At 58.3% G+C, this 193,364-nt stretch carries 146 protein-coding genes, 4 tRNA genes, 6 pseudogenes and 1 riboswitch (1 of these 157 only partly in view); of the genes and pseudogenes, 48 read left to right on the top strand and 108 right to left on the bottom strand.

The window, feature by feature from the left end; translation table 11 throughout:
• Positions 1-5,070: retention module-containing protein (locus CAF65_RS16810; protein WP_143492124.1), on the bottom strand; the 5,070-nt coding region annotated here is incomplete at its 3' end.
• A 588-nt stretch (positions 5,071-5,658) separates the two neighbouring features.
• On the opposite strand from CAF65_RS16810, the gene CAF65_RS16805 reads away from it, so the two are divergent.
• The 3 genes from CAF65_RS16805 to CAF65_RS16795 are packed head-to-tail and all read left to right on the top strand — an operon-like array spanning position 5,659 to position 10,558.
• Positions 5,659-7,017: a TolC family outer membrane protein gene (locus CAF65_RS16805; RefSeq protein WP_085717286.1), complete on the top strand. Its 1,359-nt coding sequence runs from the start codon at positions 5,659-5,661 to the stop codon at positions 7,015-7,017.
• A gap of 16 nt (positions 7,018-7,033) precedes the next feature.
• The gene (locus CAF65_RS16800) at positions 7,034-9,193 is read left to right on the top strand and encodes a type I secretion system permease/ATPase (RefSeq protein ID WP_085717281.1); all 2,160 of its coding nucleotides are present in this window, start codon (positions 7,034-7,036) and stop codon (positions 9,191-9,193) included.
• 9 nt (positions 9,194-9,202) lie between these two features.
• Positions 9,203-10,558: an HlyD family type I secretion periplasmic adaptor subunit gene (locus CAF65_RS16795; RefSeq protein ID WP_085717280.1), complete on the top strand. Its 1,356-nt coding sequence runs from the start codon at positions 9,203-9,205 to the stop codon at positions 10,556-10,558.
• Between the two features lie 54 nt (positions 10,559-10,612).
• Here the strand turns inward: CAF65_RS16795 and CAF65_RS16790 are convergent, their stop codons facing one another.
• Both CAF65_RS16790 and CAF65_RS16785 read right to left on the bottom strand, forming a co-directional pair.
• On the bottom strand, positions 10,613-11,209 hold the full coding sequence (locus CAF65_RS16790) for a tRNA-uridine aminocarboxypropyltransferase (protein WP_085717279.1): 597 nt from the start codon (positions 11,207-11,209) through the stop codon (positions 10,613-10,615).
• Positions 11,210-11,213: 4 nt separating this feature from the next.
• Positions 11,214-12,107, bottom strand: coding sequence for a LysR family transcriptional regulator (locus CAF65_RS16785; protein ID WP_007972518.1), 894 nt, complete (start codon positions 12,105-12,107; stop codon positions 11,214-11,216).
• 347 nt (positions 12,108-12,454) lie between these two features.
• Between CAF65_RS16785 and speB the strand changes: the two genes are divergently transcribed.
• The 6 genes from speB to CAF65_RS16755 all read left to right on the top strand — a co-directional run bounded on the left by speB (position 12,455) and on the right by CAF65_RS16755 (position 18,078).
• On the top strand, positions 12,455-13,405 hold the full coding sequence (gene speB / locus CAF65_RS16780; protein ID WP_085717278.1) for an agmatinase: 951 nt from the start codon (positions 12,455-12,457) through the stop codon (positions 13,403-13,405).
• A 9-nt stretch (positions 13,406-13,414) separates the two neighbouring features.
• Entirely contained in the window at positions 13,415-13,837 is a 423-nt protein-coding gene (locus CAF65_RS16775; protein WP_085717277.1) for a nuclear transport factor 2 family protein, read from the top strand.
• Positions 13,838-13,892: 55 nt separating this feature from the next.
• Positions 13,893-15,404, top strand: coding sequence for a cytosine permease (locus tag CAF65_RS16770; protein ID WP_085717276.1), 1,512 nt, complete (start codon positions 13,893-13,895; stop codon positions 15,402-15,404).
• 157 nt (positions 15,405-15,561) lie between these two features.
• Complete coding sequence (locus CAF65_RS16765; RefSeq protein WP_085717275.1) at positions 15,562-16,941, top strand: sodium:solute symporter; 1,380 nt, start codon at positions 15,562-15,564, stop codon at positions 16,939-16,941.
• Positions 16,942-17,026: 85 nt separating this feature from the next.
• Positions 17,027-17,752, top strand: coding sequence for an MBL fold metallo-hydrolase (locus tag CAF65_RS16760; RefSeq protein WP_085717274.1), 726 nt, complete (start codon positions 17,027-17,029; stop codon positions 17,750-17,752).
• A 74-nt stretch (positions 17,753-17,826) separates the two neighbouring features.
• Positions 17,827-18,078: a phosphopantetheine-containing protein gene (locus tag CAF65_RS16755; RefSeq protein WP_085717273.1), complete on the top strand. Its 252-nt coding sequence runs from the start codon at positions 17,827-17,829 to the stop codon at positions 18,076-18,078.
• Between the two features lie 116 nt (positions 18,079-18,194).
• On the opposite strand, the gene CAF65_RS28775 is transcribed toward CAF65_RS16755, so the two are convergent.
• Positions 18,195-18,323: a PA1414 family protein gene (locus CAF65_RS28775; RefSeq protein WP_007972508.1), complete on the bottom strand. Its 129-nt coding sequence runs from the start codon at positions 18,321-18,323 to the stop codon at positions 18,195-18,197.
• Between the two features lie 135 nt (positions 18,324-18,458).
• Positions 18,459-19,352 (bottom strand): LysR family transcriptional regulator, encoded by an 894-nt coding sequence (locus CAF65_RS16750; RefSeq protein WP_085717272.1) that lies wholly within the window; start codon positions 19,350-19,352, stop codon positions 18,459-18,461.
• Between the two features lie 104 nt (positions 19,353-19,456).
• Here CAF65_RS16750 and CAF65_RS16745 point away from each other — a divergent pair, with 104 nt between their 5' ends.
• Complete coding sequence (locus CAF65_RS16745) at positions 19,457-20,638, top strand: MFS transporter (protein WP_085717271.1); 1,182 nt, start codon at positions 19,457-19,459, stop codon at positions 20,636-20,638.
• Here CAF65_RS16745 and CAF65_RS16740 read toward each other — a convergent pair.
• Both CAF65_RS16740 and CAF65_RS16735 read right to left on the bottom strand, forming a co-directional pair.
• The gene (locus CAF65_RS16740; protein ID WP_085717270.1) at positions 20,583-21,515 is read right to left on the bottom strand and encodes a DMT family transporter; all 933 of its coding nucleotides are present in this window, start codon (positions 21,513-21,515) and stop codon (positions 20,583-20,585) included. The genes CAF65_RS16745 and CAF65_RS16740 overlap by 56 nt on opposite strands.
• 194 nt (positions 21,516-21,709) lie before the next feature.
• A complete protein-coding gene (locus CAF65_RS16735; protein WP_085717269.1) occupies positions 21,710-22,546 on the bottom strand; it encodes a S1 RNA-binding domain-containing protein in 837 nt (278 codons plus the stop codon).
• Between the two features lie 351 nt (positions 22,547-22,897).
• Here CAF65_RS16735 and CAF65_RS16730 point away from each other — a divergent pair, with 351 nt between their 5' ends.
• The 3 genes from CAF65_RS16730 to CAF65_RS16720 all read left to right on the top strand — a co-directional run bounded on the left by CAF65_RS16730 (position 22,898) and on the right by CAF65_RS16720 (position 25,075).
• On the top strand, positions 22,898-23,086 hold the full coding sequence (locus CAF65_RS16730; protein WP_015096330.1) for a hypothetical protein: 189 nt from the start codon (positions 22,898-22,900) through the stop codon (positions 23,084-23,086).
• 197 nt (positions 23,087-23,283) lie between these two features.
• Positions 23,284-24,153 (top strand): DUF6279 family lipoprotein, encoded by an 870-nt coding sequence (locus tag CAF65_RS16725; protein WP_085717268.1) that lies wholly within the window; start codon positions 23,284-23,286, stop codon positions 24,151-24,153.
• 187 nt (positions 24,154-24,340) lie between these two features.
• Positions 24,341-25,075 (top strand): thioredoxin family protein, encoded by a 735-nt coding sequence (locus CAF65_RS16720; RefSeq protein WP_085717267.1) that lies wholly within the window; start codon positions 24,341-24,343, stop codon positions 25,073-25,075.
• 499 nt (positions 25,076-25,574) lie between these two features.
• On the opposite strand, the gene CAF65_RS16715 is transcribed toward CAF65_RS16720, so the two are convergent.
• From CAF65_RS16715 to CAF65_RS28030, 17 genes and pseudogenes are all read right to left on the bottom strand, one after another.
• Entirely contained in the window at positions 25,575-26,114 is a 540-nt protein-coding gene (locus CAF65_RS16715) for a DUF2247 family protein (protein ID WP_085717266.1), read from the bottom strand.
• Positions 26,111-26,584 carry a hypothetical protein gene (locus CAF65_RS28055; RefSeq protein WP_256578655.1) on the bottom strand — a complete coding sequence of 158 codons (474 nt, stop codon included), beginning with the start codon at positions 26,582-26,584 and terminating at the stop codon, positions 26,111-26,113. Before CAF65_RS28055 ends, CAF65_RS16715 begins: the two co-directional genes overlap by 4 nt.
• 181 nt (positions 26,585-26,765) lie before the next feature.
• Positions 26,766-27,113, bottom strand: a complete 348-nt coding sequence (locus CAF65_RS28045; RefSeq protein ID WP_143492123.1) for a hypothetical protein — start codon at positions 27,111-27,113, stop codon at positions 26,766-26,768.
• Positions 27,110-29,917 (bottom strand): annotated as a pseudogene (locus CAF65_RS16705) (DUF637 domain-containing protein); the annotation flags it as partial. The pseudogene CAF65_RS16705 and the gene CAF65_RS28045, both read right to left, overlap by 4 nt.
• A gap of 145 nt (positions 29,918-30,062) precedes the next feature.
• A complete protein-coding gene (locus CAF65_RS16700; protein ID WP_085717263.1) occupies positions 30,063-30,470 on the bottom strand; it encodes a contact-dependent growth inhibition system immunity protein in 408 nt (135 codons plus the stop codon).
• Positions 30,467-30,763: a polymorphic toxin type 28 domain-containing protein gene (locus tag CAF65_RS16695; protein WP_085717262.1), complete on the bottom strand. Its 297-nt coding sequence runs from the start codon at positions 30,761-30,763 to the stop codon at positions 30,467-30,469. Before CAF65_RS16695 ends, CAF65_RS16700 begins: the two co-directional genes overlap by 4 nt.
• A 71-nt stretch (positions 30,764-30,834) precedes the next feature.
• Positions 30,835-31,293, bottom strand: coding sequence for a hypothetical protein (locus tag CAF65_RS16690; RefSeq protein WP_085717261.1), 459 nt, complete (start codon positions 31,291-31,293; stop codon positions 30,835-30,837).
• Complete coding sequence (locus tag CAF65_RS28475) at positions 31,293-31,571, bottom strand: hypothetical protein (RefSeq protein ID WP_146226175.1); 279 nt, start codon at positions 31,569-31,571, stop codon at positions 31,293-31,295. Before CAF65_RS28475 ends, CAF65_RS16690 begins: the two co-directional genes overlap by 1 nt.
• A pseudogene (locus CAF65_RS29060) lies at positions 31,511-31,804 on the bottom strand (polymorphic toxin type 50 domain-containing protein); the annotation flags it as partial. The pseudogene CAF65_RS29060 and the gene CAF65_RS28475, both read right to left, overlap by 61 nt.
• Positions 31,805-31,939: 135 nt before the next feature.
• Positions 31,940-32,410, bottom strand: coding sequence for a hypothetical protein (locus tag CAF65_RS16680; RefSeq protein ID WP_085717259.1), 471 nt, complete (start codon positions 32,408-32,410; stop codon positions 31,940-31,942).
• A 15-nt stretch (positions 32,411-32,425) separates the two neighbouring features.
• A pseudogene (locus CAF65_RS16675) lies at positions 32,426-37,270 on the bottom strand (hemagglutinin repeat-containing protein); the annotation flags it as partial.
• 366 nt (positions 37,271-37,636) lie between these two features.
• Positions 37,637-37,717 carry a toxin C-terminal domain-containing protein gene (locus tag CAF65_RS29055; protein WP_371919010.1) on the bottom strand — a complete coding sequence of 27 codons (81 nt, stop codon included), beginning with the start codon at positions 37,715-37,717 and terminating at the stop codon, positions 37,637-37,639.
• A gap of 112 nt (positions 37,718-37,829) precedes the next feature.
• The gene (locus tag CAF65_RS16670) at positions 37,830-38,384 is read right to left on the bottom strand and encodes a hypothetical protein (RefSeq protein ID WP_085717257.1); all 555 of its coding nucleotides are present in this window, start codon (positions 38,382-38,384) and stop codon (positions 37,830-37,832) included.
• Between the two features lie 219 nt (positions 38,385-38,603).
• The gene (locus tag CAF65_RS16665) at positions 38,604-38,993 is read right to left on the bottom strand and encodes a hypothetical protein (protein WP_085717256.1); all 390 of its coding nucleotides are present in this window, start codon (positions 38,991-38,993) and stop codon (positions 38,604-38,606) included.
• Positions 38,994-38,996: 3 nt separating this feature from the next.
• Positions 38,997-42,518, bottom strand: a pseudogene (locus CAF65_RS16660) (DUF637 domain-containing protein); the annotation flags it as partial.
• 171 nt (positions 42,519-42,689) lie between these two features.
• Positions 42,690-42,947, bottom strand: coding sequence for a hypothetical protein (locus CAF65_RS28035; protein WP_143492121.1), 258 nt, complete (start codon positions 42,945-42,947; stop codon positions 42,690-42,692).
• Positions 42,944-43,228 (bottom strand): hypothetical protein, encoded by a 285-nt coding sequence (locus CAF65_RS28030; RefSeq protein ID WP_143492120.1) that lies wholly within the window; start codon positions 43,226-43,228, stop codon positions 42,944-42,946. Before CAF65_RS28030 ends, CAF65_RS28035 begins: the two co-directional genes overlap by 4 nt.
• Before the next feature lie 610 nt (positions 43,229-43,838).
• Between CAF65_RS28030 and CAF65_RS16650 the strand changes: the two are divergent.
• Positions 43,839-44,162, top strand: a pseudogene (locus tag CAF65_RS16650) (IS4 family transposase); the annotation flags it as partial.
• Positions 44,163-44,518: 356 nt separating this feature from the next.
• On the opposite strand, the gene CAF65_RS16640 reads toward CAF65_RS16650, so the two are convergent.
• The 3 genes from CAF65_RS16640 to CAF65_RS16630 form a co-directional block, all read right to left on the bottom strand.
• A complete protein-coding gene (locus tag CAF65_RS16640) occupies positions 44,519-60,316 on the bottom strand; it encodes a filamentous hemagglutinin N-terminal domain-containing protein (protein WP_085717252.1) in 15,798 nt (5,265 codons plus the stop codon).
• Between the two features lie 24 nt (positions 60,317-60,340).
• Positions 60,341-62,047 carry a ShlB/FhaC/HecB family hemolysin secretion/activation protein gene (locus CAF65_RS16635; RefSeq protein WP_085717251.1) on the bottom strand — a complete coding sequence of 569 codons (1,707 nt, stop codon included), beginning with the start codon at positions 62,045-62,047 and terminating at the stop codon, positions 60,341-60,343.
• Between the two features lie 318 nt (positions 62,048-62,365).
• Positions 62,366-63,706 (bottom strand): DEAD/DEAH box helicase, encoded by a 1,341-nt coding sequence (locus CAF65_RS16630; protein ID WP_085717250.1) that lies wholly within the window; start codon positions 63,704-63,706, stop codon positions 62,366-62,368.
• Positions 63,707-63,897: 191 nt separating this feature from the next.
• Here CAF65_RS16630 and CAF65_RS16625 point away from each other — a divergent pair, with 191 nt between their 5' ends.
• Positions 63,898-65,193, top strand: coding sequence for a mechanosensitive ion channel family protein (locus tag CAF65_RS16625; protein WP_085717249.1), 1,296 nt, complete (start codon positions 63,898-63,900; stop codon positions 65,191-65,193).
• A 98-nt stretch (positions 65,194-65,291) separates the two neighbouring features.
• A complete protein-coding gene (locus tag CAF65_RS16620) occupies positions 65,292-66,317 on the top strand; it encodes an acyltransferase (RefSeq protein WP_085717248.1) in 1,026 nt (341 codons plus the stop codon).
• Between the two features lie 125 nt (positions 66,318-66,442).
• Here the strand turns inward: CAF65_RS16620 and CAF65_RS16615 are convergent, their stop codons facing one another.
• A complete protein-coding gene (locus CAF65_RS16615; protein WP_008018228.1) occupies positions 66,443-67,087 on the bottom strand; it encodes a hydrolase in 645 nt (214 codons plus the stop codon).
• Between the two features lie 159 nt (positions 67,088-67,246).
• On the opposite strand from CAF65_RS16615, the gene CAF65_RS16610 reads away from it, so the two are divergent.
• Positions 67,247-68,134: a LysR family transcriptional regulator gene (locus CAF65_RS16610; RefSeq protein WP_085717247.1), complete on the top strand. Its 888-nt coding sequence runs from the start codon at positions 67,247-67,249 to the stop codon at positions 68,132-68,134.
• A 50-nt stretch (positions 68,135-68,184) separates the two neighbouring features.
• Here the strand turns inward: CAF65_RS16610 and CAF65_RS16605 are convergent, their stop codons facing one another.
• The 3 genes from CAF65_RS16605 to CAF65_RS16595 all read right to left on the bottom strand — a co-directional run bounded on the left by CAF65_RS16605 (position 68,185) and on the right by CAF65_RS16595 (position 70,480).
• A complete protein-coding gene (locus tag CAF65_RS16605) occupies positions 68,185-69,051 on the bottom strand; it encodes a carboxylate/amino acid/amine transporter (RefSeq protein ID WP_085717246.1) in 867 nt (288 codons plus the stop codon).
• Positions 69,052-69,396: 345 nt separating this feature from the next.
• Complete coding sequence (locus CAF65_RS16600) at positions 69,397-69,996, bottom strand: FMN-dependent NADH-azoreductase (RefSeq protein WP_085717245.1); 600 nt, start codon at positions 69,994-69,996, stop codon at positions 69,397-69,399.
• Between the two features lie 169 nt (positions 69,997-70,165).
• A complete protein-coding gene (locus CAF65_RS16595) occupies positions 70,166-70,480 on the bottom strand; it encodes a 3-phosphoglycerate kinase (protein WP_085717244.1) in 315 nt (104 codons plus the stop codon).
• Between the two features lie 49 nt (positions 70,481-70,529).
• Here CAF65_RS16595 and CAF65_RS16590 point away from each other — a divergent pair, with 49 nt between their 5' ends.
• The 4 genes from CAF65_RS16590 to CAF65_RS16575 all read left to right on the top strand — a co-directional run bounded on the left by CAF65_RS16590 (position 70,530) and on the right by CAF65_RS16575 (position 74,765).
• On the top strand, positions 70,530-71,453 hold the full coding sequence (locus tag CAF65_RS16590) for a LysR family transcriptional regulator (protein ID WP_085717243.1): 924 nt from the start codon (positions 70,530-70,532) through the stop codon (positions 71,451-71,453).
• Positions 71,454-71,467: 14 nt separating this feature from the next.
• Positions 71,468-72,271, top strand: coding sequence for an alpha/beta fold hydrolase (locus CAF65_RS16585; protein WP_085717242.1), 804 nt, complete (start codon positions 71,468-71,470; stop codon positions 72,269-72,271).
• Positions 72,272-72,274: 3 nt separating this feature from the next.
• Entirely contained in the window at positions 72,275-72,838 is a 564-nt protein-coding gene (locus tag CAF65_RS16580; RefSeq protein WP_085717241.1) for a peptidylprolyl isomerase, read from the top strand.
• Between the two features lie 94 nt (positions 72,839-72,932).
• Entirely contained in the window at positions 72,933-74,765 is a 1,833-nt protein-coding gene (locus CAF65_RS16575) for an ABC transporter ATP-binding protein (RefSeq protein WP_085717240.1), read from the top strand.
• A 132-nt stretch (positions 74,766-74,897) separates the two neighbouring features.
• Here the strand turns inward: CAF65_RS16575 and CAF65_RS16570 are convergent, their stop codons facing one another.
• Complete coding sequence (locus CAF65_RS16570; RefSeq protein ID WP_085717239.1) at positions 74,898-76,022, bottom strand: GNAT family N-acetyltransferase; 1,125 nt, start codon at positions 76,020-76,022, stop codon at positions 74,898-74,900.
• Positions 76,023-76,302: 280 nt separating this feature from the next.
• Between CAF65_RS16570 and CAF65_RS16565 the strand changes: the two genes are divergently transcribed.
• On the top strand, positions 76,303-77,634 hold the full coding sequence (locus CAF65_RS16565; protein WP_085717238.1) for a putative porin: 1,332 nt from the start codon (positions 76,303-76,305) through the stop codon (positions 77,632-77,634).
• A gap of 176 nt (positions 77,635-77,810) precedes the next feature.
• On the opposite strand, the gene CAF65_RS16560 is transcribed toward CAF65_RS16565, so the two are convergent.
• From CAF65_RS16560 to aceK, 3 genes are all read right to left on the bottom strand, one after another.
• Entirely contained in the window at positions 77,811-78,932 is a 1,122-nt protein-coding gene (locus CAF65_RS16560) for a beta-ketoacyl-ACP synthase III (RefSeq protein ID WP_085717237.1), read from the bottom strand.
• A gap of 247 nt (positions 78,933-79,179) precedes the next feature.
• On the bottom strand, positions 79,180-83,091 hold the full coding sequence (gene hrpA, locus CAF65_RS16555) for an ATP-dependent RNA helicase HrpA (RefSeq protein WP_085717236.1): 3,912 nt from the start codon (positions 83,089-83,091) through the stop codon (positions 79,180-79,182).
• 143 nt (positions 83,092-83,234) lie between these two features.
• The gene (aceK, locus tag CAF65_RS16550; protein WP_085717235.1) at positions 83,235-84,947 is read right to left on the bottom strand and encodes a bifunctional isocitrate dehydrogenase kinase/phosphatase; all 1,713 of its coding nucleotides are present in this window, start codon (positions 84,945-84,947) and stop codon (positions 83,235-83,237) included.
• Between the two features lie 179 nt (positions 84,948-85,126).
• Here aceK and CAF65_RS16545 point away from each other — a divergent pair, with 179 nt between their 5' ends.
• Positions 85,127-86,035 (top strand): DMT family transporter, encoded by a 909-nt coding sequence (locus CAF65_RS16545; RefSeq protein ID WP_085717234.1) that lies wholly within the window; start codon positions 85,127-85,129, stop codon positions 86,033-86,035.
• A 146-nt stretch (positions 86,036-86,181) separates the two neighbouring features.
• On the opposite strand, the gene kdpC is transcribed toward CAF65_RS16545, so the two are convergent.
• The 4 genes from kdpC to kdpF form a co-directional block, all read right to left on the bottom strand.
• A complete protein-coding gene (gene kdpC / locus CAF65_RS16540) occupies positions 86,182-86,727 on the bottom strand; it encodes a potassium-transporting ATPase subunit KdpC (RefSeq protein WP_085717233.1) in 546 nt (181 codons plus the stop codon).
• A 142-nt stretch (positions 86,728-86,869) separates the two neighbouring features.
• Positions 86,870-88,930 (bottom strand): potassium-transporting ATPase subunit KdpB, encoded by a 2,061-nt coding sequence (gene kdpB, locus CAF65_RS16535; protein ID WP_178076711.1) that lies wholly within the window; start codon positions 88,928-88,930, stop codon positions 86,870-86,872.
• A 24-nt stretch (positions 88,931-88,954) separates the two neighbouring features.
• Entirely contained in the window at positions 88,955-90,658 is a 1,704-nt protein-coding gene (kdpA, locus tag CAF65_RS16530; RefSeq protein ID WP_085717231.1) for a potassium-transporting ATPase subunit KdpA, read from the bottom strand.
• An 8-nt stretch (positions 90,659-90,666) separates the two neighbouring features.
• Positions 90,667-90,756 (bottom strand): K(+)-transporting ATPase subunit F, encoded by a 90-nt coding sequence (gene kdpF / locus CAF65_RS16525; protein ID WP_007899818.1) that lies wholly within the window; start codon positions 90,754-90,756, stop codon positions 90,667-90,669.
• A gap of 342 nt (positions 90,757-91,098) precedes the next feature.
• Here kdpF and rfbB point away from each other — a divergent pair, with 342 nt between their 5' ends.
• From rfbB to CAF65_RS16495, 6 genes are all read left to right on the top strand, one after another.
• Positions 91,099-92,181, top strand: a complete 1,083-nt coding sequence (rfbB, locus tag CAF65_RS16520; RefSeq protein ID WP_085717230.1) for a dTDP-glucose 4,6-dehydratase — start codon at positions 91,099-91,101, stop codon at positions 92,179-92,181.
• The gene (gene rfbA / locus CAF65_RS16515; RefSeq protein WP_085717229.1) at positions 92,178-93,050 is read left to right on the top strand and encodes a glucose-1-phosphate thymidylyltransferase RfbA; all 873 of its coding nucleotides are present in this window, start codon (positions 92,178-92,180) and stop codon (positions 93,048-93,050) included. Before rfbB ends, rfbA begins: the two co-directional genes overlap by 4 nt.
• Positions 93,051-93,099: 49 nt before the next feature.
• Positions 93,100-93,969, top strand: a complete 870-nt coding sequence (rfbD, locus tag CAF65_RS16510) for a dTDP-4-dehydrorhamnose reductase (protein ID WP_085717228.1) — start codon at positions 93,100-93,102, stop codon at positions 93,967-93,969.
• A 238-nt stretch (positions 93,970-94,207) separates the two neighbouring features.
• Complete coding sequence (gene eat / locus CAF65_RS16505) at positions 94,208-95,572, top strand: ethanolamine permease (RefSeq protein WP_085717227.1); 1,365 nt, start codon at positions 94,208-94,210, stop codon at positions 95,570-95,572.
• A 139-nt stretch (positions 95,573-95,711) separates the two neighbouring features.
• Complete coding sequence (locus tag CAF65_RS16500) at positions 95,712-95,879, top strand: DUF2897 family protein (RefSeq protein ID WP_007985427.1); 168 nt, start codon at positions 95,712-95,714, stop codon at positions 95,877-95,879.
• 167 nt (positions 95,880-96,046) lie between these two features.
• A complete protein-coding gene (locus CAF65_RS16495; RefSeq protein WP_085717226.1) occupies positions 96,047-96,604 on the top strand; it encodes a TetR/AcrR family transcriptional regulator in 558 nt (185 codons plus the stop codon).
• Here the strand turns inward: CAF65_RS16495 and fabF are convergent.
• Together fabF and CAF65_RS16485 are read right to left on the bottom strand one after the other, a co-directional pair.
• Complete coding sequence (gene fabF / locus CAF65_RS16490; RefSeq protein ID WP_085717225.1) at positions 96,601-97,875, bottom strand: beta-ketoacyl-ACP synthase II; 1,275 nt, start codon at positions 97,873-97,875, stop codon at positions 96,601-96,603. The two genes, CAF65_RS16495 and fabF, sit on opposite strands and share 4 nt — an antisense overlap.
• Before the next feature lie 31 nt (positions 97,876-97,906).
• Positions 97,907-98,701, bottom strand: coding sequence for an SDR family oxidoreductase (locus tag CAF65_RS16485; RefSeq protein ID WP_085717224.1), 795 nt, complete (start codon positions 98,699-98,701; stop codon positions 97,907-97,909).
• A gap of 200 nt (positions 98,702-98,901) precedes the next feature.
• Between CAF65_RS16485 and CAF65_RS29050 the strand changes: the two are divergent.
• A pseudogene (locus tag CAF65_RS29050) lies at positions 98,902-99,042 on the top strand (hypothetical protein); the annotation flags it as partial.
• 88 nt (positions 99,043-99,130) lie between these two features.
• Here CAF65_RS29050 and CAF65_RS16480 read toward each other — a convergent pair.
• The 26 genes from CAF65_RS16480 to mtnA all read right to left on the bottom strand — a co-directional run bounded on the left by CAF65_RS16480 (position 99,131) and on the right by mtnA (position 129,718).
• Complete coding sequence (locus CAF65_RS16480) at positions 99,131-99,466, bottom strand: helix-hairpin-helix domain-containing protein (RefSeq protein ID WP_085717223.1); 336 nt, start codon at positions 99,464-99,466, stop codon at positions 99,131-99,133.
• Between the two features lie 112 nt (positions 99,467-99,578).
• On the bottom strand, positions 99,579-101,573 hold the full coding sequence (locus CAF65_RS16475; RefSeq protein ID WP_085717222.1) for a nucleoside-diphosphate sugar epimerase/dehydratase: 1,995 nt from the start codon (positions 101,571-101,573) through the stop codon (positions 99,579-99,581).
• A gap of 103 nt (positions 101,574-101,676) precedes the next feature.
• Positions 101,677-102,702, bottom strand: a complete 1,026-nt coding sequence (locus CAF65_RS16470; RefSeq protein ID WP_085717221.1) for a glycosyltransferase family 4 protein — start codon at positions 102,700-102,702, stop codon at positions 101,677-101,679.
• 64 nt (positions 102,703-102,766) lie between these two features.
• The gene (locus CAF65_RS16465; protein ID WP_085717220.1) at positions 102,767-103,729 is read right to left on the bottom strand and encodes an SDR family oxidoreductase; all 963 of its coding nucleotides are present in this window, start codon (positions 103,727-103,729) and stop codon (positions 102,767-102,769) included.
• A 20-nt stretch (positions 103,730-103,749) separates the two neighbouring features.
• Entirely contained in the window at positions 103,750-104,877 is a 1,128-nt protein-coding gene (gene wecB, locus CAF65_RS16460) for a non-hydrolyzing UDP-N-acetylglucosamine 2-epimerase (protein ID WP_085717219.1), read from the bottom strand.
• Entirely contained in the window at positions 104,870-105,880 is a 1,011-nt protein-coding gene (locus tag CAF65_RS16455) for a nucleoside-diphosphate sugar epimerase/dehydratase (protein WP_085717218.1), read from the bottom strand. Before CAF65_RS16455 ends, wecB begins: the two co-directional genes overlap by 8 nt.
• 33 nt (positions 105,881-105,913) lie before the next feature.
• Positions 105,914-106,771: an SDR family oxidoreductase gene (locus CAF65_RS16450; RefSeq protein ID WP_085717217.1), complete on the bottom strand. Its 858-nt coding sequence runs from the start codon at positions 106,769-106,771 to the stop codon at positions 105,914-105,916.
• Complete coding sequence (locus CAF65_RS16445; protein WP_085717216.1) at positions 106,768-108,012, bottom strand: glycosyltransferase family 4 protein; 1,245 nt, start codon at positions 108,010-108,012, stop codon at positions 106,768-106,770. The genes CAF65_RS16450 and CAF65_RS16445 overlap by 4 nt, the downstream gene beginning before the upstream one ends.
• Complete coding sequence (locus CAF65_RS28020) at positions 108,009-108,626, bottom strand: glycosyltransferase family 4 protein (RefSeq protein WP_143492119.1); 618 nt, start codon at positions 108,624-108,626, stop codon at positions 108,009-108,011. The genes CAF65_RS16445 and CAF65_RS28020 overlap by 4 nt, the downstream gene beginning before the upstream one ends.
• A gap of 782 nt (positions 108,627-109,408) precedes the next feature.
• Positions 109,409-110,620 carry a glycosyltransferase family 4 protein gene (locus CAF65_RS16435; protein ID WP_143492118.1) on the bottom strand — a complete coding sequence of 404 codons (1,212 nt, stop codon included), beginning with the start codon at positions 110,618-110,620 and terminating at the stop codon, positions 109,409-109,411.
• Positions 110,621-110,635: 15 nt separating this feature from the next.
• Positions 110,636-111,754, bottom strand: coding sequence for an EpsG family protein (locus CAF65_RS16430; protein ID WP_085717213.1), 1,119 nt, complete (start codon positions 111,752-111,754; stop codon positions 110,636-110,638).
• Entirely contained in the window at positions 111,754-113,037 is a 1,284-nt protein-coding gene (locus tag CAF65_RS16425) for an O-antigen translocase (protein ID WP_158090066.1), read from the bottom strand. Before CAF65_RS16425 ends, CAF65_RS16430 begins: the two co-directional genes overlap by 1 nt.
• Positions 113,027-114,169: a dTDP-4-amino-4,6-dideoxygalactose transaminase gene (gene rffA, locus CAF65_RS16420; protein WP_085717211.1), complete on the bottom strand. Its 1,143-nt coding sequence runs from the start codon at positions 114,167-114,169 to the stop codon at positions 113,027-113,029. The genes CAF65_RS16425 and rffA overlap by 11 nt, the downstream gene beginning before the upstream one ends.
• Positions 114,156-114,728: an acyltransferase gene (locus CAF65_RS16415; protein ID WP_085717210.1), complete on the bottom strand. Its 573-nt coding sequence runs from the start codon at positions 114,726-114,728 to the stop codon at positions 114,156-114,158. Before CAF65_RS16415 ends, rffA begins: the two co-directional genes overlap by 14 nt.
• Positions 114,729-114,985: 257 nt before the next feature.
• Positions 114,986-116,035: an LPS O-antigen chain length determinant protein WzzB gene (locus CAF65_RS16410; protein WP_085717209.1), complete on the bottom strand. Its 1,050-nt coding sequence runs from the start codon at positions 116,033-116,035 to the stop codon at positions 114,986-114,988.
• 61 nt (positions 116,036-116,096) lie between these two features.
• Positions 116,097-116,333 (bottom strand): lipopolysaccharide assembly protein LapA domain-containing protein, encoded by a 237-nt coding sequence (locus CAF65_RS16405; RefSeq protein ID WP_085717208.1) that lies wholly within the window; start codon positions 116,331-116,333, stop codon positions 116,097-116,099.
• Positions 116,334-116,357: 24 nt separating this feature from the next.
• Entirely contained in the window at positions 116,358-116,654 is a 297-nt protein-coding gene (ihfB, locus tag CAF65_RS16400) for an integration host factor subunit beta (RefSeq protein WP_085717207.1), read from the bottom strand.
• Positions 116,655-116,803: 149 nt separating this feature from the next.
• Entirely contained in the window at positions 116,804-117,085 is a 282-nt protein-coding gene (locus tag CAF65_RS16395; protein ID WP_085717206.1) for a hypothetical protein, read from the bottom strand.
• Positions 117,086-117,297: 212 nt separating this feature from the next.
• Positions 117,298-118,989 carry a 30S ribosomal protein S1 gene (gene rpsA, locus CAF65_RS16390; protein ID WP_007973639.1) on the bottom strand — a complete coding sequence of 564 codons (1,692 nt, stop codon included), beginning with the start codon at positions 118,987-118,989 and terminating at the stop codon, positions 117,298-117,300.
• A gap of 120 nt (positions 118,990-119,109) precedes the next feature.
• Entirely contained in the window at positions 119,110-119,799 is a 690-nt protein-coding gene (gene cmk, locus CAF65_RS16385) for a (d)CMP kinase (RefSeq protein ID WP_007973641.1), read from the bottom strand.
• Complete coding sequence (locus tag CAF65_RS16380; RefSeq protein ID WP_256578656.1) at positions 119,796-122,003, bottom strand: bifunctional prephenate dehydrogenase/3-phosphoshikimate 1-carboxyvinyltransferase; 2,208 nt, start codon at positions 122,001-122,003, stop codon at positions 119,796-119,798. The genes cmk and CAF65_RS16380 overlap by 4 nt, the downstream gene beginning before the upstream one ends.
• A 28-nt stretch (positions 122,004-122,031) precedes the next feature.
• Entirely contained in the window at positions 122,032-123,144 is a 1,113-nt protein-coding gene (gene hisC, locus CAF65_RS16375) for a histidinol-phosphate transaminase (protein WP_085717204.1), read from the bottom strand.
• Positions 123,145-123,157: 13 nt separating this feature from the next.
• Positions 123,158-124,252 (bottom strand): prephenate dehydratase, encoded by a 1,095-nt coding sequence (gene pheA / locus CAF65_RS16370; protein WP_085717203.1) that lies wholly within the window; start codon positions 124,250-124,252, stop codon positions 123,158-123,160.
• A complete protein-coding gene (serC, locus tag CAF65_RS16365) occupies positions 124,252-125,337 on the bottom strand; it encodes a 3-phosphoserine/phosphohydroxythreonine transaminase (protein ID WP_085717202.1) in 1,086 nt (361 codons plus the stop codon). Before serC ends, pheA begins: the two co-directional genes overlap by 1 nt.
• A gap of 230 nt (positions 125,338-125,567) precedes the next feature.
• Entirely contained in the window at positions 125,568-128,222 is a 2,655-nt protein-coding gene (gyrA, locus tag CAF65_RS16360) for a DNA gyrase subunit A (RefSeq protein ID WP_085717201.1), read from the bottom strand.
• Positions 128,223-128,641: 419 nt separating this feature from the next.
• Entirely contained in the window at positions 128,642-129,718 is a 1,077-nt protein-coding gene (mtnA, locus tag CAF65_RS16355; protein WP_085717200.1) for an S-methyl-5-thioribose-1-phosphate isomerase, read from the bottom strand.
• 108 nt (positions 129,719-129,826) lie between these two features.
• Between mtnA and CAF65_RS16350 the strand changes: the two genes are divergently transcribed.
• From CAF65_RS16350 to CAF65_RS16330, 5 genes are all read left to right on the top strand, one after another.
• The gene (locus tag CAF65_RS16350; RefSeq protein ID WP_085717199.1) at positions 129,827-131,161 is read left to right on the top strand and encodes a TRZ/ATZ family hydrolase; all 1,335 of its coding nucleotides are present in this window, start codon (positions 129,827-129,829) and stop codon (positions 131,159-131,161) included.
• 58 nt (positions 131,162-131,219) lie between these two features.
• Positions 131,220-131,918 carry a bifunctional 2-polyprenyl-6-hydroxyphenol methylase/3-demethylubiquinol 3-O-methyltransferase UbiG gene (gene ubiG, locus CAF65_RS16345; RefSeq protein ID WP_057400297.1) on the top strand — a complete coding sequence of 233 codons (699 nt, stop codon included), beginning with the start codon at positions 131,220-131,222 and terminating at the stop codon, positions 131,916-131,918.
• Positions 131,919-131,922: 4 nt separating this feature from the next.
• A complete protein-coding gene (gene mupP / locus CAF65_RS16340; RefSeq protein WP_085717198.1) occupies positions 131,923-132,594 on the top strand; it encodes an N-acetylmuramic acid 6-phosphate phosphatase MupP in 672 nt (223 codons plus the stop codon).
• A gap of 176 nt (positions 132,595-132,770) precedes the next feature.
• Positions 132,771-133,511, top strand: coding sequence for a YciK family oxidoreductase (locus CAF65_RS16335; RefSeq protein ID WP_085717197.1), 741 nt, complete (start codon positions 132,771-132,773; stop codon positions 133,509-133,511).
• 378 nt (positions 133,512-133,889) lie between these two features.
• Positions 133,890-134,816, top strand: a complete 927-nt coding sequence (locus CAF65_RS16330; protein ID WP_085717196.1) for a GGDEF domain-containing protein — start codon at positions 133,890-133,892, stop codon at positions 134,814-134,816.
• A gap of 138 nt (positions 134,817-134,954) precedes the next feature.
• Here CAF65_RS16330 and CAF65_RS16325 read toward each other — a convergent pair whose 3' ends face one another.
• From CAF65_RS16325 to CAF65_RS16295, 7 genes are all read right to left on the bottom strand, one after another.
• Positions 134,955-135,716: a TenA family transcriptional regulator gene (locus tag CAF65_RS16325; protein WP_371919009.1), complete on the bottom strand. Its 762-nt coding sequence runs from the start codon at positions 135,714-135,716 to the stop codon at positions 134,955-134,957.
• 76 nt (positions 135,717-135,792) lie between these two features.
• Entirely contained in the window at positions 135,793-138,252 is a 2,460-nt protein-coding gene (locus tag CAF65_RS16320) for an EAL domain-containing protein (protein WP_085717194.1), read from the bottom strand.
• Between the two features lie 186 nt (positions 138,253-138,438).
• The gene (locus CAF65_RS16315; protein WP_085717193.1) at positions 138,439-140,256 is read right to left on the bottom strand and encodes an ABC transporter ATP-binding protein; all 1,818 of its coding nucleotides are present in this window, start codon (positions 140,254-140,256) and stop codon (positions 138,439-138,441) included.
• Positions 140,249-140,851: a DsbA family protein gene (locus CAF65_RS16310; protein WP_178076710.1), complete on the bottom strand. Its 603-nt coding sequence runs from the start codon at positions 140,849-140,851 to the stop codon at positions 140,249-140,251. The genes CAF65_RS16315 and CAF65_RS16310 overlap by 8 nt, the downstream gene beginning before the upstream one ends.
• A 36-nt stretch (positions 140,852-140,887) precedes the next feature.
• Positions 140,888-141,829, bottom strand: a complete 942-nt coding sequence (locus CAF65_RS16305; protein WP_085717191.1) for a rhodanese-related sulfurtransferase — start codon at positions 141,827-141,829, stop codon at positions 140,888-140,890.
• Positions 141,830-141,931: 102 nt separating this feature from the next.
• A complete protein-coding gene (locus CAF65_RS16300; protein WP_085717190.1) occupies positions 141,932-142,231 on the bottom strand; it encodes a BolA family transcriptional regulator in 300 nt (99 codons plus the stop codon).
• A 12-nt stretch (positions 142,232-142,243) separates the two neighbouring features.
• Positions 142,244-142,768: a DUF2059 domain-containing protein gene (locus tag CAF65_RS16295; protein ID WP_085717189.1), complete on the bottom strand. Its 525-nt coding sequence runs from the start codon at positions 142,766-142,768 to the stop codon at positions 142,244-142,246.
• A gap of 191 nt (positions 142,769-142,959) precedes the next feature.
• On the opposite strand from CAF65_RS16295, the gene CAF65_RS16290 reads away from it, so the two are divergent.
• On the top strand, positions 142,960-144,354 hold the full coding sequence (locus tag CAF65_RS16290; RefSeq protein ID WP_085717188.1) for a class II fumarate hydratase: 1,395 nt from the start codon (positions 142,960-142,962) through the stop codon (positions 144,352-144,354).
• 377 nt (positions 144,355-144,731) lie between these two features.
• The gene (locus CAF65_RS16285) at positions 144,732-145,991 is read left to right on the top strand and encodes an OprD family porin (protein WP_085717187.1); all 1,260 of its coding nucleotides are present in this window, start codon (positions 144,732-144,734) and stop codon (positions 145,989-145,991) included.
• 177 nt (positions 145,992-146,168) lie between these two features.
• Here the strand turns inward: CAF65_RS16285 and flgE are convergent, their stop codons facing one another.
• The 6 genes from flgE to CAF65_RS16255 form a co-directional block, all read right to left on the bottom strand.
• Positions 146,169-147,500 carry a flagellar hook protein FlgE gene (flgE, locus tag CAF65_RS16280; protein ID WP_085717186.1) on the bottom strand — a complete coding sequence of 444 codons (1,332 nt, stop codon included), beginning with the start codon at positions 147,498-147,500 and terminating at the stop codon, positions 146,169-146,171.
• A gap of 30 nt (positions 147,501-147,530) precedes the next feature.
• On the bottom strand, positions 147,531-148,253 hold the full coding sequence (gene flgD, locus CAF65_RS16275) for a flagellar hook assembly protein FlgD (RefSeq protein WP_085717185.1): 723 nt from the start codon (positions 148,251-148,253) through the stop codon (positions 147,531-147,533).
• 15 nt (positions 148,254-148,268) lie between these two features.
• Positions 148,269-148,712, bottom strand: coding sequence for a flagellar basal body rod protein FlgC (gene flgC / locus CAF65_RS16270; RefSeq protein WP_007980123.1), 444 nt, complete (start codon positions 148,710-148,712; stop codon positions 148,269-148,271).
• Positions 148,713-148,715: 3 nt separating this feature from the next.
• Positions 148,716-149,123 carry a flagellar basal body rod protein FlgB gene (gene flgB / locus CAF65_RS16265; RefSeq protein WP_007988729.1) on the bottom strand — a complete coding sequence of 136 codons (408 nt, stop codon included), beginning with the start codon at positions 149,121-149,123 and terminating at the stop codon, positions 148,716-148,718.
• A 306-nt stretch (positions 149,124-149,429) separates the two neighbouring features.
• Positions 149,430-150,257 carry a protein-glutamate O-methyltransferase CheR gene (gene cheR / locus CAF65_RS16260; protein WP_057399089.1) on the bottom strand — a complete coding sequence of 276 codons (828 nt, stop codon included), beginning with the start codon at positions 150,255-150,257 and terminating at the stop codon, positions 149,430-149,432.
• Positions 150,258-150,302: 45 nt separating this feature from the next.
• Entirely contained in the window at positions 150,303-151,235 is a 933-nt protein-coding gene (locus CAF65_RS16255; RefSeq protein WP_085717184.1) for a chemotaxis protein CheV, read from the bottom strand.
• A gap of 83 nt (positions 151,236-151,318) precedes the next feature.
• On the opposite strand from CAF65_RS16255, the gene flgA reads away from it, so the two are divergent.
• From flgA to CAF65_RS16235, 4 genes are all read left to right on the top strand, one after another.
• Complete coding sequence (gene flgA, locus CAF65_RS16250; protein ID WP_085717183.1) at positions 151,319-152,077, top strand: flagellar basal body P-ring formation chaperone FlgA; 759 nt, start codon at positions 151,319-151,321, stop codon at positions 152,075-152,077.
• A 167-nt stretch (positions 152,078-152,244) separates the two neighbouring features.
• Positions 152,245-152,571, top strand: a complete 327-nt coding sequence (gene flgM / locus CAF65_RS16245) for a flagellar biosynthesis anti-sigma factor FlgM (protein ID WP_085717182.1) — start codon at positions 152,245-152,247, stop codon at positions 152,569-152,571.
• Positions 152,572-152,619: 48 nt separating this feature from the next.
• Positions 152,620-153,087, top strand: coding sequence for a flagella synthesis protein FlgN (locus tag CAF65_RS16240; protein WP_085717181.1), 468 nt, complete (start codon positions 152,620-152,622; stop codon positions 153,085-153,087).
• A 93-nt stretch (positions 153,088-153,180) separates the two neighbouring features.
• On the top strand, positions 153,181-153,927 hold the full coding sequence (locus tag CAF65_RS16235; protein WP_085717180.1) for a flagellar brake protein: 747 nt from the start codon (positions 153,181-153,183) through the stop codon (positions 153,925-153,927).
• A gap of 62 nt (positions 153,928-153,989) precedes the next feature.
• Here the strand turns inward: CAF65_RS16235 and CAF65_RS16230 are convergent, their stop codons facing one another.
• The 4 genes from CAF65_RS16230 to CAF65_RS16215 form a co-directional block, all read right to left on the bottom strand.
• Positions 153,990-155,372 (bottom strand): MFS transporter, encoded by a 1,383-nt coding sequence (locus CAF65_RS16230; protein ID WP_085717179.1) that lies wholly within the window; start codon positions 155,370-155,372, stop codon positions 153,990-153,992.
• 70 nt (positions 155,373-155,442) lie between these two features.
• Entirely contained in the window at positions 155,443-156,687 is a 1,245-nt protein-coding gene (locus tag CAF65_RS16225) for a glutamine synthetase family protein (RefSeq protein WP_178076709.1), read from the bottom strand.
• 201 nt (positions 156,688-156,888) lie between these two features.
• Positions 156,889-157,581: a sensor histidine kinase KdpD gene (locus CAF65_RS16220; protein WP_085717177.1), complete on the bottom strand. Its 693-nt coding sequence runs from the start codon at positions 157,579-157,581 to the stop codon at positions 156,889-156,891.
• Positions 157,578-159,182 (bottom strand): tetratricopeptide repeat-containing response regulator, encoded by a 1,605-nt coding sequence (locus CAF65_RS16215; RefSeq protein ID WP_085717176.1) that lies wholly within the window; start codon positions 159,180-159,182, stop codon positions 157,578-157,580. Before CAF65_RS16215 ends, CAF65_RS16220 begins: the two co-directional genes overlap by 4 nt.
• A gap of 628 nt (positions 159,183-159,810) precedes the next feature.
• Here CAF65_RS16215 and CAF65_RS16210 point away from each other — a divergent pair.
• Together CAF65_RS16210 and CAF65_RS16205 are read left to right on the top strand one after the other, a co-directional pair.
• Positions 159,811-160,074, top strand: coding sequence for a hypothetical protein (locus CAF65_RS16210; protein WP_085717175.1), 264 nt, complete (start codon positions 159,811-159,813; stop codon positions 160,072-160,074).
• Entirely contained in the window at positions 160,071-160,790 is a 720-nt protein-coding gene (locus CAF65_RS16205; protein ID WP_085717174.1) for a response regulator transcription factor, read from the top strand. The genes CAF65_RS16210 and CAF65_RS16205 overlap by 4 nt, the downstream gene beginning before the upstream one ends.
• A 270-nt stretch (positions 160,791-161,060) precedes the next feature.
• On the opposite strand, the gene CAF65_RS16200 is transcribed toward CAF65_RS16205, so the two are convergent.
• Entirely contained in the window at positions 161,061-167,552 is a 6,492-nt protein-coding gene (locus tag CAF65_RS16200) for a DUF5801 repeats-in-toxin domain-containing protein (RefSeq protein WP_256578650.1), read from the bottom strand.
• A gap of 265 nt (positions 167,553-167,817) precedes the next feature.
• A tRNA-Arg gene (locus CAF65_RS16195) sits at positions 167,818-167,894 on the bottom strand.
• A gap of 292 nt (positions 167,895-168,186) precedes the next feature.
• Here CAF65_RS16195 and CAF65_RS16185 point away from each other — a divergent pair.
• The 3 genes from CAF65_RS16185 (at position 168,187) to CAF65_RS16175 (ending at position 169,359) form a co-directional block, all read left to right on the top strand.
• Positions 168,187-168,420, top strand: coding sequence for a hypothetical protein (locus tag CAF65_RS16185; RefSeq protein ID WP_085717173.1), 234 nt, complete (start codon positions 168,187-168,189; stop codon positions 168,418-168,420).
• Positions 168,421-168,441: 21 nt separating this feature from the next.
• The gene (locus tag CAF65_RS16180) at positions 168,442-168,621 is read left to right on the top strand and encodes a PA3371 family protein (protein WP_085717172.1); all 180 of its coding nucleotides are present in this window, start codon (positions 168,442-168,444) and stop codon (positions 168,619-168,621) included.
• A 411-nt stretch (positions 168,622-169,032) separates the two neighbouring features.
• Positions 169,033-169,359: an Arc family DNA-binding protein gene (locus tag CAF65_RS16175; RefSeq protein WP_003178899.1), complete on the top strand. Its 327-nt coding sequence runs from the start codon at positions 169,033-169,035 to the stop codon at positions 169,357-169,359.
• 103 nt (positions 169,360-169,462) lie between these two features.
• On the opposite strand, the gene mgtE is transcribed toward CAF65_RS16175, so the two are convergent.
• Positions 169,463-170,905 (bottom strand): magnesium transporter, encoded by a 1,443-nt coding sequence (gene mgtE, locus CAF65_RS16170; protein WP_085717171.1) that lies wholly within the window; start codon positions 170,903-170,905, stop codon positions 169,463-169,465.
• 320 nt (positions 170,906-171,225) lie between these two features.
• Here mgtE and CAF65_RS16165 point away from each other — a divergent pair, with 320 nt between their 5' ends.
• Positions 171,226-171,744 carry a cell envelope protein SmpA gene (locus tag CAF65_RS16165; RefSeq protein WP_085717170.1) on the top strand — a complete coding sequence of 173 codons (519 nt, stop codon included), beginning with the start codon at positions 171,226-171,228 and terminating at the stop codon, positions 171,742-171,744.
• 19 nt (positions 171,745-171,763) lie between these two features.
• On the opposite strand, the gene CAF65_RS16160 is transcribed toward CAF65_RS16165, so the two are convergent.
• The 7 genes from CAF65_RS16160 to ltaE form a co-directional block, all read right to left on the bottom strand.
• Positions 171,764-171,840, bottom strand: a tRNA-Arg gene (locus tag CAF65_RS16160).
• 72 nt (positions 171,841-171,912) lie between these two features.
• Positions 171,913-171,989: transfer RNA gene (locus tag CAF65_RS16155), tRNA-Arg, on the bottom strand.
• A gap of 107 nt (positions 171,990-172,096) precedes the next feature.
• Positions 172,097-172,187, bottom strand: a tRNA-Ser gene (locus tag CAF65_RS16150).
• Between the two features lie 62 nt (positions 172,188-172,249).
• On the bottom strand, positions 172,250-172,438 hold the full coding sequence (csrA, locus tag CAF65_RS16145) for a carbon storage regulator CsrA (RefSeq protein ID WP_002554426.1): 189 nt from the start codon (positions 172,436-172,438) through the stop codon (positions 172,250-172,252).
• Between the two features lie 189 nt (positions 172,439-172,627).
• A complete protein-coding gene (locus CAF65_RS16140; protein ID WP_057399075.1) occupies positions 172,628-173,869 on the bottom strand; it encodes an aspartate kinase in 1,242 nt (413 codons plus the stop codon).
• 91 nt (positions 173,870-173,960) lie between these two features.
• Positions 173,961-176,582 carry an alanine--tRNA ligase gene (gene alaS / locus CAF65_RS16135; RefSeq protein ID WP_085717169.1) on the bottom strand — a complete coding sequence of 874 codons (2,622 nt, stop codon included), beginning with the start codon at positions 176,580-176,582 and terminating at the stop codon, positions 173,961-173,963.
• A gap of 146 nt (positions 176,583-176,728) precedes the next feature.
• Positions 176,729-177,733, bottom strand: a complete 1,005-nt coding sequence (ltaE, locus tag CAF65_RS16130) for a low-specificity L-threonine aldolase (protein ID WP_085717168.1) — start codon at positions 177,731-177,733, stop codon at positions 176,729-176,731.
• Between the two features lie 196 nt (positions 177,734-177,929).
• Positions 177,930-178,100, top strand: a riboswitch (FMN riboswitch).
• Between the two features lie 103 nt (positions 178,101-178,203).
• On the opposite strand from ltaE, the gene CAF65_RS16125 reads away from it, so the two are divergent.
• Positions 178,204-178,713, top strand: coding sequence for a 6,7-dimethyl-8-ribityllumazine synthase (locus CAF65_RS16125; RefSeq protein ID WP_085717167.1), 510 nt, complete (start codon positions 178,204-178,206; stop codon positions 178,711-178,713).
• A 120-nt stretch (positions 178,714-178,833) separates the two neighbouring features.
• On the opposite strand, the gene astE is transcribed toward CAF65_RS16125, so the two are convergent.
• From astE to acs, 14 genes are all read right to left on the bottom strand, one after another.
• Positions 178,834-179,844, bottom strand: coding sequence for a succinylglutamate desuccinylase (gene astE / locus CAF65_RS16120; protein ID WP_085717166.1), 1,011 nt, complete (start codon positions 179,842-179,844; stop codon positions 178,834-178,836).
• A 12-nt stretch (positions 179,845-179,856) separates the two neighbouring features.
• Positions 179,857-180,144 carry a hypothetical protein gene (locus tag CAF65_RS16115; protein WP_057399070.1) on the bottom strand — a complete coding sequence of 96 codons (288 nt, stop codon included), beginning with the start codon at positions 180,142-180,144 and terminating at the stop codon, positions 179,857-179,859.
• A gap of 60 nt (positions 180,145-180,204) precedes the next feature.
• Complete coding sequence (gene astB, locus CAF65_RS16110) at positions 180,205-181,551, bottom strand: N-succinylarginine dihydrolase (protein ID WP_085717165.1); 1,347 nt, start codon at positions 181,549-181,551, stop codon at positions 180,205-180,207.
• Between the two features lie 138 nt (positions 181,552-181,689).
• On the bottom strand, positions 181,690-183,159 hold the full coding sequence (gene astD / locus CAF65_RS16105; protein ID WP_178076708.1) for a succinylglutamate-semialdehyde dehydrogenase: 1,470 nt from the start codon (positions 183,157-183,159) through the stop codon (positions 181,690-181,692).
• Positions 183,156-184,181, bottom strand: a complete 1,026-nt coding sequence (gene astA / locus CAF65_RS16100) for an arginine N-succinyltransferase (RefSeq protein WP_085717163.1) — start codon at positions 184,179-184,181, stop codon at positions 183,156-183,158. The genes astD and astA overlap by 4 nt, the downstream gene beginning before the upstream one ends.
• A gap of 84 nt (positions 184,182-184,265) precedes the next feature.
• Positions 184,266-185,285, bottom strand: a complete 1,020-nt coding sequence (gene aruF / locus CAF65_RS16095) for an arginine/ornithine succinyltransferase subunit alpha (RefSeq protein WP_007971023.1) — start codon at positions 185,283-185,285, stop codon at positions 184,266-184,268.
• Positions 185,286-185,423: 138 nt separating this feature from the next.
• The gene (locus CAF65_RS16090; RefSeq protein WP_085717162.1) at positions 185,424-186,644 is read right to left on the bottom strand and encodes an aspartate aminotransferase family protein; all 1,221 of its coding nucleotides are present in this window, start codon (positions 186,642-186,644) and stop codon (positions 185,424-185,426) included.
• A gap of 387 nt (positions 186,645-187,031) precedes the next feature.
• Positions 187,032-188,012 carry a transcriptional regulator ArgR gene (argR, locus tag CAF65_RS16085; protein ID WP_085717161.1) on the bottom strand — a complete coding sequence of 327 codons (981 nt, stop codon included), beginning with the start codon at positions 188,010-188,012 and terminating at the stop codon, positions 187,032-187,034.
• 113 nt (positions 188,013-188,125) lie between these two features.
• A complete protein-coding gene (locus tag CAF65_RS16080; RefSeq protein ID WP_085717160.1) occupies positions 188,126-188,890 on the bottom strand; it encodes an ABC transporter ATP-binding protein in 765 nt (254 codons plus the stop codon).
• 27 nt (positions 188,891-188,917) lie between these two features.
• The gene (locus tag CAF65_RS16075) at positions 188,918-190,030 is read right to left on the bottom strand and encodes a M14 family metallopeptidase (protein WP_085717159.1); all 1,113 of its coding nucleotides are present in this window, start codon (positions 190,028-190,030) and stop codon (positions 188,918-188,920) included.
• A 1-nt stretch (position 190,031) separates the two neighbouring features.
• Positions 190,032-190,730 carry an ABC transporter permease gene (locus CAF65_RS16070; RefSeq protein WP_085717158.1) on the bottom strand — a complete coding sequence of 233 codons (699 nt, stop codon included), beginning with the start codon at positions 190,728-190,730 and terminating at the stop codon, positions 190,032-190,034.
• A complete protein-coding gene (locus CAF65_RS16065; RefSeq protein WP_085717157.1) occupies positions 190,727-191,416 on the bottom strand; it encodes an ABC transporter permease in 690 nt (229 codons plus the stop codon). Before CAF65_RS16065 ends, CAF65_RS16070 begins: the two co-directional genes overlap by 4 nt.
• 91 nt (positions 191,417-191,507) lie before the next feature.
• Positions 191,508-192,284 (bottom strand): ABC transporter substrate-binding protein, encoded by a 777-nt coding sequence (locus CAF65_RS16060; RefSeq protein WP_008022793.1) that lies wholly within the window; start codon positions 192,282-192,284, stop codon positions 191,508-191,510.
• A 687-nt stretch (positions 192,285-192,971) separates the two neighbouring features.
• On the bottom strand, positions 192,972-193,364 hold the final stretch of the coding sequence (gene acs, locus CAF65_RS16055; RefSeq protein ID WP_085717156.1) for an acetate--CoA ligase. 1,563 nt of this gene lie beyond the right edge of the window; only the last 393 of its 1,956 coding nucleotides appear in the window; its start codon lies beyond the right edge, outside the window — the gene reads right to left on this strand; the stop codon is at positions 192,972-192,974.

The following is a 193,364-nucleotide window of genomic DNA, read 5'->3' as shown; positions in this document are numbered from 1 at the left end:
GTTGTAGACATTCAGCACCAGGTTCGCGGTACTGCTGTCGCCGTCCGCATCGGTGAGGGTGTAGGTGAAGGTTTCACTGCCGTTGCCACCGCCGTGCAATGCTTTGAAGTCCGTGTCGTTGGGGTTCAGCGTATAGGTGTAAGTGCCGTTGGCATTCAACACCAGGGTGCCGTAGGTGCCGGTGAAAGTGCCGGGGGTGATCGGGCCGGCGTTTGCGCCAAGCGTCACGTGGTCAGCGCCTTGCACGTCGTTGCTCAGCACATTGCCAGTGAGGGTCAGCAGGGTTTCCGAGGCCGTTGAAGCATTGCTGTCGTCCACGCCTTTTGGAAGGTCGTCGACGATGTTCACGTCCAGTGAACCGGTGGCGGTGGTGCCGTTGTTGTCGACCACAGTCACGGCGAACTGCTCAGGCAGGCTATTGGCGCCGTTGGCGGTCGGGTGCGCTTCGTTATCGTTGAGCGTGTAGCTGTAGCTGACCACGCCGGTCGCCGCATTGAAGCCGGTGATGGTCAGCGTGCTGCCCAACGGGGTGGTGATTGATTGCGGGAAGCCCGCGGCCACGCCGCCGCTGACCACGGCGATGCCGCCGACGCTCAGGGTGGTGACACCGTCCAGCGCGGTCACGGTAAACGTGCCGCTCTGGGTCAGGGCCGGTGCGTCCGGGTTGCTGCCGTCACTGAGGTTTTTTTCGAAGACGGTGAGTTCGCCGCCCTCGACGTTCAAACCGTCAATCGTGATCGAGTCATCATTGTTGTGGATCTGCAGCACGAGGTTGGCCGTGCTGCTGTCGCCGTCCGCATCGGTGATGGTGTAGGTGAAGGTTTCGCTGCCATCGCCACCGCCGTGCAGGGCTTTGAAGTCCGTGTCGTTGGGGTTCAGCGTATAGGTGTAGGTGCCATTGGCATTCAGCACCAGGGTGCCGTAGATGCCGGTGAACGTGCCGGGGGTGATCGGGCCGGCATTTTCGCCGAGCGTTACCCGGTCGGCGCCTTGTACGTCGTTGCTCAGCACGTTGCCGTTGAGGGTCAGCAGAGTTTCCGAGGCCGTTGAAGCGTTGCTGTCGTACACGCCCTTCGGCAGGTCGTCGACGATGTTGACGTTGATCTGCCCGGTTGAACTGTCGCCGTCCGAATCGGTGGCCACGACGTTGAAGTTCTCGGTCAGGCTGTTGGCGCCGTTGGCCGCTGGATGGGCTTCGTTATCGTTGAGGGTGTAGCTGTAGCTTATGACGCCGGTCGCCGCGTTAAACCCGGTGATGGTCAGCGTGCTGCCCAATGGCGTGATGATCGATTGCGGGAAGCTGGCGGCCACGCCAGCGGTGACCACGGCGATGCCGCCGACGGTCAGGGTTTGCAGGCCATCGAGGGCAGTCACCGTGAAGGTGCTGCTCTGGGTCAGGGCCGGTGTGTTGGGGTTGCTGCCATCACTGAGGTTTTTCTCGTAGACGGTCAACTCGCCGCCATACACGTTGAGGCCGTTGAGGACCACCGGATCATCGTTGTTGTAGACGTTCAGCACCAGATTCGCGGTGCTGGTGTCGCCGTCGGCATCGGTGAGGTTGTAGGTGAAGGTTTCGCTACCGTAGCCACCGCCGTGCAATGCCTTGAAATCCGCATCACTGGTGTTGAGGGTGTAGGTGTAAGTGCCGTTGGCGTTGAGCACCAGGGTGCCGTAGGTGCCGGTGAACGTGCCGGGGGTGATCGGGCCGGCGTTTTCTCCGAGCGTTACCCGGTCGGCGCCTTGCACGTCGTTGCTCAACACATTGCCAGTAAGGGTCAGCAAGGTTTCCGAGGCCGTTGAAGCATTGCTGTCGTACACGCCTTTGGGTAGGTCGTCGACGATATTGACGTCCAGCGAGCCGGTGGCGGTGGTGCCATTGTCGTCGACCACGGTCACGGCGAACTGCTCAGGCAGAGTATTGGCGCCGTTGCCGGTCGGATGCGCTTCGTTATCGTTGAGGGTGTAGCTGTAGCTCACGACACCGGTCGCCGCATTGAACCCGGTGATGGTCAGCGTACTGCCCAATGGCGTGGTAATCGATTGCGGGAAGCCCGCGGCCACACCGCCAGTGACCACGGCGATGCCGCCGACGCTCAGGCTCGTGACGCCGTCCAGCGCGGTCACGGTAAAGGTGCCGCTCTGGGTCAGCGCCGTGGCATCCGGTGCACTGCCGTCGCTGAGGTTTTTCTCGAAGACGGTCAACTCGCCGCCCTCGACGTTCAAACCGCCGACCGTCACCGGGTCGTCGTTGTTGTGGATTTGCAGCACCAGGTTCGCGGTACTGCTGTCGCCGTCGGCATCGGTGAGGGTGTAGGTGAAGGTTTCGCTGCCATCGCCACCGCCGTGCAAGGCCTTGAAATCGGCATCACTGGTGTTGAGGGTGTAGGTGTAGGTGCCATTGGCATTCAGCACCAGGGTGCCGTAGATGCCGGTGAAAGTGCCGGGGGTGATCGGGCCGGCGTTTTCTCCGAGCGTCACCCGGTCAGCGCCTTGCACGTCGTTGCTCAACACATTGCCAGTAAGGGTCAGCAAGGTTTCCGAGGCGGTACTGGCGTTGCTGTCGTCCACGCCCTTCGGCAGGTCGTCGACGATGCTGACGTCGAGTGAGCCGGTCGCGGTGGTGCCGTTGTCGTCGACCACAGTCACGGTGAACTGTTCAGGCAGGCTATTGGCGCCGTTGGCGGTCGGATGCGCTTCGTTATCGTTGAGGGTGTAGCTGTAGCTCACGACACCGGTCGCCGCGTTGAAGCCGGTGATGGTCAGCGTACTGCCCAATGGCGTGGTAATCGATTGCGGGAAGCCCGCGGCCACACCGCCAGTGACCACGGCGATGCCGCCGACGCTCAGGCTCGTGACGCCGTCCAGCGCGGTCACGGTAAAGGTGCCGCTCTGGGTCAGCGCCGTGGCATCCGGTGCACTGCCGTCGCTGAGGTTTTTCTCGAAGACGGTCAACTCGCCGCCCTCGACGTTCAAACCGCCGACCGTCACCGGGTCGTCGTTGTTGTGGATTTGCAGCACCAGATTCGCGGTGCTGCTGTCGCCGTCGGCATCGGTGAGGGTGTAGGTGAAGGTTTCACTGCCGTTGCCACCACCGTGCAACGCTTTGAAATCGGCATCACTGGTGTTGAGGGTGTAGGTGTAGGTGCCATTGGCATTCAGCACCAGGGTGCCGTAGGTGCCGGTGAAAGTGCCGGGGGTGATCGGTCCGCTGTTTTCCCCAACCGTCACCCGGTCGGCACCTTGCACGTCGTTGCTCAGCACATTGCCATTGAGGGTCAGCAGGTTTTCCGAAGCCGTCGAAGCATTGCTGTCATCCACGCCCTTCGGCAAGTCGTCGACGATGCTGACGTCCAGTGAACCGGTCGTAGTGGTGCCGTTGTCGTCGACCACGGTCACGGCGAACTGCTCAGGCAGGGTGTTGGCGCCGTTGGCAGTTGGATGGGCTTCGTTATCGACCAGCGTGTAGCTGTAGCTCACGACACCAGTCGCCGCGTTGAACCCGGTGATGGTCAGGGTGCTACCCAGCGGCGTGATGATCGATTGCGGGAAGCCCGCGGCCACACCCGCGGTGACCACGGCGATGCCGCCCACGGTCAGGCTCGTGACGCCGTCCAGCGCGGTCACGGTAAACGTCCCGCTCTGGGTCAGCGCCGTGGCATCCGGTGCGCTGCCGTCGCTGAGGTTTTTCTCGAAGACGGTCAACTCGCTGCCCTCAGCGTTCAATCCGCCAATCGTGATCGGGTCATCGTTGTTGTGGATATCCAGCACCAGGTTCGCAGTGCTGCTGTCGCCGTCCGCATCGGTGAGGGTGTAGCTGAAGGTTTCGGTGCCGTTACCGCCGCCGTGCAACGCCTTGAAGTCAGCGTCGCTGGTGTTCAGCGTATAGGTGTAGGTGCCGTTGGCATTCAGCACCAGGGTGCCGTAAGTCCCGGTAAAGGTGCCAGGAGTAATCGGTCCGCTGTTTTCACTGACCGGCACCCGGTCGGCGCCTTGTACGTCGTTGCTCAGTACATTGCCGTTGAGGGTCAGCAGGGTCTCCGAGGCGATGCCATTGTTGTCATCTACTGCTTTGGGCACGTCGTCGATGATGCTGATATCCAGCGTACCGGTAGCGCTGTCGCCATTGCTGTCGATGGCCACCACGGTGACGTGCTCGGCAAGACTATTGGCCCCCTCGCCGCTTGCATGGATTTCGGCACGGTTGAGGGTGTAGCTGTAACTGACCACGCCCGTGGCCGGGTTGTAACCGGTGAAGGTCAAGGTACTGCCCAGAGAGGTGGTCATCGACTGCGCAAAACCTGTCGCCACACCGCCGCTGATCACGTTGATTGCGCCGATGCTGAGGCTGGTCAGCCCGTCTGGCGCATTGATGGTGAAGGTGCCGCTTCGCGTCAGCGAGCCTTCGTTTCTCGCCGAACCGTCGGCCAGGTTGGCTTCATTGACGCTCCGCTCGCCGTTCTGCTCCGACAGGCCTTCGAAGGTGACCGGATTGTTCGGCGTTTGCGCAACCACCGGCGGCACCACAGGGGCAGCGACCGCTACAACGTTGTTGCCCGGATTAGCGTTCAGGCGTTCTTCAGGAAGTTCGGGAATGCCATTGAAACCGGCAGTGGGGAAGCCAATGGTTGGCTCGACTCGCCCGCCCACTTCTTCGAGCATGACGAAACTATGACCACTGCCCTGGATGCCGCCCGGTACACCGGTAGTCGTGGCAGGTCCCGCAGCGGTGGCTTCAGCGGTTTGGGTCGGGTCGTCACCCGCTGCAATGGCTTTTTGCAGTTGTTCGACGTCCGTCAGCTGCGCTTCGCTCGGCGTTACCGCTTCATGCGAGACCACATGGGGAATCTGATTGGCGAGCAGCTGCGGTGTCATCTGCATGCTGCTGCCGCGCCCAAGGGTCAGCTCCTGGCCATTTTGCAGGTGTACCGCCACCGCGCCCTCAGCGCCGGTGCTCAGTTGGTCGCCGGCGAACAGCCGGTCCCCCTCGACCAAAGCACGCCGGGTGCCGTCGCTCGCGACCGCGAACACCTGACCGATGACCTTACTGACGATACCGATGAGCGTAGCCATGTGCACTTCCTCCGCTGCCAACCGCCGTCGGCAGCTTGTTTGTGCGAAGAACGTGCTCATGGCTCAAGCGGGTCGCCTGGCGAATCGTGTCAAGGGGGCCGGTTTACTTGAGTAAGCCGTGGCCCTGGCAACGATCTCGCCCAGCCAGTCGCTCACGGCGCTGTTTACGACTTAGGGAAAAACCCTCTGCAATCAATGGCATCGGATCCCTGCGCGCAACAACGTTGCCTGTGAGCGATGCGTAGCGATCCTGAATCACTCAAGTGACAAAAAACCGTCGCCACCAGATCGCTCGCGTCCCTCCCCTCCAGCACCTCTCCGCTCTATGTCGATAAGTGGATTGGAATTTTCTTCAAACCCCGACAAGCGCCCTAGCGCCCATAAAACAAGGGCTTTCGAGTTGAACAATGTGCTGGATTTTGCATAGCGCATAAGTTTTTTTTTGCATAGCCGTTATGAGAAAAATTTCTTAGCTACGCTCCAGAATGTTCTTAGCTCTTTTGTTAAAGACGTGAAACAACTTCACCTAGAAATATCGTCAAATAATTGGCGACCAATAAGCACCATCAGGAAATCAGGGAGATGTACATGCGCCTATTAACCCCCCTCTGCAGCGCGGTTCTCTTGGCCATGGCCTGTTCGTCCCAGGCTCAGGCCATGACGCTGACCGAAGCGATCCAGAGCACCATCGCGACCCACCCGGAGCTGGCATCACGGGTGGACAGCCGCCTGTCGGCGGATGAGGACGTGAAGGTCGCCAAAGGGGGCTTTTATCCATCGGTCGATCTGAACGCCGCCTACGGGCGCGCGTATAGCGATAACACCAATACCCGGGCGTTCGGCAATCACCACACCGAAACCCTCAACTACACCCAGTCGGAATTGCGCCTGCGGCAAATGCTCTTTGACGGATTCAGCACCGCCAATGAAGTCGGACGCACCCAGGGCGTGGTCAACTCGCGAGCCTATTACGCTCAGGGTACGGCTCAGGATCTGGCCCTGCGCACCACCGAGGTTTACCTCGAAGTGCTCAAGCGCCGCGAACTGGTGACACTGGCCAAAAACAACCTGCAAGCGCACTTGCGGGTCAACGACCAGATCGGCCTGCGCACCCAGCGCGGCGTGGGCAGCAACGCCGATGCCGACCAGTCCACGGCTCGCCGGGCACTGGCAGAAAACAACCTGGATACCGCCGAAGTGGATCTGGCTGACGCCGAGTCAAACTTTTACGCCGTTGTAGGGCGTATGCCCGATGAACTCGAAACCCCGCCATCGATTCGCGGCGAAGTCCCTGCCTCCCTGCCCGAAGCCCAGCAGAGCATGGTGGAAAACAACCCTTACCTGAAATCCGCCCAGGCTGACGTGCAATCGGCCGAAAGCCAGTACGAAGTCGCCAAGTCGCCGTTCTACCCGCGCTTCGACGCCGAGGCGGCAGTGGGCGCGAACAACAACGTGCAGGGTGACGAAGGCCACGACAACGAATGGCGGGTCGGCGTGATCATGAACTACAACCTGTTCCGCGGCGGCAGCGACAAGGCGCGCCTGGCCTCCGACTCGCACAAGATCAACCAGGCCATGGACATCCGTAACAATGCCCTGCGCCAGCTCAACGAGAACATTCACCTGGCCTGGAACGCCATGGTCAATGCCAAGAAACAAATCCCGACCGCCCGTGAATACGCCGACACCAGCAAGCGCGTACGCATTGCCTACCAGGATCAGTTCGGCCTCGGTCAACGGACCCTGCTTGACCTGCTCGACAGTGAAAACGAACTCTACAACGCCAACCGTCGCTACACCGAGGTGCGCTACACGGAAGAGTTTTCGATGTACCGCGTTTTGGCGAACATGGGCCAGTTGTTGAGCAAACAACGCGTCGTCCTGCCCGCCGACGCGATTGCCCAGACCGAAGTGAAAAACGAAGCGCGTCTGCCTGAAATGAAGTAGTGCACAGGAGGGTTCAATGACCAGCATGGAGACCGGCAACACCGGTGTCGATCCACGCCTGAGCTTCGATGACCCGCTTCTGGATGGTCTGTTGATCCTCTGCAAACTCCACGGCGCGACGGTCAGTCGCGCCAGCCTGAGTGCCGGGCTCCCCATGGCACACCAACGCCTGAGCCTGGACCTGCTACCCCGTGCAGCGGCCCGGGCCGGTTTGCAGGCGCGCTTGCTGCGCCGCGACCTCAAGGACATCTCCCCGCTCAACCTGCCCGTGCTGATGTTGCTCAACAACGGCCGCACGGCCGTCCTGCGCCGTTATGGCGAGGACGGCAAGGTGCTGATCCTGCCCAGCGAAGCCGACGGCGGCGAACAATGGCTCAGCCCTGAGGAGCTGGCCGAACACTACAGTGGCCAGGCGCTGTTTGCCCGCCCACGCCACGAACTCGAAGACTTGCGCTCGCCGCTGGTGCCTCGGGTAAAGGCCTGGTTTCGCGATACGCTGAAGCTGTCGAAATGGCTGTATGGCGACGCGATTCTGGCGAGTTTCCTGATCAACCTGCTGGGACTGATGGTGCCGCTGTTCGTGATGCAGACCTACGACCGCGTGGTGCCGAACCAGGCCACTTCGACCTTGTGGGTGCTGGCGATCGGTCTGCTGATCGGCACTGCTTTCGAACTGGTACTGCGGGTCGTGCGCGCGCACTTGCTGGATACTGCCGGCAAGAAAACCGACGTGATCCTGTCCGCCACCCTGTTTGAGCGCATCACCGGCATGGCAATGAAAGCGCGACCGGCGACCATCGGGGGCTTTGCCCAAAGCATTCATGACTTCCAGGGCTTGCGGGAATTTCTCACTGCCGTGACCCTCACCAGCCTGATCGACCTGCCCTTCTGCCTGCTGATGCTGCTGGTGATCGGCCTGCTCGGAGGCTGGCTGGTGGTGATCCCGATACTGGCGTTTCCCATCACCATCATCTTCGCCATGGTGATCCAGGTACGCCTGCGCGACACCGTGCAGAAAAGCCTCAGCCTCGGCGCAGAACGCCAGGCGTTGCTGATCGAAACCCTCAGTGGCCTGGAAACCCTCAAGGCCTGCAGCGCCGAAAGCGAACGCCAGCACAAATGGGAAAGTACCCACGGCGCCCTTACCCGCCTCGACAGCCATGCGCGCAACCTGTCGGCCCTGGCCACCAATGGCACCTTGTTCATACAGCAGTTGTCCGGCATGGCGACCATCGTTGCCGGGGTCTACAGCATCATCGCCGGCAACCTCAGCGTCGGTGCCCTGGTGGCCAGCTACATGCTCGGCAGCCGGGTCTTGGCGCCGCTGGGGCAAATCGCCGGACTGATCACGCGCTATCAGCAAGCGCAACTGACCATGAAAAGCACCGACGCACTGATGGGCCTGCCCCAGGAACGCGACGCCAGACAACGGCCGCTGGAACGCACGCAACTGCAAGGCGCGCTGGATGTTGTCGGCGTGACCTTCCACTACAACGGCCAGAGCTCTCCCGCCCTGGCCAATATCAGCTTCAGTGTGAAACCCGGTGAGCGCGTCGGCATCATCGGCCGCAGCGGCTCAGGCAAAAGCACCCTGGCGCGACTGGTGATGGGGTTCTATGAACCGGACGAAGGCCAGTTGCTGCTCGATGGCCTGGACCTGCGGCAACTGGACGTCGCCGACCTGCGCCATCAAATCGGTTACGTCGCCCACGACTTGCCGCTGCTGGCCGGCAGCCTGCGTGACAACCTGACCCTCGGCGCGCGCTATATCAGCGACTCACGCATGCTCGAAGTGGCGGAAATGACCGGCGTCACCGAATTGGCCCGGCAACACCCGCAAGGCTTCGACCGGCCCGTGGGTGAACGTGGGCAACTGCTGTCCGGCGGCCAGCGCCAGGCGGTATTGATGGCCCGGGCCATGTTGCTCGACCCGCCGATCATGCTGCTCGACGAGCCCACCAGTGCCATGGACAACAGCAGCGAAGACGTCCTGCGGCAAAAACTCCACGGCTGGGTCCAGGGCAAAACCATCCTGTTGGTGACCCACCGCACCTCGATGCTGAGCCTGGTGGATCGCCTGGTGGTGCTGGACAACGGGCGGATCGTCGCCGACGGTCCGAAAGAAGCGGTCATCGATGCACTGCGCAAGGGCCGTGTCGGCTCTGCGGCAGTCTAGGAGTCGCCCATGTCTGCCGATCAAGGATCCCGTGGCTACTTCGACAGTTTCAACAAAAGTGCCGAGACCGAGTTCATGCCGGAAACCGCCGGCGCCTCGTTGCAGGACTCACCGCGCTGGTCGCGAATCACCGTGTGGCTGACCGCCGCGCTGTTGGTCAGCACACTGCTCTGGGCCAGGTTCGCTGTGTTGCAGGAAGTGACCATGGGCGAAGGCAAGGCGATTCCGTCGAGCAAAGTCCAGGTGATCCAGAATCTGGAGGGCGGCATCGTCACTGAAATTTTCGTTCGTGAAGGGCAAATGGTGAACAAGGGCGACACCTTGCTGCGTCTGGATGACACCCGCTACCTGTCGAACAAGGGCGAAAGCGAAGCCGATCGTTATGCCTTGACCGCGCAGGTCGAACGGCTTTCTGCCGAAGCCGAAGGCCGGCCATTCAAGCTGTCAGAAGAAGTGATCGCCAAGGCTCCGCAAGTGGCTGAAGACGAGCGTTCCCTGTACGAACAGCGGCAACGCCGACTGGCCAGCGAACAGCGCACCCTGACCGAACAACTTCGGCAAAAAACCCAGGAACTGGCCGAGTTCCGTTCGAAACAGGGGCAGTTCAGTTCAAGCCTGGCGTTGTTGCAGCAAGAGATGAACATGTCCACACCACTGGTGGGCACCGGCGCGGTGTCACCGGTGGAAATCCTGCGCCTCAAACGTAGCGCGGTGGAGATTCGCGGCTCATTGAACGCCACCACCCTGGCAATTCCCCGGGCGGAATCGGCGATCAACGAGATCAAAAGCAAGATCGACGAGTCGGAACAGACCTTCCGTTCGGAAGCCGCCAAAGAACTGAACGAGAAACGCACCGACCTGTCGAAAATCACGGCATCGAGCATCGCCATCGACGACCGCGTGACCCGCACCACCGTGGTCTCCCCGGTTCACGGCATCATCAAGGTGTTGAAGGTCAACACCATCGGTGGCGTGGTCCAGCCCGGCAGTGACATGGTGGAAATCGTGCCGCTGGAAGACAACCTGCTGATCGAAGCCAAGGTGCGGCCACAGGACGTTGCATTCCTGCATCCGGGCCAGAAAGCCATGGTCAAGTTCAGTGCCTACGACTACACCATTTACGGTGGCCTGAGCGCCAGACTGGAGTTGATCGGCGCCGACACCATCACCGACGACAAGGGCAACAGCTTCTATCTGATTCAGGTGCGTACTGATAAAAACCATTTGGGCGGGGACGTGAAACCGCTGCTGATCATCCCGGGGATGGTGGCGACGGTGGACATTATTACCGGGGAGAAAACGGTGCTCGATTACTTGCTTAAACCGGTGCTTAAAGCGCGGACCGAGGCGATGCGGGAAAGGTAGTGACTGTTCAAGATCTCTTGTGATTGTTCCACCGCTTTCGCGAGCAAACACCGGCTAATCCGGCCCATGATTACGCTGAAAAACCTCCTCCCCCATCGCCGCAATCTGCCCCTCGATCAACGCTTCGAACGGCCTGAGCAATGGCGCAAAGGAAGTCGGTGCCTCAAGGGTCTCAAGCGCCTGCACAATTGCCTCCACCGTCGACAACGCTCCCGGTCCCGGCGCCTTGCGCAGTCGATAACGGGATACACCGCCCTCGGCCAGCGTCACCCTCGGCAACGCCGCCAGCAGCGGGTTGAGGTGCAGCATCTTGCGCGCCTTGCGCCAGGTGCCGTCCGGGACGACCAGCAACAACGGTTCGTCTGTCGCGGCACAGGCCCGCATCGGTTGCGCCTCTTCGCCGGGAAACAACAAGCGCGCCCGATACCCCGGCCGGCTCAATAGCGTCGGTAAATCCTCGAACACTTCCCCGACGATCAACTCGGCATTGTTAAGGCCCAACGCCGCCAGCCGCGCCGTATTCAGTGCATGGTTCACTTCGCTCGGATGCTGCAACAGCAACACGCGGGTGCGGCTGTCGAGGCTCGGAATCAATGGGCACAGGCAGTGGCTTTGCGGGCGCAGGCACCGCGGGCATTGGCGTCTGGACATCTTCTCAGGCCTGATTCAGTTGGGCTTTAAGCAAGTCACGGAACGTCTGGATCAGCGGCTCGCGACTACGGCCGCGGCGCACGATCATCGAGAATGGCGCCTGATAACCGAAGGTCGCCGGCAGCAACACTCGCAAGTCACCCTTGTCGGCCCAGGCCTGGGCGTAGTGCTCCGGCAGGTAGCCGATGTAAGCGCCCGAAAGCACCAGAATCAACTGGGCCTCCATACTTTCCACGGTCGCGGCACTGTGCTTGAAACCGTGACGCGCCAGTTCGGCCTGGCTCCAGTAGCCACGACCGACCATGCGCTGCTGGGTGATGACTTGCTCGGGAATGCGCCGCTCGTTGAACAGCGGATGCCGCGTGCTGCAATACAACCAGTGTTGTTCACGGTACAGCGGCATGTACACCAGGCCGCTCATGCGCGTGGAAAACGCGCCGATGGCCAGGTCGAGACGGTTGTCTTGCACCCCGAGTTGCAGTTCGTAGGGGCTCATCACCGACAGGTGCAAGTGCACGGCCGGGTGCTCCTGGCTGTAGGCACCGATGGCTTCGGCAAACGGCAAGGCCTTGTCGCTGACGGTGGAGTCGATGACCCCAAGGTTCAAGGTACCGCGCAACTCACCCTTGAGGGCGGCAGCGTATTGCTCGAAGCCTTCGAGTTCGCCCAACAGACGCAGGGTTTCCTGATGGAACAGTTCGCCCTTGCTGGTCAGGCTGAAGCCGCCACGACCACGATGACAGAGCACCAGGCCGAGGGCCGCTTCGAGCTGGCTCATGTAAGTGCTGATGGCCGACGTCGAAAGATTGAGCTCCTGCTGGGCGTTGGCGAAGCCCTGGTGTCGCACCACGCTGACGAAGATGCGCAATAGTTTCAGGTCGGGTAAAGCGTTGGCCATGACGGGCTCCGATTGCAGGGTGACGCGCAATGCTCAAGTCAATGAAGATCTTTGTGGGAGCGAGCCTGCTCGCGATGAGGGCATACAGCCAACGTCAATGTTGACTGGCCCACCGCTACCGCGAGCAGGCTCGCTCCCACAAGGTTTGTTCCTGGCATTGGGTTTTGCGTTTTGAGTGAAGTCTATCGCTGTCACATCCATTAGTTTAGAAAAATCTGAACTAAGTATTTGCCCGTAGCGATTCTTCCCTGTCACTACATTTCGCAGAATCGGCGCCACAAGGTTCGCCCGTACTCCCGTGAACGGTGCAACCCAATAAATAAAACAACGACGATGAGGCCCTACCCGTGGACAAGATTCTTCACCAACCACTGGGCGGCAACGAAATGCCGCGCTTCGGCGGCATCGCCACCATGATGCGACTCCCCCACCTGGAAACTGCTGCCGGCCTGGACGCAGCCTTCGTAGGCGTGCCGCTGGACATCGGTACCTCGCTGCGCCCTGGCACCCGTTTCGGGCCTCGCGACATCCGCACCGAATCGGTGATGATCCGCCCTTACAACATGGCCACCGGTGCAGCACCGTTCGACTCGCTGTCGGTTGCCGACATCGGCGACGTGGCGATCAACACCTTCAACCTGCTGGACGCCGTTCGCATCATCGAAGAAGCCTACGACGACATCCTCGAACACAACGTGATCCCCCTGACCCTGGGCGGCGACCACACCATCACCCTGCCGATCCTGCGTGCCATCCATAAAAAGCACGGCAAAGTCGGTCTGGTGCACATCGATGCTCACGCCGATGTGAACGATCACATGTTCGGCGAGAAAATCGCCCACGGCACGACCTTCCGTCGCGCCGTCGAAGAAGGCTTGATCGATCCGGACCGTGTTGTGCAAATCGGTCTGCGCGCCCAGGGCTACACCGCTGATGACTTCAACTGGAGCCGCAACCAGGGCTTCCGTGTGGTTCAGGCCGAAGAGTGCTGGCACAAATCGCTGGAGCCATTGATGGCTGAAGTCCGCGAGAAAGTCGGTGGCGGTCCTGTCTACCTGAGCTTTGACATCGACGGCATCGACCCGGCCTGGGCTCCTGGCACCGGCACCCCGGAAATCGGCGGCCTGACGACCATTCAGGCCATCGAGATCGTTCGTGGCTGCCAGGGCCTCGACCTGATCGGTTGCGATCTGGTAGAAGTCTCGCCCGCTTACGACACCACGGGTAACACCTCGCTGCTGGCCGCCAACCTGTTGTACGAAATGCTCTGCGTACTGCCAGGTGTGGTTCACCGCTGAGGGTCGCTCATGAACGAACGTGATCAGGTCTTGAAAGCGGCCGCCGACCTGGTGTCCGCCTTCGCCCGTAACGATCGCGAAGCCTACTTCGGCGCGTTCAGCGCCGATGCGAGCTTTGTTTTCTACACCCTCGAACAGCCCCTGCTGTCACGCGACGCCTATCAGGCGTTGTGGGACAGCTGGCGCGCCGAGGATGGCTTCGAAGTGCTGTCATGCATTTCGAGCAACGCCTTCGTCAGCCTGCAAGGTGACGTGGCGATTTTCATCCATGACGTAGCCACCGAGCTGCGCATGCAAGGGGAGCAGCACTTTAGCCAGGAGCGCGAGACGATTGTTTTCAAGAAACAAGTGTCTGGCCAAGAACAACAAGGCCGATGGCTGGCCTGTCACGAACATTTGTCCGCGATGCCGGAAGGGCTGCCACCCCCTTAGCCAACACAGGTGACGCTCACGCACGATGAGCGCGCCTTTATGATCGGAGCTGATCATGAATAACAACAACAAAGACCAAAGCCTTACGCAAATTGAAACCCACGGGGTCGAACAGATCCCGGACAACGAACGCACCGCAGGCCCGACGGACTTGTTCCGGATGATCTTCGGTGGTTCCAACACCTTTGCCACCGCCGTGCTCGGCAGTTTCCCGGTGCTGTTCGGCCTGTCTTTCCAGGCGGGCGTCTGGGCGATTGTGCTGGGCGTGCTGCTGGGTTCGCTGATCCTCGCGCCAATGGGCCTGTTCGGCCCGATCAACGGCACGAACAACGCCGTGTCTTCCGGTGCGCACTTCGGCGTGCACGGACGGATCGTCGGTTCGTTCCTGTCGCTGTTGACCGCCATCGCCTTCTTCTCGCTCTCGGTGTGGAGTTCGGGTGACGCGCTGATTGGCGGTGCCAAACGCCTGATCGGCCTGCCAGAAACCGACCTGACCCTGGGTCTGGCCTACGGTCTGTTCGCGATTCTGGTGTTGACCGTGTGCATCTACGGCTTCCGCTTCCTGCTGTGGGTCAACAAGATCGCGGTGTGGAGTGCCAGCCTGCTGTTCCTGCTGGGCGTCTTCGCCTTCGCCGGTCCTTTCGATGCGAACTACGCCGGTAGCGTCAACATGGGCCAACCCGGTTTCTGGGCCGCCTTCATCGGTGCTGCACTGGTGGCCATGAGCAACCCGATTTCCTTCGGTGCGTTCCTCGGCGACTGGTCGCGCTACATTCCGCGTGATACTTCCAAGCCTCGCATCATGGCGGCGGTGGTGATTTCGCAGATCGCAACGTTCATCCCGTTCCTGTTCGGCCTGACCACCGCGACCATCGTGGCGATCAAGGCACCGGACTACATCGCGACCAACAACTATGTGGGCGGCCTGCTGGCAGTATCGCCGACCTGGTTCTTCCTGCCGGTGTGCCTGATTGCAGTGATCGGCGGCATGTCCACCGGCACCACTTCGCTCTACGGCACCGGCCTGGACATGTCCAGCGTATTCCCACGGGTGCTGTCGCGGGTCAAGGCCACGCTGCTGATCGGTGTGATGTCGATTGCCTTCATCTTCATCGGGCGCTTCGCGGCGAACCTGGTGCAGAGTGTGTCGACCTTCGCCGTGCTGATCATCACCTGCACCACTCCGTGGATGGTGATCATGATCATCGGTCTGCTGGTCCGCCGTGGCTTCTACTGCCCGGATGACCTGCAAGTGTTCACCCGTGGCGAAAAAGGCGGTCGTTACTGGTTCAACCACGGCTGGAACTGGCGTGGCATGGGTGCCTGGATCCCGAGCGCGGCCGTCGGCCTGTGCTTCGTGAACCTGCCGGGGCAGTTCGTCGGACCGTTGGGCAACCTCGCCGACGGTATCGATATCAGCCTGCCGATCACCCTGGGCCTGGCTTCGGTGCTGTATCTGGTGCTGCTGAGCCTGTTCCCGGAACCGACCGCTGTTTTCGGCCCGAATGATTCACGCAACAAGAGCAAGGATTCGCTCGCTAAACCGGCGATGCGACAAGTCGCCTGAATTACCTGTGGGAGCGAGCCTGCTCGCGAAGACTGCAGCACATCCAACATAGATGTGACTGACAAACCGCCTTCGCGAGCAGGCTCGCTCCCACAAAAAGCAGTCCACTGAAACGCTTTGGTTTCACCATAAAAAAGACAATCGGAGACACGCCATAATGGCTTTGGATTTATTCGTCGTACTCATCTACGCAGCCGCGATGCTGATACTCGGCTACTACGGCATGCGCAAGGCCAAGACCAACGAGGAGTTTCTGGTCGCCGGTCGTAACCTCGGCCCGAGCCTGTACATGGGCACCATGGCGGCTACCGTGCTGGGCGGTGCGTCCACCGTCGGCACCGTGCGTCTGGGCTACGTGCATGGCATTTCCGGTTTCTGGCTCTGCGCCGCACTGGGTTGCGGGATCGTCGCACTGAACCTGTTCCTCGCCAAACCGCTGTTGAAACTGAAGATCTACACCGTTACCCAGGTGCTGGAAAAACGCTACAACCCGATGGCCCGCTCCGCGAGCGCGGTCATCATGCTGGCCTACGCGCTGATGATCGGCGTGGTTTCGATCCTGGCGATCGGCACCGTTCTGCAAGTGCTGTTCGGCCTGCCGTTCTGGATTTCGGTGTTGCTTGGCGGTGGCGTGGTAGTGATCTACTCGGCGATCGGTGGCATGTGGTCGCTGACCCTGACCGATATCGTCCAGTTCATCATCAAGACCGTGGGCCTGATGTTCATCCTGTTGCCAATCTGCCTGTACCGCGTCGGCGGCTGGGATGAGCTGGTGGCCAAACTGCCGGCGGCGAGCTTCAGCTTCACCACCATCGGCTGGGACACCATCATCACCTACTTCGTGATCTACTTCTTCGGCATCCTGATCGGTCAGGACATCTGGCAACGGGTGTTCACCGCCAAGACTGCCAAAGTCGCGCAATACGCCGGCACCGCCGCAGGTCTGTACTGCATCGTCTACGGCCTGGTTTGTGCCCTGATCGGCATGGCCGCTCACGTACTGATCCCGGATCTGGACAACGTCAACAACGCTTTCGCCGCGATCGTGAAACTGTCCCTGCCGGACGGCATCCGTGGTCTGGTCATCGCCGCCGCACTGGCCGCCATGATGTCCACCGCCAGCGCCGGCCTGCTCGCCGCGGCCACCACTCTGAGTGAAGACCTGCTGCCGAAACTGCGCGGCGGCAAGCAGTCGAGCCTGGGCCTGAACCGCCTGGTGACCCTGCTGACCGGTATTGTCGTGCTGGGTATCGCCCTGGTGGTGAATGACGTGATCAGCGCTCTGACCCTGGCTTACAACCTGTTGGTGGGCGGCATGCTGATCCCGCTGATGGGTGCGATTTTCTGGAAACGCGCCAGCACCGCCGGCGCCATCGCCAGCATGAGCCTGGGCTTCATCACCGCTCTGGTGTTCATGGTCAAGGACGGTCTGGATGCCAACACCCCGATCTACTACAGCCTGGTTGTCGGCCTGGTGAGCTTCATTGTGGTGAGCCTGATGTCTCGCCGCCCGGTTGCGGTGGCAAGCGCCATCTAAGCTGAATATAACGACTTGATGCTTTCTTCGGCGGGTGTGGCGTCGGTTGCCACACCCGTTTTTTTTCGTCTGGAGAAAACCCTTTATGAAGATTGTTTCTCGCGATCAGTGGTTCGAGGTCAAACAGCTCAGCGACGGCATCCGCTTGATCCACGAGCCGTACATCCGGCCTTTCTACCGCTGCAACCTCTGGCACATCCAGGGCCGTGACAAGGACCTGTTGCTGGACAGCGGCTCGGGCCTGGTCAGCCTGCGCGAGCAACTGCCGTGGATCACCGAGCGGCCGCTGGTGGCCGTGGCCAGCCACTGCCATTTCGATCACATCGCCGGCCACCACGAGTTCGCTGAACGACTGGTGCATCCGGCCGAGGCGGACATTCTGGCCGCACCGGATGGCGACAACGACTTGAGCAAAGCCTTTGTCGGCGACGACATGTTTGAAGCCCACCCGGATTGTCCGCTGTGCTACGCCGAATACCGGGTCAAGGCCGCACCGGCGACGGGGTTTATCGAAGATGGAGATGTGCTGGACCTGGGCAACCGGGTCTTGCAGGTCGTGCACACGCCAGGACACTCGCCGGGGGGCATCTGCCTGTACGAAGCCGCCACCGAGACCTTGTTCAGCGGCGACATCATCTACGACGGCCCACTGATCGAAGACGCCTACCACTCCAACCTCGATGACTACGCCCGCAGCCTGCGGCGTTTGCAAGCGCTGCCGATCCGTACGGTGCATGGCGGACATTTCGGCAGTTTTTCCGGGGCGCACTTGCGCAGCATGATTGACGAATGGCAGCGCTCACACGGCTGAAGCCTGCTGTACTCAACGGCAGGAACTGTACCGGCACGGAGAGCAAAAACGCCCCCCCTCCTGGAAGAACGCTTATGAAAAAAGCTGCCGTTCGTGCTGTCGTGCATCGCTACATCAGCCGCCTGCTGGAAAGCCGGGATGATTTCGACGACCACGCCAGCCTGGCGCAGTTGGGACTGGATAAGGAAGATATCGAAGAACTGATCTTTCATCTGGAAGATGAGCTGGGTGTAACGGCGTTTACCGCCGAGGAAGACCGGATGCTGAAATCCGCCAGGACGGCGAATGATTTGAGTCGGTTTTTGCTGGAAATCGAGCGGCATTGAGGCTGGGTTGCCAAATGCGCAGTCTCTGACAATCTGGATTGAATGGCAGCATGCTGTTCTGTGGCGAGGGGGCTTGTCGGAACAAGCCCACCTTCACTAGCGATCCGGAGTCTTCTTTACCGGCGACGCTGCTGGCGTCGGCGCTGTTCGTCATCAGTACGAACAGGCACGGGTTGCAGAGGCGGCTCGATCAAACCGAGAGCGACGCCCAGGTCATGCAGCCAGTTTTGGATTTTCTCTTTCATGGTGCCCCCTTCAGGGTAGTGCCGAGCGGCCAAAATTCTGAAGCCCGTTCGCACTGATAATAGTCCGAAGTCCTACGCAATGCTCGTGCAAAGTCGCAATGATCTGTTACTGAATCCATTACAATCAGCCTGTGTTCAGGCAATTTCCTGCGCCTGCACCGGTGCCGGCGGAAAAACCACCTGTTGCTGCTCGATCCAGGCATTCAGGTTGGCCCCGACCATACCCTTGCGCCACATCAGCCAGGTGGTTGCGCTGGCGAACGGCTCGGCCAACGGATGCACCGCCACACTCTCACGGCCCGGCAAACTGGCGAGCATCGACTCCGACATCAGCGCCACACCGGAACCGGCAATCACACACGCCAGCATCCCCGGATAGGACTCGATCTCCATCGCCCGGCCCATGGCCGCGTGGTCATGGGCGAACCAGGCTTCCAGGCGCATGCGGTAGGAGCAACCCTGGCGAAAGGTAAACACCGCGCGCCCTTGCACATCCAGCGCACTGCGCACCGGCGGATGCTCGGCCTCGCTGATCAGCACCAGGCGCTCGTCGCACAAGGGCACGCCATCGAGCCCGGCCAGCTCCAGAGGGCCATCCACCAACGCCGCATCGAGTCGACCGGCGAGCAGGCCTTCGAGCAGTTCACCGCTGGGGCCGGATTGCACTTGCAGGTTCACGGCCGGATACAAACGGTGGTAGCGCGCCAATAGCCCCGGAAGGTGAATCGCGGCGGTGCTGTACATGGTGCCAAGCACGAAGTCGCCCGCCGGTTGCCCGCCCTGCACCGCCGCGCTGGCTTCGTCGCGCAAGGCAAACAGCTTGGCGGTGTAGTCCAGCAGGACTTTTCCCGCAGGCGACAACTGCAAGCGCTGACGTTCGCGCAGGAACAGTTCGACGCCGAGTTGCTCTTCCAGCTGTTTGAGCCGGGTCGACAGATTCGACGGCACTCGATGCAACCGTTCGGCGGCTCGGGTGATGGACCCTTCTTCCGCCACCGCCTGGAAGATGCGCAATTGGCTGAACTCCACGACACTCTCCAAAACAGAACAAGTTACTCAATATTATTCATTTTTAAAGAAAGTCAATCAGTCCTAGCCTGACGGTCATTGATCCCCTGAACGGAATCCAGACCATGTCTCCCCTGATTCGCCTATCCGCCAGTTTCGTTGCCCTGATGATGGCCATGGGCATCGGCCGTTTTGCCCTGACACCGCAACTGCCGCACCTGCTCAGCGAAGGTCAGGTCGACCTGACTGCCGCCGGGCTGATTGCCGCCGCCAACTACCTCGGTTATTTCATCGGTGCGGTGGACGCCATGTTTTCCCGGCGTCCCGCGCAAGTGCGCCGGCGCTTGCTCGGCGGATTGTGGCTCTGCGTGCTGCTGACCCTGGCTTCGTTCTGGGCCAATGGTTTCTGGTCACACCTGCTGTTGCGCTTCGGCACCGGTGTGGCCAGCGCCTGGGTGCTGGTGATGATCACCGCCCTGAGCCAACCGCTCGCGGCAGCGGCCGGTCGTCCTCGGCTCGGCGCCCTGGTCTTCGCTGGACCGGGCCTGGGGATTTTTCTGACAGGTTTGTTGGCACTGGGCTCGAATCTGCTGGGCCAGACATCCGCCACCTTGTGGCTGGTGTATGCCGCTGTAGGGCTGGCCATGCTGCTGGGGATCCTGCCGTTCCTGCCACAACCGGCCGCCGCCGTGGCCGCTGCTCCCAACGCCAGCCCGACGTCCACTCAAGGCGTCGGTCGCCTGGGCTTGATCTACGGCTTGTACGGATTGGGCTACATCATCCCGGCGACCTTTTTGTCGCAAATGGCCAACGCGCAATTCCATGGCCAATGGCAGGCCGACCTGTTCTGGCCGTGCTTTGGCCTGGCGGCGGCAACCGGTGTGGTGCTGGTGAGTTTGCGTCGGCAAAAGCCCGGCGCCACGCGTCATTGGTTGATGGCAACGTTATGGCTGCAAGCCGCTGGCGTGTTCGCCTGCCTGCTGGGCAACGGGCCAGGCCTGGCGCTGGGTGTGATCCTGTGCGGCACGCCATTCCTGGCCTGCATGCAACTGGTGATGCAACGCTCCCGGGAACTGGCACCCCACGCGACCCAGCGCAATGCCGGCCTGCTGACGGCCTGCTTTGCCCTGGGCCAGCTCAGCGGGCCATTGCTGGCGGCGCTCAGCAGTCATTTCAGTGGCGGTTTGCAGCCGGCACTGGTGGTCGCCGGCTGCGGCTTGCTGATCGCCGGCGGCCTGACGCTCGCGCCGGTCAGTCCTGCCCGAGAGCTTTGCGCAAACGACTGCGCAACCACTGTTCAGCGCTGACAAACGTGATGCCCGCCAACACCAGCACTGCACCGATGATGAAGTTCAGGCTCAGCGCCTCGCCCAGCAGCACCACACCGAACGTGACGCCGAACAACGGCGTCATGAACGAAAACACCGCGAGGTTCGCTGCCAGGTAACGGCGCAGCAGCCAGAACCAGATCAGGTAACTGAAGAACGACACGACCACGCCCTGAAACAGCACACTGGTGACCGCCACGGTGGTCAGGCTGACATGGGTGATCTGGCCGCTGAGCAGCGCGATCAACAACAAACCGAAAAAACCGACTATCAACTGATAGAACAGCGTCAGGGTCACCGGCGCTTCCGACAGGCGCGAGGCACGCACCACCACCGTGGTCGCACCCCAGGCCGCGCCCGCCAGCACACCCAAGGCATCGCCCATCAACATACGGTAATCAAGGTTGTTCCAGGACACTCCGCCGGCAAACGCGATGGCAATCCCGATAAAGGCCAGGACAATCCCCAGCCATTGCAAGGGTCGCAAACGCTCACTTGGCAGCAACCAGTGCACACCCAATGCGGTGAAGATCGGCGCAGTGTAGAGAAACACTGACATGTGCGCCGCCGTGGTCAGTTGCAGGCCTTCGGAAATGAAGAAGAACTCCAGGCCGAACAAGGCACCGGCCAACAGGCCGCCGCGCCAGGTCGTACTCACCTGGTTCCAGCCGCCCTTCCAGCAGATCAGCATCCCGACCAGCAACGCCGACATACCGGAACGTCCGGCCGCCTGCATCACCGGCGCGATATCGGCCGCCGCCCACTTGATCATCACCTGTTGAACGCCCCAGACCAGGCACAACCCGACCATCACTTGCAGGGCAAACCCGTCGGCGCTGCGCCGGGTGGCGATCACAGGAACACCTCGATTACACAATTCATGGCAGAAACTCGACAGTCAAAACAAAACCCCGGTCTACTGGTTGAACAGCAAGGCCGGGGCCAATAAATGATGCTGTCGATTATTAACCAGATGGCCAGAAAATGCCGCTTGCCAGAGACCTTTACTTCTCTGGTGGCGCCATCCTGGCCCTCTGTACTGTCAGGCAATCAACTCAGTTCGATACGATCGGCATGAATGACAATCTGGCCATTCTTGTACAACGCACCAATGGCCTTCTTGAAGTTGCCCTTGCTGACACCAAACAGGCTGCTGATCAACGCCGGATCGCTCTTGTCGCTGACCGCCAGGGAGCCGTTGTTTTCGCGCAACTTGGCGAGGATCTTCGAGTTCAGGCTGGTGGCCGCTTCCTGGCCGACCGGCTGCAGGCTCAGGCTGATCTTGCCATCGGCGCGCACTTGCTTGATGAAACCCTTTTCCTCTTTACCGGCGCGCATGAACTTGAAGATTTCGTTCTTGTGGATCAGGCCCCAATGCTTGTTGTTGATGATGGCCTTGAAACCCATGTCCGTGGCTTCGGCCACCAGCAAATCCACTTCCTGGCCTGCCGTGTAGTTGGCCGGAGTCTTGTCCAGGTAGCGGTCCAGGCGCGCGGTCGCGGTGATGCGACGGGTGTGCTTGTCGAGATAGACATGCACCACCACATACTCGCCCGCCTTCATCTGGCGCTTCTCTTCGGAGAACGGCAGCAACAGATCTTTCGGCAACCCCCAGTCCAGGAATACGCCAATGCTGTTGACTTCAACAACTTTCAAACTGGCGAATTCACCGACTTGAACTTTCGGTTTTTCAGTAGTTGCGATGAGTTTGTCATCACTATCCAGATAAACAAAAACGTTGAGCCAGTCTTCATCTTCGGTAGGAATATCTTTTGGAATATAACGATTAGGCAGAAGAATTTCGCCATCCGCGCCACCGTCCAGATATAAACCGAAGTTAGTGTGTTTAACCACTTGCAAACTGTTGTAACGCCCGACTAAAGCCATGTCCAATACCCTCATTGCGTGAGCGGCATTCTACTCGGTTTTGAGCGCTGCGTTCGGCACCCGGCCCGGTGGCACGAGAAAATCCTCTGAAGGCCTTAATTTTCCTGGGTTTTCATCGCACACCTGGCCGCTCGTCAGACCGATCCGGGCATTTACGCCATGCCCAGGCAGGCGTAACGCGGTATTTTTCCAGGCAATGTTTTTAGTTAAAACAGCGGCTTAGACGCCTGTTTCGAATATTGGCCGATGATTAATTACCCTGACCTCACGATTATTGCGAGGGGATATTTGCCAAGCAATTACCAGGTGACTCCTGTACGATGCCTGGCCAAATTAATTTTCTACAGGTTAATGGCCGCCATGCGCGTAAAAGCATCCACCAGCAAAGCAAAGCCAGCTCCAGCAGTCGAAACCAGCGAATCGATCAATAGCCAGATCGCTGCGTTCCTCAAGTCCGGCGGTGAAATCCAGCAAATTGCCAAAGGCGTCAGCGGCCAGACATTCGGCCCGTCCAAGCAGATCACCCTGGGCAAAAAGTAATCCCCTCGCCTCACCTGGTCCCAAAGCGCTTTGAGCTTCGAAGCGCTTGGACTGGAACCTCGTTTCTCCCCGCCGACACTCCATCAAATCCTGTGAACATCAACGAGCGGCAGCAGTTGCTCGGCTGAACTGTCAGGCTCATCCTGGGTTCACATAAGAATCAGACCCCGAAGACTGGCTATCGCAAGGATTCGCCCATGTCCCGCTGGTTCAAACACATCGCCGTTGTGCTGACCATCGCCCTTACCCTCGGCGCGTGCAACCGCATAGGCCTGGCCTACCGCAACCTCGACGTGATCATCCCGTGGACGCTCAGCGACTACCTGGACATGAACGGCGAGCAAAAAAGCTGGCTGAACGAACGCCTGAAGGAACACCTGAGCTGGCACTGCACCACCCAACTGCCCGGCTACCTCGACTGGCTGGACCGCCTGCAAACCATGATCGCCACCAACCAGGTCACCGATGCCACCTTGCAGGCCCGCGCCCACGAAGCCGAACAGGCGATCGCCGAGACCGCGCGGGAAATCACCCCGTCGGCCATCGAGTTGCTGCAGGGGCTGAATGACAAGCAAGTCGCCGAGATGAATGAAGCCTTCGCCAAGGACCAGCGCAAGCGCAAGGAGGAATACCTCAAGCCCTCCCTCGACCAGCAGATCAAGGAGCGTGGCGAACGCATGGAAAAGCGCCTGAACGACTGGCTCGGGCCACTGAACAGCACCCAGCAACAGCGGGTAGCCACATGGTCCAGCGCCCTTGGCGAGCAGAACACCCAGTGGCTTGCCAACCGGGTCCATTGGCAGAAGCAATTCAGTGCAGCTGTTGCCCAACGCCAGAGTCCACAATTCCCACAACGCATCGAGATACTTCTGGTCAATCGTGAGAGCTTGTGGACACCCGCCTATCGCCAGGCCTTTGCCAACACCGAGGCCCAGGCACGCTCGCTGTTCGTGGATCTGATGGCTGAAAGCACGCCAAACCAACGCGAAAGATTGCTGAAGAAAATCGAGGGTGTGAGGAAGGACTTCAGTGATCTGAAGTGCTTGAAAGCGACGAAACAAGGCTAAACGCTACACAAATCCCATGTGGGAGCGAGCCTGCTCCAGTACCTGTAGCGGGTGGTTATTGCCGGGAAGACTGCTGTCGATCAGCCACGCTCTTACTGACGACCGACCAGCGGTATGTCGAATTCCACACAAGCCAAACGACTAGGCTGTGTAAGTCCCCTCCCCGCCCCACGCAGGAGAAAACAGCATGAACATCCAGAATCACCCCGTCGTGTCGCGGGAAGAATGGCTCGTCGCCCGCAAACAGCACCTGCTCCGCGAGAAAGCCTTCACCAGGGAGCGGGACAAACTCAGCGCCGAACGCCGCGCCCTGCCCTGGGTGAAAATCGACAAGGACTACCGCTTCCAGGGGCCCAACGGCGAACTGAAACTGGCGGACCTGTTTGGCGGCCGCAGTCAGCTGGTCATCTATCACTTCATGTTCGCCGAGGGCTGGGACGAGGGCTGCCCCGGTTGCTCGTTCCTTAGCGACCATATCGACGGCGCCAACCAGCACCTGGCCCACCACGATATTGCAGTGGTGGCGGTTTCCCACGCACCGTTCGCTGAATTCCAGGCATTCAAACGGCGCATGGGCTGGAAGTTCGACTGGGTGTCGTCAGCAGGATGCGATTTCAACTACGACTTTGGCGTCTGTGCCCGAGCCGAAGAGGCCGCCACCGGAAAGGCCACGTACAACTACGAAAAAACCGACGGCGCCGAGGAAGAACTCCCCGGCCTCAGCGTGTTTTATCGCAATGACGCCGGGGAAATATTCCATACCTACTCCACCTATGCCCGGGGCCTGGACTTGCTGGTCGGCGCCTACAACTACCTCGACCTGACACCCAAGGGCCGCAATGAGGACGAAATCATGGAGTGGGTACGGCATCATGACAAATATGAGGGACAGGAGAAGTCGAGCTGCTGCCACGGCGGTTAGCCCCAGACTCCGAGGCGTGGCCTTCGCGGGCAAGCCACACTCCCACGGGTTTTGTGTCGTACACAAGCTATGTGTTCACACCAGGCCCCTGTGGGAGCGGGCTTGGTCCGGGCGGCGATCCGGCGAAGAGGCCCGATCATTCAGCACAAAGTCCCCAGATAAGAAACAAGGCCAAGACAATGAACGTCATCCTCAAAACCCTGCCGCCGGCCCGCGACGGAAATGGGGACAGATCTATTTTCTGATTTCAACACCGAAACCAAAAAATAAACCTGTCCCCTTTTCACTTTCTTTTCACTTTTCTTAAGGAGCAAAAAATCATGCAGAAAAAGGCGTATTGAGCAGGTAGACCGAAGGTCATCAGGCTGGGGTACAAAAAGACTACAGAACGGGGGCTACTTGAGTACTACCGGGCTACAGGTGGATGCAGGAAGACGACAAAAATGGTGCAGATAGGGTGCAAAAACACCGGCGCAAGGCCAGTGTCGAGATTGTCGGATCAAGTTGAAATTTTTCTACAGCTCAAAGCAGCCAGCTCATCTTTCAACCATTGCTCATGTTCATGAACAACGTGATCATAGTTCGATGCAGTGTGGTATTGATGTTCCGGCAAAGTCATCGCACCGGGAGTCATCGACAGTGGAGCATCAGCAGGCCACTCCCAATTTGACCAAAACTCCGACAGCTTTATCAACCCATAGAGCGGGTCCGAGTCTAGGTTTGTTAGAAGTTCTTCCAATGCAGCAGCTCGCCATATTTTCCTGGCTCGTTGCATGTCCGCATTTTGAAACTCGCTCATTTTTTGCAACTGCGGGCATAGCTCAGATACAGGCAGATCACTATCGTTAGCCAAGCTAACAATCACATCGAGCAAGGGATTATTCCCAGCCACCTTTTCAAGTTCAGCGTTTGCAAAGTTTTCCACACAAAACGCTGGCAAGCGCCCCAAAAGGCTAGGAATACCACAGACGCCCTGAAGCAAAACGGCCCAGTCAGTCAAGCCATGTTTGGAAATTCGTTCAAAGACTGCTTGAATCATGGTTTCACCGGTATACCGTTAACAGTTCCATTTGGCACAAACATTCTGTGTGTTACACCGCCCAACTTCGGATCTACAATCCATTCAAACCTACCCGCCACACCGTTGTAGCTACCTGATGCTTGGTACAGCGACGAGCCGTTGTTGAGAGGAAATTTAGTCGCACTGCTTGCATAGTTATCGACAATATCGGGAAAACCATGCGCCACTGGAGTCGATGGGAACTCTTGTGTGGCATAAGGGCCATTGGGCTTCTCTGAGTACACCGGTATTGGTTTTCCGTCAGCCCCAACAACTTGTTGGTTCGGAAGTTGGTCTACTTTATTTCCGCTACCTTGACCCTTCGTACCATTGCCAATACGCGTTTCGACTAGAACATCATTTGATAGCGCTGTTCCCCCTTTTGCAAACCACGTACCGGCCTTCCCTAGTATAGCGGCTAACCCTAAGCCAGAGAGCTCTCCGGCCATGGTTCGGATTTTTCGTTCCACTGCCGTTCACAGCAGCAGCTAATCTTGAGTCCTGAGCCGCGATATTGCTCAGGTTTTCTTGCATTAGTTGATCCTTCAGCTTTGGATACAAGGCCGCATTTTCGGCGCCGGAGCTAACAGCTCCCCCTTTTGCACCAACTGAATTTTAAATATTTTACAGCTAACAATTTTCGATTATTTTTGGATTTTTAGGTCCACCCCATACTATCTTTCGATAAAACCCAGTCAGCATTTTTTGATCTCTTAAAAATTCAAACACGTCGGCGGGACACCAATCTGGACCACCGGAAAAGCAAATACCCTCATCTCGTAGTTTTGCGAATAGCTTTATCTTAAAGTCTTGATCGGGAGCAATTAATGATAGTGTTTTTTGCTCTTTGTCTGGCACTGCGACAAACCCAAGGCCTACTAGTAACTCAACCACACTATCATCTATTACCTTTACTACTATTTCCGATAACGCACCTTCAGAAACAAAGGCTTTCGTAATAGATTTCACAGAACTCATTTCACTATCACCGTAGTAATGGTTTTCACTTTTGCTGAATCAACCGTCGGAATTGATTCAATAACCATCTCCGGGCCACCTCCTGGAAGATGCTGACCTGCACCTTGAAAGTATTCATTTCCCTGCAGAGGGCTATTCGGAGACATTTCTGTAATTCCATCCACTTGGCGCACCTTGAATCCATTACCCATAGAACCCGGTTGCAACCCCATTGCCTGCTCAAGCTGAGTTGCCTGCGACCTAGTTATCACCGTCTCTCCTCCTATATTCAGCGGCCCGGTAATACTAGAAATTGCCTCTCTATCAGTTATATAAGTTCCGTTACGGCCAATGGTCGGATAGTTATCCCAACCAATGGGGCTCGCATTGAAACCTTGATTTTCTTCAAGCATAGCAGCCTGACGTTGGCGTGCTGCTTGGACAGGGTCTAGAGCGCCAACTATTTCCCCTTTAGCAAACCACGTACCGGCCTTCCCGAGTATAGCGGCTAAGCCTAAGCCAGAGAGCTCTCCGGCCATGAATTCGCCCCACGCCTTAACGAACTCGTTCGCAGGCTGGACACCCTCAAACCCTTCACCTCGAGCGAGTGCTCGTGCGACCTGATCAACCTCTTCGGCGGAAGCCCCCTGGTTTTGCATGTACTCCACGGCGGTAGTGGCCGCTTGCGCATATTCGGTCAAACCTGGAGGCAGGTGATCACCAAAATTGTACTGGGTACCGTTCTGCGCCACCCACGCCCCGGTTTTAAGGCTGTCACCGTCCGCGCCGCTTTGTGTGGACGCGGCCAGCAAACCGACCAACTGCGAGCTCATACTCAGCAGATTCGGATTGCCTTGAACTAGTTTATTGAGGTCCGCCACCACCGCCTCATTAGCCCCGGCTGCCAGCGCCCCAGTCCTGAAGTCGCCACCGCTGACTTGGGCCAATAGCCCACCGACCATGGCGTGAACCATGATCTTTTGCAGGCTGCCGTCGGCAGCTGGAACGTAATCTCCCACTGCATGGAAGCTAGCCGCCGCCAATGTGTTGAACAATGTGTTTTGCAGGACATCACCCAGGTCACCGCCCTGGCCCATGATCTTGCTCATCGCCACCGATGTACCGTTTTGCAACCCCTGGCTGGCCGCAAACTGACCAATCCCTTTCCAGGTACTGAGATTGGTGGTGATCTTGCCCGTCACAGGGTCGGTGGCGGTACCGGTCCAGTCATCGAAGTACCCTGCGGTCATGCCCGCCGTAACGCCTGCAATGGCGTATCCCTTCAGCGAGTCACGGGAGGTCACGTCTTTGATGACGGCACCGATATTGCCCTTGTTGTTGATCGTACTCACGGTGGCGGTACCGGCCGCCGAGGTCGCCACCGCCGTCAGCGCGACGTTGGCCCAACCGGCCGCCACCGCTTCGCCGGCCAAGGAGGTGCCGGCGGCAGCCATGGCGGTGCCAGAACCTGCTGTCGCACCAGCTGTAGAGCCCAGGGCCGCGCTCGCTGCCCCGGCCGTCAAGGCGGCCACGATGATCATGATCGCCAGCACGGCACCCGCACCGAGCCCCGAGTGGCTGTACTTGAAGCTGTCGTGAACCTCCTGCACCTTGCGCCAGTCGACATCTCCGCGAGCCTCAGCCTCCTTCAACCACGCCAGGCTCGGATCGGCTTGCACCATGCTGTCGATGGTCTGGCTCACCGACTGCTGGTCGATCTGCTTGAGATCGATACGTAAGCCTTCGGCCGCCTTGATCGCCAGTTGGCCCTGATGTTCCAGGTTGCTCTGGCGCACCGTCTCATCGGTATTGCCCTTGCCGGAGGCGGAGTTCCAGGCCAGATCACTTTTGCTCTTCTCGTGACTCTCCTGGTGCAGGTCCTTGACCGCTTCGAAAGTGATGCTGCCACCACTGTCCAGCGTGAGGTCCTTGCCACTCTCCAGCTTCGCCACCTGATAACGCTGATCCCCATCGCTTTTCAGCGTCAGGTTGCCGCCGGCGGTGATTTCGCTGCCGATGTTTTTCACATCGGTGACTTCATCGTGCCGGGTTTTCTTGGCGCCGAAAGCGCCCTTCTTCTTCATGTCATACAGCGAGTAATCGCTGTCCTGTGCGGCCAGCAACTCAAGATTGCCGCCAGCCACCAGGTAGGCTTCATCACCGGCGCTAACCCGGCTGGAAAGTAGGGTCAGGTCCTGGCCGGCGCTCAGGGCGACGTTGCCGCCGGCGGTGAGGCGGGTGCCGACCTGGCTGACGTGGTCTTCCTGCGTCGTGACTTTTTTGCTTTTGCTGTAGCTGTGCGCCTCGTCCGCTGCCGAGGCCAAAGTGAGGTTGTCCGTGGCGGCCAGGGCGATGTTGCGCTTGGCGTCGAGCTGGCTGGCGATGGCCGTGAGGTCGCGGCCGGCATTGATCGACAGGTCACGCCCGGCGTCGAGGCTGGAGCCGTTTTGGCTGATGCTCTGGTCGCGGTAGGTGGTGCCGCGGGTGTTGCTGCTCACCTGTGCGGCGGAGGTGATGCTGACGTCGCGGCCGGCGCTGATGCTGAGGTCACGGCCGCTTTGCAGGACGCTGCCGACGTTGTTCACATCGCGCCCAGCCTGAAGGGTCAGGTCATTGGCCGCTTCGATGCGCGCAGCGTTGTCGACAAAATCGCGGTGCAAACTGCTGTTGCCCGTGCGGGTGTCATAGCCGGTGACCGTGCGTTCGTTCAGCACATCACCACGGATACTGGTCAGGCTGACATCTCGTCCGGCAATGATGCCGCCGGCTTTGTTGATGAGGTCATTGCCGGCCAAAAGGTCCAGGCGGTTGTTGGCGTTGGCCAGGTACAGCACTGGCACCAGTCAAAAAGGGGACAGATTTATTTTTCCACTTAAATAAATCTGTCCGCTTTTTCGAAGGAATGGGTTGTGAAAATCAATCTGCTCCCTTTTTAGATGAGGTATTTCAACGCCTTTTGCACCTAATAAACTATTGTTTATTACCCATCAAATCTCCAAGCATCCTCTTCAAGTTTGATGAATCCCTTAAGAGTTCCGCATCGTTAGTTAAGCGATCTACTTCATTCAAAGCACATATTGTTTGCAGCGTCGCATTTGAGCTCGCTTGCCAGTAACATGTGTTCACCCCCGCAAGAGCGGCCACCAGCTCACCGTCATACCGCTCTCCCGCCAGAACATCATCGATTAATATGGCTACCGCAATAGGAAGTACCTCGCGAATAAAAAGCCCCTGCCTTAATGTTCGACACACATCCCCTACGTTTAACTGCTCTAGAGGGGTGTCGCGCACCGACAAATACCACTCGGTTAAAGACGATGGATAATTTTCAGGCAACCAATCATTTGGAGCTTCTTTTTCTAAATCGCGAAACTTCATATTCCCGCACCATTTAAAGCTGACTCAATACGATTAATAGAATCTATTGCTCTTTGACGTGCAGCTTGCGCTACAGGATCACTCACACCCTTTAGAGTATCTGCATGGTTTCGTAATCCTCGAAGCATGTCGTTCATCTCTTTCAAGTGATCCCAATAACCGCCACCCGGCTTCGGAACAGGAGTACCGGCCATATCCTTTAAGGTACCCGTGATATCGCAATCTTTGAAGTTACTGAGAATATTGTCAATTTTGCTGATAGCTCTTTGTTGTCCTTGGCTCAGTTTCGCCAAAGACTCCCCAGTCCCTTTTGCACCATCTAAAAATCACACAAACATCTAATCCATCGCTACGTTTAAAGCGATCAACTTGATATTAGCGTCGCTTTCCACAAGCGTCCATCTTCCGAAAACTCCATGCGTAGAGCGTAAGTTTTAAACTCATACTTCAGCCACTGCTGTACATAGCCGATTAACACATCGAATCTACTTGGCGCCTCTTTGCTAGGTGAGCCTAGCTCTGCAACAACATCTTGAAGACGCCATGTTTGAGGTATGCGACCAAGCACATCTTCCTTATATGCCGAATAACCTTCGTGAGGCTGCACAAAAAAATGAATGTGATTTAATTTTCCCGAACGAAACCCAATCTCCATACCAGATTTAATAAATTTATAAAATCTTGTCTTACCTTCCGGGTCATTATAGTTATCCGGGGTTTCCGAAACGACTGGCAATTCTCCGACTCTTCGACATAAGTCGGTGACTATTTTCCCGCTTTCATCCTGACCAAGAGCCAGAACAAAATCCGACCAAGTGTTCATTATTTAATAACCCCCGTATTGCGATTTCTTTCCACTATTTTTTGAACAGTTTCATCTACTAACTTCGAATCATAACCTCGACTGTTCAGATTTGCCCGCAAAGCTTCTGTGTCACGACAAACTGCACCGCACAGATCCGCTGCATCTTGCTGAATCTGAGCAGGAGTATTTTTCCCGCCATACGTCGGACCTGCAATATGTACATCTCGTGGAACCTCTACAGCAGTAGAGTTTTGGTAGAGAGTCTTGGTCTCCAACTCAGTAAGGGGGCGGCCCAACTCTGCTTCCTTTGCTGAGTAGCAGGGTTTGTCGGAACAATATGCGCTCCGTTTTTGCCTGAATGTATTGTTCCATATCTCGTCGCCAAACCAGAGGATCCATCAACACCAATATTTTTACCGAAATCAACTATTGGCTGACCTCGGGAACCATAACCTACGACAGGAAACTCTCCTGCATGAGCACCATTCAACAGTTTTTGAGGATCCACACCCTCATCAAAATAACTGCGCCGGGAATAAAATTGTTATGCCCCAGAACATCCTTGCCTTGCTGCCCAGCATGAATGTTGCTGGCTACGTTGTCCAGCGAGGCACCTGTGGCTTTTGCACCAAAGAAACTCGTGCTTAAACTCTACGCCCTCGCTTTATCTCCAGAGAATTGCGTAGGGCAACTCATCCTCAATGATATCAGACGAGCGGAAGTAATAAATTGCCTTACGACCTTCCAAGCTTTTATGAACAAACGCACCATCAGACATAACTCGATAAGATGCATACTCCAAGAACTGGTCAGGTTCAAGAGAACTCAAAACATTTCGTATGCTGCCATAGCTCATACCCGAGCCAAGTGGGAGTAACTCTACCGGAGGGAAGCATTTGGCCATGTCATCGTTTTCAACATCTCTGAAATAGGCACGACGAAATGCAGGCTCACTACATGCCCAAAAAATTGATAGCAACTTAATTTTTTCTTTGCCATTTTCAGAAAAAACGTCAGCTAATAAATATTTCGAGTCTGAAATTTTATATACACCATCCTCCAGAGCAATTCCGCCCTCCAATACATCAACTGTACTGCCAACACCTAACTTACATAGCAATGACCAATCAAGCATATCAACCCTCCTTATCTATTGTGGCCATTTGAATATTCGACCTTCGACCCTGCCCGCCTTCAAGGCATTCTCAGCTGATGTTTTAGCCGGTCCATCCGGCATGCTTTTTACAGAGTTTATGATTTCTGTCTGCCATGCCTGCAATTTAGACGGAGGCAGAGCCGATGGATAGCTCCCTCCAGGAGCACGGTATTTGGCATCCCATACGATCACAGATCGCGTTGCAGGATCATACGTAATGTAATCTGCCCCCGGTAGTGACGCCTTCCCTGGCCCGGAAATAGGTAGTTGCCCTGATTCAAGAGCCTGATTCCAACCCCGAGCCTCCCCAATTGCACCGTTTAACTCAGAATATGGCGCGCGTCCGCCGTTTACTTTTGCAATGACCTCTGGCTCAACTTGACTAATTCCTTTTGCACCATTCCCGGTCCCCAAAGCAACAGACAACGCCTCAGAACTCACCGGCTTCCCAGTTTGCTTTTGAAGCTCCATCAACGCTCGGACGTCACTGAGCTGGTCCGCTGTCAGTTTGCCTGCTCCACCGGCGACTAACCCTGCGGGCAACGCCTCACTCATCCCGACATCGGCTATCCACAAACCGACCTCGTTGACACAAAGTGGTGGATTGGCCTGGCAAGCCTGTGCAGCAGCGCGGGCCAGGGCAATGGCCTCAGGTGCAACCGCAGTAGCGGTTATCGCCACTAACAGCGCACTCGAAAGGACCAGGCCCCCAGCAGCTCCTTGCTGCGCAATCTTACCTTTGCACTCGATGTCACAATCTTTGGTATTGGATAGCCAGAGTGCCAGGTTACTGCCAACATCCATGCCCATGGCGTTGTTCTCGGCAGCATTCTTGGCGGTTTCTCCACCTGCCACCGCATTGGCAAGATCGCCGCCAACCAGACCGCCCAACAGACCACCAGCCAGCGTCGACAAAGCCGAAATTTTCTGCCTGTCGGCCTCTGTCAGTTGATCAACGGATTTGTCCGGGAACAGCTGGGTGGCCACCAGCTCTCCGATACTTGCCCCCACCGAACCGGCCAGAGCCGAGTTACTTTGCGACTTGGCTAATACGGCACCAAGAACCGCGTGAGCCATAAGTCGGGCTTCGAGATTGTCGGGGATACTTTCCTTGATCAAACCCGCCAGATAAGGCGCAGATGCCCCCACCAGAGCTTGGTTGAAGTTACCACCCGCCAGCCCTTGTACGGCTGCCGTAACTGCCTGTGCGGCACGTTGGAGATTGCTGCCGGTACCGTATTGCTCCATTACGGCTTCATTGACCTGCTTCGCAAGCTGCTCTCCTGTTGGAGAGAGATTGCCTTCCTTAACCAACTTCTGCCGGGCCGCCTCAAGCATCTGCGGATCTTTCTGAGCTTTTGCGGCCTCGATCGAACCTTGAGTCCGGATGATATCCATTGCCTGGTTGCCGATATCACCAATCAGCTGCGCCTGGCGCAGGCGGTTCTGTTCTTTCTCCTTGTCGAAAATCGGACTCAAAGCATTGTTGGCGTGTTCGACGTCACGGCTCAGCGATGACACATCCTGCTGTTGTTGGTCTTTGCCGCGAATGGTGATTTCACCGTTCGAAACAGCCGAATAGGTGGTACTACTGTCATGCCCGTTGTTGTTTGCCCCTACCAGCAGCATGCTGCCCATGTTGCCCATGAACATCGAGCCAGCATCCCCACCAGTACCTCCACTGACACCTTGATGCTGGCTACTGAAGTCGGCTTTGTTACCGATGTCAGTCCAACCCAGGGTGCCGGTGCTCAGCTTGTTTTTGTCGGAACTGGCAGTGCTGGCGATCACGCTGCCATTGAGCTGGGTATGATCGCCTACAGTGACCTGATAACCATCCTTACCGGCAAACAGGCCCGTCTGTTCTTGCACGCTATTGAAGTTGGACTTGATCTTGTCCTGGCTGACACTTAGCGAGGCACTGCCACCGCTGCCGACAATGGCGACGCTCACGCCGCCACTGACGTTGGTCTGCTTGGAGTCAAAGCTATCGCTGTCCTGCAGGCTGGTCAGAGTCAAGTTGCGGCCAATATCGGCCACCACCTTCTGCGCGTTAGCCTGCGCCCCTTCCAGGGTCGTGTCGCGACCACTGTTCAGGGTCAGTTGGTTACCTGCATCGACAGTGGTTTCGGTCCAGGTGGTGCCGTTGCCTTTTTCCTTGCCGACGCCGCTGTTGGCATTGGCGAAAACCGACAAACCGCCACCGCCGGAACCCACACCGAGGCTGACACCGACAGCACCGCCACCGCTTTTGTTGGAACCGTCAAGTTTTTGGGTATTGTCTCCGGCCCGCAAATTGATATCGCGAGCGGCGGACAGCAATACATCGTGACCGGCTTGCAACTTGCCGCCGATCACCGAAAGATCGCCACCACTACCAGATGGGCCGCTGCCGGTGGCAATGACACGCAAATCATTGCCCGCAGTCAGACTGCTGCCTTGGCTGACACTCTGCTCCTGCACCTGCTTTGAACTGGATTTCTGCGTTCCCAAAGACAAGGAAATACCATAGAAACTGCCCTCCTGGGCCCCGGCCTCAACGGCCTGGGCTCCCTGCCAAGCCTGATAACCCGACAGCCCAGCCTTGATGCCTTGAAGCGCTGCCAAGCGGCTGTCATCTTCATGCCGAGCATCCTGCACGGTTTGTACGGCTGTATTCACTGCCGACCCAACCACTCCCGACAGGGCCAGGGTCAAACCGCTTTTCTTACTTTCCTGCTGGGTATGCGTACTGCTCTTGCTGTCTCCATCGATGATGCGGACGCTCTGCCCGATCAGGCTAATGTCTTTACCCGCCACCACATCCGAGGCTTTGACGGTCAGGTCTTTGCCAGCGGTAACCACGACATCGCCCAACACACTGCCGATGGTGCTGCCCTTCTCAGTCTGACCCTGGGTGTCCAGCTTGAAGTTGTTCTTGGACGACCCCAAGGTGACGCCGATCCCACCGGAACTCATCAGGCCGGACTTGCTGGTGGACTGGCTGTGCTGCGAGCTAAAGGTCTCGATGCCGCTTTCGATACGGATATCTTTACCCGCCTGCAGGTTGGTCTCCTCGGTCGACACCACGTTACTGGCGGACACCACCAGGTTGTTGCCCGCCTGAACCAGCGTGGTGTTTCCGCTGAGAGTCGACCCCGTCAATGACGTGCTGCTGGAGGAGTCACTGCTCATCTTGCTGGTGCTGGACAGACCAAAACCGCCCGACTTGGACTTAGCGGATGCACTGAACTGGTTGTTCTGTGCCGCATTCAGATTGACATCGTTGCCAGCAAGAACCGCTAGGGCCCCCTTGTCACTGTTCACGGTCGAGCCGGTGATATTGATGTCATTGACCGCGACTACAGTGGTTTTGCCTTCCGCTTGAATAACCGACGACACCGCTTGCTCACTACCGCTCTCGGTCATCGTCGACTTCTTCTTGCCCCACGAGCCCTTCTTGGTTTTCGAGTAATAGGAATAGTCAACGTTGTCCGCTGTCTCCAGATTCACATCATTGCCGGCATACAGATAGGCCTCATCCCCCGCACTCACCCGACTGGCAATCAGGCCCAGGTCCTTGCCCGCACTCAGCGCAACGCTGCCCCCCGCAGTGAGCGTGGTGGATACCTGACTGACATGGTCTACCTGACTTTTGAATTTTTTGTTCTGATCGAAGGAGTGCAGTTCATCCGCCGCTGAAGCCAGGGTCAGGTCACCCACCGCGCTCATCGTCACATCGCGCTTGGCGTCGATCTGACTGGCGATCGCGGAGATATCCCGACCGGCCTTGACGGTTAGGTCCTGGCCCACCTCGATTGCTGAGCCATATTGGGTGACGGTCTGATCCCGATGCAGCCCCCGCACCCCGCTGACGACTTGTTCGGCGGAGACGAGGTTGACGTCACGCCCGGCGTTGACCGTGGTGTCGGCGCCGCTTTTCAGCACGCCACCGATGTTGTTGATGTCTTGCCCGGCCTTGAGGGTCAGATTGTTGGCGGCTTCGATACGGGCGGCGCTGTTGACGAAGTCAGTGCGCCCGCTGATGTTGCCCGTACCACTTGCATGGGTGGTCACGCTGCGCTCGTTGATCACGTCACCTTTGACGGCAGTAAGGGTGACGTCACGGCCCGCGATGATGCCGCCGGCTTTGTTGACGAGGTTGTTTCCCGCCAGCAGGTCGAGGCGGTTGCCGGCTTCGACCTGGCCGCTGTTGACCAGGTCATTGCCGGCCATGGCAGCCAGGTTGTTGCTGGCGCGCAGAGTACCGGCGTTGATCAGGTCTTGCCCGGCGATCAGGGTCACGTCACGGCCCTCGATCAGTGCCCCGTTGGGTGCCAGGCGATTGTTGGCGTTGGCCAGGTACAGCACCGGCACCAGCACGTCCTCGCCATTGACCTGCATGGTTTCCATCCAGACGATGTCGTGGGTGAGTGCTGCGACCTGTTCGGCGCTGAGGGATACGCCCAGCGACAGGTTGAGTTCCTGTTTGCTGGCGATGGCGTTGTTCATGAGGTACTTGAACATGGCCTCGTCCGAGGTCAGGCCATCGAGAAAGCGTTGACCGGTACGGGCGACCACCGCTTGCTGAATCAGGCGTTGTTCATACAGACCATCGCCGAGGCGCTTGGCGCTGTCGTCAGGATCGTAGCCGAGGTTGCCCAGCAGGTAATCCGAGCTCATGAACTGCTTGAGGTCGGTGAGCACCGGGTTGGTTTCGATCAGGTATTTTTGCGGTTTGGACTGACCGCTGCTGCTCGGTAGGCCTTGCACCCGGGCGACGGTCTGGCTGGCTGCCGGGGTGATTTGCGTAATGGCCGGCGATGTCTGGCCGGGCAGCGGAGCGACGGCGGCGGGTTGACCTGGCTGCGGAGCGATGACACCGGGCTGACCTAGCCGGATACGCCGAGCTCCAGGCCAGATCGCTTTTTCTTGTGGCTTCAGAGTGAGATCTCATGCTGCCAAGAGCGCACGTTCGCGCTTGGTTTCGATCTGGCAGGTAATGACTCTGAAATCCCGACCTTTCGGAATCTAAGTCGTCTGCTTAAAGCTGATCAATAGGCACTTTCCTTCTTTCTTCCCAACAAGACTTATCGGCATGCTTGAAACCCCACCATCTAGCGAAAGTTCAACCTTAAGGCTTTGACCCTCGAAAGACTGGAGCTCCTGCATCAGATCTTTAATTGTTTTTCCTTTAGTGCTCCAGTTCAAAATATCGTCAGTCACTTAATCACCAATGCAGTTTAGATTTGAGTCAAATGTTCCAAGGCGAGTTGATTTGCTATTTAAATCTTTTATTGAGGTCACCAAGTCCTTGCCGGCGCTCAAGGTCAGGTTGTTGGCGGCTTCGATGCGGGCGCTAATTGTGGAGTTAACTAAAACTGGCGACCTATGAGTCACCTGTTCTATATTGTGTCTCTTACTTCGAAATAATGATCGGAATGAACATCTGCGCAGGAGGTGCAGGTGGGTTCATCATGCCTTCGCTTTTCACTACAAGCACACCCTTGCTTCTAATCGCTTCGAACAAACGCTCAGTGGCCGCAGTGTCGACATACCCGCCCTCATCGATGGAAGCACTCAGCGCAATCTGGCGCCGTTCCTCTGTCAGCTGGAGTTGATTCGTTCGCAAGAATGAGTAAATGGAGACCGTTTTGAGCATCGACAGATCAACGTGGACGATTTCCACGTACTTCAACGTTTTGGCGTCCCAGCCCTGCACATAAAGCCCGTTAGTTGTCAGTGCGAAAGTGCAGAAATAGTAGGCCCCTGTATTGGAACCGGGAGTCGCGACAATCAGCGAGCAACGTCCATGCTGAAGAATCGGATCAGTCAACGCGGGATAGTCTCTGACGATCTGCTCCGGGAATTGCGCTCGATCATAGTAAACCGTCGCCTTGTCGTAGGGTGTTGTGTTGCAGCCTGACAGCAACCCCGCCAGACTCAAGAAGAGCCCAAAATAATAAAAACGCATCGACAGTCCTTTTCAGTAAAAGTAATGGACGACCCACAGATTCTAAGCATCAGCTTTAATCCCCCGAGATCAGAGTCAAAAACTCTGACTCAGTTAACTCAAACTCTTCGCCCTCATTGGCCATTGTAGAGTTAGGCTTGCCAGGCGGAATTAGAAAAAAAGGAGGCAGGTCTATTTTCTGAACTAAACACCGAAACAAAACAAACACCCCTTTATCTTCTAACCATTAAGAAGGCGTTTAATCTCTTTTTTAGCCAACTGCCTATTCCTTTGTGAGACAGCCTTATCTTTCGACAGTCTTTTCAGGTCATCTATAAAAGCAAAAGCGTCTCGAACTGAGCTGCCCGCCACCCAAGAAATAGCGAGGCTTATCCAGTAGTCAGAATCGTGCTTTAACCCTACCTCTGCAACGCTCATATAGGGAAAATCCGGACCTAACGCTAATTTAACATCATTAATTGGCATCTCAAGCAATGAGATAATTCGCTTAAAATCTGACGCTTCAATTAGAAAAAAATAAACTCCAGCACTTTCAAGTTTCCAGCGACCTAGCTCGTCTCTGACAATGACGAGATCGCTATTTAAGATATTTTCTCCGGCGGTAGTCATGCCTTACATCCCAGGATAATGTTTGACATTAAGATCATATTGCTTGAGGACCTGTTCAAACTTAACTCTAACCTCAGGACTCCAGTTCTTCCAATAGTGGCCGCTAAATTCATTAGTTATCATCTCTCCGTTGGGCCCTCGCCTAAACATACCACCGACTAGGGTAGATGCATCGGAATTTATAGTCTTTGCCAGCTGTTGATGTGGAGAGCCTCCAAGATTCTCAGCTGGCTTACCGACAACGAAAGTGCTTGTTTTAGGATCAAAAACAAACTCAATGGAGCCATTTTTTGTGCTGGGGAAGTAATTTTGTATAGCTTTGGATGATACGGAACCAGGCTCCAAGCCCAGTACTCCTGGCGTAGGGCCTGAACCCTGCCAAGTCACGACTCCTTTTGCACCTAAGGAACCAGGTACCTTGACACCTGGAATCCCCAGACTGGCAGCCCCCATCGCCCCAACCACGATGTTTCCAACGGCATTCCACGTATCACCATTGATCGCCTGATTGACGCCATAGGTCGCCTGAAGCACCCCATTCGCAGTGGCGGCAAGACGAATGGCGGCGCCTAATGGACCTGAAAGCGCATAGGTTGCAGGTCCACCGATGTTTGCCAGGCCCTGTTGTTCATCGTTGACACGCAGATAACCTAAAGCGTCCTTATAAGTCAGTTCGTTTTCGGTCTTGGGCCTGGTCCATCCAAGTTGCGCCCAAAACCCTCCTGCCTGCTCACGCGCAGCATCCGCGTAAGCATTTTTTACGTCATCCATACCTGCATAGTGATATTCATCGGTAGGGACCGGGCCGTCACGAAGCAGTTGCTGAACACTGGCCTCGGCAACTTCCGGACCGTACTTGAGACTTTGCTCATAGCCATACACCTGGAGATAGGCCTGAAGCTCTATCTGGTCGGCTCTGGAAAGGGAAGCAGGGTTGTTATGAAATGCCGCGAGCAAATCATCACTGCGTTGGTCCGCTCTGTCTAACTTTACTAACTGCTTAGCAGATTCAATCCCATGATCATTTTCAAACGCTTCACGCGCACGGTCACGTTGAGCTTTGGAGTGATCGCCCAAGAAGTTGTTCTGGGTAGCATTCGCCGCCACAGCCATAGCAACATTCAGATCTCCTCCAGCGGCCGCGGCACCCAATACCCCGACAATCTGCGATAACGCCATCAGATTCGCCTGGGCCTGGTTGTAGTCCGTGGTGCTTGGAACAAGGTTCGAAGGCAGAAGTTTGTCGCCCAGTAATCCGACCAGTACTTCATTAGCTCCGCCCGCCAGCGCTCCCGTACGGAAATCACCGCCCATCGCTTCGGCCAACAACCCACCCAGCCCCGCATGCAGGAGGATTTTCTCAAGACTCCCCTCTGCCAGGGTCATGTCCCCGATTTTCCCGGCCCCGAGTGCACCACCGATGCTTGCGGCCGTGCCAGCCGCAGCACTGGCAAGGTTGTCCTTAAAGCTTCCTCCATAAACAGCGGTCTTGATCGCCGCATCGGCGGCCACCTTGATCACCACGGTGTTCAAGCTCTGAACATCAAACCCAAGTGCACCCGGGTTGTAGTTGAGCCCCTTAGCGACACCCGCCGTAGCAGCGGCAACGACATAACCTTTGATACTGTCTTTCGATGTGACGTCTTTGACGACTTTCCCTAGGTTGCCCCGGTTGTCGATGGTGCTGACCGTGGCCTTTGTCGCCGCACTCACCGCGACCGCCTGCATCATCGTGTTCATGCCGGCCATCATCGGCCCCATGACGGCAGCCAATGCAATCGCAATGATGAGCTGCGAAGCCGGCCCCAACCCCGAGTTCTCATACTTGAACGACTCGTGGATTTCCTTGACCAACCGCCAGTCGACATCACCCCGTGCTTCAGCCTGTTTCAGCCACGCCAGTTGCGGATCGGCCTTGACCATCGCATCGATGGATTGACTGACGGTTTGCTGGTCAACCTGTTTGAGGTCGATGTGCAGGCCGTCGACGGCGTTGATGGTGATGTTGCCTTTGGCAATCATCTGGGTCTGGCGCAGGGTCTCGTCGGTGTTGCCCTTGCCTTTCGACGAGGTCCAGAACGCATCACCATTGCTCTTGGTATGGCTCTCATCATGCAAGTCCTTCACCGCCTCGAAAGTGATGCTGCCACCACTGTCCAGCGTGAGGTCCTTGCCACTCTCCAGCTTCGCCACCTGATAACGCTGATCCCCATCGCTTTTCAACGTCAGGTTGCCGCTGGCGGTGATTTCGCTGCCGATGCTTTTCACATCGGTGACTTCATCGTGCCGGGTTTTCTTGGCGCCGAAAGCGCCCTTCTTCTTCATGTCGTACAGCGAGTAATCGCTGTCCTGTGCAGCCAGCAACTCAAGATTGCCGCCCGCCACCAGGTAGGCTTCATCACCGGCACTGACCCGGCTGGAGAGCAGGGTCAGGTCCTGGCCGGCGCTCAGGGCGACGTTGCCGCCGGCGGTGAGGCGGGTGCCGACCTGGCTGACATGGTCTTCCTGCGTCGTGACTTTTTTGCTTTTGCTGTAGCTATGCGCCTCGTCCGCTGCCGAGGCCAAAGTGAGGTTGTCCGTGGCGGCCAGGGCGATGTTGCGCTTGGCGTCGAGCTGGCTGGCGATGACGCTGATGTCGCGCCCCGCATTGACCGAGAGGTCACGACCGGCGCTGACCGAACCACTCATCTGGGTGATGTTTTGGTCGAGAAAGCTGCTGCCGCTCGCAACCTTGTTTTCGGCCTGCGCGGAAACCAGATTCACATCCCGACCGGCGTTGATCGTAGTGTCGCGGCCGCTCTGTAGCATCCCGCCGACGTTGTTGACGTCACGACCGGCCTTGATGGTCAGATCGTTGGCGGCTTCGATACGGGCGGCGCTATCGGCGTACGCGCGGCCGGTGCTGAAATCACCGTTGCTGGCTTGCGCGGTGGTCACGCTGCGCTCGTTGATCACGTCACCGTTGACGGCAGTAAGGCTGACGTCACGGCCCGCGATGATGCCTCCGGCCCTGTTGGCCAGGTTGTTTCCCGCCAGCAGGTCGAGGCGGTTGCCGGCTTCGACCAGGCCGCTGTTGACCAGATCGTTGCCCGCGCTGGCCGACAGGTTGTGGGTGGCGCGCAAGGTGCCGGCGTTGTTCAGGTCCTGGCCGGCGATCAGGGTGACGTCGTTGCCCTGGATCAGTGCCCCGTTGGGTGCCAGGCGATTGTTGGCGTTGGCCAGGTACAGCACCGGCACCAGCACGTCCTCGCCATTGACCTGCATGGTTTCCATCCAGACGATGTCGTGGGTGAGTGCTGCGACCTGTTCGGCGCTGAGGGATACGCCCAGCGACAGGTTGAGTTCCTGTTTGCTGGCGATGGTGTTGTTCATCAGGTACTTGAACAAGCCTTCATCGGTGGTCTGGCCATCGATAAAACGCTGACCGGTACGCGCCATGACGGCCTGCTGGATCAGGCGCTGCTCATACAGACCATCGCCCAGTCGCTTGGCTCTGATGTCCGGGTTGAAGCCGAGGTTGCTCAGGAAGCGAAACGGGGGCAGACCACTTTTATGTGCCAACCAGCACCAATCAGCACCGAGAACGTGGTCTGTTCCCGTTTACCTTGGTGCGGTTAGACATCGTTCTAGGCTGGCGGAAGATACTTGGCGTTAGATTGGCAGCTTGGTAATGTCAGAAGTGGGGGCCTGAGACAATCACCGATGCTCTTTATTTTTTTTACGTTCATTTATTTTTGATTTGATCCAAATCCCGACTGCAGCAAAAAAACCATAAATACTAGCCATTTTCAGAATTTTCGTAATGTCCTCACCACTAAATGTCCAAACATCATGCTTAAAATAATTCACGGAGGCGCCAAAAAAAACGGCACAAACCCCCACCACCAAAAACAATGAAAAACTATACAAAGCCAATAAAACAAACAAATTAAAACCCACTGTTTTCGGTTTCATTTTTTATCCTCTAATGATTGATTTACCGCCTTCGTATTCTTGGCATTGATCCAGCGCTTCGTTTCCGGGTCATTCCCGTCAATATTGGCACCGCTTGTAATACACGAAGCGTCACCACAAGGCAGGAAGCGTGGGATGAAGGCCTCTCCATCAACAAGAACAGGCGAGCGGAAACCACCCTGCGCATCAAGCACGCGACCTGAAAGATGATCACGAACCTTATCGCTGACAGTCGGTGTTTTGTTCCAGTCAGGATTAGTGCAACGGGGAAAGCCGCCCACGTATAGTTGTTAGTCGAGTCTCTGATATAAGCAACCAAGTCTAGGTCGAGCTTTGCAAATTGCTGGACGCATTGGCCGTATTGGCCGTATTGTCCGCTACCCAAGCCCACCAACTTATATGCCCTATACATATATATCACCGATAGCAAACACATCAACCCTTGATCTACAAAACTCCAAGCTACCCTTTTCGCTTCCTCTTAATTTCTTCAATCTTTGAAAAGACCCAAACTCCGATCGCCGCACCAACACCATAAACAAGAGAAAACCTCAATGAAACAAAAAAACCCTCTCCATTAAAGACCCAGACATCACGCTTTAAATAATTAATTATTGCGCCTATTAGGCCTCCACACAACCCCACCAAATAAAACAACAACACAGAATATACAACCAGTATAAAAAATAGATACAACCCAACACTTTTCGGCTTCATTGATTATCACCTACCGACTTCACTTTACCCCCTATTACCTCTGATATACCCGCTCCTGCCATATTTCTGAAAACTCCAGCAGCCGTATCACCCACTAGCAGTTTTAGCTGTTCAGATATAATCGGTCCGCCTTTAAATCCTACGGTGGTCCCCACAGCAGTACCTAGTAGTGAATGGGTCTATCTGTTGGCACACAATCTAATCCGAATGCTGATGGCGCAAGCGGCTCTATTAGCTGACTGCTTACCTCGCGAACTGAGCTTCAAACACAGCCTTCAGCTATGGCTGGCGCTGCGACAATATGGCAACCCTGAAGAAGAGAATGACCTGTCAAATTTATTGACGCTGATCGCTCAAAGGCGCGTTGGAAACCGACCTGGTCGTATCGAACCGCGAGCCATAAAACGAAGACCTCAAGCCTACCCCTTGCTGACTAAATCACGTCGGTCAGCAAGGGCGGATGTCAGGAAAAACGGACACGCTAAACATGTTAAGTAAGTGCCATTCAAATCTGTCCCCTTTTCCTGCACCAAATTTTGCGCCCAGCTTTTATTGAGGTTAGTCGATTGTGATGCAAAGAAGTCATCTATCTCTCCTAAACCCGGAGCCTTCTGTATACCTTTTGCAGCAACTTAACTGTAGCTATTTTAAGTTCTTAGTTGCCTGATTCAACAGAGACAAGAACTCGTCAAGTTCAAAAAACCATGTCCCGCCCTCAGCAGGCGGGTATATTTCGATTTCAACTGGTCTTCCAGGCTCATGGGATATTTCAGCTAGCTGGTCAGTTCCCAACCAAATTTCGTACACCAAATTTTCTCGATCTGGAGGGCTACTCATCAAAGAGGATAAATGTTTCATGGCTTCGGCGGCTCCAACAGGCCAATAAATTTCCCACTAGCATCATAGCGTAGCCCCCTTCCATCGGGAGCAACTACATCCATTACTTTCCCAAATCTCCCGGTATCTTTGTAGGTTACGGATGACGCGGGATTACTCAGAATTTCATCAGCTATTTTTTGACCTTGAGCATTGATTTCGGAAGGACTGCCTTTAACGCTAGGGAATGCACTACCTTCTCGGCTGCCATGCTTCTGGAGCGCTCGACCAGCCAGCGAAAGCTGACCTGATTTATCTGCGGGGTCCAACATTTTTCCCGCGCTCGACAAATCATCAATGGTTTTCCCTGCCAACGAGCTACCTTTTGCACCTCCCTCCGCCAACGCCGCACCGAACTTTTTCTCCAAGGCCTCCAGAATCTCTTTGCCTACCGGGCCAGAGATTGCCACCGCCGCTTTACCCTTCCCGGTTGGCGTGGGGAAAAACAGGTCAATACCCAGCCCGACAATTTGCTCCGTCAGAGTCGGCTCAAAGAAAATTTCACGAAGATCCCCAGGAGAGAATTGATTCAGAAATTCAACAGTTCGAGGGTTCAGCTTCGCAGGGTCTTTTTCACCATCGGCAATTTTCTGCAGGTCTGCCAGTACATCCTGTGGCTGCAGATCCACAAACTGGTTTTGCTCATGCAGAGTAGCGAAGCCTTTCTCCAAACGGGCTGCTGCCTCTCTGTGCACTTGCTGATTGTAACGCTCGGCATTACCCGCTACCCAGCTTGCAATCTCTGGATCGCCACCACCCATGGCGCCAGCCAGAACTCCGATAATCTGAGCGGTGCCCACCTTGAATTGATCATCGGTGGCAAAACGCGAATCCAGATAGTTACCTAAGGCCTCGGTTGTAATCGCACTCAGGCCCTCCGCTGCCGCCCCCGCCAAGGCTCCGGTCTTGAAGTCGCCCCCCCTTGCCGCCGAAAGTGCACCTCCCAAGATTGCATGCATCAGTATTTTCTGTGCCGACCCTGGATCGACGTTCAAATGATCCGCGAGGTCTCCAACCTGTTTATTGCCAAAGGCAGCGGCAAGATCCAGCCCTTCAGAGACCAGGGAGGAACCCAGATTGTCTTTTAAACTGCCTCCATTGATGGCTGTGTTGATAGAGCCTGCAACCAGTGCATGTGCCGTGCTACGCAGGACGTTCTGACTGACGGTGTTCCAATCCAGCATGTTTGCCGAATAGCCGGGATTCATGATCCCGTCCGCTTTCAGGATGAGCGCGCCATCGGTACTCCAGCCACTCACCATCCCATCGAGACCATTCAATGCATAGCCGGTAGCAAATTGCGTGGCATAACCCTTGATTGCATCTTTGCTGACGGTAGCTTTCAGGCCAGCTCCCAAATCGCCACCGCTATTCACGGTACCCACGGTGAAGTTGGTGGCCACGGCTCCCATCATAGGACCGAGAAACATGCTGGCGACAATGGCAATGACTAACGCAGATGCAGCCCCGAGTCCGGAGTTGTCATACTTCCAGCTGTCATGGATTTCCTTGACCAGCCTCCAATCGACCTGACCGTTGGCTTCCGCCTGTTTTATCCACGCTAGTTCGGGCTCAGCTTTCACCATTGCATCGATGGTTTCACTAACGGTTTTCTGATCAATCTGTTTTATGTCGATCGTGATTTTTCCAGCGGCCCTCATCGCCAGCTCGCCCTGTGCCACCAGTTGGCTTTGGCGCACGGTTTCGTCGGTGTTGCCCTTGCCCTTGGCGCTGGTCCACGCCAGGTTGCTGCTGCTCTTCTCGTGGCTCTCCTGGTGCAGGTCCTTGACCGCTTCGAAGGTGATGCTGCCGCCGCTGTCGAGGGTCAGGTCGTTGCCACTGTTGAGCTTGGCGCCCTGGTAGCGCTGATCGCCACCACTGACCAAACTCAGATCGCCACCGGTCTTGATTTCACTGCCGATGTTTTTCACATCGGTGACTTCGTCGCGCTGGGTCTTTTTGCTGCCGAAGCTGCCCTTCTTCTTCATGTCATACAGCGAATAGTCGCTGTCCTGTGCAGCCAGCAACTCAAGATTGCCGCCGGCCACCAGGTAGGCTTCATCACCGGCGCTGACCCGGCTGGAGAGCAGGCTCAGGTCCTGGCCGGCGCTCAGGGCGACGTTGCCGCCGGCGGTGAGGCTGGTGCCGACCTGGCTGACGTGATCTTCCTGCGTCGTGACTTTTTTGCTTTTGCTGTAGCTATGCGCCTCGTCCGCTGCCGAGGCCAAAGTGAGGTTGTCCGTGGCGGCCAGGGCGATGTTGCGCTTGGCGTCGAGCTGGCTGGCGATGGCCGTGAGGTCGCGCCCGGCATTGATCGACAGGTCGCGCCCGGCGTCGAGGCTGGAGCCGTTTTGGCTGATGCTCTGGTCGCGGTAGGTGGTGCCGAGGGTGTTGCTGCTCACCTGTGCGGCGGAGGTGATGCTGACGTCGCGGCCGGCGCTGATGCTGAGGTCACGGCCGCTTTGCAGGACGCTGCCGACGTTGTTTACATCGCGCCCAGCCTGAATGGTCAGGTCATTGGCCGCTTCGATGCGCGCAGCGTTGTCGACAAAATCGCGGTGCAAACTGCTGTTGCCCGTGCGGGTGTCATAGCCGGTGACCGTGCGTTCGTTCAGCACATCACCACGGATACTGGTCAGGCTGACATCTCGCCCGGCAATGATGCCGCCGGCTTTGTTGATGAGGTTGTTTCCCGCCAGCAGGTCGAGGCGATTGCCGGCTTCGACCAGGCCGCTGTTGACCAGGTCATTGCCGGCCATGGCAGCCAGGTTGTTGCTGGCGCGCAGAGTACCGGCGTTGTTCAGGTCGTGCCCGGCGATCAGGGTCACGTCGCGGCCCTGGATCAGTGCCCCGTTGGGTGCCAGGCGATTGTTGGCGTTGGCCAGGTACAGCACCGGCACCAGCACGTCCTCGCCATTGACCTGCATGGTTTCCATCCAGACGATGTCGTGGGTGAGTGCTGCGACCTGTTCGGCGCTGAGGGATACGCCCAGCGACAGGTTGAGTTCCTGTTTGCTGGCGATGGCGTTGTTCATGAGGTACTTGAACATGGCCTCGTCCGAGGTCAGGCCATCGAGAAAGCGTTGACCGGTACGGGCGACCACCGCTTGCTGAATCAGGCGTTGTTCATAAAGACCATCGCCGAGGCGCTTGGCGCTGTCGTCAGGGTCGTAGCCGAGGTTGCCCAGCAGGTAGTCCGAGCTCATGAACTGCTTGAGGTCGGTGAGGACCGGGTTGGTTTCGATCAGGTATTTGTGCGGTTTGGACTGACCGCTGCTGCTCGGCAGGCCTTGCACCCGGGCGACGGTCTGGCTGGCTGCCGGGGTGATTTGCGCAATGGCCGGCGATGTTTGGCCGGACAGCGGAGCTACGGCGGCGGGTTGACCTGGCAGCGGAGCGACGACACCGGGCTGACCTGGCGGCGGAGCGACGACACCGGGCCGACCTGGCAACGGAGCGACGACACCGGGCTGACCTGGTAGCGGAGTGACAACACCGGGCCGACCTGGCTGCGGAGCGACGACACCGGGCTGACCTGGCACCGGAGCGACTACGCCGGGCTGACCTGGTAGCGGAACGACGACACCGGGCTGACCTGGCAGCGGAGCGACGACACCGGGCTGACTGGACAGGTTCGCGCCGGTTATATCGCTGACGGCAGTAGCAGCGGGCGCATCGGCGCTGCGCCCCGGCACGACGACGCTGCCGGCACCGCCATCGCTCGGCGCCGTGACATTGATCGACGATGCATTGCTGATAACGCCGGCGCCTTGACGGGCGTCCGCGACCACCTGACGGCTGGCGGCCGAGGTCTGCGTGATATCGCTCAGCTGGATATCGCGCACTTGAGCAACCGGCACGGTCTGGTCGCGTTGAGCCAAGGCGACACTGACGCCACCAAATGTCCAGCTTTGTGGCGCAGCGTTAGCCGAAGTGGCCTGGGCACTGTTGCCGCCCTGCCCGCTCAGGCGGAACAGGCCGTTCTGGCCGGTTGGCAGGCTGAAGCCTGGTAGGGCCAACGGATTGACCTGTTGTTGGGCGAGGTCCGGTGGCAGTTGCGCATTGATCCTGACCTGCACTCGCGGGCCGGCGCTCGTTTGGGTGTCCTGCACCTTGCTGGCGCTGCCAGCGTAGGCGTAATCCTCGTGAATCACGCTGTTGACCAGGTCCTGCGTGGCCGTAATCGCGACTTTTCCACCGGCCTGAATCACCGCGTTACGCACGGTGCCGGTGCTGGCAGCGCCGGTGTTGTCGGTGGCAACTTCGATGTCGGTAATCGGCGTGAGCTGGCTTAACCGGCTGGGCAGCTCGACCAGATGGCTGGGGTCGTACTGGGAGGTGATCTGGCCTTCAAAACCGTAGCTCAGGCCCGGCAGAGGAAAACCGTAACCCCATCGATTATTGATCACCAGACCGGTTACGGTGTCGGTCAGTTTGACGAACTCATAGCTGCCACCGTCATGCCCGGGTTCGCGCCCCAGATACGATTTGGCGGTCGCCGTGCGAATGTTCCCGTTGGTATCCAGGTAATACACAAGCGGGAAGATGGGGTTGTTAGTTTGGTTGTAGGGGGTGACCACCTCGGCGAAGAAGCGATTCATCGCACTGTCTTTCAGGCTGATTTGGTAGGTGCGGATCCGCTCCATCGTCCCGGCCACGGAGCCAATGTTTTGCAGGCTATCGGCCTGAATCGTGATATCGCCGCCGGCACTCACGCTACTTTTGCTGTTGAGGAAACTGCCGCCTTGGAAGTCAAAATTCCGCCCCGCCGACAGGGTGGCCGCCGCACTGGTATCACTGTCGCTGCTCTCGAACAGTTCATGCGCTGCCAGGGTAACGATCCAATCGTCCCCTTGGCAGTCATTACAGATATTGGCAATAAAACCCGAGACCAGTGAACGATTGGCGGACGCCGTATCGCCGTCGGTGCGGTTCTCGAACACGGCAGCCTTGAGGCTGAAGTCACCAACGCTTTCCAGGCTGCCGGCTATGTTGTACACGCTGGCCGCCCGCGCCGCGCCGCCATCACCGCCGATGCGCACGTCACCCAGGCCGTAGACATCGGCCAGATGGTTGGTGAAGCTGTTGACCGCCAACACCAGGTTGCCCCCGGCGAAGATCAGCCCATGCTCATTGAGTAATGTCGAGGTGGTCAGGTTTAGGTCGCCGGTGCTGCCCAAGGTGCCGTAGTTGCTCACCGCCCCCGCGTTGACGGTTAGCCCGGCCGCTGAAGTCAGTTGGCCCAGGTTGGTCAGTTGTCCGCTTACATTGAGGTGGGTCGCCCCGCCGCCGGCGATCCTGGCAGTTGCGGGCAAGTAGAGCTGCCCGGCGTTCAGCGTCAAGGCACCGAGGCTACTTGCCCGGCCATTGCCGGTGTAGCTGCCGGCCAAGCCCAGGTACAGACTGCCGTCACTGGCTATAACCCCATCGTTGTACCAATTGCCCCCGCTCCCAGTGAAACTGTCGGAGGCCAGGAGTTGGCCGCCGGCGGTTTGGCTGAAGTTGTTGACGTTGACGTTCAGGCGCCCGGCCTGAATGACGCTGCTGTTGGTCCAGGTGTCCGCGTTTAGAGTCAGGCCGCCACGGGTGACGATGCTGCCGCCGGCGTTGACGACATTGGCCATGGACAGGCCAAAAGTGCCGGTGCCGACATGCAACAGGGTGCCGCCGGTGTTAAGGAAGTTGCCGGCAGCAAGGGTCAGGTCGCTGTTGGCGCTTTCGACAGTGCCATAACGGTTATCGAACAGGCTACCGATGTTGAATTGGGTAGCGCCACCGGTGCCGAGGGCACGTAGTTGACCCGTCTGGTTGTCGATACTCGCGGCGGTGATCGCCAGGGTACTGTCGCTTTCGATGATGCCCAGGCGGTTGTTCAGAGCACCGCTCAGGGTCAGGTCGATCTGGCTGCCGGCGATCTGGCCGTCATTGCTGCCGCTGTTGTCGAAGTTGTTACCAGTGACACTGACTCGACCCCGGGCGTAAAGGCCGCCATTGCGGTTGTCGAAGTCAGCGGTATGGACGATCGTATCGCCGGCTTGCGCAGCGATACGCCCGCCGTAGTTGTTGATACCAGCCAGCGCGGTCAGGTCCAGGCGCTGGGCCTGGGTGACGCCGCCCTGGTTGTTGTTGCTTGGGTCGTAGCCGTTTTTCAGCACGCCGGTGAGGTGGGCGGTGAACGCGCCTTGCAGGCTGGCCAGCACGCCGCCGCGGTTGTCGAGGTTGCCGGCAATGACGGTCAGGTCGCTGCCTTGGGCGATGATGCGACCGCTATGGTTGTCGATGTCACCGGCGACAGTGAGGCTCAGCGAACCCTGGCCTTGCAGTGCACCGAGGTTATTGGCCAGATTGGCGGCTTGCAGTTGCACGCCACCATTCTTGCTGTAGATCAAGCCATCGGCGTTGTTCTGCACGGCGCCCGTTGCCGCGAGCAATAGTTGACCGTTGGCGGCCACGGTGCCGCGATTGCTGTTGTCGAGGCCGCCGGTGAGCAGGGTCAGCAGAGACTGGCTCGCCAGTTGCCCACCCTGGTTGTTGATCTGGCTCGCACCTTGAATCAGTAGCGGGCCGGCACTGGCGAGTTTGCCGCTGGTGTTGGTCAGGACGCCGAGCAAGTCGAGGCTGACCGCACCATTGCCAACCAGGCTACCGGCCGTGTTGTCCAGGTGGGTACCGGTGAAGCTCAGGCTCTGTTGCGCGTTGATCACACCCGCCGCATTGCCGAGGGTCATGGCTTGCACGACGAGGGCCGCACCGCTATCGATCAGGCCGTTCTGGCTGTTGTTCAGCAGGCCGCTGAGGGTCAGGGTCTGGCCGGCGCCACTGGACAGGATGCCGCCGCTGTTGTCGAGGCTGGCGGCGTTGACGGTGAGTGCACTTTGGCTGACCAAGGCACCGGCACCACTGTTGAGCAAGCCGCCACTGAGGTTCACGCCGAGGTTGCCGTTGCGGCTGGAGAGCGTGCCGTTGTTGCGGTTGTCGAGGCTGGCGCCCGTCACGGTGAGGCCCTGCCAGCCGGAGATCAGGCCGTTCTGGTTGAGCAGGCTGCCGGTGGCGTTGAGGCTCAGCAGGTTGCTGCTGATCAGTTTGCCGCCATTGTTGTCGATGGTGCGTCCGCCCAGAGCAACACTTTGGCTACTGGAAACTTCACCGCCCTGGTTGTTCAGGTCACGCAGGTGGTTGATGTTCAGTGGACCGTGGGCGGTGATCAGGCCGTTGCGGTTGCTCAGGTCGCCGCCACTCAGGTTCAGGGTGATTCCGGCACTGCCGAGCAATCGACCACCGTTCTGGCTCAAGGCACCGAGGGTCAGATCGATGTCGCTTTTTGCCGACACTTCGCCGCCGTTGCTGGAGTCCAGGCTGTTGGCGGTCAGGCTCAATCCGCCCTGGCTATTGATCAGGCCATTGGCGGTGTTGTCCAGGTTCGCCGCGTTGACCGTCAGCGCGGTGCCACCGAGCAGTTGGCCGCCCCGGTTGTTCAGGCCGGCGGAATTGAGGTTGAGTGCCTGCACAGCGTTGATCAGGCCGTTGTTCTGGTTGGTCAGCAGGCCATTGACGTTGAGCGCGAGGTTGCCCCGGCTGGTCAGGAGGCCGCCGCTGTTGTCCAGCGTGCCGGCGCCCGCGTCGAGGCTGGTGGCAGCAATCATGCCGTTGATGTTGCTCAGTGCCTGAGTGATGCGCAGGGTCAGGCCCTGGTTGCTCAGCAGCTTGCCGCCGCTGTTGTCGAAGTTTTGCGACGCCAGGGTAAAGGCTTGGGCGCTGGAGATTTCCCCGCTCTGGTTAGCGACGCCGTTGAGGTTGTTCAGCTGCAGAAGCGGTGCATTGATCAGGCCACCCTGATTGTTCAACTGGCCGTTGTTCAAGTCGAGGGTCAGGGCGCTGTTGCTGAACAAGGTGCCGTTTTGCTGGTCCAGCCCCGTGACGCTGACGGTCAGTGCATCGCTACTGCCGATGCTGCCACCTGCCTGGTTGGTCAGTTGTGCGGCGGTCACGTCGAGGCGACTGGCGCTGCTGACGCGGCCACTCTGGCTGTTGTCGAAGGCACCGGTTTGAATCGAGACAGGGCCTTTGCCGCTGATCCGGCCCTGCTGCCGATTGTCGAGGCTGGCGCTGTGCAGGTTGAGGTTGGCGTCGGTGACCAGTTGCCCGCCCTGGTTGCTGATTGCCCCAGTGCTACTGACGCTCAAGCTACCGGCGCTGGAAAAGCTGCCTGCCGTGTTGACCAGATTGCCCACCCGCGCGCCGAGCGAACCTTCGCTGCTGAACAGACCGAGGCTGTTGTCCAGCGTAGCGCCGAGGTCAACGTCGATGCTCTGCTGGCTGAGCAAGGATCCGCCGGTGTTATCCAGCCCGGTGCCGGTCACGCTTAATCCGGTCTTGCCAAAGAGCAGGCCTTTGTTGCGGTTGATGATTTGATCGACTGTCAGCAGCAGGGTGTTCTGGGCAAGAACTTGTCCATTGTCACTGTTATCCAGTTGCTGGCCGACCAGGGTCAGGTTGCCCTTGGTGGAGAGTTCGCCACCACGGTTGTCGACGTTGCCCACCTTGATATCCAGTGTGCCCGTCGCACCGACGAAGCCGTTCAGGCGGTTGTCCAGGCGATCGCCGGTCAGGCTCAGGTTACCTTGGGCGATCATCTGCCCGCCCTGTTGTTGCAAGCTGCCGATGCTGGCGGTGACGTCTTGTTTACCGGCGATCTGCCCCAGGCTGTTGTCCGTTGTAGCAGCGCTGAGCAGCAGATTGCCGTCGGCGATCAAGGTGCCGTTGTGGTTGGTGAAACTGTTGTCAACGGCCAGACTCAGGCCATTACGGCTGCTGATCAAACCACTGCTGTTGTCCAGGCTGGCGCTATGCGCGTTCAGCGCGGCAGCGGAGATGATGCCGTTGATGTTGCTCATCGCCTGCGCCAGTCGCAGCGTCAGCGCTTGATAACTGAGCAGCTTGCCGCCGCTGTTGTCGAGTGTTTGAGCGTCGACAGTAAAGGCTTGGGCGCTGGAGATTTCGCCATTATTGTTAGCGACGCCATTGAGATTTTTCAGCAGCAACGCGCCGGGCGCGTTGATCAAGCCACCCTGGTTATTCAACTGGCCGTGGTTCAGATCAAGGCTCAGCGCCGTATTGCTGAACAGCTCACCGCCCTGCTGGTCAAGGCCCGTGACGGTTGCAGTCAGCGCCATGGCACTGGCAATCCTGCCGGTGTCCTGGTTGATCACTTGGGCGGCGCTCAAGTCCAGGGTGTTGGCGCTGGTCAGGCGACCGCCGTGGCTGTTGTCGAAAGCACCGGTGCTGACCCGAGTCGCGCCTTTGCCGGACAGCACACCGCCGTTTCGGTTATCGAGACTGGCACTGTTGAGGGTCAGCCCGGCATCGGTGGTGATCGAGCCACCCTGATTGCTCAGTACGCCAGTGGTCGTTACGGTCAGCGCATTGGCAGCGGAGAGACTGCCCGCACTGTTGTTCAGGCTGGCGGTGCTGACCGTCAGGGTCCCTTCACTGCTGAGCAGGCCGGCGCTGTTGTCCAGAGCGCCCGCAAGGTTGATAGCGAGACCCTGCTGGCTGGCGAGCGTGCCCCCGGCATTGCTCAGACTCTTGCCGTTGAGGCTGAGCATGTCGCCGAACAGTAGCCCCTTGTTCTGATTGATCAGGTTCGCAACGCTCAGTCCCAGTGCGGTGCCCGCCAGTACCTTGCCGCCGTCGCTGTTGTTCAGTTGTTGGCCGACGATGGCGACATCAACCTGACTGGAGATTTCACCCGAGCGGTTGTCGATGTCACCGACATTGAGTTTCAGCGCTTTTGTCGCCCCGACCAAACCGCCCCGGCTGTTATCCAGCGTGGTGCCGGTCAGCGTCAGAGTGCCTTGGGCGACCATCTCGCCACCCTGCTGGGTCATCGTGTCGGCATTGGCAATCAGGTCGCTCTGACTGGCGATACGACCTGCGTTGTTGAGCACTACGCCTGCTTGCAGTTGCAGCAAGCCCACGGCGCTGAGCAAGCCACCCTGGTTATCCAGACGCTGACCAGTGAAACCAATGCCGGCCTTGCTGCTGAGCAGGCCTTGCTGGCGGTTGTCCAATTGATCGATGTAGAGCTGCAGGTCCTTGTCGGCACGAATGACACCGCCGCGATTGTCCGACGAGCCATTGCGCAAGTTCAGCAGATTGTTGCCCGAGATGCGACCACCGCGGTTATCCAGGTTCAGGCTTTGCAGGTTCATCAGGCCCTTGGCCTGCACGCTGCCGCCGCTCTGGTTGTTCAGCAGGCCGCCGAGGCCGAGGTCGAGGTTACCGTCAGTCACCAGGCTGCCCGCCTGACGGTTATCCAGGCTTGCGGCGTTGATGCTCAGCCCTTGCCCGGCCCCCAAAGTACCGGCCTGGTTATCCACGGCGCCGCTGATCATCAGGCTCAGGCGCTGATCGGCCAGCACCTGGCCGCTGCCGTTGCCCAGGCTCATGGCAACGAGGGTGGTGTTGCCGGCGCTGGACAGTTCACCGCCCTGGTTGAGCAGCGCGCCAGCCAGTTGCAGGCTCAGGTCGGCATCGCTGCTGATGCTGCCGTTGCTGTTGTCGAGCCGAGCGGCACGCGCATCCACACTCGCTGCCGAAATCAAGCCTCTGACGTTGGTCAGTGCCTGATTGATGCGTACGGTCAAACCCTGGTCGCTGAGCAGTTTGCCGTCGGTGTTGTCGAGGCTTTGCGCCGTCAGGCTGAACGCCTTGGCACTGGAAATTTCACCGCCCTGGTTAGCGACGGCATTGAGGTTTTTCAGCAGCAGTTGACCCGGTGCGGTCAGCAAACCACCCTGGTTGTTCAACTGGCCATTGCTCAAGTCCAGGGTGACATCCGTGTTGCTGAACAATTGCCCGTCCGCGTGCTGATCGAGGCCGGTGACGGTTGCGGTCAACGCCATGGCGCTGGCGATGCGGCCAGCCACGCTGTTATCCACCTGGCCGGCCGTGAGGCTGAGCGCGCCAGTACTGGTCAGGCTCCCGCCTTGCTGGTTGCTGAACGCGCCGGTGTTGAGTGTCACGCCTTTGCCGGCGATGCGACCCTGCTGGCTGTTATCGAGACTGCCGCTGTTCAAGGTCAGCCCGGCGTTGGTCAGCAACGTGCCGCCCTGGTTGGCGATCGCGCCGCTGCTGGTCACGGTCAATCCGCCCACGCCGGATACGCTGCCCCCCTTGTTGCCCAGGCTCGCCGCTTGCAGCGTGAGCGTGCCGTCGCCACGCAGGGTGCCCTGCGTGTTGTTCAATTGGTTGGCCAGGGTCAGGTTGAGATTGCGTTTCGCGTACAGGCTGCCCGCCCCGCTGTTATCCAGCTGCCCGGCGTTGAGCTGGACATCACGCTGTCCGGCGATCACACCCTTGAGCTGATTGTTCAAGCGGTCGAGGCTCAGTGAGAGGTCGCCGTTGGCCAGGATCTGGCCGCTGCTGTTGTCCGCCTGACTGGCGCTTAACGTCAGGTCGCCGACGCTCGACAGTTGGGCGTTGCGGTTGTCCAGCGTATTGGCGCTGAGTTGCAGATTGCCGCCCGCGTTGATCAGCCCGAACTGATTGAGCAGTGCTCCGGCAATTTGTGCGGTCAGCGCGCCAGTGCTGGTCAGGCTTCCGCCTTGCTGGTTGCTGAACGCGCCGGTGTTGAGTGTCACGCCTTTACCGGCGATGCGACCCTGCTGGCTGTTATCGAGACTGCCGCTGTTCAAGGTCAGACCGGCGTTGGTCAGCAGTGCGCCGCCCTGGTTGGCAATCGCGCCACTGCTGGTCACGGTCAATCCGCCCACGCCGGATACGCTGCCGCCATTGTTGCCCAGGCTCGCCGCTTGCAACGTGAGCGTGCCATCGCCACGCAGGGTGCCCTGCGTATTGTTCAATTGATTGGCCAGGGTCAGGTTGAGATTGCGTTTCGCGTACAGGCTGCCCGCCCCGCTGTTATCCAGTTGCCCGGCGTTGAGCCGGACATCACGCTGCCCGGCGATCACGCCCTTGAGCTGATTGTTCAAGCGATCGAGGCTCAGTGCGAGGTCGCCGTTGGCCAGGATCTGACCGCCGCTGCTGTTGTCCGCCTGACTGGCGCTTAACGTCAGATCGCCGACGCTCGACAGCTGGGCGTTGCGGTTGTCCAGCGAATTGGCGCTGAGTTGCAGATTGCCGCCCGCGTTGATCAGCCCGAACTGATTGAGCAGTGCTCCGGCAATTTGTGCGGTCAGCGCGCCAGTGCTGGTCAGGCTTCCGCCTTGCTGGTTGCTGAACGCGCCGGTGTTGAGTAGCACGCCTTTACCGGCGATGCGACCTTGCTGGCTGTTATCGAGACTGCCGCTGTTCAAGGTCAGACCGGCGTTGGTCAGCAGCGCGCCGCCCTGGTTGAGCAGCGCGCCAGTCAGTTGCAGGCTCAGGTCGACATCGCTGCTGATGCTGCCGTTGCTGTTGTCGAGCCGAGCGGCGCGAACATCCACACTCGCTGCCGAAATCAAGCCTCTGACGTTGGTCAGTGCCTGATTGATGCGCAGGGTCAAACCCTGGTCGCTGAGCAGCTTGCCGTCGGTGTTGTCGAGGCTTTGCGCCGTCAGGCTGAACGCCTTGGCACTGGAAATTTCACCGCCCTGGTTAGCGACGGTGTTGAGGTTTTTCAGCAGCAGTTGACCCGGTGCCGTCAGCAAGCCGCCCTGGTTGTTCAACTGGCCATTGCTCAAGTCCAGGGTGACATCCGTGTTGCTGAACAATTGCCCGCCCGCGTGCTGATCGAGGCCGGTGACGGTTGCGGTCAACGCCATGGCGCTGGCGATGCGGCCAGCCACACTGTTATCCACCTGGCCGGCCGTGAGGCTGAGCGCGCCAGTACTGGTCAGGCTCCCGCCTTGCTGGTTGCTGAACGCGCCGGTGTTGAGTACTACGCCGTTACCGGCGATGCGACCCTGCTGGCTGTTATCGAGACTGCCGCTGTTCAAGGTCAGACCGGCGTTGGTCAGCAGCGCGCCGCCCTGGTTGAGCAACGCACCAGCCAGTTGCAGGCTCAGGTCGGCATCGCTGCTGATGTTGCCATTGCTGTTGTCGAGCCGAGCGGCATGCGCCTCCACACTCGCTGCCGAAATCAAGCCTCTGACGTTGGTCAGTGCCTGATTGATGCGCACGGTCAAACCCTGGTCGCTGAGCAGCTTGCCGTCGGTGTTGTCGAGGCTTTGCGCCGTCAGGCTGAACGCCTTGGCACTGGAAATTTCACCGCCCTGGTTAGCGACGGTGTTGAGGTTTTTCAACAGCAGTTGACCCGGTGCCGTCAGCAAGCCGCCCTGGTTGTTCAGCAGGCCATTGCTCAAGTCCAGGGTGACATCCGTGTTGCTGAACAATTGCCCGCCCGCGTGCTGATCGAGGCCGGTGACGGTTGCAGTCAACGCCATGGCGCTGGCGATGCGGCCAGCCACGCTGTTATCCACTTGGCCGGCCGTGAGGCTGAGCGCGCCAGTGCTGGTCAGGCTCCCGTCTTGCTGGTTGCTGAACGCGCCGGTGTTGAGTACTACGCCGTTACCGGCGATGCGACCTTGCTGGCTGTTATCGAGACTGCCGCTGCTCAAGGTCAGACCGGCGTCGGTCAGCAGCGCGCCGCCCTGATTGGCAATCGCGCCGCTGCTGGTCACGGTCAATCCGCCCACGCCGGATACGCTGCCGCCCTTGTTGCCCAGGCTCGCCGCTTGCAGCGTGAGCGTGCCGTCGCCGCGCAGGGTGCCCTGCGCGTTGTTCAATTGATTGGCCAGGGTCAGGTTGAGATTGCGTTTCGCGTACAGGCTGCCCGCCCCGCTGTTATCCAGCTGCCCGCCGCTGAGCCGGACATCACGCTGTCCAGCGATCACGCCCTTGAGCTGATTGTTCAAACGGTCGAGGCTCAGTGCGAGGTCGCCGTTGGCCAGGATCTGACCGCCGCTGCTGTTGTCCGCCTGACTGGCGCTTAACGTCAGGTCGCCGACGCTCGACAGTTGGGCGTTGCGGTTGTCCAGCGAATTGGCGCTGAGTTGCAGATTGCCGCCCGCGTTGATCAGGCCGAACTGATTGAGCAGCGCTCCGGCAATTTGTGTAGTCAGCGCGCCAGTGCTGGTCAGACTTCCGCCTTGTTGATTGTTCAACATACCTGCCACGTTCAGGCCCAAAGTGCCCTGGCTGGCCAACGTTCCTCGCTGGCTGTTGTCCAGTGCACCCGCGCTGACCCGCAGATCCTGCTGAGCGAGGACGCGCCCACCCTGATTATTCAGCGCACCACTGGCGGTGATACTCAGGCTCTGCCCGGCGCCGATCAAACCGGCAACGTTATCCAGAGCCCCCACCTGCACGGTACTCACTGTCAGGCTGGACAGTTCACCGCCGCTGTTATCCAGATACCCGACGTTGGCATTGAGGTTGCCGGTACTGGTGATCAGGCCGTCCTGGCTGTTCAACACCTGATTGGCGGTGACGCCCAGGCTGCCCTGGCTCAACACTCGACCTTTCTGACGGTTATCCAGGGTCGAGGTAGAGATTTGCGTGCTGCCTTGACCGTTCAGCGTCCCACCCTGGTTGAACAGGGTCTGTGCCACCGTGGCTTGCAGCGCACGGCTGGCGATCACGCTGCCACTGTTGGTGAGGGTCTGCGCCGCGAGGCTGACATCACCGCTGGTGTTGCGGCTGTTGTCGGCGTTGACGCCGGCTTCGATCACCGCCTGATTGCTCAGTTGCCCGCCGCTGGACAGGCTGATGCGGTCGCGGGCAGCGAGGTTCTGTTGTGTGTTGAGGTCTCCAGAGGCGGTGACTGCAAGGCTGGTGCCCGCATAAACCGGTCCCTGGGCATCGAGGCTCGCGGTTGTGACGTTGACTGCACCGGCGGCAGCCGTCTGGGCCAGGCTCAGATGACCATTGGCATCGATCTGGATGTCACCGCCACTGGCGGCCAGATTACCGGCCAGCTTCACCCCGACGCCGGCCTCGCTGCCGACCAGTTTGATCGCCCCGGCGTACATGCCGCCCAGCGCCGAACTGTCGATGGCCAATTGTGGTTTGGCGCTGCCGTCATCGGCGCGAACAGTAGCACCGAGAGTCTGGGCGTTGACGTCGTTGCGACCGGCCACGATCGTCAGGTTTTTCGCTTGAATCTCGGCGTTGATCTTCGCGCTGCGAGTGATGATTTCGAAGCTGTCGACGTTGTTGGCATTCAGCCCTGCGCCGTCGATGGAGACGCTGCCCTGATCCACCTGATAACGATCCACGCGCCCGTTATCGAGCACGGGTTTACCGGTGGTCAATGTCACGCGCGGGGTATTGATGAAGCCGCAGCCGTTGCAGCTGATTCCATAAGGGTTGGCAACAATGACCCGTGCCGATTGGCCGGCCACTTCGGTGTAACCGTTGAGTTGGCTCGGGCTGCCGCCGTTGACTTCGTTGAGGATGGTCTGCGCGGCGACCCCATTGAAGTTCGGGTTGCCGACGATGATCCCGCCCAGTTGGGTGGATTGAGTACGCGCGGTGGCGTTGTTGAGAATCACACCTTGGGTGCCGACGTTGTAATCGTGAAACTGGTTATGCGACAGCCCGGTGCCATTGGGCGTGGCGATGTTGACGATCGGCACGCCGTTGCCCGCCTGACCGAGGCTGGTGCCCGGCGTGGCTACCACGATGCCGTCGGCCTGCGCCCACATCGGTTGCCAGAACATCACGTTCGCCAACAGGAACGCCAAACCGCGCTTGGGCATGCCCCAGAAGTGCTCGCGCGATTTCACTGCAGCAGAAGGCTGGCGGCACAGGAAGGCGTATTGGCGGGCGTCCATGTCGAAGGTCTCGGTGAGGCGAAATCAGAGAAAGAAATCCATCCGGAAATAGATCGGCGCTTCGCGCTCGGTCAGGGCGTCCGGACGTTCAAGGGAATGGGCAAAGGTCACGCTGGCGGCGAGGTGCTGGCCGCGAGCAAACACCTCCACCGAATTGCTGGACATGCGCCCGTGTTGATCGCCGTTGTAGCGATCGTTCCGAATCACGCCCTGGTCATAGCCGAGGCCGGTGCCGTATTCAGCGAACACAGGACGCAGCCAACCCAGGGTGACCTGCCGGCTCCAGCGCAGGTCATTGCGCCAGTAACCGCCGCTGTCACCAGACAGGGATTGGTCCTTGTAACCACGGATCGACGACAACCCGCCAAGGCTGGTGCGCTGCGGGCCGAACAGCACGTCTTCACTGCGCTGGCCGGTCATCAGGCTGCTGAAGCTGAGCGACTCGTCCCACAGCTTGAACGGCTGCAAGTAGCTCGCCGTGGCGGTGTATTTGCGGTAACGCGCGTTCGGCTCGCCAGGACCTGGGTGATCGTCGCCCTGCGCATCGAACGCACCGATACCCTCCTGCATCCCGAGGTCGAGGTTGACGAATGCGCTGCCGACTCGCCGACCGTGGTTGATCCCAAACTGTGCTTCGCTGATGCGGTTACTGCTCAGTTTGAGCTTGCTGTCTTCGATGAAGTTGTTGGTGCGCAGGTACGACAGGCCGGTGCTGAGCGAGGTCTTGCTCACGGCATCACGATGGATCACCCGCTCAGCGTGTAGCTGATGGTTTTCGCTGTCGCCGGTCTGTTTGAAGTTGAAGCCGTTGGCCTGGGCCAACGAGCGATAGTCACTCTGGCTGTAGCTATAACTGAAGCTCCACCAGCCCCACGGCAGGCTGTAATTGAGCATTGCGTTGCTGGAGGTGTGCTGGTGATCGCTCACCGCATCGTGACCACCCCGCAGATTCAACTGATCGGCCAGCCCCAGCGGGCTGTCCCAATCAAACGTCATGCCCCACTGCTGCTCGCCGGTGCTGCGCAGGCCGTCGTTGCTGCGCGACAACCCGGCGCGCCAGGGTTTTTGCGGGGTGTTCTTGACCAGTACTTCACTGCCGCCAACGTTCTGGCCCGGCGCCAACTCCATCTGTGCCTGATTCGATGGCAAGCGGTTGAGTTGATCGACCAGTTGCTCGATTTCGCGCAGGTTGACCAGCTCACCGGTTTTCCCGGGGAATGCCATGCCCAGCTCTCGGTCCGACAGATTGCTGCCCTCCGCGCCTTTCAACCCTTCGAGTTTGCCCTCGACCACCAGCACCTTCAGGTGCCCGCCGGACAAATCCTGCTGCGGCAAATAAGCACGGCTGGTGACAAGACCTTTTTCGATGTAGTGATCGGTGATGACTTTCAGCAGTTCGTTGAGCTGAGTGATGCCCAGGCATTGGCCGATGTAAGGCTTGAGCAGACGTTTTTTTTCGCTATCGGAAAGGCTGTCGGCGCCCTTGAGTTCGATGTCTGTGATGGGGAAACAACGGGTGTCCGAAGGCCCCGCGGGCTGAACGGGTCTGGCTTCCTTACCGGGCAATTCCTTGAGTTCTTCGAGGCGCCGACGTTGCTCTTCGAGCAAACGATCCTGACGTTCGCGGATGAGATCAGTGTCACCCGGGGTGGTGGCAGCATTAGCGGAATTCAGTGGAGAAAGGCACAGCAAAGCCAGGCACAACCTCGCCACAAGGGCGGGTGAGTACATGTTCGATCCCTCGAATCGGAAGTGATAGCAAAATAGTGGCGCAATACTAAAGAGCCATCATTCTGACGTCAAATAATGGATCCACTCCAAAATGATAGGTGACGAACGGTAGCGGCTAAATCAGGCGCTTCCGACAGAAGTGCAGGATATTTCCTGATACAGGGGAGAAAAGCGGTGGCCGGACCAGTGTCAGTTGATTGATCAGCGGTTGAAGGCGTTGCAGACGGCGGACAAGAAAGCCGAGAGCTGATCAATTCACAAATCCCGTGCATAAAAAAACCGGACATCTGTCCGGTTTTTTTGGGTCACGACAACGACTTACTCAGCCGCCGGCGCTTCCGGCTTGCGGCGCTTGAGCGGGGCCATGCCGTCCTTGCTGACCAGCGAATCGCTCTTCGGCCGGTTGGCGCTCTTGCGCCTGGTCGGGGTCTTGGTGGCAGTTTTCTTCTTGTCGCCCTTGGCGTCGGTCTTTTTCTTCTTCGCGCCGACGGCCTTGCCCGAGGCCTTGACCTTTTTCGGTCCGCCGTAGGTGCCTTTGACTTCCTTGATGGTACGACGCTCGAAGCTCTGCTTGAGGTAGCGCTCGATGCTCGACATCAGGTTCCAGTCGCCGTGGCAGATCAGCGAGATGGCCAGGCCATCGTTACCGGCGCGGCCGGTACGACCGATGCGGTGCACGTATTCGTCGCCGCTGCGTGGCATATCGAAGTTGATCACCAGGTCCAGACCGTCCACGTCCAGGCCGCGAGCGGCGACGTCGGTGGCCACGAGGATTTTCACGCCGCCCTGCTTCAGGCGGTCGATCGCCAGTTTGCGATCCTTCTGGTCTTTCTCGCCGTGCAGCACGAACGCTTTGTATTCCTGCGCCACCAGGTGACCGTAGATGCGGTCGGCCATGACCCGGGTGTTGGTGAAAATGATAGCCTTCTGGTAGGTCTCGTTGGCCAGCAACCAGTTGACGATCTGTTCTTTGTGCTGGTTGTGGTCAGCGGTGATGATTTGCTGGCGGGTGGTGTCGTTCAGCTGGCTGACCGCGTTGAGCTGCAGGTGCTCTGGGTTGTTCAGGACCTTGGCAATCATCTCGCGCAAGCCGGAACCGCCAGTGGTGGCGGAGAACAGCATGGTCTGCTGACGATTCGGGCATTCGTCCACCAGACGCTGCACGTCTTCGGCAAAGCCCATGTCGAGCATGCGGTCGGCTTCGTCGAGCACCAGGACTTCGACTTCCTTGAGGTCGAGGTTGCCGGCGTTCAGTTGCTCGATCATCCGGCCCGGCGTACCGATCAGGATGTCCGGCACCTTGCGCAGCATCGCGGCCTGGACCTTGAAGTCTTCGCCGCCGGTGATCAGGCCGGACTTGATGAAGGTGAACTGCGAGAAACGCTCAACTTCCTTCAGCGTCTGCTGGGCCAGTTCGCGGGTCGGCAGCAGGATCAGGGTCTTGATGCTGACGCGGATCTTCGCCGGGCCGATCAGACGGTTGAGGATGGGCAAAACGAATGCAGCGGTTTTGCCGCTACCGGTTTGCGCCGTCACCCGCAGGTCACGCCCCTGGAGCGCCAGCGGAATGGCCGCGGCTTGCACAGGCGTTGGCTCGACAAATTTCAGCTCGGCCACGGCTTTGAGCAGGCGTTCGTGCAGGGCGAATTGGGAAAACACGGGTGCTACCTCGAAGAAATGCAAAAAAACAGCTGCATAGGGTAACGGTTTCGAGCGCTCAGGCCGAGTTTCTTTATACAAATGGCGGTAAACAGTTGGTTTTTTGTTGCCTGATTTTGCCCCAAACGTAATACAAAGCGTCTTAAATGCTCTAATCGCCCCTCGTGCTCTACAGAAGAATCGTTTCAACCATGGATATCAAACAGCTCTGGATCAACATCCAAGACCTTTGGGGCGCCCTCGACCAGCACCCGCTCGTACACTCCAGTCTGTCGCTGCTGTTGCTTTTGGCGCTGGCGCTGTTCCTCGGACGGGTGGCGCGTTACCTCATTTTGCACGCGACCAAAATGCTCGGCCGCCAGCCGGCCTTGCACTGGATCAATGATTTCCTGCAGAACAAGGTGTTCCATCGCCTGGCGCAGATCACGCCTTCGCTGGTGATCCAGTTCGGGCTCAATCTGGTGCCGGACCTGAGCAAAACCAGTCTGAAATTCCTCGGCAACGTCGCACTGTCCTTCACCTTGCTGTTTCTGCTGCTGGCAGTCAGCGCCCTGCTCAATGCCTTGCTGGACATCTACGCCCGCACCGAGCACGCCCGCACCCGCTCGATCAAAGGCTATGTGCAACTGGCGAAAATGGTGCTGTACGTGTTTGGCGCAATCATCATCGTCGCCACGCTGATCGATCGCTCGCCGCTGTTGCTGTTGTCGGGTCTGGGCGCCATGTCGGCGGTGATTCTGTTGGTCTACAAGGACACCCTGCTGTCGTTCGTCGCCAGCGTGCAGTTGACCAGCAATGACATGCTGCGGGTCGGCGACTGGATCGAGATGCCCCAGGTGGGCGCCGACGGCGATGTGGTGGACATCACCTTGCACACGGTCAAGGTGCAGAATTTTGACAAGACCATTGTCTCGATCCCGACCTGGCGCCTGATGTCCGAGTCGTTCAAGAACTGGCGCGGCATGCAGGCTTCCGGTGGCCGCCGAATCAAACGCAGCCTGTTCATCGACGCCAGCGGCGTGCGTTTCCTGCGTGACGAAGAAGAGCTGAAGCTGTCCCAGGTGCACTTGCTCACCGACTACATCACCCGCAAACAGGCCGAGCTCAAGGCCTGGAACGAAGCCCAGGGCAACGTCGCGGCCATGTCGGCCAACCGCCGGCGGATGACCAATATCGGCACTTTCCGTGCCTATGCGCTGGCCTACCTGAAAAGTCACCCGGAGATCCAGCCGAACATGACCTGCATGGTCCGCCAGATGCAGACCACGGCCCAGGGTATTCCGCTGGAAATCTACTGCTTTACCCGCACCACGGCGTGGGCCGATTACGAGCGGATACAAGGGGATATTTTCGACTACCTGCTGGCGGTGCTGCCGGAGTTCGGGCTGAGCCTTTATCAGCAGCCGAGCGGCACGGATTTGCGTGCGGGGATATTGCCGGCGGTGCTGGGGGCAAGCCATATTACGGATATGAAAAAAACCTTATGAGCTGCTGCAGCCATTACCCGGGAGCGCTTCATCAACAAACGTAAGCGACTCCAGGGCCGTGCCGTTATACTCGACTCTTTTGGCAGATGCGTCGGACAATGCTCAATTCAATTCAAACGCTACGCGCGCTCGCGGCATGGATGGTGGTCTTCCACCATTACATGCAATTAGTTCATAACTTTCAACTTACCGACCCGGTGTCTGTTGCGATGCAGTGGTACGGGGCCATAGGCGTGGACTTGTTTTTTGTCATCAGCGGTTTTGTCATTTACCTTTCCGCTACCGGTAAAAATATTTCCCCCGGAGCATTTATCCGCCATCGACTGGCAAGAGTTGCACCTGCGTATTGGATATTCAGTGTCATTACAGCAGTTACATTGATGGTTTTACCGGGACTGGTACCACTGACGGTATTTGAACCCACGTTCCTGCTGAAAAGCCTGATGTTTATTCCTGCACAAAACCCATCCGGGATCGGCCTGTATCCTTTAATGACGGTAGGCTGGACACTGAATTACGAAATGGCCTTTTACGTCGTTTTTCTGGCCAGCCTGCTTTCCCCCGAAAAATTCAGGGTACCGACGATCATTCTTGGTATTTTCCTGTTGTACAAGGCGCTCCCGCACCTTGACGGCAGCCTTGCCTTTTACCACAACCCAATCGTATTCGAATTTGCATTCGGGATAGTCATTGCCTACGCATATCAAAAAAAGCTGGTACAACGCATTCCGTTGATTCCCGCTTTGATTATGGCGGCGGTATCCCTCGGCATGATTATTCATTATGGCCCGGCCACTCACTCGCCCTGGAAGTCCGGATTACCCTGCGCCGCAATTTTGGTTGCAGCGATATCTCAAGAACGTTTTTTCTCCAGGGTTGAAATAGTCAATAAATTGGGTGATTGGTCCTACTCAACTTATCTGTGTCATGTACTGGTCATTTCTTACATGATCAAAATCCAGCAGATGTTGAACCTCGGCCCTGTTACTACGCTGGCGATCATTATCGGCCTTGTTACCGTGATATCTGGCTTGAGCTACAACCTCATAGAAAAACCAATATCCAGATGGGTCAAGGCATACGATAAACGCCCAAGCGTAGTGCCTACCGGTGCTCCAAATTAAAGGCACCACGCCCGAAGCAGTTGGCGGATGCGCACTACGACGCGGTCAGCCTGGCAACACAAAACGAAAGTGGGAGCGAGTCTGCTCGCTCCCACAGGGACTGCTTCCGATTGAAAATGGGCGGCTTATTTGACCTGCCGCTGCGGTGCCTTGTGCACCATGGTGTAGGCGTAATCCACGCCCATGCCATACGCGCCGCTGTGTTCCAGCACCAGTTCCATCACAGCCTCGTAAGTATCCTTGTGCGCCCAGTCACGCTGGTATTCGAGCAGCACCTGCTGCCAGGTCACCGGTACCGCGCCGGCCTGAATCATCCGTTGCACCGACATGTCGTGGGCCTCTTTGCTGGTGCCACCGGAAGCGTCGGTGACGATGTAGACCTCGTAGCCTTCAGCCAGGGCTTCCAATGCCGGAAAAGTCAGGCAGACCTCAGTCCACAGTGCCGCGATGATCAGTTTTTTGCGTCCCGTGGCTTTGACCGCGTCAACCAGTGCCTTGTCTTCCCATGAGTTCATCGAAGTGCGTTCGATCGGCTTTTGATCCGGGTGCACAGCCAACAATTCGGGCCAGATGTAACCGCTGAAACTTTCGGTTTCGACCGAGGTGTAGATGGTCGGTACGTTGAAGATCTTCGCCGCCTTGGCAAGGCCGACGGTGTTGTTCTTCAGGGTCTGACGGTCGATGGACTGAACGCCGAATGCCATTTGCGGCTGGTGGTCGATCAGGATCAGGGCGGAGTTGGTTGGGTTGAGCAGTTCACGAATAGACATGGCGCGTTCCTTTTGATGTCGATACTTTCGAATGAATTCAGGGTTGGTCGACGTTGCCGCAAGAGGCTTTGCTGTCGGCTTGGATGTCACTTTAGGGGCTGGCCACAAAAGGGACAATTACCTAAAATCGAGAATCATTGATTCCAAAATAGGGACAATATGGATCGCATCGAATGCATGCGTGCCTTCGTCGTCACAGTCGGCGAGAACGGCTTCGCCGCAGCCGCCAGGACCATGGACGTGCCGCGCTCGAAAGTCAGTAAACAGATTCAGGCACTGGAAGAAGCCATCGGCGTGCAATTACTGCAACGCACCACCCGCAGCCTGCACCTGACGGAAGCCGGGGCCGAGTATTTCGAAGCAGCACGGGAGATGTTGGCGGCACTGGACGAGGCCGAGCAACGCGCCCGTGACGGCAGCGGCGAGTTACGCGGTGTATTGCGGGTCAATGCGCCGATGTCGTTCGGGCTTCGGCGGCTGGGGCCGTTGATTCCGTTGTTTCATGAACAGCACCCGAACATCGAGCTGCAACTGGTGCTCAGCGACCAGCAAGTCGACCCGGTAAGGGGTGGGTTTGACGTAACCATCCGCATCGCCAGCATGCCGGACTCGACGATGATCGCCCGGCAACTGGCGCCCGCACCGCGCATCATGGTGGCATCCCCTGCTTATCTCGAGCGCGCGGGCGTCCCGCAGACTCCGCAGGATCTGCGCGCCCATCAATGCCTGAACTACGGGTATCTGCAGAGCGGTGTCAGCCTGCAACTGTGCAATGGCAAGGAAACCCAGCGGGTCAATGTCACCGGCCCGTTGCACGCCAACAACGGCGACTTGCTCGCCCAGGCCGCCGAAGCCGGCATGGGCATCGCCCTGCTGCCCGACTTCATCGTCGAGGATGCGCTGGCAGCCGGGCGGCTGGTGCCGGTGCTGTGCGAATGGCAGGCCCCGGCGATCACCATCAACGCGGTGTATTCGTCGGCACGGCGGGTGCCGCAGAAAACCCGGGCGTTTATCGGGTTTCTGGTGGATCAATTGGCGCCGAAGTGATTTAGGGGATCACACAACTCCTTGTGGAAGCGGGCTTGCTCCCGCAGGGTTTAGTGAACGGTCAAAGGTTTTTGTATTCCCAACCGACTGATCCACACCGCCAGCAAAATCACCGAGCCACCAAACAACAACCGCCCCAGTTCTTCATGCTGGTTCCAGATCAGCAGGTTGATCAGCAACCCCACCGGCACATGCAGGTTGTTCATCACCGCCAGGGTACCGCCGTTGACCAGGCACGCCCCTTTGTTCCACCAATAGAGCCCCAAAGCGGTCGAGACCAGGCCGAGGAACAGCAGCACGCCCCATTGCAACGGTGCTTCGGGCAGGAAGTTCTGTTTGCCGAACAAGAGAAACGCCGGCAACGCCACCGCCAGTGCGCCGAGGTAGAAGAAGCCGAAACGTCGGTAATGCGGCAGATCGCTCGGATGGCGCGTGACCAGGTGTTTGTAGAGCACCTGCCCCGCTGCGTAGGTGAAGTTCGCCAGTTGCAACAACAGGAAACCCATGAAGAAGTCCGGGTTGATCCGGTCAAAGCGAATCACGGCCGCCCCCGCCACCGCCACCAGTGCCGCGACCAGGGCCCAGGGATTGAAGCGACGACTCAGTGCATCTTCAATCAGGGTCACGTGCAGCGGCGTGAGGATGGTGAACAGCAGCACCTCCGGTACCGTCAGTACACGAAAGCTCAAGTACAGGCAGACGTAGGTCACGCCGAACTGCAATGCGCCGATCAACAGCATGCCACGCATGAACGCCGGTTCCACCGAGCGCCAGCGGGTCAGTGGCAGGAACACCAGCCCAGCCAGCAGCACGCGTACCAGCACAGCGAAGTAACTGTCGACATGACCGGCCAGGTATTCGCCAATCAAACTGAAGGAAAACGCCTGGATCAGCGTGACAATAAGTAGATAGCCCATGCTCGCCTCATTTCGAATGGCGGCGACGATAGCGGGTTTTGCTGCTTACCGCGACTCGTCAGGCAGCACATCAATCCATGGTGGGAGCGAGCCTGCTCGCGAAAGCGCTGGATCAGGCAACACCGTTGTCGACTGACACTCCTCCTTCGCGAGCAGGCTCGCTCCCACAGGGTTTGCAGGGGCAGACCAAATCGCAGGCAAAAAAAAGCCCGATCTCGCTAAAGCGTTCAATCGGGCCAGAGCACTCAGGAGCAACAAGTGCGAAGGGAGATTCGATGCGCGTACAGGCTTGAAGGGTTGCGCCAGGTCACTAGACCACCCAGCGATTATCTGGCGATTAACGGGTCAGGCCACTTGCGAAAGCCTGGCGTTCGCCTGGTTCAGGCCTTTCTCCTGGAAGTCACCGCCCAGGTTCATGCCTTCGGCGTGGATGAACGTCACGTCGTGGATGCCAATGAAGCCCATGACCTGACGCAGGTACGGTTCCTGGTGATCGGCGGGGCTGCCGGCGTAGATGCCGCCGCGAGCCGTCAACACAAAGGCGCGCTTGCCGCTGAGCAGGCCTTGTGGACCGGTTTCGGTGTACTTGAAGGTCACACCGGCACGCAGTACATGGTCGAGCCAGGCTTTCAGGGTGCTGGGGATCGCAAAGTTGTACATAGGTGCGGCCATGACCAGCACATCGGCGGCGAGCAATTCATCGGTCAACTGGTTGGAACGCTCCAGGGACGCCTGTTCGATGTCGCTGCGCTGCTCGGCGGGTTTCATCCAGCCACCCAGCAGATTGATGTCCAGGTGCGGCACCGGCTTGACGGCCAGGTCCCGGACGGTGATCTGGTCATTCGGGTGAGCGGCTTTCCACTGGCTGATGAATGTTTGAGTCAACTGGCGAGAAACCGAGTCTTGCTGACGGGCACTGCTTTCAATGATCAGAACGCGGGACATGGGATGTAGCCTCCATCTGAGAATGCTGTAAGTCGATGGAGTGAAGGTTAAACAGAGTCATATCGATGAAAAAGCGCAAATAACTGCTATAACCCATCAATAAATTCGTTTATAAGCTCAACATGCCCTGTGGGAGCGAGCCTGCTCGCTCCCACAGAAGAGCCGGGTGTCATTTCGGGGTGCAGGTCAGCTCGATGCGCAGCTTGATGATGTTGCGGGTGAATTTGGCGGTGGCATTTTTGTGCTTGCCGGCCGGTACGTCGATTTTGCGGGTCCGCGGTGCTTCCGGGCCATTGATGAAAACGGCCTTGCAGCTGGCATCGACGTCGCCGTAGTTGGCCACCTGGATGGAGCCGATGTCGTTATCCGTGTCGTAGGTCTGGTAATCGATCTTCATGCCGTTGAGGTCTTTTTTCACATCGATCGGGTAAGCCATCGCCGTCAGCGGCAGCAGCGCCAGCAGCACACAACAGATTTTTTTCATTCAGCAGCCTCCAATAAGGGCTGCCAGCTTAGGACAAGAGGAGCTCAACATGAAAGCGCCCCGCGTGACCCTTGATCAATGGCGAACGCTGCAAGCCGTGGTCGATCACGGTGGTTTCGCCCAGGCCGCCGAAGCGCTGCATCGCTCGCAATCGTCAGTCAGCTATACCGTGGCACGCATGCAGGATCAGCTCGGCGTACCCTTGCTGCGCATCGACGGACGCAAAGCCGTGCTGACCGAAGCCGGCGGCGTGCTGTTGCGCCGCTCCCGGCAACTGGTGAAACAGGCCAGTCAACTCGAAGACCTGGCCCATCACATGGAGCAAGGCTGGGAAGCCGAAGTGCGCCTGGTGGTCGATGCCGCTTACCCGAGTGCCCGCCTCGTCCGCGCCTTGACCGCGTTCATGCCGCAAAGCCGTGGCTGCCGGGTGCGTCTGCGTGAGGAAGTGCTGTCGGGTGTGGAGGAAGTCCTGCTCGAAGGCGTGGCCGACCTGGCCATCACCGGGTTCAGTATTCCCGGGTACCTGGGCGCGGAATTGAGTGACGTCGAGTTCATTGCGGTCGCCCACCCGGAGCATCCCCTGCACCGCCTCAACCGCGAACTGAGCTTCCAGGACCTGGAAAGCCAGATGCAAGTGGTGATCCGCGACTCGGGCCGCCAGCAACCACGGGACGTCGGCTGGCTCGGTGCCGAACAGCGCTGGACTGTCGGCAGCCTGGCCACCGCCGCAACGTTCGTCAGCAGCGGCCTGGGGTTTGCCTGGCTGCCCCGGCACATGATCGAACGAGAACTCAAGGAAGGTACACTCAAGCTGCTACCGTTGGACCAGGGCGGCAGTCGTAACCCGAGCTTTTACCTGTATTCGAACAAGGACAAACCGCTCGGGCCGGCCACGCAGATTCTCATCGAACTGCTGCGTACGTTTGACACCGCACCACTGGACGCACCGTTCGCCGCCCCCGAACAAGCCTGACACGGAGTGTATGCATGGCCTATTTCGAACACGAAGGTTGCAACCTGCACTATGAGGAATATGGTCACGGCACACCGCTGCTGCTGGTCCACGGCCTGGGCTCCAGCACGCTGGACTGGGAAAAACAGATCCCGGCACTGGCCCCCCACTACCGGCTGATCGTCCCGGATGTGCGCGGTCACGGCCGTTCGGACAAACCCCGGGAGCGCTACAGCATTGCCGGGTTCAGCGCAGATCTGATTGCACTGATCGAGCACCTTGATCTTGGGCCAACACACTATGTCGGCCTGTCGATGGGTGGCATGATCGGCTTCCAGCTGGCTGTGGATCAGCCGCAACTGCTCAAGAGCCTGTGCATTGTCAACAGCGCGCCCGAGGTCAGACTGCGCAGCCGAGATGACTACTGGCAGTGGTTCAAGCGCTGGAGCCTGATGCGCATCCTTGGCCTTGGCACCATCGGCAAGGCACTGGGCGACAAGTTGTTCCCGAAGCCCGAGCAGGCCGACTTGCGACAAAAGATGGCCGAGCGCTGGGCAAAAAACGACAAACATGCTTATCTCGCCAGCTTCAATGCCATTGTGGGTTGGGGGGTTCAGGAACGACTTTCGAAGGTCACCTGTCCAACCCTCATCGTCAGTGCCGACCGTGACTACACACCGGTGGCACTGAAGGAGAACTACGTAAAACTGCTGCCCGACGCGCGGCTCGTGGTGATCGCCGATTCACGCCACGCCACGCCGCTGGACCAGCCGGAACACTTCAACCAGACGCTGCTGGAGTTTCTGACCGCAGTCGACACCACCACTCAGGATCACTGACCCATGCTGAAAAAAATCGCCCTCGCCGCAGGCTCCGTCCTGTTTGCCGCCAACCTGATGGCCGCGACGCCGGAAAAGGCCCCGCATGTGCTGCTGGACACCACCAACGGCCAGATCGAAATCGAACTGGACCCGGTCAAGGCTCCGATCAGTACCAAAAATTTCCTTCAGTACGTCGACAGCGGCTTCTACAACAACACCATTTTCCACCGGGTGATCCCGGGGTTCATGGCCCAGGGCGGTGGTTTCACCTCCTCGATGCAGCAGAAACCGACCAAGGATCCTATCAAGAACGAAGCCAGCAACGGCCTGCATAACGTGCGTGGCACGCTGTCGATGGCGCGCACTTCCGATCCGGATTCGGCCACCAGCCAGTTCTTCATCAACGTCAAGGACAACGACTTCCTCGACCCGGGCCGTGATGCCGGTTATGCCGTGTTCGCCAAAGTGGTCAAGGGCATGGATGTCGTCGACATCATCGTCAATTCGCCAACCACCGTTCGTGGCGGCATGAAGGACGTGCCCGCCGATCCAGTGCTCATCAAGTCCGCCAAGCGCATCGACTGAGACTAAGCTGGACAAGGATGTCCGAGCCGTTGCCGGTGTTTGCCGGCAACGCTCAAACCGTTAAAAGGAGAGCCCGCTCGCGGGCGAACTACCGATGCTTTATCGCCGTTTTGAAAAACTGATCGATGTTTTCCGTGAAGCACCGACGGCGTCTCCGCCGGACCGGGTCTTCCCTTTCTACACTTATTACCTCAAGCAGGTCTGGCCGAGCTTCGCCGCCCTGTTGATCGTCGGCCTGATTGGCGCATTGATCGAGGTGGCGTTGTTCAGCTACCTGAGCCGCATCATCGACCTGGCCCAAGGTACGCCGAACGCCGATCTGTTCCGGGAGCACGCTCTCGAACTGACCTGGATGGTGGTGGTTGCACTGGTGCTGCGTCCTATATTCGTGGGCTTGCATGACCTGCTGGTGCACCAGACCCTGAGTCCCAGCATGACCAGCATGATCCGCTGGCAGAACCACAGCTACGTGCTCAAGCAGAGCCTGAATTTCTTCCAGAACGACTTCGCCGGGCGCATCGCCCAACGCATCATGCAAACCGGCAACTCACTGCGCGATTCCGCCGTGCAAGCCGTGGATGCGCTGTGGCATGTGCTGATCTACGCCATCAGTTCGCTGGTGCTGTTCGCCGAAGCCGACTGGCGCCTGATGATCCCGCTGCTGACATGGATCTTCGCCTTCATCGGCGCGCTCTATCACTTCGTGCCACGGGTCAAGGATCGCTCGGTGGTGGCGTCTGATGCGCGCTCCAAACTCATGGGGCGGATCGTCGACGGCTACACCAACATCACCACCCTGAAGCTGTTCGCCCACACCCACTTCGAACAACAATACGCCCGCGAAGCGATCAAGGAGCAAACCGAAAAGGCGCAACTGGCTGGCCGCGTGGTCACCAGCATGGACGTGGTCATCACCAGCATGAACGGCTTGCTGATCGTCTGCACCACTGCTCTGGCCCTGTGGTTGTGGACGCAGTCGCTGATCAGCGTGGGGGCGATTGCCCTGGCCACCGGCCTGGTGATCCGTATCGTCAACATGTCCGGCTGGATCATGTGGGTAGTGACCGGCATCTTCGAGAACATCGGCATGGTGCAGGACGGTCTGCAGACCATCTCGCAACCGGTCACCGTCACCGACCGCGACCAGGCCAAGCCTTTGGCGGTGGCCCGTGGCGAAGTGCGCTTCGAACAGGTGGACTTCCACTACGGCAAGCAGAGCGGGATCATCGGCGACCTCAGCCTGACCATCAAGGCCGGTGAAAAAATCGGCCTGATCGGCCCGTCCGGTGCCGGCAAATCGACCCTGGTGAATCTGCTGCTGCGCCTGTACGACGTCGAGGGCGGACGCATCCTGATCGACGGCCAGAACATCGCCGACGTCAGCCAGGAAAGCCTGCGCGAACGCATTGGCATGATCACCCAGGACACGTCGCTGCTGCACCGCTCGATCCGTGACAACCTGCTGTATGGCAAACCCGACGCCACCGACGCGCAACTCTGGGAAGCGGTGCACAAGGCCCGGGCTGATGGTTTCATTCCTTCACTGTCGGACGCCGAAGGCCGCACCGGTTTCGACGCCCACGTCGGCGAGCGCGGAGTGAAACTCTCCGGCGGCCAGCGCCAGCGCATCGCCATTGCCCGCGTGTTGCTCAAGGACGCGCCGATCCTGATCATGGACGAGGCCACGTCGGCACTGGATTCGGAAGTCGAAGCGGCGATCCAGGAAAGCCTCGAAACCCTGATGCAGGGCAAGACCGTGATCGCCATCGCTCACCGCCTCTCGACCATCGCCCGGATGGACCGGCTGGTGGTGCTGGAAAACGGCCAGATCGCCGAAACCGGAACCCACGCCGAGCTGCTGGCCCATGGCGGTTTGTATGCGCGGTTGTGGCAACACCAGACCGGTGGATTTGTCGGGATCGATTGACCCGCAGGATGACCACATTACCTGTAGGAGCGAGCATGCTCGCTCCTACAGGGGGCGCAGTGAAGCCGATCGATCACAGAAAACCGTGCCGTATCGCTGGCTGGGCAAGGAAGACAGCTGACACGCTGAAGATCAGCCTTGTCGATAAGGCAAGGCTGACTTCGCATCCTCTGCATAAGCCATCACCCCCAGTCGCTCCTGCTCCAGAAAATCTTTCACCGCCGCTTTCAACCCCGGATGCCGCAGGTAGTGCCAGGAATGCGTAATGACTGGTTCGAATCCACGAATCAGTTTGTGCTCGCCCTGGGCTCCGGCATCGAAACGCTGGAAACCGTTGGCGATGGCATAGTCCATACCCTGGTAGAAACAGGTCTCGAAATGCAGGCGATCGAACTCTGCCAGGCATCCCCAGTAACGGCCATAAAAGCTGTCGCCCCCCACCAGGCTGAACGCCATCGCCACTGGCCGTGAACCCTGTTTGGCCAGCACCACGCGAATCGACTCCGGCATGCGTTCGGCCAACAGGCTGAAAAACGCGCGCGTCAGATACGGCGCTTGCCGGCGCACCGCGTACGTATTGGCATAGCAGGCAAAGACGAAATCCCATTGCGCCTGACTCAGCTCCCGCCCCTCCAGCCATTCGAACTGGAAACCCTGCCCGGCCACTTGCTCGCGCTCCTTGCGCATCTGTTTGCGCTTGCGCGAACTCAGCACGTCGAGGAAGTCCTGGAAATCCCGGTAGCCGCGATTCTGCCAGTGGTATTGACAGCCAACGCGCTGCAACCAGCCGGGCTGCTCGCTCAGCGCCGCATCGGTGAACGGATCGGTGAAGTTGATGTGGGCGCTGGAGAGTTGTTCTATCTCAAGGTAGCCCGGCAGGCTTTTCAATAATTCGAAACCGTCCTCTACCGTAGCCGCCAACAGCCGCGGCCCGGTGACAGGACTGAACGGCACCGCGGTCAACAGTTTGGGATAGTAATCGATGCCGGCACGTGCACAGGCATCGGCCCAGGCGTGATCGAACACGTATTCGCCGTAGGAATGCCACTTGCGATAACTGGGCAGCGCGGCGACCAGGCGCTCACCTTCAACGTGCAGCAAATGCTCGGGCTGCCAACCGGAATGAGGTCCGACGCTACCGCTGTCCTCCAGTGCGCTCAAAAAAGCATGACGCAGAAAAGGCTGACTCTCCGGAACCAGGGCGTCCCAGGTCTGCGGGGCGATTTCTGACAGTCTTTGCAGGCGTTGCAACGGCATCACCGTCCTCACTCTTCATGGCGTGAAAGCCCCGCGAGTATCGCCTATCGCTCTGCAATGCACACGGGCAAAACGACGACAGCGCTCTAACTCAATAGTTCACGACGACTTTGTATCGTCACCGACACGACATCACATTGCCACCGCTCTGTCATAAACCATCGCGATACTGGCGCCTGTTTTTAGAGCGCCGGGTTATACCCGGCCACTGTTTTCCGCCCCTTACGGTCGGTTGTGTCCCGGATGGCTCTGTCATCCCCTCTCATCTTCGGAGATTGATATGCGTCTTGCTTCCACGAAAACTGCGGCGGCCTTGTGCAGTGGCCTGCTGCTGGCCATGAGTGTTCCGGCCAGTGCCGCAGTCGACGCCAAACTGCTCGACATGCTCAAGGCTAATGGCTCGATCACCAACGCGCAGTACAGCGAACTGCAAGCCGAGCTGGCCAGGGATCAGAAAGAGCAGCAGATCGCCCGTCAGGCTCAGCAAGAGACTAACGAGCAAATCGCGGCCACCGCGAAGAAAACCGACGCACTGAGCACCTTCGACCAGAAGCTGGCGTGGGCCGCCAAGACCCAGTTCAAGGGTGACGTACGTTTCCGTGAAGAAACCGTGCACAACGATGGCGTGCCAAACAACAAGGACCAGGACCGTCAGCGCATTCGTGCCCGCCTGGGTGCCTACAGCGAGATCAACCCGCAAGTCGACACCGGTATCCGTATCGCTACCGGCAGCAACGACGACGCTCGCTCGACCAACCAGGACCTGAACAACTACTTCGACAAGAAGCAGATCTGGCTGGACCTGGGTTACATCGACTACCACCCTGACGCGATCAAGAACCTGCACCTGGTTGGCGGCAAAATGCCACAACAATGGGTGAGCATGGGCGACATCATCTGGGATAGCGACATCAACCCTGAAGGTCTGGCCGTCACCTACAAATACCCGCTGAGCGGCAGCACCGAGCTGTTCGGTAGCGCCGGTCACTACACCCTCAAGGACAACGTCGACGGTGAAGGCGTGCAGTTCAAGCATGACCTGCGTCTGTACGCTGGCCAGTTGGGCGCGCGTTTCGCCATCACCGACAGCATGAAAATGACGTTGGGTGGCAGTATCTACTCCTACGACAACGACAGCAGCAGTGCCTGCCCTACTTCCGGCACTGTTACCACGCCGTGCGCCCTGGCCGTCAACGGCAACAGCCCGGGCGAAACCTTCAAACTGTACGAAGGCTTTGGTCAGCTGGACTTCACCAACCTGCCAGTACCGCTGTCGCTGTACGGTCAGTACGTCAACAACACCGATGCCAGCAACGACCAGGACACTGGCTGGCTGGCCGGTGTGAAGTCCAAGGTCTACGGCTTCAACCTGGACTACAACTACCGCGACGTGCAGCGTAACGCTGTAGTGGGTGCCTTCACCGACTCCGACTTCGCCAACGGTTTCACCGGTTCGCGTGGCAGCAAGCTGAAAGTGAGCTACGACCTGGACAAGAACTTCGCCCTGGGCGCGACCTACTTCATGGCGACCTCGGACCAGACCAACGCCAACATCAAAAAGAAAGATTCGGACATCAACACCCTGCAACTGGATGCCGAAGCGAAGTTCTGATTCACCCCGCTACACGACTCGGGCAAGGAAGCCCGGGACGCCTTTGCAGCCTGTCGTTGTTATCTCGGTCCCCATCATCCTCCGATATAACAACGCCAGGCTGGTTCTGTTTTCTGGTTGTACTTCTGCAAAAAAAATCGCAGCCATTGGCTGCGACTTTTTTACCGCGAACAATTTCAGCGCTTGCGCAGCAACACGCTACCAATCGAATAACCGGCGCCGAACGAGCTGAGCACGGCCAGAGAGCCGGCGGGCAGATCGTCCTGGTTCTTGTGGAACGCAATCACGGAACCGGCGGAACTGGTGTTGGCGTAGGTGTCGAGAATCACCGGGGCTTCCTGTTCGGTGGCGTCGCGGCCCAGCAGTTTCTTGACGATCAGGTGGTTCATGCTGAGGTTGGCCTGGTGCAGCCAGAAGCGCTTCACGTCACCGATGTTGAGCTGATTCTCCTGCAGATGCTCACTGATCAGCTCGGCCACCATCGGGCAGACTTCCTTGAACACCTTGCGGCCTTCCTGCACGAACAGTTTGTCCTTGGCGCCGATGCCCTCTTCCGCCGCGCGGTTGAGGAAGCCGAAGTTGTTGCGGATGTTATTGGAGAACTTGGTCAGCAGCTTGGTGCTGACAATGTCGAACTGGTATCTGGACGTCGCCAGGTCGGCACGTTCGATGATCACCGCGGTGGCGGCATCGCCGAAGATGAAGTGGCTGTCGCGGTCACGGAAGTTCAGGTGGCCGGTGCAGACTTCCGGGTTGACCATCAGGATCGCCCGGGCCTGGCCCAACTGGATGCTGTTGGCAGCGGTCTGGATACCGAAGGTCGCCGAAGAGCACGCCACGTTCATGTCGAAACCGAAACCCTGAATGCCCAGTGCTTCCTGGACTTCGATGGCAATGGCCGGATAGGCGCGTTGCAGGTTGGAGCAGGCGACGATCACGCCGTCGATGTCCGCTGCGGTCTTGCCGGCGCGCTGCAAGGCTTGTTCGGCCGCGCCGATGGCCATCTGGCAAAGCACTGACCACTCTTCGTTGGAACGTTCCGGCAGGCGTGGAGCCATGCGTTGCGGGTCGAGGATGCCGTCCTTGTCCATGACAAAGCGGCTCTTGATGCCGGAGGCTTTTTCGATGAATGCGGCGCTGGATTCGGTCAACGCTTGCACTTCACCGCGGGCGATGGCATCGGCGTTATCGGCGTTGAATTGCGCGACGTAGGTATTGAAAGACTGGACCAGCTCTTCGTTGGAAATGCTGTTGGCCGGGGTGTACAGGCCGGTGCCACTGATGACGACTTTATGCATGGTCGTGTCTCTAATCTGTTCAGGCAGAAAGTATTGGCACCGTCGTACCAACACACAAAGGGTCTATTCCCATCCGGGGGACGCAAACCTGGCATCGCTTTATTCCGACCTGCCCGCGAACTGGAAGGCTCAAAACCGCGGGGCCGGTGTTTATAGGCGCGAAGTTTGCCATAAACCTTGGGTTTTCGCCCCTTTTGCGAGAGCGACAACAGACCTGTAGGAGCGAGCTCGCTCCTACAGGGGGGGGTCAGGCCTCTACCTGACTCCACTGCTTGTTCAGCCGCTTGTCGGAGATCGGCACCTTGGTTCCCAGTTGCTGGGCAAACAGCGAAACCCGGTATTCCTCCAGCCACCAGCGATACAACTCCAGCTGCGGATCACGCTTGCCTTCCTGGGCGTGTTTGCTGGCGCGGGTCTGGTATTGCGTCCACAGGCCGCTCAATTCGCCGCTCCAGACCCGGTCGCGCTGCACCTGGGCGCCGATTTTTTCGAAGCGTTGTTCGATGGCCTTGAGGTAACGCGGCAACTCCTTGAGCCACTGCATCGGCGTTTCCCGGACAAAACCCGGATAGACCAGGTGGCTGAGCTGCTGCTTGATGTCGTTCAGGGCCACGGCTTGCGCCAGATCGATCTTGCCCTTGAAGCGCTTTTGCAAACCGTGCCAGAGCTTGAGGATTTCCAGGGTCAGCTTCGCCACTCGCTCGGCGTGCTCGGTCCAGGCGCCGCGCTTGCGTTCAGCCAGGGACGCCAGACCCGCACCGTCACGAGGCAGCGGGTCTTCGCCCTCAAGAATGCAGCTGTCGAGGCTGGCCAGCAGAATGTCTTCCACCAACGCATCGACACGCCCCATGTCGCGATACAACAGCCCCAATTCGGTCAGGCCCGGCAACTTGCCGCGCAGGAACTTCGCCGATTCGGCCAGTTGCTGCATCAGCAGGCGTTGCAGTGCACGGCGATGCTGGAACTCGGCTTCGGCCGGCGTGGAAAAGCGACCTTCCTTGACCGTGCCGCTCTCCTCCACCAGCGCCGGATACACCGTCATCGACAGTCCGGCGATCTTCTGCCGGGTTTTCTCGGCGACGGCGGCGAACACTTTCGGCTCCACCGGTTGCTGGCTTTTCGCGGTTTGCGGGACGGCCAACGCCGCCTGGCTCGCTTCGGCGAAACGCGCAGTCAGCTCAGCCAGGTCACGACCTTCACCGAGGAACTTGCCCTGGCCGTCGACAATTTCCAGGTTCATCCGCAGATGGCTTTCGACCTGCTGCGCCGCCTCGGCCCAGGCTTCATCGCTGACCCGCGCACCGGTCATGCGCAACAGCTCGCGCCCCAGGGCCAGGGGCAGCGAGCCCTCGGCAAAGGTCATGCGCTGCAAGGCCGCCTTGACGAAGTCCGGCACCGGTACGAAGTTCTTGCGCAAGGCCTTGGGCAAGTTGCGCACCAGCGCAATGCACTTGGCTTCGATGACACCCGGCACCAGCCATTCCAGGCGCTCCGGTGGCAGCATCGGCAACAGCGGTGCCGGCACGCGCAGGGTCACGCCGTCCCGTGGGTGGTTGGGTTCGAAGTGGTAACCGAGCGCCAGTTCCAGATCGCCGATGTGCAGCGTATCCGGGTAGTGCTGGGCGGTGACTTCACTGGCTTCGCGGGCCAGCACGTCCTCTTCGCGCATGATCAGCAACTGTGGGTCTTTCTGGCTGTTGATCCGATACCAACTGTCGAAGGTCGCTGTCTGATGGATCTGCGCCGGCAGTCGCGCGTCGTAAAAGGCGAACAGGGTCTCTTCGTCGGCGAGGATGTCGCGACGACGGGCCTTGGCTTCCAGTTCGTCGAGTTGTTCCAGCAACTGTTTGTTGGCGCTCAGGCACTTGGCCTTCGACTGGATCTCGCCGCGCACCAGCCCTTCGCGGATGAACAATTCGCGAGACACCACCGGGTCCACCGGCCCGTAATGCACCGGCCGACGGCCCACCACGATCAACCCGAACAGGGTGATCTGCTCGAACGCCACGACCTGGCCGCGCTTCTTCTCCCAGTGGGGTTCGAAGTGGTTTTTCTTGATCAGATGCCCGGCCAGCGGCTCGATCCAGTCGGCGTCGATCTTCGCCACCATGCGCGCGTAGAGCTTGGTGGTTTCCACCAGTTCGGCGGTCATCAGCCACTGCGGACGCTTTTTACCGATACCCGACGACGGATGAATCCAGAACCGCCGCTGACGCGCACCGAGGTAATCACCCTCTTCGGTTTTCTGGCCGATCTGGCTCAGCAACCCCACCAGCACCGCTTTGTGCAGTTTCGGATAGTCCGCCGGCTCTTTATTGAGGCTCAACTGCATGTCGCGGCAGATCAGGCTCAGCTGACGATGGGAGTCGCGCCATTCGCGCAGGCGCAGGTAATTCAGGAAGTTCTTGCGGCACCAGTTGCGCAGCGGGTTGGCCCCCAGTGCCTGGCGCTGTTCCTCGAAACCGCGCCACAGATTGACCAGTCCAGCGAAGTCCGAGTCGGCGTCTTTCCACTGGGCGTGGGCCTGATCCGCCGCTTGCTGACGCTCCGGCGGGCGCTCACGCGGGTCCTGGATCGACATGGCGCTGGCGACGATCAGCACTTCCTGCAAGCTGCCGAGCTTCGCCGCTTCGAGCAACATGCGGCCCATGCGCGGATCCACCGGCAGCCGCGCCAGTTGACGGCCGAGCGGCGTCAATTGACTGTTGCGATCCACCGCCGAGAGCTCTTGCAGCAGGTTGAAACCGTCGCTGATGGCCTTGCCATCGGGCGGCTCAATGAACGGGAACGCGGTGATCTCACCGAGGCGCAGATGCAACATCTGCAAGATGACCGCCGCGAGGTTGGTGCGCAGGATCTCCGGATCGGTGAATTCCGGGCGACCGAGGAAATCCTCTTCGCTGTACAGGCGCACGCAAATGCCTGGTTCGACCCGTCCGCAACGGCCCTTGCGCTGGTTGGCACTAGCCTGGGAAATGGCCTCGATCGGCAGGCGCTGAACCTTGGCCCGGTAGCTGTAGCGGCTGATGCGCGCGGTGCCGCTGTCGATCACATAACGGATGCCCGGCACGGTCAGCGAGGTTTCCGCGACGTTGGTCGCCAGGACCACACGACGGCCCGGGTGCGACTGGAAAATCCGCTGCTGCTCGGCCGGCGACAGCCGCGCATACAACGGCAGGATTTCGGTGTGCTTGAGCTGAGCCTTGCGCAACATGTCGGCGGCGTCGCGAATCTCGCGCTCACCCGGCAGGAACACCAGCACGTCACCGGGGCTGCGCCGCTCGCTGCGTTCATACGCGGCGATTTCATCGAGGGTGGCGAGGATCGCCTGATCCACCGTCAGGTCGTCCTCGACGCGGTTGCCCTCTTCGTCCTGCTCCAGAGTCAACGGGCGATACCAGGTGTCCACCGGGAAAGTGCGGCCGGACACTTCGACAATCGGCGCATCGTCAAAATGCCTGGAGAAACGCTCCAGGTCGATGGTCGCCGAAGTGATGATGACCTTCAGGTCCGGACGCCGTGGCAGCAGGGTTTTCAGGTAGCCGAGCAGGAAGTCGATGTTGAGGCTGCGTTCGTGGGCTTCGTCGACGATGATCGTGTCGTAGCGTTCCAGATAGCGGTCGTTCTGGGTTTCCGCGAGCAGGATGCCGTCGGTCATCAGTTTGATCAGGGTGTTGGCATCGCTCTGATCCTCGAAGCGCACCTGATAGCCGACCAGCGCGCCCAGCGGTGTGCCGAGCTCTTCAGCCACCCGGCTGGCGACGCTGCGCGCAGCGATCCGGCGCGGCTGGGTGTGGCCGATCAGGCCATGCTGGCCGCGACCGATTTCCAGACAGATCTTCGGCAACTGGGTGGTTTTACCCGAACCGGTTTCGCCGGCGATGATCAGCACCTGGTGCTTTTCCAGCGCTTTCTTGATTTCGTCGCGCTTGGCGGCGATCGGCAGGCTGTCGTCGTAACGAATCACCGGCAGGCTGGCCTTGCGCGCCAGCACCTGGTCACAGGACGCCTGCAGGCGCGCCACCCACTGGGCCAGCTTGGCCTCGTCGGGTTTCTTGCGCAGCTCAAGCAACTGCCGCCGCAGCCGGTGGCGGTCAGCGAGCATGGCGTGATCGAGGTTTTTCAGCAGTTTGTCGATGGAGGGCGATTCGTCGGTCATCGGGTACGCAATTCAGTCGTCTAGTGGCGCAGGGTGGCGATTGTCGCAGATTTGGCGGCATAAATAATGGTGCGGTGCATGACTCCAGACCGTGTCTAGCCTTTTCGCGGGCAAGCCCGCGTAGGCATCAGTAGGCGTTACCTTTAATCCAGCCCCTTGCGCCGATACGGAAACACATCAATCACCTTCCCCGCCCGAATCGCCTCTTGCAGGCTCTTCCAGTAATCGGCGTTGTACAACTCGCCATGCAGTTGGTCGAACAACCGGCGCTGCCCCGAATCAGCAAACAGGAACGGCGGAAACTCTTCCGGGAACACGTCCAGCGGCCCGATCGAATACCACGGCTCGGAGGCCATTTCGTCCTCGGGGGTACGCGGTGCAGGGATGTGGCGAAAATTGGCCTCGGTGAGGAAGCAGATCTCGTCGTAGTCGTAGAACACCACCCGGCCGTGACGGGTCACCCCGAAGTTCTTCAACAGCATGTCGCCGGGAAAGATGTTGGCCGCCGCCAGTTGCTTGATCGCCAGCCCGTAGTCTTCCAGGGCTTCGCGTACCTGCGCCTCATTGGCGTTTTCCAGGTAGAGGTTCAGCGGGGTCATGCGTCGCTCGGTCCAGCAGTGACGGATCAGTACCGTGTCGCCTTCCACCGACACCGTGGACGGCGCGACTTCCAGCAACTCCTCCAGGCACGCCGGGTCGAACTTGCTCAGCGGGAAACGAAAGTCGGCGAACTCCTGGGTATCGGCCATGCGTCCGACCCGGTCGACACTCTTCACCAGCCGGTACTTTTCGATCACCGTGGCGCGATCGACGTTTTTCGACGGCGAGAAACGGTCCTTGATGATTTTGAACACGGTGTTGAAACCCGGCAGGGTGAACACGCTCATGACCATGCCGCGCACACCGGGGGCCATGATGAACTGGTCGTCGGAGTTGGCCAGGTGGTTGATCAGCGCCCGGTAGAACTCCGACTTGCCGTGCTTGTAGAAGCCAATCGAGGTGTACAGCTCGGCAATGTGCTTACCCGGCAGGATGCGCCGCAGGAAGCCGATAAACTCCGCCGGCACCGGCACATCCACCATGAAATACGAGCGGGTGAAGGAGAAAATGATCGACACGTCCGCCTCGTCGGTGATCAGCGCATCGATCTGGATGCCGCGCCCTTCGAGGTGCAGCAATGGAATTGCCAGCGGCCATTGCTCGTCGGCGGTGTAGATGCGCCCCACCAGGTACGCGCCTTTATTGCGGTACAGCACCGAGGAAAACAGCTCGACACTCAACTCCGGGTCCTTGCATACCCAATCCGGCAGGTTCTCGCGCAGTTGCGCTTCGAGGCGGCGCAGGTCCCCGGGCAGGTCGGCGTATTCTTCGCTGAAGCGGTAGTCGGCGAAAATGCTGGCGAGCATTGCCGACAATTGGCCTTGCGGCTTATAGGTGCGGGTTTGCGCGGCCCGGGCACGGCGCAGGCTCGGCCGGGTGGTGTGGATGAACATGCAGCCGTCGCTGATCAGGTCATGGCTGAACAGCCCGCAGAAGATCGAGTTGTACCAGGTCTCGGACAGTTCATCGTCGAAGCGCAGGTCGATCAGGCTGATGTAGGCGCTTTTGACCAGCGGCCAGCAACTGACGTCCAGCGTGTCGGCGTCAAACGCGGTGCGCAGTCGCTCCACCGTTTCGCCGACTTTTTCTTCGTACAGGTTGATTCGTGCCGCCGACGCCGATTGCGTCTCTTGCCACAGGGCCTGCTCGAAACGGGCCCGGGCGCCGTCAGTGATCTGGCGAAAATGCTCGCGGTAATCGTCAAAGCCATCGAGGATCAAGCGGGCGATGTCGGCGGCTGGCCATTGCTGCGGCATGGTGAGACCTCTGCGGGAATTCGGAAGGCTTGAGCTTAGCCAGTGAACCGGGTGCAGGAGAAGCGCAATTTTCCCGCCGCCGCGTCATCGACGCCCTGAAGAGTTCAATGCCCGGTTTTCGGTTGCCAGACTCAAGGCGCTCGGCAACACTCACCTCCCGATCAAGGAAGGAGTACATCGTGAACCCTGTCGATATTGTTCGGATGCTGTCACTGGCGGCTATATGGGGTGCGAGCTTCCTGTTCATGCGTATCATCGCCCCGGTGATCGGCACCGTTCCCACGGCTTTTTTCCGCGTCTCGATTGCCGCTGCCGGGTTGGTGGTGATACTTGGCCTGATACGTGTCCGCTGGGATTTCAAGGGCAAGCTCAAGACCGTGATGCTACTCGGCGTGCTCAACTCGGGCTTGCCGGCAACACTCTACAGCGTCGCGGCACTGGTGCTGCCGGCCGGTTACTCGGCGATTTTCAATGCCACCACGCCACTGATGGGCGTGCTGATCGGTGGCCTGTTCTTCAGTGAAAGACTCACCGCCGCCAAGCTCAGTGGGGTTTTCCTCGGGTTGCTCGGCGTCGGCGTCCTGACCCGCGCCGGTCCGGTGGCGTTCGACATGCAACTGCTGATGGGCGCACTCGCCTGCCTGCTCGCCACCACTTGCTACGGTTTTTCCGGGTTTCTCGCCCGGCGCTGGCTCGATCAGGCGGGTGGGCTGGACAGTCGACTGTCGGCGCTGGGCAGCATGCTGGGCGCGACCCTGTTCATATTGCCGTTGTTCGGCTACAGCGTGCTCAGCCAGCCACCAGCGAGCTGGGGTGGATGGAAGGTCTGGTTGTCGCTGCTGGGACTGGGGCTGGTGTGTACCGCGTTTGCCTACATCATTTACTTCCGGCTGCTCAGTTCGATCGGCCCGGTAAAGTCGTCGACCGTGACCTTCATGATCCCGCCATTCGGCGTGTTGTGGGGGGCGATGTTTCTCGATGAGCCGCTGTCGATGGCGCATATCTACGGCGGAGTGTTGATTGCGGTGGCGTTGTGGTTGGTGTTGAAGCCGGCTGCGGTGAAACCGGGTTTGGTGACGGACCGGTAGCATTGTTGCGTTTCGGATGACGCCTTCGTCGGAACGCCGCCCGGGGCAAGCCCGCCCCCACAGTTGCCCGGTATGGACACCAATTCTGTGTTCACAAAAGAACCCTTGTGGGAGCAGGCTTGCTCGCGAATGGCTGCGCCGCCGGTTTACAGTTTTTCCAGCGCCAGATTCAACTCAAGCACATTCACCACCGGCGGGCCTAACAATGGCTGCTCGATGTGGGTGTCCAGCAGTTGCTGCAGTGTCGCTACCGGCAGATTGCGCGCCGCCGCAACACGCGCCAGTTGATAGGCAATCGCCGCCGGTGGCAAGTGCGGATCGAGACCGCTGCCAGACGTAGTGACCAGCGCCAATGGCACCGGCCCCTGGCCTGGCACCAGCAGTTTGTTGGCATCGTCGATCACCCGCGTCGCCAGGGCCGGGTTGCTCGGCGACAGGTTGCTGGCACTGCTCGACACAGTGGCAAAGGCACCGGCTGAAGGGCGCGGGTGAAACCAGGCGTCACCGACGAAATCCTGGGCGATCAGCGAGGAACCGCGGACCTTGCCCTCGGCATCATGCACCAGGCTGCCGTTGGCCTGATCCGGGAACGCGACCTGGGCCACACCAGTGACCGCCAGTGGATAAGCGACGCCGGTGATCAGCGTCATCAGGACCAGCAGGCTCAGGGCCGGGCGTATCAATGTGGACATTTCAAAATCCTCGAATTCGCAGGAAAGCCTGTAGGAGCGAGCTTGCTCGCGATGCAATTGAGAGCGCCGCGTACAGTCCGGAAGCACTCGTTATCGTTAACCACCATCGCGAGCGAGCTCGCGCCTACAGGGGGGTGTTCAGTCAAACCAGATGCAGCGCTGTCAACAGCATGTCGATCGCCTTGATGCCCACGAACGGCACCAGAATCCCGCCCAGTCCATAGATCAGCAGATTGCGTCGCAACAACGCCGCCGCACTCGCCGCCTGCACGCGCACACCGCGCAATGCCAGAGGGATCAGCACCACAATGATCAGGGCGTTGAATACGATCGCCGAGAGAATCGCGCTCTGCGGACTGCTCAGGTGCATCACGTTGAGCACGCCCAGTTGCGGGTAGATCGCGGCGAACAGCGCCGGCAGAATCGCGAAGTACTTGGCCACGTCGTTGGCGATGGAAAAGGTCGTCAGCGCACCACGGGTCACCAGCAACTCCTTGCCGATCTGCACCACGTCCAGCAACTTGGTCGGGTCGCTGTCGAGGTCGACCATATTGGCCGCTTCACGTGCGGCTTGTGTGCCATCGTTCATTGCCATGCCGACGTCCGCCTGGGCCAGTGCCGGGGCGTCGTTGGCGCCGTCGCCGCACATGGCGACCAGGCGACCGTCGTTTTGCTCGTGACGAATGCGTGCCAGTTTTTTCTCCGGCGTGGCTTCCGCCAGCACGTCATCCACACCCGCTTCGGCGGCGATGGCAGCGGCGGTCAACGGGTTGTCGCCGGTGACCATGACGGTGCGAATGCCCAGTTTGCGCAGCTCGGCGAAACGCTCGCGGATGCCCGGCTTGACCACGTCCTTGAGGTGGATCACACCGAGCAACTTGCCGTCGGCACACACCAGCAACGGCGTGCCACCGCTTTGGGCAATCCTGTCGATTTCACGGGACAACGGTGCAGCCAGATCCACCCGCTTGAGGCCAATGAACGCCAGCAACGAATCCACCGCCCCTTTGCGGTACACGCGCCCCTGATAGTCGACACCGGACAAGCGGGTTTCGGCACTGAATGGCACGGCTGTCAGCCCATCGGCGGAAGGCTCAGGTTGCGGATGAGTGCCACGCAGGTATTCGACGATCGACTTGCCTTCAGCGGTGTCGTCGGCCAGCGAAGCCAGCAATGCGCCTTCGGCCAGTTCCCTGGCCGTCACACCCGGGGCGGCATACACCGCCGAGCAACGACGGTTACCGAAGGTGATGGTGCCGGTCTTGTCCAGCAGCAGGACGTGCACGTCGCCCGCCGCTTCCACCGCACGACCGGACTTGGCGATCACGTTCAGGCGTACCAGCCGATCCATGCCGGCGATACCGATGGCCGACAGCAAACCGCCGATGGTGGTCGGAATCAACGTGACCAACAATGCCACCAGGAATACCAGCGGCAGGCTGCCATTGGCGAAGTGGGCGAACGGTTGCAGGGTCACGACCACCATCAGGAAGATCAGGGTCAGGCCGATCAGCAGGATGTCCAGAGCCACTTCGTTCGGGGTTTTCTGGCGTTTGGCGCCTTCGACCAGAGCGATCATGCGGTCCAGGGTCGATTCGCCAGGGTTGGCGGTGATCCTCACCAGCAGCCAGTCGGACACCAGCCTTGTATTGCCGGTGACGGCCGAGCGGTCGCCACCGGACTCGCGAATCACCGGTGCCGATTCACCGGTAATCGCCGCTTCATTGACCGCCGCGATGCCTTCGATCACTTCACCGTCACCGGGGATCATCTCCCCTGCTTCGACGCGCACCACATCGCCCTTGCGCAGGCTGGTGGCCGGCACCACCTGGAAGGTGCCGTTGCTGGTTTTGCGGCGAGCGCTCAAACCTTCGCTGCCAGCCTTGAGACTGTCGGCGCGGGCCTTGCCGCGACCTTCGGCCAGGGCCTCGGCGAAATTGGCGAACAGCACGGTGAACCACAGCCACAGGGCAATTTGCGCGGCGACGAAAGTCGGCACCGCAGTGTCCGGCACGAAGCACAGCACAGTGGTCAGGATTGCAGTCAGCTCGACCACCAACATCACCGGCGCACGTTGCAATTGCCGTGGGTCGAGCTTGACGAAGGCTTGCAGCAACGCCGGACGCCAGAGGGCCGAGATTGCGGTTTTTGGTGCTTCGGCCGACTTGGTCGGTGAGGCAGGTTTTGCAGCAGGAACATGCATATTCATGATGGATTCCTTAGCTCCCTATTTCAGAAGAGCAGCCATGCTCAAGTGTTCGGCAATCGGCCCCAACGCCAGGGTCGGCAAGAAGGTCAAACCACCCACCAGCAAAATGGTCACGGTCAGCAGGGTCACGAACAGCGGGCCGTGGGTCGGAAAGCTGTTCTGGCCGATCGGTGCGGTTTTCTTCATCGCCAGGCTGCCAGCCAGGGCCAGGACCGGGAGGATGTAACCGAAACGACCGATCAACATGCCAAGCCCCAGCATCAGGTTGTGGAACGGAGTGTTGGCACCAAAGCCGCCGAACGCCGAGCCGTTGTTGGCACTGGCCGAGGTGTAGGCGTAGAGCAGTTGACTGAAACCGTGGGCGCCTGGATTGCTCACGGCAGCCACCGGGCCTGGCAGGCTGGCGGCGATCGCGCCGAGCACCAGTACGCCAATCGGCATGACCATCAGGGTCACTACCAGCAATTGCACTTCCTTGGCCTGCAGTTTCTTGCCGAGGTATTCCGGAGTACGGCCAATCATCAGCCCGGCAAGGAACACTGCGATCAGCACGTTGAGCAACATGCCGTAGAGCCCGGCACCGACGCCGCCGAAGATCACTTCGCCGACCATCATGTTGACCAGCGCCACCATGCCGCTCAGTGGGTTGAGGCTGTCGTGCATGCCGTTCACCGAACCATTGGAAGCGGATGTGGTGGTCACCGACCAGAGCACGGTGGCGGTGGTGCCGAAGCGTGCTTCCTTGCCTTCCAGCGGCGCGGCCTGCTCGACAGAGACGTTGTTCAAGGCCGGGTTCGGTTGGTATTCGGCCCACAGCGAGGTTGCGCCGCCGATCAGGAACAGCGCCAGCATGCAGGCGATGATCGCGCGACTCTGACGCAGGTCCTTCACGTAGTGGCCGAAGGTGAACACCAGTGCCACCGGAATCAGGATGATCGAGGCCACTTCGAACAGGTTGCTCCACGCCGTCGGGTTCTCGAACGGATGCGCCGAGTTCACACCAAAGAAGCCACCACCGTTGGTGCCCAATTGCTTGATCGCAATCTGGCTGGCGGCCGGGCCCAGCGGGATCACTTGATCAACGCCCTGCACGGTGACCGCATTCACGTATTGCGCGAAGGTTTGCGGCACGCCCTGACAGACCAGATACAGCGCCAGCAGCAGGCACAGTGGCAACAAGCCGTAGAGGGTGGCGCGGGTCATGTCGACCCAGAAGTTGCCAAGCGATGCGGTGGATTTGCGACCGATACCACGGCACAGCGCAACCAGAACCGCGAGGCCGGTGGCGGCGCTGACGAAGTTCTGCACGGTGAGGCCGACCATCTGGCTCAGATAGCTCAAGGACGCTTCGCCGCTGTAGGCCTGCCAGTTAGTGTTGGTCATGAAACTGATGGCGGTGTTGAACGCCAGTGTCCACTCCTGGCCCGGCAGGTTTTGCGGGTTCAGCGGCAAGTGGTCCTGGAACAACAGGATCGCGAACAGCAGCAGGAACCCCGCAAAGTTGAAGGCGAGCAAGGCCAGCGTGTACTTCTGCCAGCTCTGTTCGGCCTGCGGATCGACGCCGGCCAGACGATAACAACCACGTTCGACCGGGCCGAGAATCGGTGTCAGCCAGGTGCGCTGTCCTTCCATCACCTTGTAGTAGAAGCGCCCGAGAAACGGTGCCGGGACCAATACCACCGCGAAAAACCCGAGGATCAGCCAATAGTCATAACTGTGCATAGCCGCTCCTAGTTCCGGTCCGCGCGCAACAGCGCAACCAACAGATAAATGAACAGCCCCACTGCCAACAGCAGTGACACCCCGTCCAGAACGCTCATGGAAGTTCTCCGTGTTACGGCGCATTGCCGCGTGTGGAGTCATTGTCGGAAAGGAGGCTGTAAAGGAACGAGACCGAGGGTGCGCGCGGGGCATAAAGAAAGCGTAAAGAGTGGGTTTACGCAGGGGTTAGAGTTTGCCGGAAGGCGTTCCGGTACGGAGAAAACCGGATGTGTCGCAGGTAGAGCTATAAAATGTGCTCGAGAGTAGTGAGTGTCTGCTGCAAGTCATGGATAATCCTGCCGATAGGCGCGACGCAACCGAATTGGTCAAGAACTCTTGCACCTCTGCGCTCGTGCCTGCAAGCTACCGCCATTCGCATTACTGAAAAAGGCTGGCCCTACATGCGTATCCTTATCACCGGCGGAGCCGGCTTCATAGGCTCGGCCCTTGTTCGCGAGCTGATTCAACACACTGAGCATGAAGTGCTCAACCTGGACAAACTGACCTATGCCGGTAATCTCGAGTCGCTGACCAGTATTGCCAATGACACTCGCTACGAGTTCGTTCAGGCCGATATCGTGGATCAGGTGACCGTCACAGCCGTGCTGGCACGTTTCCAGCCTCACGCGATCATGCACCTGGCAGCGGAGTCCCACGTCGATCGCTCCATCGACGGACCATCGGAATTCATCCAGACCAACATCGTTGGCACCTACAGCCTTCTCGAGGCCACCCGCGCGTATTGGCAAGCCCTCCCGGAGCCTGAGAAAAGCGCCTTCCGCTTTCATCACATCTCCACTGACGAGGTTTACGGCGACCTGCACGGTGTCGACGATCTGTTTACGGAAACGACGCCCTACGCACCGAGCTCGCCCTACTCCGCCAGCAAGGCAGCGTCCGACCACCTGGTCCGCGCCTGGCAGCGAACCTATGGCCTGCCGGTGCTGCTGACCAATTGCTCGAACAATTACGGACCGTTCCACTTCCCCGAGAAACTGATTCCGCTGGTCATCCTCAATGCCTTGGCCGGCAAGCCGCTGCCGGTGTATGGCAATGGCCTGCAAGTGCGCGACTGGTTGTTCGTCGAAGATCATGCGCGGGCACTGCTCAAGGTGGTAACCACCGGCACCGTCGGCGAGACCTACAACATCGGCGGGCACAACGAACAAAAGAACATCGACGTGGTGCGTGGCATCTGCGCCCTGCTGGAAGAACTGGCACCGCACAAGCCTGAGGGCGTTGCGCATTACGCCGACCTGATCAAGTTCGTCCAGGATCGTCCTGGTCATGACTTACGCTACGCAATCGATGCCAGCAAGATTGAACGCGAACTGGGCTGGGTGCCCGAAGAAACGTTCGAAACCGGCTTGCGCAAAACCGTTCAGTGGTACCTGGACAACATGGAGTGGTGCCGCCGTGTTCAAGATGGCAGCTATCAGGGCGAACGCCTTGGCGCCATCAATCCCAAGGAGTTGCTCGTATGATGAAAGGTATCGTTTTGGCGGGCGGCTCGGGCACACGCCTGCATCCAATTACGCTCGGAGTGTCGAAACAGCTGTTGCCGGTCTACGACAAGCCGATGATCTACTATCCGATCTCGGTGCTGATGCTGGCCGGCATCAAGGATATCCTGCTGATCTCCACCCCGCAGGATCTACCTCAGTATCGCAATCTGCTGGGTGATGGCAGTCAGTTCGGGGTGAACTTCAGCTTTGCCGAGCAGCCATCACCGGACGGCCTGGCCCAGGCTTTTCTGATTGGCGAAGAGTTCATTGGCGATGACCCTGTGTGCCTGATCCTGGGCGACAACATCTTCCATGGTCAGCACTTTGGCGAACAATTGCAGAACGCGGCAAAACGCGCCTCCGGTGCCACCGTGTTCGGCTACTGGGTCAAAGACCCCGAGCGCTTCGGTGTCATCGATTTCGACAGCGATGGTCGTGCGCTTTCGATCGAAGAAAAACCGAAAAAGCCGAAATCCAGTTATGCCGTGACCGGCCTGTATTTCTATGACAACGATGTGATCGAGATCGCCAAGGCGGTGAAACCTTCGCCTCGCGGCGAGCTGGAAATAACCGACGTCAACAATGCCTATCTGCAACGTGGCGATCTGCAGGTCGAGCGTTTTGGTCGAGGCTTTGCCTGGCTCGACACCGGCACCCACGATAGCCTGCTCGAAGCCTCTCAGTACGTGCAAACCATCGAACACCGCCAAGGCCTGAAAGTGGCGTGCCTGGAAGAGATAGCCTATGAGAATGGCTGGATCGACCGCGACCAACTGCTGGAGCGCGCCCAATACTTCGGCAAAACGGGCTATGGCCAGTACCTGGCCAAATTGGCAGGGGAAGAGTAATGAGTCCGTGTGAGCCCGATCTGCCCTTGGGCGAGAGTGAACTTTCCCCATGAAAGTACTCATCAATGGCCGGCATGGTCAGGTCTCACATGAGCTGCAACAGCGGCTGGGTGCCGTCGGCGAACTGATCGTATTGGGTCGCGATCAGCTCGATCTCGCGCAACCCGATCAGATTCGCCGTCAGGTGCAAAACCTCCGGCCCGATCTGATCATCAACGCAGCAGCCCATACAGCGGTTGATCTGGCAGAAAGCGAGCCACAATCGGCCTTTGCCATTAACGCCATAGCTCCCGGCATCCTTGCTGAAGAAGCGCTGGCTCTCGACATCCCGTTGATACATTACTCCACGGACTATGTATTCGACGGGACGAAAGCCGGGCCTTACAACGAGGACGACACGCCCAATCCGCTCGGGGTATACGGCAAGAGCAAGCTGGCCGGTGAGCAGGCGATCAGGGACGTGCATGGTAAACATCTGATCCTGCGTACCAGCTGGGTCTATTCGAGTCATGGCCGTAACTTTCTGCTGACGATGCAACGTTTGCTGCAAGAAAAACCGGAGCTACGTGTAGTCGCCGATCAAATCGGCGCACCTACATGGGCCGGTACAATCGCCAACAGCACCCTTGCCTTGATTGAACGCTGGCAGACGAACACGGCTGCAAACTGGGGTACCTATCACCTGACCGCTCAAGGTGAAACCTCCTGGTTCGGTTTCGCCCAGGCGATCGGCGAGGCATTGCGACAACAGGGCAAGCCCTGCGCCGAACTGTTTCCGATCCCGACCAGCGACTACCCGACACCCGCCGCCCGACCGCTCAACTCGCGCCTGGATTGCAGTCGCTTGCAACGCGATTGGGGTGTCAGTCAACCTGACTGGCAAACGGCGTTGCGCGAATGCCTAACTGAACAAACCTGAGCATCAACCGCTGCCCGCACCGGCATACCCGCGTTGCAGCGGTAGCTGGCTGCGGGCTTGCTCTCGAAAGCGGCATTTGAAGTAGCGGCGCCCCTGACTGACGCACAAAATTCGTGTATCCAAGGGCGAACATCCCCGATACGACAGCTTTCCAGCCATTACGACGTACCCTCGCAAAATGGCACGCCCACTGCACAGCCCTCCACTGAGCTTTCCAAACCACTCAGGGAGCAAACGCATGAACACACAACTCAAACCCACGCTGGGCACGTTGCACCTGTGGGGCATTGCAGTCGGGCTGGTGATTTCCGGGGAGTATTTCGGCTGGAGCTATGGCTGGGGCGTAGCCGGGACTTTGGGCTTTCTGGTCACCTCGTTCATGGTCGCCACCCTTTACACCTGCTTCATCTTCAGTTTCACCGAGCTGACCACCGCCATTCCTCATGCGGGCGGTCCCTTTGCCTACAGCCGTCGCGCCTTTGGCGAAAAAGGCGGGTTGATCGCCGGGCTGGCGACACTGATCGAATTCGTCTTCGCCCCACCGGCGATTGCCTTGGCCATCGGCGCCTACCTCAATGTCCAGTTTCCAGCCCTGGACCCTAAACACGCGGCAGTCGGTGCCTACATCGTATTCATGGGCCTCAACATCCTCGGGGTGAAACTGGCGGCGACCTTCGAACTGGTGGTCTGCGTGTTGGCGGTCGCTGAATTGCTGGTATTCATGGGCGTGGTCGCTCCGGCGTTCAGCTTCAGCAACTTCGCACTCAATGGCTGGGCCGGCGCCGACGTGTTCGGTGCTCCGGCGATCGCCGGGATATTCGCGGCGATCCCCTTTGCCATCTGGTTCTTCCTCGCCATCGAAGGCGCAGCCATGGCTGCCGAAGAAGCCAAGGACCCGAAACGCACGATTCCCAAGGCTTACATCAGCGGTATCCTGACCTTGGTACTGCTGGCGATGGGCGTGATGTTCTTCGCCGGTGGCGTCGGCGACTGGCGCACCCTGTCGAATATCAACGACCCGCTGCCGCAGGCGATGAAAACCGTGGTCGGCGAAAGCTCGGGCTGGCTGCACATGCTGGTGTGGATCGGCCTGTTCGGTCTGGTGGCGAGCTTCCACGGGATCATCCTTGGCTACTCGCGGCAGTTCTTTGCCCTCGCCCGGGCCGGTTACCTGCCGGCGTCCCTGGCCAGGTTGTCGCGCTTTCAAACCCCGCACAGAGCCATCGTCGCCGGCGGAGTAATCGGCATAGCGGCCATCTACAGCGACGGCCTGATCAACCTCGGCGGAATGACGCTGACCGCCGCGATGATCACCATGGCCGTATTCGGCGCCATCGTGATGTACATCATGAGCATGCTCAGCCTGTTCAAACTGCGTAAAACCGAGCCGAACCTGGAACGCACCTTCCGCGCCCCGTGTTACCCGTTGGTGCCGTTCATTGCACTGATGCTGGCGGTGGTGTGCCTGGTGGCGATGGCCTGGTTCAACACGTTGATCGGTCTGATCTTCCTGGCCTTCATGGCGGCAGGTTTCGTGTACTTCATGCTCACCGCACAGTTGCGCGCCGACGCACCGGCGGATGCGATGCTCACCGGACATTGAATGCGTTCGGGTGAACCTTGAACAACAGGCATAGAATGGAGTGATAGCGATGGAACTGCGATAAAACCCAATCGCTCAAAGTGGTATGCATGAGCGGTTGGCGAACCCTCGCCAACCGCCTGTTTTCAAGGAGAGTCCTATGCCCTGGTATGCCTGGTTGATTCTGGTCGTTGCCATCGGCTCGATCGTTGGTGGTCTGATGCTGCTGCGCGACACCGCAAACAAGGTCGAACTGACCGAAGAGCAACGTAAGCGCGTCGCCGAACGCAATGCGGAAATGGACGCCAAGGAAGCCCAGGACCGCTGACTGAAAACCCCGCCTTGATCGGCGGGGTTTGTTTTTGCGTGAAAGCTCCTGCAATCATGCCGCTTTGCACCCATATCGAAGCATCTGCATGCTTTTTAGAAGTAGAAGTACAGTCACCATGCAATTTTCATTGGTTAATATGGGCCGCATTGATGCGGAGATATCAGATGCGTTACTCGCAGGACCATAAAGCCCAGACCCACCAACGCATAATCAAGGAAGCTTCAGCGCGATTTCGACGCGACGGTATCGGCGCGACCGGGCTGCAGCCCCTGATGAAAGCTCTGGGCTTGACCCACGGCGGCTTTTACTCGCACTTCAAGTCCAAGGACGAACTGGTGGAGAAAGCCTTGCAGGAGGCTGGTGCACAAGTCGACGAGTTGTGCGCGCAAATCTTCGCAGAGGAGCATCCACTCGAAGCCTTCATTGACACCTACCTGTCCGAATGGCATCAAACCTCGCCTCACGAAGGCTGCCCGCTGCTGACCATTTCCTCGGAACTGGGGCTGCGTGGTCAGCCGAGTCCAACCAGCGACGTCGTGCTCCAGGCGCGGCTCGATCAGATCCAACACACCCTTGGTGGTGAGCACACCGCCGACCGCAGCATCGTCATCATGTCCACGCTGGTCGGTGCCTTGCTGTTATCGCGCAGCGTGGCTGACGCCGAGTTTGCCCAACGGATTCTCGACGTCGCACGCGAATACCTCAAACACTCACAGGATTAACCCTGCCAACGCTTGAACAGCACACTGGCATTGACCCCGCCAAATCCGAAGCCGTTGGACAACGCATATTCGATGGCCATCGGCCGTGCGGCGCCATGAACGATGTCCACACCTTCAGTGGCAGGGTCCGGGCTCTCGAAATTGAGGGTGGCTGGCACAACCTGGTCACGGATCGCCAGCAGCGTAAAGATCGCTTCGAGTCCACCCGCGGCTCCGAGCAAATGCCCGGTCGCCGACTTGGTTGATGTCACAGCGATGCCATTTTGCGCACCGAACAATGCCTTGATCGCCGCCAGCTCCCCCAGATCCCCCACCGGAGTCGAGGTTGCATGAGCATTCAGATGCTGAACCTGAGCCGGTGACACTCCTGCCTGCGCCAATGCCAACGACATTGCTCGCCGCGCACCGCTGCCGTCTTCGGGGCCGGCGGTCAGGTGAAAGGCATCGGCGCTGGTGCCGTAGCCGACCAGTTCCGCCAGCGGCTGGGCGCCCCTGGCCAGTGCATGGTCCAGAGACTCGATGACCAGCAGCCCGGCCCCTTCTCCCATGACAAAGCCATCGCGACCACTGTCGAAAGGTCGTGAAGCGCGCTCAGGCGTTTCGTTGTAAGCGCTGGACAAGGCGCGAGCAGCCGCAAACCCGGCAAGACTGACCCGATCGATCGCCGCTTCCGCACCGCCGCATACCGCGATATCCGCCTCGCCCGCGCGGATCAGCCGCGCCGCGTCGCCAATCGCCTGAACCCCGGCGGCGCATGCCGTGACCGGCGCGCCCAATGGCCCCTTGAAGCCATGCTGGATCGACACATGACCTGCCGCCAGGTTGACCAGAAATGAAGGGATAGTGAATGGAGACAAACGTCTCGGCCCACGGCTATCGGTGGTACGCACCGCGTCGGCAATCGCGCCGAAACCGCCCACACCAGAACCGATGATGGTGGCCGTGCGTTCCTGAGCATTGGCGTCCAGCGCTTGCCAGCCGGCTTGCTCCAGTGCCTGACGCGCCGCTTCCATGGCGAACAGAATAAAACGGTCCATCTTCTTCTGTTCCTTGGGTGGGGTTGCCCGGTCCGGATCGAACCCCGCCTCCGGATCATCAGCCAGCGCAGGCACGGCACCGCCGACCGTGGCCGGCAGATCGGCAACCACCTCTTGCGGCAGATTGCGCAGCCCGGAACGCCCGGCCAGCAGCCGCTTCCAGACCGCTTCGACACCGCTCCCCAGCGGCGACACCAGGCCCATACCTGTTACAACCACGCGTCGATCACTCATACCACACATACCTCAAGCCGGTTGATGGCGCTTACCGATAACGGGCAGCGGCTTTGCTTCTGGAAAGATTAGGCGCCATCACAAGACGCGCCGCCACAAAGGCATCCCAATCGCCCGCATCCGGTAACGACGGAATGGTGATCAATTCACCTTGGTCCAGACCCGACAACGCCGCATCGACCATCTCGCCCGCCTCCATCACCATGTCCGCAGGAATTTGTGACGCATCGATACCAGAGCGCTCCCAGATCTCGGTGCGTGTCACACCGGGCAGCACCGCCTGGATCTTCACACCGGTGCCATCCAGCTCGGCGTTCAACGATTGAGTCAAGCTCAATACATAGGCCTTGCTGGCGCTGTACGTCGCGTTGAAACGCTCGGGAAACAACGCCACCACCGATGCAATATTGATGATGGTGCCGCGCCCGACCTTGGTAAAACTGGCAGCCGCCGCCGCGGCCAATCGCGTGACAGCCGTGATGTTGAGCTGAATCATTCGCTCCAGTTGATCGGTATCGGCATTGGCCAATGGCCCGTCAGCCGCCACGCCGGCGTTATTGAGCAACAGGCTGATACTCGAATCGCTGCGCAACCGCTGTTCGAGCTGCAGCACGTCTTGTTTTTGGGTCAGATCCGCCTTCAGCACTTCGACCTTGATCCCACGCTCCGAGCGCAGCCTGCTCGCCGCCGCCTCCAGTCGCTGCTCGTCTCGAGCCACCAGCAACAAATCAAAACCACGGGCCGCCAACCGCTCAGCGTAAACCGCCCCGATGCCGGAAGAGGCACCAGTAACGAGGGCCGTACCTTGGGACTGAACCGAATTCATGACTGTACTCCTGAAGGATGCCGAGTGATGCCTGACGCCAAAACAATTCGGCGCAAGCGGTTTTTATTATAGGCATAATTCAATCTCAATATGATAGTCGTAATTTTTCTCCCGGGAACGGTTGGTTCTCGTCAGTGCTCGGACCAGAATGAGAGTAGACCCAGAATAAACGCGTAACTGCGCCGGACCGATGCGATGGAATGAACGGTATTGCGAACCGTCCAATAAACTGTGGGGTAGGTGTAAGCTGCTCGCTGTACGGTCACGATGGCGGCGACGTATTGGTTGGAGGAAATGGTAGAGACTTCATTGTCGGAGGCACCGACAACGATCTGTTGATCGGCGAAAACGGGCGGTCAAGCAGGGTGAAATTTCGCAGCCACGGACAAAGGCCGATCAATGATCGGCCTTTGTCGCTCACTCACACCCTCAGTTCACCTCGATCTTGTCGCGGTTTCCATCCAGAATCGCTTTGCCGATACCCTTCACTTCCAGCAATTCGTCAACTGACGCAAATGCACCATTACTTTCACGATAAGCAACAATCGCCTTGGCTTTTGCCTCACCCACTCCAGCCAACTCACGTTGCAGCGTAGATGCATCAGCACTATTCAGATCGACTTTGCCGGCTTGCGCCTTGGCGGCCACATCCCCCACCAGAGGCGCATTCATCACCTCAGGTGCCTGACCAGGTGCGGCGATTGCCGTAAGAGAGATACTGCAGAGAAGGGCGAAAACCAGAGAGTAGAAACTGCTTGTACGCATTAGAGAAGCTCCATGCCATCGTTTGAGAAAGCAGCTTTTCCGAAGCTGCTCTCCAAACGTAGGCTATGCCTTGGGACTGTCAAAAATGTGTACGTTACTGGATATGAAACAATCAGGGTTCCAGGCGGCGCTGCTGATAGATCCAGTCGACAATCTCACCGTCCGGGGTATAGCCGCTGACAGTGTCGCGCAACAGCTGGCGGACGCGCGCATAGTCGTCCTGATCCACCGCGGCAAGCAACTCGGTCAGCTTGACCTTCAGCATATCCCAGGACAGGTGGTCCTCGTTGGCCGTCATGATCATCGGGTGCTGAGTGGCCGCCACGTTGTCACCGATCAGAAGTTCTTCGTAAAGCTTCTCACCCGGACGCAGCCCGGTGAACTCGATAGCGATGTCGCCATGCAGATTTTTTTCCGAGCGAACGCTCAGGCCGGACAAATGGATCATCTTCTCGGCCAGCTCGACGATCCTCACCGGCTCGCCCATGTCCAGGACAAAAACATCGCCGCCCTGCCCCATGGAGCCCGCCTGAATCACCAACTGCGCTGCTTCAGGGATGGTCATGAAGTATCGAGTGATCTTCGGATGCGTGACAGTCAGCGGACCGCCCGACTTGATCTGTTTGTGAAACAACGGAATGACCGAACCCGACGATCCCAGGACATTACCAAACCGCACCATCGTGAACCGCGTTTTGTTCACGCGCGAAACATTTCTCGTATCTCCGAACAATACCGGAGCCAACTCGCGACTCAGCGCTTGCAACGTCAACTCGGCAAGGCGTTTGGTGCTACCCATGACATTGGTAGGTCGCACGGCCTTGTCTGTCGAAATCAGGACGAAGTTGGCCACTCCCGCCTGAAGTGCGGCCTGGGCCGTATTAAGCGTGCCTATCACATTATTGAGCACACCTTCGGCAATGTTGTGTTCGACCATGGGGACATGCTTGTAGGCGGCAGCGTGATACACCGTGTCTACTCGCCAGGTTTTCATGACATCCAGCAACTTGTCCTGATTACGAACCGAACCAAGAATCGGCAAAAGGCGGATGGACAGCGACTCTCGAGCGACTCGCTGCTCCAGCTCGGACAAGATTGAATAAAGATTGAATTCACTGTGTTCAAACAGTAGAAGCGTTGTCGGGCGCAGCGTCATGATTTGTCGGCAAAGCTCGGAGCCAATGGAGCCCCCGGCGCCCGTGACCAACACGGACTGCCCCGTGATGCAATGTTCGAGCAAGTCAGCCTGGGCCGGGACTGCGTCACGCCCAAGCAAGTCGGCAATGTCTACTTCCTGGATATCGTCGACCTTGACCCGGCCGCTTGCCAGGTCCATGAACCCCGGGACACTTCGTACGTGCAACGGAAAGCCTTCGAGAAACCCGAGAATCTCGCGACGGCGTCCACGGTTGGACGATGGAATGGCGAGGAGAATTTCCTGAGCGCCCGTGTTGTCGATCATCTCCTGAATGTGCTTGGGCTTGTACACCTGCAATCCGGCGATCACCCTGTCGGCGATTCCGCTATCGTCGTCGATAAAAGCAACAGGCCGCATGACGCGCCCCATCCGTAAGGCGGTAACGAGTTGATTACCCGCTGACCCCGCGCCGTAAATAGCCACTTTCGGCAGACCGTCATCCCGGCTGGTGAACGGGACATGCTGGGCAGCGCTGAACCAGTCACCCATAAAGTACTGACGCATGGCCAGGCGCAGCCCGCCGATCATGATCAGGCTCAACCACCAATAGTTGAAAATGATCGAACGAGGAACGACGTTTTGATGATTGCTGTACCAGTACACCACTACGCCAAGTATCAAGGACGATAGTGTTACTGCCTTGATAATGGCAATGAGCGCGTCATTTCCAAAGTACCGCATGACCGCACGATACATGCCAAAGCGGACGAAAAGAGGAATGGCGATGACAGGTGCGCTGACAAAAAGCCAGACGTGCTGAGTGAATGGGTTGACTAATTCGTCCAGTCCAAGTCGCACAACAAACGCCATCCACAGGGCAACCCAGACCAATGAAATATCAGTCAGAACCTGCAGAATGCGTTTATGTCGTCTTGGCAGACTTAACAACTTTGCCCGAATCTTATCCATAACCCCTCTGAACACCTCTCGAAGCTCCTAGCATTGATACAGCAACGACAGTTGTCGGTAACTCACTGACCGACAAAGCAATACTCAAAAACCAATGCGTCCATCATGCCTTGCCAGCGATTTCCAACTCGCCTGCGTGAAACTTGAAGGCCAGCAACACCAGAGGCACGTAGGCCAGGACCAATCCCGCAACGCCATCGAGATATTGCATGACAACCAATATAGCCACTGGTACTAACCACAACAAATTGATCGCAGCGATTGCCAGCGTAACGATCCGATGGCTGCCGTATTTTCGAGAAGCATACTGGTATCCGTGGCTGCGATGGGCCTCATAAACCTTATCCCCGCGCAACAGCCGACGAATGAGGGTAAAGGTGGCATCAACAATAAAGACGCCCAACAAGATGAGCCAGGCCCAGAGAAACAGTGGATTCGTCCATGCCGCATAAAGCGACATCACCGCCAACACGATGCCCAGAAAGCCACTGCCGGCATCGCCCATGAAAATCTTCGCTGGCGGGAAATTCCAGACAAGGAAACCCAACACGGCCATCGCCAATACAAGCGAAGCAATGGCAAGGCTGGTGTGACCTGAGATCCAGTAGACCAGGCAAGCACCGACACAGGCGCAAATCGCCTCGACGCTGGCCAAGCCATCAATGCCATCCATGAAGTTGTAGAGGTTGAGCATCCAGACCAGATAGAACGCTCCGATGACATAACCGAGCCAGCCGAGACTGAACTCGTGGCCGAACAGACTGATCGGCGCCATTCCCCCAATCCAGAACAATGCCCAAATGGCACCACCGAAATGCGCAAGCAGGCGCCAGCGCGCGGCAATATGCCCATGATCGTCGAGAAAACCAATGATCGCGATCCAGCCACCGGCCCCCAGCAGAGCCAGCGCCATCGGCCAGGCAACAGCATCTATCCAGGCCAGGGCAGGCAGTGCAATCAGAAAACTCAGGACGATGGCCACTCCACCGCCCCGAGGGGTCGGGACCGAGTGTGAACTACGCGCATTAGGAATATCTATCAAGCTGCGTGCCAACGCGTATTTGCGTAGTGCGCCTGTGCCCAAGAATGAAACACCCACCACCAACGCCAACAACCATATTGTGTTCAAAGGTCAACTTCCTGAAACAGCCAAAATCAATTCTGCAATTGAACCGGCACAGTCATAAGCCAGCTTAGCGCTGCCTTTCCTTGTAGTAGTTGGCAGCCGATACAAGCGCCTCATCGACGCTGACCGGAGGAGTCCAGCCCAGCAATTCTCGAGTTTTGCCTATATCGACTTGCAACGAGCCGCATAGCCGTTGCGACAAAGCCTGCTTGCCCAGAAGCTGTGCACCCCGCTCAAGCAACACGCTCGGCACAGGCAGCAAGCGCGCAGGTTTACCCAACGCCTGCGCCATCCGCGTCAACAACTGTGTCGTGGACAAATCTTCCCCATCGCTGACGAGAAAGGTCTGATTGGCAGCGGCCGGATGACGGATGCAGGTCACGATCAAATCAGAAAGATTGTCGAGCGCGACCAGGCTGCGCCGATTATGGATAGCCCCGAATGGCAAGGGTATTCCCTTGTCCAGCCAACGCATCATGTTCAGAAAGTTGGCTCTCACACCCGGGCCGTAAACCAGCACCGGACGGATGATCACCACTTCCATCCCGGAGACGCTCGCAATTTCGCGCAGCCCTTGCTCGGCCTCCATTTTCGAAATGCCATACGGATCGCCAGGCGCGGGGGTCGCGTCGGCGAAGTAAGGCTGATTGAGTGGCGTACCTTCACCATTCACCTTGATCGAACTGATGAACACAAAGCGACGAACGCCCAACGAGGCTGCTTGCCGAGCCAGGCTTAGCGTGCCCTCGACATTCACCTTGCGAAACGCCTCCAGCGGATCGGATTCGGTGTCATTCATGACGTGAACGCGAGCCGCGCCATGAATGACAACCTCCACCTGATCCAGCGCCTGCGACCAATCGGTATCAGCACTGAGCCCGGCGGTTCGAATGGTAGTAACGCGCGAAGGACAGTCAGGCAAAGCGTGCCCACGAATGGCTGCCACCGGTTCCAGATCGTCGGAGGCCGCCAAACGACCCAATACTGCGCGACCGACGAAACCCGTAGCACCTGTCAATAAAACACGCATTTTTCAAACCTCGACGACGCTCAGGATTTCGACCAGACAGTACGATTGATGTAGTCGGTGTAACTCAACACGACCCGAACTACCTGCTTCGACACAGGACCTGCCTGGTAATCCCTCACGACCGGGATAACGCGCTGTGCACGATCATGTTGGCTGGTTACCACACGTACGGCATCCAGAACGCCCTCTGTTTTCAGGCCACTCATGATGAGGGTGCCTTCATCCATCCCTTCTGGACGCTCGTGCGCATTACGAATGGTAATGGCAGGCAGGTTCAGCAGAGAGGCTTCCTCAGTGATGGTGCCGCTATCGGACAGCACGCAAAACGCCGACATCTGCAACTTGATGTAGTCGAGCAGACCGAATGGCTTCGAGAAACGAATCAGAGGGTGATCCAGCGACTCACCAATCGCTTCCAGACGCTTGCGAGTACGTGGATGCGTGGAAACGATAATGGGGTACTGGTATTTGTCGGCCAGGGCTCGCAGCGTTTTGAGCAAGTCGCGAAGGTTCTCCGGCGTATCGACGTTTTCCTCACGGTGAGCGCTGATGATGAAGAACTTGTCCTGCTCCAGGCCTTCTCGCGCCAGTACGTCGGAAGTGAGGATTTTCGGCATGTAATAGTCGAGCACCTCCTCCATGTGCGATCCGGTCTTGATGATGGTTTCAGGACGAATCCCTTCAGCGATCAGGTAACGCCGGGCATGCTCGGTCAGGACCATATTGATATCGCTGAGGTGATCGAGCACCTTGCGATTCAGCTCTTCAGGGACGCGCTGATCAAAACAGCGGTTGCCGGCTTCCATGTGGAACACCGGAATCTTGCGGCGCTTGGCGGCAATGACGGCCAGACAGGTATTGGTATCGCCGTAAAGCAGAAGTGCATCAGGCTTTTCGGCCTCAAACACTTCATCCGCTTTTGAAATCACTTCGGCGATGGTCTTGGCCGCAGTATCGCCGGCGGCACCCAGGAAGTAATCAGGCTTGCGAATTTCAAGGTCATCGAAAAAAACCTGATTCAATTCAAAATCGTAGTTTTGGCCCGAGTGAACCAAAACATGATTAACCTGTTTATCAAGCTCGGCAATGACGCGGCTCATCTTGATAAGTTCTGGTCGCGTACCAACCAGCGTCATAACCTTAAGCATCAAGTTGCTCCTGAATGTAATCCAGATTCAAAAGAACTTTCTTCACGCCTTCTACATCGAGACGCTCTGTATTGTGGGAGGTGTAATCGTCGAGATCGGATATCTCTTGTTCGCCCTCGACAAAAAACTTCTTGTAGTTAAGGTCGCGATTGTCCGAAGGAATACGGTAGTAGCGTCCCATGTCTTCGGCCTTGGCCATTTCTTCACGGGAGATCAGCGACTCGTAAAGCTTTTCGCCATGGCGAGTACCAATGACCTTGACGGCATTGTCGCGAGCAAACAGTTCCTTGAGCGCTTGTGCCAGGTCCGCCACTGTCGAGGCCGGTGCTTTCTGGACGAAAATATCGCCTTGCTCGGCATGCTCGAATGCGTGCAGAACCAGGTCGACAGAATCCTCGAGCGACATCAGGAAACGTGTCATGTTCGGGTCGGTGACAGTCAGCGGTTCGCCGTTCTGCAGCTGATTAATGAACAACGGGATCACCGAACCGCGTGATGCCATGACGTTACCGTAGCGAGTTGCGCAAATCACCGGGCCTTTCGCCGGAATCATCCGCGATTTTGCAACCATCAGCTTTTCAGCCATGGCTTTGGAAATACCCATGGCATTGATCGGGTAAACAGCCTTGTCGGTACTGAGCACAACAACACGCTGCACACCCGAAGCAATGGCCGCATTCAATACGTTTTCGGTACCCATGACGTTGGTACGCACGGCTTCCATCGGGTAAAACTCGCAGGAAGGCACTTGCTTCAGCGCTGCGGCGTGGAAAATGTAATCCACACCCACCATAGCCTGATCGAGGCTATCGCGATCACGTACGTCACCGATATAGAACTTCACTTTGTCATTCGACAAGGCAATGCGCATATCTTCCTGTTTTTTCTCGTCACGGCTGAATACGCGAATTTCCTTTACATCGGTATCCAGAAAACGCTTCAACACCGTATGGCCAAACGAGCCCGTACCGCCCGTGATCATCAAAACCTTATTATCGAACATAACTACCTTCCCAAACCTGATTGAATTTAATGATCAACGCAACGCGCGCATCGATTTAACCAATTCCAACCACGAAGGTGGAACGTAACCGGTTGCTGCCTGAAATTTCGATGAATCCAGCGACCGATCTATAGCTACCTGGCTATCCGCGACGATATCGATTTCCTTTCCGTAAACTTCCGCTACCAGCTGCAGAAGCGACAGCTTGTCAATCGGCGCCACCGAAACATGATACAGGCCGTTGAGCTGTGGATTCGGGATCACGTAGTCCCGAATGACACGCGCCAGCTCTACGGTTGGAAGCCCTGAAAAAATGGCTTTCTCATATCCCTTGACCTGCCCGTTCTGGGAGAGGAACCAGTCCACCAGCGAATACTGGCTCCCCAGTTCGTGGCCAATGATCGAGGTTCGCAGCGTGACGGCATTCAGGTTCGTGTGAAGCTCACCGATGTACTTGGACTTACCGTAGAGATCCTCTGCATCGGAGATATCCTCCTCGGTGTACATGCCTTTACGGCCAGAGAACACGCAATCGGTGCTGATGTGAATCAAGCGAGAACCGGACAACGCACACAACCTGGCAATGCGATGCGGCAACATGGCATTGATAGGGAGTGCGGAAAGGGGGTCCTTGGCATCGGCCAATTGTTTGATCAGCCCGACGCAGTTGATGACGACATCCGGCTTGACCCGTGCCAGAACCGAAACCAGCGAGTCCTGGTCAAGCACGTCGACATTACTGATCAACGAACTGTGCATGTCCTCAGAAAAGTATTTTGCGCCGCCCGGATTGCGCAAAGTGCCCCACACCTCAAAGTGCGGGTTTCCATGGAATTGCCTGAACACTGTGCTACCCAGCATTCCGGTGACCCCTAACACAAGAACTTTCATTTTGAGCTACCTTTTAATTCATTGATCCTGCTACTGAGGATTTCGACCAAACGCTGGCTTTGCCGCTCCATCTCGAAATGCTCGAGGTAGTACGCCCGACCCGCCCGTCCCAATGACTCCCGTTCATCCGAGGTCATGCGGAAAAGTTGCTCAATGCAGTTGGCCATACCATCGGCGTCTTGCGCCGCAGTGGTCAGGCCGGCACCCGCCTCTTGAATGACGCGCGCGCCCTCTCCGTCCAGAGCAGCGATGATCGGCCTCCCGGCTGCCAGGTAAGCCTGGACTTTACTGGGGATGGTATAGGAGAACGCCTCATTCTGCTTCAACGTCACCAACAATCCCTCGGCACGGCTGAAAAAATGCGGCATTTCAGTGGCCGCAAAGCGTCCGGCAAGAATAAGGTTGTCCAAAACCCGGTTTTTCTTCTGGGTTTCAATCCAGTCCAACATACTGCCGCTTCCGACCAAAACAATCCTGAGTTCCGACAAATGGCGAAGCTTGTCAGCTACCTCAACGAGGGTTTCGACCGACTGTGCGGTCCCCAGGTTGCCGGCAAAAACAAGACAGAAATGACTTTCGAGCTCCGCGAGCAAAGATGCAGGAATCCGGGTCTCCTCTACACTCGGTGGCGCGTCCTGATAGGAGTTTGGGTAGTACACAACTTTGCCAGGGTTGGAATAACGGGCGACAGGCTCACGAAATGCCCTCGACTGGACAAGAAGCGTATCGACGAAGGCGTAAATGCCTTTCACCAACCAGCCAACAACGCGCAATATTGCTTTGTTCTTTATGAATCCAGTTGCACTCAAGCTCTCCGGCCAGAGATCCTGGACCCATACGGCCAGATGGCTCCTGAGTTTCCACTTCAAGTAAATCGCAGGAATTACCGAGGTAATAGGTGAAGGTGCAAACACAAAAATCGCGTCAAAATGCTCACCTTTTACTGCTCTTGGGTAAAACTTGAGGCCATTTAAAACAAACGACAAATAGTTCAACACAAGATTTTTTGCACCGGAAACACCACGTGGCCTGAGTGGTGCGCGACAAACACTAACGGAAGACTCGAATTTTTCTTCCTGATACCCAGAAGCACTGTAGCCGCTAAAGATAACCCCATCAGGGTAATTCGGCTTACCAGTAAGAACCTTGATATCGTGCCCTTGAGCCGTCAAAGCCTTGACCAAATCATTAATAATGAAAGACTCAGGCCAGAAATATTGCGTAACCACCAGGATTCTCATCTAGCAACCACCTTCTTTTGAGCGTTTGGCCAACGCCAGCGACCCGGACCGGGCTTTTTCGAGGTACTGTTCCAATAAAATTTGTCGCTCTGCAAAACGGTCGCACTGGACAACTTATTCAATAGCGCAGGAGTTGAAAGCGCCTCGGCCAGCACACTACTTTGGCTCTTTGAATCAAACAAAAAAAAATGAAGCGCTGCATCTTTCCCGAACTCCGACATGGTAATCATGTTGGAGCAAAACATCGACTTTCCAGAAACCAGCGTATCCAGAAAAATATTGAAACAGTTCTCGCAGGACGATACGAAGATATTCAAGGGTCCATGCTGATACAAAGGAGGCAGACTCTTATAAGGAATCGCGCCTAACAATAGCACCCGCCCCTCAACACTTGGAGTTTCAGTCAAAGACCCGACACATTTAGTCTCCGGCAAACTTGTCTCACCTACCAAAATAAACGGATTTTTTTTGCCAAGTGTCTGAGAAAGCGTTGCATAAGCACTCACTACATCAGAACAATGTTTATAAGCATCAAACTTCGACACATACAAACTATACTCGCTCACAGGTAAAACATCAGGGCAAACGGTGCTACCAGTGTGAGTCCTAAACATCGAACTGATACCTCGCACCGGATTCCTCTGCATCAACCTTTGCCATGCTGATATCAAACCCAACCACACGCATTTTTTTTGCAAAACTCTACAGCCAGCGGCAGGCCTACATAACCGAGACCTACAACGGCAAAATTTACATCTTCGAGTTTAAGCATTGAATTCCCTTGCCACCATTTGTTGGGGCAATCGTAAAATCATCTCATTATCTTGCAGATTCAGGAACCGGCACTACAGGCGCTAAAATTGTAAATTATACCGAATGTGACGAGAGGAACCATCAGCATTTTCAAACGTTTGCATCAACGGTATTCAGCCTGATGTCGGCTGCTCAACGTACGATTAAGCGCTCTTGACAACCCGAATATTTTAGCCAAAACAGTAGAACGGATAACCATAGAAGTTTATCCAAGAACCTGGAGCTACAGGATGGTGGGCGCATACCCTCTCCTGCCACCAAAGGATCTGCCTGATTCGTACCAACCATACGCCCCCTCCGCCGTCCACCTCCAGGCAAGCATCCGCCTCCCCATCAAGATCAAAAGATAGCGTTGTTTTCTTTTCTGGAGAGGGATAGATATTCAAAAGATTCCGACAGATGTACCGCGAGATTACACCACGCGGCGTGTCGAAGAGGTGGCGATCAGACTTTGTCAACCGGAAGCAAAAGCTCACGAACCTTGTAGCCCCCGGAAAAATTTTGAGGTTACCCCATATTTCAAAAATGACAAATGTTCTGTCGAACTACCCAATGAAATACAAAAGGCTTTTCAGATAAAATCTTACACGACATCAAATCTTGATTTAAGAGCCTTTGGCCCGAGCTTGATAACAGAGCACACAAAAGAAAGTATAGCGCGGCATCTACTGAAACGAATTTTAAAATCCGGGTAACACGTCGTCAAATCGATAAATTTTGAAGTTGTATCTTCAATATTGAACTGACCAGCTTTAGTTCGATGCGCATCGGACAGAGAATTATATTGGGGATCCTCCATTCGATATAGCTTTTCTATGCACTCCACAATAGGAATTCGACGCGTTGTGGCTGAAGCCTCATTGTACGAGTAGCCGTCAATTTCAGAAAAAAAGCCACAAGTATGAGGAGTCGATATCGATTCTATACCGACAATTGATGGCACCCCCGCTGCAGAGGCTTCAATGAGAGTGGTACCGGAGCCTATAAAGCAAAATGCATCATTAAATATTTCAGGAAGATCCGAATACTTCACTTCACCCATAAAGTGCACAAACTGCGCTACACCACACTGAACAGAGTAACTTTCAAGCGCTTCTCTTTCGGGCCCGTCACCATATATGAAATACTGAAAGTCATCGATAAGCCGTAAGCTTGACAATATGGATATAACATGCCGGTTGTAAACTTTAAAATCCACAAGACGACCAACAGATATCAGCTTTAATGACAACTTACCAGGACAACACATCCTGTAATTTTCAAGTGAAACACCCAATGGTAACAGCATCACCTCGCCACTATCTAAAGCCTTGTACGTGCCTGCAATCTCCGCAGTACTCTCATTGGGAAATAGAGTGAGCCTTACATTCTGATCGTACAACTCAAGCATCTTCTTTCTAAAATAAATATTTCGATCGCGCCACCATACAATTTCTCGAGAGTGGTAGATACCAATAGATAACGCACTGAAAGAATATTTTTCCCGCTGAAAGTACATATATGACAGCGTCAATAAATCTACAACATGCACCACATCAAAATGAGCATGAGAACGCGCACTCGCTGGCACTAAAGCATTTAGCCAACTGGACGCTCCAAAAAATGGAAAATACTCAACAATGTGAACCGTTGCTACAGACGATAGCTTTTGGAAGAGTAAATTATCATGCTTACTGGAAAGCAAAATCACAGTAACGGTGTGGCCCTGCTTCTGTAATTCGGTGGCCAATCGGACCACGTAGGTTTCTACGCCACCCATAGATAGGCCACCCAACACAAAAAGTATATTTTTCAATTTACTCTCTACTTACTAATTATTAAAATTAAAAAATTGAACCGCTTCCCCTGACCAACCCGCATTATCGGTCAAATTCAAGTACAAAGTCAGTCCTGCATACAACACTATTAGAGCATAGCCCAACCATTTACCACATAACGAGAAAACGACAAAAGGCAACATGACGTACTCAAACATCGAAATAGCGGCATAACTCCTTCCCGCGACGATTGCAAAATCACCGAGAGCTATCCGTATAAACGTTGCGCAAAAAAAGAAGCAGAACACCAACTCAAAATGCTCATACCTACCCGAAATTTGTCGCCAAAAAGCTAAAGCCACCCCCACAAAAATTAAATTCTTTAAATTTACGGCACTGAGCAATGGCAACGGAAAGTTATATATGTCCGCATTGAGATACAAATTTATTTTCTCACCTATGAACCCGAAGTTAATCAAATAAGAAAATAATGTTTGTATATCAAAAAAAGCTGTAAATACCAGGAGAGCAAGCGCGACCGCCGCATAAACACTACGACTTGGTCGAAGCTGATAAATAGCGAACGGCAATAGAATCAACAATGATGACACATGTACAAATGCGGCACAGATCACCAGAAGAATAAACACGCCGACCTTCCGTACAGGAATAAGCGTTACTGCCCAAAAAAGAATCGCGGAAGCCAAGCCAAGACGAATAGCATTTAGCTCTTTGTTTAGATAGAAGTGGCAGAAATATACAAGAACCGCACTGCCAACATGGGGGGAAAAGAACTTTATTGCCCTGACATTAAGCGCAATAGAGGCTAATGCCACCACACCGAAAAGCACGTAAGGCTCGCTGCCGAAAGTGCGCAGCACTGACAGCAAGGTAAAAAACCCAAGTTCTATATTGAATTGTGAGTAACTGTAACCGCACAAAAACTCATCACAACCAAAAAAAACGGGTACGTTCGCGAACATATCTGCATACGCGACGTCATCGCTACCAACGCCAATACTTCGCAACGCCGCTAAAAGCACAAGAACTATAGCGGATGAAAAAACTGCAAGTTGCTTGACCCACCCCTGCTTAATCAACATTTCCGTGCCACCGGAAACGGCCAAAAATATGAATACGGCGTAAATAGGCCAAACAAACTCAAATGACATTAACTACGCACCCAGAATTTCAACACAACAACACCAACGAAAAAGCATATAATATATGAAATCATATATGCAATCGTGACACCCTCGGCACCAACAATAAATCGACCAATCAAGAATGTTAGAAATACGAATAGACCAGCCTGAAAAACCTCTGAAATGATATAAGTACGAGTTGCCGCCCTCGCAACCGCAATAAAACCGATAACATAATTAGAAGCTTTAAAAAAATCGCCAATGAGCTGATATATAAGGAAATTATTTAGCCCCTCGAACTCACTGGAAAGCAGTAAAGGGATAAAAAAATCTCGCCAAAAATAAAGTACTCCCCCTCCTGCGGCAAAAACAACCATGACAAAAACTATAAACTTAAGAGTTAGGCTTTCGACTTCTTTCTTATTGCTAGTTCGAGATATCATCGGCATGAAGTATGATGCCAAAAAAACACTAAAGAACCCCAAATACGCACTCGACAGCCTAATAAGTCCTTGCCAAATCCCTGCTTGAGTGTAGCCGGAATTACTGATCAGACTTTGTCGAATATATATTTCAACTACGGGAAATGCGATAGCGCTCACGCACAGCATCAAACTAAACCAGCTTAACTTTTTAAGTAGTGTCGGATCTATTTTCCTCCGTCTGAACCTGAAGCGTAGCGAAGACCTTAGATACAAATAAAGACTTGGAAATGCCGCCATTGCCAAAATCGACACAATCGCAATTGCCGCACCCGACAATCCGAATTTTGATATCAACAACCAGGCAAATGGCAGCGATATTAAATTACCAATTATCTGAGCAAACGCGAACGACTTAACATCGGCAAGGCCATTAGCAACAGAAGAGAATAGCATATTAAAGGCGAGTATCAGCTGAAATACTGATAGTGACGATATCACCCAGGCAAGGTTGCCATCCCCAAGAATGAACATTGATATTGGGCGAGAAAACAGCAAAAACAACAAAGCCAGTAAAGCAGAAAATACAAATGCAAAAGCCGAGGCCGTGCTCAATAGCCTATAGAGGCTAAATTTGTCTTTTCTATACTCGGCAGAATATTTTATAACTCCATGACTAATACCTCCGCCAGCCAGCAGAGCGAGTATCGAAGTCAGGCTCATAAAATGGCCAAGCTTCCCCAGTCCGTCAGGCCCTAAATATAGGGCGATTAACTTCAGAATAAGAAAGCCGACTACTATTTTTGATGCCTGGGCGAAAGTCGTCAATACGGCGCTGGAAACAGCTTTCCGATACTGAAGCGTGTCGCTGGATTCGTTACGCGTCACAGGACATAATCGCTGCAGTTACTTGGCTCTTGACCTCATGCGCCTCTTCGGCACTCATACCTAACCAGAGAGGCAAGCGAATAAGGCGCTCACTTTCACGGGTAGTGAACTTATCATCACCTGAGAATGAGCCGAGTTTTTTTCCTGCGGGAGCTGAATGCAATGGAATATAATGAAACACTGCACCAACACCAACGTCTTTCAGCTTGCTCAGCACCGCCGTGCGCGCATCAATATCTTTCACCTTAATGTAGTACATATGGGCGTTCGCGACACAGCCATCCGGTACTACTGGGAGATCAATAACCCCCTTACGCTCTAAAGCTTTAAAATGCTTATCGTACTCTCCCCACAGGGCAAGGCGCGACGAATTGATATATTCAGACCGTTCTAACTGACCATACAGATAAGCTGCTTGTAGCTCACCAGGAAGATAACTACTCCCTACATCCACCCAAGTGTATTTATCGATCATACCTCGAAAAAACTGACTTCGGTTTGTTCCTTTTTCCCTGATTATTTCCGCGCGAGCAACAAAGCGGGCATCATTAATTATCAGCAAGCCCCCTTCACCACCGCTTGTAAAGTTCTTTGTTTCGTGAAAACTGAAAGCAGCCATGTGACCAATGGATCCCAGCTGACGCCCCTTGTAGGTAGACATCATCCCCTGAGCAGCGTCCTCAATTACAAACAACCCGTTTCGCTCGGCGATGTCCATAATTGTATCCATCTCGCAAGCGACGCCAGCATAATGTACTGGTACGATTGCCTTGGTCCGAGATGTAATAGCGCTCTCAATCAGGGTTTCATCAATGTTCATCGTGTCTGGACGAATGTCGACAAACACGATTTTTGCCCCACGAAGCACAAAGGCATTTGCCGTACTAACGAAGGTATAGCTCGGCATGATGACTTCATCACCCGGCTGAATATCTATAAGTATTGCAGCCATTTCCAATGCCTGAGTGCAAGAAGGCGTCAGTAGCGCCTTGACGCAACCCAATGACTTCTCAAACCACTTATGGCACAAGGCAGTGAATTCACCATCACCGGACATTTTGCCGCTACGCATCGCACGGAGAACGTATTGATCTTCATTACCGGTATATGGCGGCTTGTTAAATGGGATCATTTTTTTGCTCACTTAAAAATTCGACTTCGAGTTTCAGCAGATCTTTTTTACGCTGCTTTATAAGCTTCGCGGGCACCCCGGCATATATACCCCATGCCTCGGTAGACTTGGTGACCAATGCCATTGAGCCTATAGAACAACCTTCTGAAACCTCAACACCCGGAAAAATAACTGCTCCCGCCCCGACAATGACATGCTTGCCGAGTCGAACGGCGGAAAACGTCTCGTTCTTGAACTTTTTCGGAACGAGAGAGTTGGTCAAAGTCTCGCCACTATAATCGTCCGATTGCGAGAAGACCTTGACGCCGTATGCCAATGTACAAAAATCTTCCATGACGATACCAGGAATACCTCCGGCCACGAGGCACATTGGCGTGATGTGATTGTATCGGCCAATTTTGACGCTTCCTGAGATGACACAAAAATCGTCAATCCTGGAAAAATCACCTATCTCAATTTTGTCCGCATTGTAAATGCTCGCCTTGTCACTGATTTTCACCTCTTTGCCAAGACTCTTGAAACCCAATCTTTGGAGTTCGTCATCTGTTAGATAGGCCATTCTTGATGTACCAATTGAATTTGTAGTGCTAAATATTATTATCTCAGCCGCTACCGGTTACGAGTTTGCTTTGAGGTATCTCACCCAAGCCCTGCGTTTCCCGCTCATAACCGAGAGGAGTGATTATACTGGCAACCGGTAACGATCCGCCAAAAACTACCGACCGTTTGCATATCCAACAACCTGAACTCGTACTATGCCGTCGAAAAACCAACACAAGCGCTGAGCATCCAGCCAGCACTTGCCTTGGAGAAATCTCAGGAAAACACTCTACGCCGACCCCACAAGTAGCGGGCCAAACCAATCAGCAGCCCCAGAAGCAACCCTCCGATCACACCCAACCCTATGTACAGCATCTTCTTTGGATAGATAGGCTCGTCAGGCACCTCAATAGATCCATCTTGCCGAAAAACAGAAACGCTTGAAGGATCAATCTGCAGGTCTTCATAGAAGTACTTCTTGATTTCAAGCATACGAAGATTTCTTATGAAGGGATCATTGCTTTTTCTGTCCTGCAAATTTTTTATTTCTGCACTCAGCGCTTTGGTGCCTCGCATGTACGTCAACTGGCCATCCATGGTTGCATTGACTTCAGCGGCAACATTACCAGCAATGATAGGAGGCTCTTCAAGACCAATCGATTGTGCAACCTTCAACGCCTCTTGTAGTCGGCTAATCGAATCACTCCGCACCAAACTTTCAGATTGCCGCAAAATATTGATTTGCTGCCCAAGATTACGCGCACGAACTTCTGCTTCCCGCGTAACGTTGGTAATCATCTCAGCCTTTGAAGCATCACCTGCATTTACTGTAAAGGTTTTCACCCACTCGGTTGCACGCTCTGGATCATTATCCTGAACTGAAACTGAATATCGATCTGGCTGTTCCTTGGAGGGCAACCCTATGCTAAGTTTCTTCAAATACTTTGAATACAATACGTCCTGTGAGACTTTTCGATCCACTTCAGAAAGTGAAGGCAAATACACTTCAGCGAAGAACGCTCGGCGCAACGCTTCACTTTGCAAGTTGCGAACAAAAACATCATACACATCCTTCACTGTATAAGGTGAAAGCTCCAAGTCTTTGGTTCGACCATAGTTAAAGTCGGCAATCCCATTCATAGTTGGCGGGAGCAAATACACACGAGCTTCATAAACTGGCTTACTGATAAATGCGTAAGCTGTTACAGCCAAAGTAACAACCAAAATAGTGCACAACACCATTACTTTCTGAGCCCAAAGGGATCTCATCAATTCAAATAAATCAATCTCATCCGACCCGGACTTGGTCGATGGGTCATTCGTCATTCTGGCCAGCCTTTTCTAGTATGCATTTATGATGTTGCGTTTCATGTTCCAAGCTAATATTTTAACTAATTCCAGGATCCTTTTTCTTCTTTTGCGCAAAAATAAAAGCTAGAAGAGGCCCTATTGCCATACCGATCAGCAATACCAAAATTAGCGACACAGCTACCGGAAGCTCCGGTGACGACCAGCCAAGAAACACCAACGAAACAGCTTGCTTATTTTCAAGCACAAAAATGACTGTCGCAAACACAATCAGCAGTGTGATGACAAAAAAAATCATGCGTTTGACTTGACTCATCGGATGGCTTCCCGCAAACCCTGATCACAGCTCAGCATCTTCATCCTCATTCACCCGATCCCTCAACTCCTTACCAGGCTTGAAATGCGGAACGAACTTGCCGTCGAGACTGACAGACTGGCCGGTTTTCGGATTACGACCGACCCGTGGTGCGCGGTAGTGCAGAGAGAAGCTGCCAAACCCCCGGATCTCGATACGATCTCCAGTAGCCAGGCATTGGGACATTTGCTCAAGCATGGTCTTGATGGCCAGCTCCACATCCTTGGATGAGAGTAGCCCTTGATGGGTGACAATTCGTTCGATCAACTCCGACTTCGTCATATTTTTCCCTTCTTTTTCAAGCAGCTAGATCAGCGCTCCAAAGGTTTTAGCATGGCCGCATGCTTTTGAACAGCCCGAGTTTTGCCATATATCCTCCTCCCCCAAAAAGCTTGCCCCGGAAGAGGGAAGACCTTTGAGCCATCGCCATCTCATCGGCAAATCACCAACATGGTGCGCGTCAGGAAACCTGCCGGATTGAATCCGAAGGGGAAGATCTCTTCCTCCTCCTTGAGATCATCAGACCTCGCCACAACCTTGTAGCCCACCCCCTTGCACTCCTTGGCCGCGCGCTTGTAACACCTGTCCCATTTCGAACCGAGCCCCGAACAATCAACCTCAATGCCACTTACCCCGCGCACCGCGTGAGTTTTGGCATTGGTAGTACAACCCGCTAGCACCAGCACTGCTACTGCGACAATCAGCTTGTTCATTCACGTCCTTTTGCCAGAAAGCCCACCGGGCGATCATTAGTCTCAGGCTAAAGACTAGCTGCAAATAAGCGCTTGATCCGACTAAACAATCAGACATTTTTTCAGCGTCTTTGGTTCACGACTCAAGCTGCTAAAGACGGGCGCAATTCACCAAACTCCAGGCACAAAAAAGGGCGACCGAAGTCGCCCCTTTTTTTACAGAAAATCAGAACTCAGTTCTGTTTTTCCATTTGTGCACGCAGCAGGTCACCCAGAGTGGTGGCCACAGGAGCATCAGTAGCTACTGGCTTGTCGCGCAGGCTCTGGATTGCTTCTTTCTCGTCTTCAACGTCTTTCGACTTGATCGAGAGCTGAATTACACGGCTCTTGCGGTCAACGCTGATGATCTTGGCTTCTACTTCTTCGCCTTCTTTCAGAACGTTGCGCGCGTCTTCAACGCGGTCACGGCTGATTTCGGAGGCTTTCAGAGTCGCTTCGATATCGTCGGCCAGAGTGATGATGGCGCCTTTAGCGTCAACTTCCTTCACGATGCCTTTAACGATGGCGCCTTTGTCGTTCTCTTGAACGTACTCGGAGAACGGGTCGCTTTCCAGTTGCTTGATACCCAGGGAGATGCGCTCGCGCTCTGGATCAACCGACAGGATAACGGTGTCCAGCTCGTCGCCCTTCTTGAAGCGGCGAACGGCTTCTTCACCCACTTCGTTCCAGGAGATGTCGGACAGGTGAACCAGACCGTCGATGCCGCCGTCCAGACCAATGAAGATACCGAAATCGGTGATCGACTTGATGGTGCCGGAGATTTTATCGCCCTTGTTGAACTGACCAGAGAAATCTTCCCATGGGTTGGATTTGCACTGCTTGATGCCCAGGGAGATACGACGACGCTCTTCGTCGATGTCCAGAACCATGACTTCCACTTCGTCGCCGACTTGTACGACTTTCGAAGGGTGGATGTTCTTGTTGGTCCAGTCCATTTCGGAAACGTGTACCAGACCTTCAACGCCTTCTTCCAGCTCAGCGAAGCAGCCGTAGTCGGTCAGGTTGGTTACACGAGCGGTAACGCGAGTGCTTTCCGGGTAACGGGCTTTGATAGCAACCCATGGATCTTCGCCCAGTTGCTTCAGGCCCAGGGAAACACGATTGCGCTCGCGATCGTACTTCAGAACCTTGACATCGATCTCGTCGCCAACATTGACGATTTCGGAAGGATGCTTGATACGCTTCCAGGCCATGTCGGTAATGTGCAGCAGGCCATCGACGCCACCCAGATCGACGAATGCGCCGTAATCGGTGAGGTTCTTGACGATACCTTTGACTTGTTGGCCTTCCTGCAGGGATTCCAGCAGAGCTTCGCGCTCGGCGGAGTTCTCGGCTTCCAGGACACTGCGACGGGAAACGACAACGTTGTTGCGCTTCTGGTCCAGCTTGATGACCTTGAATTCCAGCTCTTTGCCTTCCAGGTGCGTGGTGTCGCGCACTGGACGGACGTCAACCAGAGAACCTGGCAGGAACGCACGGATGCCGTTAACGTCGACAGTGAAGCCGCCTTTAACCTTACCGTTGATAACGCCCTTGACCACTTCTTCGGCTGCGAAGGCTGCTTCCAGAACAATCCAGCATTCAGCGCGCTTGGCTTTTTCACGGGACAGCTTGGTCTCACCAAAGCCGTCTTCAACCGAGTCCAGAGCAACGTGAACTTCGTCACCGACGTTGATGTTCAGTTCGCCAGCGTCGTTGTAGAACTGCTCAAGCGGGATGAGTGCTTCAGACTTCAGGCCAGCGTGAACGGTTACCCAGCGAGCCTGGTAATCGATATCAACGATAACACCGGTGATGATGGAGCCTGCCTGAAGGTTCAGGGTCTTTAGGCTTTCTTCAAAGAGTTCCGCAAAGCTTTCGCTCATTTTAATTCCTGTTGATGAGGGCGAAGAATACGCCCATCTCCACACCCCAGACGGTATGGGTTAGTTTCATTTAAAAGAAGCCACCGCAGGACTATGACTGGTCCCCTGCGGCCTTCTTGGTCACCCGGCGATATCGCGGATGGCGATCTCGCTCATGATGCGTTCCAGCACCTGGTCGATGGATAATTCCGTGGAATCCAGCTGTATGGCGTCAGCCGCCGGTTTGAGCGGGGCTACCGCTCGCTGGGTGTCACGCTCATCGCGCGCACGTATCTCATCTAGCAGACTCGACAGACTAACACCCTCGACCTTGCCCTTCAACTGCAAATATCGACGGCGCGCCCGCTCCTCGGCGCTGGCGGTCAGAAAAATCTTCAGCGGCGCGTCAGGAAAAACCACTGTGCCCATGTCGCGTCCATCCGCGACAAGGCCCGGCGCTTCCTGAAAAGCTCGCTGGCGCTGCAGCAGCGCCTCGCGTACAGCGGGTAGCGCAGCCACCTGGGAAGCGCCGGAACCGACGCTTTCGGTGCGAATCACATCGCTGACTTCATCACCTTCCAGAATGATGCGTTGCAACTGACCGTCCGTCGCCGCGATGAACTGCACATCCAGATGAGCGGCGAGTTTCTTCAGCAGCTCTTCATTGGTCAGGTCGACACCATGGTTATGCGCGGCGAAGGCCAGCAATCGGTACAACGCACCGGAATCCAGCAGGTTCCAGCCCAGGCGCTTGGCCAGAATCCCGGCTACCGTGCCCTTGCCCGAACCGCTTGGCCCATCGATGGTGATGACCGGTGCAATGTTGTTCACGACTGAGCCTCTTGTGCCACGCGAATACCGACTTGGGCGCACAGCGCCAGGAAGTTCGGGAACGACGTCGCGACGTTGGCGCAATCATGGATGCGGATCGGGGCACTGGCGCGCAGCGAAGCGACGCTGAACGCCATGGCGATACGGTGATCACCATGACCGTGCACTTCACCGCCGCCGATCTGGCCGCCGTCGATGATGATCCCATCCGGGGTTGGCTCGCACTTGACGCCCAGCGCCAGCAAACCATCTGCCATGACCTGGATGCGATCCGATTCCTTGACCCGCAGCTCTTCGGCGCCGGTCAGCACGGTGCGCCCTTCGGCACAGGCCGCGGCCACGAACAGCACCGGGAATTCGTCGATGGCCAATGGCACCAGCGCTTCCGGAATCTCGATACCTTTGAGTTTAGCTGCACGTACGCGCAAATCCGCCACCGGCTCGCCACCGACTTCACGCTGGTTTTCCAGGGTAATGTCGGCGCCCATCAGGCGCAGGATGTCGATCACACCAGTACGGGTCGGGTTGATGCCGACGTGCTCCAGCACCAACTCGGAACCTTCGGCGATCGATGCCGCCACCAGGAAGAACGCCGAGGACGAAATATCACCCGGGACTTCAATGTGGGTCGCGGTCAGTTTGCTGCCGGACTCGACCGATGCGGTCGCACCGTTGACCGTTACCGGGTAGCCGAAGCCACGGAGCATACGCTCGGTATGGTCGCGAGTCGGAGCAGGCTCGGTAACCGTGGTCTTGCCTTCTGCATACAGGCCGGCCAACAGAAGACAGGACTTAACCTGGGCACTCGCCATCGGCATGGTGTAGGCCAGCCCCTTGAGCTTGTTGCCACCACGGATGGTCATCGGCGGACGACCTTCAGCGGCGGTTTCGATCACCGCGCCCATTTCACGCAGCGGATTGGCCACGCGATTCATCGGACGCTTGGACAGCGAGGCGTCGCCGGTCAGGGTGCTGTCAAAGTTCTGCGCAGCCAGCAGGCCAGACAGCAGACGCATCGAAGTACCGGAGTTGCCCAGATAGATCGGGCCCGGTGCCGGCTTCAGACCATGCAGGCCAACGCCGTGAATGGTCACGCGACCGTGATGCGGGCCTTCGATGACCACGCCCATGTCACGGAACGCCTGCAAGGTCGCCAGGGCATCTTCACCCTCAAGGAAACCTTCGACTTCGGTGACGCCTTCGGCGAGGGAGCCGAGCATGATCGAACGGTGGGAAATCGACTTGTCACCTGGTACGCGAATCCGACCGGACAGGCGGCCACCAGGTTGAGCCAGGAAAATCAGATCGTTGGAATTCATAGCGTCCACATAGGCCCTGCGGGCCAGGATTTTACTGAAATGCTCGCGGGCAACCCGGGCGCGAGTGAAAACGCCCAACAATTGGTGCCCATCCCCTGCATCGACCGCGTCGCGCAAGGCGTCGAGATCGCTGCGAAATGTATCGAGTGTGCGCAGGACAGCTTCGCGGTTGGCGAGGAAGATGTCGTGCCACATGACCGGGTCGCTACCGGCGATTCTTGTGAAATCGCGGAAACCGCCCGCAGCGTAACGGAAGATCTCAAGATTTTCATTGCGTTTGGCCAACGAATCGACCAGACCGAACGCCAGCAAGTGCGGCAGATGACTGGTCGCAGCCAATACTTCGTCGTGACGTTCGACCTGCATGTGCTCGACATCGGCGCCCAATTCGCGCCACAGACGGTCGACCACCGACAGGGCAGCCGGATCGGTTTGCTCCAGCGGCGTGAGGATCACTTTGTGGCGACGGAACAGCTCGGCGTTGGAGGCTTCCACCCCACTCTGCTCCGAACCGGCAATCGGATGCCCCGGCACAAAGCAGGGCGGCATACTGCCAAATGCTTCGGCGGCAGCGCGCACCACATTGCCCTTGGCGCTGCCGACATCGGTCAGGATCGCTTGCCCCAGATCCATGCCGGCCAGACGCGCGAGCACTTTCTCCATCGCCAGAATCGGCACCGCCAGCTGAATGACGTCGGCGCCCTGACAAGCAGCGCCCAGGTCTTCCTCGCAGCGATCCACCACCCCCAACTCGACCGCGAGTTTGCGCGATTGCGGATCGAGATCCACCCCGACCACTTCGCGGCATAGACCGCTTTCACGCAAACCCTTGGCAAACGAACCGCCGATCAACCCAAGACCGACCACCACCAGGCGACCGATCATAGGTTCAGCAGATTGCAGCGCAATGACATCAACCACGAGCCAGAACCTTGCTCAGCGCTTCAAGGAAGCGGCTGTTGTCTGCCGGCAGACCAATGGTGATGCGCAGGTGATTCGGCATGCCGTAGTTGGCCACCGGACGCACGATCACGCCCTCATGAAGCAAGCCCTGGAACACAGGGGCTGCAACCTGACCGAGATCGACGCAGATGAAATTGCCTTTGGATGGAATCCAGCTCAATCCCAACTCACGGAAACCGGCTTCCAGTTGCTGCATGCCGGACTCGTTCAACTGACGGCTCTGCGCCAGATACTCTTCATCCTTCAACGCCGCACAGGCAGCGGCCAAAGCCAGGCTGTTGACGTTGAACGGCTGGCGTACACGGTTGAGCACGTCCGCGACCACCGCCGTGGACAAGCCATAACCCACGCGCAATGCCGCCAGGCCATAGGCCTTGGAGAAGGTGCGGGAAACCAGCAGGTTCGGATAGGCCGCCAGGAAGTCCAGGCCATCCGGCAGATCACTGCCTTCGGCGTACTCGATGTAAGCCTCGTCCAGTACGACCAGCACATGCTCCGGAACATCCTGCAGGAAATCGTCCAGCGCCTCGGCATCGAACCAGGTACCGGTCGGATTGTTCGGGTTGGCGATGAACACCACGCGGGTGTTGGAATCGATGGCCGCCAGCATGGCAGGCAGGTCATGCCCCCAGTCTTTGGCGGGAATGACCTTGGCCTGTGCGCCGACAGCCTGAGTGACAATCGGGTAGACCGCGAACGCATGCTCGCTGAACACGGCATTCAGGCCAGGTGCCAGATAGGCACGCGCGACCAGTTCCAGGATGTCGTTGGAACCATTGCCCAGCGTGACCTGATCAAGTTCGACACGGCACTGTTCGGCCAACAGGGTCTTGAGCGCAAAACCGTTGCCGTCCGGATAGCGGGTCAGCTCGGCCAGCGCATCGCGGATGGCCGCCAGCGCCTTGGGGCCGGGGCCCAGCGGGTTTTCGTTGCTCGCCAGTTTGACGATGCTGGCCGGATCGAGATCCAGCTCGCGCGCCAGTTCGTCCACGGGCTTGCCCGGAACGTAAGGCGAAAGTTGTTGCACGCCCGGCTGTGCCAGAGCGAGGAAATTGCCACTCATATGCTACCGCCCCCTAGAGAACTGCTTTCGGGTAGGAACCCAGCACCTTGAGTGCTACTGCTTCCTGCCTGATCTTTTCCAGCACACCTTTGACCAGCGGGTCGCGATGATGGCCGACGAAATCGATGAAGAACACATAGGTCCATTTACCGCTGCGCGACGGACGAGTCTCGATTCGTGTCAGATCGATGCCGTTGTCGTGGAACGGCACCAGCAGCTCATGAAGCGCACCCGGTTTATTGCTCATCGAAACGATGATGGATGTCTTGTCGTCGCCGGTCGGTGGCACTTCCTGATTGCCGATCATGAGGAAGCGCGTGGAGTTATCCGGGCGATCCTCGATCTTCTCGGCCAAACGGGTCAGCCCGTACAGGCCGGCCGCCATATCGCCGGCAATTGCCGCCGAGTTCCACTCACCCTTGACCCGCTTGGCCGCTTCAGCATTGCTGGACACCGCCACGCGCTCGACATTCGGGTAATGGGCGTCCAGCCACTTGCGGCACTGAGCCAGTGACTGGGCGTGGGAGTAAATGCGACTGATGCTGTCGGTCTTGGTGTTTTCACCGACCAACAGGTGATGGTGGATACGCAGCTCGACTTCGCCGCAGATCACCATGTCGTGTTCGAGGAAGCTGTCGAGGGTGTGGTTGACCGCACCCTCGGTGGAGTTTTCCACCGGTACCACGCCAAAGTTCACCGCACCGGCCGCCACTTCGCGGAACACCTCGTCGATCGCCGCCATCGGCTTGCTGATCACCGCGTGGCCGAAGTGTTTCATGGCCGCCGCCTGGGTGAAGGTGCCTTCTGGGCCGAGGTAAGCCACTTTCAGTGGCTGCTCGAGCGCCAGGCAGGAAGACATGATTTCGCGAAACAACCGCGCCATCTCTTCGTTGCCCAGCGGCCCCTGGTTACGCTCCATGACACGCTTGAGCACCTGAGCTTCGCGCTCAGGACGATAGAACACCGGCACTTCGCCTTCGGCCAGCGAGGCCATCTTTACTCGCGCGACTTCCTGGGCGCAGCGCGCACGCTCACTGATCAGCTCCAGGACCTTTTCGTCCAGGGCATCAATGCGCAGGCGCAGTGCCTTGAGTTCTTGCTCAGACATTAGCCGTGTTCCTTCTCGAACTCTGCCATGTACGAAACCAGCGCGTTGACGGCGTTGATGTCGACGGCGTTATAGATGGAGGCGCGCATGCCGCCCACGGAACGGTGCCCCTTGAGGTTCAACAGGCCGCGCTCGTCGGCACCGGCCAGGAACGGCTTGTCCAGACGATCGTCAGCCAGGCGGAACGGCACGTTCATCCACGAGCGGTCCGACTTGTTGATCGGGTTGCTGTACAGGCCGCTGGCATCGATGAAGCTGTACAGCGTGCGCTGCTTGACTTCGTTGAGCTTGCCGATGGCCTCGACGCCGCCCTGCTCCTTCAGCCACTCGAACACCAGGCCGGACAAGTACCAGGCCAGGGTCGGCGGAGTGTTGTACATCGAACCGTTATCGGCCGCGATCTTGTAGTTGAGCATAGTCGGGCACAGGGAACGAGCCTTGCCCAGCAGGTCTTCGCGAACGATGTTGACGACGATACCGCTCGGGCCGATGTTTTTCTGGGCGCCGGCGTAGATCATGCCGAAACGCGAAACATCCACCGGACGCGACAGGATGTCCGAAGACATGTCGGCGACCAGCGGAACATCACCGGTTTCCGGAATCCACTGGAATTCCAGACCGCCGATGGTTTCGTTCGGTGCGTAATGGACATAGGCCGCGTCTTTCGACAGCTTCCATTCATTCTGGCCGGGAATGGCGAAATAGTCGTAAGGCTTGGCGGTGCCGGCAACGTTGACGTGGCCGTAGCGCGAAGCTTCTTCGATGGCTTTCTGCGACCAGATACCGGTGTCGATATAGTCGGCCGAGCCGTTTTCCGGCAACAGGTTCAGAGGAATCTGGGCAAATTGCTGACTGGCGCCACCTTGCAGAAACAGCACTTTATAGTTCGAGGGGATATTCAGCAGATCACGCAGATCCTGCTCGGCCTTGGTGGCAATGGACACGAACTCATCGCTGCGATGGCTCATTTCCATGACCGACAGACCCTTGCCGTGCCAGTCGAGGAGTTCACCCTGGGCGCGCTGAAGGACGGCTTCGGGAAGCGCCGCAGGACCGGCACAGAAGTTATAGGCTCTCTTGCTCACATCCAATCTCGCTCTGATTTGGTAGTAACACGCGATATTTCAAACATTGTAGGAGCTGCCGGTCGACGCTCGATTGCTCGCGAAAAAACCGAGTGCGCAAGGTTGAACCAGACGTCCCGCGTAATCGTTGACGACCATCGCGAGCAAGCTCGCTCCTACATGGGATTTCAGTATTTCCAAAGGGACAAACAACGAGGGGGCGAATTTTCATCCGCCCCCCTCATATCCACTTACTCTTGTGGCTCTTCGTCAGCAGCGGCGTCGAGTTGCTGGTCTTCGGCAACGTCGTCAATCACGACATCTCCGACAAACCCTTCACCCTCTTCACCTGCCAGCTCTTCACCCTCGACTTCCGACGGTTCCTGAACCCGCTCCAGCCCGACCAGCGTTTCGTCGTTGGCCAGCTTGATCAGGGTCACGCCCTGGGTGTTACGACCCAGGCTGGACACTTCGTCGACACGGGTGCGCACCAGGGTGCCCTGGTCGGAAATCAGCATGATTTCCTCGCCGTCGAGCACCTGAACCGCACCGACCAGACGGCCGTTACGCTCGTTGCTGACCATGGCGATAACGCCCTGACCGCCACGCTTGTACTCAGGGAACTCAGTGATCGCCGTGCGCTTGCCAAAACCACGCTCGGAAGCGGTGAGGATCTGGCTGCCTTCTTCCGGGATCAGCATGGAAATCAGCTTCTGTCCTTCCGGCAGGCGCATGCCGCGCACACCGCGGGCGGTACGACCCATGGCGCGAACGTCGGATTCCTTGAAGCGGGTGACCTTGCCGCCATCGGAGAACAGCATCACTTCGCGCTCGCCATCGGTGATGGCCGCGGAAATCAGCACGTCGCCTTCGTCCAGTTCCAGCGCGATCAGGCCGACGCTGCGTTGACGGCTGAAGGATTCCAGCGGGGTCTTCTTCACGGTGCCGTTGGCGGTGGCCATGAAGATGTAGTGACCTTCGGTGTATTCCTCGACCGGCAGCATGGTGGTGATGTACTCACCGTCGTCCAGCGGCAGCAGGTTGACCAGCGGACGACCACGGGCAGCGCGGGACGCCTCGGGAATTTCGTAGGTTTTCAGCCAGTACACCTTGCCCTTGCTGGAGAACAGCAGCAGCGTGGTGTGGCTGTTGGCAACCAGCAGGTGAGCGATGTAGTCCTCATCCTTGACGCCGGTCGCCGACTTGCCTTTGCCGCCACGGCGCTGGGCCTGGTACGCAGCCAGCGGTTGGGTCTTGGCGTAGCCACCGTGGGAAATGGTCACGACGCGCTCTTCTTCCGGGATCATGTCACCCAGGGTCAGGTCGAGTCGGGCATCGAGGATTTCAGTACGACGTACGTCGCCGTATTCGGCGCGAATCACTTCCAGCTCTTCGCGGATAACTTCCATCAGGCGCGTGGCGCTGTTGAGGATGCGGATCAGCTCGCCGATCTGGTTGAGGATCTCTTGATACTCGGCCAGCAGTTTTTCGTGCTCCAGACCGGTCAGGCGGTGCAGACGCAGCTCCAGAATGGCTTGCGCCTGTTCCGGCGACAGGAAGTACTTGCCGTCGCGCAGACCGTACTGCGGATCGAGGTTTTCCGGACGGCATGAGTCAGCGCCGGCACGCTCAACCATCGCCACCACAGCCGAGGACTCCCAAGGAGTGCTGACCAGCGCTTCCTTGGCTTCCGACGGCGTTGGCGACGCCTTGATCAGGGCGATGACCGGGTCGATGTTCGACAGGGCTACCGCTTGACCCTCAAGGATGTGACCACGTTCGCGCGCCTTGCGCAGTTCGAACACGGTACGACGGGTAACCACTTCGCGACGGTGACGGACGAAGGCTTCCAGCAGGTCCTTGAGGTTCAGGATCCGCGGGCGGCCGTCGATCAGCGCAACGATGTTGATGCCGAACACGCTCTGCAACTGGGTCTGGGCGTAGAGGTTGTTGAGGATGACCTCTGGCACTTCGCCGCGACGCAGTTCGATCACCACGCGCATACCGTCCTTGTCGGACTCGTCGCGCAGTTCGGTGATGCCTTCGAGTTTCTTCTCTTTGACCAGCTCGGCGATCTTCTCGATCAGACGCGCCTTGTTCAGCTGGTAAGGGAGTTCGGTGATGACGATCTGCTGTCGGCCACCGACCTTGTCGATATCTTCGATGATCGAGCGGGCGCGCATGTAAATGCGGCCACGACCGGTGCGGTAGGCTTCGATGATGCCGGCGCGACCGTTGATGATCGCCGCGGTCGGGAAGTCCGGACCAGGGATGTGTTGCATCAGTTCATCGACAGTCAGCTCGGGGTTGTCGATGAGCGCCAGGCAACCGTCGATGACTTCACCGAGGTTGTGCGGCGGGATGTTGGTCGCCATGCCCACGGCGATACCGCTGGAGCCGTTGACCAACAGATTGGGAATACGGGTTGGCATGACCGCGGGGATCAATTCGGTACCGTCGTAGTTCGGCACCCAGTCCACGGTTTCCTTGTGCAGGTCAGCCAGCAGCTCGTGCGCCAGCTTGGTCATGCGCACTTCGGTGTATCGCATGGCCGCGGCGTTGTCGCCGTCCACCGAACCGAAGTTGCCTTGACCGTCTACCAGCAGGTAGCGCAGGGAGAATGGCTGTGCCATCCGAACGATGGTGTCGTACACCGCGGTGTCACCGTGCGGGTGATACTTACCGATCACGTCACCGACAACACGGGCAGATTTCTTGTACGGCTTGTTGAAGTCGTTGCCCAGCTCGCTCATCGCGAACAGCACGCGCCGGTGCACAGGCTTCAAGCCATCGCGCGCATCCGGCAGTGCCCGCCCGACAATTACGCTCATCGCGTAGTCGAGGTAGGACTGCTTCAGCTCGTCTTCGATATTGACCGGGAGGATTTCTTTGGCCAGTTCGCCCATGAGAAGCCTGATTCCTTTTTCTGGTGAAACTTCGTCAGGACCAACGAAGCTCGCCGATACAGGCTGATTGCCATGCACCGGCTTACGACAAATCAACGAGTTATGCCATGGATCTGCGCAGTACGGGTCGCCACTTCGGGCAACCCTGGAAACCGCCGGATGTTATCACAAGAGCCGCCACGCACCTATCCCCTAGATGCGCATGGAGAGTAGTTAGTTGACCGATGACAGGCTTGAAGGGGACGACAGGGGCTTAGAGCTGTGTTGAATGAAGAATTCGTGACTGATTCGGGCTGTTTTGTCGGCTTTGATGGCCTCTTCGCGAGCAGGCTCGCCCCCACAATGGATTTGCGTCGTAAACAAATCCCCTGTGGGAGCGAGCCCGCTCGCGAAGGCACCTTGTCAAACGCCAGATATCATTAATGCAGGCGCTTACGGCACATCAACTGCGCCATTTTCGCCGTATCCGGGCGCTCGACGATGCCTTTCTCGGTGACGATCGCATCGATCAGGTCCGCCGGCGTCACGTCGAACACCGGATTGAACGCTTCGACATCCGCGCCCACCCGCTTGCCACCGACCTCCAGCAACTCGCGACCATCACGTTCCTCAATCGGAATGTCATCACCGCTGGCCAGGTTCATGTCGATGGTCGAACTCGGCGCCACAACCATGAAGCGTACGCCGTGGTGCATGGCGTTGACGGCCAGTTGATAGGTGCCGATCTTGTTGGCCACGTCGCCATTGGCGGTGATCCGGTCAGCGCCGACGATGACCCAGGTAGGGCCCTTGGTCTTCATGATATGCGCCGCGGCGGAATCGACATTGAGGGTCACGGGAATGCCTTCATTGGCCAGTTCCCACGCGGTCAGCCGCGAGCCCTGCAGCCATGGGCGGGTTTCGTCGACATAGACCTGTTCGACCATGCCCTCGATGAATGCACCGCGAATCACCCCCAGCGCCGTGCCGAAGCCACCCGTAGCCAGCGCACCCGTGTTGCAGTGGGTCAGGATCGCCTGGGCGTTGCCCTGATGCTTGCGGATCAGGTCGACACCCAGTTGCGCCATGGTCAGGTTGGCTTCGCGATCACTTTCGTGAATGGCGATGGCCTCGGCCTCCAGCGCCTCCAGCGGATCGGCATTGTCTTTCAGGCGATCGAGCCGATCGTGCATGCGACTCAGCGCCCAGAACAGGTTGACCGCAGTGGGACGGGAATCGGCCAGCAGCGCAAAATCCTCTTCCAGCGCCGCGTACCAGTCGCCACCTTCGGCAATCCGGGCACGGGCCGCGAGCACGATGCCATAAGCGGCGCTAATGCCGATGGCCGGCGCGCCACGCACCACCATCGAGCGAATGGCCTCGGCCACACCAGCTGCACTGGTGTAGGCGATCCAGGTTTCCTCGAACGGCAAAATACGCTGATCCAGCAGATGGAGAGCGCCACCACGCCAATCGATGGCCTTTACCTTTTCCGCAGCCAACAGTCGATCGCGCATCCCTCACCCCGCACTCATGAACAAAAGCCGTCGATTATAGCGATCCCCCCGCGAAGACGCTCGGGTATACTTCGCCATCCTTTACAAAAGCACTGGAACCGACCCTCGATGCCGAACACTGCCGCTGCGCTCGACCTGTTATTGCTGCCGACCTGGCTGGTACCCGTCGAACCCGCTGGTGTTGTCCTCAAAGAACATGGCGTGGGCATCCGTGATGGACGCATCGTGTTTATCGGCCCACGTTCCGCCGCCCTGAAGCTTAACTCAACCGAAATCCGCGAATTGCCTGACATGTTGCTCAGCCCCGGCCTGATCAATGCCCACGGGCACGCGGCGATGACGCTGTTCCGTGGCCTGGCCGACGACCTGCCATTGATGACCTGGCTGGAAAACCACATCTGGCCCGCCGAAGCCAAGTGGGTCGACGAGGATTTCGTGCACGACGGTACGGATCTGGCCATCGCCGAGCAAATCAAAGGTGGCATCACCTGTTTCTCTGACATGTACTTCTTCCCGAAGGTTGCCAGCGAGCGCGTGCACAACAGCGGCATTCGCGCGCAGATCGCGATTCCGATCCTCGATTTCCCTATTCCAGGCGCCGGTACAGCGGACGAAGCCATTCGTCAGGGCGTTGAGCTGTTTGGCGATCTCAAGCACCACGAGCGCATCAAGATCACCTTCGGCCCCCATGCCCCCTACACCGTAGGCGACGAAAACCTGGAAAAAATCCGGGTGATCGCCGAAGAACTGGACGCTTCGATCCACATGCATGTGCATGAAACCGCTTTCGAAGTGCAGCAATCGGTCGAGCAGCGCGGTGAACGCCCACTCGCCCGCCTGGCGCGCCTGGGCCTGCTGGGGCCGCGTTTCCAGGCGGTTCACATGACCCAGATCAGCGATGAAGACCTGGCACTGCTGGTAGAAAGCAACAGCAATGTGATTCATTGCCCGGAATCGAACCTGAAGCTGGCCAGCGGATTCTGCCCGGTCGAGCGTTTGTGGCAGGCCGGGGTCAATGTCGCGGTCGGCACCGATGGCGCGGCGAGCAACAATGACCTGGACCTGCTCGGCGAAACCCGCACCGCAGCCCTGCTGGCCAAGGCTGTCGCCGGCTCGGCCACCGCACTGGATGCTCATCGCGCCTTGCGCATGGCCACCCTCAACGGCGCCCGGGCACTGGGTATCGAAGCCCAGGTCGGCTCGCTGGAAATCGGCAAGGCGGCGGACATGGTGGCTTTCGACCTCTCCGGCCTGGCCCAGCAACCAGTCTACGACCCGGTTTCGCAGCTTATATACGCCTCCGGCCGCGACTGTGTGAAACATCTTTGGGTTGCCGGCAAGCAGTTGCTCGACGACCGTCGCCTGACACGCCTTGATGAACAACAGCTAGGCACTGTTGCGAAGGCCTGGGGCCAGCGCATCAGCGGCCGTACCGAATCGTAAGCCCCCTGGAGCGCAATCCGGGGCAACAGGATTTTTCAAGTTTCAGAGGACTTAAACCATGAGCAACGTCGACTACGCCGAAATCGCCAAATTCGAAGCCCTGGCCCATCGCTGGTGGGACCGCGAAAGCGAATTCAAACCGCTGCACGACATCAATCCGCTGCGAGTCAACTGGATTGACGAGCGGGTCAATCTGGCCGGTAAAAAGGTCCTCGACATCGGTTGCGGCGGCGGCATCCTCAGCGAAGCCATGGCCCAGCGCGGCGCGACCGTCATGGGGATCGACATGGGTGAAGCGCCGCTGGCGGTTGCCCAGTTGCATCAGCTGGAGTCGGGCGTCAACGTCGAATACCGGCAGATCACCGCCGAAGCCCTGGCCGAGGAAATGCCCGAGCAATTCGACGTAGTCACTTGCCTGGAAATGCTCGAACACGTGCCGGATCCGTCGTCGGTCATCCGCGCCTGCTTCCGCATGGTCAAGCCCGGCGGCCAGGTGTTCTTCTCCACCATCAACCGCAATCCGAAGGCGTACCTGTTCGCCATCGTCGGCGCCGAATACATCATGAAGTTGCTGCCGCGCGGCACCCACGACTTCAAGAAATTCATCCGCCCTTCCGAACTCGGCGCCTGGAGCCGCATGGCCGGCCTGACCGTCAAGGACATCATCGGCCTGACCTACAACCCGCTGACCAAGCACTACAAGCTGGCCTCCGACGTGGACGTCAACTACATGATCCAGACCCTGCGCGAGGAGTAAGCCGATGCCTATCAGAGCAGTTCTTTTCGACATGGACGGCACTCTGCTCGACACCGCGCCGGACTTCATTGCGATCTGTCAGGCGATGCGTGCCGACCGCGGCTTGCCACCGATGAACGACAAGCACATCCGCGACGAGATTTCCGGTGGTGCCAGGGCAATGGTCGCAGTGACCTTCGCCATGGACCCGGAATCGCCGGGTTTCGAGGAACTGCGCCAGGAGTTCCTGGAGCGCTACCTCGTGGGTTGCGCCGTTCACAGCAAGCTGTTCGACGGCATGCCTGAATTGCTCGCCGACATCGAAAAATCCAACCTGATCTGGGGCGTAGTCACCAACAAGCCACTGCGTTTCGCCGAACCGATCATGCAACAGCTGGGGCTGGCCGAGCGGTCGGCGCTGCTGATCTGCCCGGATCACGTGAAGAACAGCAAGCCAGACCCGGAGCCGTTGATCCTGGCATGCAAGATGCTCGACCTCGATCCGGCCAGTGTGTTGTTCGTCGGTGATGACCTGCGCGACATCGAGTCGGGCCGTGATGCCGGCACCAGGACCGCAGCCGTGACCTTCGGCTATATCCACCCGGATGATAATCCGCGGCATTGGGGTGCGGATGTGGTGGTCGATCATCCGCTGGAGTTGCGCAAGGTTTTGGACAGCGCACTCTGCAGTTGCTGAGTTTTTGCCGAGACCGACCCTTGTGGGAACGAGCCTGCTCGCGAAGAACCTGAGAGCGCCACGGGGTGCCAGACTTGTCGCGCCATCGTTTACGCCCATCGTCGGAACGCCGCCCGGAGCAAGCTCGCTCCTACAGGGATAGCGCTTGACCTGAAGAATTTTTGTAGAGGTTTTTTATGTTTGATTATTCCGCCCGCCCCGAACTGCTCAAGGATCGGGTCATTCTCGTCACCGGCGCCGGTCGCGGCATCGGTGCCGCTGCAGCAAAAACCTACGCAGCCCACGGCGCAACCGTGCTGCTGCTGGGCAAGACCGAAGCCAACCTGACCCAGGTCTACGACGAAATCGAAGCCGCCGGCCATCCACAACCGGCGGTAATTCCGTTCAACCTCGAAACCGCCCTGCCCCATCAATACGATGAGCTGGCAGCGATGATCGAAAGCGAATTCGGCCATCTCGATGGCTTGTTGCACAACGCTTCGATCATCGGCCCGCGCACGCCGATCGAGCAGCTTTCTGGCGAAAACTTCATGCGAGTCATGCAAGTCAACGTCAACGCCATGTTCATGCTCACCAGCACGCTGCTTCCGCTGCTCAAGCTGTCGCAGGATGCCTCGGTGGTGTTCACTTCCAGTAGCGTCGGCCGCAAGGGACGTGCGTATTGGGGCGCTTACGGCGTATCCAAATTCGCCACTGAAGGCCTGATGCAAACCCTGGCTGACGAAGTCGATACCGTGGCCCCGGTACGCTCCAACAGCATCAACCCGGGCGCTACCCGCACCAGCATGCGCGCCCAGGCCTACCCGGGAGAAAACCCACTGAACAACCCGACGCCCGAGGAGATCATGCCGGTCTACCTTTACCTGATGGGCCCGGACAGCACCGGTGTCAATGGCCAGGCGTTCAACGCCCAGTAACGACCGTACGTCGCTTTTTTGCTGCCGCGCCGGCTTCCCGCCGCGGTACTCAAAGGCTCTCGAATTCAGACCAGACACCTGTCAAACAAACGTCACATGCAACGCCCTGCAGGTGATAAATGAAAAACAACCAATTGATTTAACACATCTTTTATTCGGATGAACCGAATGGCACGACTTTCGCTCTAAGTTTGCTCAAACACGCAATGTGAAAGCAGACGGGGGTGAAGCTTGAGCTCAGAAGTTACTCATCTTCTACAAAGCGGATTAAACTTGTACGAAATGTCCTACGGGACTGACGGACCAGTACGACGCGCAGCCCTAAGCCGCTCTCACCCTGCTTGTAAGACAGCCTTACTGCTTAGGGGCGCACGCCTTATGAAACCACCTTCCCAGACCAACGCAATTGACTTCGATAGCGCCAAATTGCAGCGCCTGGGCTTTGGTCAGCAGCCGCCTCTTCTGGAAAGGCCTGTCAGTCTTGCGCAAATGCGCCAGCAACTGAGCCTTCTGCTGCAAACCAGTCTGGAGCCGCAACGCATTCTCGGAACGTTCTATCGCGAGATTCAACGATTGGTGCCGCTGGACGCCTTGAACTACCAACACAAGAGCAGCGACCTGCGCCTGGAGTTTGGCCAGCGCGGCCACCATTCCATCAGTTACAGCCTCAGCCACGAAGGCGAGCACCTGGGCGAGCTGGTTTTTCGCCGCAATCAGCGTTTCAGCGAACAGGAACAGAGCCATCTCGAATCACTGCTGGCCGCGCTGCTTTTCCCGATGCGCAACGCACTGCTTTACCGTACCGCCACTCAAAGCGCACTGCGTGACCCGTTGACGGGTACCGGTAACCGCATCGCCATGGACCAGACGCTGCAAAGGGAAATCGAGCTTTCCCGGCGCCATCTGCAACCGTTGTCGGTGCTGATGCTGGACATCGATCATTTCAAGCAAGTCAATGACATCCATGGCCACAGCACTGGCGATGACGTGCTCAAGGCGGTCGCTGCCTCGATCAAACACCAACTGCGCAACGTGGACATGGTCTTTCGTTATGGCGGTGAAGAGTTCCTGATCCTGCTGTCGAACACCAGCCGTGAGGCCGCGGCCATGGTCGGTGAACGCCTCCGGTTTGCAGTACAGTCTGAAGAATACCTGGCCGATGCTCATACGATCTTGCTGACGGTCAGCCTCGGCTGTTCGACCCTGTTGCCCGGCGAGTCTGCCGAAAGCCTGTTGCGACGGGCAGACAGCGCGCTGTATGTGGCCAAGCGCGAAGGTCGTAACCGGCTGGAGATGGCAGGCTGAGCCATTAGCCACGGCACAAGACAATGTGGGAGCGAACCTGCTCGCGAATGGGATCTGACCTTCAACGATGATGTTGACTGACAGTCCGTATTCGCGAGCAGGCTCGCTCCCACAGTTGTTTTTCAAGCAGCGATTGAATCAGCCTTCGACCAGTGCCATCCGTTCACGAACGACTGGCGCCCTCTCTGCGTGCTCCAACTGCATGCAACGCTCAAGAAACAGGTACATATAGTCGTAACTCTTGCAAACAGCCTGGCGTAACTCCACCTGCAGGGATTTGCTCGGGTTGGTGCCCGCCAGGGTGCAGATGATTTCCAGGGCTTCCCATGGATGGGCATCGTCGTACTGGGCATGCATCTTCAGCCACTTCATCGCCCGCTTGCGATCTTCCTCGGGGAACGAGGCGGCGTAGATACCGTTGGAACAAACGAGCGCCGACCATTCCCCGGTCGCCCCTTCGATGGCGTAGTTGGTGGCAGCAATCGCGACGATCAGCGAGTCGGCTGAACTGGTGTGCCAACACCAATGGCTCAAGGCATGAAGCTCCGGCGCAACCTGCTGTGCCTGCAGGTCTTCCAGGCTGACACCATGCGCGCGACTCCAGTGCACCCAATAATCGGCGTGGTTCAATTCGACGCGGATATTACGCATCAGCCAGCGACGGGCCATGTCTTCGCCGGGATGACGGGCAAAGCGGGTCTTGGTCAGGTTTTGTGCCATATACAACGCAAACTGTTCGACCACCGGCCAGCCACCGATCAGGTACTGGCGCATGGTCTTCGCACTGAGTCTGTTGTCTCGCATGCGTTGGTACAGTTCGTGTTCGACAACCCGGCGCTTGCTCTCGCTGCAATCCTGGATCAGGCGCTGGGCCCAGGCAGGGTAACTTGCAGCTTCCATGAGCGGTCCGGTTCGGTTGAATGTGTCGATCACTGTCGAGCTCCTTTTGATTGTGATTATAAGACCGGCAGGAATTTCAACGGAACGTGCCAGGTGCCCTGAACAACAGCGGCCGAGGCCTGGCAGGACGACTCAGCAAGCTATCGCTGGTAAACAGATGCGGGCGTTCAATCACATACCCTTGAGCATAATCCACCCCGATTTCCAGCAATGCCTGCTCGATCTGGGGCGTTTCGACAAACTCGGCAATCGTGCGCTTACCCATCACATGGCCGATGTGATTGATCACTTCGACCATGGCGCGGTTAATCGGGTCGTCCAGCATATCCTTAACGAAACTCCCGTCGATCTTCAGGAAGTCTACAGGCAAATGTTTCAGGTACGCGAATGAGGACATTCCAGCGCAAAAATCATCCAGTGAAAAATGGCATCCCAAGCCTTTGAGTTCATTAATGAATCGGATGGCGCTGCCAAGATTTGAAATTGCACTGGTCTCGGTAATTTCAAAACAAATCATTTCAGGCGGAATCGAATACGTCACAAACTGTTCGCGCAGGAAGTCCAGGAACGCCTCATCCCCGATCGTCGTGCCTGACAGATTGATCGCACACATGGCCAACGGCCCATGATTTTGCCCGGCCCGGCATTGGGCAATGATCTTGAACACGTTCTGCACCACCCAACGATCAAGCGAGCTCATCAGGCCATAGCGCTCGGCAGCTGGAATGAAACTGTCGGGCAAGATCATGCGCCCGGCTTCATCATGCAATCGCAGCAGAATTTCAATGTGCCCGCCGTCCTGATCGAAATGGCCCAAGGGGGCAATTTCCTGGGCATACAGGCAAAAGCGGTCCTCCTCCAGCGCCATGTGCAAACGCTGCACCCAGGCCATTTCACCGAAGCGCAGGGACAACTCCGAGTCATCCGGATGATAGACCTGGACCCGGTTCCGGCCTTTTTCCTTGGCCATGTAGCACGCCATGTCGGCAGCACGCAGCGAGGCTTCGAGCGTCGTCGGATTCTGTGCGACATGGACCAGCCCGATACTGACAGTGGTGACGAAAGGCCGGCCCTTCCAGACAAAATGCAGATTCTGCACAGTCTGGCGCAGGCTCTCGGCAATTTTCTCCGCCGCTTCCGGTGCACAGTTCTCCAGCAGGATGCCGAACTCGTCGCCGCCAAGGCGCGCCAGGGTATCGCCTTCACGCAGCCCGGATTGCAACAAGGCACAGATATGCCGCAACAGTTCATCGCCCGCCGCGTGGCCGCAGGTATCGTTGACCAGTTTGAATTGATCCAGATCGAGGAACATCAAGGCATGGCGACCCGTGTAGCGGGTCAGGTTGTGCAGCGCCTGCTCCAGGCGATACTCGAATTCGCGGCGGTTGGCGAGGCCAGTCAAGGCATCGTGGGTCGCCTGCCACGACAGATTGGCGATGTATTGCCGCTCCTGGGTCATGTCATGCAGCACCAGCACCGTCCCGCTGACTTTGCCGGCATTGCGGATTGGCGCGCCCACCAACGTCACCGACACCGTGCTGCCGTCCAGGCGTTGAATCAGCTTGGAGTGCTCACTGCCGCCACTGAGTTGGCCGCTGAGAATATGCTCGATCAGGGTGAAACCATCGGTCTGCGCATTTTCATCCAGCAGGTTGAACAGCGCCGCCAGCGGCAATCCTGTCGCCTGCTCGGCCTTCCAGTGGGTCAACGCCTCGGCCGCCGGATTCATATAGGCAATCGCACCGGAAACGTCCGTGGTGATCACTCCGTCGCCAATTGATTGCAGAGTGATCTGTGCCCGCTCCTTCTCCAGTTGCAGCGCATCGGCAAAGGCATGACGCTGCTTGAGCAGCTTGTGAGTGCGCATCAAGGCCAATGCAATCAGGCCCAGGGCGGTGGCCAGATTCGTCACCAGCAACAAACGCAGAATCACCCGCGAACCTTCACCCAGGGCATCGCTGAATGCCTTCGCTGCCGGCGTCACGCCGTCATCGATGGCAAAAATCTGCTCCTTCCAGCGTTGCACATCCGCACCGGAGGCCGGGCCGGAGGTGATGTGCTGATGCATGTCCCGCGCAACGTCATCGAGTTGGACCAGATAGGCATCACCCACAGTCCAGAGGTCGATGGCTTTTTCGAGGTAACTGAAGTGACGAAAGTTGAGGTACAGCCAAATCAGGCTGGCGACATCGTCAGGATGATTGCCGCCCTTGAGGATCGCCACACGTGCGGCCTCGATGTCCGGCGGCTGATTATCCAGCGCCACACGCAACTCATGCCCACCCTGAGGCACGGAAATGGCGTTCTGGTATTTATGAAAAATCGCTTCGTCGCCGCTGTCGGCGTAGAGATTGAGGTAATAGATGGCGTCTTTCTGGCCCTTGGACCAGAGGCTTTCGCCGGCAACATAGCCGCGAACCGCCGACAGTACATAAAGGCTAACGCCGCCCAACAAGGCTTGAAACAACACTACGGCGATAAATGGCCAGACGATGCCCAACAACCGTGGCGTTCCGAGAGTCCGCGTTTGATTCATGTGGTCCCTTGATTTAGCACCGCTAGCTCGTCTTCCGGACGAAATCGCTTTAGCTAGACTAGGTTGCGATTCCGATCCCGGCAAGCGACAAGCTATGCCCGGAGGGAGCATCGCGGCCATTGAGTTCGGTCGCGACGATGTTTTTATAGTTTTGAAGTGGCACCCTGCAACCTTGATGTCGTCTCGCTACAACCTCTGCAAATGTCCGTAAAGCTTGGCGTACAAACCACCGTCGGCAATCAGTTGCTGATGATCGCCATCCTCTGCAATCTGCCCGCCGTCGAATACCAGCACACGGTCGGCCTGTTTTACCGCCGAAAGACGGTGAGCAATGATCAACGTGGTGCGGTTGCTCAGGAACCGCGCCAGTGCCTGGTGCAGGTTGTACTCGGTGGCGGCATCCAGCGCCGAAGTCGCTTCATCGAGAATCACCACTTTCGGTTCGGCCAACACCATCCGCGCTATGGCCAGGCGCTGGCGCTGCCCGCCAGACAAGCGCACGCCGGAGCGACCTACGATGCTGTCCAGGCCATTGGGCAAATCGCGGACCGTGCTGTGCAATTGGGCGATTTCCAGCGCCTGCCAGCAGGCCTCGTCACTGCGTTCACGGCCCATGGTCAGGTTGGCCCGGATGGTGTCGTTGAACAGGGCCGGATGCTGCAGGACCACGGCGACATTTTCCCGCACGGTTTCCAGGCCGATCTCTTGCTGGGTCGAACCACCGAAACGAATGGTGCCGGCCAATGGTGTGTACAAGCCCAGCAGCAGTTGCACCAGCGTGCTCTTGCCGCCGCCGCTGGCACCGACGATCGCGACTTTTTCGCCGGGAGCGATGGAGAGATTCATCTGGCTCAGCACCAATTCGTCACCGTAGCCGAAGCTCAATCCCTGAACCTCGATCCCGACGGTTTCGCGACCGTTGAACGGGTCGACTCCGCCCGCGTACTCGGGTTCGTCGGCGCGGGACAGCAGTTCGTTGATCCGCGACAGCGCACCGCCGGCAGCGTAGTAGGCGTATTGCAGGTTCAGTAGTTGCTCTACCGGACCGATCATGAACCACAGGTAGCTGAACACTGCGAGCATCTGGCCGATGGACAGGTCGGAGAACAACACCGTGAGCATGGCCGCGGCCCGGAAAATATCGATGCCGAACTGGAACAGCAATCCGCTGGCCCGGTTCGATGCGTCGGTTTTCCACTGCGAATTCACCGCGTAATCACGCACATCCCGGGCACGCTGGCCCAGGCGCCCGAGGAAAAACCCCTGGCGGTTGCCGGCGCGAACTTCCTGGATGGCATCCAGCGTTTCGGTCAGCGCCTGTGTAAAGCGTGAAGTGCTGTCGTTCTCGAGTTTCTTCAGGTGCTTGACCCGCTTGCCCAACTGCACCGTGGCGTAGATCACCAACGGGTTGAACAACAGAATCAGCAGCGCCAGCTTCCAGTGCATCCACATCAGGATGCCCGCGGTGCCCACCAGGGTCAGCATGGCCACGAGGAAACGGCTGAGGGTTTCGCCGACGAACTTGTCCAGCGTGTCCAGGTCGGTGACCAGATGCGTGGTCACCGTGCCGCTACCCAGGCTTTCGTATTCACCCAGCGAGATACGCTTGAGCCGTTCGATCAGGCGTATACGAATGCGGTAGACGATGTCCTTGGCCAACCCGGCGAACAGTTTCGCCTGCACCACGTTGAACAGCAATGCCGTGCAACGCAGGGTCAAGGTCACCAGCAACATCAGGCCGATGTAACCCGCGGCTTTCTGCCAGCCTTCAGGAAGCGCGTGGTTCATGATCTTCAGCGCGGCATCACCGTGCCCCAACAATACCTCGTCCACCAGCAACGGCAGGAGCAAGGGAATCGGCACGCTGCACAAGGTCGCCAGCACGGCCACGCCGTTGGCGATCCACAGGGACTTCTTGTGATGCAGGACCAGGCGACGGATTTCCGCCCAGCTCAGGTGATCGACACGTTTAACGGTAGCGACATCATCGGGCAGGTCATGCACAGGCAGCACGCTCCAGCCAGCGGCCGAGCAGCGGGGACAACTCGCTCAACGGCTGATAGCCATTGGTCAGCAACGCCAGTTGCCCCTTACGCTCAGCCAGCAGGGTAGGGAAACCGGCAATGCCCAGGTCCTGGACCCAGGTGAAATCGGCGGCGGTGGCCGCATGCATATCGGCCCGGTCGAATGCACCGGCGAACTCGATGCGTGGCAAACCGGCCTGCTCCGCCAGCTCCACCAACACGCTGGCCTGCGTGACGTCGCGACCCTGAGCATAAAACGCGTGCTGAATCAGCCCGAGCAGTTTCCATGCGCAATCCGGCGCCAGGCTGCGGGCCGTCACCAATGCCCGGCAGGCAGGTTCGGTGTCATAGACAAAGCCGTCGGGCAACGCGCCTTCAAGCTTGAACGGTTGGCCGGTGGCCTCGGTGACTGCCTGCCAATGTTCAAGGATATAGCGACGGGTGGACGGTTCCAGCGCTGCACCGCTGCCAGTGCGCAAACCTCCCACGATCAGGTGCACATCCACGCCTGCGGCTTGCGCCTGCTTGACCAGTGCGTTGGCCACCGGGGCAAACCCCCAGCACCAGGAACACATCGGGTCCATCACATAGAGCAGGCGCGCAGACATGGTTCAGGCCTCTGAGGATGCTTGCTTATAGTTGTAGCCGATCGGGTGAGGCTGGTTACGAGCCTTGGCCAGTTCGATCTGCTTCTGCCGGTCGATGGCGCTGCGACGGGTCTTCTCGCTCAGCTTATCCCAGCAATGCGGGCAACTGATGCCGGCCACGTAGTGCTCGGACGCGCGGTCTTCTACACTGACCGGCGTGCGGCAGGCATGACATTGATCGTAGTCGCCTTCGCTCAGGTCATGGCGAACCGTCACGCGGTTGTCGAACACAAAACAGTCGCCCTGCCACTTGGTTTCTTCCTGCGGCACCTCTTCGAGGTACTTCAGGATGCCGCCCTTGAGGTGGTAGACCTCACCAAAACCCTCGCTGAGCATGTAGCTCGACGCTTTCTCGCAACGGATGCCGCCGGTGCAGAACATCGCGACCTTCTTGTGCACGGCCGGGTCGAAGTTGGCTTTGATGTAGTCGGGAAATTCGCGAAAACTGGTGGTTTTCGGGTCGATGGCGCCTTCGAAGGTACCGATCGAGACTTCGTAATCGTTACGCGTGTCGATCAACAGCACTTCCGGGTCGCTGATCAGCGCGTTCCAGTCTTGCGGATCAACGTAGGTACCGACCTTTTTGTTCGGGTCCACGCCTTCCACCCCGAGGGTGACGATCTCTTTCTTGAGTTTGACTTTGGTGCGGTAGAACGGCTGCTCGTCGCAGTACGACTCTTTATGGTCGATGTCGTCCATGCGCGGGTCGCTCTTGAGCCAGGCCATCAGCCCGTCAATGCCTTCGCGGCTACCGGATACGGTGCCGTTGATGCCTTCTTCGGCAATCAGCAGCGTGCCTTTGATGCCGTTATCGAGCATCGCTTGCAGCAGTGGCTCGCGCAGGGTGACGTAATCTTCCAGGGTGACGAACTTATACAGTGCCGCCACGACAATCTGTTGTGTCATGGGTAAATCTCCAGGTGGCTACCCTCGTAAGGGGTGAACCGGATGCGAAAAAAAACGCGCCGGGTTAGCGGCGCGTTGCGGATTCTAGCAAAAAACCGGGGTTTAGTGCTTGCTGCCGCCAGCACAGGTCGGCGAGGCCGGGGCGGCGTCGATCTGTGCCCATTCCTCCGGCGTGTAGGTATGCAGCGCCAACGCATGGAACTCGCCCATCAGTTCGCCGAGCGTGGCGTAGACTTTCTGGTGGCGCTTGACCCGGTTCAGGCCTTCGAACTGTGTGCTGACGACCACAGCCTTGAAGTGGGTCTGTAACCCACGGCTGTGCATATGGCTCTCATCCAGCACTTGCAGATGCTCCGGCTGAAGCAAGGCCAGCGTCGATTCGATGCGTTGTTGCATGGTCATACCGAACTCCGCTTAAGGCTTTTTCTTGGTGGACGCAGCCGCGTCTTTCGGCGTCAGCTCGGCGGTCATGTCAGCCAGCAGCTTGTTGACCACAGGCACCGCGCTTTCCAGCTTGGCCTGGGTCATCTGGGCCGATTGCTGGGTCAGCTGGGGCATTTTTTCCAGGACTTTCTTGCCCAGTGGCGACTGATAGAACGCTACCAGGTCCTTGAGCTCGGACTCGGTGAAGTTGGTGGTATAGAGGTTGATCATGTCCGGCTTCAGCTTGTTCCAGCCAATGGCTTGGTCCAGAGCGGCCTTGGCCTTGGCCTGGTAGGTTTCCAGCAAGGCTTTTTTCGACTCAGGAGCTTTGGACTGTTCGAAACGCTGGGCAAACATCTGCTGTACTTGCATGTACACCGGGGTGCCCAGTTTGTCAGCGTGCGCCATGGTCAGGAAAGCCTCGGCACTGGCGTTATGGCTGGCGGTGTCGGCAAGAACCTGGCCGCTGGCGCAGACCAAAGCAACGGCGGTACAGATGGCACGAAGACGAGTCATCGAGTTTCCTTTTCTAGCTGGCGAGGTAAGACCCCAAGGGCGTCCATTCTGCGCCTAAAAAAGTGTGTCGCTCAACCCCAAGCCTTGTCGCACCTGATTTAGAGGGGTTGAATGGTCAAATCCAGACTGATGGAACCACGGCCGTCGAGCACGGCCTAAACTGCGCAATCGGACCTACAGGAGTGAGCAAGATGAGCCGTATCGAAACCGACAGCCTCGGCGAGGTTGAAGTCCCGGATGAAGCCTATTGGGGCGCTCAGACGCAACGCTCGATGATCAACTTCGCCATTGGCAACGAACGCATGCCGCTGGCAGTGTTGCATGCCCTGGCGCTGATCAAGAAAGCCGCGGCTCGGGTCAACAATCGCAACGGCGACGTGCCTGCCGACATCGCCCGTCTGATCGAGCAGGCGGCCGACGAAGTGCTCGCTGGCGACCACGACGACCAGTTTCCGCTGGTGGTCTGGCAAACCGGTAGCGGCACCCAGAGCAACATGAACGTCAACGAAGTGATCGCCGGTCGCGCCAACGAGCTGGCCGGCAACCCGCGCGGCGGCAAGTCCCCGGTACACCCCAACGATCACGTCAATCGCTCCCAGAGTTCCAACGACTGTTTCCCCACTGCCATGCACATCGCGACCGCCCAGGCCGTGCAACAGCACTTGCTGCCGGCGATCAGCGAACTGTCCGGCGGGCTGGCCGAGCTGTCCGCCCGCCATATGAAACTGGTCAAGACCGGCCGCACCCACATGATGGATGCGACACCAATCAGCTTCGGTCAGGAAATCTCGGCCTTCATCGCACAACTCGATTACGCCGAGCGGGCGATCCGCAGCGCACTGCCCGCGGTCTGCGAGCTGGCCCAGGGCGGAACAGCGGTCGGCACGGGGCTGAACTCACCCCACGGCTTCGGTGAGGCCATCGCCGCAGAATTGGCCGCCCTCTCCGGTTTGCCGTTTATCACCGCACCGAACAAGTTCGCCGCACTGGCCGGTCATGAGCCGCTGACCACGTTGTCCGGCGCGCTGAAAACCCTCGCCGTGACCCTGATGAAAGTTGCCAACGATCTGCGTCTGCTGGGCTCCGGTCCGCGTGCCGGCTTCGCCGAAGTCAAGCTGCCGGCCAATGAGCCGGGCAGTTCGATCATGCCAGGCAAGGTCAACCCGACCCAGTGCGAAGCCTTGTCGATGCTGGCCTGCCAGGTACTGGGCAACGACGTCGCCATCGGCTTTGCAGCCAGTCAGGGCCACTTGCAACTGAACGTGTTCAAACCGGTGATCATCCATAACCTGCTGCAATCGATCCGCTTGCTGGGTGATGGCTGCAGCAACTTCCAGCAGCATTGCGTGGCCGGTCTGGAGCCGGATGCGGAAAAAATGGCTGAACACCTGGAACGTGGCCTGATGCTGGTAACAGCGCTCAACCCGCACATTGGCTATGACAAATCGGCGGAGATCGCCAAGAAGGCCTACAGCGAAGGACTGACCTTGCGCGAGGCGGCGTTGCAGCTCGGGTATCTGACCGACGAAGAGTTCGATGCGTGGGTAAGGCCGGAGAACATGCTTGAGGCTGGCGCCAAGGGCTGAGCTTTGTAGCGCCTGATAGTCCGTCATCGCGGGCAAGCCACCCACAGGGTTCTTTTGTGAACACAGGATTGGCGTCCATACCGGGCAACTGTGGGAGCGGGCTTGCCCGCGATGAGGCTCGCACTATCAATACAAAGTCAGCGCCAATCTTGCGTTCGATAATCGCCCAAAACCCGCCGCCACCGATTGAACCATCCAGTACATTCCATTCACCATCCGAACCACAAAACCAATAACAACAGGTTCGACACCATGCCCCCGCGCCCCGCCCTCCCCGGCTGATCCGCTTCGTTTGTGCTGATTTCCAATGTTCGTCTGCAACCCCGGGTTGCGGCATTACCCCGCTTCATCCCCAAGAATCAGAGAGACCCGAGTCCATGACGCCTTCCACCGCGCAATATTTCGTTCCCGGCCTGATCGCCGCCGCCCTGGCCAGTGCCGCCCTGCCCGCCTGCGCCGAGGAGCCGGGTTTTGTCGAAGGCGCCAAGGTCAACCTGAACCTGCGCAACTTCTACATCAACCGCAACTTCACCAACCCGACCAAGGCCCAGGGTAAAGCTGAAGAATGGACGCAGAGTTTCATCCTCGACGCCAAGTCCGGGTTCACCCAGGGCACCGTCGGGTTCGGCATGGATGTGCTCGGTTTGTATTCGGTAAAGCTCGACGGCGGCAAAGGCACCGGCGGTACGCAACTGCTGCCGCTGGACCACGACGGCCGCCCGGCGGACAACTTCGGCCGCACCAACGTGGCGTTCAAGGCGAAGCTGTCGCAGACCGAAGTCAAAGTTGGCGAGTGGATGCCCGTGTTGCCGATCCTGCGTTCGGACGACGGTCGCTCGTTGCCGCAAACTTTTCGTGGCGGCCAGATCACCTCAAAGGAAATCAATGGCCTGACGCTCTACGGCGGCCAGTTCCGCCAGAACAGCCCACGCGACGACAGCAGCATGAACGACATGTCGATGACCGGCAAAGCCGCGTTCACCTCCGACCGTTTCAACTTTCAGGGTGGTGAATACGTGTTCAACGACAAACGTACCCAGATCGGTCTGTGGAACGCCGAGCTCAAGGACATCTACAGCCAGCAGTTCATCAATCTGATCCACAGCCAACCGCTTGGCGACTGGACTCTGGGCGCCAACCTCGGCTTCTTCTACGGAAAGGATGACGGCAGCGCCCGGGCCGGCGAGCTGGACAACAAAACCATGTATGGCTTGTTCTCGGCCAAGTACGGCGGCAACACCTTCTACGTCGGCCTGCAGAAACTCACCGGTGATAACGCCTGGATGCGGGTCAACGGCACCAGCGGCGGCACACTGGCCAACGACAGCTACAACTCCAGCTACGACAATGCCCGGGAAAAGTCCTGGCAAGTGCGCCACGACTACAACTTTGTCGCCCTCGGCGTACCGGGCCTGACCCTGATGAACCGCTACATCAGTGGCGATAACGTGCACACCGGCAGCATCACCGATGGCAAGGAATGGGGACGTGAATCGGAACTGGGCTACACCGTGCAGAGCGGTGCGCTGAAAGACCTGAACCTGAAATGGCGCAACTCGACCATGCGTCGCGACTACAGCAACAACGAGTTCGATGAGAACCGCCTGATCATCAGCTACCCGATCAGCCTGCTGTAAAATTCACTACCGCTATCGCGAGCCTTCTACAGAAAAGCACCGGACACAAAAATGCATGGCCAGCCTGGCCGAGAAGTCCTGCAGGTTTATGCTTGCAGGGCTTTTCGGTCAGGCTGACCATCTCATTAAACCCCTCTCTCGAGGGGCTCTTTGTGAAGCAGCATCAACCAACACGCATCAAGTCATCTGAATGATGGTCTGCATGATGGTGCTCTGGGTGGAGATGGTCTTGGCGTTCGCCTGATAGTTGCTCTGCGCCTTGATCAGGTCGACCAGTTCGTTGGTCAGGTTGACGTTGGACTCTTCCAGGGAGTTGGAAACGATCGAACCCAGGGTGCCGGTTTCCGGCGCATCGTAGCCCGGGATGCCCGATGCGTAGGTTTCTTTCCAGCTGGTGCCGCCTACCGGCTGCAGGCCTTGCTCGTTGGTGAAGCTGGCCAGGGAAATCTGGCCGATCGGCTTGGTCTGGTTGTTGCTGAAGTTGGCCAGCAGCACACCGCTGCCGTCGATGGTCAGGTTGGTGATCTGGCCAGTGGCGTAACCGTTCTGTGCCGGAATCGAACGCGCGGTGTCGGCATTGAACTGGGTGGTGTTGGCCATCGCGATGGTCAGACCTGCCGGGTCGGCTGCGGCGCCGTTGGCTGTCCAGACGCCATTGGTCACGGAGCCCGGAGTCCAGTTGGTGATCTTCAGGTCACTGCTGATCACCGAAGTCGGTGGCGTGGTTGGCGGCGTCACCGGTGTGCTGACCGAAGTCAGTTTGCCGGTGGAATCGAACGACATGGTCGAAGCAACCGGTGCGGTAACGGTAGGATCACTGCCATCCGGGTTGCGACCATCGATCAGCGTGTAGGTATCCCACGTGTTCGCTCCAGTCTTGACCATGTATTGATCCATGGTGTGCTGGTTACCCTGAGTATCGAAAACCGGAGTACTGAACGACTTGGTGAAAGTCTCGGTCTTGGACGGATCGAACTTGTTGGCCGCAACCGTCTGGTCGATCACCGGCGAGGTGGAGTTCAGGTTGATGGTCGACGAAACCAGGCTGGTGGATTTCGGCGCCAGGTTGGAGGTATCGATCCGCAGGTCGGTCAGCACGCCGTTGACGATCTTGCCGTTGGAGTCCACACCGTAACCTTGCAGGCGGGCAGTACCGTCGCTGTTGGTGACGTAGCCGTCCTTGTCGGTCTTGAACGTACCGGCGCGGGTGTAGGTCAGCGAACCGTTGTTGCTCAGGACGAAGAAACCGTTGCCCTGGATACCCATGTCCAGCACGTTGCCGGTGTTGCTCACGTCACCCTGGCCGAACTGCTGGGAAACGTTGGACAGGCGCACGCCGTTGCCGACGGTCTTGCTGCCGGTGCCCAGGCGGGTCGCCGAGTACACGTCTTCGAATTCTGCGCGGGACGATTTGAAACCGGTGGTCGCGACGTTGGCGATGTTGTTGCCGGTCACGTCCAGTTGTTTGTTGGCTGCATAGAGACCGCTAAGGCCGATATTGAAAGACATCATCACTCCTTTGTGCCGTGTTAGTCGGCTCTACATACCAATGGTTTGTACTTTGGACAGGGCAACGCTGCCCAGCCCGGCCAGATTGAGCATCAACTCACCGCCGGTCTGGCTGATGGTCACGCTGTTGACGGTCGCAGGCAGGTTGGTGATCAACGCGACGGACTTACCATCGATCGTGGTCGTGGCGCCGAAGGTGTAGGTACCCGCGGGTACCGTCTCACCCGCATCGTTCTTGCCGTCCCAGATGAAGCTGGCATTGCCGGCCTTCTGCGAACCGAGGTCGATGGTGCGCACGGTCTTGCCGCTGGCGTCGGTGATCTTCAGGGTGGCGGACGCCACGGAAGACGGAACCACCACCGTGCCGCTAAGGCTCTTGGTGGTATCGACCACGGCCTTGTCGCCCGGTGCGATGACCGAACGGCCCACCAGCGACGACGCCTGCAGTGCCTGGGACGAGTTGTAGTTGCTGGCCAGGCCGCTCACGGTGTCGTTGAGCGTGGTAATGCCTTCCAGGCTACTGAACTGCGCCAGCTGGGCCACGAACGCGCCATTGTCCTGGGGCTCCAGAGGGTTCTGGTTTTTCAGCTGGGTCACCAGCAACTGCAGGAACGCATCCTTGCCCAAGGCCTTGTTGCCAGTGGCACTGCCGGTTGCCGACGCGAGGCCGTCAGTCGTGGTGTTGGTCTTGATCGAGGAGTTGGCCAGGATGTCGTTGAGGCTCAAACCACTGGTGGAATCGGTAACACTCATCTGAGTCGCCCCTTATCACTGACCGAGGGTCAGGACCTTCTGCATCATGGTTTTGGCGGTGTTCATCATTTCGGCGTTGGTCTGGAACGAACGGCTCGCGGAAATCATGTCGGCCATTTCCTCAACCACGTTGACGTTCGGGTAGTAGACGTAGCCCTTGGCATCGGCCGCCGGATGGTTCGGCTCGTAGCGCGCCTCGAGGTTGCTCTGGTCTTCGACCACACCCAGCACCTGCACGCCCTGACCGGCCGCGTCCTGGCTCTGGAACAGCGAGTCGCTGCCGCCGCTCTGGCCGCCCTGGAACATGGTGGCGAACACCGGGTGGCGCGCGCGGTAGGTCTGGTCGATGCTCGACGAGACGGTCTCGGCGTTGGCAATGTTCGAAGCGACGGTGTTCAAACGTGTGGTCTGCGCACTCATGCCGCTACCGGCAATGTTGAAAACACTGGATAGAGACATGGCTTACTCTCCGCGCAGGGCTGATACCAGCCCTTTGAATTTGCTGTTGAGCAGTGTAAAGCTGGCCTGGAAGCCGATCGCGTTTTCCGCGTAGTTCGACTGTTCCAGCTGAGCATCCACGGTGTTCTGGTCGATCGACGGTTGCATCGGCGTGCGATACAGCAACGACTCATCGCCATTGCCCAGACCTTCAGCTTCGATATGACGGCTGTTGGTCATGTTCAAGGCGAACGTGCCGTTTTTGGTTTTCTCGTTCTGCTCGGCGAGCACTTTCGAGAAATCCAGATCCCGAGCCTTGTAGTTCGGGGTATCGGCGTTGGCGATGTTGTTGGCCAGGACTTCGGCACGCTGGGCGCGGAAGCCCAGGGCTTGTTCGTGGATACCGAGCGCTTTATCGAAGCTGATGCTCATGTCGGGAAACCTTCGGGTGACCTGATTTTTCGTAAGATCAACTTAGCAAGCCCCATGCCAATTCAAAAAAGCCCGGAAACCGGGGCTTTGTCGGTCATGGCAACGCGGCAATGCCAGAAAAGCGGCAACGGTTTTCCGCCGCATGCCGCTTTTCTGCCGCTTATCTCTTTCTCCCACCAACACCATTGGACCCTGTGGGACCGCCGCACCGCCGCTCCCACAGGGTCAGAGGTGTTCGCGAGAAATCACCAGACATAAAAAACGGGAGTCCCAAAGGCCCCCCGTTTTTTTGATACTGCCAACAAATCACTTCGCCTGGTAAATGATCCCCGGGCTGCACTGGACCATCTGGTAATGATCCGGCAAACCGTTCAGGGCTTCGGAAGCACCGAGGAACAGATACCCCCCCGGCTTCAACGTACTGTGAATACGCAACAGGATGTCCTTCTTCACCTCGGCCGAGAAGTAGATCAACACGTTGCGGCAGAACACGATATCGAACTTGCCGAGGCTCGCGTAGCTGTCCAGCAGGTTGAAGGAACGGAACTCCACCCGGCTCTTGATTGGCGCCTTGATCGCCCAGCGTCCCGGCCCTTTCGGGTCGAAATAACGCTGCAGGCGCTCTGGCGACAGACCACGGCCGATGGCCAGGCTGTCGTACTCGCCAGTCTTGCAGTTGGTCAGCATGGTGCCGGACAGGTCGGTGGCAACGATCTGCACGCCCATCCTCAACTGGCCCATGTTGACCCGCTCGAACTCGTCGATGGACATCGACAGCGAATACGGTTCCTGGCCTGAGGAGCACGCCGCCGACCAGATGCGCAGGCGCTGGCCGGGACTGGCCTTGATCGCTTCGGGCAGTACCTTGTTCTTCAAGACTTCAAACGGGTAGGTGTCACGAAACCACAGGGTTTCGTTGGTGGTCATGGCGTCCACCACCTGCTCGCGCAAACCGCTGCGCGGCTGGGTCTGCATGCGCTGAACCAGCTCACCCAAAGACTTGATGCCTTGCTGTTCCATCAGTTTGTTGAGACGGCTGGAGACCAGGTACTGCTTGTTTTCACCGAGCAAAATGCCACAGGCTTTTTCCAGGAACACCCGGAACTGTTCGAAATCCAAATTACCCGTAGACAATGATGCCGCCTCTTAAATCGTGTTGACTGCCAGGGGTGCAGGCCCCTAGCTGATATCTGCAGCCTTGATCCGGTCGACTACCCGGGATGCCAGGTCATCAGGGCGGAATTTGGCCAGGAAGTCATCGGCACCGACCTTCTTGACCATTGCCTGATTGAAAACTCCCGACAACGAAGTATGCAGGATGATATGAAGCTTTTGCATGCGCGGGTCGTTGCGGATTTCCGCCGTCAGTGTGTACCCGTCCATCTCCGGCATCTCGATATCGGAGATCATCATCAGGAACTCTTCTTCCGGTTTCTTGCCCTCATCGACCAGCTTGCGCAGGTAATCCAGCGCTTGCCGACCGTCGTTCAACGCCACCACTTCGACGCCGACCGTTTGCAGGCAACGTGTGACCTGCTTGCGTGCCACCGACGAGTCGTCGACCGTCAGCACTCGCAACGAAAGCGCCTTGTGCTGGGTTTCGACATCCACCACGCCGACAGAAATCGCTTCCGGCGTCGGTGCCACTTCCGCCAGCACCTTCTCGACGTCGATGATTTCGACCAACTGATTGTCAACCCGCGTCACTGCCGTCAGGTAGTGATCGCGCCCGGTGCCCTTGGGTGGCGGATGGATCTCCTCCCAGTTCATGTTGACGATGCGCTCCACCGAGCGGACCAGGAAACCCTGGGTCTTGGTGTTGTACTCCGTGATGATCACAAAGGGATTGTTCTTGTCCTTCAAAGCACCGGAGCCGGTCGCCATCGCCAGATCAAGGATCGGTATGGTCGCCCCCCGGATGTTCGCTACACCGCACACGACAGGACTGGACTTGGGCATCAGCGTCAGTTGGGGACATTGCAGCACCTCCCGAACCTTGAACACGTTGATCCCGTACAGCTGCTGACCGTCGAGACGGAACAACAACAGCTCCAGGCGATTCTGCCCCACCAGTTGCGTGCGCTGGTTTACCGCATCCATTACACCAGCCATGCCCAGACTCCTACACCAACGCCAAGTGTTGTTGCGACGCGCCTTCATCACTAAACGGCACGGCGCTTGCTTTTTTAATCGTTATGAACACAGAACCGACATTTTTTCGACGCCTGACCACACCCTGCCGCAAATTGCTCGGCGTGCTGGCGGCTGTTTGCCTGTTCAACGCTGGCAGCCCTGCCCTTGCTGACGCGGTTACCTTGCCTGACATGCTTATCGGCGTCACTCAGGGCTTTCTTGAATTCACCGTAGAAGACTATCTCGCGACCAGTCAAACGGAAGGTCGCTACGAGATCCAGGTCAACCCGCTCGATCCGCGCATGCACATGCCGATGTGCGACAAGGAATTGACAGCAACGCTTGAGAGCCCCAAACCGCTGGGACGGGTCACGGTCAAGGTTCGCTGCGAGGGCGCCACCCCCTGGACCGTCTTCGTGCCCGCTCAAGTCCGCCTGTTTCGCGATGTCGTGACCACCGCACGGCCACTGCGCCGCGCCGCCATTGTCGAGCCTGGGGACGTGGTCCTGCGCGAGCGCGATATCAGCCTGATCAGCCAGGGCTACCTGACCTCCCTTGATCAGGCGATCGGGCAGCGACTGACCCGACCAACGGTCGCCGACCAGGTGATTACCCTGGTGCACATCGAACAGGCCGAAGTCATCCGCAAGGGTGATCAGGTAGTGATTACCGCCCGCAGCGGTACGCTCAGCGTGCGCATGCCGGGTGAAGCCCTGTCAAACGGCAGCCTGAGCGAACAGATCCGGGTGAAAAACCTCAATTCCCAGCGAGTCATCAAGGCGCAGGTCATGGCGCCGGGGCAGGTGGAAGTGTCCATGTAAGGCTCTCGGCTCACCGGAATGTGGCACTTGCCGCGGCTGTTCCCTAGACTGTGCTCCATGCAGGGCAAGCGCTGACGCGCGCGAGGTTCATTGATAAATGGACCTAAAGTTTTCCAGGGAATGGCCGAAACCATGGCAAGCGTCCAAATTCCCAGAGGTTTTTTATCATGGTCATCGATTTCAGCCGTTTGAACAGCTCCTCGTCCCTTACGGGCAGTACACGCACCAGCGCCAGCAAGGAAAGCGCCGAAGCCGGCAAATCCGTGCCGCTGGAGTCCGCGGCCGAACAGGCCGGTACCGTCAAAAGCGGGGAATCGGTACACCTCAGCGATGAGGCTCAACAGTTGCAGAAGGTCACTGACAAGCTGCGCGATCAGCCTGCCGTCGACAAAGCCCGCGTGGCCGAGTTGAAAGCAGCGATTGCCGATGGCAGCTATAAGGTCGACAGCAACCGTGTAGCCAGCAAACTGCTCAACTTCGAAGCCCAGCGCTAGGCCACCGCCGGCGCCAGGCTTTTGGACGCTTAAAACCCAAGGCCAGCCATGCACGACACTAATTTACTGCAACTGATCACCGACGACTTTGCTCCAGCGCAACACTTGCTGGAATTACTGCAGACCGAATCCCTCGCATTGCATGGCCGCGACATGCCATTGCTCGAGGACATCCTGGCGCAGAAACAGGCATTGATCGTCTTGCTCGAACAGCATGGCCGCAAGCGCAGTGAAACTCTCGCCAGCCTCAACCTGCCGACCAACCGTGGCGGTCTTGAGCAATTGGCCAGTCAGTCGAGCATTGGCGACCAGTTGCTGGCGCAAAGTGACGTGCTGACCGATCTCCTGGCCCAGTGCCAGGCCATCAACGCCAACAACGGTCAGTCGATCCTCACTCAGCAGGCCGCTACGGCCACCCAGCTGAAAATCCTCACCGGCGGTGAAACCCCGGCGCTATACGATGCCAGCGGAACATTCTCCAAGCTTGTTAAGCCACGCCCGCTCAGCCAGGCTTAGCCCGCTCGATGACCCCGCTCTATCCAAGACGCAAAAAATGCTGGCAAAATGCTGGCTAGCCGTAGTCAAATTTTGTCTGGAGATTGATTAACCGTGTCCAATGCCTTAAACGTGGATGATGCTCCGCAGCCACCCAAGGTGCTCTCCACGCCCTTGGAAATCTCCGGCAACCTGCGCCAGCTGCTCGAAAGCCATGACCCGCTGATCATCACGTTCCACGAGCGCAGCCAGCGCTTCCAGAGCTATCTGGTGGATCTGGACCGCGACAGCAACATGATTGCCCTGGACGAAATGATTCCCCGAGATGGCGAGCGCTACCTGCTGGCGGGCGAACCGTTCAAGGTCGAAGGCTTCCACGAAGGCGTGCGCATTGCCTGGGAAAGCAACGGCCAATTGAACATCGACGAATCCGGTGGCAGCCGCTGCTATCGTGGCGCCCTGCCCGATGAAGTGGTGTACCACCAGCGCCGCAATGCGTTCCGCGCAGCGTTGAAGCTGGCACAACTGGTCAACGTCAACCTCGACGGCGAAAAGCTCAAGGCCCCCATCAGCGGCAAGCTGCTGGATATTTCCGCGACCGGCTGCAAACTGCGTTTCGACGGCGACATCACTGGCAGCCTGCAACTGGGCCAGGTGTACGACCGTTTCAGTGCCGACCTGCCCTTTGGCAAAATGACCGCTCCGGTCGAGTTGCGTTATCTGCACTTCGAAGAAAAGATTTCCACCACCTTCGCCGGCGTTCGCTTCCACAACATGAGTGGATTGGTGCAGCGTCAGGTCGAACGCTTCGTCTACCAGTTGCAACGCGAAGCGCGCCGCTTCGACAAAGACGACATCTGATAGAGCACCAACAAAAAACGGGCAGCCCCTTGCGATGACTGCCCGTTTTTTGTGCCCGGGATTTAAGGCCTGACCTCGCTGAGGTTTGGGTCCCGCCCTGTATCAGGATCTTCCGGTGACTGATCGGTTTCAGTTTCGGTGACAGTTTCAGGTTCTGAATCAGGCTCTGGCCCGGCACTTACCGGACTGTGCATCTGCTCCTGCACCACCTGCTCGTCAACACGCGGGTCGAGGCAGGCCACCAGTGGTGAACTCGTCATGTTGTCCGGCATGGCCACGTGATGCAGCGGCGCATCTTCCACCTGATGCAGGTTGGTCACCGCTTTCGGGCGAATCCGCCACACCAGTACCAACGAGAAGAAACTGAAAAACGCATAAAGCATCTGGCTGCCGAACAACTTCATCAGCACGCCTGCCACCAGTGGCCCGATACTCGCACCAACGCCATAGGTCACCAGCAACATTGCCGTCAGGGACACCCTGCGATCGCCTTCGACATGGTCGTTGGAGAACGCGACCGCCAACGGATACAGGCAGAACTGCACCAGCGAGCAGACGAAACCGGCGACAAACAGAATCTCCAGCGGCACCTGCGGCATGATCGCCAAAGGCAATGCCGCCAGGGCCAGACTGAAAGCGAAACTGCGGATCAACACGGCCCGATCGTAGCGGTCTGACAACCAGCCCAACGGCCACTGCACCAGCAATCCGGCAAAAATGCAGCACCCCATGAACAGGCCGACCTGCTCCGTGGACAACCCTTGCTGCGAGGCATACAGCGGCGCCAGACCGTAGAACGAACCGACGATCAGGCCTGCCCCGAGTACCGTGCTCAATGACTGTGGCACGCGCTTGATAAAGAACCGTGGTTCCATGGGCGCCGGATGCAACGGCGCAGGGTGAATCCGACGGGTCAGGGCCACGGGCACCAGGCACAGTGCGAAACACAGGGCGACCAGCATCAGCAGCTCCAGCCCCAGCGCCGGGTGCATGACCAGAATCAGTTGCCCCATCACCAGGCCCAGGTAAGAGGCGATCATGTAGCCGCTGAACACCAACCCGCGTTGCCTGGCTTCGGCCTGCTCGTTCAGCCAGCTCTCGATCACCATGTACTGGCACATCATGCCGAGGCCGACGATCACCCGCAGGAACAACCAGGCCGGCAGCCAATCGATCAGGCCATGGCCCAGCACCGCCGCGCCGACAATCCCGGCACAGGCCGAATAGGCCCGGATATGCCCGACCCGGGCAATCAACCGGTGACCGATCTTGCCCCCCAGCACCAGGCCGAAGTAGTTGGCGGCCATCAAGGCACCGACCCACAGGCTGTCGACATGATCAGCAGCCAGGCGCAAGCCCAGGTAAGTACTCAACAGGCCCGAGCCGATCAACATCATCAGCGAGGCGAAATACAGCGCTCGAAAGGATTTCCAGATTTGGCGCATCGGCGTTCCGAGCGGCTCCTTGCAGTGAGAATCGGCTATCGCTAAACGATAGCCGGATGTCGACGGATCGTCAGGCCTGGGCGGCTAAAACACGCCGTTCCCAGGGAGTAATTTCATCCTGGAAACTGCTCAGCTCCAGGGTCTTCGAAGCAATGTAGCCTTCGATGAATTGCGCACCGAACAGTTCCTTCGCCAACTGGCTACGTTTCAGACGCTCAATTGCCGCATGCAAGGTACACGGCAACGAAAGATTGTCCGGCACTTCGAATTCACCCTGGATCGGCGCACTCGGCTCCAACGCGTTCTCGATGCCATGCAACCCCGCCGCCAGACTTGCGGCAATCGCCAGATACGGATTGGCATCGGCGCCCGGCAAGCGGTTCTCGACCCGACGGGCCACCGGCAGACTGGCCGGAATGCGCAGGCCAGCCGCCCGGTTGTCGTGGGACCAGCAGGCATTGTTCGGTGAGGCGTAAGGGTGGCACAAGCGCTGATAGGAGTTCACGTTCGGCGCAAACAGCGCGGTGAAGTCGGCCATGCAAGCTTGCTGACCGGCAATGAAATGGCGGAAGGTGGCCGTCTCCTGCCCCGCCTCATCGCTGAACACGTTGCGCCCCGAATCGATCTCGACGACGCTCTGGTGGATATGCATCGAACTGCCCGGCGTATGCGCCAACGGCTTGGCCATGCACACCACGCTCAGACCATGCTTGAGGGCAACTTCCTTGAGCAGGTGCTTGAACAGGAACGTCTGGTCGGCCAGCAACAGCGGATCACCATGCAGCAGATTGATCTCGAACTGGCTGACACCCATTTCGTGCATGAAGGTATCGCGAGGCAACCCCAACGCAGCCATGCACTCGTAGACTTCATTGAAGAAGAGACGCAGCCCATTGTTGGAGCTGACGCTGAACGCCGAATGGCCATCCTCGCGACGACCGTCCAGCCCCAGCGGCGGTTGAAAAGCCTGGGTCGGATCAGTGTTGGGGGCGAAGACAAAAAACTCGAGCTCGGTCGCCACCACTGGCGCCAGGCCGCGGGCTGCGTAACGGGCAATCACCGACTTGAGCTGACCACGGGTCGACAGATTGCAGCTGGTGGTGGTGCCCAGTTCAACCGCGTCACAAATGGCAAAAGCACGCGGCGGATGGCTCCAGGGCAGACGATGGATTTGTGCAAGGTCCGGGATCAGCGCCAGGTCGCCGTCGTCGCTGCCGTAAAAACGCGCCGGCGGGTATCCGCCCATGATGCATTGCAGCAGCACGCCCCGCGCCATCTGCAAACGTCGACCGTCGAGAAACCCCTCGCAGGTCATCACCTTGCCCCGTGGTACGCCATTCAAATCCGGCGTGACACATTCAACTTCATCAATGCCCGTCAATCGCTGCGCGAGTGAACTCAGGCCAACGGTGGTCATGACGCTATCCTTGTTATTGTGCGGGCCGCGAACGGCGACCGTACAAAATAGGCTCCGCGTGTTCGGAATTTCAAGCAGCGTCGATAAATATGCTGCCTGTCAGGGCAGGTAAAGACGGAACACTCCACCGCCCAACGGACCGCCATTGCCGATTTCGGTGCGCCCGCCAACGCCGTTGCGTTGATGCAACGCAGCAATTCGCCCGGCAAAGTACAGGCCCAACCCGGTGCTGCCGGTGCTTTGATTGATGCCCTGCACGTAATCGGCCTGACGCTCGATCATCTGCGCCGGATACCCCTCGCCATCGTCATTGATGGTCAATACCAGTTGCCCGGCTTCGTCGCTGACGCTGATCAGAATGGCATGCCGTGCAAAGCGAATGGCGTTGTTGATGCAGTTGGCCAATACCGACGCGATCAACTCGCGGTCGAAGAAACCCAGCGGGCTCAGCGGGTCCACTTCATAGGTGGCCATGATGCCGCGGCTGGCGAACACTTCCTGATGACAAGCCAACTGCGCTTCGATGAAATCATCCAGTTCATGGTAGGCCGGTTGCAACGGCATCTGGTTGACGCCGAGCTTGTACAGACCCAGCAACTGCACCAGCATGCCGTTGAGGTGGGCGAACTCGAAGTCGATCACTCCCTGCTCCGGCGTCTGCTGCGCCGACTCCGGCAATCGCGCCAGCCACTGGCTCTGGGCCTGCATCAGCATGGCCAGCGAGTTCTTCATGTCGTGCACGGTAGAGGCGATCACCGTGGAGAAATCCAGTGCCTGCCGGTTGTCGTTCATTGGCCAAACGCCTTGCTGTTGAGCTTCTGGTAGCGCGGATAGCGCGCGTCGGTGTCGGGCATCAGGCCAACCGTTTTCAGGCAGGTCCGGCACTCTTCCAGCTCCGCTGAAGGAGCGCTGGTATCGGTGCCGTGCAACAACGACTGCGCCAGGTTCAGGGCGATACTGATGTTCTTGGGCTGCATTGCCAGGGCTTTGCGAAAGACCTGCCGGGCCTCCACCAGATTGCCGGTCTTGTACACGCGCACGCCCTGACGATTGAGTTCCGCAGCGGCGTTACCGGAATTGAGGATGCTCGGGTCGTCGGTCTGCTTGGCGATGTCCTTCATGACCGCCGGATCGTCGCCGTAGATTTCCACGCAGTTTTTCAGCATCGCAGTACCGGCCTCGCTCTGCCCGAGCATTTTCAGTTGCTTGGCCACCACCAACGCCGCTTCGGCGCTCATGAATTGCTCCATGCCATCCAGGCGCAACAGGGCTTGCTCGGTGAGCTTGTCCGCCGTCTCGGCATCGTTGAGCAACAGGCTGGTGGCCTTCATCAGGCGCGCGCGGATCTGCAGGCCCGGATCGGAGGGGTTTTCCTTGGCCACGGCGCTCAACGTGGTGTTGATTTCCAGTCGGGTCCGCGTGTCCAGCCCCCTTTCGCTACCCTTGCTGATCAATGCGTGGGCCAGGCCGAGGTTGCTCTCGGCATCCTTGAACCGCGACTGCGCACCCTGGCTTACGGCCTGGCGATAGGCCTTGGCCGCCGTGTCGAAGTCCTCGTTGGTCATCGCCAGCTTGCCCAGCAACGCTTGCCGGCGCACCGCCAGCGGCGACAGGCGAATCGCCTCTTCCAGAACGCGCTGTGCACCTTTGGTGTCCCCTTCGGCGACCAGCACGTCAGCCATGCCGTCATACAGCGACGGCATCATCGGGAAGACCTTCAGGGCTTTTTCGTAGATGCCTTTGGCCTGCCCGACCTGGCCGCGCTTGAACAGCAACTTGCCCAACCCGGCAAACGCCCATGGCAACGGACGGTCGGCGATGATGCCGTCGTACAGCCGCTCCAGCGCTTCGTTCTGATTGAGGTCGCGCAGGGCATCGGCGCGGTAGCGCAGGCACAGTGGCGAATAGCGGATGTCTTGCTTGCACAAGGCGATGCAGGCGTTGAGCACCTCCATCGGCTTGCCACGGTCAAGGGCCTGCAGGATTGGCTTGAGCAGGGTCTTGCGCTGCTCGAGGCGCTCCAGGCGCTGGGCCAGGCTGGAACGGTTGAAGGGCTTGGTCAGATAGGCATCGGGCTCGTGCTCCAGCGCACTGAGCACCATGGCCTGGCTGGTTTCGGCGGTGACCATGACGAACACCGCTTCATGGCTGATCAGCTTTTCCTCCATCAGGTCTTCGAGCACCTGCTGGCCGTTTTTCTTGCCGTCACCCAGGTGAAAGTCCTGCAGGATGAAGTCGTACTGCTTCTGCGAACACATTTTCAGCGCCTGTTCGCCGGTATCGGCAGTGTCCACTTCCTTGACACCCAGTTCGCGCAGCATCGACCGAACCGAACTGCGGAAATCCGAGAAATCATCGACGATCAGAAAACGCTTTTGGTGATACGACAGCATCGAAGATTTCCAGGCAAATTAAGAAGAACAACCCAAAGGCAAATACACGGACGGACTCAGCTTCGCAGCCCCCTGTTTTGGCGCGCAGATGATAGCGAGTGGCACTAGGCTATCAAACACCCTCTCACAGAAATGAGACCCCAAAGCCAACCGCAAAAGGCAAAATGGCCCCTGACTGCCCGTGTTATCGGCCAGCAGTGGTGTTCCCTTGAGAACCTTCCTCCAACGCTCACCCCGAATAGGTGAAGGCGTTACTGAAAACGAGACATCGCGCACAAGAAAGTGCTGATAAATGAACGCCCGGCAATTGCTATTCACTGATTTCGCCAAGCCCTGGCTTGCAGGTGGCTCGGCCCGGCAAGATACGCCGATAAATTGACAAGCCAAAAATAGCGTTCTTAAGTTAATGCCATTCGTCGACTAATTGACGATTTTGATCAGGATCAGACTTTGGTTGCAGATCACCTGTGACGAGCCTAATGCCTTGATTTTCGAGGGTTCCCTCCCCTCTCGAGAGCATCGATCAGGCCTGCCTGCACTGGGCTTGCATTGACGACTGACGGATGGTCAGGCTGGCAGCCCCTTGGGCTGACCTAGACTCCGTTGAGGGGTGAGGGAGTACATCGTCATGTGCAATCCATTGATCATTATTCGTATTTATTTTCTCTCTCGGGCTTTGCCTGCCCTTTGGAAATGTTCGCCCTCGCTGCCGGCGCTGTTGATGGAGATGACCCCGGGGCCGGTGGGTGCCAATGCCTGGGCGGGTACCATCGCGGCCTCCTGGCGTTCAAATCTGTCCTTCAATCGCGGCGACCATACAAGCCAGTTGCTGACCCTCGAAGGCCAGAGGGCAGAGTCCATCGTTGGTTCTTCAAGGGGGTCAGGAAGATGATCACCGACCCAAAAGAGCCGATAAGCGTGATGCTGATCGATTGCCGCCCCCTCGTGCTCAAGGGCCTGCATGACTTGATTGATGCCAGAAAGCCCCGAATGGAAGTGACAGGCCAGGCCACCACCTATACCCATGCGCTGGAGCTTGCCGATCAGTTGCGGCCCAATGTCATTTTTTTCAGCTTCTTTCCGGATGCGCTGAATCCTCTGGAGGTCGTCGCGGGACTCACCCGCAACGCTGAAATGAAAGTGCTGCTGTTCAAGGGCCTGTACGAAGCCGTCCCCGCTGCCCGGGCGATAGAGGCTGGCGCTCGCGGCATCGTGCTGGCGGAAGACCCGACGGAATCGATTATCCAGGCCATCCTCAAGGTCCACCATAGCGACGTCACAATGGATAGAGCCTGGGCTGGCGGCCTTTCCGGCTATGCCGCGACCGGGCATGTACCCGTGAAATGCAATCTTGAGCAAGCGAAACAGGCGCGGTTGACGCTGCGCGAGAGAGAGCTGATTTGCGCCATCGTGGGCGAACCATCCGCCAAATATGTGAGCATCGCCGGGCGCCTGGGGATCAGCGAGCACACCGTGCACAACCACCTCAGCAACATCTATCAGAAGCTGAATCTCATCAACCGCATCGACTTGCTGATGTATGCGCTGAAACACGGGCTCACCAACAACGAAACACCACCCAAGTCCTCCTGGGTGGAGATGGATTGAACTTCAAGTCAATACAAGACGGTCTGCCCCTCACCTTCAGGGTGGGGTGGCCGTCAGCGTGTCGCCGTCCTTGTCAGTGGCCTGGAACAGAGTGCCCAGAATGTTCAAGTCGTTCTCGGCCTATCCTGCTGAGCCATCCTGTTCTTTAAGCCCTGTGCTGCTCGCCAGTTCACAGCAGATGCGATCACGGGAATCTCGTATTGGAACCGCAAAAAGAATGCGAGGGTGGTCTCCTGCGCCACCCTCGCATCCGTTCTCGCGCGCAATGCTTCAGGCGCTGCCAAAAAAGATGTCGGTATTCTGAACATCAACCCCGACCACGGTGATGGTCGTTGTTTGTCCACCAGTCTCGGTAACCGTCACGACGCTGTCTGGGCCGGTGTTGTTGATCGATTGGACAACGGCGTTCGGGTCGCCGTTGAGCACCAGCTTGTCCCGCAAGCCCGGGCCCGCATCGAAGCCGTTGACCTGGTACAGGTGCTGATTGACTGACAGATCGATGTTGAACGCATCTTGCTCACCGGCCGTGCCAACCAGCGTGAAGTCGAAGGATGCGTTGGCCGGGTCGTTGGCGAACAGGTTGGCATCGAATGTACTCGTCGCCGAGTCCCCATCCTTGTCCGTCAGCGTCGCGCTGAACGCCAGCTGGACATCGCTGGCCAGGCTCTCGCTCTGCTGAATGAACTGGATCACCGGAATCTTGACATCGCCCCGGCCCATCGTCAGCTGAACAGCGTCGATCAGTGTCGCACCCTCCTTCTGGATGAGGAAGGACACCTGTCCGCCCGCCTCCGGAGTCAGGGTGTTCACCTCGACGCGGTTCGAGAACGTGCCATCCGCGTAGTAGATCCGGTAGTACAGGTCTTCGGTCGCGGTGTTGTAACCCGCCACGGAGTTGTCGATGAAGACCTTCATTCCCGTCAGCAGGCTCTCTGGATTGATGACGAAACTTTCATCGGCTGCGCTGATTGCCGCCAGGTTATCTCCCTGGAAAACGTTGTTGCCGACGCCGATGCCGGACGTGCTGACGTTCATGGCCGCCGGGTCTATGTACGATGGCAGCGGGTTGGTCTGTAGCGCGGCTTCGGTGGGGTCGGGTGCTCCGAGCCCGATGCCGGCCAGGATGTCCGAGGTCGACGCCAGCGCCTTCGCGGAAAAGAATACGATCTCCTCGGAGGTCGAAGGAATAGCCGGGTTACTCGTCTGCGGAATCAACAATGTGCGCACCGAATCCGGGCCGCCGGCTGCGAGCGAGCCGTCGGCACTGCTGAGCACGATCGTCGAACTGAAGCCTTGCACCAGATCCAGTGCATAGCGACCATCGGCGTAGGCGGTCAACGTGTAGTCGACGGTGGTATTCGCCGTTGCGGCGTTGTTGTCGAAATCACCGGTCAAGGTTCCCGTGAATTGGTACGCGCCATTGACATCCGGTGATGGCGACAGCTCGTGAAGCGTGCCGGTCCCGGTCGTGGTCGTGTTGTCCGGCCTGACGAGGGTGAACTGGTTATTGACCAACGAGATATCCAGACCGGCCGCACCCAGCCCGTCGGCTCCCGTCGCCATATTCCAGAACCCGGATTGCGCAAGGACACTACCGGTCCCGATCAGGTTGCCGAAAGCGAGTGCCGGCCCATCGTCCTTGAACACCAGGTTCTGCCCGATGTTCAGCGTCGCCTGAGCGCTGTCTCCGTCCCCGTCGGTCTTGATCGCCGTCAGCGTCACCAGGTTGTCCGAGGTCAACGTCTTCGAATCATCCGGATTGCTGGCGTCGGAATGCACCACGGCGCGGAGCTGGTCGAGGGTGACGCTGCCATTGGCGGCTACGCCGACCGTGAACACCAGCAGGTTGCCCGTGGCTGTGCGGCCTTCGACTACAGCGCCATTGAGCGACAGGTTCACCGCCTGGCCCGAGGCCGTGTCGATCAGCCCGGAAGCCCCGGCCACCACGCCCAGCGCATAGGTCAGGGTGCCGGCGCCATCGGCGCCAAACGCCGAGGTGAAATTGGCGGCGAAGCTCTGGGTGGCGTTGGTCGCCAGTACCGTTTCATCCACCGTCAGCGTTGGCTCCACGCCGGTGGTGCTGATGCTCGGTCCGTCGTCCTTGAACACCAGGTTCTGCCCGATGTTCAGCGTCGCCTGGGCGCTGTCGCCCTCCTTGTCGGTTATGGTCGCCGTCAGTGTCACCAGATTGTCCGAGGTCAACGTCTTCGAATCATCCGGATTGGTGGTGTTGGAATGCACCACGGCGCGGAGCTGATCAAGGGTGACGCTGCCGTTGGCGGCCACACTGACCGTGAACACCAGCAGGTTGCCCGTGGCCGTACGGCCTTCCACTACTGTGCCGTTGAGCGACAGGTTCACCGCCTCGCCGGTGGCCGTGTCGGTCAGCCCGGAAGCACCCGCCACCACGCCCAGCGCATAGGTCAGGGTGCCGGCGCCATCGGCGCCAAACGCCGAGCTGAAGTTGGCGGCAAAGTTCTGGGTATCGTTGGTTGCCAGCACCGTTTCGTCCACCGTCAGCGTCGGCTCCACACCGGTGGTATTGATGTTTGGTCCGTCGTCCTTGAACACCAGATTCTGTCCGATGTTCAGCGTCGCCTGGGCACTGTCGCCGTCCCTGTCGGTCTTGGTCGCCGTCAGTGTCACCAGGTTGTCCGAGGTCAATGTCTTCGAGTCATCCGGATTGGTCGCATCGGGATGCACCACGGCGCGGAGCTGGTCGAGGGTGACATCACCGTTGGCGGCCACACTGACCGTGAACACCAGCAGGTTGCCCGTGGCCGTACGGCCTTCCACTACGGTGCCGTTGAGCGACAGGCTCACCGCCTCGCCGGTGGCCGTGTCGGTCAGCCCGGAAGCCCCAGCCACCACGCCCAGCGCATAGGTCAGGGTGCCGGCGCCATCGGCGCCAAACGCCGAATTGAAGTTGGCGGCAAAGCTCTGGGTGGCGTTGGTCGCCAGTACCGTTTCATCCACCGTCAGCGTTGGCTCCACGCCAGTGGTGCTGATGCTTGGTCCGTCATCCTTGAACACCAGGTTCTGTCCGATGTTCAGCGTCGCCTGGGCGCTGTCGCCGTCCTTGTCGGTCTTGGTTGCCGTCAGTGTTACCAGGTTGTCCGAGGTCAGGCTCGTCGAGTCATCGGGATTGCTGGTGTTGGAATGCACCACGGCGCGGAGCTGGTCGAGGGTAACATCACCGTTGGCAGCCACACTGACCGTGAACACCAGCAAGTTGCCCGTGGCCGTACGCCCTTCCACCACGGTGCCGTTGAGCGACAGGTTCACCGCCTCACCGGTGGCCGTGTCGGTCAACCCGGAAGCCCCGGCCACCACACCCAACGCATAGGTCAGGGTGCCGGCGCCATCGGCGCCAAACGCCGAGCTGAAGTTGGCGGCAAAGCTCTGGGTATCGTTGGTTGCCAGCACCGTTTCGTCCACCGTCAGCGTTGGCTCCACGCCAGTGGTGCTGATGCTTGGTCCGTCGTCCTTGAACACCAGGTTCTGCCCGATGTTCAGCGTCGCCTGGGCACTGTCGCCGTCCCTGTCGGTCTTGGTTGCCGTCAACATCACCAGGTTGTCCGAGGTCAACGTCTTCGAATCATCCGGATTGGTCGCGTCGGGATGCACCACGGCGCGGAGCTGGTCGAGGGTGACATCACCGTTGGCGGCCACACTGACCGTGAACACCAGCAGGTTGCCCGTGGCCGTACGCCCTTCCACTACGGTGCCGTTGAGCGACAGGTTCACCGCCTCGCCGGTGGCCGTGTCGGTCAGCCCGGAGGCTCCGGCCACCACGCCCAGCGCATAGGTCAGGGTGCCGGCGCCATCGGCGCCAAACGCCGAGGTGAAGTTGGCGGCAAAGTTCTGGGTATCGTTGGTTGCCAGCACCGTTTCGTCCACCGTCAGTGTCGGCTCCACGCCGGTGATATTGATGCTTGGTCCGTCGTCCTTGAACACCAGGTTCTGCCCGATGTTGAGGGTTGCCTGGGCGCTGTCGCCGTCCTTGTCGGTCTTGGTTGCCGTCAACATCACCAGGTTGTCCGAGGTCAAACTCGTCGAATCATCCGGATTGCTGGTATTGGAATGCACCACGGCGCGGATCTGATCGAGGGTGACATCACCGTTGGCGGCCACACTGACCGTGAACACCAGCAGGTTGCCCGTGGCCGTTCGGCCCTCCACCACCGTGCCATTGAGCGACAGGTTCACCGCCTCGCCGGTGGCCGTGTCGGTCAGCCCGGAGGCTCCGGCCACCACGCCCAGCGCATAGGTCAGAGTGCCGGCACCATCGGCGCCAAACGCCGAGCTGAAGTTGGCGGCAAAGTTCTGGGTGGCGTTGGTTGCCAGCACCGTTTCGTCCACCGTCAGTGTCGGCTCCACGCCGGTGGTGCTGATGCTTGGTCCGTCATCCTTGAACACCAGGTTCTGTCCGATGTTCAGCGTCGCCTGGGCGCTGTCGCCGTCCTTGTCGGTCTTGGTTGCCGTCAGTGTTACCAGGTTATCCGAGGTCAGGCTCGTCGAGTCATCGGGATTGCTGGTGTTGGAATGCACCACGGCGCGGAGCTGGTCGAGGGTGACATCACCGTTGGCAGCCACACTGACCGTGAACACCAGCAAGTTGCCCGTGGCCGTTCGGCCCTCCACCACCGTGCCATTGAGCGACAGGTTCACCGCCTCGCCGGTGGCCGTGTCGGTCAGCCCGGAAGCTCCGGCCACCACGCCCAGCGCATAGGTCAGAGTGCCGGCACCATCGGCGCCAAACGCCGAGGTGAAGTTGGCGGCAAAGCTCTGGGTGGCGTTGGTCGCCAGTACCGTTTCATCCACCGTCAGCGTCGGCTCCGTGCCAGTGGTGCTGATGCTTGGTCCGTCATCTTCGAAGACGATCTTGGAGCCGATTTCGGTGGTTACCGTGTTGGTCTGCAACACCTTGAAACCACCGATGTCGAAGTCTGCGTGCGTCTTATCGCCATTCTTGGCGGTCAGCAACCCGGCGTTCTCGATCAACACGCGGTTATGGTCGGTCGCCGTGCCGTAGGTAATCTGTGAGTCGGTCGGAACGCCGGTGATCAGCACTGTGCCGTCGGCGTTGTAGGTGATGACAGCGTTGGTGACGGTGGCGCCCGCGAACGTCTTCACGGTGACACTGCCGTTGGTGATTGCGACCCTTTCGCCGTTGTCGTTGGCGTAGCTGTTGATGAAGTTTTCGCCGCTCTGCGACCCGCCGACGTTGTCGGCGTTCTTGAAGGCTGTGAGCAAGACTTTCGCGGTCGTGCCACCCGTCTCCTGCACGACTCTGAAGGTCGCGGCGCGGGCGCCGAAGTATTGAGTGAAGTCGATGTTCGATTCGACACCCGCTTCGCCTGGGCTCAGGTTGGGGATCGTGACGTCCGCCCTGGCACCGGTGACAAAGCTGAAGCGCAGACCTTCCTGTTCGGTGATCGCCTGGTTATTGGTGCCCAGAGTCGTGTTGCCGCCGCCCTGACTGCTGTTGACCGTATCGGCGCTGGTGATGGCAGCGCTGCTTGCCGACTGATCCAGCGGATTCTTGCCCGTGACGATGATCGAGACACCGGGAATCCGACCGTTCACATCGGCCGTCGCGCCCTCGGTCGTGAACATCAGGAACAACTGCTGCCCCGACGGCGCCCCAGCCAGGCTGAAATTCGTGTCCTCGCTGGTGCCAATGAAGACCTTCTGATCCAGATTGATCGAGTCGTCGGGGGTGCCGGTATCTCCGTGATAGAGCGGCTGGTACAGCACCGTCCAGATCTTGCCACCAGTGACCGGCGATCCGGTCTCTTCAATATAGGCAGCAAAGACGATCGCACCGGCAGGGTCTGCGTCGCCATTCAATTTGGCTGCGCGACCAAGGAGAACGTTGTTGTTCTCCGTATCGGTATAGAGGTAAATGCTGACACCGCCAGCAGTGTCGCGTTCGCTATCCACCCCATCGAGCAGGGTGCCGTCTGCTTTGGTAAACCGGATATCCGTGATGACTCCGCCGGCAGCGGGCGCGATCGTGAACGCATTGAGGCCTGTGTTTGAGCCGTTGTAACCACTCAATGCGGCGCCAATCAAGGTTTCTGTCGGAGCGGTAGCGGCCAGCAGTGTCGCCAGCCGGCCAGAAAACGCCGTAGGCAAGGTCAATGACGTGTCGTTGTCGTCAGCGTCTCCTGCTGGGACTGGAGTGGCAGCACCGTTCTGCAACCCGGCCGTTTCGTCCAGTGTAACGGTCACACCGGTCGCCACGGCACCCGGACTGCTGTCCGTAAACGACGTTGTCGCCACGGTGTCGTCACCAGTGCCGACGACTCCATCGGCACCCGCAGAGGTAGCTGTAAGCAAAAACGTCGCGCCTGCCGAGTCGTCGGGATTCACGTACCATGAGGTGGTGACGCTGCCGTTGACCTGGCCGTCGAGATCGCCGGCGCCGCCGTCGGTCACAGACCAGGGCTCGTGCCCCGCGCCGGTGTTGGTATCGAGCACATCGTCGGACGTGCCCCACACACCATCCGCGCCAGCACCGATGGCGTGGTCCACTTCGAGCGTCACTGTACTGCCGGCGGAGAAGCCGCTGGCCGTGATGATGGCAGTGCTGCCGGGGGCGTAGTCTTTCAGGTCGGTGGTGACGAGCGGAGTGTAAAGGCGGGATCGATCGCTCACATAGGTAAAAGTCCAGTCGTGGCTGACGGGTGAAGGATGGTCACCGGCGATATTGGCCAGGTCACTCGTTGACGATGAGGTTTTCTTGCGCATAGTCATGACTTTCTCCTCAGTGGGTCCAGTCATCGGGGGCCGACCGTGGACCATTTTCGGTTCTATTGGTCACAACTATGAACAAGCGGCGGAGGCTGCACATTGGCCGATACTCCCAGGCGGAATGGGAGATTCAGACTACTTGGGAGGGGAGACGGAAAGTCGCGAAGGTAGAGTTGATGGATTCGATCCATCCAGGCACCTGAATTTGTCTACAGGTTGCGAAAATGAAGGGCTGATACAGGAAACAGGCGGGGGGATCTGCAAAATATGGTGTCCCAGGGCAGGTTCGAACTGCCAACCTTCCCCTTAGGAGGGGGATGCTCTATCCAATTGAGCTACTGAGACACAAGTCGGCCGCAACGAAACGCGGCGCGATGGACGGCGTGCATGTTAACGGCAGGGCCCGCTTTTGTCATGTCGTCCGTAGGGCTTTTTAAGTGTAGGCAGACACCTCTGCCGGGGGCGGACCTGTTTACCGTGCAAATTGCATTACTGCAAAAAGCCACCCATGCAAAATGCAATGTGGCGCTTTACCAAAAAATAACTTAATTCATTGTTTTTAAAGATTTTATTTGCCGATAGACTCTGGCATGCCCGCTGCTTCTACTGTTCTCACAGAGCAACCGAGGCCCGCGCCATGAACAGCGTCCTTTTACTCTCGAATGCAATCGTACTGGCAGTCTTACCGGGATTTCATTTTATTCCCGAGAGCAGCGTTACGCAGGTTGCCCAACGTATGCCGCATTACCTTCAGTTGCAAAAGGCGCCGCCACTGGCGGAATTGAGTGATCGGCACGGATTTGTCAGCCCGCAAGCGAGCAAGGAAAACACTCTGCTTGCAGCGCCATCATCCGAACGTTTGGTATTTTGAATCCCCCACCAGGAGCACAGCATGTCCAGATCAGCCGCGAGTTTTTTCATCCTCGCCTTGTCGAGCGGCATTTTTCATCTGTCATTGACCCAGGACATGGTCGTCACCCTCCCCCTGATCGCCTGTGGTGTCTTCACCAGTCTGTTCGTGCTCGCGCTGATTGCCGGACGCAAGATCAAGTTTGATCCGGTGCTGCGTTAATCCCGGCCTGGCAGATCCGCTGCAATAGCCTGCCATCCATCCCGAATTCGCCCCTCCATACGACTTCCCCTAGTAAATCGGCCATTTGCCACTATCCTGTAAAGGCAAGGAACGGGGATCGAGTCCGCTTATTCCTCCCGTCAGAAATCTTTAGTCAGGCGGGGGATGCATTAAGCAATACGGCCCGGTCGAGCTTTTCAAACCAGTCCGCATTTCTGATAATTGGTGCTGGCAGAACGCCTTTATACCGTTCAATATTTGTCATAGAATTGACGCCAATGATCTGGCTGGTTTGAGGCATGATGTGCGTCTCTATCAATTCAGGTTGAACATTTGGTCAGAGTGCTTGTCCTACCAGACATCCTGCGGCCAATCCCGAAAACCGCTCCCCTGAACTAACCGGTTAAATATATGCGCCCATTGAAACAGGCAATTTATTCCAGCCGTACGGCTGACAAGTTCGTCGTACGTCTGCCAGACGGAATGCGTGAACGCATTGCCGAGGTGGCTCGCAATCATCATCGCAGCATGAACTCCGAAATCATTGCGCGCCTTGAGCAGAGTCTTATTCAGGAAGGCGCACTGGGAGAAGAGTTGAGCATGCGCCTGGACAGCCCGGAGCTCTCCTTGCACGAACGGGAGCTGCTGCAACGCTTCCGCCAACTCTCCCATCGACAGCAAAACGCCCTGGTTTCGCTGATCGCGCATGACGCTGAAATGGCCGCCGACGCGTCCTGATTCAAGCTGAAAGCTCAAGCCAGCCTGATCGCTGGCTTTTTTTTTGCCTGAAATTCAGGCCCAAAAAAAACCCGCCAACGGCGGGTTTTCAATGAACGGGACTTCAGAGCAGGAAGATTGTCGCCAGCCCGAGGAAGATGAAAAAGCCTCCACTGTCGGTCATGGCCGTAATCATCACACTGGCGCCCATTGCCGGATCGCGCCCCATCTTCGCCAGGGTCATAGGGATCAGAACCCCCATCAATGCCGCCAGTAGCAAGTTGAGCGTCATCGCGGCGGTCATCACCACGCCCAATGACCAACTGCCATAGAGCAGGTAGGCAACCGCACCAATCACCCCGCCCCAGATCACGCCGTTAATCAACGCGACGGCCAATTCCTTGCGCATCAGGCGCGAGGTATTACCGGTGCTCACCTGATCCAGCGCCATGGCCCGAACAATCATGGTGATGGTCTGGTTGCCCGAGTTACCACCGATCCCCGCCACGATCGGCATCAATGCCGCAAGCGCCACGAGTTTCTCGATCGAACCTTCAAACAAACCGATGACCCGGGAAGCCACGAACGCGGTAATAAGATTGATCGCCAGCCAGGCCCAACGGTTACGCAGGGACTTCCAGACCGACGCAAAAATATCTTCTTCTTCACGCAGACCCGCCATGTTGAGAACTTCGCTTTCGCTCTCTTCACGGATCAGGTCGACCATTTCATCGATGGTCAGACGACCGATCAGCTTGCCGTTCTTGTCGACCACGGGCGCGGAGATCAAGTCATAACGCTCGAACGCCTGCGCAGCATCGTATGCGTCTTCGTCCGGGTGAAAACTCACCGGATCGCTGGCCATCACCTCGGAAACCTGTTTGTCCGGATCGTTGACCAGCAAACGCTTGATCGGCAACACGCCCTTGAGGACGCCGTCGTAGTCGACTACGAACAACTTGTCGGTATGACCCGGCAACTCCTTGAGACGGCGCAGATAACGCAAGACCACTTCAAGGCTGACATCCTCGCGGATGGTCACCATCTCGAAGTCCATCAACGCACCGACCTGCTCCTCGTCGTAGGACAGTGCCGAACGCACACGCTCGCGTTGTTGCTGGTCGAGGGTCTCCATGAGCTCATGGACGACATCTCGCGGCAGCTCGGAGGCCAGGTCAGCGAGTTCATCGGCATCCATGTCCTTGGCCGCTGCCAGGAGCTCGTGATCGTCCATGTCGGCGATCAGCGATTCACGAACCGAATCGGATACTTCGAGAAGGATGTCGCCGTCACGATCGGCCTTGACCAATTGCCAGAGCGTCAGGCGGTCGTCCAGCGGCAAGGCTTCAAGGATATAGGCGACGTCGGCGGAGTGCAGGTCATCGAGCTTGCGTTGCAACTCGACAAGGTTCTGCCGGTGGACCAGGTTCTCGACCCGGTCATGGTGCGGGCCTTCCTGGCGGTGAGTCAGGTCTTCTACCACACGCTGGCGCTGCAGCAACTCAACCACCTGAGCCAGGCGATCCTGCAAGCTTTCCTGCGTTTTCTTTACTTCAACATCGGACATAGGCGAACTCCACTCCCAGCAGCGGGGCACGCCGGAAGGATCAATCAGTCAATTCATGATTGGTGAAACGGGGTACTGAGTAACTACTGGGTAAGTCCATGGAGGTATTCCACAAGCCCCGGCGGGGCTGACGGGCGCAATGATACACCGCCTGACGGTTTTAAACGTTAAAAAATCGTGGCTGAAACAAGCGCTTGCACAACAATCTTGAGTATCGCCCTGATCCATGAAAATGCGACGACGTATTCTGAAAAGAAAACACACCCCCTTCGAAAATTGTAGCCACTACCCTTGAAAAGGAACGTCATGGAGGACGCCTGATGCCATCGGTTTCACAATTGCTTTTACTGCTCAGCCTGCTCGGCCCCCTGCCCATGGCGCTCGCCACCACCGTTCAACGCTGCGAAGCGGCCGATGGACGCATTACCTTTACCACGCTGAGCTGTGCCGCGGGAGAACGCGCTTCACTTCAGGACGTCCGCGCCTTTACCCCTGGCAGCACGGTGGCGCTTATGCCGCCGGCCGAACCCCGCGAATCATCATCAATGAACAACAAAAGCAGAGAGCCAACCGTGGTCGGCCGGACGCAGGACAAGTGTGGAAACCTGATCAGCGCCAGGGAGCGCCGAGAGGCGATCATCAATCAGCGGGTGATTGCGGGCATGAGCCAGCAAGACGTCGAGAGCGCGCTTGGCAAGCCGGACAAGATCAGTATTCGCAATTCAGCCACGACCTACCGTTACAACACCCGGAAAGGTCGCAGCGCACAGGTGGAGTTCGACGAGAGGGGATGCACGAAAGGAAAAGCCAAATCCCGGACGGCAAAAAGCCCGCATTAAATGCGGGCTTTCTGTTGTATGGTGCACTCGACAGGATTCGAACCTGTGACCGCTCGGTTCGTAGCCGAGTACTCTATCCAGCTGAGCTACGAGTGCAATTTGTGTTTTTAGACCAGACCACAACTGGCTGAAGCCAAGTTATCTACATCACTGCAAACAACTCTTAAATGGTGCACTCGACAGGATTCGAACCTGTGACCGCTCGGTTCGTAGCCGAGTACTCTATCCAGCTGAGCTACGAGTGCATTTGTTGCCGCGCATTATAGGCCGTTCAATCTGTTTGTAAAGCACTTTTTCTAGTAATTTCAACAACTTACCGAAGAAGCCAGATTACAACGTACTAAGCGAATAATGGCGGAGAACGGGGGATTCGAACCCCCGACACCCTTTTGAGGTGTACTCCCTTAGCAGGGGAGCGCCTTCGGCCACTCGGCCAGCTCTCCGCAACACGGGGCGTATATTAACCAGCTTCTTCCCCGTTTGCAAACATAAAAAACGATAAAAATTAATGGCTTGGTTCTTCGTCCTTCTCTTTCTTGATACGCAGGTAAATTTCCTCCCGGTGAACAGCCACCTCTTTGGGAGCATTAACACCGATGCGCACTTGATTTCCTTTGACGCCGAGCACGGTCACGGTGATTTCGCCATCACCGATAATCAGGCTTTCTGCGCACCGACGAGTCAGAATCAGCATACCTTTCTCCTCACGCATTTCATTTCAGGGACTACAGTCTGCAAAAAAAAGGCAGTCGACCCACAACCGGAGCGGTCGCAGCCCTACATGCCTGAGTATTGACTAGCGCGAGCAAAAGAACAGGCTCGGGGGGGCACGCCATTCAAAAAAACAAAAGGCGCGGTCAGACCGCGCCTTTTGGCAAACGCATCACTCGCCCTGGCGGGCCGGTGCGTCCAGTTCGAACGCCGTGTGCAGAGCGCGCACAGCCAGTTCCAGATACTTCTCTTCGATCACTACGGAGACTTTGATTTCCGAAGTCGAGATCATCTGGATGTTGATGCTTTCCTTGGCCAGGGCTTCGAACATGCGGCTGGCAACGCCTGCGTGAGAACGCATGCCAACGCCGACGATCGACACCTTGGCGATCTTGGTGTCGCCCACGACTTCACGGGCACCCAGCTCGCCTGCGGTTTTTTCCAGCACGGCTTGCGCCGCCTGGTAGTCGTTGCGGTGCACGGTGAAGGTGAAGTCGGTGGTGTTATCGTGCGCGACGTTCTGCACGATCATGTCGACCTCAATGTTCGCGGCACTGATCGGGCCGAGAATCTTGAATGCAACGCCCGGAATGTCTGGCACGCCACGGATGGTCAGCTTGGCTTCATCGCGGTTGAAAGCGATACCGGAAATGATCGGCTGTTCCATGGTTTCCTCTTCATCAATAGTAATGAGGGTGCCCGGACCCTCCTTGAAGCTGTGCAGTACGCGCAGCGGAACGTTGTACTTGCCGGCGAACTCGACCGCGCGGATCTGCAACACCTTGGAACCGAGGCTGGCCATTTCCAGCATCTCTTCGAAGGTGATCTTGTCCAGGCGCTGAGCCACGGACACCACACGCGGGTCGGTGGTGTAGACACCGTCGACGTCGGTGTAGATCTGGCATTCGTCAGCCTTCAGGGCTGCTGCCAGCGCCACGCCGGTGGTGTCGGAACCGCCACGACCGAGGGTGGTGATATTGCCGTGCTCGTCGACGCCTTGGAAACCGGCGACCACTACCACACGACCTGCCTTCAGATCACCGCGAATCTTCTGGTCATCAATCTGCAGGATACGCGCTTTATTGTGTGCGCTATCCGTCAGAATCCGCACCTGGTTGCCGGTGTAGGACACCGCCGGCACGCCACGCTTGATCAGAGCCATGGCCAACAGGGCAATCGTCACCTGCTCACCGGTGGAGACGATCACGTCCAGCTCGCGCGGAACCGGTTGACCGTCGCCACTGATTTGCTTGGCCAGATCGATCAGACGGTTGGTTTCGCCGCTCATTGCAGACAGCACAACCACCAGGTCATCGCCGGCATCGCGGAATTTCTTAACCTTGTCGGCGACCTGCTCGATTCTCTCGACAGTGCCGACCGAGGTGCCTCCAAATTTCTGTACGATCAAAGCCATTTCAAAGCCGCCTCTGCCCATGAAGGGCGCCCAAATAATCACTCAAACAGCGTTGCGGCCCACCACTAGACTGCGAGCCGCAAGTACTGCCTTATAGACCCTGCTCTACAAACGGAACGGTCAGGGCCAGTGCCGCATCCAGTGCGCCAGCGTCGGTACCGCCGCCTTGCGCCATGTCCGGACGACCACCACCCTTCCCGCCCACTGCCGCAGCGGCTTGCTTCATCAAATCACCGGCTTTGAGTTGGCCAGTCAGGTCTTTGGTTACGCCTGCAACCAGAACGACCTTATCCTCATGGACACTGCCGAGCAGGATCACTGCGCGGCCGAGTTTGTTTTTCAGTTGATCGACCAGCGCCAGCAGCGCCTTGCCATCCTGACCGTCCAGACGCACGGCCAGCACTTTCACATCCTTGACGTCCAGCGCCTGGGCCGACAGATCGTCGCCCGCGGCACTGGCGGCCTTGGCTTGCAACTGCTCGAGTTGCTTTTCCAGCAGACGGTTGCGCTCCAGCACAGCCGACAGCTTGTCGATCAGGTTATCGCGGCTGCCCTTGACCAGGCTGGCCGCCTCCTTGAGTTGCTCTTCCGCCGCATTCAAGTAGGCCAGCGCTTGCGCACCGGTGACAGCTTCGATACGACGCACACCCGATGCCACACCGCCTTCGCTGATGATTTTCAGCAGGCCGATGTCGCCGGTACGGTTGGCGTGGATACCGCCGCACAGTTCGACGGAGAAATCGCCCATGCTCAGCACGCGCACGTTGTCGCCGTACTTCTCGCCGAACAGCGCCATGGCGCCTTTCTGCTTGGCGGTTTCGATATCGGTTTCTTCGGTTTCAACTTCAGAGTTCTTGCGAATCTCGGCGTTGACAATGTCTTCCAGCGCTTTCAGTTGTTCAGGCTTGATGGCTTCGAAATGGCTGAAGTCGAAGCGCAGGCGCTGACTGTCGACCAGCGAGCCTTTCTGCTGAACGTGATCGCCCAGCACCTGACGCAATGCAGCGTGCAGCAAGTGAGTCGCCGAGTGGTTCAGCGACGTCGCGTGACGCACTTCGGCATCGACATGAGTCTCGACCGGAGCACCTACAATCAGGCTGCCCGAATCCAGCACGCCGTGGTGCAGGAACGCACCGCCAGTCTTGGTGGTGTCGCGCACGTCGAAACGCGCAGCGCCAGCCTGGAGGAAGCCGCAATCACCGATCTGACCACCGGACTCCGCATAGAACGGCGTCTGGTTCAGAACAACCACGCCCTCTTCGCCTTCATTCAACACATCGACCGATTGCCCGTCCTTATAGAGAGCAACGATCTTTGCTGAACCACTGTGAGCGGTGTAACCGGTGAACTCGGTGTCCACATCGACCTTGACCAGGCTGTTGTAGTCCATGCCGAAGGAACTGGCGGAACGGGCACGGACGCGCTGGGCTTCCATCTCACGCTCGAAACCTGCTTCGTCAATGGTCAGGCTGCGCTCGCGAGCGATGTCGCCGGTCAGGTCCATCGGGAAACCGTAGGTGTCGTAGAGTTTGAATACCACGTCGCCCGGCACCACGTCGCCCTTGAGTTCAGCCAGATCCTGCTCAAGGATCTTCAGGCCCTGCTCCAGGGTCTTGGCGAACTGCTCTTCTTCAGCCTTCAGCACGCGTTCGATGTGCGCCTGCTGGGATTTCAGTTCCGGGAAAGCTTCGCCCATCTCGGCGACCAGGGCCGCGACGATCTGATAGAAGAAGCTGCCCTTGGCGCCCAGCTTGTTACCGTGACGGCAGGCACGACGGATGATCCGGCGCAGCACGTAGCCGCGGCCTTCGTTGGACGGCAGCACGCCGTCGGCGATCAGGAAACCGCAGGAACGGATGTGGTCAGCCACGACTTTCAGGGAAGCCTGAGCGTCGTTGGTGCAGCCGATGGCCTTGGCCGATGCGTTCAGCAGGCTCTGGAACAGGTCGATTTCATAGTTCGAGTGTACGTGCTGCAGCACGGCACTGATCCGCTCCAGGCCCATGCCGGTGTCCACCGACGGCGCTGGCAGCGGGTGCAACACGCCATCGGCGGTGCGGTTGAACTGCATGAACACGTTGTTCCAGATCTCGATGTAACGGTCGCCGTCTTCTTCCGGCGAACCCGGTGGGCCACCCCAGATGTCGGCGCCGTGATCGTAGAAAATCTCGGTGCAAGGACCGCACGGGCCGGTATCGCCCATGGTCCAGAAGTTGTCGGAGGCGTACGGCGCGCCCTTGTTGTCGCCGATGCGCACCATGCGCTCGGCCGGAACCCCGATTTCCTTGGTCCAGATGTCATACGCCTCGTCATCGCTGGCATAGACGGTGACCCAGAGCTTTTCCTTCGGCAGGTTCAGCCACTTGTCGGAGGTCAGGAAATTCCAGGCGTAGGTGATGGCATCACGCTTGAAATAGTCGCCGAAGCTGAAGTTACCCAGCATTTCGAAGAAGGTGTGGTGACGGGCGGTATAACCGACATTTTCCAGGTCGTTGTGCTTGCCGCCGGCGCGCACGCATTTCTGGCTGCTGACCGCGCGGGTATACGCGCGCTTTTCCTGGCCCAGGAAGCAGTCCTTGAACTGGTTCATCCCCGCGTTGGTGAACAGCAGGGTTGGGTCGTTGCCCGGAATCAAAGAGCTGGAGGCTACACGGGTGTGGCCTTGCTCTTCGAAGAAGCGAAGGAAGGCTTCACGGATTTCTGCGCTTTTCATTAGGTTCTTCCACGGAGGCTGCGGCCAAAGGCCTGTTCGAAACGTCAACAGACGAAGCGACGGCAAAGGGCCGCATTATATCGGCCCTGCGCGCGGGGTACAGCGTGTTTATACGATAGAAACGGTCAATTGGAACGCTAACGCTATCACTTGCGCGAAAAGTCGACGAATGTCGCGACGACTTGCCCGATTTGCGCACGGCTGACGTCCATGTGCGTGACCATGCGCAGACGCGCGACGGCACTTAGCTTGATCCCGCGCTCGGCGGCAAACGCCTTGAGCGCCTCGGCCTTGTCGCCCATTTGCACATAAACCATGTTGGTCTGCACCGGTTCGACCTCGAAGCCCGCCACACGCAGGCCTTCGGCCAGCAATAGTGCGTTGGCGTGGTCGTCGGCCAGGCGCTCTACGTTGTGATCCAGTGCATACAGGCCGGCCGCCGCCAGAATCCCGGCCTGGCGCATGCCGCCACCGACCATTTTGCGCAGGCGCCGGGCCTTTCCGATCAGCTCGGCCGAGCCGCACAGCACCGAACCGACCGGTGCACCCAGCCCTTTGGACAGGCACACCGAGACAGAATCGAAATGTTGGGTGATTTCCCGGGCATCCACCCCCAGCTTCACTGCCGCGTTATACAAACGTGCGCCGTCCAGGTGCAGTTGCAAGCCATGCTCGCGGGTAAAACTGCGCGCCCGCGCCAGGTATTCCAGCGGCAGGACCTTGCCCTGCATGGTGTTTTCCAGCGCCAACAACCGGGTGCGGGCGAAGTGGAAGTCATCCGGCTTGATCGCCGCCGCGACGTGGGCCAGGTCCAGTGAACCATCGGCCTGAACTTCCAGCGGTTGCGGCTGGATCGAGCCGAGCACCGCTGCACCACCCCCTTCGTATTTATAAGTGTGGGCCTGCTGGCCGACGATGTACTCGTCACCGCGCTCGCAATGGGCCATCAACCCAAGCAGGTTGCTCATGGTGCCGGTCGGCACGAACAGTGCCGCGGCAAACCCCAGGCGCCTGGCCAGTTCGGCTTCCAGGTGATTGACCGTCGGATCTTCGCCATACACGTCATCGCCGGTGGCGGCGTTGGCCATCGCGTCGAGCATGCCGGCGCAAGGTTGGGTGACGGTGTCGCTGCGAAGATCGATAACGCTCATGAATCTGGCCTCGGTAAGCAGGGGAAATCCCTTTCAGGAAAGAATTACTGCGGGCATGGCGATGATTAATCAACCCTTGCGTAGGAAAAGGCCGATTAAACCAACGGAAAAGTCGATCACAATCATCCAAAAGGGGCCATGCGCGTACCGCAAATATGTGATAAAAACGCTGCGCCGCCAAACATTCCGGCGGCAAAAACGTTCTCAGGGCGGGGTGCAACTCCCCACCGGCGGTAATTGCGCGCAATGCGCATAGCCCGCGAGCGCTTGGTGACAGCACGGCTTCGGCGGTGCCTGGCAGCAAGGTCAGCAGACCCGGTGTGATCCCGGGGCCGACGGTCATAGTCCGGATGAAGAGAGAACGGGATTGACAGCAAAGGGCCGTCCGCCGGCATTCGTGCGAACGTGCGTCCCCTTGGATCCCCTTCGATTCATAACGCCCTGTTTTTCATACAAACAGGAGTCAGAACATGCAACCCACCGCAATCGACAGCAAAAGCAAACACCATCAGGGCGAGCGCGTTGCGTTCATCCAGGCCTGCTGGCACAAGGATATTGTCGATCAGAGCCGTAAAGGCTTCGTCGCCGAAATGATTGCCCAGGGTTATCAGGAGTCCGACATCGATTTCTTCGAAGTCGGCGGAGCCTTTGAAATGCCCCTGCACGCCAAGCTGCTGGCCAAGACCGGTCGTTATGCCGGCATCGTCGCGGCAGCCCTGGTGGTGGACGGCGGAATCTACCGTCACGAGTTCGTCGCCCAGTCGGTCGTCAGCGGCCTGATGCAAGTTCAGCTGGAAACCGAAGTACCGGTGTTCTCGGTGTCCCTGACCCCGCACCACTTCCATGCCGGCGAAGAGCACCAGAAGTTCTTCTTCGAGCATTTCGTGCATAAAGGCCAGGAAGCTGCGAAGACGTGTGCGGATACGTTGTTGAAAATCCGTTCGCTGCGCCGCGCTGAACCGCGCGCAGTCGCCGTGTAATCACCGAAAAACCTGTGGGAGCGAGCCTGCTCGCGAAAGCGGTGTATCAGTCTCCATAGATGTTGACTGATCGGCCGTCTTCGCGAGCAGGCTCGCTCCCACAATGGTTTAGTGTTGTGCTTAAGCCAGGTTTTCGTCGGTGGTTGGTACGATCAGGATGCCGGCACGCAGGCCATTTTTCACCTTGGGGTTCGGGAAGATGATCCGGGCACCCTCTTCCTCGATGATCCAGCGGGTATTGGCGATGTCTTCAGCCAGCAGATAACCCACATCCAGCTCGGAAAAATTCTCGATGTCCGCTGGCAGGTTCAAGCGGAAGCTGTCGCTGTGCTTGATGATTTCCCGTGCCACGCTGTACAGCTGCAAACCGTCCAGTGCCGCTTCCGTCAGCTCCGGCTCGGCGCCTTCGATGATCTGCTTGAGGCGTTCCTCCAGCAGCGAGACATTGACCCCGGCGTTTTGTCCGAACGGCCGTGCCTTGCCGAGCTCCAGGGTGAAAGCCTCTGCACCGAGCTTGTCGTAGGTGTAGGCGCTGAACACGATGGACGGTTTGTTCTGCAGCAACACCGCTTCCATGCCGGCGGCGCGCAAGCGAGCCAGTTCCAGGCGTGAATGCTGGCGCCCCTCCTTCCAGGGGTACAACGCGAATTGCTCGACTTTCGAGCCACGGATCGCGGTATGCAGGTCGTAGTGCAGACGCTGGCGATCCGGCAGGCTGAAGAAACTCGCGGCCAGGCGCTCCAGCTCACAGGCGCGCAAGGCTTCGGAACCGCTGCTTTGTTCGTGACGGCCATTGAATAGCCGATTGACGTCCTGTTCGATGAAACGCTCGCCTTTGCGAATGGCTTCGGGGTTGCCGAACAGGAACAGAATGCGTGCGCGCGGCTTCAAGTCGCCGCGGGCGATGTCATGCAACAGGCGATCGAGCAACTCGATCGGCGCTGTTTCGTTGCCGTGGATCCCCGCCGACAGCAGCAGGTCCAGGCCGTTGTCACGCGCCTCAGGCGGCCGGACTTCCAGCGCACCTTCGCTCAACCAGCGCATGCGCACGCCTTCGACAGTCAGTTGAGTCTTCTCCGCCGGTTCACGGCCGGCGAGGGTCAGTTCAAGCAGTTTGCCGAGGGCGAGCATAGAGCGGTTTCCTTAGTGATCGTGGTTGCAATCCGGACCGTGAACGTGTTCCTCGTCGGTGAGGTCAGCCGGTTCCATCTCCAGTTGCAGACTTACCAGATTAGTCGCCAATGGGCGCAGCAGCAGGTTGGCGTATTCGGCATCGCCTTCTTCCACGTCCACGCCGATCAGCAGTTGGCCGCGGCCATCGTGCTGGATCCACAGCTCTTTGCCTTGCCACATGACCGCGACGCGGGTGCAGGAGGTTTCCAGTTGCGTGCCGTCAGTGTCTTCAAGGATCAGCTGCAGTTTGTCGCTCATGTAATTACGCTCTCGTTTGAGATGAAGCGGCGCGCTGTCGTGCCCGAAGCGCACCGTCGATCAATTGATCTGGAATGGATAAACCGCGCCCAGTTTAAGGATTTGCGTCAGTTCATCCAATGCCGTCCGGCACTCAAGCAGCAATTGCGGGTCCGCCAGATCATTTTCAGTCATGCGGTCGCGGTAATGCTTCTCGACCCATTCGGTCAGAGTGCCGTACAACGGTGCCGTCATGATAACCCCTGGATTGACGGCCGCCAGTTCGGTTTCGTTGAGTGCGACACGCAACCGCAGGCAAGCCGGGCCACCGCCGTTCTGCATGCTCTGCTTGAGATCGAAGACTTTCACTTCGCGGATCAGGCCGCCGGAGCTGGTCAAACCCTGCAAGTACTGCCAGACACGCTCGTTGCCACGGCATTCTTCCGGCACGATCAACAGCATGGAACCGTCAGGACGTGACAGCAGTTGGCTATTGAACAGGTAGGAACGAACCGCGTCTTCCACTGTTACCGCGGAACGCGGTACGCAGATTGACTGAAATTTCCCACCGACCTTGGCGAGTTTGCTCTGCAATTCGGCCAGCATCTGCTCGGTCTCAAGGAAAGCGTCCTCGTGATAGAACAGCACCTCACCGTTGCCGACTGCGATCACGTCGTTGTGGAACACTCCCTGATCGATCACCGACGGGTTCTGCTGCGCGTAGACCACGCCGTCATCGCTCAAACCGTGCAAGCGGGCAACGGCCTGTGACGCTTCGAGGGTCTGGCGCGCCGGATACTTCTGCGGAGCCGGGTAGCGCGTATCGAACGCGCTGCGGCCGAACACGAAGAACTCAACGCCGGCTTCGCCGTACTCACGGCAGAAACGCGTGTGGTTGGCCGCGCCTTCGTCACCGAACTGCGCCACGGCCGGCAAGGCGGCGTGGTGGGCGAAGTGTTTCTGGTCAGCGAACATCGCCCCCAGCACGCGGCTGGTGGTCGGATGTTCGATGCTGCGGTGATATTTGCAGTTGAGGTTGGCGGCGGTGAAATGCACGCGGCCATCAGCGGTGTCAGCGCTCGGGCTGACAGTGGCGGCGTTGGCCACCCACATGCTCGAGGCCGAGCAACTGGCCACCAGCAACGGCATCGCGTCTTTGGCGGCGCGCTCGATCACTTCAGCGTCGGTGCCGCCGAAGCCCAGGCGACGCAGTGCGGCCACATCCGGGCGCTCTTGCGGTGCCAGTACGCCCTGCTGGAAACCCATGTCCATCAGCGCTTTCATTTTTGCCAGGCCTTGCAGCGCCGCTTCCTTGGGGTTGGAAGACTGCTGGCTGTTGCTCTGGGACGCGACGTTGCCGTAGGACAGGCCGCCGTAGTTATGGGTCGGCCCCACTAGACCGTCAAAATTGACTTCATAGGATTTCATCAGCGAGGCTCCACGAGAATCTGTTGTTATAGGCTTCAGTAACTGTTCAATAAGACCGAGTCGCGGCCTTCGCGAGCAGGCTCGCTCCCTCAAGGATTACGCAATACCTGTGGGAGCGAGCCTGCTCGCGAATGGGCGCTACGCCATCTTCACGCCAGGCGTGAGGGCCGCAGGCAATACCAGGCTCGGCGTTTCCAGCGAGGCTACCGGGTACGCACAGTAGTCCGCCGCGTAATAGGCGCTGGCACGGTGGTTGCCCGAGGCGCCGACGCCGCCGAATGGCGCACTGCTTGCCGCACCGGTCAGTTGTTTGTTCCAGTTGACGATACCGGCGCGGCTTTCCAGCCAGAACTGCTGGTAGCGTGCTTCGGAGTCCGACAGCAGACCGGCGGCCAGACCGTAGGCGGTGTCGTTGGCTTCAGCGATCGCCCCTTCAAAATCAGCGTAGCGGATCACTTGCAGCAACGGGCCGAACAGCTCTTCGTCAGGACGATCGGCGACGGCGGTCACGTCCAGAATACCCGGGGTCAGCAAGGCCGATCGAGCCTGTGGCTGGGTCATTTCCAGCAGTGCCACGGCACCATTGGCCAACAGATGTTCCTGTGCATCCATCAGTGCTTTCGCTGCGCCGAGAGAGACCACCGAGCCCATGAACGGTGCCGGTTGCTGATCGAAGGCCCCGACTGAAAGGGTCGAGCTGACCGCCACCAGGCGCGCCAGCAGCGAGTCGCCCCAGGCACCCTGCGGCACCAGCAGGCGGCGGGCACAGGTGCAGCGCTGGCCGGCGGAGATGAACGCCGACTGAATGATGGTGTACACCGCGGCATCGAGGTCGGCGACCTGATCGACCACCAGCGGGTTGTTACCGCCCATTTCCAGCGCCAGGATCTTGTCCGGACGACCGGCAAACTGCTGGTGCAGGTGATTGCCGGTACGGCTGGAACCGGTGAAGAACAGACCGTCGATGCCCGGGTTCGCCGCCAGGGCGATGCCGGTTTCGCGAGCGCCTTGCAGCAGGTTCAATACGCCGGCCGGCAGACCGGCCTCGATCCAGCACTTGACCGTCAGTTCGGCCACTTTCGGCGTCAGCTCGCTCGGCTTGAACAGCACGCTGTTACCCGCCAACAATGCCGGCACGATGTGGCCGTTCGGCAAGTGGCCCGGGAAGTTGTAAGGACCAAACACCGCCACCACACCGTGGGGTTTGTGGCGCAGCACGGCGGTGGCGTCGCCCAGCGGGCCGCTCTTCTCGCCGGTACGCTCGCGATAGCTCTGCACCGAGATGGCGATCTTGTTGACCATGCTGGTCACTTCGGTCGCCGCTTCCCACAAAGGCTTGCCGGTTTCTTCACCGATGGTGCGGGCCAATTCGTCAGCGTGATTCTTCAGCGCAGCCGCAAAGGCCTCCAGCACCGAGATACGTTCTTCCAGGGTACGCCGCGCCCAGCCCGGGAACGCCTGACGCGCCGCTTGCACAGCCGACTCGACCTGAGCGGCGGTGGCACCGACGCCGGACCACAGCACCTGCTGGGTCACCGGGTTCAGCGACTCGAAGGCTTCGCCCTGACCGGCCAGCCATTCACCTGCAATGTAAAGCGACTTCATTATTTCGACTCCCGAGCTGCGGACAACGCCACGGCGCGTACTTGATCGCCAGCGTTGAGTTGAAGACGTTTGGCAGTCAGCGGGTCGACCACCAGGGTGCCGGCGGCCAGACGTGCCGGAGCGGCAGTAATGCGGCAGTCTTCGCGCTTGCGGTTGTGAATGATGAATGGCGTGGCGTCGTCACCCGGCGTGCCAACGGCCAGCACCAGCGCCTGGCTGTCACGCACGGCGCGGATCTTGCCCGTTTCGCATTCGATGGCCGGGCCGGCGTCGAAAATGTCGACGTAACCCTGGTAGCTGAAACCTTCGCTCTTGAGCATGGCCAGCGCCGGCTCGGTGTCCGGGTGAACCTGACCGATCACATTGCGCGCATCCGGCGACAGGAAGCAGGTGTACAGCGGGAATTTCGGCATCAGTTCGGCGATGAACGCCTTGTTGCCCACGCCGGTCAGGTAGTCGGCCTGGCTGAATTCCATCTTGAAGAAGTGCCGGCCCAGGCTTTCCCAGAACGGCGAACGCCCGGCTTCATCGGAAACACCGCGCATTTCGGCGATGATCTTGTTGCCGAACAGTTGCGGGAATTCGGCGATGAACAGCATTCGCGCCTTGGACAGCATGCGCCCGTTGAGGCCGCTGCGGTAATCGGCATGCAGGAACAGCGAACACAGCTCGGAGTTGCCGGTCAGGTCGTTGGCCAGGAACAGCGTCGGGATTTCACGATAGATTTTCAGCTCTTGCGAAGCGCTGACCGTCAGACCGACCCGGAAGTTGTACCAGGGCTCACGCAGGCCGACTGCGCCGGCGATGGCGGAAATGCCCACCACGCGAGCATTGTCGTCTTCGAGGACGAACAGGTAGTCCGCATCGCCCCGCCCGGCTTCACCGCGAAAGGTCTTCTCGGCCCAGCCGACCCGATGGGCCAGACGCTCTTCGTTGGCCGGCAAGGTAGTCAGGCCGGTGCCGGTGCTGCGGGCCAGGTCGATCAGAGCGGGTAAATCGCTGCTGCGTACGGGACGAACGATCATGCTATCTCCTCAAACGGGCCGCTTGCGCCACCCGTGAAACTTCGCTGCTTTCTAGGCAAAACTCTCTGGCGATCAGAGCAGGCGTCAAACCGCTACCAGGCGCACGCTGGCACCTTCACCGACACCCAGGGCTTCGGCCGCTTCCAGGTCCAGGGTCACCGGTTTACCCGGCGCGTAGTCAAGCTCGAGCATGACGGCGCGGTAGTCCTGCAACTGGGCATTGGCGACCAGATACTGGCGACCGACACCTTTGACCGGCTCGCCGATCTTCACCGGCACCACACGGCTCTGGGCGATCGAACGGATCCCCGAGACACGGGCATGCAGGGTCGGGCCGCCATCGAAAATGTCGATGTAGTGATCGGTCTCGAAGCCTTCGCGCATCAGGATGTCGAAGGTGATCTGCGCCCGCGGGTGTACCTGGCCCATCGCTTCTTGCGCGGAGTCCGGCAGCAGGGGCACGTAGATCGGGTAGTGCGGCATCAGTTCGGCGAGGAACGTACGGCTCTTCAGGCCGCACAGACGCTCGGCTTCAGCGTAGTTGAGGTCGAAAAAGTTGCGGCCGATGGCGTCCCAGAATGGCGAGTCGCCGTTTTCATCGCTGTAACCGACGATCTCGGTCACCACGGAATCGGCAAAACGCTCCGGATGGCTGGCCACGAATAGCAAACGGCCACGGGAATTGAGTTCCGACCACGGCGAACCCACCAGATCGCGCTGCACGTAGAAACTGGTCAGCAAGCTGTTGCCGGTCAGGTCGTGACACTGCGAGAGCACGTGGATCTTGTTGTGAATCTTCAGCTCGCGGGAAGCGTGCACGAACGTTTCGTTGCGGAAGCTGTAGAACGGCTCGGAGTAACCGGCGGACGCCACGATGGCCGAGCAACCGACCAGTTTGCCGGTGGCAGAGTCTTCAAGGACGAAGAAATAGCTTTCCTCTCCGTTGAAGCTCACTTCGGCGGCGAACGAGGCTTCGCTTGCCGCGATCTTGTCGCTCAGGCGCTCAACGTCATCCGGCAAGGAAGTGACACCAATCGGACTGTCCGCAGCCAGACGCTGTACCTCGCCCAGATCAGCCATTTGCGCGGGGCGCATCACCAGCATGGTGTCACTCCTTTCTAAAACTCTTGAGGAAAAATAACCGGGCCCTTGTGGGAGCGAGCAGGCTCGCTCCCACATAAAAAGCGGGCCCGGCATAAAAATTCGGTTCGACGCCTGAAAGATCAGGCGTCGAAGGGTCTATCAGGCTTGTGTCAGTTTTGCTGCGGCACGTTCGAAGCGGTCCAGGCCTTCGTCGATGTCCGCGTCTTCAACCACCAGGCTCGGCGCGAAGCGCACTACGTCCGGGCCGGCTTGCAACACCATCAGGCCTTCTTTTTCAGCGGCGTTGAAGATGTCCTTGGCCTTGCCTTTCCAGGCATCGCTCAGCACACAACCGATCAACAGGCCCAGGCCACGGACCTGGGTGAACAGGCCGTACTTCTCGCCGATCTGCTCCAGGCGCGCCTTGAACTTGTCGTGCTTGGCGTTGACGCCAGCCAGCACTTCAGGCGTGTTGATCACGTCGATCACCGCACCTGCAACAGCGCACGCCAGTGGGTTGCCGCCGTAGGTGGTGCCGTGGGTGCCGACGACCAGGTGCTTGGCCAGGTCTTCGGTGGTCAGCATCGCCGCAATCGGGAAACCGCCGCCCAGGCTCTTGGCGCTGGTCAGGATGTCCGGGGTCACGCCGTAATGCTGGTAGGCAAACAGTTTGCCGGTACGGCCCATGCCAGTCTGCACTTCGTCGAAGATCAGCAGCGCATTGTGTGCGGTGCAGAGCTCGCGGGCACCTTGCAGGTACTCAAGCTCAGCCGGGATCACACCGCTCTCGCCCTGGATCGGCTCCAGTACGACAGCGCAGGTCTTGTCGGAAATGGCGGCTTTCAGGGCAGCCAGATCGTTGTACGGCACGTGGGTGATGCCGGTGATTTTCGGACCGAAACCGTCGGAGTACTTCGACTGGCCACCGACGTTCACGGTGAACAGGGTACGGCCGTGGAAGCTGTTGAGCGCGGCGATGATTTCGTACTTCTCGCTGCCGAAACGGTCGAAGCCGACACGACGGGCCAGCTTGAAGGCGGCCTCGTTGGCTTCGGCGCCGGAGTTGCAGAAGAAGGCACGCTCGGCAAAGGTGGCATCGACCAGCTTGTGGGCCAGGCGCAGGGCCGGCTCGTTGGTGAACACGTTGGACACGTGCCACAGCTTGTTCGCCTGCTCGGTCAAGGCACCGACCAGCGCCGGATGCGCGTGGCCCAATACGTTCACGGCAATCCCGCCGGCGAAGTCGATCAGCTCGCGACCGGACTGGTCCCAAACGCGGGAACCGGCGCCACGCACTGGAATGAAAGCGGCAGGCGCGTAGTTGGGAACCATTACCTGGTCGAAATCGGCGCGTTCTACCGCAGCGTGATCAACGGACATCGGAGTCTCCTGAAGAGGAACACCCGCCTGAAACTGGCGAGCGATGGGGGGATTGTAAGGACAGTTTTCAGCCCGGCCTTGCCGCCAAGCGACAACTTCTTATAGCGCAAACCCCGGATTTTCCCGGGTTTACGGCAATGCGACATATAGGGTCGCAAAGGCGCAGTTTAACTGTCCGACAAGGTTAACGGCAGGGTTGCCAGGATTAGATTTGCCGAACCGGCTCGCGCTCTGACCCTGCGCCGCACCTTTATCATCGCGCGCGGATTTGCCTGGGCATTGTTCAGCGCCCAAGGATTGGCACGATGCCAATGTACAAAGATAGAAATTCAACAAACCCTCGAGCAGGTCATGAGCCCTCAGCCCACGCCTCTTGTCAGCCGAGGGTTAACTGCGTTCCGGCGGTACCGACGACAATTCGAACGGGCTGCTGCTACGCCGCTGGTTGCGATCTTCCCGCGGCGTGGCACCGAAGAAATTGCGATAGGCGCTGGAGAAATGCGGCCCCGAGGAAAAGCCACAGGACAGGCCGATCTGGATGATCGACTTGCTGGTTTGCATCAGCATCTGCCGGGCCTTGTTCAGGCGCAGCTCCAGGTAATACTGGCTCGGCACACGGTTGAGGTATTGCTTGAAAATCCGCTCCAGTTGTCGACGGGACACGCACACGTGCTGGGCGATTTCGTCGGTGGTCAGCGGCTCTTCGATGTTGGCTTCCATCAGCAACACGGCTTGAGTCAGCTTCGGATGGCTGGAACCGAGGCGGTTCTGCAACGGAATGCGCTGGCGCTCACCACCTTCGCGGATGCGCTCGACCACCAACTCTTCCGACACCGCCCCAGCCAGTTCCGCACCGTGATCACGAGCCAACACCGCCAGCAGCAAATCGAGCACCGACATGCCGCCGCACGCGGTCAGGCGATCGCGATCCCAGTCGAACAGGTGACTGGTGGCGATGACTTTCGGGAAGCGCTCGGCGAAATCGTCCTGCCACCGCCAGTGCACCGCCGCACGATAACCGTCGAGCAAACCAAGCTGCGCCAATGGATAGACGCCGGCCGACAGACCGCCGATCACACAACCGGCACGCACCAGTTGTTTGAGCGCACTGCTGAGCGCCGGCGCCAGTGTGGCCGGTGGTTCGTCAGCGAGCAGGAACAGCTTCTGGAAATTCTCGAGCTTGCCACTCCAGGGTTCGCCGGGCAGTTGCCAGGCACTTTCGGTTGGCAGTTCGGCCTGCAAGAACGACAGTTCGTAGACAACGTCCGGATGCACACGCTGGGCAACACGCAAGGCCTCCTCAGCCAGCGCAAGCGTCAGTGCTTTAGTGCTGGGCCAAATCAGGAAACCAATTCGATGGGCAGTCATGGGCGAGCGATCCGAAGCGAAGAACAGTGTTAGAAGCCAAAAGCGGCTGCAACCAAATTAGACCATCTGGCGCGCTGCGCAGCATGGCCTAATTTGGTGCGTAACAGGAGCGATTACTTCAGGCTACCCGAGAGGAATTGCTGCAGACGCTCGGATTGCGGGTTCACCAGCACTTCGCGCGGGTTGCCGCTTTCTTCGACCAGACCTTTGTGCAGGAATACCAACTGGTTCGACACTTCACGAGCGAAGCCCATTTCGTGCGTCACCACCACCATGGTCCGGCCTTCCTGGGCCAGGGACTGCATGACTTTCAACACGTCGCCAACCAGCTCCGGGTCCAGCGCCGAGGTCGGCTCGTCGAACAACATCACTTCCGGTTCCATCGCCAGCGCACGGGCAATCGCCACGCGCTGCTGTTCGCCGCCGGACATGTGGCCAGGGTAGGCGTCCTTGCGATGCGCCACGCCCACCTTGTTCAGGTAGTGTTCGGCTTTCTCGCGTGCTTCAGCCTTGGACACGCCCAGCACGTGCACCGGTGCTTCCATGATGTTTTCCAGCGCGGTCATGTGCGACCACAGGTTGAAATGCTGGAACACCATCGACAGGCGCGAACGCATGCGTTGCAGCTGTTTCGGATCAGCCGCCTTCAGCGCGCCATCCTTGTTCGCCACCAGCTTCAACTCTTCGTTGTTGAGCAGGATCTTGCCCGCGTGCGGCTGCTCAAGCAGGTTGATGCAACGCAGGAAGGTACTTTTGCCGGAGCCACTGGAGCCGATGATGCTGATCACATCGCCGGCTGCCGCTTTCAGGGACACACCCTTGAGCACTTCGTGACTGCCATAGCGTTTATGCAGGTCTTGGACTTCAAGTTTGTACATGCGGTCGGTTCTCACAAAAACAGTCAGTCAGTCGTTGAGCAAGCGCCCGTGACGCAGCGCTTCGCGCCCCGCCACCTTGGCCAGCCAGAAACCGGGTTGGGCATAACGCAGCCGTTCAATGGCAAACAGCACCCCGGACGTACCAGCACACACCGTGCTGACCCGATCCGCCAACGGATCGATCACTTCAAAAATCTCGTCGCCCGCTTCAACCCACTCACCGGGTTTGCGCAGGAAACTCACCACACCGGGGTGTGGTGCCAACAACAACTCAGTGCCTTCGAACGGCATGCCTTCGCAAGGCTCTTGCGCAGGTTTCGGCCATTCACCGCCGATCAGGCCTTGCTCGGCGAGGAACGCCAGAATGCCTTCGGCGTGGGCGCAGGCATCAAAGCGACCGGTGTCGGCCTGGCCCCCTAATTCAATGGTAGTTGCCAGACAGGCCAGCGGAATCTTCGCATCCGGGAACAGACGCGACAGACGCAACCACGGCAACGAACACGCCTCGTCGAACGAACTGCCGCCGGAATCCTCCGCCAGCAGACCGACTCGCACATTCAGGTGCGCAGCCAGCGAACGCCACTGCGGCCAGTGCTGCGGCAAGGCATACATGTGCAGCGCCGCTTCAGCATCGCAATGCAGGTCCAGCACGACATCGGCGGTGCAGGCGTGGCTGAGCAGGACGCGCTGCATGCCTTGCAACTGGCTGCTCGCCTCCGGCAATGCGGCCAGATGATCAGCCATCGCCTGACGGATCAGGCGAATGTTGGCATGCGGATCATCACCCAGACTCTCTGCCAGCGCAGCCGCAACCGGCGCGCTCAACTCGACGAAATCGCGGTTGAAGTTCTTGCCGCTGCCCGCCTCGAAACGCCCCTGATGATTGCCCTGAAGCAGTTGACCGAGGCCCAGGGGATTGGCCACCGGCACCAGCTCGATCACACCGTTGAGCAAGCCACCGGCTTCGAGTTCGGCCAGACGCTTTTTCAGCTCGAACGCTGTGCGCATGCCTGGCAGCTCATCGGCATGGAGGCTGGCCTGGATGTAGGCCTTGCGCTCACCACTGCCGAAGCGGAACACCGAAATCCGGCGCTCGCTGCCCAGGTGGCTCCATGGCAAAGCATGATCGATGCGTTCCATATCAGTGCTTCCGCGGGGCCAGGTAGCTCAGCCAGCGGCGCTCGGCCATCTTGAACAGCTTCACCAGCATGAAGGTCAGGCACAGGTAGAACACGCCGGCGGTGATGTACGCCTCGAACGGCAGGTAGAACTGGGCGTTGACCGTGCGCGCGGCACCGGTGATGTCGATCAGGGTCACGATGGACGCCAGACTGGTGGTCTGCAGCATCATGATCACTTCGTTGCTGTACTGCGGCAGCGCGCGACGCAGGGCCGACGGCAGCAGGATGCGCTTGTACATCTTGATCCGCGACATGCCCATGGCCTTGGCCGCTTCGATCTCGCCGTTCGGCGTGGCACGCAGGCTGCCGGCGATGATTTCGGCGGTATAGGCGCTGGTGTTGATCGCGAACGCCAGGCACGCACAGAAGGTTGCGCTGGACAGCCACGGCCAGAGGAAGCTTTCGCGCACCACTTCGAACTGCGCCAGACCGTAGTAGATCAAAAACAGCTGCACCAGCATCGGCGTGCCGCGGATCACGTAGGTGTAGAGCCACGCCGTCATGTTGACGACCGGGTTCTTCGAGACGCGCATCAAGCCCAGCGGCAATGCACACAGCAGGCCGAAGAACAGCGACAGCGCGAGCAGTTTGAGGGTGGTCACCAGGCCGCCGAGGTACAGCGGCAAGGCCTCCCAAATGACGTTGTAGTCGAAGATCATAGCTCAGCCGCCCTTACGCCTACCGAGTAGCGCTTCTCGAGGTGACGCAATGCCAGCAACGAGACACTGGTGATCACCAGGTACAACGCCGCCACTGCGAGGAAGAAGGTGAAAGGCTCGCGGGTGGCATCGGCCGCCTGCTTGGCCTTGAACATCATGTCTTGCAGACCCACCACCGAAATCAGCGCGGTGGCCTTGGTCAAAACCAGCCAGTTGTTGGTGAAACCCGGAATCGCCAGACGAATCATCTGTGGCACCAACACCCGGAAAAACACCTGGAAACTGCTCATGCCGTAGGCCATGCCGGCTTCGGCCTGCCCCTTGGGGATCGCCATGAAGGCGCCACGGAAGGTTTCCGACAGGTACGCTCCGAAGATGAAGCCCAGGGTGCCGATACCGGCCGCCAACGGGTTCAGGTCGATGTACTCGTCATAGCCCAGCATCGGCGCGACGCGGTTGAGCAGGTCCTGGCCGCCGTAGAAAATCAGCAGGATCAGTACCAGGTCGGGAATACCGCGGATCACCGTGCAATACAGATCGCCCAGCCAGGCCAGCCAGCGCACTGGCGAAAGACGCAGTGCCACGCCGATCAGACCCAGGACAATGGCCAGGGCCATGGACGACAAGGCGAGCTGAAGCGTCAGCCAAACGCCATCGAGGATGACAGCCCCGTAGCCTTTCAACATGATTCAGGTCCTCGAAAGTTGGGATGAAAAAATGGCGCAAACCTCAGAGATCCTGTTGCTTGCGCCATTTCGGACTTGTCGCTTGGACGTGTTACTTGCCGTAGATATCGAAGGCGAAGTATTTGTCCTGGATTTGCTTGTACTTGCCGTTCTCGCGAATCGACGCGATGGCGGCGTTGAGCTTGTCCAGCTCTGCCTTGTCGCCCTTGCGAACCGCAATACCTACGCCGTCGCCGAAGTATTTGACATCGGTGAACGCAGGGCCGACGAACGCGAAGCCTTTACCGGCGTCGGTTTTCAGGAAACCGTCATCCAGCAGCGTAGCGTCTGCCACGGTGCCGTCGAGGCGGCCGGCGGCCACGTCGAGGTAAATTTCGTTCTGCGAACCGTATGGCTTGATCTCGGCACCCAGCGGGGCCAGGACTTCACGGGCGAAACGCTCGTGGATCGAACCACGCTGCACGCCGATGTTCTTGCCCTTGAGCTCGGTCAGGCCTTCGCTGACCTGAGTGCCGGCCTTCATGACCAGGCGAGCAGGGGTGTTGTAGTACTTGTTGGTGAAGTCCACGGACTTCTTGCGATCTTCAGTGATCGACATGGACGACAGGATCGCGTCGATCTTGCGCACTTTCAGCGCCGGGATCAGACCGTCGAACTCTTGCTCGACCCACACGCACTTGACCTTCATCTCTTCGCACAGGGCGTTGCCGATGTCGTAGTCGAAACCCACGATGCTGCCGTCCGGCGCTTTCGAGGCGAACGGAGGGTAAGCCGCCTCGATACCGATTTTCAGAGGTTTTTCATCGGCGAAGGTTGGCAGGGACAGCACGGACAGTGCCAGGGCGCCAAGCAGCACGAGTTTCTTCATCTTGGGACTCCATCGGTAAAGGGCTAAAACGGCAGAGTGAGCGACAGCCCAATATGCGAATGAGTGGAACCGGAAAGCGTTGCTGCGTCCTGGGAAGCGGGCGTTGAAATTCAACACGGGCAACGACGAGCGAGTGATCGGCATTCTAACGACAGGCCCGAAGCCGATATTTCTTCAATGCGACAACTAATTACAGAAGCACTGAGAATGCCGTTTCGGCACGTTGACAGCCCTGCAAAAACATGCAAAGGCAAAAGACATTGAACCGATGTATGTTGCAAATTGCGGGCCTATTATTGGCAAACCCTTCTAATCCGGCAAGCACAGCGTAGGGTCTTATTTTTCATCGGTGGTTTTGAGGCCCTGATACAGGGCTTGGCGTTTCCCAATGCCCCGTACTGGCGCGATGCGGTTACACATTCAGTAACCTGAATGATCGCGGGTAACAGTAGGAAAATGCCGACAGAGGAAACCGATATTTATTGGTAGATGTTGTTGTATTGCCTCAAAGACCACCTTCGCGAGCAGGCTCGCTCCCACAATGGTTTTGTGTCGACCACAAAACTTGCCTCCACCAAAACTCCCCTGCTCGCGAAGGGGCCCGCCCAACCCACACAAAACCCGAAGAATAAAAAACCCCACCTGGCGCAACGCCAGGCAGGGCTTCCAATGACTCAGAACCGCCGCTTACGCGACATTCATCGTCTTGTGCGTATCAATCAAATGCTGCACCACACCCGGGTCAGCCAAGGTGGAGATATCACCCAACCCCTCGTACTCAGCCGTCGCAATCTTGCGCAGAATCCGGCGCATGATCTTGCCCGAACGAGTCTTCGGCAGGCCCGGCGCCCACTGGATGACATCGGGCGAAGCAATCGGGCCGATCTCTTTACGCACCCAGTTTTTCAGCTCCAGGCGCAGTTGCTCGCTCGGCTCTTCGCCATTTTTCAGGGTGACATACACATAAATGCCCTGCCCCTTGATGTCGTGCGGCACACCGACCACAGCCGCTTCGGCGACTTTCGGGTGAGCGACCATCGCGCTTTCGATCTCGGCGGTACCCATGCGGTGGCCGGACAC

Origin of the sequence: Pseudomonas sp. B28(2017), from assembly GCF_002113025.1 — a bacterium.
Taxonomy (GTDB): domain Bacteria; phylum Pseudomonadota; class Gammaproteobacteria; order Pseudomonadales; family Pseudomonadaceae; genus Aquipseudomonas.
The sequence above is the reverse complement of the archived record's forward strand: the minus strand, read 5'-3'. Positions and strand labels throughout refer to the sequence as shown.

Bases quoted from the DNA above. Each gene is read 5' to 3' on its own strand.
- CAF65_RS16805 (WP_085717286.1), top strand. From the start codon at position 5,659: ATGCGCCTATTAACCCCCCTCTGCAGCGCGGTTCTCTTGGCCATGGCC.
- CAF65_RS16800 (WP_085717281.1), top strand. From the start codon at position 7,034: ATGACCAGCATGGAGACCGGCAACACCGGTGTCGATCCACGCCTGAGC.
- CAF65_RS16795 (WP_085717280.1), top strand. From the start codon at position 9,203: ATGTCTGCCGATCAAGGATCCCGTGGCTACTTCGACAGTTTCAACAAA.
- CAF65_RS16790 (WP_085717279.1), bottom strand. From the start codon at position 11,209: ATGTCCAGACGCCAATGCCCGCGGTGCCTGCGCCCGCAAAGCCACTGC.
- CAF65_RS16785 (WP_007972518.1), bottom strand. From the start codon at position 12,107: ATGGCCAACGCTTTACCCGACCTGAAACTATTGCGCATCTTCGTCAGC.
- CAF65_RS16775 (WP_085717277.1), top strand. From the start codon at position 13,415: ATGAACGAACGTGATCAGGTCTTGAAAGCGGCCGCCGACCTGGTGTCC.
- CAF65_RS16770 (WP_085717276.1), top strand. From the start codon at position 13,893: ATGAATAACAACAACAAAGACCAAAGCCTTACGCAAATTGAAACCCAC.
- CAF65_RS16765 (WP_085717275.1), top strand. From the start codon at position 15,562: ATGGCTTTGGATTTATTCGTCGTACTCATCTACGCAGCCGCGATGCTG.
- CAF65_RS16760 (WP_085717274.1), top strand. From the start codon at position 17,027: ATGAAGATTGTTTCTCGCGATCAGTGGTTCGAGGTCAAACAGCTCAGC.
- CAF65_RS16755 (WP_085717273.1), top strand. From the start codon at position 17,827: ATGAAAAAAGCTGCCGTTCGTGCTGTCGTGCATCGCTACATCAGCCGC.
- CAF65_RS28775 (WP_007972508.1), bottom strand. From the start codon at position 18,323: ATGAAAGAGAAAATCCAAAACTGGCTGCATGACCTGGGCGTCGCTCTC.
- CAF65_RS16745 (WP_085717271.1), top strand. From the start codon at position 19,457: ATGTCTCCCCTGATTCGCCTATCCGCCAGTTTCGTTGCCCTGATGATG.
- CAF65_RS16735 (WP_085717269.1), bottom strand. From the start codon at position 22,546: ATGGCTTTAGTCGGGCGTTACAACAGTTTGCAAGTGGTTAAACACACT.
- CAF65_RS16730 (WP_015096330.1), top strand. From the start codon at position 22,898: ATGGCCGCCATGCGCGTAAAAGCATCCACCAGCAAAGCAAAGCCAGCT.
- CAF65_RS16725 (WP_085717268.1), top strand. From the start codon at position 23,284: ATGTCCCGCTGGTTCAAACACATCGCCGTTGTGCTGACCATCGCCCTT.
- CAF65_RS16720 (WP_085717267.1), top strand. From the start codon at position 24,341: ATGAACATCCAGAATCACCCCGTCGTGTCGCGGGAAGAATGGCTCGTC.
- CAF65_RS16715 (WP_085717266.1), bottom strand. From the start codon at position 26,114: ATGATTCAAGCAGTCTTTGAACGAATTTCCAAACATGGCTTGACTGAC.
- CAF65_RS28055 (WP_256578655.1), bottom strand. From the start codon at position 26,584: ATGGCCGGAGAGCTCTCTGGCTTAGGGTTAGCCGCTATACTAGGGAAG.
- CAF65_RS28045 (WP_143492123.1), bottom strand. From the start codon at position 27,113: ATGAGTTCTGTGAAATCTATTACGAAAGCCTTTGTTTCTGAAGGTGCG.
- CAF65_RS16700 (WP_085717263.1), bottom strand. From the start codon at position 30,470: ATGAAGTTTCGCGATTTAGAAAAAGAAGCTCCAAATGATTGGTTGCCT.
- CAF65_RS16690 (WP_085717261.1), bottom strand. From the start codon at position 31,293: ATGAACACTTGGTCGGATTTTGTTCTGGCTCTTGGTCAGGATGAAAGC.
- CAF65_RS16680 (WP_085717259.1), bottom strand. From the start codon at position 32,410: ATGCTTGATTGGTCATTGCTATGTAAGTTAGGTGTTGGCAGTACAGTT.
- CAF65_RS16670 (WP_085717257.1), bottom strand. From the start codon at position 38,384: ATGCGTTTTTATTATTTTGGGCTCTTCTTGAGTCTGGCGGGGTTGCTG.
- CAF65_RS16665 (WP_085717256.1), bottom strand. From the start codon at position 38,993: ATGACTACCGCCGGAGAAAATATCTTAAATAGCGATCTCGTCATTGTC.
- CAF65_RS28035 (WP_143492121.1), bottom strand. From the start codon at position 42,947: ATGAAACCGAAAACAGTGGGTTTTAATTTGTTTGTTTTATTGGCTTTG.
- CAF65_RS16640 (WP_085717252.1), bottom strand. From the start codon at position 60,316: ATGGACGCCCGCCAATACGCCTTCCTGTGCCGCCAGCCTTCTGCTGCA.
- CAF65_RS16635 (WP_085717251.1), bottom strand. From the start codon at position 62,047: ATGTACTCACCCGCCCTTGTGGCGAGGTTGTGCCTGGCTTTGCTGTGC.
- CAF65_RS16625 (WP_085717249.1), top strand. From the start codon at position 63,898: ATGGATATCAAACAGCTCTGGATCAACATCCAAGACCTTTGGGGCGCC.
- CAF65_RS16620 (WP_085717248.1), top strand. From the start codon at position 65,292: ATGCTCAATTCAATTCAAACGCTACGCGCGCTCGCGGCATGGATGGTG.
- CAF65_RS16615 (WP_008018228.1), bottom strand. From the start codon at position 67,087: ATGTCTATTCGTGAACTGCTCAACCCAACCAACTCCGCCCTGATCCTG.
- CAF65_RS16610 (WP_085717247.1), top strand. From the start codon at position 67,247: ATGGATCGCATCGAATGCATGCGTGCCTTCGTCGTCACAGTCGGCGAG.
- CAF65_RS16605 (WP_085717246.1), bottom strand. From the start codon at position 69,051: ATGGGCTATCTACTTATTGTCACGCTGATCCAGGCGTTTTCCTTCAGT.
- CAF65_RS16600 (WP_085717245.1), bottom strand. From the start codon at position 69,996: ATGTCCCGCGTTCTGATCATTGAAAGCAGTGCCCGTCAGCAAGACTCG.
- CAF65_RS16595 (WP_085717244.1), bottom strand. From the start codon at position 70,480: ATGAAAAAAATCTGTTGTGTGCTGCTGGCGCTGCTGCCGCTGACGGCG.
- CAF65_RS16590 (WP_085717243.1), top strand. From the start codon at position 70,530: ATGAAAGCGCCCCGCGTGACCCTTGATCAATGGCGAACGCTGCAAGCC.
- CAF65_RS16585 (WP_085717242.1), top strand. From the start codon at position 71,468: ATGGCCTATTTCGAACACGAAGGTTGCAACCTGCACTATGAGGAATAT.
- CAF65_RS16580 (WP_085717241.1), top strand. From the start codon at position 72,275: ATGCTGAAAAAAATCGCCCTCGCCGCAGGCTCCGTCCTGTTTGCCGCC.
- CAF65_RS16575 (WP_085717240.1), top strand. From the start codon at position 72,933: ATGCTTTATCGCCGTTTTGAAAAACTGATCGATGTTTTCCGTGAAGCA.
- CAF65_RS16570 (WP_085717239.1), bottom strand. From the start codon at position 76,022: ATGCCGTTGCAACGCCTGCAAAGACTGTCAGAAATCGCCCCGCAGACC.
- CAF65_RS16565 (WP_085717238.1), top strand. From the start codon at position 76,303: ATGCGTCTTGCTTCCACGAAAACTGCGGCGGCCTTGTGCAGTGGCCTG.
- CAF65_RS16560 (WP_085717237.1), bottom strand. From the start codon at position 78,932: ATGCATAAAGTCGTCATCAGTGGCACCGGCCTGTACACCCCGGCCAAC.
- hrpA (WP_085717236.1), bottom strand. From the start codon at position 83,091: ATGACCGACGAATCGCCCTCCATCGACAAACTGCTGAAAAACCTCGAT.
- aceK (WP_085717235.1), bottom strand. From the start codon at position 84,947: ATGCCGCAGCAATGGCCAGCCGCCGACATCGCCCGCTTGATCCTCGAT.
- kdpC (WP_085717233.1), bottom strand. From the start codon at position 86,727: ATGTCCACATTGATACGCCCGGCCCTGAGCCTGCTGGTCCTGATGACG.
- kdpB (WP_178076711.1), bottom strand. From the start codon at position 88,930: ATGCATGTTCCTGCTGCAAAACCTGCCTCACCGACCAAGTCGGCCGAA.
- kdpA (WP_085717231.1), bottom strand. From the start codon at position 90,658: ATGCACAGTTATGACTATTGGCTGATCCTCGGGTTTTTCGCGGTGGTA.
- kdpF (WP_007899818.1), bottom strand. From the start codon at position 90,756: ATGAGCGTTCTGGACGGGGTGTCACTGCTGTTGGCAGTGGGGCTGTTC.
- rfbB (WP_085717230.1), top strand. From the start codon at position 91,099: ATGCGTATCCTTATCACCGGCGGAGCCGGCTTCATAGGCTCGGCCCTT.
- rfbA (WP_085717229.1), top strand. From the start codon at position 92,178: ATGATGAAAGGTATCGTTTTGGCGGGCGGCTCGGGCACACGCCTGCAT.
- rfbD (WP_085717228.1), top strand. From the start codon at position 93,100: ATGAAAGTACTCATCAATGGCCGGCATGGTCAGGTCTCACATGAGCTG.
- eat (WP_085717227.1), top strand. From the start codon at position 94,208: ATGAACACACAACTCAAACCCACGCTGGGCACGTTGCACCTGTGGGGC.
- CAF65_RS16500 (WP_007985427.1), top strand. From the start codon at position 95,712: ATGCCCTGGTATGCCTGGTTGATTCTGGTCGTTGCCATCGGCTCGATC.
- CAF65_RS16495 (WP_085717226.1), top strand. From the start codon at position 96,047: ATGCGTTACTCGCAGGACCATAAAGCCCAGACCCACCAACGCATAATC.
- fabF (WP_085717225.1), bottom strand. From the start codon at position 97,875: ATGAGTGATCGACGCGTGGTTGTAACAGGTATGGGCCTGGTGTCGCCG.
- CAF65_RS16485 (WP_085717224.1), bottom strand. From the start codon at position 98,701: ATGAATTCGGTTCAGTCCCAAGGTACGGCCCTCGTTACTGGTGCCTCT.
- CAF65_RS16480 (WP_085717223.1), bottom strand. From the start codon at position 99,466: ATGCGTACAAGCAGTTTCTACTCTCTGGTTTTCGCCCTTCTCTGCAGT.
- CAF65_RS16475 (WP_085717222.1), bottom strand. From the start codon at position 101,573: ATGGATAAGATTCGGGCAAAGTTGTTAAGTCTGCCAAGACGACATAAA.
- CAF65_RS16465 (WP_085717220.1), bottom strand. From the start codon at position 103,729: ATGCGTGTTTTATTGACAGGTGCTACGGGTTTCGTCGGTCGCGCAGTA.
- wecB (WP_085717219.1), bottom strand. From the start codon at position 104,877: ATGCTTAAGGTTATGACGCTGGTTGGTACGCGACCAGAACTTATCAAG.
- CAF65_RS16455 (WP_085717218.1), bottom strand. From the start codon at position 105,880: ATGTTCGATAATAAGGTTTTGATGATCACGGGCGGTACGGGCTCGTTT.
- CAF65_RS16450 (WP_085717217.1), bottom strand. From the start codon at position 106,771: ATGAAAGTTCTTGTGTTAGGGGTCACCGGAATGCTGGGTAGCACAGTG.
- CAF65_RS16445 (WP_085717216.1), bottom strand. From the start codon at position 108,012: ATGAGAATCCTGGTGGTTACGCAATATTTCTGGCCTGAGTCTTTCATT.
- CAF65_RS28020 (WP_143492119.1), bottom strand. From the start codon at position 108,626: ATGTTTAGGACTCACACTGGTAGCACCGTTTGCCCTGATGTTTTACCT.
- CAF65_RS16430 (WP_085717213.1), bottom strand. From the start codon at position 111,754: ATGTCATTTGAGTTTGTTTGGCCTATTTACGCCGTATTCATATTTTTG.
- rffA (WP_085717211.1), bottom strand. From the start codon at position 114,169: ATGATCCCATTTAACAAGCCGCCATATACCGGTAATGAAGATCAATAC.
- CAF65_RS16415 (WP_085717210.1), bottom strand. From the start codon at position 114,728: ATGGCCTATCTAACAGATGACGAACTCCAAAGATTGGGTTTCAAGAGT.
- CAF65_RS16410 (WP_085717209.1), bottom strand. From the start codon at position 116,035: ATGACGAATGACCCATCGACCAAGTCCGGGTCGGATGAGATTGATTTA.
- CAF65_RS16405 (WP_085717208.1), bottom strand. From the start codon at position 116,333: ATGAGTCAAGTCAAACGCATGATTTTTTTTGTCATCACACTGCTGATT.
- ihfB (WP_085717207.1), bottom strand. From the start codon at position 116,654: ATGACGAAGTCGGAGTTGATCGAACGAATTGTCACCCATCAAGGGCTA.
- CAF65_RS16395 (WP_085717206.1), bottom strand. From the start codon at position 117,085: ATGAACAAGCTGATTGTCGCAGTAGCAGTGCTGGTGCTAGCGGGTTGT.
- rpsA (WP_007973639.1), bottom strand. From the start codon at position 118,989: ATGAGCGAAAGCTTTGCGGAACTCTTTGAAGAAAGCCTAAAGACCCTG.
- CAF65_RS16380 (WP_256578656.1), bottom strand. From the start codon at position 122,003: ATGATCGGTCGCCTGGTGGTGGTCGGTCTTGGGTTGATCGGCGGTTCG.
- hisC (WP_085717204.1), bottom strand. From the start codon at position 123,144: ATGAGTGGCAATTTCCTCGCTCTGGCACAGCCGGGCGTGCAACAACTT.
- pheA (WP_085717203.1), bottom strand. From the start codon at position 124,252: ATGTCTGAGCAAGAACTCAAGGCACTGCGCCTGCGCATTGATGCCCTG.
- gyrA (WP_085717201.1), bottom strand. From the start codon at position 128,222: ATGGGCGAACTGGCCAAAGAAATCCTCCCGGTCAATATCGAAGACGAG.
- mtnA (WP_085717200.1), bottom strand. From the start codon at position 129,718: ATGCGCGATCGACTGTTGGCTGCGGAAAAGGTAAAGGCCATCGATTGG.
- CAF65_RS16350 (WP_085717199.1), top strand. From the start codon at position 129,827: ATGCCGAACACTGCCGCTGCGCTCGACCTGTTATTGCTGCCGACCTGG.
- ubiG (WP_057400297.1), top strand. From the start codon at position 131,220: ATGAGCAACGTCGACTACGCCGAAATCGCCAAATTCGAAGCCCTGGCC.
- mupP (WP_085717198.1), top strand. From the start codon at position 131,923: ATGCCTATCAGAGCAGTTCTTTTCGACATGGACGGCACTCTGCTCGAC.
- CAF65_RS16335 (WP_085717197.1), top strand. From the start codon at position 132,771: ATGTTTGATTATTCCGCCCGCCCCGAACTGCTCAAGGATCGGGTCATT.
- CAF65_RS16330 (WP_085717196.1), top strand. From the start codon at position 133,890: ATGAAACCACCTTCCCAGACCAACGCAATTGACTTCGATAGCGCCAAA.
- CAF65_RS16325 (WP_371919009.1), bottom strand. From the start codon at position 135,716: ATGGAAGCTGCAAGTTACCCTGCCTGGGCCCAGCGCCTGATCCAGGAT.
- CAF65_RS16320 (WP_085717194.1), bottom strand. From the start codon at position 138,252: ATGAATCAAACGCGGACTCTCGGAACGCCACGGTTGTTGGGCATCGTC.
- CAF65_RS16310 (WP_178076710.1), bottom strand. From the start codon at position 140,851: ATGTGTTCCTGGTGCTGGGGGTTTGCCCCGGTGGCCAACGCACTGGTC.
- CAF65_RS16305 (WP_085717191.1), bottom strand. From the start codon at position 141,829: ATGACACAACAGATTGTCGTGGCGGCACTGTATAAGTTCGTCACCCTG.
- CAF65_RS16300 (WP_085717190.1), bottom strand. From the start codon at position 142,231: ATGACCATGCAACAACGCATCGAATCGACGCTGGCCTTGCTTCAGCCG.
- CAF65_RS16295 (WP_085717189.1), bottom strand. From the start codon at position 142,768: ATGACTCGTCTTCGTGCCATCTGTACCGCCGTTGCTTTGGTCTGCGCC.
- CAF65_RS16290 (WP_085717188.1), top strand. From the start codon at position 142,960: ATGAGCCGTATCGAAACCGACAGCCTCGGCGAGGTTGAAGTCCCGGAT.
- CAF65_RS16285 (WP_085717187.1), top strand. From the start codon at position 144,732: ATGACGCCTTCCACCGCGCAATATTTCGTTCCCGGCCTGATCGCCGCC.
- flgE (WP_085717186.1), bottom strand. From the start codon at position 147,500: ATGTCTTTCAATATCGGCCTTAGCGGTCTCTATGCAGCCAACAAACAA.
- flgD (WP_085717185.1), bottom strand. From the start codon at position 148,253: ATGAGTGTTACCGATTCCACCAGTGGTTTGAGCCTCAACGACATCCTG.
- flgC (WP_007980123.1), bottom strand. From the start codon at position 148,712: ATGTCTCTATCCAGTGTTTTCAACATTGCCGGTAGCGGCATGAGTGCG.
- flgB (WP_007988729.1), bottom strand. From the start codon at position 149,123: ATGAGCATCAGCTTCGATAAAGCGCTCGGTATCCACGAACAAGCCCTG.
- CAF65_RS16255 (WP_085717184.1), bottom strand. From the start codon at position 151,235: ATGGCTGGTGTAATGGATGCGGTAAACCAGCGCACGCAACTGGTGGGG.
- flgA (WP_085717183.1), top strand. From the start codon at position 151,319: ATGAACACAGAACCGACATTTTTTCGACGCCTGACCACACCCTGCCGC.
- flgM (WP_085717182.1), top strand. From the start codon at position 152,245: ATGGTCATCGATTTCAGCCGTTTGAACAGCTCCTCGTCCCTTACGGGC.
- CAF65_RS16240 (WP_085717181.1), top strand. From the start codon at position 152,620: ATGCACGACACTAATTTACTGCAACTGATCACCGACGACTTTGCTCCA.
- CAF65_RS16230 (WP_085717179.1), bottom strand. From the start codon at position 155,372: ATGCGCCAAATCTGGAAATCCTTTCGAGCGCTGTATTTCGCCTCGCTG.
- CAF65_RS16225 (WP_178076709.1), bottom strand. From the start codon at position 156,687: ATGACCTGCGAGGGGTTTCTCGACGGTCGACGTTTGCAGATGGCGCGG.
- CAF65_RS16220 (WP_085717177.1), bottom strand. From the start codon at position 157,581: ATGAACGACAACCGGCAGGCACTGGATTTCTCCACGGTGATCGCCTCT.
- CAF65_RS16215 (WP_085717176.1), bottom strand. From the start codon at position 159,182: ATGCTGTCGTATCACCAAAAGCGTTTTCTGATCGTCGATGATTTCTCG.
- CAF65_RS16210 (WP_085717175.1), top strand. From the start codon at position 159,811: ATGTGCAATCCATTGATCATTATTCGTATTTATTTTCTCTCTCGGGCT.
- CAF65_RS16205 (WP_085717174.1), top strand. From the start codon at position 160,071: ATGATCACCGACCCAAAAGAGCCGATAAGCGTGATGCTGATCGATTGC.
- CAF65_RS16200 (WP_256578650.1), bottom strand. From the start codon at position 167,552: ATGACTATGCGCAAGAAAACCTCATCGTCAACGAGTGACCTGGCCAAT.
- CAF65_RS16185 (WP_085717173.1), top strand. From the start codon at position 168,187: ATGAACAGCGTCCTTTTACTCTCGAATGCAATCGTACTGGCAGTCTTA.
- CAF65_RS16180 (WP_085717172.1), top strand. From the start codon at position 168,442: ATGTCCAGATCAGCCGCGAGTTTTTTCATCCTCGCCTTGTCGAGCGGC.
- CAF65_RS16175 (WP_003178899.1), top strand. From the start codon at position 169,033: ATGCGCCCATTGAAACAGGCAATTTATTCCAGCCGTACGGCTGACAAG.
- mgtE (WP_085717171.1), bottom strand. From the start codon at position 170,905: ATGTCCGATGTTGAAGTAAAGAAAACGCAGGAAAGCTTGCAGGATCGC.
- CAF65_RS16165 (WP_085717170.1), top strand. From the start codon at position 171,226: ATGCCATCGGTTTCACAATTGCTTTTACTGCTCAGCCTGCTCGGCCCC.
- csrA (WP_002554426.1), bottom strand. From the start codon at position 172,438: ATGCTGATTCTGACTCGTCGGTGCGCAGAAAGCCTGATTATCGGTGAT.
- CAF65_RS16140 (WP_057399075.1), bottom strand. From the start codon at position 173,869: ATGGCTTTGATCGTACAGAAATTTGGAGGCACCTCGGTCGGCACTGTC.
- alaS (WP_085717169.1), bottom strand. From the start codon at position 176,582: ATGAAAAGCGCAGAAATCCGTGAAGCCTTCCTTCGCTTCTTCGAAGAG.
- ltaE (WP_085717168.1), bottom strand. From the start codon at position 177,733: ATGAGCGTTATCGATCTTCGCAGCGACACCGTCACCCAACCTTGCGCC.
- CAF65_RS16125 (WP_085717167.1), top strand. From the start codon at position 178,204: ATGCAACCCACCGCAATCGACAGCAAAAGCAAACACCATCAGGGCGAG.
- astE (WP_085717166.1), bottom strand. From the start codon at position 179,844: ATGCTCGCCCTCGGCAAACTGCTTGAACTGACCCTCGCCGGCCGTGAA.
- CAF65_RS16115 (WP_057399070.1), bottom strand. From the start codon at position 180,144: ATGAGCGACAAACTGCAGCTGATCCTTGAAGACACTGACGGCACGCAA.
- astB (WP_085717165.1), bottom strand. From the start codon at position 181,551: ATGAAATCCTATGAAGTCAATTTTGACGGTCTAGTGGGGCCGACCCAT.
- astA (WP_085717163.1), bottom strand. From the start codon at position 184,181: ATGATCGTTCGTCCCGTACGCAGCAGCGATTTACCCGCTCTGATCGAC.
- aruF (WP_007971023.1), bottom strand. From the start codon at position 185,285: ATGCTGGTGATGCGCCCCGCGCAAATGGCTGATCTGGGCGAGGTACAG.
- CAF65_RS16090 (WP_085717162.1), bottom strand. From the start codon at position 186,644: ATGTCCGTTGATCACGCTGCGGTAGAACGCGCCGATTTCGACCAGGTA.
- argR (WP_085717161.1), bottom strand. From the start codon at position 188,012: ATGACTGCCCATCGAATTGGTTTCCTGATTTGGCCCAGCACTAAAGCA.
- CAF65_RS16080 (WP_085717160.1), bottom strand. From the start codon at position 188,890: ATGTACAAACTTGAAGTCCAAGACCTGCATAAACGCTATGGCAGTCAC.
- CAF65_RS16075 (WP_085717159.1), bottom strand. From the start codon at position 190,030: ATGGAACGCATCGATCATGCTTTGCCATGGAGCCACCTGGGCAGCGAG.
- CAF65_RS16070 (WP_085717158.1), bottom strand. From the start codon at position 190,730: ATGATCTTCGACTACAACGTCATTTGGGAGGCCTTGCCGCTGTACCTC.
- CAF65_RS16065 (WP_085717157.1), bottom strand. From the start codon at position 191,416: ATGTTGAAAGGCTACGGGGCTGTCATCCTCGATGGCGTTTGGCTGACG.
- CAF65_RS16060 (WP_008022793.1), bottom strand. From the start codon at position 192,284: ATGAAGAAACTCGTGCTGCTTGGCGCCCTGGCACTGTCCGTGCTGTCC.